The following is a 187669-nucleotide window of genomic DNA, read 5'->3' as shown; positions in this document are numbered from 1 at the left end:
CCCGAATTTCTTGACGACCATAGAACATTGGAACCACCTGATCCCATCCCGAACTCAGTAGTGAAACGATGTATCGCCGATGGTAGTGTGGGGTTTCCCCATGTGAGAGTAGGTCATCGTCAAGATTAAATTCCAGAAACCCTCATCGCTTACGCGTTGAGGGTTTTTGTTTGTCTGGATTTTGATATTTTATACCGCTTCCAATACGACAGGACGGTCAGGTGCATGGCTAAAAACACTCTATCAACCAAGCCCAAAGCAGATCTGCTGGTGCTCTACATTCAGCTGAAAGAGGTCAAGCCCAAGGTATGGCGTCGCGTGGTCGTGCCTGAAACGATTACTCTGGTCAAATTGCATGCCGTCATTCAGTGGGTAATGGGCTGGGAAGGTGGGCATCTGCATGAGTTCGAAATTGGCGGTGAGCGTTACGGCATTCAAAATGCTGATGGCATGGGGCCTCCTGTAAACTCCCAGAACAGGAAGACACTGATCAAAACGCTGGCCGGTAAAAAGACGTTTGGCTATCTTTACGACTTTGGAGACAATTGGGATCACCAGATCAAAGTCGAGAAGAAACTGCCCGAAGGATCCTGCCCTCAGGTGCCTTACTGCATTGATGGGGCTAATGCTTGCCCACCGGAAGACGTAGGTGGCAGCTGGGGCTATTCGGAGTTTCTCGCAGCAATCACAAAGCCCGATCATCCCGATCACGACAACATGCTCGGATGGTATGGCGATCGCTTCGACCCAGCCTTCTTTGACCATACTCGCGTTAATTATGGGTTGTACGGTATGAAGGTCTGAATTCCAGACAACAAAAAAGGCCGCATTCTCATGCGGCCTTCCGGTTACAACTGACAGTCTTTACGACGCTACTTCTGGAACCGCTGGCTTCACTTCATCGCGACGCTGAATGTATTTCCAGTCAGCCTCATCGATGTATATCCCGTTAGGCCCGCTGCCGCCTTCCAGGTCGATAGCCACATGTGCCGAGACCTGTGGCTTCACACTTGCCAGAATCGGGACGAAGCCTAGTTGCAGGCTCGTTTCCAGCAGTGCAGCCTGGTTCTTCTCATCGATGTCTGCTGCTTCGTCCAGGTAATAAGGCAAGCGCACCCGACCAGCCTGATCCCGATCCATCAAGTGCAGCAACAAGTACATGTTGGTCAGTGCCTTGATGGTCATCGTCGTACCATTTGAAGCTGCGCCGTCGATATCGGTGTGGATAACCGGCTGACCATTGACCTTGGTGATTTCGAATGCCAGTTCGAACAAGTCCTTCAAGCCCAACTGGTTATGGTTGGCAGCCACAAGTCGCGCCAGATACTCCTTGGCCTCTTCGTTCTTGTTGTCCTGCTCGGCGCTCTGGCTCAGGTCGAAGACCGACAGCGTTTCGCCTTCTTCATATTGCCCGGCGCTGTGGATAATCTGGTCGATGTGCTTGAGCGCTTCCTTGTTCGGCGCGAGCACGATACGGAAGCTTGCCAGGTTCGACACCTGGCGTTTGTTGATCTCGCGGTTGAACAGCGCCAGTTGATGCTCAAGGCTGTCGTAGTCGCTACGAATGTTTCGCAGGGTACGGGCGATATCCGTGACCGCAGCGCGACGAGCCTTGCCCAGCGTAAGCGCCTCATCGGTACGGTGTGCGTAGGCATTGATCAGCAGTTGCAGGCGACGCTCCATGTCGTCCTCGCTGTCGAACTTGGCCACACCCTTGAGGCGAACCTGGGCATACAGCGCTTCGATCTGCCCATCGCTGCGCAACAGACCTTGCCAGCTGTCCTGGTAATCGTTGAGCAGTGGCAACAGGTTATCCATGGAATCATCAATCGGGTCCATGAACGGCGTGCCGAACGGCAGATCCGCCGGCAATAACTGGCGGCGGCGTAGTGCGTCATCCAGCGTGCGTTGCTTGGATTCCATATCACCGATCTGACGGGCGATCAGTTGCAGCTTGGCCGAGAGCTGCTGGACGCGTTCGGTGAATGCATCGCTGGAGCGTTTCAGTTCATCCTGAGCGGCTTCCATCTGCGCCAGCTCTTCCAGCTTGCCGGACTCCTCCGCGCTCAAGGTCTGGCAGCGGCGGAAGTCTTCAAGTGCTTTTTGAGCATCCAGCACCTGTTGATACAGCGCCTCGGTGCGGGTCTTGCTCGCCGCGCGGTCGGCGGCCACAGCCTGCTGGGTTTTCAGTTGCTTGAGTTCTTTCTCCAGACGCTCTTTCTGATCGCGTAGCGCAGCACGATCGGCCAGCGCCTGCAGGGCAGGAGGCTCGATACTCGACAGGTTGATGGTCAGCCCGGGTACGGTGAATTGATCGCCTTTGAAGCCATCCAGAATGGTTTCCAGCGATTTTACCCACGCATCGTTATCGTCCAGCGCAATACCTTGCTCACCCAATGGCAGGCTGAACAGCGCGCTGTTGAACAGGCGCATCAGGCGTTCTACATCCGGCTGGGAGAACTCTTCACGCAAACGGGCGTAACTGTTGTTGTCCGCGTGGTCGAGCTGTTGCTTGACCGACTTGAGGCGTTTCTCCAGATCGCGCAGACGCTCGTCCAGATCTTCGGCGCTGAACTGCCGCGACTGGGCCAGTGCACCGGCCAGTTCATCGTGAGCATCCTTGGCTGCGAGCAGTTGCTGCTCCAGCACCTTGACGTCATCGACCAGCGCGAAACGATTCTTCAGCACCGACAGCTCGCCGACCCAGCGCTGGATGCTGCTGATCTCGCGCTCCAGACGCATCAGTTCCTGAGTGCTGCTGCGCTGATCGTTCTGCATCTCATCCTGCTGAGCACGGTAATGCTCGGCCTGAGCGACCAGTTCTTCCTTGCGCGCGCCAGAGTAGTCCGACCAGGTGCCAAGCAGTGAATCAAGGATTGGCGACAGACGATGCAGTTTGCCGCGCAACAGATCACGCTGTTTGACTCCGGCAGCCAGCGCCTCGACCAGCGGGCCAGCCAGTACCAGCGAGTTGTAATCCTGCTCCATGCGCCGCACGTCGCGGAAAGCCTCTTCGCAGGCGGCGATGTAGTCGACGCTGCCCGAACGAAGGCTGTGCTCGAAGGCATCGAGAAACAGCTGCTTGAGTTTGGCTGCCGTGATTTCACGCATGTGCAGCAGGTTGATGAACAGCGCACGGAACGTCTTCAGGCTCTGCTCGCTGGTGGAGCGCAGCGGGATCAGGGTCAGGTCCAGCGGGATCGAGGTATGACCGCCGACCAGCAGGCGGCGCAGCTCGTCCGGCTTGAGTTCGTAGGCTTTCAGGCCCTGGCTTTCCAGGTTGCTGAACAGCTCTTTCTGACGCAGGCAGGTGTCGTTCTTCTGGTAATGACCCAAGTCCAGCTCGCCGGCATAGGCGAAGAACTGATGGCCGAAACCGCCACCCGGGCCGCGGCCTACCACGCCAATCACATGCGGGCCGTGGGGCAGGGAGACTTCCACCAGAATGTAACTGGTGTCGGTGGCAAAGTAGAAGCGCCGGGACTGCTCAAGGCTGTACTTGCCGAAGCTCATGTCCGACATGCGCGCCAGAATCGGGAATTGCAGGGCGTTGATCGAGGCGCTCTTGCCCAGGTTGTTCGCGCCATACACCGACAGCGGGTTTTCCAGCGGGAACAGGCCGAGGCTGTAACCGGCAGTGTTCAACAGGGCAAAGCGGCGGATGCCATAACGTTCCTGGCTCATGTGTCCATCTCCTGTCGTTGCTCATCGGCGATTGCCCGGGCAAGTGCCTCTTCCTCGGTTTCTTCACCGAATTCAGCCAGGTCCAGAGGGTCATCGGTTTCCAGCAGCTTCTCGTCGCTGTCGTCATCGATGAGCACAGGCGTTGGCAGTGGCAGGGCGCTATGCAGGCTGGCCGCCAGATCGCGGTCCTGTTGCACCGACAGGCACACATCGAGAAAACGGTGCATCGGTGGCAGGAAGCGGTAGATACCGACCTCTTCACTGGCAAAACCCAGTTGCGTCATGCGGCGCATGATCTTCTCTTCCAGCTCTTCCTGGGTCTGCACTTCCGCCTGAAGAAACAGGTCCCGGTACTTTTCCAGCATCGAAGGCAGTTCGTCGCGGCCCAGACTGCCGCCATCCAGTACGGCCATCGGGTCACGGCCCTGATCGGCCAGATGCTCGACGAGGATGAAGGTGAACAGCGCCAGACGTTGAGCGGTCTTGTTGACCTGTGCGGCGGCCAATTCAGGCACGAAATAGTAGAAACCACGGGTGTCGCAGATCAGTTCGTAGCCCAGTGCCTTGAACAGCGCGCGGTACTGGTCCTGGCAGTTGGAGAGTTGGGCATACAGCTCCGGGTCACGGCGGCTGATGTGATAGCCCTTGAACAACTCGCGAAAGATCGGCGCGAGCTGGGACATTTCGGATAGATCAAGATGCATGAACGGGGCTCTCGGAATGCTCTGGCTGCTCGTCTTTTGCGGCGAGCAGGGCAAAGGAGCGCAGGCTGACGCGGTGCTCCCGGGTGAAATATTCGCGACGCTCGAGGCGTTCACGGGCGAAGCGCTTGTCCCGCGACAACCGCGAGAACCAGTACAACAGCTCGTCGGTTTCGCCGGTCGGTTCCTGCTCCAGCAGCCAGACCATCAGGTCAGGCATCGGCAGGGCGCTTTCGCAGCGCTCGAGCATTTCCTTGACCGTACGTGGCGCGCGGGGCGGTTCGCCCTTGCGTGTACCACTGGCCTTGGGGAATTTCGCAGGCTTGGGTTCAAAGCGCGCCAAGGCATAGACATAAGCCTCGACCTGACTCGCGCTGCCCAGAAAGGTACTTTGCGGGCGGGTAAACAATGGCATGGCAGCCTGTGGCACTGCGTCCAGACCCTTGCGCCGAATCGCCGACAAGGCCAGCGCCGCGCCGCGGGTCACCGCGTTATGGCGACGTGCCTCCTCGCGCAGCGGCAACAGCAGCTCGCGTGCATGACGCAAGGTCAGCTGGGCGCTGGTCTGCATCTCCAGAATGCGCGCATGGGTGCGCAGCAGCATGTCGTCGTCGACCAGATGACCGAGGCGTTGTTGCTCGGTCAGCAGGCGCAGCAGCACATTCTCGACCTTGCGCACACCCTGTTCGAAAGCGCCGTCGGCATTGACCAGTTGAATCATCGGCTCGACGTATTCGTCCCAGGTGGCCAGAACTTCTGCATACCGCTGGCGCAAGGGGATCTGTCGGTCGCTGGTCTTGGCCCGGTCGGCTACCGCGACCAGTGCCTGTTCGTCGTTGGCGAGCTTCTTGAGAACGTCGCGCACCCGCATGTCCAGCAGCCGCAGCTGCCTGGCCAGATCATTGGCATCGCGAATATCGAACGCGTCCTGAATGTAACCGGCCAGGCGCTCCAGATGGCGCAGATAAGCCTCGATTTCCAGGCACAGGCCCAGCCGGTGCTCGCGGCGCAGGTAGGACAGGAAGTCATGGATCTGTGCGTTGAGCTCAAAGCGGTTCGGACTTTTCGCGACGGGCACCAGAATGTCCAGACGAATCCACACGTCCAGCAGGTTGGTGATGTCTTGCGGGGTGCTGTCCTGCTGCTGAGCGGCCAATTGCAGGCGCAGCTCGCTCAGGCTCAACGTACCCTGGTCGAAGTGTTCGCATAAGGGCTCGAGTAGCGCCCAGTGCTCGGCAAGGGCGCGCAGGACGCGCTTGGGTTCGATCATCGTTAGGCCGACTGTTGGCAAGTGAAAAGCGGCAATTGTACTGCATCAGTCGCCTGATATTTCACCTGCGGGCGATATGCTGCAGCGCAAAAAGGCGAACAACGCTAGAATTGCGCGCTTAACTTATCCACAGGTGGCTGACCCTTGCTCAACGAGTCCCGTCGCCGCGCTTATTTGACTGCCATGCAGGTGGTCAACTGGCTGCCGCGCACAGAACTGCCATTCGCCGCGCCGTCACGTCCGCAACTGCTTGTGCCGTTGCCGCCGCCGGTCGAGGTGCAGAACATTGCGCCTGCTGCCGCGCCATCTGCGCACGCTGCGCCGGTCGAAGCTGCGAACGTTGTGCCGATCGCCCGGCAGCCCGAGCGCCCGAAGGTCGAGGTGCCGCGTCCGTCACTGGCCAGCACGCGCACAGTTGCCCCGGTCGAAGAGGTCGCGCCTGCGCCGCCCAAGGCCGCAGTTGTGCCGCCACCGCGTTTTGCTCTGCAATTGCTGCGTGCCGGACGTTGCCTGCTGCTGGTAGAGCTGACCACCGGTCAGCCGTTTCAGAGCCGCGATCCGTCCTACCTGCTGCTCAAGGACATGCTGCGCGCTGCCGGTCTGCCCGACAGCCCGCAGATTATCGGCGAACCGGTGCGCTGGCCGTTGCTGGTGCGTGGTCAGATGGATCAGGGGCCGGAGGCGGCGCGCGACTTCGTGCAAGGCTTTGTCGGCGCCCGGCTTGAGGATGAACCCTGTGCGTGCCTGTGGCTGATCGGTTTGCCGTCTATGAAGTTCGCCGGTGAAGCCGACGCCGAATCCTATAACCGCGAATTGCAGATCGAAGGCCTGGGTACTGCCTGGGCGTTGCCGGGTCTTGAATTAATGATGGACGAGCCTGAGCGCAAGGCCGATGTCTGGAAAGCCATGCGTCGGCTGATGACGCGCTGGAAATCGATCGATGAGTGATGCCGTAACCTTCCGCCCCATGACCGAAGCCGATATGGATGCGGTGCTGAAAATCGAATACGCAGCCTTCAGTCATCCCTGGACACGCGGCATCTTTCTCGATGGCCTCAAGTCCTACGAGATCTGGCTGATGTTCGAAGGCGCGCAGCAGGTCGGGCACGGTGTAATTCAGGTCATCATCGATGAAGCACATCTGCTCAATATCACCGTCAAACCTGAAAATCAGGGCCGTGGTCTTGGCTTGCTGCTGCTGGATCATCTGATGAAGCGTGCTTATCAGCTAAACGCGCGGGAATGCTTTCTGGAACTGCGTGACAGCAACCGTCCAGCCTATCGTCTGTATGAAAACTACGGTTTCAACGAGATAGGCCGGCGTCGCGATTACTACCCGGCAGTCGGCGGCCGCGAAGACGCTGTGGTCATGGCCTGCACGCTTTTCGAGTAGTACAGCGCTGTCAGCGCTGGGTATTGCCGTCCAGCGGGTCGACAATGGCCAGTTCTTCTTCGTCCAGGCCGTTGCCACCGCCAATGTCATCTTCATCGACGACCGTAACATCCAGGTCGGCCGGGACGTCTTCGCCTGGCTCGTTCGGTGAGCGGGCGCCGTCTTCATGGATCATGGGTTTCCGGAGACAGATCATCGTCAGTCGAATGATGGTCATCCGTGGAAGCCCCCGTCAGGCCTGCCTCACGCACGCGTTGATCCGGAATTTCATGTTTCAGCTCGCCTTCAGGGATAAGATCGCCGATACGGCCCGGTTCTTCCTCGTCGAAATCGAGTGTTTCCATGGAGCCCATGCGGTCTTCGTTATCGTCGATGGGTTGCGGTTCGGTGGCACCGAACGGACGGCGTGAATCATTCCTGGGAAATCCTCATTTCAGGTGGTCGTAAAAAGTGGACCGGCCATGACTTTGAAGATTCCTTTTTTGTTGACCGTGACTTGAAGGATCTGACACCAGTCCAAGGCTGGGCATCATTATCGAGGCGTCAAAGCATGAACGAGCTACAAGACCTGATTGATAACAATGCACGCTGGGCCGATGCGATAAAGCAGGCAGACCCCGAGTTTTTCGCCAAGCTGGCTCGCCAGCAAACGCCTGAGTTCCTATGGATCGGTTGTTCGGATGCACGTGTCCCGGCCAACGAAATCGTCGGCATGCTGCCCGGCGATCTGTTCGTCCATCGCAACGTGGCCAACGTTGTGTTGCACACCGACCTCAACTGCCTCTCGGTGATCCAGTACGCAGTGGACGTTTTGAAGGTCAAACACATTCTGGTTACGGGCCACTATGGTTGCGGCGGTGTACGCGCGTCCATGCAGGACCGCCAGTTTGGCCTGATCGACGGCTGGCTGCGCACGATTCGTGATCTGTATTACGAAAACCGTGAAGTGCTGGCCAAGCTGCCGACCGAGGAAGAACGTGTCGACCGTCTGTGCGAGCTGAACGTGATTCAGCAAGTGGCCAACGTCGGTCACACCAGCATTGTGCAGAACGCCTGGCACCGTGGGCAGAGCCTGTCTGTACATGGCTGCATCTACGGCATCAAGGACGGTCGCTGGAAAAGCCTCGACGTGACCATCAGCGGTTTCGAGCAGTTGCCGCCGCAGTACCGTCTGCGTCCGCAGGACTGACAGCCGCCCTCAGGTTGCACTATCGCCAGCCAGTCTGTTTTCGTGACCACTGGTTGGCGGCAGGCAGGTCATCACAGCACGAAGCGCTGCACCATCAGGTTCAGATCAGTCGCCAGCATCGACAGCGAATTGCTCGCCAAGGTGGCCTGCTGCGCGCCTGACGCTGTCTGGCTCGACAGGTCGCGGATACTGCTCAGGTTGCGGTCTACTTCAGTCGCGACCTGGGCTTGCTGTTCTGCTGCACTGGCAATCAGCAGGTTGCGGTCGTTGATGGTGGCCGTTGAATGGATGATCACGGTCAATGCTTCGCCAGTTGATGCAGCTTGCTCAAGCGTCAGGCTGGCTTGCGTTGCCGTGTGACGCAACGAACTGGCCGTTTGCTGAGTGTTTTGCTGCACGCCGTTGATCAGCCCTTCGATTTCTGCTGTCGAGGCGCTAGTGCGTTGCGCCAGTGAACGAACCTCATCAGCCACCACGGCAAATCCGCGCCCGGCTTCGCCCGCCCGGGCTGCCTCAATGGCGGCGTTCAGGGCCAGCAGGTTGGTCTGGTTGGCGATTGCGCGAATCACATCGAGGATGCTGCTGATGCTCTGCGTGCGCTCGGCCAGTCCTTCAGCCTGATGCGAGGAGTCCAGCACGTTTTCAGTCAGTTGTTTGATCGAAAGAATCGTCGCCGACAGTTTTTCCTGTCCTTGCGCTGCCGCTTGGGTCGACGCCTGTGATTCGGTCACGGTGCTGCTGGCGTTGCCTGCTACTTCGATGGCCGCTTGACTCATCTGGTTGACGGCGACTGCGGCCTGCTCGATTTCGTTGTTCTGCAATTGCAGATTGAGCTCACTGGCTTCGGCGATGGTGCCCATCTCCTGGACCGACTGCGACAACTGCGTCGCCGCTGCGTATATCTGATCAATCGTGCCGTGCAGGTTGGTGCGCATGCGCCCCAGCGTGATCAGCAACTGCGCGGTCTCGTCCTTGCCATCCGGTATCCGGTGCTCTGTCAGATCACCATCGGCAATGGTGCTGGCAATGTGCAAAGCCTGGCGGACCGGGTGAATGATGCTGACGCTCAGACGCCAGGCCAGCAGCAGGGTCAGAGCCAACACGACGGCGATGACGCTCAGCGCAATGACTCGTGCCTGCTCGTAGCGGGTGCCTGCTGACTCTACGGCGGCGGCAGCGCTCTGTTTGTTCAGCTCGCGCAGCAACTGCACCTGCATGTCCATAAGGTCGCCTTGCAGCGCGAGCATGGTATTGGCCAGCATTCTGGCCTCAGCCAGCTTGTTCTGCTCGATCAGCGTGATCTGATCCTGCAAGCCGGGCATGAACGCCTTATAGGCATCCTGCAACGCGACGATAGAGTCATGTTCAGTGCCCGATTGAACGCGCGCAAGGTATTCCGAGAAACCTTTCTCGACTTCGTTCTTGAGCTGTTCGACATTGATCTTGCTGTTGATGACCGCACCCGGATCGTCGGCATTGGCGATCAGCCTTGTGGTCTCGCTGCGCAGTTTGACCAGCCCGATGGCGATGGCATCGGCCATGGCGATACTGGGTAGCGCTCCACTCTCAACGGCTTCGCCCTGATTGCGGATCTCCTGCATCTGCAGCAGGCAGAAAGCCCCCAGCGCGACCATCAACAGGGAAGTGATACCAAAACAGATCACCAGGCGCAGGGTGATCCTGAAGCGGCGCAATAGTGCTGGCCTTGTGGTTTGCCGACGCAGGAAACGAGGCATAAATCTTTTCACGGCACACAACCCCTATAAACACACAGACCTCTCGGAGAGCCGTTTATAGGGCAGTTGTGTGATGTCTTTGTGACATCTGATGTTTATGTTTAAAACAGGCAAGCACTCATGGCTTGGGCGCGCCGATTTCCTCCATCAGTTCATCCAGAAAGCGCTTCAGCCGGTCATGCCTGATCTTCGCCATCTGTGTCCCGGTATCGGTTTGAAAGCTGTCGGCGAGGTGCAGCAGCTTGGTATGAAAGTGGTCGGCGGCGAAGTTCATGTCGTCATGCGGGCGCTGGCGGGCATGCGGGTCGTTCGGTTCGTAGAGCCGTCTGCCCATCCGCCCCGATACGTAAAAGGTTCGAGCCACGCCGATCATGCCCAGAGAATCCAGACGGTCGGCGTCCTGCAGAATTCGGGCTTCCAGCGTCAACGGGGTTATCGCCGCCGAAAAACTGTGTGCTTCGATAGCATGGGCAACCGAAGCGGTACTTTCTTCGTCCCAACCCATCTCGGTAAGCAATTCGCTAGCCCGTGCTGCCGCCAGTCGCGAAGCGCTGGAGCGAAACGGTGAATCTTTCTCGACCGAAACACAGTCGTGTAACAGTGTGGCGGCGATCAGTACACGGGCATCGCCGCCTTCCCGGTCACGGATGGCGCAGACGTTTTTCCAGACACGCAGCAGGTGCGAGACGTCGTGCGCGCCATCGATTTTCTCTGCATGAGTGTGCGGGATCAGCAGGCTGGCCAGATCCTGAAACGGGGCGAAGCTGGCGGCGGTCATGCGATGGTCCTCAGGCGTCTGTGCGGGTATCAGCATTACAGACAATTCCGCCTGATAAAACCCTGTCACTGGTCAAGAATATGGCTGATCTGGCCGGCAAGCAGGCCTGCGCCCTTGGCGTTGAGGTGATTGAAGTCCTTGTAGTACGAGTTCATGTCGCCAATCAGGCATTGCTTGTCCTTGCAAAAGGCTTCATCCAGGGTGATCAACCTGATCTGCTTCGCCTGGCTGGCGTGCAGGAACAACTCGCGAGTGAAGCGTTGCAACAGAGCATGTTTTTCCACCGGCACCGACAGTTCACTGACCCGCTGCAGCTTCTGCGCATCACTGTCCGAGGCGTCCCGGGCCAGGCGGTAGTAGAGACTCTCGGGGTTGATCAATTGCTGCGGCACCTGCGCGACGATGAATATCTTGGTGCCGATACCGCGGTAGGCCTTTATCGTGGTTTCAAGTGCCTGCCTGAACACTGCTCGTGAGTTTTCCCGGTTTTTTTCCGGGTGGCTACGGGAGGTCAGGAAATACTTGCTCATCTTGCGCTCACCGTAATCGCCGTCGGTGTACAGCGTCCAGCGTGCCACCAGCACGACCTTTTTGATCTGACGCTGCTTCACGTATTCAAACTCGCGATTGGCCAGCGCCTCGCATACCCCGGCGGGGTAGTTGCCGTTGGCGACATCCACGCCGAGCAAGGGCAGGCAACCGCCCAGACCGATATGCGCGACGGTTCTGCCCTGATCCCGCGCAGCGGCGTCAAACGTCGATAACAGCGCTTCGGAATGGCTGTCACCAAACAGGGCCATCTCCGGTACGACGTTGCTGTCGGCAAGACCGAACAGGCAAAAATCGACATTCCAGCCTTGGCTATCAAGGTTCCGGTCGCATTTTTCGCGTATCTGCGGGTCGACAAATGCCTGATGCATCGCCGGATCGACAGCGAAGCGCTGGCTAAAGCCATTATTGAGATAGCCGACCAGCCCCAGCGCGACAAATAGCGTGGAAGCAACGCCTGCCGAGGCGAAGATCTGACGACGGTTGAATGCGCCGGCCTTGCGAAAAGGCTGCTCGACGAAGCGCCAGCTCAGCCAGGCCAGCAGCAGCGACAGTACGGTCAACGCCAGCATCAGCGGCAGGTCCGGCTCAATCAGGCTGCGCTGACGAGCGAAGGCAAAGACGGGCTGATGCCAAAGGTAAGCGCTGTAACTGATCATGCCGATCAGAACCGGTACTCGTGAACTCAGTGCTCTGTCGACCCAGGTCTGACCATTGGCGAAGACAATGATCAACGCCGCGCCCAGCACAGGCACTAGCGCGTTGAGGCCAGGGAAAGGTGTACTGCTGTCAAAAAAAACTACGGCATAACCGATCAGCAGAATGCCCAGCAGCGTCGCCGCCTGATCGAGATGGCCGGCGCTATCGACGCTGCGCGGGCACCAGGCAAAGTAGAAGGCGATGAACGAGCCCGTCAGCAATTCCCAGGCGCGTGCAGGCAGCAGATAAAAAGCGTTGCTGGCGTTATGACGCGCCCCCAGCTCCGCCAGCGCAAGGCTCGCCAGGGCAGCGGCGATCAGCAGTACAACCAGCCACTTGCGGCCCATGCTCCAGGCCAGCATCAGTAGCGGCGGAAAAAACAGGTAGTACTGCTCCTCTACTGCGAGCGTCCAGGTGTGCAGCAAGGGTTTGAGTTCAGCGGTTGCGTCGAAATAGCCGCTTTCCAGCCAGAACAGTACGTTGGATGAGAAGGTCGGCACCGCCACCAAGCTCTTGGCGAAGTATTTCAGGTCAGAAGGGTCGAGCGTCAACCACGCGACAGGCAGGCAGACCAGCATCATCACGAACAACGCTGGCAGAATGCGCCGGGCGCGCCGTTCGTAGAAATCGATCAGCGAGAATCTGCCATTGAGCATCTGCGCAAGAATGATCGAGGTGATCAGATAGCCAGAGATCACAAAAAAGATGTCGACCCCTACGAATCCACCGCTGAATAACGGCAAACCCGCGTGATACAGGATGACCGGGATCACCGCGAGCGCGCGCAAGCCATCGATTTCGGGTCGATAGCCGAGCGCCGGGTTATGAGGAATGCCCATGAAGTGTGCTCGATACATGAAGTGGTGAAAGGCGGCAAATGCGCGCTGCAATAGCTACCGCCAGCGCGAGGAGCAGGCGTCGGGGATGAAGGACCAGAAGGGAATTGCAGGAGAGAGTGGTGTATTTTTTAGTTCAGGTATTCGCTTCTGTCCAATGTCGGAAGCCGGTTTATGACGACAGATAAGTCTCTTCCCACCTGAAACAGGAAAAGCCCTTTATAATGCATGGTTTTACCCTCCTCGATGCGAGAACCATTGTGAGCTTACCGTCCTGCCCGAAATGCAATTCCGAATACACCTACGAAGACGGCAGCCTGCTGATCTGCCCGGAATGCGCCCATGAATGGTCTGCAGATGCTGCTGGCGCCGATGCAGCCGACGACGTGAAAGTCATCAAGGACTCCACGGGAAATGTGCTGCAGGACGGCGATACCATTACCGTGATCAAGGACCTGAAGGTCAAAGGCTCTTCGTTGGTGGTCAAGGTCGGTACCAAGGTCAAGAATATCCGTCTGGTCGATGGCGATCACGATATCGACTGCAAGATCGACGGCATTGGCGCAATGAAGTTGAAGTCCGAGTTCGTTCGCAAGGTTTGATTCAGCCGGCTAATTGCTGACCTGAACGCCTCGCCGGTCTCGACTGGTGGGGCGTTTACCTTATCGGCAGGTCATGGCTTCGGCCTGTCGCAACAGATGCGCTTCTCTTGCCGAACAGGCGAATGCCGGGTTGATAGCACCGCGCAAGTGATCACCGGTGGTCACTTGTAAAGACTGATACCGGTGGACGGGTTGTGATCCACCGGAGTGGTCCGTAGAATTCGTTGTATCTGGCTGTATCCCCATATCCACAATAATCTACTTTTCACACTGCGCCCGGTCATGACTGTCGAGCGGAGCGTTTTTGCGTTGATTTTTCAGTGGGGCGAGCCGTGGTTTTCCTTACAGGTGCCATGTGTGTTGTTGATGCATGGTGGTCGGCCATCGGGTCGTAACATTTTTAGAGCGTTGTACATTCTTGATAATCACACCTCCTGAAGAACACACCGGTAGCTGGCTTGGCGTACTCGCGCTGGCGCTGGCCGCTTTCATCTTCAATACCACTGAATTCGTGCCAATCGGCCTGCTGAGTAATATCGGCCAGAGCTTTGACATGACGACAGCGCAGGTCGGCCTGATGCTGACGATCTATGCCTGGGTCGTGTCGCTGATGTCACTGCCGATGATGCTGGCCACGCGCAATATCGAGCGGCGCAAGCTGCTGATGTTTGTGTTTGGCCTGTTTGTGGTCAGTCATATTGTTTCCGCAATGGCCCCCAGTTTCGCGATTCTGTTGGTGAGTCGTGTCGGCATCGCGTTCGCGCACGCGGTGTTCTGGTCAGTCACGGCGTCTCTGGCTGTGCGCATCGCTCCGCCCGGCAAACAGGTTCAAGCGCTCGGCTTGCTGGCGACCGGTACATCGCTGGCGATGGTGCTGGGCATTCCGCTGGGGCGCGTGCTGGGCGAGGCGCTGGGCTGGCGCACTACGTTCCTGGGTATCGCCGGGGTCGCTGCGCTGGTGGTCTTTCTGGTCGCCCGCAGTCTGCCGTTGTTGCCCAGTCAGAACTCCGGCTCACTGCGCAGCCTGCCGATCCTGTTCAAGCGTCCGCGTCTGATGGCCATCTACATCCTGACCGCGATAGTGGTAACGGCCCATTTCACGGCTTACAGCTACATTGAGCCCTTCACGCAGACCGTGTCCCGGCTCAGTGGTGAAATGACCACTGTATTGCTGCTGGTCTTCGGTGGTGCAGGGATCATGGGCTCTATCGTGTTCAGTCTGTTCAGCGATCGTTTTCCAAACGGCCTGTTGATTACCGCCATCGGCACGCTTGCCCTGTGTCTGCTCATGCTGTTGCCGCTCTCAGGTGACGCGACAGCGCTCGGGACGCTGACCGTGATCTGGGGCATGGCAATCATGTGTTTCGGGTTGACCTTGCAGGCGCGCGTGCTCTCGCTGGCACCGGATGCGACCGACGTGGCGATGGCGCTGTTCTCGGGCATCTTCAATATCGGTATTGGTGGCGGTGCGCTGCTGGGCAGCGTGGTCAGCAGTCAGCTTGGGGTGGCGGATGTCGGCATTGTCGGTGGCCTGTTGGCCCTTGGCGGGTTGGGGCTTTGCTGCTTTACAACGTACCACTTCGGCAAAATCCCGCCTGCTGCCGAGGTGCAGGCCGAGAGTAAATAGAGCACGCATAAAAAAGCTCGCTGACCGTGCAAGGCGATCAGCGAGCTTTTTGTTCTGGCCTCGGCGTCAGGCTTTAAGCCGGCCCAGCCATTCCAGCGACGTTCTCCAGATACAAATTCCGAGAAAATACGCCGACATCGCCAGCCACAGGCCCATGACCACAGGGCCATTGTGCGGGTGGTTGATGATCAGCAGCGCGCTGGACAACAACCACACGGTGGTGACTGCGATGTTGATCGGCATGAAACGACGCACGCGGAACGGGTGCAGGAACTTCATGCGGGTCAGGGTCAGCAATGCCAGGGCGATGATGGTGATGAACGTCAGCCACGGCGCGGGCGACAGAATGTAGAGGCACAGGGCGACTACGTTCCATGCGGCGGGAAAGCCCTGAAAGTAGTTGTCCTTGCTTTTCATGTCGACGTTGCAGAAGCAGAACAGCGACGACACCAGAATCACCGATACGCTGAGCAGCAACGTGTAATCCGGCACCGGTATGTAGCGATAGATGAACAGTGCCGGAATGAACACGTAGGTCAGATAGTCGATGACCAGGTCCAGCACCGAGCCATCGAAGTGCGGCAGTACCGACGTGGTATTGACCTTGCGAGCCAGTGAGCCGTCTACGCCATCCACGATCAGGGCAGCGCCCAGCCACAGCAGGCAGGCTTTGGGTTCGTTGTTGAATAGTGCAATGGTAGCCAGGAACGCAAGGACGACGCCTGTGGCGGTGAAGCCATGCGCGCCCCAGGCGTTGAGTCTGGCTATGCGTTGATTGGTTATCACGGGGGCGCTCTCCAGGAAATAATGCTTGCCAGGGTGTGCCGCAAACCTGACCGGTAGCAACTATCGACCCGGCAATTGCCGATAAGTTTAGCGGTGACTATCCCTTGTTTCCCGGTTGCTTTCCAGAAAACCGCGATCTGTGTCAGACCGTTCGTCTCTATAGTCTTGCGGTTCGACGAAACAGGTAGGCGCGTCACCGTTGGCATTGAGTTGGTTGATCAGGGTGGGCTGGCCTTGTTCATTGAACATTACCTGACCGACACCTGCCGAGTTCCATAAGCGTTCACCGGCCTTGCTGTGCTCGGGCGTGCGCGGAACAACCTTCATCAGGCGGCGCTTGGTGAACCAGTTAAGAGGTGAGCGGGGAGAGTATAACCAGCGATTCAGTCGATCAAAAGTGTCCAGCAGACGACGGGGAAATTCATTCTTGATGCCACTGCTGGTGATTTGCCAGATGTGAGGCCCGCCACTGCGTTGACGGATCAGGATTTCGTAGACGAACGAGTAATGCACATCACCTGACAGAATCACGTAGTTGCCCGGAGTTCTGGAGTGGCGAAAGATGTTCAGAATAACGTTGGCTGCGCCACGATGCGCCATCCAGTTTTCCGCGTCGACCAGCAACGGATAGCCGCACCAACTGAAGACACGCTGTATCGCCTCAATTAACTTGACGCCGAACACGGGGGCAGCTGACACGATAATCGCCGATTTGTGATCGATCAGCTCCTGTTGCAGTTCACTGAGTGCTTCCCAGTCCAGCAGGCCGGACGGGTGATTGAAATTGGATTCGCTGCGCCAGCGCCGGGTGCGCGTATCCAGTACCACCAGCGCCGGGCTGGTTGGCAGAACGTAATGCCACTGTTGAAACTTCAGCAATTGATCGATCAGCGCGTCCTGGGCCGGGCTGTCCAGCCAGTTATCCTTGCGCACAGCCGCTGCACTCAGTTCATGTGCCTGCCGGACCAGGTCATTGAGTGCGTCGGGATTGTTGCCCCAGCCCTGACAGAGCAGATAGGCGAGCAGGGCATTGCCGATGATGCGTTTCGAGAAAGGATGGCCGTACGCGGTTTCCTCCCAGTTTGCCGACAGGTTCCAGTCATCGGTGATGTCATGGTCGTCAAAAATCATCATGCACGGCAGGTGAGCCATCGCACGCGCCACGCCTTCAAGCCCCGCAGTGAAATCCTCGACCAGTTGCTGCTCTCTGGCATAACGCTCGACTTCGTCGGCCTCCAGATGCGGCGTGCCGGGTTCGATCAGGGTCCAGGGCGTGGGCGACCAGACCAGCAGGTACATCGCCACCACTTCTGCCAGAGTGACCAGATGGTTATCCGCAGTGCTGCTGGTAAATACCGGCTTGCTGGTGCCACCAAAGAACCGCTCACGCAGCGTGTCATTGCTTTTCAGAGCGGGCAGCAGGTCGGCACGCTGGTAATAGCTGGCCGGGTGCGCATAAAGGCTGGTGCTGTCATCGACTACTGCACCGTCGAGTTGCTCATCGAACAACCCCAGCCGTTCGATCAGCACATGAATGGCGCGCAACATAGGCCCGGCGACATCGTCGGCGTAGATCTGATCGCCGCTCATCATCAACAGCGCAGGGCGTTGCAACGGGTCTTCGGTGCCGACCAACAGGCGATCCACGCAGAGCAGTCCATCGGCCGCGCTGTGGTGTGGCTTGCGGCACGAGCCATGCAAGAGCTGATCAATGCTGCTGCGCACCACGAAATTCGGATAACGGGCACCGTCGTACAGCAGGTGCGGCGCCCACTCGGCGATACCGCCCGGTTCGCCATCTACCAACAGGTCGTAATCAATCCAGGTGTCCAGGGGCAGCTTGGCCTCCAGTTGCAGGTCGATCAGATGAATGAATGCGTGGCGACCCACCGCGATGACCTGACATCGCTGGCCAGTCAGTGAATGATCGGTAAAACCGCGCGCGGCATTATCGGCGTCATGGCGCAGACGCAACGTGAGGTTGAGCGGGCGCGAGCCCACCAGCCATAACACCAGGCGGCCGGCTTCCTGACGGCGTAACAGCGGGCCGGCGAGGATGGACGGTAACGGAGCAGGTTGTTCGGCGGGCGAAGACGGCATCCTGATTCAAGACTCTGACTGATCGTAGGCGGGAAATACTAACGCAGTCAGTGTGGAAAGTTCTTGTTACACAGATGCACCGTGGTCCCCAGCCTGTTTCAAAGCATTGCACCAGAGAGTTGGAGCATCGAGCGCCAAATCGGATGAATGCCCCTTCAGTGGTATGCAATGTTGCCGATAGCCACTTTCATACAGAGCCTGAAGTTGCCGGTTCCCGTGCATCGCTGCTCAGCCTCAGCCAGCTGTTCAAACTAGAGATCTTTCCATGAACTGGTTCTATAACGCCAAGCTATCCACCAAACTGTTTGTTTCATTCGCACTCTGCGCGGTCATTACCCTCGCGGTGGGCATGGTTGCGAGCCGGGGGATTGGTGAACTCGCCACTAACCTGAAACTTGCGTTCTCCAATAACCTGGTATCGGTGTCGAAAACCAACGAGGCGACCACCAATGTGGTCGAGCAGAACCGTGATGTGTATCGCCTGCTTTCGGTAGCCGCTGCCAATGCACCGCAAAGCGCCAAGGATGAAATTCTCGCCAGCCTTAAAAATAATCGGGCGGAAGCAGAAAAGGCCTATGCCACCTATCGCGCAACGCCGCTTGAAGATGACGAGCGCGCTGCGGGCGATCAGATGGACAAGGACTGGCCCGTCTATCAGGCACTGGTCGATCGTGCTGTGACCGTGGCTTTTTCCGGAGATGTGGCAGCGGCCAGCGCGCTGGTCGAGGGTGACGTTCGCAAAGCCTACCTGACGGTGATGGACGAACTGAACATCATGGTCGGCTCCAACAACCGTCAGATAGGCGAAGGTGCAGTCGCCGCTGAAAAGACCGAGTCCTCAGCCAACCTCAATCTGTACCTGGGTATCGGCGTTGCCTTCGTCGCTGCGTTTGTTTTGGCGCTGTTTATCAGTCGTGTCATCAGCTCACCCATTTCCTCTGCGCTTGCCAGTGCACAGCGCATCGCGGGTGGTGATCTGACCCAGCCGATTGTCAGCACCCGTCGTGACGAAGCTGGCCTTATGCTCGCCGCGCTGAGTGACATGCAGACCAGCCTGAAAAGCACCATCGGGCAGATTTCCAGCGCCGCTGATCAGCTTGCTTCAGCTGCTGAAGAGCTTAATGCCGTTACCGAAGAGGGTAGCCGTGGCCTGACGCGGCAGAACGACGAAATCCAGTTGGCTGCCACGGCTGTTACCGAGATGACGGCTGCCGTCGAGGAAGTGGCGCGTAACGCGATGTCTACCTCTGATGCTTCAAAGCGAACCAGTACCGAAGCGGCTACCGGACGTGATCAGGCTCGTGAGGCGGTCAGTGCGATCAACAACGTCAGCGCCGAGATCAGCAGTTCTACTTCGATGGTCGAAGAGCTTGCCGGGCGTGTTCGCGAGATTGGTCAGGTGTTGGACGTGATCCGAGGTATTGCCGAACAGACCAACCTGCTGGCCCTCAACGCCGCTATCGAGGCAGCGCGTGCAGGCGAGCAAGGCCGCGGCTTTGCCGTGGTGGCCGATGAAGTGCGTGCCCTGGCTGCTCGTACCCAGGCGTCCACCGGTGAAATCGAAACCATGATCGGCAGCGTTCAGGCCAGTGCCGATCAGGCTGTGCGAGCCATGGGCAACAGCCGCACCCTTGCCAGCAATACTCAATCCCTGGCTCAGGCCACTGGCCAGTCGCTGGAGCGCATTGCGCAGAGCATTGCCGAGATCAATGATCGCAACATGCTGATTGCTACGGCGTCCGAAGAGCAGTCTCACGTTGCGCGCGAGGTGGATCGCAACCTGGTCAATATTCAGGACCTTTCCACCCAGACCGCTGCCGGCGCTCACCAGACCAGCGCTTCCAGTCAGGAGCTGTCTCGTCTGGCGATTTCCTTCAACAACCTGGTAGGCAGGTTCAAAGTCTGACGCAGGCGTCAGGACGTTGTAGACGGCAGGCGCTTCTGGAAAAAGAAGCGCTTGTTGCCGGGCGGATAATCGTCGATCTGGCCAAACTCGGTGTAACCGTGGCGACGATAGAACCCGGGCGCCTGGAAGTCGAAAGTGTCCAGCCAGATCCCTACACAGCCTTTCTCGACCGCAAGGTCCTCAGCCATCTGCATCAAACGCGAGCCCATACCTTGCCCCCGGGTTTGCTCCGGCACCACCAGCAGCTCAATGAACAACCATTGATAAAGAATGCGTGCGTGCAGGCCACCGAGAATTTCCCGGGTCTGATCATCGCGAATGAACATTGCCACCTTCTCGGCCTTGCCGTCACCCGCCTGCTCGGCGTTAAAGCGCTTGAGGGGTTCCAGAATCGCCAGGCGATCTTCTTCTGTAGGATTGCTATTGACGTCAATGTGAACGCTCATGCGCTGGCTCCTGGCCTTGGTTTGCGCGACGAGCTTAAGGCGGCAAGGATGTGGGGTAAAGCCAGGCCCTGCAAAGCGTTATTTCACGCAAAGCACACGCAGTTACGCCCGGCGCGTTTAGCGGCGTAGAGGGCATTGTCGGCAGCGCTGATCAGGTGGTCGGCAGTGGTCTGCGGCGCGGTTGCGCAAGCGACCCCCAGGCTGACAGTCACGAACGCGCTTTCGCCCAGCACCGGGTGCGGCAGCTTGAGCGCCGCGACAGCGGCCTGCAGGGCGTCGGCCATTTCTCTGGCCTGTCCAGCATTGCCATTCATCAGAACCAGAACCTCTTCACCGCCGAAGCGAAACGCCACGGCACCGTTTTCATGTGCGCTTTGCTGGATTTTCTGACAGAGCAACTTGAGGCAGGTATCACCTTGTGGGTGCCCATAGTTGTCGTTGTAGGATTTGAAGTGATCGATGTCCAGCAGGATGATGGCCACATTCGCCGGTTTTTTGCGCGCGCGTTCCCAGACCGAGGTCATCACTTCGTCCTGATAGCGTCGATTGAACAGGCGGGTCAAACCATCGGTGCGTGCGAACTCCATCAACTGCACTTGCAGCAGGCGTCCGCGAAGCGCGAACAGGTAGCTCATGCGGCTGGCGCGCTCCAGAAAATACGAAGCCATCAACAGCAGCGCTACCGTGGAGACGAACAGCACTGCATTGGCCTGCCAGATCACAAAGTTCGCGAAATTGGCAATGTAGGTTGTCACCAGCTGGATGATCAGCATGCATGACATCGCGGCGGCTGCATGGCGAAGAGGCAATTGCTGGATCATGGTGCAATAGACCATGATCAACAGCATGCCCAGTTGATAAAAGATTTGATACGGGCTCTGGCTGTGAATCATCACCAGCATGGGCATGAGCGAGCACAGTACCGTCGCGACTCCAGCGGTCGTTTCCATTGCCCAGCGGGTAGAAAAGCGTTGCGCCAGCACTAACAGCACAATAAACATCGGCGTGATCAGGCACAGACGCCCCAGCGCCACGTAGACAAACACATCCCGCAGAATCAACCAGTCACTGATCAGAAACAGGTTGTAGACCAGGCTGCCACCAATCCCCACTGCCGTCAGGAATTCACGCCGCTGTGGCCTGGTTTCCGCCTGGTAGCGTCGCTCAAGCACACGGCTGAAGCGCAACGCACCCACACCCGAAGTAATCGTCTGCTCAACCTCCGCGAGGAGTTGTGCATCTTCAGGGCTGGGGCGTTCAAGAGCGGAAACGAGCATGTGACACCGGAACATTAACATCGAGAGATACTAGGACATCATGAATGATGTCCTAGTGCTATCAGTGTGTGGTGTGTGGGTCCTGAAGTCGACCGGCGGTTCCTGTCGACTTTCCGGCAAGGCGTCAGGACGACTGCTGTTCTCCTTTTGGTCATCTGCGCTAGGGTAATCGCACGGTGAGAGCGGTAAACCGCACGGCTTACTTATTCTGTTCTGATATTTGTTCGGAGCAGCTCGCAAACAGAGACTCTTGAAATGACTGCTTGCACATCAGATTCCGCATCTATAGTGATCATATGCTTCGACTCAAACGCTGTGGGTTGCCTTCGAAGCGAGCGTGCCGAGCGTCCCGAATGTACCTCGGCATAATGAATGAAGTCGCGTCAGCCCGGACCGGAATCCCCTATTTATGAATGCACCTAGAGAATCTGTAATTATCACGGGTATCACTGGCCAGGATGGCGCTTACCTGACTCAGTTGCTGCTGGAAAAAGGTTATACGGTTTACGGCACCTACCGCCGCACCAGCTCGGTCAACTTCTGGCGTCTTGAAGAACTTGGCGTGGCCAGCCATCCGAATTTGCATCTGGTTGAGCATGACCTGACTGACTTGAGTGCCAGCATTCGCTTGCTGCAAAAAGCCGAGCCCACCCAGATTTACAATCTGGCGGCGCAGAGCTTTGTTGGTGTTTCCTTCGACCAGCCGATAACGACTGCTGAAATTACCGGCCTGGGCGCAGTCAACCTGCTTGAAGCGATACGCATAGTGAACCCGAAAATACGCTTTTATCAGGCGTCCACTTCTGAAATGTTCGGCAAGGTGCAAGAAGTCCCACAGGTCGAAAGCACCTCGTTCTATCCTCGCAGTCCTTATGGTGTGGCCAAGCTTTACGCGCACTGGATGACGATCAACTATCGGGAGTCGTATGGGATCTTCGGTGCCAGCGGCATTCTGTTCAATCACGAGTCCCCTCTGCGGGGAAAAGAGTTTGTCACCCGCAAAATTACCGATTCTGCCGCACGTATTTCACTGGGTATGTCACAACTTCTGGAGTTAGGAAATCTGGATGCCAGACGTGACTGGGGTTTTGCCAAGGAGTATGTCGAAGGCATGTGGCGCATGCTGCAAGCTGATGAGCCCGACTCATTCGTACTGGCGACCCATCGATCCGAAACCGTTCGAGACTTTGTGGCAATGGCCTTCAAGGCTGTCGATATTGACCTGGAGTGGAAAGGTAGCGCAGAAAACGAAAAGGGCATTGATGCGGCCACGGGCAAAGCCCTTGTTCAAGTCAACCCAAGATTCTATCGCCCCTCTGAAGTGGAGCTGCTTATCGGCAACCCTGAAAAAGCCAGGAAGGTGCTTGGGTGGGAAGCGAACACTAGTCTCGAGCAGCTATGCCGGTTGATGGTGGATGCCGATCTGAAGCGTAACCAGCAGGGAACATCGTTTTAAGCGTCCCTCTTTCATACTCTAGTAGGTGTAGAGTGGGTGTTTCAGGCGTTGTTGATCGCAACGCCCCTCACGCATAAAAACCGGTAGCTCAAGCCTTTGCAGCTACCTCATCACGCCAGTAATCCAGCAGTGTTGTGAGTGTAGACTGCAGCGTTGTGGTGGGCGTCCAGCCAGTGACTTTCTGGATAGCGGAGTTATCACCGAACGCGCAGGGGATGTCAGATAAGCGCATTCGTTCGGGATCGTTTATCACATCGATCCTCTCTGAGCTCAGTGCCATGAGCTGACTCAGTATTGCCTCGATACGGACGGGTTCGCCGCTACAGATGTTCAGGCATTGAGGATAGGCTTCCTGCCTGGTGTCCATGTCCAGCAGGGCGACGTAGGCATTGCACACATCACGCACATCGAGAAAGTCTCGCGCCGCTTGCAAGTTGCCGACTTTCAACTGTGGTGCTTGCTTGCCTGCTTCTATCAAGGCGATCTGACGAGCAAATGACGCGGTCGCGAAGTCAGCCGATTGCCTGGCGCCAATGTGATTGAACGGACGTACGACAATGCCGTTCTGGCCACGACGAAAGTATTCATGAAAGGCCGCTTCGGCAGCAAGTTTGCTGGCGGCATAGGGGTTCATGGGTTTGCAGACACTGTTTTCGTCGAGCGCAATACCCTGCTTGAATGCCTCGCCGTAAACTTCCGATGAGCTGACAAACAACACAAATGCCTGAGGGGCCTTGCGTTGCAATGCCTGTAGAAGGTTTACGCTGCCCATGACGTTGGTTTGCCAGGTGGCCAGAGGGTCCTGGAAACTGGTAGGCACATGCGTAATAGCCGCCAAATGCACAACGTGAGTGGGATTTGCCTGAGACACCACTTGCTCAAGGCCAGCGGCATCGCGAATGTCACAATGCAGCGATTCAGCCGCATAAGCGGAGCGGGGAGAGTCAGGGCTCACCAATGCAATAACATGGTGCCCGGCGTGCTGCAGCGCACGGCACAGCATCTGCCCGACGAAACCGTTTGCACCGGTGATCAGAATGCGTCGCATCATTGAGGGTCCTTAATGGCGTTGCTGCAAGCAAGTGAGTCTAGCAGGCAATAGCTGGTCAATCCGTTGTGACCTATGGCACCTGCATTTTGTTTCGCCTTGCACATTCGTCATCAGCCTGCCCATTCAAGGTTCTGCAATTGCAGGCTCCGGTCATGCGGGCAACCCACATCAGTTCAATCTGCCATCATCAGACGAAACGCCTTAATCCCGTCTACGCTTACGCCGATACATACGTACAACCCACTACTGGTGCCGTCATGTTCAACACTCGCTTGAAAAAGGAATTACAGGCACAACACGCCGAATTATCGATGTATCGGCAAATGCAGAAAGGGATGGACGCGCGCATGGTGTCGTTGAGTCTGGACGCCAGCAATCGCATTGCCCATGCCAATGACAACTTCCTCAGGGCTCTCGGTTACACCGCCGAGCAGTTGCAGGGCAAGGATCTGGACCAGATGGTGCCGACCTACGTCAAACAACTCGATTGCTACCGTAACCTCAAGCTGGCGGTGCAGAAAGGCGAGTCGGTGATCGACAACTACCGTTTTCTGCATGCCGACGGCAGCCTGGTGTGGGTTCGCGCCATGTGGCAGCCGGTTCTGGATGACCAGGGCAAGCTGATGACGTTGCAATGCTACGGTTCGGATATCACCCAGACCGTCGAGACCGCTGCCGAGAACTCTGCGTTCATTCAGGCATTGCTGCGCTCAACCGCTGTGATCGAGTTCGATCTCGGCGGCCATGTGCTCACGGCCAATGATCAGTTTCTGCGGGGTATGGGTTACAACCTGGCGCAGATCAAGGGCAAGCACCACCGCATGTTCTGTGATCCGGTTGAAACTTCACTGGCTCCGTACCGGGAGTTCTGGGCGATGCTCAACCGCGGCGAGTTCGTCGCTGGGCGCTTCAAACGTATCGACAGCAGCGGGCGTGAGGTCTGGCTGGAGGCCACTTACAATCCGGTCCACGATGCTCAGGGCAAGCTCTACAAGATCGTCAAGTTCGCCACGCTGGTGACCGATCAGGTGGCCCGCGAAGATGAAGTCAGTCAGGCGGCCAGCGTGGCGTTCGAAATCTCCCAGCAGACCGACGTCAGCGCCCAGCGTGGCGCGGATGTGGTGCAGAACACTGTGCAGACCATGCGCAAGATATCCGAAGAGATGCAGTCGGCGTCGTCGGGCATCGAAGCACTGGGCAAGCAGTCCCTGTTGATCAGCTCCATTGTGCAGACCATCGGCGGCATCGCCCAGCAGACCAATCTGCTGGCACTCAACGCAGCCATCGAGGCCGCGCGTGCCGGTGAGCAGGGCAGGGGCTTTGCGGTGGTCGCCGATGAAGTCCGCCAACTGGCCGGTCGCACCAGTGCAGCGACCGAAGAAATCGTTAACGTTGTGCAGCAGAACCAGGCGCTGGCCGACGAGGCCGTGCGCGGCATGGCCAACAGCCGCACTCAGGCGGAACAGGGGCTGGCACTGGCCAACGAGGCAGGCGCGGTGATCGTCGAGATTCAGGAGGGCGCCAAACAGGTGGTGGGTGCGGTGGGGCGGTTTGCCAATCAGTTGAAGTAGCGCCTGATGTCACTGGCGGTGTTTCAGGTGTTGCAGGGCACTGAAGACCGGCAGCACCTGATAGCTCTGGCATCATTTTGGGACGGCAGGCAGAATGCGCCGCAGTTGGTCGGTGGTCACATTCGCACTCATGTGTTGTGAACCACTGGTTCCACTCTGACAAGGATTGGTTGGATGCTGCTTGCTGTACTTACGGTTCTCAATGCCCTTTGCCTGCTCGGTGGCTTGTTGTTCAACGCAGAGTTGTTGAACAAGGCCGGCGCCGATATTCCCCTCAAAAACCTGCAGGCGCTGGAAATATACGGGCAGAGCCTTGCCGCAGTGAGCGTGTGCCTGGCCGCCTGGCGCGTGTGTATCTGGGCCCATGGAAAATTGGGATATCAGCAGCATCTCATGCGCTCCATCCTGCTCAGTACCGTGGTACTGGCCCCGCTGACCTGGTGGGTTCAGGGTGTGGTCCCGGACGCGATTGCTGAAGCGTTTCCAGCCGATCTCCGGGTTTACAGCCTTTACGCCTACGTGACAAAAAAAGGCCTGCTCTACGATTCGGTGCAGATACCCGGCATTCCCTATCAGGAATATCGCGACAAGGGCGAGGGCAAGGCATTCATCGCCAACCTTGGCGTACTCATGAGTGTTCAGGGCTCGTATGTCGAGCAGATTGGCCACAATTTTCAGGGCTTCGCCCAAACCGTTTTCAAGGGCTATACCCGACGCAATGCCGATAGGCTCTACAGCCGTTTGCAAGCGGAAGTCATCCCGGTCTTTGACGATATCGCCCGAGAGTATGCAAAGGTAGAAGCCTTGCGGCGCTCCGGCGTAGCTGGCAATAAACGCAAACCGCTTGCCCTCCCGAACGCAGCTCTGCAACAGGACCCGCCGAGCGCCGAAGACTACGCGTTGGCGATGCCTTCAGGCCTGCGTAGCCGTCAGGCGATGGCCAACACTGCGCAGGTGCGCGGCATGGCGCGTCAGGTCCTGGGCCCGCTCTATGTAGAGGGAATGGACCTGCTTGCCACGCCCAGTCAGTTCAACACGTACCTCAATGGCATCGCCAGCAACATGGCCAGCGATGTTGCGCGCACTGATGTGCATGGCGCACAGAGCCTGAGTGTCCTCAAAAACATGTGGTTCGTACCTTGGTCGTTGCTGAGCGGTCTTTTCATGGGAGCGCTCAATATCGTCGGGCTGCTGTTGTCCACCGTCGAGCAGCGCGCCTTCATGCAGAAGAGGCTTTTCGCCGTCAGAGCAGCATCGGTGGTTCTGATCGTGATGGTTCCACTGCTCGCCGGCAACGCGATCATTCAATCGCCAGGCTATCGCACTGCGTTCAAGGACATCGAGGCTGGACCGACACTTATGGCCGGTATCTTTCATTGGGCAATGTCTGCAGAAGCCATGTTGTACAACTTGACCAGACCTCTGCTCAACGCCGAGTGAAACGTTTCAAAAGGGAGTAAGCCCCGTGCGCAAGAAATTCGTCGCATCAATTCTGGCGGTAAGCATCGCCACCTCAGTCACCGGATGCGCGCAGATGGGCATCAGCAAGGAACAGGCGGGTACTGTGATCGGCGGCATTGCCGGTCTGGCGGTCGGTGCAACGATGGGCAAGGGCAACGGTCAGATCGCAGCCGCGCTGATCGTTGCAGGCATCGGCGGCTATATTGGTAACCGCATCGGTCAGTTGCTCGACGACAGAGATAAACAGGCACTGGCGCTGCGCACTCAGGAAATTCTGAGTCAGCCCGCAACCTCTGTGGCGCAGCCCACTGCCATCTGGCGTTCCGATCACTCCAATGCAAGCGCCCGGATCACGCCAGGCCCGGAGTTCAAGGCGGTCCGGACCATTGATGTCAAACGCACGCCCAGCATCCAGGGCGTGCCGTCGATGAAGCTGATCAATCAACCCTATGTCACCCGATCTACCCTCAATGTGCGTTCTGCACCGAACATGAGTGCTGACAAGGTGGGCAGCCTGCCGGGCAATACGCAATTCACTGCCGTGGGCTCTACCGGTGACTGGATTCTGGTAGGGCGCAAGGGCGTGACCGTGGGCTACGTGCACAAGGACTACGTGATGACGCAGTCCGATGCCGACACCAGAAAGAGGCTTGCTGCAGTCAGGTTCGATGATATGAACGTAGCGGCCAGTAAAGAGACTGAAGCATTCGATCTGGGCTCAATCTCTTCCTTGCCCTCCGGCAAAACAGCGGCCGAGACTACTTGTCGACCGCTTTCGGTAAGCCTGGAAGCCAACGGTGGCAACACTGAAAAGCAGGAGAACACATTCTGCAGGCAGGCCAATGATACGTGGGAGTTGATTTGAAGCAGGGCCTCTAGCGGGCAGTTAGCGCCGAATAGCTGTTCATCAGGTTGCGGTAGTTCGGGATGCGCTCGGAAAGCAGGTTGCCCAGCCCTTCGATATCGTTGCGCCAGTCACCCTGCAGCTCACAGGCCACCGAGAACCAGTTCATCAGTTGCGCACCTGCCTGCGTCATGCGCGACCACGCGGCTTGTTGAACCGTGGTGTTGAAGGTGCCGGAGGCATCGGTGACCACGAACACTTCAAAGCCTTCAGCCAGTGCCGACAGGGTCGGAAAGGTCACGCACACATCAGTCACGACCCCGGCGATGATCAACTGCTTGCGACCGGTTGCCTTGATCGCTTTTACAAAATCTTCGTTGTCCCAGGCGTTGATCTGGCCCGGACGGGCGATGTATGGCGCGTCGGGGAACATGGCCTTGAGTTCGGGCACCAGAGGGCCGTTGGGGCCTTGTTCGAAACTGGTGGTGAGGATGGTCGGCAGTTCGAAGAAGCGGGCCAGGTCAGCCAGGGCCATGACGTTATTCTTGAACTCGTTCGGCGAGAAGTCCTGTACCAGCGAGATCAGGCCTGTCTGATGATCGATCAGCAGCACGATGGCGTCATCTTTGTTCAGGCGGCTGTAAGGAGCGTTCTTCATTGTCAAGTCCTTTCGTCTGGGTAGGTGAGGTGTGGCGTTCAACGTGGGTTCAGATTAGTAGCTCACCGGAAAGGGAAAAAGCGCCTGACGCGCGTTTTACTGTCTCTTCACAGTGGACAATACTGTCCCAAGTGCTGCCCTCCCCAAGAATCGCCTACCCAGGAACGGCCCCGGCCTTTCCAGCCTCCACCGCAAAGCGCTTGAGCGTCGACACACTGGCAGCGGGGTCGAGCACATCCGATACCACCTGGAAGCGGGTCAGCATCTGCTGCTCGCTGAGGTCCACCGCCACATAGCCACGCTGGCGGCTGTCAAAGAATTTCACGTGGGGGTTGAGCCCCAGAATGCTGTTGAAGGCGTCGAACGGTGGTCCGCTGGAGGTTACCGAGGTGCCGACGAATTCGGTGGCGACGATGGCTGAATCCGGATTGCCTGCCTCGGCGTGCAGGTCGGTGGTCCAGAACGAATGGATACCGCCACCCCAGAACACCGGGTTGCGGGTCTGGTGGCGTTGCAGGGATGCCAGCATGCGCTCGCGTGTCGCCGCGTATCCGTCCCAGCCGTCGGTCCAGTGGCCCAGCGCCTGCGTTTTGAGATTGCGCTGTTCCAGTGGAGCGACCAGCAAGTCCTGGGCAATGACATTCCATTGTCCAGGTGACTCAGCGAAGCTGCGGTCCAGCCAGGCTTCCTGTTCCCAGCCGAGCATGGTGCGTTTCGGGTCACTCAGATCCGGGCAATCGCTGGGCGCTACGTAGCCTCGACGGCTGCCGTTGGCCTGGATGCACGCCTGTTCGGAACGATACTGCCGACCGTCGAGCACATGGAAGCGCGCCAGGCGGCCATAGTCCAGGTTTCGGTAAATACGCATGTCCGATCCTTTGGGCAGGCTGCTGGCGCGCAAGGGCATGTGCTCGTAAAACGCCTGATAAGCGGCGGCTCTGCGACGTAGAAAACTGCCCACCGGAACGTTCGGGTCCTGGGACCACTGCGCGGCGTAGTCATTCTGTACTTCGTGATCGTCCCAGGTGACGATGCTCGGCGCGCAGGCATGCAGCGCTTGCAGGTCCGGGTCGGTCTTGTACTGCGCGTATCGGTTGCGATAGCCCGCCAGGTCCATCGGGTCTGAGGTGGCATGGCGGCGCGGGAACTGTATGTTTGTGGGAGAGACGTTCATTTCATAGATGTAGTCGCCGAGAAAGAACACCATGTCAGGTCGCTCCGCAGCCAGATGCCTGTATGCGCTGAAATATCCCGCCTCCCAATGCGAACACGACACGAAGCCGAACCGTGCCGAGACCATGGCGGTTGCCTGCGGCGCAGTGCAGGCCTGACCCACGGCGCTTTGCGCGCCCAGACCTTCGAACTGATACCAATAGGGACGTCCAGGCTGCAAACCGCTCACTTCAACATGTACCGAATGGGCAAAGCGCGGTTGGGCGGTCGCTTGTCCTGTACGTACTACACGAGTCATCGCTGCATCGCTGGCGATTTTCCAGCGTACTTCGACGGGTTTTTTCAGGCCGCCATCGCCCGTGCCTGTCATCACCTGTGGCACCAGGCGTGTCCAGATCACGAAGCCGTCAGGCAGCGGGTCGCCGGATGCCACGCCCAGCGTGAACGGATAATCGACACCCGCGCTGCGGGCAAACGGGCTGAGGATCGATAGCAGCGTGGCACCGGCCATGCCGGTAATGATGCGTCGGCGATCCGGATTGAAGTCAGTCATTGCGCGGCCTCTGATCGTTCGTACTGCGAGCGCAACAGCCCGAACAGCAACATGTTCTTGAAAACACCGTTCTTCAAAAATGCCTCTTTCATACAGCCTTCATACGACAGTCCGCACTTCTCCAGCACCCTGGCGCAGGCCATGTTGTCGGCAAAGCACTGACCGGCGATGCGGTTGAGGTTCATGACGGTGAAGCCATGCACCAGCAAACCCTGCACTGCCTCGCTGGTGTAGCCTTGATTTCGGTAATCGGCACCGATCCAGTAACCCAGGTTGCCGCTACGATGCGAGGTCGACAGACGCAGTGAGACGACCCCGGTCAGCTCCCCGGTTTCCTGGTTATGAACCCCCAGGCTCAATGTTCGTCCAGCGGCAAATTGTTCCGGTGCATTGGCAATGAATGCCTGTGCATGCTCCAGGGTATAGGGCGAGGGGACTGTGGCCGTCATGCTCGCAATCACGGGGTCGTCAGCCAGTCGCGACAAGGCGCGGGCCTGTTCGGCTCGCAACGGGCAGAGCAATAGTCGTGAGGTGCGGATACTGGGTACATCGAGACGCATCCCGGGTTTTCCGTTGAGTTGAATACTCAAGAGTTGCCGCGTTTCCATGGCGGTTGTGTGACAGCCGCGAGAAACATTTTAGTGCCATCAAAAGTGCTTACAAAGGCCATGTAACAGTCATGTAAACCTAACTGATCGGTCATATTCAGTTGCTAGATTCTCGGCCTCTGACAAGAAGGGCGGATGGTATGAGAACGTGGGACGAACCTAAAAAACGCAAGGCGCACATCGAACTGATCCCGATGATCGACGTGATGATGTTCCTGCTGGTTTTTTTCGTACTGGTCAGCCTGAACGTGATTCCGGCTCTGGGGATGAAAACCCAGTTGCCGAGCGCCAGCAGTTCACAGCAGCTCAAGCCGCAGAACAAATCGATCCTGACCCTGGGCCTCAACGGCGAATTACAGCTTGATGGCAAGGCGACCACAGTCGAGGCTCTGGTGCCTGCCTTGAAGGCGCTGGAAAAGCCCGATACTAAAACCACCATTATCGTCAACAGTGACAAGGGCGTTGAGGTCGCACGTCTGGTCGAGATCATGGACACCTTGCGTCTGGGTGGCTTTACCTCGGTTTCCATTGCCACGCGTAAATCCTGACCATGTATGTCCTGTTTCGTGTACGTCAGTGGCTCGCAGGCCTGCCAGCGCTGGTGGCGCTCATCGTCATTGTGATGGGCGTGCAAACGCGGGCCCTGAAGGTAGAGCCGGTTTACGACGAGTCAGCCGTGGAGCTGGCGTTGATCGAACCCGAGCCTCCAGAGCCCGTGGTGCCGCCCGAGCCGCTTCCGGTTCAGCCTGAAGAGCCGCCGCCGCCGCCGCCCGTGGTGGAAAGCGAAGACGCCGAGCCGGCTCCGCCACCGCCCAAGCCTGTGCCTAAACCTGTCCCCAAGCCCGTGCCCAGGCCCAAGCCGGAACCCAAGCCGCGCCCGGAACCGGTGCCCAAGCCAGCCCCGGCGGTAGTAAAGCCAGCCGAGCCGGTCCAGGCCCCTAGTAAGCCTGTGGCCAGCGCTGCCGTCGCGCCGCCTCAGCCACCGGCGCAGCCGAAAGTAGACACGCAGGGCCTTGAAGGCGGCTACCTCAAAGGGCTGCGTAACGATCTGGATGGCTACAAACAGTACCCGACCGGGCGTCAGGCCTCACTGGAGCGTCCGAGCGGCGAAGTCGTGGTGTGGTTATTGGTGGATCGCCAGGGGCGAGTGCTGGACTCCGGCATTCAGACCCAGGCTTCCAGCATGCTGCTCAACCGCGCGGCAGCCAACAGTCTGCGACGCATCAAGCAAGTCAAACCGTTTCCCGAACAAGCCTTCGGCGGGCGTAGCGAACAGCGCTTCACCGCCACCTTCAACTACAGCTTGCAATAGCACTGACAAGGAACAGAGTGATGAAGTTTTCCAGAATTCACCTTGCGTTGGTCGCCGCTGGCATGAGCCACGGCATGGCCATGGCTGATTCGAGTGCCAGTGACGTCGGCACCATTGGCGTACAAGGGAAGGCGACGGTTGGCGGTGGCTACATGGTTCAGGAGGAGAGCATCAAGGCGCGCTCCACGGTAACCAAGGAGGCGCTCGACAAGCAGACCGCGACCGGGAATGCGATCGATAAGCTCAAGTACACACCGGGCCTGAATATCTCCAGTGAAGATGCCACCGGCCTGTCGGGCTTTCGCTTTACCATGCGCGGCCTCAACTCCGACCAGGTCGGGATGTCGGTAGATGGCATGCCCATCAACGACTCCGGTAACTATGCACTGTATTCCAACCTGCTGGGCGACCCGGAAAACATCGATCAGATCTTCGTCACCCAGGGCTCTGCCGAGAGTGACGGCCCGCACATCGGTTCCAGCGGTGGCAACATCGGTATTGTCACTATTCGGCCCACCAAGGAAACCGGCGCATTCGTCAAACAAAGTGCAGGCAGCAATGGCACTTACAAGACTTTTGCGCGGCTCAATACCGGAGAAATCAACGGGCTGAGCAACTGGCTGTCGATGTCTCACACCGAAGGTCAGAAATGGCGCGGCGATGGCGCGGTGCGTGCCGACAAGGTGGAGTGGAACAGCTTCTTCGACATGGGCTCGGGCAATACCGCCAACCTGATCCTCAAGTACCACGAGCAGGACAACAACAGCTACAGCCAGCTCACCAAGAGTCAGTTCCAGCAGAACGGGCGCAAGTTTGACCCTTATCCTTCGACGCCTGCGCTGGGCAGCAACGGCAAATTGTCCAGCTACTACGAGCTGGCGCAGAACCCGTTCCAGACGTTCACCGGCGTGCTCAATACCCAATTCAAACTGGCCGACAATCTGTCTCTTTCCGTCGTCCCGTATTATTTCTGGGGTAACGGCAGCGGCGTGAACAGTTCTTCCTATGCGCTCAATCGCGGCTCGAATCAGAACGGTGTGTTCGACCTGAGCAACCTGCCGACGGCGGCGGCTTATAACGCAGACGGGTCATCGACCACTGGCGTGTATTACCGGCCGTCGCGCACGCAGACCTGGCGTCCGGGCATCACCACCAAGTTGAACTGGGACGTCAACGACGAACACAGCGTACAAGTCGGCTACTGGTATGAACGCGCGCGCCAGTCGCAGACTCAGCCCTTCATCCGCCTGAAGAGCAATGGCAAGCCTGAAAGCATCCAGCCAGATTCGGACTACATGGTCGATGCCAACGGCAACGAGATCCAGGGCCGTGACCGCTATACCGTGACGCCTGCACAAAAAGTCTGGGCTCAGGACACCTGGTATTTCGCCCCGGACTGGACGCTGGTCGGCGGCCTGGCCTTCATGAACGTCGAACGTGAAGGCACCAACCACGGCAGCCTGACCGAGCGGCCGGAAAAACGCGACCAGACCTACAACAAGCTGTTGCCGAACGTCGGCCTCAAATACCAGCTGGATGAGCGCGACCAGTTGTTCTACAGCCTGTCACGCAACATGCGCGTGCCGCAGAACTACGTCCTCTATGACCCGGGCACCGGCTCCATCGACAGCAAGCCGGAGACCAGCTGGAACCACGAATTGGGCTGGCGCTACACCGAACAGGACATGACGCTGGCGGCCACACTGTTTTACCTGCAGTTCAAGGACCGTCAGGTGTCATCAAAAGACGTCAATGGCGACTTTGCCGACATCAATGCCGGTGCAGTCGACAACAGCGGTCTGGAACTGGAATGGAGTGGCCTGCTGCCGCACCATTTCAATTACTACACCTCGTACACCTACACCCGCGCCAAACAGAAAGATGACCTGACCGTCTTCAATAACGGTACCGCCATCGAACTGCCGACCAGTGGCAAGCAATTTACCAACGTGCCGAAGAACATGCTGGCCGCCAACATCGGCTACGACGACGGAAGTTATTACGGGACCTTTGGCGCCAAGCTCACCAGCAAGCTGTATGGCGACCTGACCAACGACGAAAGCATTCCGGGGCGCACCATCTTCAATCTGGGCGCAGGGATCTACCTTCCGGTGGACAAGAAAATCGTCAAGGACGCCACCTTGCGTCTGAACGTCGACAACCTGTTCGACAAGGAATACCTGGACGGCGTGTACACCACCAAAACCAACGCGGGCACTTACAGCGGTTTCCGCGATGGCGACCCGGCCTACATCGTCGGGGTCGAGCGTACCGTCACCGTTTCTCTTGAAGCCAATTTCTAATTTCATTGACCAGAGGTCCGTGCCATGGACATGAATCAGCTTCACGACATCACCTTCTATGTGATGTACGCCGCCATCGCGATAGCAATCTTTGTCGCGATTGAACGAGGCATCTACTTCGCTTACGTGCGTCGCCAGTCGCGGGCCCTGCAAACGGCACTCGGTGCTTCGGTACACAGTGAAAAGGACCTGCCGGAGACGCTGACGCGCCGGACCAGCCTGCCACTGGAAATGGTCCTGCCGGTGCTTGCGCAAAAAAATGCGCAGGGCTCGCGCAGGGATCTGGATGACGTCATCGAAACCCAGTACCTGAGCACGCGCGCGCCGCTGGCCCGCAGCCTCTGGCTGATCGAAACCATCACCACCGCGGCGCCATTGTTGGGCTTGTTGGGGACGATTCTGGGCATAATCGACACCTTCAAGGCCCTGGCCAGTGCCGGGGTGTCCGATCCCGGGCAGATTTCCGCCGGTATCGGTACAGCGCTGTTCGCGACCGGGTTGGGTATTGCCATTGCCTTGTTCTGCGTGGTCTTTCACAACTACTTTCAGGACAGCCTGGAACGCATCAACGACCAACTCAAGATTCTGCTGATCCGCGCTTCCAGCGGAGCACGTGTGCATGACGAGGCCGAGCATCCGGCTGTTTCGGCTCAACCGAAATACCGGACGGCTTGATCCAAATAGCGGCGCGTGCCTCTGGCATGCGCCATCTTGTCTGTGTCTGGCGATGAGGCTCGCAATGCCCTTTTACCCTTCATATCGTCGACTGTCCCTGAGCTACCGCGCCGTGATCGCAGCGTTACTGCTGGGCAGTTCGTGCGCGCAGGCAGACTTCGCCATCCCGGGTTTCGAACTGGTACACACCGTGCCGGTCGGGTCTGGCCTGCAGACGCCTGACCTGCGAGCACCCGGCGAGGTCTGGCGCGAGCTGTTTGACGGGGCTCGCGAGCGTATCGACATCGAACAGTTCTATGTCGCAGACCACGCAGGCTCGGTCATGGACAAGGTGCTTGAAAGCCTGACGGCAGCCGGGCAGCGCGGAGTGAAGATCCGTTTTCTGCTGGAGGAAAAAGGTCTGAAACTTTCCGACCCGCAGACCCTTGAGCGACTGCGCGCGATCCCCAACCTCACCTTGCGCGTACTGCCCTACGCAAAACTCACGGGCAGCGGCATCATTCACGCCAAATTCCTGGTCGTGGATGGCCGACAGGCGTTCATCGGCAGTCAGAACTTCGATTGGCGCTCACTGGAGCACATCCACGAAACCGGCCTGCGCATTGACGAGCCGACCGTCGTGAGCCAGACGCAGGCCATATTCGATCAGGACTGGCTTGCCCAGGCGGCCATTACCGAGGGCAAACCGGTGCCGTTGCCGCGCCCGATCAATAGCGCATTGCCTGACGGCAACTACCTGATCGCCAGCCCGCAGCGCTATAACCCGCCAGGTGTCGTCGACTCCCAGGCCGAACTGCCGCGTTTGCTGGCGCAAGCCAAAAGCGAGGTTCGTGTCCAGTTGCTGGACTACGCGCCCCTGTCCTACGGGCCCGACAAAACCCGGCCTTACTATGCGGTCATCGATAATGCCCTGCGCAGCGCAGCCGCCCGCGGTGTGTCGATAAAACTCATGGTGTCCGACTGGAACACCGGCATGCCCGAAGTCGCCTACCTCAAAAGTCTGGCCCTGGTGCCCAACGTGCAGGTGCGCATCGTCACACTGCCGATGGCCGAGCAGGGTTTTATCCCCTATGCACGCGTGATCCACAGCAAGACCATGGATATTGATGATCAGGTTGCCTGGGTAGGCACCAGCAACTGGCTGGGCGGCTACCTCGACAACTCGCGCAATCTGGAAGTGGTGATGCACGATAGCTCGATGGCCAGGCGCATCGGCCAACTGCACGAGCAGCTTTGGGATGGGCCGTACGCCAAACCCATCGACATCAATCGCGACTACCCGGAACCGCATCCGGGTCAGTTGAATGCAGCTCCCCACTAGGTCTCAACGCCCGCTTCAGCCACAATGACGCCTTTCACCCACCAGCCTGCTGCGGGCTGTAAACGGATTGGTGCTACTGATGATGCTCTCTTTCAAGCCATGGTTGCGGGGCCTGGCGCTGGTTTTGCCTCTGGCTGCGTTGCTGACCGCGTGTGACAAGTCCGACAAATCCGACAAGCCGGTGACGCCGCCTGCGCCGCCGCACACCACGTATAGCCAGGCTGGCTGGGACGCGCTGCCGGCGGTGTCGGACGCGGATTTGCAGGCCGGTTTTGCCTCGTGGCGCAGTGCGTGTGTCCGTTTGAAGGCCGATGCGGTGTGGGGGGCGACGTGTGCGGCGGCTGCGAGTCTTGCGGCTGCACCGGATGTTGCGCAGATCCGCACCTTTTTGCAGGAGCAGTTGCAGGTCTACAGCCTGCGCGCCGACGGGGGCAGTGCCGATGGTTTGATCACCGGTTATTACGAGCCTGTCTATCCGGGCAGTCTGACTCAGACCGCCACGGCCAATGTGCCGGTGTATGGCATTCCGGACGATCTGATCGTGGTCAATCTGGACAGCATTTATCCCGAGCTAAAAGGCAAGCGTCTGCGCGGTCGGCTTGAGGGGCGGGTGCTCAAGCCTTACGACGACGCTGCAACGATCAGCACGCAGGGCTTGAACGCGCCGGTGATTGCCTGGCTGACCGACCCGATGGATCTGCAATTCCTGCAGATTCAGGGCTCGGGGCGCGTGAGTCTGGAAGATGGCTCGCAGCTGCGTCTGGGCTATGCCGATCAGAACGGTCGTCCGTATCGCGCGATTGGTCGCTGGCTGGTAGAGCAGGGGCAGTTGAAGAAGGAAGACGTGACCATGGGCAGCATCGCAGCCTGGGCCAAGGCGCATCCGGAGCGGATCGGCGAACTGCTGGCGAGTAATCCCAGCTACGTGTTTTTCGCCCGTAACCCCGACAGTAATGAAGGCCCGCGCGGCTCGCTGAATGTGCCGCTGACCCCGGGCTATAGCGTGGCCATCGACCGCAAGGTGATTCCGCTGGGCAGTCTGCTCTGGCTCTCGACGACGCGGCCGGATGGCAGCAGCGTGGTGCGTCCGGTCGCTGCCCAGGACACGGGCGGTGCGATTGCCGGTGAAGTACGCGCCGACCTGTTCTGGGGGACCGGCGACGAGGCGGGCAAGCTGGCTGGCGACATGAAGCAGAAAGGCAATATCTGGCTGTTGTGGCCCAAGGGCATGCCGTTGCCTCAGTCCGCAGAAACAGCTCCTGCAGCCACCCCGGCTGCTGTCAGTCACTGAAATCCCTTCACCTCGATAGCTACCGTCCTGCTCAATGGATAGGTAGCTATCTTCTTCATGCACCCGTTTTCCTTCCAAATACGCTTGAGATAGCGAAATGCAATGGGGCGAGAGTGCTGCCAACAGCGCCGCCAGAGCCATCGGTTTGCAGGTGAAAAAAGCCGGCATAAAGGCCACTTCATAGCGTCAATTCCAGATTTAGACGTTACCCATTGCCGAGTGCCCCGGCGGACTCGACTGGTTGCCGTCGTCATTACAACCTGCGCCGTAAAGCGTGGCCGCCACGCAGATCACCGAGCTTGCCAATGAATCGACGGAGACAGCAAGCTGCCCAACGTCGCGCTGATCGGCACGTCGTTCTCGCGCAATTCGGGTTTTGTCGGTTTTCTACAGCGCGCACTCGGCGCCCCGATTGGCAACGTTGCCAAGGACTGCGGCGAGCTCTTGGCAACGTTGCCAACCTTTACTTTGACAACCCGGCCTTCCGCCAGACGCCGCCCAAACCGCTTATATGGGAAATTCCCGAGTGGGATCTGCAGACCATTTATGGGAGGGTCGACAAGTTAGATGTACCTGTAAAATAAAGCTCGGGCATACCCTGTTCGAGACAGGGTTACGATTATCAAGTCTCAGATGGAGGAACGCCCGGCTGAAGCCGGGCGTTCTTTAAATAGTGTAACTTTTATTCAAAAGAATATTTTTTTTCGGCGATGAAAGCGGGCTCCTTCCAGCTGGGTCCTTTAGACGTGCGACCATTTGCATCTAAAGCCAGAATGCCCTCACGGAAAAGTCGGGTGTAAGTTCCCCAAAGCTCACCGGACTGAAGCGCCTCAAATTTATAAGTGGTGTACAGTCTGTCTATCCGTGGTTGGGACGTAGTTAGAGCCAGGACTGCCAATACATCTGCCACGGTTTCGTTAATGATAATGTCTCTGATGTGGGTCATTTCATTGGCCTCTCAATGCGTCAGCATGATCTTGTTTGTCACCAGCCGATTGAGCCGCTTCGGTGTAAAGAAAATCACGATTTTCGTTAATTCTATAATCCTCAAGGGCTGCCGTATGAGCGTTATTCCATACGTTACCTTGCACGCCATCAGCCACCCCCAGTGCCCTGTAACGTTCTAATTCCCTGAGCTCGTGGGTGTAAAATCTTTTATCAGTATCCGTCACGGCTAACTCGCCGCGCAAAATTTTTTCCAGACGATCAATCATTATAGTATTTGCATCTGATGAGCCGAATCGGCCTGTGTGCAGCTTAACGAGATCAATGCCGTCCTGAGTGACTGAGGCGGTTGTCCAGTCAAGGTTTTGGGTGGGGCCGCCCGCTTTTTCAGGATCGTACATTCGACCGCTATGCTCTCCTTTGGTTGTTGCCCCTTCATAGGGGCTGTTGAACACCACATAGACCGGAGGCAGACCCGAATTTAACGGATAAACGTAAATGGCGTCCCGAATATCCATCTGGCTGGTGCCGGATAAAGGTTCGGCTTTCACCTCGATAGGCTCCAGTGTAATTCCAGCGTACGCCGGAGTTTCGACTGGTTGCGCCACCGTCGTCGTTGAGCTGTTTCCAGGTGCTGCGATTGGAAACGTCAAGGTGATGGGCGGGGTGTCCGAAGTGGTAAAGGTGTAGGCGTTGGCCACTGGGTCCAGTATCAGAGCCCTCACAGGCACCTTGGGAGAAAATCCGCCTTCGGCTTGTGTTGCCACGACTGAATACTTCGACTGATCGCCGTAAATTCTATAGGGCATATCGACCGTTCCACCCGTTGCCGCCACGTCATTCAAGGCGTCGGGCAGATCAGGCATCAGAACCCTGGCCGGAAGGTCCAGCATTCTTTCCGGTAACTCTCCATTGCCAAGCGAAGGGGAGTACAGCAACGTGCCGATGCCTACGGCTGTGGTAGAGCTGACAGCCGTGCCTGCGAGAGCCGTTAATATTTCGATAGCGGCTTGAATGGTAGCGTCCAGAAAGAGACCGGATCCTGCTGTAACGGAAATGACTCCTGCAACTGCACCCAACTGCGGTGTACCCGCTTCCGGGAGCCTGAGCGTCTTGCCCGCTTCTAGCGCTTGAGCTTCTGCCGTCACGCGCGCGTGCTCGTCAGCGTCACGCTGGGCCTGCGTCTCTGCCTCCATACGAGCTTGTTCAGCCGCTTCGGCAGCTACTCGGCGAGCTTCTGCTTCGGCAGCAAGAAGAGCCTGCTCATCCGCTACTCGCTTGGCTTCAGCCTCCACTGCAACTCGGGCTTGTTCAGCGGTTTCGGCAGCAAGTCGAGCGTGCTCTGCAGCTTCAACGGCAAGCCTCGTCGACTCGGTTTCTGCCGCGATACGTGCGTCCTCCCTGGCCTGCGCTGCAGCAATAGTATGGCTCAGTGATACAGACCTCTCTGTGAGCATCCTGATTTTCTCTTCAAGAATTTTTGCTCTGTAGGCTGCTGTAACTGAGGCTTCCCAGCTTTTATAAACGTCAAGGGGAGAGCCCAGGTCTCTTCTTGTTTGAAAGATATTTAAAAAATCCACAGCGTTTTTTTTAATATCTACCGCCAATGCATGCCTGCCAAAGAAAGCATGAGCGCCTTCGTTACTCTTGGCTAACTCAGCAGCGCGCTGTGAAATCAGGCTGTCCACCACGTTTTTTTCAATCGTAGACTTTTCTAACTCAGAGAAGGGGTAATCTCCTACGCCGGCAGAAATTTCCGCGTCAACGTCAGCCGGAAGGAGGGGCAAAAAGTCTATGTAAGACTGATGGATGTTTTGCTGTGTTGAAGAGGCCGTCACGATAATGGATATCGTGTACTGCTCGTTTCTTATACCCCTTTTACTGAAGAATGCATCCAGCTCATGGTTTGCAGGAATAGTGCCGTCCCATCGCAGCGGTCTGGCGATTACTCCGGCTCCTGACAGCGGGCCTAATGGCCTGGGCAACGGCTGGCCAGGTGTTACGATTGTGGGTGGAAGAGTAATGACGTTTTGCGGCATGTGCTTATCCTTAAGGTTTAAATCGCCGAATAATATCTCCTTGATATTAGGTAGTATTAATAGGCACGAAGTGCGGTACATAGGTATAGGTAGTTGTTTTTTTGTTCAGGCTTTCAGGCACGCAATTGAAACGCATGCTGGTGTAGGACTGGTCAGCGGCCGCACGTAGTGTTGCCGGTTTTGTAATCCATCGCAGTGTTAAGGCGTTACTTCTGGTGCTGAATGCATTGGTCGCGGCGTACGTTGCTTTGAACCCATGGGACAGCAAGAGCCCCCCATAATCGAGCTAACCGTTCAGCCAGTTCACCCCAAACGCGGATCAACCACAAAATCCAGCTCTTTGGCCGTCGCCACAACCGCCCTGAACTCCGGGTGCTGGACGTTGAGCAGGTAGTTGGACTCGCGCGGAATGATCACGCTGGGCACGGCCAGTGCCAGGCTTTGACGCGAGGCAAGCCAGTCGTCGCCGAACGAGGCGGTTGCCGGTGGTGCAGGCTCTTCGCGCCAGTCGCGGGGCAGGGTGTCCGGGCGTGCATTGAGGACGTGCTCCTCGGCAATCTGCAGTTCAAGCATCGTGTAGTGCTGAGCCACAGTCGCGTTGTTCAGGTGCACCAGCACTTCCAGCAGGGCCAGTGACTCGCTGCCCGCGCAGTACACGCAGGCGTTGCCCTTGCTGTTCCAGCGTCCGCCATAGAGCTTGGCGCCTTCGCCGTCGAAGGCCTGCGTCAGCCATTTGCGCTTGACCAGTCGATAGACCGCTATCACGCCACGACCCCGTGTTCCAGGCGGCCGATCAGGTCAAGCACTGCCTGAGCCTCTGCCGAGGTCGCGAGCATTTCCAGCGGCCTGCGATTGCCCAGCCCGTAGACCGGGTTGGCCAGCCACAGGCGAGTCGCTTCGGCGTCGTTTTCGAACAGGTCCAGCGCCGCCTTGTACACCGCTGCCAGGCGGAACAGCCGATCGCTTTCCTCGGCATTGAAGCGGCGCACCTTGAGACGTCGCTGTAAGGTCGCCGGCGCGATGCCCAGATGTTCGGCCAGGGTCGAGCGGTTCAGGTCGGTGTAATGCGCCAGACGTTCGAAGACTTCATATGGCAAACCGTCATGCAGCGCCGAGTACAGCCGCGCGCCTCGTGCGGGAATGCCCAGGTGTTGCCAGAAATCGTCCTGCCGGGGCAGTGCTGGATGATAGTCGCGTATGGGCAGAGACATGGCACACCTGTCTATCGAGTGATCGCTATTAAATCTATCACTTGATAATAGGCTGGTTTGGGTGGTCGCGGTAGTGATTTGCAGCAACAGAAAGCGACTTAAATTACAGAAACTGCAAACATCGCCGACTTAAGGCTATAGGTTTAGTTTGAATGTTGCTGATCGAGCGTTATAGGCTCAGTCTCAGTCGATTTCGATAGTGCTGTCGAACGTATACGTGCTGTCCGCCGTTGTCAGCCTGATTTTTTTGCAGTGAGAACCACACGATGTCCACGCTTGCACTATTGATATGCGATGACTCGAACATGGCGCGAAAGCAGCTGTTGCGCGCGCTACCTGAAGACTGGGATGTGTCGGTCACGCTGGCCACCCAGGGGCAGGAAGGCCTGGAGGCGATTCGTAAAGGTCAGGGCCAGGTGGTCCTGCTCGACCTGACCATGCCGGTGATGGACGGTTACCAGACGCTGACGGCGATTCGTGCCGAAAACCTCGACGCCAAGGTGATTGTGGTGTCGGGCGACGTGCAGGACGAAGCCGTGCGTCGGGTCATGGAGCTGGGCGCGCTGGCGTTTCTGAAAAAACCTGCCGACCCGGACGAACTGAAAAGCACACTGGAGCGCCTTGGTCTGCTGGGCAAGCCTGCGGTGTCGCCGGTTGCACTGCCGGCCCTCAACAACAAGGGCGGGGTGATCAGCTTTCAGGATGCGTTCCGCGAAACCGTCAACGTCGCCATGGGCCGTGCAGCGGCGTTGCTGGCCAAGGTACTGGGTGTCTTTGTGCAGTTGCCGGTGCCCAACGTCAACATGCTCGAAGTTGGCGAGCTGCACATGGCGCTGGCCGATGCGCACAGCGATCAGCGCCTGACTGCGGTGTGTCAGGGCTACATCGGTGGCGGTATTGCAGGCGAGGCGCTGCTGATTTTCCACGACTCGGAAATTTCCGGTATCTCGCAGCTGATGGGCGGCGATCACTCCGACAGTTCCGACATGGAGATGCTCCTCGACCTGTCCACGATCCTGATCGGTGCCTGCCTGAGCGGTATTGCCGAGCAGATCGACATCGCCTTCTCGCAAGGCCACCCACAATTGCTGGGCGCGCAGGGTGGCATCGACGAGCTTATCCGTATCAATCAGCAGCGCTGGAAAAAGACCCTGGCGGTTGAAATCAGTTACAGCGTGGAAGGCCATAACATTCACTTCGATCTGTTGATGCTGTTCACCGAAGATTCGGTCGAGCTGCTTACCAAAAAACTCGCCTACATGATGAGCTGACCCATGAGCAACGCTATCGAAATCAACGAGCTTCATTGGTTGCTGGCCGTCACGCAGAACATTGACGTAGGCATTGTGGTGCTGGACCTGAACTACCGGGTGACGGTCTGGAATACCTTCATGGAAAACCGCTCCGGTGTGGTGCCCTATGTGGCAATCGACAAGACCTTCTTCGAGTTGTTTCCGGAGGTTAACCGCCAATGGCTGAGCAAGAAAATCGATAACGTCGTGACCCTTGGCACACCGGCGTTCACCATCTGGGAACAGCGGCCGTATCTGGTGCGCTTCAAAAATTACCAGCCGATCACCGGGCACGAAGAGTTCATGTACCAGAACACCACGCTGTTTCCGCTGCGTTCAACCACCGGGGCGATCAGCCATGTGTGCCTGGTGATCTATGACGTCACCGACGTGGCAGCCAACCGCAATCAATTGCAGGCAGCCAATGACAAGCTGCAGCAACTGTCGGGTGCTGAACAAAAGTAAACGGCTGTCTGGCTCGTCGGGGCAGCAAAACCGCACTGCGGGCTTGATCCCGCTCGTGCTAGGATCGCGATTTTTCCGCTGACGCTCAGGGACATCATGCGACCTCAAGCCACCCTCACTGTTTTGCCTGTCGAGCGCCCGCTGGTCGGGCGCGTCAGCCCGCCGGGCTCCAAGTCGATCACCAACCGCGCATTGTTGCTGGCCGGGCTGGCCAAAGGCACCAGCCGCCTGACCGGCGCGCTGAAAAGTGACGACACCCGCGTGATGTCCGAAGCACTGCGTCTGATGGGCGTGCAGGTCGACGAGCCGGATGACAGCACCTTTGTGGTCACCAGCAGCGGGCACTGGCAGGCACCGCAGCAGGCGCTGTTTCTCGGCAACGCCGGGACCGCAACGCGCTTTCTGACCGCTGCACTGGCCAACTTCGAAGGCGACTTTGTGGTCGACGGCGACGAGTACATGCGCAAGCGCCCGATCGGTCCGCTGGTCGATGCCTTGCAGCGCATGGGCGTGGAGGTCAGCGCACCCAGTGGTTGCCCGCCGGTGGCCATCAAGGGCAAGGGCGGTCTTGAGGCCGGTCGTATCGAAATCGACGGCAATCTGTCCAGCCAGTATGTGTCGGCACTACTGATGGCCGGTGCCTGTGGCAAGGGGCCTGTGGAAGTGGCGCTGACAGGCAGCGAGATCGGCGCGCGTGGTTACCTCGACCTCACGCTGGCGGCCATGCAGGCCTTCGGCGCCGAGGTTCAGGCCATCGGCGACGCCGCCTGGAAAGTCTCGGCTACCGGCTATCGCGCGACGGATTTCCACATCGAACCGGATGCCTCGGCGGCCACCTACCTGTGGGCTGCGCAGGCCCTGACCGAGGGCGCTATCGACCTGGGCGTGGCCAGCGACGCGTTCACTCAGCCTGATGCACTGGCCAGTCAGATCATCGCCAGCTTCCCGAACATGCCGGCCGTGATCGACGGCTCGCAAATGCAGGACGCGATTCCGACGCTGGCGGTACTCGCCGCCTTCAACCGTCAGCCAGTGCGCTTTGTCGGCATCGCCAACCTGCGGGTCAAGGAATGTGACCGTATTTCAGCACTGTCCCACGGTCTGTGCGCCATCGCACCGGGCCTTGCGGTAGAAGAGGGCGACGATCTGCTGGTGCACGCCAACCCGGCGCTGGCAGGTACTACGGTAGATGCCTTAATCGATACCCACTCCGACCATCGCATCGCCATGTGTTTTGCGCTGGCAGGCTTGAAGATCGCCGGTATCCGTATTCTCGACCCCGATTGCGTCGCCAAGACCTACCCAGGCTACTGGGATGCGCTGACCTCATTGGGTGTAACCGTCCAGCGCTGACCGCAGGCGCAGCGGCCGTTTTTCAAATCCCGAAAAACGGCTGCATCATCCGCGCCAGCAGCCCGTGAAAGCGCAGCCTTGATTCCGTCGCCAGCACGCAGATGCATTCGCGGTCAGGGTAGGCGACGGGCTGGTGCTGGATGTGGCTGTCCAGATCGGCTACGTCATTGAGCCCGAACGCTCCCTGTATGTCATGGTACGCGCCCTTGAGCACCATGGTCATCTCGCCGCTGTCGTGGCTGTGTACCGGCATGCTGACACCGGGGGCGATTTTCAGCAGCATCAACTTGCCTTGTTCAATACCTTGCGCACGTACTCGTTGCACGCCAGGAACCAGTGTTTTCCACTTCAGTGTGCTAAGATGTCGACCGAAATGCGCGTGCATGCAGACAGGTAACAAATCCGGGTCATGATTGGCTGCCGGCATCGAATACATTGCCGGTTCAGCGCCCGCTTGCTGTTCATCAAGACGCGCGAGCATTGCCGACCTGCCCTTGAGCGGCACCACGCTGCTGATGTGCTGCTGCATCAACACACCGCCAATCTCTTCGGCCTGCCTGAGTCGCGCACGGCACTCTGCACAGCGCTCAAGGTGCGCCGCAGTCACCACCGCGAGCACCTGCGACAGCGCTCCCGCTGCATAGCTGACCAGAGTCGCGTCATCCGGATGATGTCGTGGGCTCATCATGATTCCTCTATCCGCGAACGCAATTTTTGAAACGCCAGGCGCAGGCACGATTTCACCGTGCCCAGTGGCATACCAAGGCGTTCGGAAATTTCCCGATGGCTGAGCGCTTCGAAATACGACATGCGCAACACCCGGGCCTGGTCGGTGGGCAGGTTCTGAATGGCAATGTTCAGTTGTTGCTCCTGGCGCTGGCTGTAATCGAGCGTTCGATCTACCGGGGCCTCCAGGCGCTCGAGTTGTTCCAGCGAATTCTGCACCTGCACCCAGCCGCGGTCCTTGCGCACGCTGTCGATGTACAGATTGCGGGCAATGCGAAACAGCCATGTTCCCAGGCTGGCCTTGGTCGGGTCGAAGGAGTCGGCCTTGTACCACAGCTTGAGCAGCACTTCCTGCACCAATTCTTCAGCCTGCCCCTCCGGCACATTCAGCCCGGTCAGATAACGCAATAAGCGCGGCGCGAAGTAATCGTAGATGCGCATGAAGCTTTCGCGGTCCCTCTGGCGGGCCACGGCGGTGACTTCATCAATCCAAAGTCGGGTTATTGTCGATTCGCTGTGAGAGGGGGACAAGTGACAGAAGGTCCTGAGACTGGCAGTAGTGCGCATGATCCACCTTCTGATCACCATTGTCTGGTTTTGGTTCGCAATGCAGAGGTGTTACGTAACGGGATGGGGAGTGGATCACAGCAATTGATAAAGGAGGGCCGGAGTTTGCCGGTAGAAACATTTCCGGTGTTCAGTTATGCCGTGGACAACAGAACCGGTAGAGCCGAATTACGCCTGCTCGACAGCCTGACAAAACAAAACTGAGAGAGGCTCGTAAAAAGGCACCACATGGAGGGGCTGTGTTGTGCGTGCCCCTCAATGTGGTGCGGTGCCCGCTAACCTCATCGAAAGGCTTGGGCGAGTGGCGTCGGGTTTTTGCAGGCTGGCATTGACGGAGTGTCCGGTCTTGCGGCCATTCGCTGCCACTATCATTTCTAACAGTAGAACACTGAGGGCGGTCTGTTTAATCTGAACGCTGGACGCTATCCAAGTCAGGGAGACAATCATGGATACTCACGTTGCGCGCGGTTCATATTCGCAGGTCACGCTGGCCACTCTGTTACTGATCATCTTTTGTATGGGGCTTTTTTTTGCGCCGGAGCGAGCTCAGGCTATAAACCTGGCGGCCTGTCCGATAGGGACTCACACCGCAAATTGGTCGCCAGGAGTGACCAATACCGCCAAGCCTACCGACGTGTTGACGACAAGCAATTGGGGGCCGTGTGTTTTACCTGCATTTCCTCAAGTGGTCAGCGCTTCGTCGATCCAAAGCTTTCAGGCACCGTTATCCTGTCAGTCTTTGCTGCTGCAAACGTCCAATGTTGTATGGATCATTACCTGGAACGATGGGGTGACCAGCACCTACACGTTCAATACGAGTTTCAATACTGTAGGCGGTCTGATTACAGCCGTGCTGGGTACAGGGACAATTACAGATGGCCGTTTCAAGAACGCCATTGCGGTGAGTACATTTGAACTGGGTAATATTCAGGCCACGTTGAACAACAGCTGCAGCACTACGGGCGGAGTTAACGGTGTCAGCGGTCTTTCAACACTGGTGATTACCCCGTAACGACAGGCGTGGAGCATGCCCGCATAAAGCCTGCTACAAGGGCTTGTAATGCAGACTGACCCTCAACTCCATCGACTCCCCCTGACGTAATAGGCTCAATCCCGGCCGCCCGGGCAAATGATGTGCGTTGACTGGGTGGCTGACCGGCTCGAAGCAGAAGAAACCCAACCCTGGCGGGCAGAACACCAGAAAGTATTCGCTGCCGGTGACTTGGCAGTGCAGCTCATAGCCCAGATCCGGCTGGCTGATGATGCTCAGGCCATCCCAGCCAGTGAAACCGTTGTCCAGACGTGTGTCTGGCAGCGCGTTGCCGTGTCGGAAGTCCCATTCGGCGGGCAGGTCCTGCAAGGCGCTGGGCAACCCGGCTTCGTCGCACAGCCATACCTGCGCAGCCGTGGCCTGCAAGCGTGTGTGAGGCGTGCGCGGCAGGTAAGGGTGCAAGCCCAGCCCGTGCCAGGCGGCACGACTGTCCAAGTGGGTAGTGGTCAGTTCGATGCTCAACTTGCCGTCTTGCAGGGTGTAGCGCAGTTGCGCGAGGTAGGCGAACGGCGTCTGGCTGTCGAGTTGCAGGCAGACCTGCTCTGCGGTCTGCTCGATAACCGTCCAGACTTGTTGCCAGGCGCTGCCATGAATCGGCAACGGGTCGTTGGCGCTGTTGGGGGCCAGTGCGAGCCAGCCATCCGGGGTCTCGAAACCGCCGTTGCCGATCCGGTTCGACCACGGCGCCAGCGGGTAGCAGGCCAGTCGGCGAGGTGTACCGGCAGCCAGTGCCTGTTCGTCGCTCGGGCGCAGCAGGGGGTGCCCACTGGCCAATACGGTCCAGTTGACGATACTGCCACCGATGTAGGGGGCCAGAGTGAGGCGGGTCAGGCCATCTTCAAGGGTCAGTACGTTCGCGGGCATGATGCAGGACCTTCGTGGGTGACGGACTGGATGGTTGAGAGGCAGGTAGTGTGGCGCGCCGCCAGGTCAGCAGGACGATACCGCTGACGACGATCAGCCCGCCGATGACCTGGCCCTTGCTGAGCAACTGATCAAGAATCAGCCAGCCGAATAACAGGCTTGCCACCGGCTCGATGTTCATCACCGGCGCATTGCGGGCGATGTCCAGCCGCGCCATGCAGATGAACAGCAGCGAAAAGCCCAACCCGTACAGCACCACTAGACTGGCCAGAGCAGTCCAGCCGATGCGGCTTGCCGGCAGATCCACTCCACCGGGCAGCAGGCCACTGGCACCGGCCAGCGCAGCCGCCGCGAACACCACGACCATGGTCAGCATACTGCGCACCGTGCCGCGCATGCTGGCCAGTTTGTTGTCGGTGATCCACAGCGCAAAGGCGAACACCACTGCTGCGGTAAACGCATAGGCGATACCTTCCAGCCACTGCGGTTCGCTGCTGCCTGGGTTTGAAAGCCGCTGCGGCACATCCAGCGCCAGCGTCAGGCCGAACAGAATCAGTGCCATCAGGCCAGCGGCACGTCGCGTGGGCCTGGCACCGCCGAGTGCCCAGGTCAACAGCGCCAGCAGAATCGGCGAGACGTTGACCACCAGCAATGCCAGCGCCACCGGAATACGGGCCACCGCCGAGTAGATGCAAAAACTCTGAGTCGCGATCAGCAAGCCCAGAAGCAATTGCCAGCGCCAGGTGCTGGCAGGAAGACTGAGCTTTTCACGTTGCCAGAGCACCAGGCTGACCAGCACCAGCAGGGTGACGCCGGAGCGGCAAAGAATAGCCAGCAGCAAGCCGGTGTCATGATCGAAAGCGATGCGTGCCGCAATGTGGTTGCCGGCAAACGAGCAGGCCAGCAATGCCAGGATCAGCACGGCAATGTGGCGGGGAAACAGGGCAGGGGCAGACATATGCAACCAGCCTCCTTGGCTGGACAACAGAGGTGCATACCGGAGCGGTTTCAAGCGCTCCGGTAGCGCGTTGCAGCTGGAGACGTTAGAGCACGACGCTCGGCAGCCACAGTGAGATGGCGGGAATGTAGGTGACCAGCATCAGCACCAAAAACAGCGCGACGTAGAACGGCAGCAAGGCTTTCACGGTGGCTTCGATGGTGACTTTGCCCACCGCGGCACCGACGAACAGCACCGCACCCACCGGTGGTGTTATGAGCCCGATCCCCAGATTCACCAGCATGATCATGCCAAAGTGCACCGGGTCCACGCCGACACCGACGATGACCGGCAAAAGGATCGGGGTCAGGATCAGAATCAGCGGGGCCATGTCCATCACGGTGCCCAGCAGCAGCAACATGACGTTGATGCACATCAGGATCACGTAGCGGTTATCTGACAGGGTCAGGAATGCCGTGGTGATCTTCATCGGGATTTCCATCAGCGTCAGGATGTAACCGAAGCTGGCGGCAAAACCGATCAGAATCATCACGATGGAAATGGTCCGTGCAGCCCGGTGCATCAGTTTGGGCAGATCGCGCCATTTGTAGTCGCGGTAGATGAACATGGTGACGAAGAATGACCAGAGCACAGCAATGGCAGCCGACTCGGTGGCGGTGAAAATCCCCGACAGAATGCCGCCGAGAATGATGACCATGGCCATCATGCCCCAGAGCGCATCACCGGCAATTTTCAGCGCTTTACGCAGCGGAATCACTTCACCCTTGGGGTAGTTGCGTCTGCGCGCGAAGATCATGCACAGGCCCATCATCACTGCGCTGAGCAACAGCCCCGGCATGATCCCGGCCATGAACAGCGAAGCAATCGATACCGTGCCGCCTGCCGCCAGGGAATAGAGCACCGAATTATGGCTGGGTGGCGTCAGCAGGGCCTGAACCGAACCGCTGACGGTCACTGCCGTCGAGAAGTCCCGAGGATAGCCGTTGCGTTCCATTTCCGGGATCAGCACCGAGCCTACCGACGCGGTATCGGCCACCGAAGAGCCCGAAATCGCGCCGAAGAAGGTCGAGGCCACAATGTTGACCAGCGACAGCCCGCCGCGCACGAAACCCACCAGCACAGCGGCAAAGGCGACCAGCCGTCGGGACATGCCGCCTTCGGCCATGATTGCCCCGGCCAGCACGAAGAATGGAATTGCCAGCAGCGAAAACTTGTTCACGCCGCCCGCAATCTGAATCATCAGTGCATCGGCCGGAATATCGATCCACCAGGCGCCGATCAGGGCCGAAAGCCCCAGAGCATAGGCGACAGGCATGCCGATGAGGATCAATGCGATGAAGCTGCCCAGCAGTATAAAAGCGTCCATTTATGCGGCACCTTCGCTTTCTTCAATGGCATCGAAGCGCATCACCGCGCGATGACTCTGGTCGCCCAGAAACAGTCTTTCCAACACGAAAATCAGGGTCACGATGCCGCCAATGGGGATTGGCAGGTAAGTGATGCCGACCCTCAGAAACGGCAGTTCACCGACGAACTGATTCCACGTGGTGGCGCACAGCTTGAAGCCCTTGAAGATCATGAACAGGGCCACGATCGCCATCAGGATTTGCACCGCCAGGGCGACAAGGCGACGTACCTGCTGCGGCGTGCGGTCCACGGCCATCGAAACCGCCATATGCGCACCGGCGCGATAGCTGGCTGCTGCACCGAAGAAGGTAAATACCACCATCAGCAGAATGGCCGTGGGTTCCGGCCAACTGGAGCCGCTGCCGAGTATGTAACGGGCAAAGATGCCCCAGGGGATGATCAGGGTCATGATCAGCACCGACAGACCGGCAATGCCGATGCAGACCCGATAGATCGTGTCGTTGATGCGCAATAGGGTATTTTTCATAAGGCTCACCACTGCGGCGGCGAACGAGCTGGTGCTCGTTCCCGCTGCGTAATCGGACAGGCTTATTGGGCCGCTTGGGGGTTGCTCGCAGCCAGTGCCGGATTGGTCTGGACCGCTTCGATGCGGCTGATCAAATCCTTGTAGGGCGCACCGAATTTGTCACGCACCGGCTGGGTGGCGTCGTAGAAGGCTTTCTTCTGCTCGGGCGTCAGCGTGATGAACTCCACGCCTGCTGCCTTGAGTTTGGTTTCCGCGTCGGCCGAAGACTTGTCCCACAGCGCGCGCTCTTCCATCTGAGCTTCACGCGCGAGCTTTTTCACCAGCGCCTGTTGCTCCGGGTTGAGCTTCTCCCAGGTGGCTTTCGCCATCACGATGGGCTCGGGCAGAATCAAGTGCTCGGTAATCGTGAAGAACTTCGCGTTCTGGTAGTGGTTGTGCTGGAAATAGGTCGGCGGGTTGTTTTCCGCACCATCGATCACGCCGGTTTGCAGGGCGCTGAAGATTTCGCCGGTGGCCATGGCGATGCCGTTACCGCCCATGTCGTTGATGGTTTCGATGAATACCGGATTGCCCTGAACACGGATCTTCATGCTTTTAAGGTCGGAAATCTGGCGTACCGGTTTCTTCGTGTACAGGTTGCGTGTGCCGCCATCCATCCAGGCCAGTGCGACCATGTTGAATTGCGAGTTGGTGATCTTGTCGAGAATTTCCTGGCCGATCTCGCCGTCGATAATCGTGCGCATGTGCGCTTGATCACGGAACACAAACGGCAGGTTGAAGACGTTGACGTCCGGAACTACCGGGCCGACGATACCCAGGCTGACGCGAGTCATCTGCACGGCACCACTCTGGACCTGTTCAACGACTTCCTTCTCGGAACCGAGCACGCCACCCGCGTACATCTTGAAACTGATCTCGCCCTTGGACTGTTCTTCGAGTTTCTTGCCCATGTTCTGCTCCGCCACCACCGGCGCGTAGCCTGCGGGGTGAACCTCGGCGAACTTGATTTTGACTTCTGCCTGGGCCATGCCTGACACGCAGAAGGCCAACGGAAGTGCAGCGATGAGAAGCTTGCGTTTGAAATCCATGGATATCTCCGATGTTGTTATTTTTGGTCGAGCTATGGGATTTTCGGTGGGCACTGTCAGCCCTGAAACACGGGTTCCTCCAGGCCTTTGACGCCAGGCCGCAGGGCGAACACACCACCGGCCAGTGGCTGATCGCCAATATCGCCACCCGGACGAATCGACGTCACGAACAGGGTGTCCAGGTTGGGGCCGCCAAAGGCGCACATGGCCGGTTTTTTGACCGGCACGACCAGCGAGCGGTCGAGTTTGCCGTTGGGCGTAAAGCGGTGGATCAGGCCTGCGTCATTGCCACAGATCCAGTAGCAGCCGTCGGCGTCGATCGCCGCGCCGTCAGGGCGACCCAGGTGATGATTCATGTCGACGAACAGACGGCGATTGTGTGGCGTACCGCTATCTGTGTCGTAATCGAAAGCCCAGATCTTCTGCACGCTGGGATGCGAGTCGGACAGGTACATGGTCTTGCCGTCCGGGCTGAACGCCAGGCCGTTGGGGACGATGAAATCCTTGAGCTGTGCGTCCAGTGTCTTCTGGCCGGCACTGTAGCGATACAACGCACCCACCCTCGCACCGGCGGCCATGTCCATGAACATGGTGCCCGCCCAGAACCGACCCTGTCGGTCGCAGCGGCCGTCATTGAAGCGCATGCCTGTCTGCGCGTGTTCGACGCCGGCCAGAAGCGTGCTGATCAGGCTGCCGTCTTCGCAGGGCTGCAAATGAAAGATTCCGTTCTCCATCCCCGCCACCCAGCCACCCCGGCTGTCGGCGGCGATACAGGCCAGCATTTGCGGCGCTTTCCAGCTGCGCGTGCTGTCCTGATTGAAGTCCCAGCGATGCAGCTCGCCCTTGGGAATATCCACCCAGTACAGCGCTTGATCACGCACGCTCCAGACCGGGCTTTCGCCGGTGGCGTTCTGTGCATCGACAATCAGTTCGGCATCCATGACGGTTCGTGTCTCCAGAGTGCTGCGAGAGGAAAGCGCTGCTTATTGGTCGCCGAACGGTCCTGAAGCGACAAAGGCACCGCCCTGGTAGAGCATTGCCGGGTCATCGGCTGCCGGCAGCGGCTGGGCGTCGACCTTCTCGCGGAACACTTCCGAGCTGTCCTTCGGGGTGTAATCCAGTTTGCTGGCCATGCGGTTGTCCCACCACACGGTTTTGTTGTCCGAAACACCGTAGACCACGGTATGGCCAACGTCTGGCGTGTACAGGGAGCGCTCGATCAACTGGGTCAGGTCGCCAAAGCTCAGCCAGGTGCTCATCATTCGACGGTTTTGCGGTTCGGCAAACGACGAGCCAATGCGGATGCTGACGGTTTCGATGCCGTAGCGATCGAAGTAGAAGCTGGCCATGTCTTCGCCGTAGGACTTGGACAGACCGTAGTAGCTGTCTGGGCGGCGAGGGGAGTATGCGTCGATGGTCTCGGTCTGCTTGTAGAAACCGATCACGTGGTTGGAACTGGCGAAGATCACGCGTTTTACGCCATGACGGCGGGCCGCCTCGTAGATGTGAAACACGCCGCATATGTTGGCACCGAGGATCTCCTCGAACGGGCGTTCGACTGACACACCGCCGAAGTGCACGATCGCGTCGACGCCTTCGACCAGTTGGTGTACGGCGTTCTTGTCGGCCAGATCGCAGGCCTGAACCTCTTCACTGTCGTCGACTGCCGGTGCCATCTCGGCAATGTCGGACAGTCGCAGCACGTTTGTGTAGGGGCGCAGTGTTTCGCGCAAGACCTTGCCCAAGCCACCTGCCGCGCCGGTCAGCAGGAGGCGATTGAAGGGAGTTTGAGTGGTATGAGCCGATGCCATGAGAAAAGTCCCGATTGTTATTTTTGTCATCTGTTGTCGTATGACTTGCCGAATTATCTGCACCGCATACGCTGATTGTCAACGCGGCCAAAGTATAAAAACGACCTGTGTGCCCGCCTGCGCAAAAACATTTGTAACAAGGCAAAACCTGCCTCTGCAGACGAGCTTTCAGGCGGGCTTTGCCACAGATTTCAGAGCAGCGAAATAGGGTAGCTGACGAACACGCGATTCTCGTCGAATTCGTTGGTGCTGAAGTCGCGACGCAGGCTGGAGTTGCGCCATTTGACGTTCAGGTTCTTGAGTGCACCGCTTTGTACGGTATACGCCAGTTCAGACTCCCGTCCCCATTCCTTGCCGTCGGTGATGTTGCCGGTATGCACATTGTCGCCGCTGATATAGCGGTTCATCAGGGTCAGGCCGGGTACGCCGAGCACCGCGAAGTTATAGTCATGGCGCAACTGCCAGGACTTCTCCTTGGCGTTGTCGTAGCTGGAGTTATAACTGTCGTTGGCCAACGTGCCGCCGCTGGTGCCGTTGACGCGCATCCATGCGGTATCGCCGGTGAGCTTTTGCAGGCCGACATAGAACGTGCTGCCGCCATAGCGGGCCGAGAGCAATGCGTAGGCGGTCTTGTTGTCGAGGTCGCCGGCCAGTTTGTTTCCGTCTTCCTTGCCGATGAAGTAACCCAGGTTAGCCCCCAGGGTCCAGTCGCCGAGCGGTTGGCTATGCAGCAGGTTGAAAAACTGCTGCTGATAGATGTCCTGCAGCTCCGAGTACCAGACACCTACCTGGGTACGCTTGTCGTTGAAGACATACTCGCCACCGCCGAAGTTGAAGCGATCGGACGTGAACGCGCCTCGTCCGTTCATCGACATGTCTTCCATGCTGGCATCGTTGCGCGGGCTATTGCCACGGAATTGCCCGCCATACAGCGTCAGGCCGTCGATCTCCTTGGACGTCACCTGGCCACCGCGGAATGTCTGCGGCAACGAACGACCGTCATCGGAGCGCAGAATCGGCAGCACCGGCATCCATTCGCCGACTTTCAGTTCGGTTTTGGAAACCCGCGCCTTGCCTGCAACGCCCAGACGGCCGAAATCATCGGCCGGGCGACCGTCGCTGTGGATCGGCAGCAACTGAGTGCCCCCGGTGCCTTTGCCTCCATCGAGCTTGAGCGAATACAAGCCCAGCACGTCAACCCCGAAACCAACCACGCCCTGGGTGAAGCCCGACTTGGCGTCGAGAATGAAGCTTTGTGTCCATTCCTCGGCTTTGTTCTGCGGCGCTGCGCTGTTGGGAAAGGCCGGGTTGGTGAAATTGCGGTTGAAGTACGCATTACGCAGCGTAAGTGTGGCTTTGGTATCGTCGACGAACCCTTCTGCCATGCCGAGCATCGGGAAAATCAGTGTCATGCCGCCAACACCCAGCAGGATGCGTGGGCGGGAAGTGTGAGATGTCATTATTGTTTTGCTCCCTCATTTATCGAAACCGTCCTCTTTTCTGGCCGCGCGCAAGCAGCAGCCGACACCTTTGAGGATTACGTGATGCCTGTTGCCAGGCATGGCCTCGACCGACAGACGGCCGAGTACCGTTCGCGATGTATCAGCGAATGTTGTGAATCTGAAAGGATGTCGGGTGCTGCGAAACGGCCGGAATAGATGAGGCTTTGATAATCGGTGGCGCAGACGTACAGACGAGAGTTTTCATGGTTGGCCCAGTCTTGTTTTTATTTTTGGCGTTATAGGTTGTCGTACAACCGTAGTGATATTTGCAGCGCGGTCTCGATTTGTCAACGCGCTGTTAGTCGAGGTTTACCGATTCACCTGATTTTAACCCCTCGTAAAGCAGTGAATGATTTGGACTGAACGCTGCGTGCAACCGGACAGTCCACCTCATAACCCCATTATTTTTTTGGAGCTGCTGCATGAATCGTTTTACCCAGAAAGTTGTTGTCGTGACCGGGGCCGGTTCCGGGATAGGCGAAGCTACCGCCAAGCGTTTTGCCCAGGAAGGTGCAAGCGTCGTACTGGTAGGCCGTAATCGCGACAAGCTGGAAAAAGTGGCCGCGCAACTGTCGGGCGAAGGTCATTTGGTCCGTGCTACCGATGTGGCGGACCCAAGCGATGTGGAAGCGCTGTTCAAGGAAGTCGCTACGCACTTTGGGCGTCTGGATGTGCTGGTCAATAACGCCGGTATCGTCAAGTCCGGCAAAGTTACCGAGTTGGGCGTAGACGACTGGAAAGAACTGATGTCAGTGGACCTGGATGGCGTGTTCTATTGCACCCGTACCGCCATGCCGGCGCTGATCGCCAGCAAAGGCAACATCATCAACGTCTCGTCGGTTTCCGGCCTGGGCGGCGACTGGGGCATGAGCTTCTACAACGCGGCCAAAGGCGCAATCACCAATTTCACCCGCGCGCTGGCGATGGACCACGGTGCCGACGGTGTGCGCGTCAACGCCGTCTGCCCGTCACTGACTCGCAGCGAGCTGACGGAAGACATGCTTGGCGACAAGGCACTGATGGCCAAATTCATGGAGCGCATCCCGCTGGGGCGTCCAGGCGAAGCTGAAGATGTCGGCGATGTCATCGCCTTCCTGGCGAGTGAAGACGCACGCTTCGTGACTGGCGTGAATTTGCCGGTGGATGGCGGATTGTCAGCGTCCAACGGACAGCCGCCGCAGGCTTGATGCCGTCGACGAGGGTCATATGCTCGCAGCCCGGAAATGTTCCGGGTTGCGTCGCTACGTTGAATTCAAACCTGTGTTTACACCTGCCTGAAACAAACAAGCCCGGCAGACGCCGGGCTTGAAAGTTGTTGCGGGATATCAGATCCGGAAGTGGCTGACCATCGTCTGCAACTGCCCGCCAAGGCGTGCCAGTTCGACGCTGGAGGCAGCGGTTTCTTCGCTGGCCGAGGCCGTTTGCTCGGACACATCGCGGACGTTAACGATGCTGCGGCTGATTTCCTCTGCTACGGCACTCTGCTCCTCGGCTGCGGCAGCGATCTGCTGGTTCATTGCCTGAATGTTGGACACTGTCTGGGTAATACTGCCCAGCGATGTACCGGCCTGACGGCTGAGCTGTACGCTGCTGACAGTCAGTTCGCGGCTGCTCAGCATGATGCTGGAGACCTGGCGCGTACCGCTTTGCAGGGCTGCAACCAGCGTTTCAATCTCGACTGTGGACTGCTGCGTGCGTTGTGCCAGGCCGCGGACTTCGTCGGCAACTACGGCAAAACCACGTCCGGCTTCCCCGGCGCGGGCCGCTTCGATGGCCGCGTTGAGGGCCAGCAGGTTGGTTTGTTCGGCCACAGCCTTGATGACGTCCATGACCTTGCCGATCTTGTCGCTTTCCTGCTCCAGCTGGTTCATGGCATCGGCCGAGCGACCCACTTCGTTGGCCAGACGCTCGATCTGCACAATCGCTTCGCCCACGACCTTGTCACCGTCGCGCGCTTCGCGGTCGGCGTTGGACGCTGCCTGCGAAGCCTGTTCGGCGTTTCGGGCCACTTCCGCAACTGTTGCCGACATCTCATGCATGGCGGTCGCCACCTGGTCGGTTTCGACTTTCTGGCTGTTTACGCCGGCGCTGGTCTGTTCGGTGACCGCCGACAGCTCTTCGGCGGCGCTGGCGATCTGCACAACGCTGTCGCGAATGCCCCCTATCAGCTCGCGCAAGGTGGTGCCCATACGCTGGATGCCTTGTTGAAGAACACCCAGTTCGTCGCGGCGGGTGACTGTCAGGGTCTGGGTCAGGTCGCCGGACGCAATGCGGTCGACCACTGCCAGGGTTTCCTGCAAGGGACGAGTAATCTGCCGGGTGATGACGACGGCGGCAATGATGCCCAGGATGATCGCCAACAGGGTGCAGGTGATTTGCGTGGTGCGAGCCTGTGCGCTTTCCTGATCGCGGCGATCCAGTTGCAACTGATACATGGCTTCGCTGATCTTGACGATGTCCTGCCCTTGGGTGGTCATCTCCTTGCGTGCCTGGACAATGTTGCCCGTGGCAACCTTGAAGTTTTGCAGAGTCGTTCGGTAGGCCGTCAGCGAGCTTTCCAACTGCCTGAGCTGATCGGCCTGGGTACCGCTGAAGCTCGCTTTCAGCGCATCGAGATCCTTGATGGCCGCATCCAGTTTCGAGACGGCTGCCTGTTCTGTTTCGGGGGTGGCATTGGTGGTGTAACCGCGCACCTCATAGCGTGCGAGTCTCAAGTCATCCTTTGCATCGGTGACGATCCGGTATTGCTCGAATCGGTTGGCGTCAGCCGGGTCCATGTCTTTGACTTCAGCCTGAAGCTGCTCGAACACCTCAAGGCTTTTGACGGCATGCGTGGTCAGTTCATCACGCGCTGTCGTGCTGGCCTTGTAGCCACTGCGCATGTTGTTCAGGGATTTCTGGTAGTCAGCGATCACCCCTGCCAGCTGCTCGAGCATTTTCACGTTTTCGGGGCTTTTGAACGAGGTCAGCAGTTTCTCCTGGTACGCCTTGAAGCTGTCCAGTGAGGACTGGACGGTTTCGGCGACCTTCTCGTCGCCGTCGGCCACCATGTACTGCAGGCGTGTTACCCGAAGTTTGGTCAATTGTGCATTGAGTGAAGTAATGTCACTCATCCAGTTGCTGCGATTGATCAGCCCGCTCATGCTGGTCCAGCCAGTCAGTGCAAGAATTGCAGTAAAAACAAGTACAAGACCGAACCCGAGGGCCAGTTTCATATTGACGCTGATATTTGCAAACCAGCTACTCATTGAATTCTCCAACAACAGCCATTTAAAGCAGTAGGGCCCCTGAGAGGCATGGCGTACAGGTCAGGGGCAGGGCAAGGTATACAGACACTATCGGCAGGGGGTGGCCAAGCTGAAATAAAAAAAAGAGAAAGTTTCACGTCGCTTGAAAGACGTGTTCAGGGCCTATCAATTGTTGTCGCGCGCCGTTATAAGGAACCGTTGAAATCATTGAAATAGAGCGCCGCTTTCCAGAGCAACGACAATATATTGTCTATGCTCGCGACTGTAGAAACCTTATCCGTTGTGGGTTCATTGCGTGTGCAGGGCATGACATTTCCATGCCACAAGTTGCGCGGGCATCCGAGCCTTCTTTCCGTCCCATTGAGATGCCTTTTTATGAACTTGAAGTTTCGTCATAAAATTCTGCTGGCTGCGGCCGGGGTTGTGGTATTGGCCTTTGCCTTGTTCACCCTGTACAACGACTACCTGCAACGTACCAGCATCAATCAGAACCTCGAATCCTCAGTGGGCCAGGCGGGTCAACTGACGGCCAGCAGTGTGCAGAACTGGCTGAGCGGACGCATTCTGGTGCTGGAAAATCTCACCCAGAACGTGGCCTTCCAAGGGATCAATTCCGATCTGAGCGGGCTGGTGTCGCAGTCCTCACTGGTGTCGACCTTTCAATTCACCTACGTCGGTGACAGCAAGGGCGCGTTCACCCAGCGGCCCAATGTCGATATGCCGGCGGGTTACGATCCGCGGCAGCGGCCCTGGTACAAATCCACAGTCGACGCCGGCAAAACCATTCTCAGCGCGCCTTACCTGGCTTCCGTGGGCGGCCTGGTGGTGACTATCGCCAGCCCGGTCAAGAGCGCAGGCCAGATAACCGGCGTGGTCGGTGGTGATCTGAGCCTGGACACGCTGGTCAAAATCATCAACTCGGTCGAGTTCGGCGGGCTCGGTTATGCCTTCCTGGTCAGCGGGGACGGGCAGGTCATCGTCAGCCCCGACAAGGACCAGGTGATGAAAAACCTCAAGGACATTTACCCTGGGCAGACTATCAGCCTGGATGCACGCTTGCGTGAGGTCACGCTCAACGGCCAGCACAGGCTGCTGTCGTTTACCCCGATCACCGGGCTGCCTTCGGCCGACTGGTACATCGGTCTGTCGATCGACAAAGACAAGGCCTATGCACCGTTGAGCCAGTTCCGCAGCTCGGCGATGGTCGCCGTACTGATTGCGGTGGCCGTAATTGCCTTGCTGTTGAGCCTGCTGATCCGTGCGCTGATGCGGCCGCTGACCGACATGGGTCGTGCGATGCAGGACATCGCCCAGGGCGAGGGTGATCTGACCCGTCGTCTAAGCATTCAGGGCAAGGACGAGTTCGCCGAGCTGGGTGGCTCGTTCAATCAGTTCGTGGAGCGCGTGCATGCGTCCATCGCGGAAGTCTCTTCCGCAACGCTGCAGGTGCATGACCTGTCGCGGCGGGTGGTCAATTCCTCCAACTCTTCAATCGTCGGCTTCGACGAACAGAGTGCCCGAACCAACAGCGTGGCTGCCGCGATCAACGAGCTGGGTGCCGCCACCCAGGAGATAGCCCGCAATGCATCGGACGCTTCGATTCAGGCCAGTGAGGCCCGAACCCAGGCTGAAGACGGTCAGGTGGTGGTTGAAAAAACGATCAACGCCATGAGCACGCTGTCGGCCAAGATCAGTGATTCGTGCACGCAGATCGAGCAACTCAATGCCAGTACCGACAATATCGGCCACATTCTGGATGTGATTAAAGGCATCTCACAGCAAACCAACCTGCTGGCGCTCAACGCTGCCATCGAAGCGGCCCGCGCGGGTGAAGCCGGACGTGGTTTTGCCGTGGTGGCCGACGAAGTGCGCAACCTTGCGCATCGCACGCAGACATCGGCCGATGAAATTCACAAGATGATCGGCGGCCTGCAGACAGGGTCTCAGCATGCCGTGCTCAACATGAACGAAAGCCAGGTGTCGAGTCAGGAAAGTGTTGAAGTTGCCAATCAGGCGGGCAGTCGTCTGCGCGATGTAACGCGTCGAATCGGCGATATCGATGGCATGAACCAGTCGGTTGCCGCGGCCACGGAAGAGCAGACCGCGGTTGTGGAAACACTCAACATCGATATCAATCAGATCAATACGCTTAACCAGCAAGGTGTGGCCAATCTTAATGAAACCCTCAAGGATTGTGCTGCGCTTTCGCAACAAGCAGGTCGTTTGAAACAACTGGTCGACAGCTTCAAGATCTGACCGTACATCCAGTGACAGAGGCCGGACCCTTTATGTGGGGTCCGGCTTTTGCGGCAGGTAATCTGCAAGCGATAGTGTGAGTTTTTAGCGGGTTCGCTGAACCGTCCCACATCGTCCGACTCTAAAAGCCTGCTCAGTGGCAGGCTTTTTTTCACAGATCTTTTTTAACCTCTTTATCGACGTGCTTGTCAGCCTTGTGACGTTCCTTGTCATCATGCTTTGCACCTTTGTCGACCTCGTCAGCATCGTGCTTTACGCCCTTGTCCACTTCTTTGGCGTCATGATCAACACCCTTGTCCAGCTCACGGTTATCGTGTCGGACGCCCTTTTCCAGCTCACTCTCCGCAAAGGCCGCGGGCGCCACAGCGCCAGCGAGGAAGAGAGCGGCAGTCATTGAGAGTACGAGTTTGCGCATGCTTTGCTCCTTGTAAAAAGGCTGGCCCTTCATGAGCCATCATTTTCTAGTATAGACCAGGCAGACGACGTTGAAGGCGCTGATTCAGCCTCCCAGCTTAAGCACCGACAGTGCGAATAAACTGCGGAATATAGCGTCATTGCATCTTCACGAAATGCTAGCGATTTTAATTGACGTAATCTTTTTTCACTTAAAGTTCAATTTATTTTGAAAAAGGCTCATCTGCCAATGGCGCAGCTTTGAGGGGAGCCCCATACTGCAGAGCCTGCACGTGCTCTCACATTATTCCTTGAGGCTAAAATGACCCTACCTCGCCCGATTGTCTCAACTGGCAATGCCGGATTTGACTCGATCCTTAAAGGTGGTCTGCCGAACAACAGGCTTTATTTACTTGAGGGCACACCTGGAGCAGGCAAGACGACGCTGGGTCTCCAGTTCTTGCTCGATGGGGTCAAGGCCGGCGAGTCTGTCTTGTACATCACGCTTTCAGAAACCAGCGAAGAGCTTGAAAGCGTCGCTCACTCACATGGCTGGTCATTAGACGGCATTGATTTGTTCGAGTTTTCCTCAACGGAGGAAGTGCTGGGCGATGAGTACGAGCAGTCTATCCTGCATCCGTGGGAGGCGGAGCTGGGCGATACCATCAAGCTTATTCAGCAGCGAGTCGATAAGCTTCAGCCCAGGCGGCTAGTCTTCGACAGCCTTTCCGAGATGCGGCTTCTGGCTCAGGATCCTCTGCGCTATCGTCGCCAGGTGTTGGCGCTCAAGCAATATTTTGCAGGTCGGGATATCACGGTCTTGCTTGTGGACGATCTCACGAGTTCTACAGGTGAACGAGATAACCATCTTCACAGCTTATGCCACGGTGTGATCACGCTTGAGAGGCTGACGCTGGATTTCGGTGCTGCCCGCAGACGACTTCAGGTGCAAAAACTACGAGGCGTTGATTTCGTCGCAGGCTTTCACGACTTCACTATTCGCAGAGGCGGGTTGGAGGTGTATCCGAGGTTGATTGCGGCCACTCACCATGTCCCATTCAAAGCGGAGCCTGTGCCTAGCGGTGTGAAGGAACTGGATGACTTGTTGGTCGGTGGCCCGCTCAGGGGAACAAGTACCTTGGTCACAGGGCCTGCTGGCTCTGGAAAGACCACCGTAACCCTTGCCTATCTGGCGGCAGCCTGCGCACGAGGTGAAAAATGCACCATCTACGAATTCGATGAGCGCATCGCTACTTTGATCTCCCGGGCGGACAGCATGGGCATGGAGTTAAGTCGCCACGTATCGAGCGGTCAGTTGATCATTCAACAAATCGATCCTGCCGAGATTTCTCCTGGGGAATTTGCGTGGCGGGTTCGCACAGAGGTCGAAGAGCGCGGCAGTACCATGATCGTTGTTGATAGCCTTAACGGCTACATGGCGGCGATGCCGCAGGAACAGCAACTGATCTTGCAGATGCACGAGTTGCTTTCATACCTGAGCCAACTGGGTGTCGTTACTTTCTTGATCAACCCTCAGCATGGTCTGGTAGGGTCGATGTCAACCAACCTGAATATTTCCTATGTCGCGGACTCTGTCATCCTCATTCGCTTCTTCGAGGCGCAAGGGCGTCTGCGCAAAGCCATCTCTGTTCTGAAACACCGCACCGGAGCCCATGAGGACGCGATTCGCGAACTCCGGATTGACTCCAAGGGTATTCGTGTCGGTGCACCATTAGTCGATTTTCGCGGCGTCTTGACGGGTACTCCAGAGTATTTCGGTGCCAACCTTCCGCTGATGGAAGAGCGAAAGCGTGGCGACTGAACAATTATCTGAACGCAAGACCCTGATGGTTGTGGCGCCGTTCAAGGGCGATGCAATCAGCCTCGGTAAACTGCTTGGCGATATTTACCCCGTTCAAGCTCACCACGACCTGACCTCGCTTTCAATTGCCCTGGGTGAAAGCACCGGCCTGGTGATACTCACGGAAGAAAGCCTTTCCGGGGATGTGCTGAGTTTCGGAAACGCTTTGGACCTGCAACCGGGATGGTCGGAGATTCCTGTCATCTTGCTCGCGTCGAATAAAGGGCTTTCTGGGCGAGACACCGAGATGGCCAGGCGCAGGCTGCCAAAATCGGCAGGACATGTAATCGTTCTGGAGCGGCCTCTCAGCTCGGCCTCGTTATTGAGCGCGATCGCCGCAGCCTGGCGAGCACGTGAGCGTCAGTTCGAGATGCGCCAAAGTCTCATTCAATTGGCTGAAGAACGAACCCGGTTGCAGATCCTGCTCGAAAATATCCCGGTTGGAGTGTGCTTCATGGACACTCAAGGGACCTCCCTGGTAAGCAATCCTTTGTATCGCCAATATGTGCCGGAGAATGTGATCCCTTCCAGGCAGCCAGATGGTGCTGCACGGTGGGTAGGGCTCGATGCGCAAGGTCAGCGCCTGGAGCCCGTCATGTTCCCTGGCGCCAGAGCACTGAGAGGGGATGCGGCAACCGGCGTGGACTTTTATCATCGCCAGGATGGTGGTGGGGAGTCATGGATGCGTGTCAGTGCTGTGCCTCTGTATGACGAAAAGCACCACATAATTGGTGCGGCCTCCGTCATCGTCGATATCAACGACGAAAAACAGGCTGAGCTGAATTTACGCAGGTTCAATGAAGAGCTAGAGGTTCAAGTCAAAGCCAGAACGCAAGAGCTGAACGCTGCGGTTGAGCAGCTCAAGGCCGAGAGTGAAGAGCGAGCCCGCGCAGAAGAGCAGTTACGACAGTCCTTGAAGATGGAAGCCGTAGGTCAATTGACCGGCGGAATCGCTCACGACTTCAATAATATGCTGACCGGGGTGATCGGCTCGCTCGATCTGATCAAGCTCCGAATGGCCAGGGGGCGATTTGAGGGCGTAGAGCGGTTCATGGACGCCGCACTCGTTTCAGCCCAAAGGGCCGCGTCACTCACTCATAGATTGCTGGCGTTCTCCCGACGCCAGTCCCTCGATGAAAGAGCGGTGTCGGTCAATAAACTCATCAACGCTCTTGCCGACCTGCTGCAGAAAACAGTCAACGAAAAAATCATTATCAAGTTCGATTTGAGTCGCGAAGATCCCTGGATTTTTGCAGACGCCAACCAATTGGAGAACGCCGTACTCAATTTGGTGATCAACGCGCGAGACGCCATGCCGCATGGCGGTGAGTTAACCATTGCTACGTGCGTGGAGCAGGACGATCAGGACGACCCTTTACGGCATGTGTGCGTGCAGGTGCGCGATACAGGGCATGGCATTCCCAAGGATATGCTGGATAAGGTAACCGAGCCTTTCTTCACAACCAAGCCTATTGGTCAAGGCACAGGCTTGGGACTATCGATGGTTTATGGGTTTGCCAATCAAAGTAATGGACGTCTTTCAATCGAAAGCACAGTCGGAATAGGAACGACCGTTTCAATCTGTTTGCCCAGACATAAGCAAGTTGAATCGGACCCACCGGTTACTTCCCCGGAATTCAGCACGGGTCAGGGCCAGATTATTCTTCTGGTCGAAGATGACGAGTCTGTGCGCTTGATCAACCAGGAGGTTCTGGAGGAGCTTGGATACCGGGTTCACGTCGCACGTGACGGCGAAGAGGCCTTGAGGGTTTTCAACGACCTGGAAAAGGTCGACTTTCTGCTCACGGATGTCGGACTGCCAGGAATGAACGGTCGTCAACTGGCCGAAATTCTTCAACAACTCAGGCCGCGCCTGCCCGTTTTATTTCTGACAGGGTATGCGGAGGGCGCGTTGACCAGGGCTGACTTTCTCGGCCCCTATATGCAGCTTCTGACGAAGCCCTTCACGCTGGAGTCGCTTGCTGTCAGGGTGGCGAGCATGCTGGAAGGCGATGTGAGTGTGGTTCTGGAGTAGGCGTCCCGGCGTACGTCTGTAGCCAGTCGATGAACAAGCCTCGTGTCGTTAGCCTGTTACCCACTTCCCGGTTCAATTTTTATTGAGGCGTTGAAGAGGGCGTACACGGTAGCGATGGTCGGGGTAGATCCGGATGGAAGCCAGAAACAAGAAAGCCCGCACGAGGCGGGCTTCTTGTTGAATGACAGATTTCAGTTGAAATCTGTCATTCGGTACTTGGTGGCTACACAGGGACTTGAACCCCGGACCCCAGCATTATGAATGCTATGCTCTAACCAACTGAGCTATGTAGCCAAGTGGCGCGCATTATTCTCGGAGAACGCATATGTGTCAAGCGTTGTTGTGAAAAATAATTGCGTGCGATCAACCGGTTAGCTGGCTGCCCTCGCGCAAGGCACGTTTTTCGGGCTTTTACCGGAGCAGGGTGTCCATCAGCTCCAGATCATCGAATTCTTCTACCCGCTCCAGCATCTCTGCCATGTCGCGCTGATCCCTGAGCCAGGCTTTAAGGCTTTTCGGGTCAGTCAGTGCGTCCAGTTCATCTTGCGCGTCGTCGAGGTGTTCGCGTATGGCCTTGAGCTGCTTCGCACATTTTGCATTGACCGTCTTGGGTCTGATGTCCTCATAGGGGTCCATCAGGAATTGTTCCCGGATCAGCATTTTGCGGTCGTGGATCTCGTCTTCCAGCTCTCTGAGTTGTTCGCTCAGGATACGGTTGAAGTGCTTCAGGCGTTTGTCGGTGATGTTATCGATATGCGTCTGGTCGATCTGCTCGATCTCCATTTGCATTTGCAGCAGCGCCAGCAGGTTGTCATTTTCGTACGCTTCGTTGACCCGCTGCATGAGCGCCGTTTTCCGCTCGCGCTCATCGGCATCCTGCTCGCGGTCCGGGTGCAAGGCGCTGGCCAGTTTGCGGTAGATTTCGCGCAATGACTGACTGCCTTCTGCCTCTTCCTGTTCACGACGTATTTCGCTGGCAGTGGGCTTCTTCGGCTTTTGGGTGCTTTGCGCCTGTTCGGCCTGCTCGCGCAGTTTCTCTTCAATGTGCTGGGTCACATCATCTATGGAGTTCAGGTCGACATCGTCTCCCAGCTCCACGCCCAGCTCTTCCTCCAGTGAGGATTTGAACAACTGGTTTTGCAGGCGCTCATCCTCGTCGTAATCGTTACCGGTGTATTTGAGGTAGAGCTGCTTCAGTTCTTCATCGTGTTCGCCGCCCATGAGCGACATCGTCATGACACAGATGATCTCCAGTAACGTGGCTCTGTCTTTCTTGCTCAGGCGGAACTGATCGAAGGCCACGTCGAGTAGGCGCAGTTTGTTAATCTCGTTCTCGGCCTGCTCGCTGATCATCGGGACCAGCTCTTCGATCCACAGCTTTTCGCAGGTTGTTGAAATAACGAGCCATTGCTGCAAAAGTTTTCGCCTGGCTTCGAGCTTTTCCATCAACGTGTTGAATTTCTTCTGACCGGCGCTCAGTTGAGGCCTGGACGGTTGCGCGACGATACGCGGTGAGGCGGGCGGTGTGGTCATGGCAAGACCTCCTTGACGAGGGGACCGCTAGGACGTGATCAATCAGTTTGTCGAAGTTTACGTTTCCAGTGCCCTGTTCGGGATAAATATTTTGCTGCCCTGAAAGAACCTTTCCAGCCTCGTGTACGGTCCGCTTCTTGCTTCACTGTCGGTGATACGTCAATTGCTGCGTAATTTGGCATGAAAACCCATCATCGGCCGTGCTTTTCGTACCAATGTGAGGCGACACGTATCGCCATTGAAACAAGAACATGGCATTTTGCTGTTAGCGTTTTTTTAAAAAAAGCATCGCCTCTGTTTGCTCAGATCCGGCAGGTGTTCACGGGGAGTCGCAGGACATGAACAGTCTTCTGTCACCAGGCATGCGCCTGATGGGACATTTTGGTTTTGCTCGCAAGTTTCAGGTCTTGTTCCTGCTGTTCATGTTGCCGCTGGCGGGCAGCGCATGGGTCATCACCAAGGAGTACAGCAACAAGCTCGATGTCATTTCCGGAGAGCAATCGGGCGTGCGTCAGCTGCTGGCGCTTGACGATCTGAATATTGAACTGGCTGCCCAGCGCGACCATGCCGCACGCTGGAAAGCTGCCGACATTCTGCGTGAACCGACCCCGGCCGCGAAAGCTGCGATGGCCAATGTCGATGCAGGCATCCCGCGTATCACCAAAGCCCTGGAAGGCGTTGATGCCGCATTGAAGCGCGAAAACGCACCTGCCGACACGATGAACCGTTTCAAGGCACTTCAGGCGGCCGTCACCGGTCTGGACACTGCGTCATTGCGTACGGTGGGCTGGTGGCCCGATGGTTACGAGCGCTTCACGACGGTGCTGAACCTGGTTCAGGCGCTGCGCGAGCAGATCGCAATGGACAGCGGGTTGATTCTCGACCCCTGGCTTGAAACCTACATGCTCATGCAGCTTTCCACTCAGCAAGTACCGGATCTGATCGAGCGTATCGGCCGCCTGTCGAGTGTGGGGCAGACGTCGGTGGCCTCGGGTCAGTTCAGCTTGCAGAGCCGCTTGCAGATGCGCGATCTGCGCGGTCGCATCGATGATTCCAAGGATCAGATGCAGAAGGCTGCCAGCCTGCTGTTATCCAAGCTCCCCGAGCAGTTGCAGCCTTGGGCCGACAAGTACGCTGCGGTCAAGCAAGTGCTGGAAACCGAACTGAAGGTCATCGATGACGGGGTTTTCGGCGGTAGCATCAAACTCAAGCCGGAAGAGTTTGAAAAGAGCATCGACACCTTGACCGGCAGTACGGCGGATCTGCGCAGGCAGTCGCTTGATGCGCTCAACGGCCGTCTCGATTACTACCATGAAACCTCCAATATGGAGTTCATCCCGATGGCGGTGATCTTCTGTGTTCTGGTGATCATTGCTATCTATCTGTTCGCCTGCCTGCAATCCTCGATTCGTAACAGCGCCAGCGGTATTACCACGCTGGCTGAATCCATGCGTGACGGCAATCTGTGTGTTGAAGTGGCTGTGCAGGGGCGTGACGAGCTTGCCGCTATCAGCAGGGCGCTCAATGTTGCGGTTGTACAGCTGCGTACCAGCCTGCTGGGCGTCAATCAGGAGACCGTACGCGTCGGCGATGCAGTGCTGACGCTGAATGCCCAGTCCAGCGGGACTCTGACCGAGGTCGAAGACCAGCAACAGCAGATCAGCCAGATCGCTGCGGCAGCAACCGAGCTGGCCGCTACTTCTCAAGGTGTGGCCAGAAGCTGTGAGCAGGCCTCGGAAAGCGCGAGGCATACCCGGCGTATCGCCGAGCAAAGCAGCCAGGACAGCCAGCGCACCACCGACAGCATTCAGCAGCTCAATCAGCGCCTGACCGAAACCGCCGCTGCCCTGGGCCGGGTCAGCGAGCAGGGGCAACAGATTCAATCGGTGGTGGACGCCATTCGCGGTATCGCCGAGCAGACCAACCTGTTGGCGCTCAACGCAGCGATCGAAGCGGCGCGGGCAGGTGAGCAAGGGCGCGGGTTCGCTGTGGTTGCCGATGAAGTGCGCAGCCTGTCGCAACGTACGCAGGCCTCGACCGCTCAGATCGCCGGGACGGTCGACAGCTTGCGCTCCACCGTGACTCAGGCAGTGAACCTGATGGAAGCCGCCTGTGGACAAGCCGTCAACGATGCGCAATCGGTAACCGGCCTGGGTGTTCGTCTGGGCGAAATCGCCACGGCAGTGCAGGGTGTTGCCGATACGCTGGCGCAAATATCGACGGCCGTGGAGGAACAGGCCTCGACCGCCGACGAGGTCAGCAGCAACATCCAGCAGGTCGATCAGGCAGCCGGGCGTTTGCTCGAAGGTGCGCGCGCGGTCAATCAGGCGGCGGATACCTTGAGTCAGGGCAGTCGGGCTTTGAATGACAATACGGCGCGGTTTCGGTTGGGGTGATTGCGCGGCTTACCACGTTAGACTGAAAAACCGGCGTGGCCATACCCAGCCGGTTTTTCCGTTTTTGTGGCCGTGATCTAAAAAGTTGGATCAGCGGATATGTATTCAACCATTTGATGACTGACGGGAGTCGACACAAGGCGTAAAATGCGCGGATTTTGCAGGCGAAAGGTTTCTTGAGAACGCAGCTCACCGAAAAATACAGGGCAGATGGTGTCAGCCCGCTAAGACGTCGAGGTTTATCCGAGGCGCCAGGCTGCCCTCGCGTCGCTATTTTGATGTGCACGTACAACGGGGCCGCGTACCTCCGTGAGCAGCTCGAATCGTTTTCCGCTCAGACCTTTCGCAATTGGGTTGTTTATGTTTCCGACGATGCATCGACTGATGACACCGTGGGCATACTTTCCGACTACCAGGCCCGTTGGGGGCGCGAGCGGTTAGTTATTTTCAGCGGGCCTTGCAAGGGCTTTGCAGAGAATTTTGTCTCGCTAGTTCAGCGTCCTGAAATAAAAGCCGATTATTTCGCGTTCAGTGATCAGGATGACGTCTGGTTCAGCGACAAGCTGGAGAGAAGCGTGGGGCACCTTGAGCTACTGAAGCCCGATACACCGGCGCTTTACTGCTCCAGAACCCGGCTGGTCGATGCAGACTTGAAGGTCATCGGGGTTTCTCCGCTCTTCAAAAAAACGCCGTCTTTTAAAAATGCCCTGGTTCAGAGTCTGGCTGGTGCCAATACGATGCTGATCAACCAAGCGGCCCGTGGTTTGTTGGCCAAATTGCCTGAACACGCTCCCCTGATCGCCCATGACTGGCTCACGTATCTTCTGGTTACAGGATGCGGCGGCCAAGTGTTCTACGACGCCGCCCCCTGCCTTTACTATCGCCAACACCGCGGAAACCTGATCGGGGCCAATGCGAGCACTCGAGAAAGGCTAATACGATTTCGAAAAATGCTTTCAGGGCGATTTGCCAAGTGGAACGATGCCAACGTGGCGATCCTCAAGGACATGGAGTGTGTGCTCACTGAGGAAAGCCGGCACGTGCTGGGGTATTTTGAAAACGGTCGTAAGCAGCGTTTTTTCAAGCGCGTGTACACGCTTCGAAAATCCGGGATTCACCGGCAGACTGTGCAGGGCAATCTGAGCCTGGTCTTGGCGGTGTGCCTGGACAGAGTTTGAGGTTGAGTAACAATCCCCCCCTCAACCGTTACAACCATTTAATGCTAGCGGAACGAGTTTCGGCGTTTACGTAAATCAGTGAGCCTCTGTTTTATCGGGTGCCTTGTAGATCTGATAAGCCGCGTTAGGTGAATTCGTGATCGCTTCAAAATGGGTGTGAATGTATTCGTCAATCCATCGATGCGAATTTGAGAATCTGAGTTCTTCTCGTCCATCCATCGCCATGTTGAAGACTAATGCGAAACCGGGATCAGCCTTCTTTATGCGTTGAATTTCAGCTCGTTGAAAAGCCTCGCTACGAGGCGAGAGTGCGTAAATTTCCCAGAGCGGCGCATCGCGCCCCAGCAAGGGATAAGCTCCCGGCCAGAAAGGTAACACCAGTACGCTTCTGCCCGCTGGAGCATAGCGATTGGTCAGATCCCTCAGAAGATGTACCGCTTCAGCCGTGCTGGGGTCCATGGACAGGCTCGATCCGGACACCTCTACCGAGGTCCATCCGTCTTGGGTGCGAGCAAGGAACCCGGGTTGCCAAGCGGCCAGAATGAATAAACTGACGACACTCGTAAGTACGGCCAGTGCCCACTTTAAAGTTTCTGAGTGAAGTGTCCCTAGAATAATAAAGATACCCAAGAGTAAAGGGTATATTCCCTGTGCGAGATGTCCCACGTCTGCTCGGGCGAAAGCATAGTGAGCATAAGGCAGCGTTGCGCAGGCAACGGCCACAAGTTCTGGAGGCACAGCGCGCCCCTTGATTCGCTCTTTGAAGACCCACGCCAGTGCACCACTTCCAAATACTATCAACCCCATGAAGCACAGTCCGATCAGGAACCACCTTGTTTCGATGACGACTCCGGCAGTACCAAAACCCACCGTCCATGGCCAAGGTATCGGAAGAGGTAAGTTCGTATTACCCTGCTCAAGCATGAAGACAATCGTATCGATGAACGCTGTAAAGTAGCCTGGTATAAAAAGGCACATGGCTAATACGGGAAGATAGCCAACTACTACACCCGCGGCCCAAGCCGCAATGTCCGTCAAACGGTTATCGGGCGTCGGTGATTTAATTGCCAGCCAACCCATGGCTATCAGACTTGCAACAGCGGCATACACACCGTGGTTACGGCCGAACACGGCAGCGATGCCGACGATGACGCCGAGAAAAAAGTAACGTTTCGTGTAAGGACTCAACAGCAGAAAAGTTAGGCTGGCGACTACGATCATCGAGAGGGACATGTCAATGATCTTATGCCGCGGATACATCCAGGCCATGAGTGTGATAGCCGCGATGCACAGATAAGCAAGTCTTCTTGCCGTGTTAGATCTTAGCGCGATGGAAATTGTCCAGAGCCCTGCATAGACACCTAGCAGTTGAAACACTGCAACGGCTGCACGCAGCGCTACGATGCCTGTGTCACCCATAAGCGCAAAGAATCCCGCGGACCAGTAGTAGCGACCTGGGTCATAGGCCATGAAATCTCGAACGGGTACTTCTCCTTTGATGATCTGTTGAGCGCCGTACCACAGGTAGCCTTCATCCCAAAGATTAAATCCATCATGGCCCTGCCACAGAAAATTCCCCACGACAAAAGTAGCCGATATCAATAGCAGCATAAAGCTGTTTAGGGTTCGCTCTTTTGTTGCATTGTCCATAGTTTTCGGCCTTGAAGGTATAGCTGTCGTAAGGAGGCGAAGTGCTTTCTGGTTATTTGATGACGAGCAAGACTTTAGATTGACATAGGCTAGACGAGTTTTCTCCAGGTATTTCTAAAACCACGCTGTAGCCGCCTGATTCAAATGAAGACAGGTCTGCTTTGAATGAGAATCCGGACTTCAGAAGTTTGTCGTTTTTGAATGCCTTTACCAAATCGGGACGATCAATAATGACCGGGTCTTTGAACGTGTCGGGAGCGCCTTTGTAGCCCGTCAGGCGGAGCCTGATTTCTTTGGGGGCTTCATTTTTTAATGGGTCGAAGGCCCACCCATTAAATTCAACCACTTCTCGATTGACGTAGATGCTCGCCCCTGTTTTTCCCGCGATCGAATCAATATTGCATTTGTCGAATGAATAGTGAGTGACTTTGGCATTTGGCGAGCTTGATGCATTATCCGGTTTCTTATCACACCCAGAGATGATGGCTGATAGAAGGGTAAGAAAACAGATGGCCGTAAGGGTTTTGTACATGGTTTTTCCTTAGAGATACAGGGTGTTGGAGTATTGGTTTATAAACGAGCCAACTTTTTGCACATCTCGAATCCTGAACGGCCAATCCAAAGCAGTTGATGCTTCTCCCTTGGGCATTGGCAGCGCTGTAGACGCATCAAGTTTTTATGGGGTTGCACGCTCTTCACGGTGAAATACAGAGTGTGTGGGATATACGTTTAGAGGACTTGCACTATCGTGACGCGGTTCCGGCCGAAAAGGCAAGTTTTGAAAGGATAAACGTAACGGGAAGTGTCAGTGCTATTGCTGCCAATGGTGCCAACCTTGCATCCAGTTTAAGTTGTTCGACCCAGCACCAAAGTATGGCCAGGCTCAAGCAATACTGAAAAGCGTATATAAGCGGCAATAGAATGACTGAACGCAGTCCTTGATGGCTCTTGAATACAAAAAAACGATTCATGATATAGGCTAGTAATATTCCAGACACATAAGAAATCGTATAGCTTATGTTGTAGGATAGGAACATTAACAGAACAAGATAGAGTCCGTAGGTCAGGGCGGTGTTGAAACCGCCTGACATCAGGAAACGGGCAAAATCCTGTTTTAAGAATTTTGAAACAGCCTGATTCATCATCGTGCCATTATTCAGCGTTTGCGATTAGGGTTTTAAATTCTTCGTAATTACGAATGTAGTCCCCCGCATCATAGTAATGCGAAGCAAATACTAACAGCACGGCATCCTGAGAGTAGCGATACTGAATACCCCACGTCATCGGCGGCAGGTGGATGCCCTGATTCGGCTTGTCGAGAATAAACTCTTCACGATTGACACCATCATCCGCTACCACATGAACAGAGCCCTTTACGGCAACCAGAAACTGGTGACAGAGACGGTGCGCATGCTCGCCTCGGGTCTCGGCAGTTGGCACATCGTACACAAGAAAGTAACGCTCGGACTTGAAGGGCACCGATCGCTCGAATTCGCCCGCCGACAGACTACCGCGAATATCTGCCACTTCATTCATGGTGTGCAGGGTAACGTTTTTCACCGACGTGGCGGTTACGCCTGGCGCGGCTTTTTCCGGACGTGTCTCGCTACTGGCATTGACCGGTTTGGCGTCCACGTAACCAATGATCTTGGCCGGATTGCCCACGACTATCGCATTAGGTGGTACAGAGCGTGTTACTACAGCGCCTGCGCCGACCATGGCGTTGATGCCGATGGTGATACCCGGAAGAATCGTGCAGTTAGCGCCCAGTGAGGCGCCTTTTCTGATGATGGTTCGGGCGAAACTCTGTGGATAGACTTTGCTGCGTGGGAACAGGTCATTGGTAAATGTGGCGTTAGGGCCGATGAAGACATCGTCTTCAATGGTAATGCCGTCCCATACCTGTACGCCGCATTTCAGCGTCACCCGATCGCCAATGATAACGTCGTTCTCAATGAAAACGTTGTCACAGACGTTGCATTCACTACCAAGGCTTGCGCCTGGCAGGATATGCGCGAACGCCCACACCCGCGAATCTTTCCCGATATTCTCGGACTCGCACAGCGCGTGGCTGTGAACAAAGAAATCCTTACCGCTGCTCATGTGTTTCTCCAAATCCCTCAATCCGCATCGGGATAGCCAAGGGTCTATTCTTTGTATTTTCGTATGTGCGCCATGCATAAGAGCCGACGATTCCCAATCCCAGCAGGTTTAAACAGCCGAGGAAGGTGATGGCCAGCATGATCATTGCGTAGCCGGGTACTTCAATCCTGCCTTCAAGCTTGGCAATCAGTGTGAATACACCGAACAGAGCCGCGAACGTAGAGCCGAATGCGCCGACGCGGGTCAATATACGTATAGGCATATCCGTGAAGGAGAATACGCTGTCCATCAGGTAATTGACTTTTTTACGCAATGTCCACGCAGAAGTACCGTGAACCCGTTCCTGTCGGGTATAGGTGACTACCTCGCGGCGATAGCCCATCCAGAATATCTGCGCAATGAGAGAGCTATGACGCTCTTCAAGGGTCAGCAGAGTATCCCGAAAAGCCTTGCTGCAGGCGAACATATCGACGCCGCCTGGCGGGATTTCAGGAATGACATAGCGACGATAAAAGCCCCAGAAAATCTTTGAAGCCGTCCGCGTTGCCCATGGGTCCTGACGACCTTCACGTACACCAACCACAACGTCGATATCGCCGCGCATCAGTACCGTGTTCATTTCCAGAACCAGTTCCGGCGGCTCCTGAAGATCTGCAGCCATTACCGCAAAACGGTCGCCAGTACCATGCTGCAGACCCGTACGGATCGCCATGAATGACCCAAAGTTTCTGGACAGCAGGATCAGCTTGGACTTGAACGATTGTGACGGCAGTTGTTCCCTGAGTATTTCGTAACAGCGATCAGGGCTGCCGTCCACAACGAACACGACCTCCAGGTCGTGTCCTAGCTGCTTATCAAGCGCCGTCACAGCAACGAGCAAGTCGGGCAGATTGCTCTCATTACGATAGACGGGAATGACCAACGTCAGCAAAATCATATCTCCTTGGAAAAGTGCGCAGTGACCGCAGCGATGACGCGATTGACTTCTTCATCGGTCAGGCCAGGGAAGCAGGGCAGGGAGATGACGGTATCGCATGTACGCTCGGTTACGTCCAGAGCCACGGACGGAACCACCGAGTAAGCTGGCTGCTTATGGTCGGCAATCGGATAGTGGATATCAGTGCTGATGGACTTCTCTTTGAGCGCAGCAGCCAGAACAGTCCGATTTTTCGCGCGAATCACATAAAGATGTGCAACGTAGTCTTCCGATACTGAGGCTGGAAGTTCGATATCGAGCCCGGCGAAGGCTTCATTGTAGCGCTTGGCTATGGAGCGGCGCTGTTCATTCCATGCATCTAGATGAGGCAGCTTGATGCGAAGTATTGCAGCCTGCATTTCGTCAAGGCGGCTGTTACGTCCGCCAGGGATAGCAACCCGATATTTCTGGTCCCAGCCGTACTGCCTTAGCTGGCGAATGCGTGCAGCCAGAGCGTCATCAGCAGTAACGACTGCGCCACCGTCACCCAGAGCACCCAGATTTTTGGTGGGGTAGAAGCTGAAGCAAGCAATTGCGCCGAAGCTACCAGCCTGCTTACCATTACGTCGCGCGCCATGGGATTGTGCGCAGTCTTCAAGAACAGGAATACCGGCGGCAGAGGCGATCTTAACGATCTCTTCGATGTTTGCCAGTTGGCCGTACAAGTGCGTGACAATAATAGCCGCTGGTTTCTCCTTGGCTATTACAGCTTCAAGAGAATTTTTGCAAAGGGTCAATGTAGCAGGGTCGACATCTGCGTAAACAGGCGTTGCGCCTACTGCGTGGATCGCAGTGCTACCATAGAACCCGGCGTTCGCTACGGCGACTACACGGTCACCAACAACGATGCCCAAGCCTTTGAGTGCAAGCTCCAGTGCGTCGGAACCGTTGGCCACGCTAATGCAGTGTTGGACACCGACATACGCTGCAAACTCTTCTTCGAAAAGCTTTACCTCGTTACCCAAAACGTACCAGTGACTGTCCAGGACGGCCTTTAACGGCGTGGCGAAATCGAGTCCGGCGTTGGCTTTGGTAGCTGAGAAAAGGGGAATATTTTCCATTGGAATTTCCATAATCAGTAAGACGAACGACTGATGAACTCGCACACATCAGGCATGGCGAAAACTTTGAAGGTTGAGCTGACAGTATAAAGTTTCAGATCACATTTGTCGGGGCTTGACAGAGCAGGGACAGTGCCTTCATAGCCGCTGCGAAGGGCTGACTTATTGCCCAATGCTGCAGCAACATCCGGTCGCTTGCCTTCGACTCTGAGTGCGCCCACAATTTTTCCAGCCTCTACAGCGATGATGTACTCAGGCGAGCCGTCTGTCTGTGGAGGAACGCTCCATCCCCTAAGTATCCAGCCGTCGGAAGTTTTGAGCACTTCGTCGAGGGTGCCCGTTGCGCGGGCGTGGTCCAAGGGGGCTTTCAGGAAAAACTCCCCGTTGCTCAGCGACAGCCGGTCTGCCAATTGCGCTGCACTGAGGCTGTCGGTACCCGGGTTTCTTGTCGCGTTGCTTTCTATGACGGCTTCGCTCACTGACTTGCCGATGGCTGATTTCTGGATGTTCCTGGAGCTCAGCGTGTTTTCCTTCCAGGCCACCACATTTGTCCAGGCCATCCATACCGTCACTGCGATGAGGCACTTCACGTGAAACTGGCTTAACCTGGCATTTCTAACCGACGAATTAGCGTTTCTAGCACGAGCCCGGCTCATGGTTGCGAAGGCAATGAGCAGCGCTAGAAAAGGTATGGTCACAAACAGGTATCGACCCTGCGGTTGTGGCAAAGAGTTTTGAGATGCCAGCATACTGAGCAGGATAATCGACGGGAACAGACCCAGTATCATGATCAGCGGTAGCAGAAAATTCAGAAGAAATACCGGCTTGTTATCGCGTGAATAAATACGCGCTGTCTGAATCGTCGCCATGGTGACAAGCAAGATGAACAACACTGCCGCGCCCATGTAATAGGTAGACGGCAAAAATATATTCATCCAGCCAGTGGTAGAAAAGTAGCTCGTCAATGTGAGGGCCAGCCATGGGCTGACATTTTCCATGTTTAGCAGATGCCCGGAGCACCCGATATAACAGGTCCCAAAGCCTGCGGCAGGATTATTTCTGTGCAGGGCCACAAAATCGATCTGCCCAGAGATTCCGGAGATCTCCCCAAATTTCAGATAGGTAACAAGCAGCATGGGCACGGAAACGATTGCGGCAGCTGTTAGCATTGGCACAACACGCTGTTTCAGGATTTTGTCTCTGAAAAAATGCTGCGTAGCAAGCATTACTACCACGAAAACCAATGCAGGCAGCAAATACAACTTGGCTAGAAACATCAGCCCCATCGCGCCGCCTAGCCAGACGGCGGTCAATTTATTCGGTGCCTTTAGAAAACCTAGTAGCGCACTGATAAGCAATGCAACGCTCATCAGCCCGTAGGCGTCACTGTTGAAATAAGAAAAAACAAAGGCGACCTGCGGGATCAGCGAGATGATCAGCGCTGCAAGGGCAGCTGCTTTTTTCGACATGCCTGCCCGGTGTGCTATGCGGAACAAGGCGCAGATAAATACTGCGCCCAGTATCCAGTTAAAGCATCTTGCAGCCAGATAACCCAGATCGCTCGGCACTATCCAGCTCAAACTGTATGAACTGATCAGCGCACCAATGACGTGCGGGAATGGCAGACCGTGATACCAGAACTCACCTGGTTGCCAAGTGTATCCCGAGATACCTCCTGTAAACGCTTGAGTCGGCGCACTGGCTGCTGGCAGGGAATGGAACGATTTCAGGTATTCCAGTAAAAAGAAGTGCGTTGACTCATCAGGTGCACCATTAAAGGCAATTCCCGCCGACCAAACCGCCAGAAGGATGAAATAGGTAATGGCCAGCACTCGTTGGTAACGAGTGCTGGACCAGCCTGTTTGATGATCTGAATGATTAGTTTCAAACACGGGCGACCCTTAAGGCTGCAGAAAATGTCATAGCGCTGTATTGAATGTTTTTGGCAACTGCGATCAATTTTTGAACCTTGGAGGCCAAGCCAGACCGAAATCTTCGTGATCAAGGGTTAGGTTCGGGCTATAGGCGTAATCCACCTGGATGTTCGGCCAGCGATTTTTGATGTAGCGAATCTCATGCCCAAATCGTTCCTGTTTCTGAGGCGTGTCCTCCAGACCGCGCGTCGCCGATTCATGGTGGTACAACTCAGAGAAAGGTGTCCAGACGTTGAGATACCCTGCTTCCTGAACCCGTAAGCAGAAGTCCACATCATTGAATGCTATCTTCAAATGCTGCTCATCTAGCCCGCCTACCTCATCAAAAATTGACTTTTTAATGATCAGGCATGCGGCCGTGACCGCCGAGAACTCCTGAATTAGCTCCGCTCTACAGAAATAGCCATGTGCACCTTTTGGAAGATACTTGTGTGCGTGGCCGGCAACACCCCCTATGCCCACCACAACACCACCATGTTGTAGTCTGTTGTCTGGGTACCAAAGCCTTGCGCCTACCGCACCGACCTTCGGCTGCAACGCAATTGACACCATCTCGCTGAGCCACTCAGGTGTAATCACCTCAATATCATTGTTGATGAGACCAATTAGCTCACCTTTGGCGATACGCACAGCACCGTTATTGAGCGCAGAGTAGTTAAACGGTCCATCGTCTCGAAGTACGCGAATGTTTTCTTCCTGATCGATTTGAGCAAAGTATTCCAGCGATTCGGGATCGTCAGAGCCGTTATCAATCAGAATGATTTCGTAATTTTTGTACGTTGTCAGGCTTTTGATGCTGTCGATACACTGCTTGACCAATGCGTAAGCATTCCTTGTGGGTATGACAAGTGTCACAAGAGGCAGCGTTGTCGGCAGGTTGTAGTGCACCCGGTACTGACCTGTAGGTAGCAACTCTGTCGAGCCAATCCGACCTTGACGTTCCAAATGCTCATCTAGAGCTTTAACGCCCGCCAATGCAGCATAAGGTTTTTCGTCGCCAGCCATCGCTGTACTGCCAGCGTGTATACGCCAGTGATAAAGCACGCGAGGAATGTGAATAATCTGGTCGCGTTTAAGTTTTTCTATGCAACGCAAGGCCAGGTCATAATCCTGAGCACCTTCGAAGCCTACCCGGAACTGCCCTACCTCGTTGACGAGATCACGGCGATAGGCTCCGAGGTGACAAATCATATTTTGCGAACGAAACAGGAACTCGTTCCAGTCTGACTTGAAGTAGGGCGAGCTACGGTTGCCTTCGGTGTCAATCTTGTCCTCGTCCGAGTAGATCAATCCTGCATCCGGGTTTTCGCGAATGGTGCGAGCAATCCAGTAAAGCGCATGAGCAGGGAGAAGGTCATCATTGTCCATTAACGCAACAAAAAGACCTTTAGCGACGCCCAGTGCCGAGTTGCTGGCCTGCGAGATGTGACCATTGCTGCCACGGAAAACAACTTTGATGCGCCTGTCTTGCGCTTTCAAAGATTTCAGGTACTCGATCACTGCGGGATTTGTCGATGCATCGTCAGCGAGGCATAGTTCCCAATTGGTATAGAGCTGCGAGCGCACGCTGTCCACTGCTTCACGAAGAAGATCCAGTGGTGGGTTATACACCGGCATGATGATGGAAATGAGCGGATACTCAATCCAGCGATTCATGTGCTCGTTGATACGGTTGATTTCGGCTTCGCCCAACGTGTCGTAATATTGGACCCATCGAGAATAATCGTGTCGATCGGGCACTTCACGCGTCTCGCTTCCGACGAACGCATGTTGAGCTTCACCTTGAACCCAGCGAGCCTGTGCGATGACACCTGCGAGTCCCCTGAGACGCCACACTTGGTAGGCCTTCTTTGCTGTACTGGAAAGTCCGCCTCCTCGCTGAACAATCAGTGGAATCGATGCAGCAAGACGTTTTGCACGGAAAAATGACCTGGTTATCTTCCTCAGCGGGGCAGTGGCTTTCCAACTGTACGAAGATTGCATCGCGATGATATGCAGGTTCAAGTTGTGAACATGCGTATCTTTGTCTACAAGTGCCAGACGGTGATTTTCCTGAGCTGCCAAAATCGCAATTTCAAGCTCTGTTAACTTGGCGTTATGCTTCTCTTGCGCCTCTCGGGTAGCGGCATCAATATCCGCTAACGCCTGACGGTGCTCTGCCTGAACCAGAAGGTTTGCCGCCTCAAGATTTTCCATAGCAATTCGGTGGTTTTCTTGAATCGCCAGATTCGCAGCCTCCCGTTCCTCCAGCGCGACTCGATGGCTTTCCTGAGCGGCAAGTTGTGCAGCTTCGAGCTCTTCAAGGGCCAATCGGTGATGCTCCTTGGCAGCCTGGTGCGCAGCTTCAAGCTCTTTGAGCGCTAATCGATGCTTGTCTTGCACTGCCAGATTCTCAGCCTCGCGCTCTTCCAGAGCCAAGCGATGATTTTCTTCTACCGCAAGGTTCGCTACCTCGGCGGCCTCTAAAGCTGAGCGGTCTTTAAAATTCAAATCCGATATAGACTCAAGCGCTAGCTTGAGCTCCTCTTCCTGTTGAAGGAGTCGCTCAGCGACCTGACCTTCCGTGAATAAAGTGAACGTAATCTGTATTTTGAACGACTTCCCGGATAATAGCGAATTGAGATCAACGGGAAGCACGAGGTGCGGGTCATCGTCCAATGACATAAACATTGTGCTGTCGTTCACGTCGTTAACGAATGTGGTCGTGCCCGCAGAGTCGAGAGGTGCATTGGCACTGTCACGCCAAGACCATGCTTCCGAATTGGCGTCATAGATAGTAATTGCGTCTACCGAAAAGGATTGACGAATATTGGTTGGATCGAAACGAAGTGCCGCGCATCCGTAGGTCGCTGGAACTGTGAACACTAAGGTCTGGCGCCCATCGTGCACAAATTGACTTATCGTCCGCTCTTCTTTGAAGCCGCCCGCCGCATCACCTATATAGAGCTTCGCCACTCTAGGCGTTTTGTCTCCCAAGGATCCCATTTTTTGAATGGTCGCTTCTGGTGACCAATTAAGAAAGCTCGCAGCTTCGCGACCGGTGACTTTTTCTTGGAACATCGCCTCTAGTAGCGCGTAGCGGTTCAGCGCTTGTTCGGTGATCTCAAGGCCCGCACTCGCAATCAACTCAACAATAAAATCACGCCTGTTGATCATGGTCGTGCTTGGGTGAAAGGGTACTTTATTCGCTATCAGCAGCAGCAGGCCCCGCATTAGCAAATGACCGAGTTCGACGCCTTCCTTCATTTCCCATTCGATATCTATGAGATGTGGGTTGCCTTCACTGTCAATAATGATGTTTTGTGCAACTGCGTCAATATAATGGCCAGGTAAACGAACGTTTACACTGTCCAGTTCGGTAGTACCGCCTTCAGTAGCCAAGAGCTGGCTTAGGCAATTTAGATAGGTGTTCAAAAAAGGGGTAAACGTTTCAACTGCCCAATCTTCGGTTGTTGAGGCTTCAAGAAATTGCAGGCTGAGCAAATTGCCTTTTGCGTAGCCATGAGCTGCAGGAAGGATGAATCTGAATGGGTCATCCCGGCGGTCTGCTGCTTCAATAGTGCTGAGACGTTGGTATTGAACTTCAATGCCTGCATGGGTTTCGGCGAAAACCGCTGCCTTGCAGTACTCTGCATTGCGCCCTGTGCTGTAGTGATACGCTAGGACATTACTGGGGACTGCGTCGTACGGCTGGCATGAAGCGACGACCATAAACGAATTCGCGAGGTCCATGCCCAGATGATTCTCGATCACCACCGGCCAAGCTTTTTCGAGGTTAAATGTGGTGGTCGAGGGTAACTGTGGATCTTTCCGAGTGTTCTGGCAGGCCAATGCAGCAGCGTCGAAATTATTGGCTTTGAAACCGTTCTCTGTGATCAGAGAATTGGGAATCTTGTAGTCCGGATAAGGTGATAGAAAGCTTGATGATGCAAAGCCAGCGAGGGCTATTAACTCATCCAGACCTTTGCGGCCAAATGTCTTAGGTTGGCGGGCTACATACCGGCCCTCAATACCGTACATAGCGACACCAAGGTGATCCTCTGGCGCGCCGGCAAAATATTTGAGGCCAAGTTGGTTCTCAATGGCAATAAACAGATGTCCGTCAGGTTTGAGCAGCTTTTTAACTCGTTTCAGCATCCCCAGTGCAGGATCTTCGTCATTGCTGAACATGCTGGCGTATTCGAGTACACCGATGAGCGTTACTACGTCAAATTGCTGATCAATCTTCAGGTCATCGAATCGTTCAGCAAGCACCGTGACGTTATCCAGATCACGTGTTCTGCTCGCTGCGATGGCAGCTCGGCGTGGGCTACCTTCCAGCGCGAGCACGTCAGCACCCGCTTCGCCGAGGTAGCGGCTGATCGCACCGCAACCCGCACCGATTTCGAGAACTGATTTACCTTTTAGAAGATGCTCGAACGGGCGAAAGATATTTCCGCGGGTGGAACTAAGGTGATAGAGCTTTGGCCAGTCGGTACAGTAGTGCGGAAGCTCGCTCGACAGCACGGAGACATCGCTTGCGTTACGAACGATCTTCGCCAGCTCATTTTCCGAGCTATCGCCGTCACTGTAGGCAATGCCCTGATAATCAGTCCGCACCCATACAGATGTGTCTGTATCACGGAGGTAGCCATATCTATCAAGCTCAAACATCAACACGTACCGGTTCAATTTCCATGGAGGCACCCAGGTCTATCAAACCCAGAAGCTTTGGAGTGGGTTCTACAACGAAATGTATCGAATCATAGCGCCGGTCGTGAGGCACGATGTCCTCGCTTTGCCGAGAGGCAATGCCGATGGAAATGAAGTAATCACCGGTCGCCAGCGCGTTTCTGAATTTCACACGCGCTTTTGCCTGTATTCCAGCGCTGCCTATCAGGCCTGTGCCCTCGCAATCCTGCATGTAAGAGTTGGTGCCGTATACGGTGACACCCTCTTTGGTCTTGATCGTAAAGCCGATAATCGGGTTGACCACTGTACGATTGAAGTGCAAGGCCAGATCAAGAACGATTTCCTCGCCCGATTCAACGCTGTTGGGAAACTCCCTTCCCGATGCATTCATATGGAAGTCGAGCAGTGTTGCAGCGCCATCCCCCCAACGGTACTCATGAGGGTTGTAACCAGGCCTGCTCGCGTACACGTCTTCATCAAAACGCAACGCTATCTTGTCGGTTTCGACTGGGGCGGTTTCCACTCGTTCGGCTTCGGCGAGGTCCAGACTCTTGTCGGTGATAGGGCTCTTCTCACGCCCGAACAGAAGGTCTGTGTAGCGATTGATGACCGGGCGCGATTCGCCAATCATCTCGATCCTGCTCTTTTCCAGCAAAATAGCGCGATTACAGTGAGTGACCACTTGCTCGCTGGAGTGCGTGACCAGCAGGATGCTGGTGCCATTTTCTTTCAACTGCCTGAGGCGCTCGAAGCACTTGGCCTGAAATCGTGCATCGCCAACGGAAAGTGCTTCGTCCACGACCAGGATTTCCGGGTCGACCTGAGCCTGGACCGCAAACGCCAGGCGTACGGCCATGCCGCTTGAGTAAGATTTGACCGGCTGATCAAGGAACTCGCCAATATCGGCAAAGCCGGCGATCGCGTCAAAGCGCTCGTCTACTTCGTCACGCGTCAGTCCAAGCACTGCGGCGTTCAGATAAACGTTTTCACGGCCGGTAAACTCGGGGTTGAAGCCTGAACCGAGTTCCAGCAAGGCCGCTACCCGGCCGCGCGTATGAATCTCGCCGACAGTCGGGTTCAATGTTCCGCAGATGATCTGCAGCAAGGTTGACTTGCCTGAACCATTGCGGCCCACGATCCCGACTGTTTCGCCTTTGCCGACGTCGAAGCTGACGTCGCGCAGGGCCCAGAACTCCTTGCCATAGGTAGTGGTCGGCTGCCCTGACCAACGCTGAATTCTAGGCACCAAGGCTTGTTTCAAGCGGTCGTGGGGCTTGTCATATGTGTAAAAACACTTCGAGACGTTTTGTACGCTGATAACCGGTTGATCAGATGACATCAGCGAATCCTTTGCGTGTTTTTTGGAAAAACCAGAACCCCATGACAGCAATTACTGCGCCAATCACGATGGCGATACCCAGGCTGTCCCAATGCGGGAGGTTGCCGAACAGCAGTACGCTACGGCTTTCTTCGATAATGTAGGTAAGCGGGTTCATCTGCAGCCAAGGGCGATAGACTTCAGGAAGCGCCGCCACCGGGTAAAGAACCGGCGACAGAAACAGCAGGACAGTTGTCAGAACCGTGATTACCTGCGCGACGTCGCGCAAGTACACGCCGAGGGATGCGAGAAACCAACTGATACCCAGCGTGCCTAGAATGAGCGGCACCAGAATCAGCGGAAACAATAGTGCCGTCCAGAAAAGCGTGTGCGAAATCAGCAGTTGTGCGATCACCAGCACTATCAGGCTGATGCAACTGTGGAAGAGCGCCGAGCCCAAGGTGATAACCGGCAGAATCTCCAGAGGAAACACTACCTTCTTGACGTAATTGCTGTTACTCATCACCAACGAAGGTGCTCGGTTCGCACACTCTGCAAACAACCCATGCACGATCATCCCGACGAACAGCAGAATAGCGAAGCCGCCTTTGCCGGTATCGACTCCAACCCAACGCGCGCTGAAGATTTCGGAGAATACGAAGGTGTATACCGCCAGCATCAACACCGGATTGAAGAATGACCACGCCAGGCCCATCACCGAGCCGCGGTAGCGACCAATGACTTCTCGCTTGGTCATTTGCGAGATCAATGAGCGGTTGGTCCACAGGCTGTTGACGAGCCGCAAAGGGCCCGCCGAAGGGGTTTTATGAGGGTTCATTAAGCGAACACCTCGGCGTCTTCGAATACGACGGCTTTCTGATCTTTAGCAGACAGGGAAGGTGCTTCGCCGAATGGCCAGTCGATGCCCACGGTGGCGTCGTTCCAGGCAAGGCTGCGTTCATGTTCCGGCGCCCAGTAATCGGTGGTCTTGTAAAGGAAGTCGGCGCTTTCGGACAGTACGACAAAGCCGTGGGCAAAGCCTTCCGGAATCCACAGTTGTTTTTTGTTTTCGGCGGTAAGATGCAGTCCCACCCATTTGCCAAAAGTTGGGGAGCTCTTGCGCAGGTCGACCGCAACGTCAAAGACTTCTCCGGCGGTGACTCGGACCAGCTTGCCCTGTGGCTGTTGAATTTGGTAATGCAAACCGCGAAGAACGCCCTTCACCGAACGCGAGTGGTTGTCCTGAACGAACGTTACAGACCGCCCAACGACCTCTTCGAAAGCTTTCTGGTTGAAGCTTTCAAAGAAAAAACCGCGATCGTCGCCGAAAACCTTTGGCTCGAATACGATGACGTCTGGAATGGCGAGGCGTGTTGCATTCATAGGTAACGTATCTCCGGGATGCTCATCAGGGTCTGCTCATAAGGCCCTGGCTGGGGCAGGCGTGTGTTAAAAATCGCCTGCGCCATGGAATTTGATTGCGCCATTAAAACGCGCTTTACGACATCGAGGCTCATGGGAGTCGAGTGCGCCATAGACTGCCCGCCTGGGCGGGAAATGTCTGCGCTGGATAAGGGGGTAGGCCTTTTATTACCGAGGGAGCGGGGCATGCATCGTCTATTTGTAGTTTTCCGACATAGGTTCCGACGATGAGCAACACGAGGTCTTCATGGCAGGACGGTTTTACGAATTGAAGCACGTCCGGTATCTGAGCTCATGGCCGGGTGGGTGACTCGAGCCTTGTCATCCTTGGTTGGGCGGTACAAGTGACCCCACCTTCCGAGGCTGGTTCCGTTCACCCCGGTTACACTGCCTTCTTTGCGCTTTTGATACCGAAAACAAAGGTCTGCACATTAACATAAGCCGCCGCTGGAGAACATTCGGTGCCCTGCGAAATTAAGCGGTTTCGATGCTGTGACCGATACCCGGCCACGCGGCGGTTAACGGCCTCTTTTGCGTTGGGCGCAAATGTTGAGAGCCAGTATTTTAGGAGGCTGCGATGCCTGATCATTGATTTAATCAGGCTACATCGCTCTGGCTGGGCCAGGCAGGGTATGAGTGGCTATTTGACAGTCAGCGTTTGCTTAGCATTGCTGTAAGGCACGCGATAATGAAGAAGATCTTGTCTCTCGGTCTCCTGCGGCATTGCGGTGCCTTGAACGCGAGCTTCAGGAACGACAGCCGCGTACTCACGTGTTTCCCCGCAGGATGCAGTTGGCTGTCTCCGATCAACTGGCCAATCAGCACTACCTGCCCGGCCCACCAACCGTCAGCAATCTTTTTCAGTCGACTGATGAGTGAGGCAAGCCCGGTGTTGGCGCCAACCTGATTGTTGGCGTGTTGACGGTAGTCCATGCCGGGAACCGGATCGATAAGCCAGCGGAAGCCGTGACTGCGAGCAAATGCGTAACAGTACCAGTCGTGCAGGCTGACGGCCTGAGCTGCATCCCAGTGGGAAAGGAGGGACGACTTGAAGGCATCTGCAAGCCGGCGATTCATCACATAGGTGCAGCCGGGGCCCGCGGCTTCGAACAGATAGTCCCACTGGACCTGAGGCTGAGCCTTGTCCAGCAGTACACGCTGACCATCCGGCCAGAATGCGGTGACATTGCTGGAATAGGCATCATGATGACCCGGCGCCAAAGTCACTACGGCGCGCTGAAGCTTTTCCTTATGCCAGATATCATCCTGATCGGAGAACGCTACGTAATCGAATGTCGAGAAGTCGACATCCCGGATCAAGCGAAAGAAGTTACGTGATGCTCCGCCAAATCGTCCGGCCGACGGCAGCAGGGAGATATTCGCATGCTGCTGAGCGTAGTCGGCACACCATGCTTCAGTGCCGTCCGTGGAGGTATCCACACTGATGAACACGCTGACGCAGACGTTTGTCTGCGTCAGGATTGAATCAAGTTGTGCCTCTATCCACGCCATACCGTTATAGGCTGCCAATAGCACGGCTACCTTAGGAAAAACAGATGACATACTGTTCGCAGCCTTGCGGTATGGGATAGAGGTTTGCAGTCTTAGAACGAGCCCAGATCAAGCAGTTTCTGCAGATACTGCCCGTAGCCAGTCTTTTTCAGTTTTTGAGCTTGTTCACCTAGCTGAGCAGCTGTAATCCAGCCGTTGGTGTAAGCGATCTCTTCAAGGCACGCCACTTTCCAGCCTTGGCGCTGCTCAATGGTGTGTACAAAATGGCTCGCTTCAAGCAGCGACTCATGAGTACCTGTGTCGAGCCATGCAAAGCCGCGACCGAGAATTTCTACGGTCAGGCTCTTCTGCTCAAGGTAAGCACGGTTCACATCGGTGATTTCCAGCTCGCCGCGCTCGGAAGGCTTGATGTTTTTAGCGATTTCGACAACCTGATTATCATAGAAGTACAGGCCGGTCACGGCATAGCTCGACTTCGGTGCTGCAGGCTTTTCTTCGATGCTCAAGGCGCGACCGGTTTCATCGAACTCGACAACGCCAAAGCGCTCAGGATCGGAAACATGGTAGCCGAAGACAGTAGCGCCGCTGGTCTGTTGGCTGGCCGAGCGCAGGTTGTCGGAGAAGTGCTGACCGTAAAAGATGTTGTCGCCCAGGATCAGGCAGCAAGGATCTTCACCGATGAATTCTTCGCCGATAATGAAGGCTTGTGCCAGGCCATCAGGCGTTGGTTGTTCTGCGTAGGTGAGCTGAATGCCATATTGGCTGCCGTCACCCAGAAGCTTGCGGAAGCTCGGCAAGTCTTCTGGCGTGGAGATGATCAGGACTTCACGCATACCTGCCAGCATCAGCACCGACAGAGGGTAGAAAATCATCGGCTTGTCGTAGATAGGCAGCATCTGCTTGGATACGCCAAGGGTAAGCGGGTGCAGACGAGTGCCCGAGCCGCCGGCCAGGATGATGCCTTTACGATTAATGGTGGTCATTTGTTCAGAGTTTCCATGAGCATTCGGGCTACACCATTTTGCCAGTCAGGCAGGTGCAGAGAAAAATTGTGGCGCAGCTTTTCTGTGTTCAAACGCGAATTCAGAGGACGTTGCGCAGGTGTCGGGTATTCGATCGTACCGATTGGATTGATCGTTTCCACTGCCAGGGGTTCCCCATTGGCGCGGGCGAAGTCAATCACGTACTGCGCGTAAGCATGCCATGACACTTCACCGGCCGGTGCCAGGTTGTAGATGCCACAAAGCTCAGGCTTCGCCAGCGTTTGAAGCAGGGCAGCTGTCGCTATGTCGGCCAGCAACTCCGCACCTGTAGGCGCTCCAATCTGATCGGCGATCACATTGAGCGTCGGGCGATCTTTCGCGAGGCGCAACATGGTTTTGGCAAAGTTGTTGCCACGTGCCGCGTAAACCCAACTGGTACGGAAGATCAGGTGCTTGCAGCCTGAGGCAGCGATAAGTTGCTCGCCTTCAAGTTTGGTCGCGCCGTAATAGTTGACCGGCGACACCGCATCGCTTTCTTTCCATGCGGTGTTGCCTGAACCGTCGAACACATAGTCGGTCGAGTAATGAACCAACAACGCGTCCAGCGTGTGGGCCTCTTCTGCCAAAACCTGGCTGGCCAGAGCATTGACCGTATGCGCTAGCTCGCGCTCGGTTTCGGCCTTGTCGACAGCGGTATAGGCTGCGGCGTTGACGATAACCTGAGGCTTGACGCAGCGAATGGTCTTGCGCAGGCCATCCAGATCAGAAAGATCGCCAGAAAGCTCGCCATAAGCCGTCGATACGCTATGGCGGTCAAGAGCGACAACTTCACCCACTACAGCGAGTGAACGTTGCAACTCCCAACCCACTTGGCCGTTTTTGCCCAGCAGAAGAATTTTCATCATTTATCGGCGCGCGCTGTGTAGTTCTTGTCGATCCATTGCTGGTAGCTTCCGCTCTTCACGTGAGCAACCCACTCCGGGTTATCGAGATACCATTGCACCGTCTTGCGGATGCCGGATTCGAAGCTTTCTTCCGGCACCCAGCCCAGCTCACGCTGAATCTTGCTGGCATCAATCGCGTAGCGCAGGTCATGGCCCGGGCGGTCCTGCACATAAGTGATCAGGCTGGCATGCGGGCGATGGGCTGAGTCCGGACGCAGTTGGTCGAGCAGGGCGCAGACAGTGTTGACCACTTCGAGGTTCTGCTTCTCGTTGTGACCACCGATGTTATAGGTTTCGCCGATCTCGCCTTCGGTGACGACTTTGTACAATGCGCGGGCGTGGTCTTCTACGTAGAGCCAGTCACGAACCTGATCACCTTTGCCGTAGATAGGCAGCGGTTTGCCTTCAAGCGCATTGAGAATGATCAGCGGGATCAGCTTCTCGGGGAAATGGCACGGGCCGTAATTGTTGGAGCAGTTGGTCACCAGAGTAGGCAGGCCGTAGGTACGGCTCCAGGCGCGTACCAGGTGGTCAGAGCTGGCCTTACTGGCCGAGTAGGGTGAGCTTGGCTGGTAAGGGGTGGTCTCGGTGAAGAGATCTTCCGGGCCTTCTAGGTCGCCATACACTTCATCGGTGGAAATATGATGAAAGCGGAAGTTGGCCTTGCGTGCTTCGTCCAGTTGGCTCCAGTAGCCACGCGCAGCTTCAAGCAGCGTGTAGGTGCCAATGATATTTGTCTGGATAAACTCTGACGGCCCGGTGATGGAACGATCGACATGGGACTCGGCTGCCAAGTGCATCACAGCGTCGGGCTGGTGCTCTTTGAAAACCCGGTCCAGGTCTTCACGGTTGCAGATGTCCACGTGCTCAAAGGCATAACGCTCGCTTTGATCGGCCGACTGAAGTGATTCAAGATTGCCTGCGTACGTCAGTTTGTCGACATTGACGACTGAGTCGGCTGTATTGGCAATGATGTGCCGAATCACTGCCGAACCGATGAAACCAGCACCGCCTGTTACTAAGATCTTCAAAAGAGTATCTACCTTGGGTTATGACAAGGCTCTGCCCGGTCCGTGGAAACGATCGCTGATCAGTCGCCGTCTTGAAACATCTGCCTGCGTTAAACATGAATGTTTAAATGACGTGGATGAGCGGCGGTAAAAAAACGACATTTTACATAGAAAAATAGACATCCCCATCAAATAATTTGAGGGCGTCTGCAATCGTGTAGCGAACCGATGGTGCCAATGCTTCAAACGCGAAAGCCCCAGATAATGGGGCTTTCGTGATAGAGGAATCTGCACTCACCGAGATCCCGCTGGACGCTGTCTATGGCTTACACGTTAAACCTGAAATGCATCACATCACCATCCTTGACGACATATTCCTTGCCTTCCAGACGCCATTTACCCGCTTCCTTGGCACCGGACTCGCCCTTGAACTGAATAAAGTCGTCATACGCCACCACTTCGGCGCGGATGAAGCCTTTTTCGAAGTCGGTGTGGATGACACCTGCGGCCTGTGGTGCGGTGGCACCGACGCGGACGGTCCAGGCGCGGACTTCTTCGACGCCGGCGGTGAAGTAGGTCTGCAGGTGAAGCATTTCGTAGCCAGCGCGAATGACGCGGTTCAGGCCGGGTTCTTCGAGGCCCAGAGCTTCGAGGAACATGTCTTTTTCTTCGCCGTCATCCAGCTCGGCGATTTCGGCTTCGATCTTGTTGCAGACCGGCACCAGCATTGCGCCTTCTTCTTCGGCGATGGCGCGGACCACGTCCAGCAGCGGGTTGTTCTCGAAACCGTCTTCGGCAACGTTGGCGATGTACATGACCGGCTTGGTGGTCAGCAGGTGGAAGCCACGAATGATGACTTTCTCGTCATTGCTCATGCTCTTCATCAGGCTGCGTGCTGGCTTGCCTTCACTGAAGTGGGCGATCAGTTGTTCAAGCAGGCCTTTCTGGACCACTGCGTCCTTGTCACCGCCCTTGGCATTGCGCGTGACCTTTTGCAGTTGCTTCTCGCAGCTGTCGAGGTCAGCGAATATCAGTTCCAGATCGATGATCTCGATGTCGCGCTTGGGGTCGACGCTGTTGGAGACGTGAATCACGTTCTCGTCTTCAAAGCAGCGCACCACATGAGCGATGGCGTCGGTCTCGCGGATGTTGGCGAGGAACTTGTTGCCCAGGCCTTCGCCTTTCGAGGCGCCTGCCACCAGGCCGGCGATGTCGACGAACTCCATGGTGGTCGGCAGGATGCGTTTCGGGTTGACGATGGCTGCAAGGGCCGCCAGGCGCGGGTCAGGCATCGGCACGATGCCGCTGTTCGGTTCAATGGTGCAGAAGGGGAAGTTCTCGGCCGCAATACCAGATTTGGTCAGGGCGTTGAACAGGGTGGACTTGCCGACGTTAGGCAGGCCGACGATGCCGCAATTGAATCCCATGGTGTTTCCCCTCGAGTGATGTCAGGCCTTCTGGCTGTGCAGGTTTTTCATCGCCCGGTTCCATTCACCGGCGAAGATATCCGGCAGCACGCCGAGGGCAAAGTCGATACTGGCGTCCAGTTTTTCCTGTTCGGCGCGTGGCGCTCGACCCAGGACAAAGCCGGATACCTTGCTGGCATCGCCCGGGTGGCCGATGCCAAGCCGCAAGCGATGAAATGTGTTCTGGTTGCCGAGCTGCGCGATGATGTCGCGCAGGCCGTTATGACCGCCATGGCCGCCGCCCACTTTGAGCTTGGCAACGCCCGGAGGCAGGTCCAGTTCGTCATGCGCCACCAGAATCGACTCAACCGGAATACGGTAGAAACCGGCGAGTGCCGCGACGGCCTGGCCGCTGCGGTTCATGTAGGTGGTGGGAATCAGCAGACGAACATCCTGACCCTGATGCGTAAAACGCCCGGTCAGGCCAAAGAATTTGCGCTCGGGAACGAGATTGACTCGCTGCGCCGCAGCAATACGCTCAACAAAAAAAGCCCCTGCGTTATGCCGGGTCTGTTCGTATTCAGCGCCTGGATTTCCCAGGCCAACGATCAGTTGTATGGCGGTCACGACAGGGGCTCTTCCTTTGGAGTTGAGGGTTAAACCGCTGGCGACAGCGGCAATGTGGGCGAAAACTGCTCATTTACCATGATGTAAACTCAGCGATCTCGCCCGCTTTGCCTGCTTATCGCTCGCGATGTTTCCTGAGCAACTCCGACGTTACCAAGTAATGAATTACTCGGCTGCGCCTTCTTCACCTTCTTCTGCTTCGTCTTTGACGATGCGCGGTGCGTGGACGTTGGCGATTGCCAGGTCAGTACCGTGTGCCAAGGCAACGAACTCGACGCCTTTAGGTGCTTTCAGCTCGGACAGGTGAACGTTGTCGCCCACTTCCAGCGCGCCCAGATCAACTTCGATGAACTCAGGTAGGTCTTTAGGCAGGCAGGTCACTTCCAGTTCAGTGGTAGTGTGCGAAATCTCGCCGCCTTTCTTGACTGGAGCTTCTTCGTTCAGGAAGTGGATCGGCACGATTGCGGTCAGTTTCTGGCCGGCAATAACGCGCACGAAGTCAGCGTGCATCACATGGCCTTTGGCCGGGTGACGTTGCAGCGCCTTGATGATGACGTTCTGCTTCTTGCCACCAATGTTCAGCTCGATGATGTGGCTGTAGGCCGCATCGTTTTCGAGCAGTTTGGAAACTTCCTTGGCCAGCATGCTGATGGACTCAGGGGCTTTGTCGCCACCGTAGACTACAGCTGGAACCAGGCTGGCGAGACGACGCAGGCGGCGGCTCGCACCTTTCCCCAGGTCGGAACGCTGTTCTGCATTCAGGGTAAATTCGTTCATGTTGTATCTCCAAATTAACCACATCCGCCGTTGCGTTTGCGACCAGCGCTCGGGCGGTATGGGCAAAAAAGCCCCGCCCTGACAGGATGTCAGGGCGGGGCGCTTTTCGTCTGCGTGATGTCAGTTAACGGAACATCGCGCTGATCGATTCTTCATTGCTGATGCGGCGAACCGCTTCGGCGACTACCGGCGCAATATCCAGTTGGCGGATACGGCTGCAGGCTTGTGCTGCTGCGGACAACGGGATGGTGTTGGTCACCACCAGTTCGTCCAGCACGGAATTTTCAATGTTTTCGATCGCCCGACCCGACAGCACAGGGTGTGTGCAGTAGGCGAAGACCTTGGCTGCGCCATGCTCTTTCAGGGCCTTGGCCGCGTGGCACAGTGTGCCGGCGGTGTCGACCATGTCATCGACCAGAATGCAGGTACGCCCTTCGACATCACCGATGATATGCATCACTTCAGAGTGATTGGCTTTCTCACGGCGTTTGTCGATGATACCGAGATCGACGCCCAGGGATTTTGCAACAGCACGTGCACGCACGACGCCGCCGATATCCGGGGAAACGATCATCAGGTTTTCAAAGCGCTGATCTTCGATGTCATCCACCAGAACGGGGGAGCCGTAGATGTTATCTACCGGAATATCGAAGAAACCCTGGATCTGGTCAGCATGAAGATCAACCGTGAGAACACGGTCGATTCCCACCACGGTGAGCATGTCAGCGACAACTTTCGCGCTGATGGCAACACGTGCGGAGCGCGGACGGCGATCCTGGCGGGCATAACCAAAGTAGGGAATCACAGCAGTGATTCGGGACGCTGAGGAGCGGCGGAAGGCATCAGCCATCACGACCAGTTCCATCAGGTTATCGTTCGTTGGTGCGCAGGTCGGCTGAATGATGAAGACGTCTTTACCGCGGACGTTTTCATTAATCTCAGTGCTGATTTCACCGTCGGAAAATTTTCCGACAGAGACATCACCCAGTGGGATATGCAGCTGACGTACTACACGCCGAGCGAGATCGGGGTTGGCATTCCCCGTAAAGACCATCATCTTGGACACGCGCAGTACCTAGAGGCTGAGGGTAACCTGGATGAGTATAGAAAATGGCAGGGGCGGCTGGATTCGAACCAACGCATGGCAGGATCAAAACCTGCTGCCTTACCGCTTGGCGACGCCCCTGTATTGAATCAATCGAGTGCCTGGCACTCAATTCCTGTTACAGAATTTGCAGCTTGCGATGCAACATCGAAATGTTACTTCCTTTCGCTACGAACCCCGTAAGGGTCTCTGTAAGAAGGGCCGAGACTTTATCAGCTTCAGCTTTGTTTGGGAAGGCCCCAAACACACAACTTCCAGTTCCGGTTAATTTTGCTTCGGTAAAATTACCTAACAAATTCAAAGCGTTACGTACTTCTGGGTAACGCCTCTCTACAACCGCCTTACAGTCATTTCGACTGTTTCCCTTGGGAACGGGGCGCACTTTAATGGGAGGCGTGTCGCGTGTCAACAACGGATCTGAAAAAATTTCTGCTGTACTTACAGCGACTTGCGGAACGAGCACCAAATACCAGGGTTCTTCGGGGTCAGCCGGGGTGAGAATTTCCCCGACACCCTCAGCAAATGCGGCGTGTCCACGGACAAAGACCGGTACATCGGCACCCAGAGTCAGGCCCAGTTGCGCCAGCCGATCTTCATCCCAGCCAAGCTGCCACAAATGATTCAGCGCCAGCAGTGTGGTGGCTGCATCCGAGCTGCCGCCGCCGATGCCGCCGCCCATGGGCAGGCGTTTTTCCAGCCAGATATCCATGCCCAGTGTGCAACCGGACTGTTTTTGCAGCGCGCGGGCGGCTTTGACGATCAGGTTGCTGTCATGCGGGACGCCGGGGACATCGGTCTGCAGGCGAATCTCGCCGTCCTCGCGAACGGTAAAGCCCAGTTCGTCACCGTAATCGAGAAACTGAAACAGGGTTTGCAACTCATGGTAGCCGTCCGGACGGCGTCCCAGAATGTGCAGCATCAGGTTCAGTTTTGCCGGAGCAGGCAAAACCAGCTGGGCCTTGGCCATATCCTGTAATGCAGTCATGGTCATTGCCCCAGTTTGCGAGGCTGCCAGTCCTTGATGACCAGCGTGACATCGAGGTCCTGCCCGTGCAGCTTGACGCGTTCGGGCAGCCAGTAGCCATTCTGTTCGACATAGCTGAGGTATTCCACCTGCCAGCCGTCCTGTTCAAGGCTGGCCAGACGGCTGTCACCGTCGAGTGTCACGCTACTTTTGCTGTCCGGTGCCGGCAAGCCACGCACCCACCATACGAGATGGGAAACCGGCAGTTTCCAGCCCAGTTGATCCTGAAGCAGTGTTTCCGGAGTCGTGGCTTCGTAGTGGCCCTGATTGGCGACTTCAAGCGCGACAGCGCCGGGCCTGCCGGTCAGTCGTGCTGCGCCGCGGCCGAGCGGACCGGACAGGCGGATATCGTAGTAATCCTGACGCTGCAGCCAGAAGAGGGTGCCGCTACCGGAGTCCTTCGGCGCACGAATGCCGACCTTGCCGTTGATCTGCCAGCCATCAAGGCTGCTCAGTTGCTGTTTGTGTTCGCGCCATTGCGCGGGGTCGCCCTTGCCCTGAACGGCTTCGCGGGAAGTGAGACCGGCGCAGCCGGTGAGCAGGGCGATGAGGCTGAATACGATTACGTGGCGCAAAAACATAACGTCAAAGGGTCTCTGAACCGGTCAAGCGTCGCAGTGTGCTGCGCAGGACGGTGCTGTCGGGTTGTTGTTCCAGGGCCTTGGCCCATATTTTCCGGGCTTCGCGCTGTTCGCCTTTGGCCCAGAGTACTTCGCCCAGATGTGCGGCTACTTCGTGGTCGGGGAAGCGTTCGAGCGCCTGACGCAGGTAGCGTTCGGCGGCGTCCAGATTGCCCATGCGGTAATTCACCCAGCCAAGGCTGTCGAGAACCGCCGGATCGTCGGGGGTGATCTGATGGGCTTTCTCGATCAGATCGCGGGCTTCGGCGTAACGCGTGGTGCGATCGGAAAGGGTGTAGCCCAGTGCATTCAGCGCCATGGCGTTTTCCGGCTCGCGCTTGATGATGCTGCGCAGGTCTTTTTCCATCTGCGCCAGATCATTGCGCTTTTCAGCCAGCATGGCGCGGGTATAGAGCAGGTTGGCGTCGTCCGGGTACTGCTTGAGCGCCGTGTTCAGCACCTGCCAGCCGCGATCCAGTTGATCGTTGCTGGTCAGGGTTTCGGCTTCGATCAGGTACAGCTGAATGGCGAAATCGGGCTCTTCGGCACGTGCTTCAGCCAGGCGTTTGGCTGCTTCTGCGCCGTTGCCATTGCTGACCAGAATGTCGGCCTGGCGCAATTGGGCCGCCAGGAAGTCCGGGCCCGGTCCGACCTGAACGTATTCGTTGAGCGCGCTTTGCGGGTCCTCGCGCTCTTCGTGGATGCGGCCCAGATTCAAATGCGCTGAATCGACGTGTGCACCACGGGCGATCAGTTCTTCCAGGTAGCCAGCCGCTTCGTCCCAGGCCTTGGCTTCGAGGCACACCAGAGCCAGCGAGAAGCGCAGTTCGTCATCGTCCGGATATTGCTGCAAAAGGGCGGAAAACTGCACTTTGGCGTCTTCCATACGGTTTTGCTCAACGAGCATGCGCGCATACGTCAGACGCAGGCGTTTGTCGTCCGGGTATTTCTTGATGCTTTTCTCAAGCAGGGGCACCGCTTCCTTGCCCCGGTTCATGCTTTGCAGCAGGCGGGCATGCAACAGGATGGGCGCGATTTCACCTTCTTTGGGCGGGTTGTCTTCCAGCAGCTTCAACGACTGTTCGGCGTCACCATTCTGCTGAAGCAACAGCGCCTTGCCGAAAATCAGCTGGCTGTTGTTCGGGTATTTGCCCAGCAACCGATCAAAACTTTTGAGCAGGCCGTTGCGGGTGTCCGGATCGGTTTCGGCCGCAGACAGGGCCAGAAAGTCGAAGTGCGTGTCGCCCTGACCCTGCAGGACTCTCTCCATGTACACCAGAGAATCGTCGTAACGTCCGGCGCGCGCCAGTTGAATGGCTGCGGCGCGTTGCGCTTCAAGGTCGGTCGGTGCGTTTCTTGCCCAGATCAGCGCGGTTTCCAGCGCAGACTGATCAGCGCCCATGTATTCGGCGATCTGATAGGCGCGTTCGGAGACCCCCGGGTCCTGAGTCTTGATCGCCTGGGTCACGTAGTTATCCAGGGCGATGTCGAAGCGGTTGCGCTGGCCGGCCAGCTCCGCGCTCAACAGGCTGACCAGGGTGTCCTGAGTGAACGAACCATAGACCTTCGGCTTGGCTTCAGGCGCGGGAGGGGCGTCTTTCTGAGCGGGCACGGGCTGTGACGAGACGGGGGCCATTGACTGGCAGCCGCCTAGAAAGGCAAGAGCAAGGAACAACGCGGAGGATCTATTCATATATAAGAAGGGCGGCTTACCTGCGGTGGGAGCATCATGACACAAGGCTGTTGGCAAAACCCACAGCCGTCGGAAAAACTGATGCAATGCTTGTGTTTGCAGTGTCGCCAGCCTGAAAACGCAGGCTGCGACGATCGATTGTAGTGGGACAATAATATGTGGTGGTTGTTCTGAGCTTATTGAAGTAGGACAATTACCGGCTTCACGTCACCACCTGCGACCCTGAATGGCCTTCCTTGCACTCGGTATCAATCATAAGACCGCCTCGGTCGACGTTCGCGAGCGCGTGGCATTTACCCCGGAACAGTTGGTGGAGGCGTTGCAGCAGCTTTGCCACCTGACCGAAAGTCGCGAGGCTGCGATTCTTTCAACCTGTAATCGCAGCGAGTTGTACATCGAGCACGAGCATCTCGGTGCGGACAGCATTCTTGCCTGGCTCGCCAATTACCATCACCTCAGCCTGGAAGAACTGCGCGCCAGCGCTTACGTCCATGAGGACGATGCTGCAGTGCGGCACATGATGCGTGTCGCCTCGGGGCTCGACTCCCTGGTGCTTGGCGAGCCGCAGATTCTCGGCCAGATGAAGTCTGCGTATGCGGTTGCACGCGAGGCCGGAACGGTCGGGCCGTTACTGGGTCGCCTGTTTCAGGCCACGTTCAGCGCCGCCAAACAGGTGCGTACAGACACTGCAATTGGTGAAAACCCGGTGTCCGTAGCCTTCGCTGCGGTCAGTCTGGCCAAACAGATTTTCAGCGACCTGCAACGCAGTCAGGCCTTGTTGATCGGTGCGGGCGAGACCATTACTCTGGTCGCCCGGCATCTGCATGATCTGGGCGTCAAGCGTATTGTGGTTGCCAACCGTACGCTGGAGCGCGCCAGCATGCTGGCTGCCGAGTTCGGTGCCCATGCGGTGTTGCTGTCGGATATCCCGGCCGAGCTGGTCAACAGCGATATCGTGATCAGCTCCACCGCCAGCCAGTTGCCGATCCTGGGCAAGGGGGCCGTGGAAAGTGCGCTGAAACTGCGCAAACACAAACCCATTTTCATGGTCGATATTGCCGTACCGCGGGATATCGAGCCTGAAGTCGGCGAACTGGACGACGTTTACCTGTACAGCGTTGATGATCTGCACGAAGTGGTGGCAGAAAATCTCAAGAGTCGCCAGGGGGCCGCACTGGCTGCCGAGCAACTGGTCAGCGTGGGTGCCGAAGACTTCATGTCGCGGCTGCGCGAACTGGCGGCGGTCGATGTGCTGCGCGCCTATCGTCAGCAAAGCGAACGGCTGCGTGACGAAGAACTGAGCAAGGCGCAACGTATGCTGGCCAACGGCAGCAATGCCGAGGACGTATTGATCCAGCTGGCACGCGGCCTGACCAACAAATTGCTGCACGCACCCAGCGTGCAGCTCAAGAAGCTGTCTGCCGAAGGTCGCGTCGATGCGCTGGCCATGGCCCAGGAACTTTTTGCCCTCGGTGAGGGCTCGACGGATAAAACCCCGCAATGAAAGCTTCACTGCTCAATAAGCTGGATGTCCTCAGCGACCGTTTCGAGGAACTGACCGCGCTGCTCGGCGATGCCGAAGTCATCAGCGATCAGACACGCTTTCGCGCCTATTCCCGTGAGTACGCCGAAGTGGAGCCGGTCGTTGCGCTCTACCAACAGCTGATCAGGGTGCAGGGTGATCTGGAGGGCGCGCAGGCGCTGCTCAAGGACAGCGACCCGGACATGCGCGAAATGGCCGTCGAGGAAGTTCGCGAAACAAAACAGCAACTGGTCGAGCTGGAAGCGCAATTGCAGCGCATGCTGTTGCCCAAGGACCCGAACGACGGCCGCAACGTGTTTCTGGAGATTCGCGCGGGCACCGGCGGTGATGAAGCGGCGATCTTCTCAGGTGATCTGTTTCGCATGTACTCGCGCTACGCCGAGCGGCGCGGCTGGCGAGTCGAGATTCTGTCCGAAAACGAAGGCGAGCATGGCGGCTACAAGGAAGTCATTGCACGCGTCGAAGGTGACAGTGTCTATGGCAAGCTGAAATTCGAGTCCGGCGCGCACCGTGTGCAGCGCGTGCCCGAGACCGAGTCGCAGGGTCGCATCCACACTTCTGCCTGTACCGTTGCGGTGTTGCCGGAGCCTGACGAGCAGCAGGCGATCGAGATCAACCCGGCCGACCTGCGTGTCGACACCTATCGCTCCTCAGGGGCCGGTGGTCAGCACGTCAACAAAACCGATTCGGCGATCCGCATTACCCACTTGCCATCGGGTATTGTCGTCGAGTGCCAGGAAGAGCGTTCGCAGCACAAGAACAGAGCCCGGGCGATGTCCTGGCTGTCTGCCAAACTGAATGATCAGCAGACCAGCGCGGCGGCCAACGCCATCGCCAGCGAGCGCAAGCTGCTCGTGGGTTCGGGTGATCGTTCCGAGCGAATTCGTACGTATAATTTCCCTCAAGGGCGAGTGACGGATCACCGCGTGAACCTGACGCTGTATTCGCTGGATGAAGTTCTGGCGGGTGGGGTCGATGCAGTGATAGAGCCGCTACTCGCTGAATATCAGGCTGATCAACTTGCGGCACTGGGTGAGTAAATGACCATCATCGCAAGTTTGTTAAGAAGCGCCGAGCTTCCCGATTCACCGACCGCGCGGCTCGACATAGAGCTGCTGCTGGCGGCAGCGCTGGGCAAACCGCGCAGCTTTCTGCACACCTGGCCTGAGCGCATCGTCAGCACCGAGGCTGCATTGGCCTTTGCAGGTTACCTGCAGCGTCGACGCACGGGCGAGCCAGTGGCTTACATTCTCGGTCAGCAAGGTTTCTGGAAGCTCGATCTGGAAGTAGCGCCGCATACCCTGATTCCGCGACCAGAGACCGAAATGCTGGTCGAGGCAGCGCTGGAACTGGTGCCTGCCTTTGCCCCGGCTCAGGTTCTGGATTTAGGCACTGGCACCGGAGCGATTGCGCTGGCGCTGGCCAACGACCGGCAGCAATGGAAAGTGACAGCGGTAGACCGTGTGCCCGAGGCAGTCGCGCTGGCCGAACGCAACCGGCAGCGTCTGCAACTGGATAACGCCCGGGTGCTCAACAGCCACTGGTTCAGTGCGCTGGAAGGGCAGCAGTTTGATCTGATCATCAGTAACCCGCCATACATCGCCGACGCTGATCCGCATCTGTCGGCCGGTGACGTGCGTTTCGAGCCGAGCAGTGCGTTGACTGCCGGTTCCGACGGGCTGGACGATTTGCGCGCGATCATCGAACAGGCGCCTGCACATCTCAATGCGGATGGCTGGCTGCTGCTGGAGCACGGCTACGATCAAGGCCCGGCGGTGCGCGAACTGTTGATTCGTCATGGTTTCGAGCGCATCCAGACCCGCCGTGATCTGGGCGAGCATGAGCGCATCACATTCGGATGCAAGCCGTGCTGAGTGACCAGGAGCTGCTGCGCTACAGTCGCCAGATTCTGTTGCAACATGTTGATATCGACGGCCAGCTGCGCCTCAAACAAAGTCGCGCGCTTATCGTCGGCGTCGGCGGGCTTGGTTCGCCGGTGGCTCTTTATCTGGCCGCCGCAGGGGTTGGTGAGCTGCATCTGGCGGATTTTGATCACGTCGACCTGACCAACCTGCAGCGCCAGATCATTCATGATACCCAGAGTATCGGACAGGCCAAGGTAGATTCGGCCGTCGCCCGGCTCAACGCGATCAATCCAGAGATCACTCTCGTCGCTCATCGCTCAGCGCTGGATAACGACTTACTGGCGGCGGCGGTACAGGCTGTCGATCTGGTGCTGGATTGCTCGGATAATTTCGCCACCCGCGAAGCGGTGAATGCCGCCTGTTTCGCTGCCGGCAAACCATTGGTCAGCGGTGCTGCAATTCGGCTTGAAGGGCAGTTGTCGGTGTTCGATCCGCGTCGTGCGGACAGTCCTTGTTACCACTGCCTGTACGGTCACGGCAGCGAAACGGAACTGACCTGCAGCGAGGCCGGCGTCATCGGCCCGCTGGTTGGCCTGGTGGGCAGCCTGCAAGCGCTGGAAGCCTTGAAGCTGCTGGCCGGTTTTGGCGAGCCAATGGTCGGGCGACTGTTATTGATTGATGCCTTGAGTACCCGTTTCCGTGAACTGAAAGTCAAGCGCGACCCGGCGTGCAGCGTTTGCAGTGCAGCAAGCGGGCAGGGCGAACATGCCTGACATGCAGACGAGCTACACCAGCGATGCGCCTGTCGGAATATTCGATTCCGGGGTCGGTGGCCTTTCAGTGCTCAATGAAATCCGCCAGTTGCTGCCCAGCGAGTCACTGCTGTATCTGGCGGACTGCGGGCATATTCCGTATGGCGAAAAGACCCCTGAATTCATCACCGAGCGCTGCCTGACAATTGCCGGGTTCTTCCGCGAGCAGGGTGCCAAGGCACTGGTCGTCGCCTGCAACACCGCGACGGCCGCGGGCGTGGCGCACATTCGTCAACGCTACCCGGACTGGCCGATTGTGGGCATGGAGCCTGCTGTCAAACCTGCTGCCGAGGCCACCCGCAGCGGCGTTGTCGGCGTGCTGGCGACTACCGGAACGCTACAAAGCGCTCGCTTTGCGGCGTTGCTGGACCGTTTTGCCAGCGATGTACGTGTCGTCACCCAGCCGTGCCCAGGGCTGGTCGAACTGATCGAAACCGGCGATCTGGTCAGTCCGCAAATCCGTCAATTGCTGCAGCATTATGTCGAGCCGCTGCTGGCAGCGCGCTGTGACACCATCATTCTCGGCTGTACTCACTACCCGTTTCTCAAGCCTCTGCTGCGGGAAATGCTTCCCGAGTCGGTCACCCTGATCGACACCGGGGCTGCGGTAGCGCGTCAGTTGCAGCGTCTTTTGTCGCGTTCCAGCCTTCTTGCCACTGGCGCCGCACGAGAGACTATGTATTGGTCTAGTGACATACCGGACAATTTCAGAAAAATCCTACCTTTTTTGTCGCAAAACCCTGGCAATGTGAGAAGCTTCCGTTTGTAAAAAAAACGTGAAAAAAGGCGCTTTTCGGGTGAACTAACGTCACCTCGCTGGCTTCTATAAAAGCGGCTGATGAATTCCAACACTTTCATACAATTTTATATATTTAGGACGTTTCTCATGAAGAGACTCTTTTGCCTGGCCGTGATTTCGGCCGCTTTGGCAGGGCAAGCTTCAATGGCGCAAGCCGACGGTGTTGAGTTTTCGGTGGGGCAGACCGGTGAATCCACCATGACCTACCGTCTGGGTGTGCAGTTCGACTGGGATAAAACCTGGCTGCAAAGTGACATCGGCCGTCTGACCGGCTATTGGGATGGCGCTTACACCTACTGGGATGGCAAGGACTACAAGGATAACCACAGCCTGTCGTTCTCCCCGGTTCTGGTCTACGAGTTCGGCAGCGGCAACGTCAAGCCTTACGTAGAAGCCGGTATCGGCGTCTCGGTGTTCTCGAACACTCAGGTTGAAGATCGCAAGTTCGGTTCTGCCTTCAACTTCGAAGACCGCATCGGTTTCGGCCTGCGCTTCGCGGGCGGGCATGAAGTCGGCATCCGCGCGACCCACTACTCCAACGCCGGCATCAAAGAGCCGAACGACGGTATAGAAAGCTACGCACTGCACTACAAGATGCCGTTCTGATAAAACAGCTGCCTCTCATGCCAGCGCCCCGCGTTGGCATGCATTTCGTGACGCTCCGCTCCGGACCATCCCCCCCCGCAGAAGAGCCCGGGTGACGGCGCTTTCAGGCTTCTGCCCGCAGGGCGTAGGAGCGAACTTGTTCGCGAAAGGGCCGGTATATTCACCGAAAATACTTCGTCTGAACTGACGCCTTCGCGAACAAGTTCGCTCCTACGGCCTTCGGCCAGAATCAAGAACAGATTTGTGTATAACGCTTAGCACAGCGCGTGGGGACGATAGTGATGAATCAAAGATAAGCCGTCGCAATCCCTTTGCGTTCGTTCAGGCAGTCTTCCGCACCCGCTTCGAATTCACGACAGATCAACGGGCGTTTCTCGTAGATCGTGCACATCATCGTGTTGCGATCCAGCGCAGCGCACCAGCCGTCATCCAGGCGCAACATGACCTCGCCACCCCACTCATCGGTATCGATGTAACGCTCAGGCACGCCCGTGTCGGTGATCAGCATCACTTCCAGTTGGCAGCAGCAGGCTGCGCAGGTCGAACAAGTGACTGCCGGTTCGCCGTGGACCTCGGCGAGCGGAATGAGTGTAGCGTTCAGAGCGGTTCTCCCGAGTGTCTGGCGGCGCGGGCTGCCAGCCATTGCAGCAGGGGAAATATACCCGCCCAGACCAGCCCCAGCACCAGCATGCCTGGCCACACTCCGAGGGGAAGGTGGACCTGGGCCAGTTGCGAGCCGGCATAGTACGACATCGGGCCGCCAATAGCGCCCAGCACGACTGCACGCCATAGCGGCTTCGCCGTCCAGGCCAGGCAATGATTGAGCGTGGTGCCCAGCACCGCCCACAACAGCGCCAGCCACAACGGCAAGAGGTAGCCGCCCGTGCCGAAATCAAAAACGCCGAGTACCATCAAGGTACTGTCCAGCACGATACCGATCAAAGTCACCGTCAGAATCAGCCGGCCTTCCGCTGCCCATGAGCTGATCCACAGAAAATGCACCGCCAGCACGCCCACGGCGATCAGCAGCCAGAAGCTGTTGCCGCCCAGTACGCAGGCGAACCAGCCGATCTGAAACAACAGCGCGTTGGCGATGGATTTAAGCATTGAAGCGCCCAAGCAGCGGTTCGCGCAGCGCTTCGGGCTTGGCGAGCAGCAGTTGCGCGGTGCCGATGGTCCGCTCCAGGAAGCCGCCTTCGCAGTAGCACAGGTAAAACTCCCACAGGCGCAGGAAATGCTCGTCGTAACCCAGCTCGGCGAGTTTGCCGTGGGCGTGTTTGAAGTTGTCGTGCCACAGGCGCAGCGTGCGCGCGTAGTGCAGGCCGAAATCTTCCATGTGCAGCAGGTTCATGTCGGTATCGCTGCCGACAATGTCCAGCATCTTCGCCACCGAGGGCAGGGCCCCACCGGGGAAGATGTAGCGCTGGATGAAGTCCACATTGCGTTTGGCCTGGGCATAACGCTGCTCGCGGATGGTGATCGCCTGCAGCAGCATCATCCCGTTACTTTTGAGCAGGTTCGCGCATTGCTTGAAGTAAGTCGGCAGAAAACGATGGCCGACCGCTTCGATCATCTCGATGGACACCAGCTTGTCGTATTCACCGGTCAGGTCCCGGTAGTCGGTCAGCAACAGCGTGACGCGATCCTGCAGGCCCAGCTCGATCAGGCGCTGCTCGGTGTAGGCGAACTGTTCTCTGGACAGCGTGGTGGTGGTCACCCGGCAGCCGTAGTGCTGCGCCGCATAAATAGCCATGCTGCCCCAGCCGGTGCCGATTTCCAGCAGGTGATCTTCAGGTTTCAGGGCCAGCTTCTGACAGATGCGTTCCAGTTTATTCAACTGCGCCTGTTCCAGCGTGTCGTCTTCACTGAGGAACTGTGCGGCGGAATACATCATCGTCGGGTCGAGAAATTGCTCAAAAAGCGTGTTGCCCAGGTCGTAATGAGCGGCGATGTTTTTCTGCGAGCCTTCGCGGGTATTGCGATTGAGCCAGTGCAAGGCGTGAATGAACGGGCGGGTCAGGCGAGCCACGCCGCCTTCCATTGCATCCAGCACATCCAGATTGCTGACAAACACCCTGACTACCGCCGTCAGGTCCGGGGTGGTCCAGTAGCCGTGAATAAACGCCTCACCAGCGCCGATGGAGCCGTTGCTGGCAACCATGCCCCAGGCGGCGGAATCCAGAATATGAATCTCTGCATGAATCAGCGCACCGGTCTTGCCAAACACATGGCGCTCTCCCGAATCGATAACCACCAACTGGCCATTGCGCAGGCCTGCGAGTTGTCGCAGCACACCTCGGCGCAGGATATTGGCCGTCAGACCATTGGTGCCCAGATTGGCAGAAAAACTACTGCTACTGCTTTTCATGGCGTGAGTCCTTGGTTTGCGCGGCGGCAGCACGGTACTCGCCGTCGGCGGCCTGATGAGAAAAAATGGGGATGCGCTTGACCAGCAGACGCATCGCCTGCCAGTAAATCGCCAAGCAGGTTTTGGCGGTCATCCACGGGTAAGTGATCAGGTAACGATGCAGCGTCTGGCGGCTGAGGTTCTGGCGAGTCAGGTTGAGCGTGGCGTCGAACATTTTCAGCTCGCCTTGCCAGTCAGCCATGTGCACACCAATCCGCTCGGCGGGCTGGCTGAAGCTCATGCGGTATTCAAGGTCGCGCGGCAAAAACGGTGAAACGTGAAAGGCCTTGGCCACTGCGAAATACTGATGCCCATCACCTGTCGCGGGCAGTACATAGCTGTAGCGTTCGCCCCACGGTGTGTTGGTGACTTCACAGAGAATGCCTGCCAGTGTGCCGTCTGCCTCATGGCAGTAGAAAAAGCTTACCGGATTGAACGACAAGCCCCAACTGCGTGCCTGGGTCAGCAGGCAGACGCGACCTGATGGTATGCGGCCCAGCGCTTTGCCAACCTGCTCGCGGACCGCCTCTATGAGGCTCATGCCTTGCCCGGTCAGTGCTGGCAGGTAGTCACGTTCGCGGAACGAGAATGGCGCGAAACGCTTCTTGCCGGCCAGTGGCGAAAGCCCCAGCACGCTGTCCTGTTCATCCAGATCCAGATAGAGCAAGCCTATCCGATAGGTGAACTCATGGGCACGCGGCGCAAACCGCCGGTGGCTGATCCAGCCACTGTAGAGCGCGCTGTTCAAAGCGTTTCACCAAACGCCTGGGCGACACGCAAGCCGCTGACCACGCCGTCTTCGTGAAAGCCGTTGGCCCAGTACGCACCGCAGTACCAAGTGTGGTCGACGCCATTGATTTCTTCCCAGCGCGCCTGCGCGGCGATTGCATCAAGGCTGTATTGCGGGTGCGCGTAACGGTAGCGGCCGAGGATTTTGGCCGGGTCGATGGCAGCGGTCTGGTTAAGGCTGACGCAGAAGGTTGTGTCGCTGTCGATCCCTTGCAGGATGTTCATGTCATAAGTGACGGCTGCCGATTGCTGTTCGCTGCCGCCAAGCCGGTAGTTCCAGCTGGCCCAGGCCAGTTTGCGCTTGGGCAGCAGTCGCGTGTCGGTGTGCAGCACCACGTCGTTTTCGGCATAGCGCAGTGCGCCGAGCACCGACTGCTCGGCACTTGACGGCTCAGCCAGCAGGGCCAGGGCCTGATCGCTGTGGCAGGCAAACACCACCTTGTCGAAGCGTTCGCTGCCCATGGAGCTGTGCAGCGTCACACCGTCGCTGTCGCGCTCGACCCGTGTGACCGGGCATGACAGACGAATCCGCTCGCGGAACGACGCCGTCAACGGTTCGACATAACTTCTGGAACCGCCCTCGATCACGCACCATTGCGGCCGATGGGTGACCGAGAGCAGGCCATGATTCTTGAAAAAGCGCACAAAGAACTGCAGGGGAAAGCCGAGCATGTCGGCCAGCGACATCGACCAGATGGCCGCGCCCATGGGCACGATGTAATGATCGATGAAGCGCTGCCCGTAACCGCCACTCTTCAGGTACTCGCCCAACGTGGTGTCGGCCGCGATACGCTGGTTTTCCAGGTCATCGACCGATTGACGATTGAAACGCAGGATATCGCGCAGCATGCCCCAGAACCTGGGCGACAGCAGGTTGCTGCGCTGTGCGAACAGACTGTTGAGGTTGTTGCCGTTGTATTCCACGCCGGTACGCGGGTCGTGCACCGAAAAGCTCATTTCGGCGGGCTTGAAGGCGACACCCAACTGGCTCAGCAAGCGAATGAAATTGGGGTAGGTCCAGTTGTTGAAGACAATGAAACCGGTGTCAATGGCGTAAGCCCGGCCTTCGACCTGTACGTCCACTGTATGAGTGTGCCCGCCGATCCAGTCGGAGGACTCAAACACAGTCACCTCATGCGCGCGGTTGAGCAGGTAGGCACTGGTCAGGCCAGCGATCCCGCTACCAATGACGGCGATTTTCATTGCGCATCCTTATTCGACGACTCGGTCCGCGCCATACGTTTGCCGAGGGCAAGTCTGGCGCGTGCCGGGAGCATTGCCAGCGCGCGCATGCTGAAAATGAACAGCGCCGGAAATGCGATATCCAGCGGGCGTCTGCTGCTTGCAAGCTTTTTGGCGATATGCCGGGCGGCCTTCTCGACCGGCCAGCGCATCGGCATCGGGAAATCATTTTTCTGCGTCAGGGGCGTGTCGACGAATCCTGGGCTGACCACGGTCACGTCGATGTTCTCGCTGGCCAGGTCCAGACGTAGCGCTTCGAACAGATAGCGCAGGCCGGCTTTCGAGGCGCCATAGGCTTCTGCGCGAGGTAGCGCCAGGTAGGTCACCGCACTGGCCACGCCTACCAGGTGCGGCTGATGACCCTTGCGTAACAGCGGCAGTGCTTGCTCGATGCAATAACTGCTGGCCAGCAGGTTGGTGCGCACCACGCGCTCAACCATCGCCGCTTCGAACTGCCGCACGTCGATGTATTCACAGGTACCCGCGTTGAAGATGGCGGTGTCCAGCGCTCCCCATTGCTGCGCGATCAGGTCGGCCATGGCCTTGACCTGCGCAGGCTCGGTGATGTCGCCTGTCACCAGCAGCACCTGGGTCGGGTAAACAGTCGCCAGGTTCTGCAGCGGTTCAAGCGTACGGGCGGTCAACGCCAGCCGATGTCCGGCGTTGAGCAGTTCTTTGGCCAGAGCCAGACCAATGCCGCTGCTTGCTCCGGTCAACCAGATGCGTCGTGCAACAGGAGTGCTCATCCCAACCTCTTCTTCAGCCAATGGATGACTCGACCCATGATGGGCAGATGTTCGTAGAGCAATGCACCGGCATCGAAGTAATCCCGGTGTCGATAAACCTTGTCGTGCCACTTCAGGTGCGAACAGCCTTCGACACGAATCGTCCGGCCACCCGCCAGACGCGGGTGCGAATAGCTCATGGTCCAGACCAGATAGCCCTCGCCGGTGCGCACTTCATCGAAGGCATGAAAGTCGAAGTGCAGATCCTGAACGTTGGCATACAGCTCGTCGAAATAACGTCGCATGGCTGCAAGGCCGTGGATGTCATGCATCGGGTCGCTGAACGACACGTCGTCGCTGTACAGCTCGGCGACCTGATCAAGGTTGTCCTTGTTCAGCGCGGCAAAACCTTCGGCGAAGCGATGCAGGAAATCAGCCATGTTCGATTCCCGCAGCGGGCTGGCGGGCTGGAAGCGCCTTGAATGCTGCCAGGGCGCGAGCGCGGCTTTTGCTCAGGTCGACGATGGGTTTCGGGTAGTTGGCAGCGCCAAACAGGCCGCCGATGGACGCGGGGTCATGAATTTGCTTTTTATTCAGATCCGCCAGTTCCGGCAGCCAGTGCTTGATGAACACGCCTTCGGGGTCGAAGCGTTCCGACTGCGACAGCGGATTGAAAATACGGAAGTAGGGTGCCGAATCGGTGCCTGTGGACGAACTCCACTGCCAACCGCCGTTGTTGGCAGCCAGGTCACCGTCGATCAGATGGCGCATGAAAAAGCGCTCGCCCTCGCGCCAGTCGATCAACAGGTTTTTGGTGAGGAACATCGCAACGACCATCCTTAGCCGATTGTGCATCCATCCGGTTTCCAGCAACTGGCGCATTGCTGCGTCAATAATCGGCAGTCCGGTACGCGCCTCTTGCCACGCCAGCAGTTCTTCGGGGGCATCGCGCCACTGCAACGCCTCGGTTTCCGGGCGGAAGGCACGATGACGTGATACACGAGGGTAGCCGACCAGCGTGTGTTTATAAAACTCTCGCCATAATAGCTCGTTGATCCAGGTCACAGTGCCGACGTCGCCGGTTTCGAATTCCCCCTGGTTGCTGCCCAGCGCCGCATGCAGGCACTGGCGCGGCGAAATCACCCCTGCCGCCAGATAGGCTGACAGCTGGCTGGTGCCGGGTTTGGCGGGAAAGTCGCGTTCGGTCTTGTAATAACTGATTTTCGCGTCGGCGAAGGTCGCCATGCGCCGTCTGGCTTCGGCCTCGCCTGCTGGCCAAAGGTCACGTAATGCTTTCGAGGGCGTGGCAAAGCCCTCGACCTGGTCAGGGATCGAATCGCTCTTGATCGACAGTGGTTGCTGCGCCTTGGGTGTGCGCACCGGCTGCGGCATGGCCTGGTGCATCCGGTTGTAGCAGACTTTCTTGAACTGGGTGAACACCTGGAAATAATTGCCGGTCTTGGTCAGTATGCTGCCCGGCTTGAACAACAGCTGATCAAGGTAACTGGTGACCTGCACACCGGCTTTTTCCATCGCCTTTTGCACCGCCTGATCACGGCGTGTTTCGTTGATGCCGTATTCCTGATTGAGGTGCAGGCCTTCGACCTTGAACTGCGTGCACAGTGTCGACAGCACTTCAGGTGCCTGATCCCACGTATCGGCTTCGCGAATCAACAGCGGTACGTTCAGCGTGCCCAGCGCCTTTTCCAGCTCGACCAGATTGCGCAGCCAGAAATCCACCTTGCAGTCAGCGTCGTCGTGGCTGCGCCACTGCGCCGGGCTGAGCAGGTAAACCGCCAGCGTCGGACCGCGCTCCATGGCAGCGGTCAGGGCAGTATTATCGTGAACGCGCAGGTCGCTACGCAGCCAGATCAGTTGCATGAGAAGTCCTTAGATAAGTCCGAGCTTGCCCAGCTCGATCTGCGCGCTGAGTGCGTCGTGGGCAAGGGTCAGTCCAGCTATCTCGCTAGCCTGTACGAGCAGCTCGGCGTTATGGATCTGCACCGTTGGTCCGCTCAGCACCACAGGGCAGGTGATATTGGCCAGTAAACGGGGCAGTTGGGCCACGTTCAGGGCTTTGCTGGAGTACAGCAATATGCCACGTGGCTTAAGGTATTCCGCGGCCAGCGCCAGCTCACCGACCGGCAAGGGCCAGTCGAACACCTCGACCGGGCAGTCGGCACTGCTCACCAGCCAGGCCGCGAGCCACAGGTGTGGTTCGAGCGGCAGATCGGACTGATTGACCAGCAGCAGCGGGCTGCCATTGAGCTGGCGGTTGTTGTGGTAGATCCGTGCGCCAAACTTGCTGCGCAGCCAGGAGTAGAAAAACGTGCGCTCCAGTTGTGCGCCGAACTTGCCTTGCCAGCGCTGCTCCAGTTCGGCCAGCAGCGGCAGCAGAAGCTGTTCACACAGCGTGCGCGGCGGGTACAGCGACATGGCCTGATTGAACACGTCATCGACCCGGCGTTCAGCCAGCTCGCCGATCGTCACCAGCAGGGTCTGACGCAAGGCGTCCCAGTCGTTGGTCGGCGGCAGGGCGTCCTGGCGGTTGTCATCGATCAGGCCTTTGACCTGGCTCACGGAAACGCCACGGTTGAGCCAGGTCAGAATCTTCATGACGCGCTGCACATGCTCGTCCGAATAAAGCCGGTGGCCTTTGGCGGTGCGATGTGGGACGATCAGTCCGTAACGGCGTTCCCAGGCACGCAAGGTAACGGCGTTGACGCCTGTCTGCCGTGCGACCTCGCGGATAGGCAGCCAGTCGCCCGGCACCTCTGTGTCTGTTTCATTCATGAGTCAAATCGCATTGCGCAGGCTGAGGTTTTCCGGGTGGGGCTGCATGTACACCTGCAGCGCTACATACGGATCCGGATGTTGGCGAAAATGATGCTTGAGCAGGGTCAGCGGCACGATCAGGGGGATGATGCCCTGGTGATACTGGCTGATCACTTCCTGGATTTCCTGCTTGTCCTCGGCACTGATGGTTTGTTTCAAGTAGCCGCACAGGTGTTGCAGGACGTTGGTATGAGTGCGGCGTGTTGCGCACTTCTTCAGCGCCGCCATCAGCTCGCTGAAATACAGCGGCGCGATTTCGTTCGGGTCGGTACGGCCCATGCTGCCAAGCATTTTGCCCAGTGCCTTGTATTGCACCGGGTCGTTGGCCATCAGCTGGTATTTGTAGCGCGAGTGAAATTCGGTCAGCGCGCGCCGGGTGACGCCGTCTTTCAACAATTGTTGCCAGGCGGCATAGGCAAACACGCGGGTCACGAAATTCTCTCGCAGCACGGCATCATTCAGACGCCCGTCTTCCTCGACCGGAAGGTTGGGGTGGCGCTCGCAAAAGGCCTGAGCGTAGATACCGCGTCCGCCGCCGTCTACCGGGGCGCCGTTTTCACGGTAGACCTTGACTCGCTCCAGGCCGCAGGACGGGGATTTCTGCATGAAAATGTAACCACAGATATCACCCAGCTCCTCGGCCATCTGTATGCCGTAATTGGCGAGCGCCTCGGTAACGTCCAGCTCACGATTGACTGTGCCCAGCGCCTTGGGGTTTTCTGCGTCGCCCACCAACCGGATCGGCTCGCGCGGGATGCCCATGCCGATAGCGACCTCGGGGCACGCCTGGACGAAATCGAAATACTTGCTCAGTGCCCGCGTGCACAGATGGGATTCCTTGTGGCCGCCATTGAAACGAACCTCGGCGCCCATCAGACAGGCACTGATGCCAAGCTTGGGTTTTTCGATTGCGGACATTGGCATCGGTCACCTCTACAGAAGACTTGTACAGATAGTTTGCGCTGTACAACTTGCCTTCATCATAGGGGGATAGGTGTACAAGTCAAATTCTTTGTAGAGGGTTTTGAAGCCTGCTCTGAACTGGCCAGTGCCAATGCAGCGTTTGCACGCATCCCGTAATGCGGAGCGCCACAAACTGCATGCCGACGCGGAGCATCGGCACGATAATCATCTGAATCCTTGCAAACCGGCTACTTCCAGCCCATCCGCCACGTATCCGCCTGCTGCAGCACCTGCCACGGCAGTCGCTCGCTGCGCTGGGTCAGCACGGCCTGCAGCTCGATTTCCAGCACAGTGCCTTCTTCGTCCTTGAACAGCTCGGTCACCAGAAAGTGTTTTTCCCGGTTGAGCGGGGTGGCTGCTGTCCATTTCGACAGCAGCAGTTTGCGAGGGTTGATCTGATTCATTGCAGGTGTTCCAGCAGTCGGCGCGCCGCTTCCTGGCCACTCAGCCAAGCGCCTTCGACGCGCCCCGACAGGCACCAGTCGCCACAGACATAAATGCCCAGGTCGGCATCCGACAGCGCGCCCCATTCATGAGAGCCGGCAGGTCGTGCATACAGCCAGCGGTGCGCCAGGCTGAACGCCGGCGCGGGCATGGCGCAGTCGATCAATTCCGCAAACGCGCCGTGCAAGTGTTCGATGACCTGTTCTCTGGAGGCGTCTAGGTTCTGTCGGCTCCACTGGCTGGTAGCGTGCAGGACCCAGCTATCAAGCGTGTCGTCGCGTCCGGGTTTGCTGCGGTTGCGGGCCAGCCAGTCAAGCGGGCTGTCCTGTACGAAGCAACCCTGCATGGGGGTTTGCAATGGGGTTTCGAAGGCCAGGGCAACTGCCCAGGTCGGGTCCATCTTGACGCCTGCCGCCACACTTGCCAGCTTCGGTGCGGCCGCCAGCAGAGCGGTGGCCTGCGGCGCCGGAGTTGCGATGATTACATGGCTGAAAGGGCCGTAATTCTCGCCTTCGGCATCCAGCAGGTTCCAGTGCTGCTCCCCGCGAAACACCTCGGTGATACGGCATGAGAACGACACTGGCAAATCGCCGCGCATGGCCCGGGTGATGGCGCTCATGCCTGGCTTGCCCACCCAGCGCACTTGCTCATCCGGCGAAGGGCTGAGCTTGCCGCCGTGAAAGTTGTAGAGCAAGGGCGTCCACTCGGCGACGTGCCCTTGGACCTGCCATTGCTTCACGGCGGTGGCGAAACGCCGGTCACGAGCGGTGAAATATTGTGCGCCCATGTCCAGCGAACCTGCGTCGCTGCGCTTGCTGGACATCCGACCGCCGCTGCCGCGGCTTTTGTCGAAAAGGAGCACCTGATGCCCGGCGGATGTAAGCGCCTGGGCTGCTGAAAGTCCGGCGATACCGGTACCGATGATTGCGATAGGGACAGTCATAGGGGCCTCATTACCTTGTCTGTACAGACTACGCCGTAGTTAAAACCTGTACAATCTTCTTCTTTGGTATAACTTGCAGTGGTTTTGGAATTTGCCTGTTGAGTCACATTGCTGCTTTGAGGGTCGAACGGGGCAGCCACAAAGGCAAGGGCCTCATGGCTGCGCTCCATTAAGCTGTGGCCTATGGTTCAACTGACAGTTTCGTTTTCCGGACAAGCGTCATGGAGATCGTCACTGGTAAAAATAAGACTACTCAATTGTCACGTACGCCACGCGAGGTTATCTGCCATGCACATATTGCTGACCGGTGGTACTGGTTTGATAGGACGAGCGCTCTGCCGTTTCTGGTCTGCTCAAGGCCATGAATTGACGGTATGGAGCCGAAAACCCGCCGACGTCGTCGAGCTGTGCGGCCCTTCGGTGCGTGGCATTGCCAGCCTTGATGAGCTGGGTACGCAGCCGGTGGATGCAATTATCAACCTGGCGGGCGCGCCCATTGCAGATCGTCCGTGGACCCGCAAGCGCCGTCTGTTGCTGTGGGAAAGTCGCGTCGGCCTGACCGAGCAACTGCTGAAATGGCTGGGCACTCGCGAGCAAAAACCTGCGCTGATGATTTCCGGCTCTGCAGTCGGCTGGTATGGCGACAGTGGCGAGCGCGAGATCGACGAAACCTCGCTGCCTGCCAAGGAAGACTTTGCCAGCCAGCTGTGCAACGCCTGGGAAGAAACCGCACAACGCGCCGAGGCGCTGGGCGTGCGCGTGGTGCTGATACGCACAGGCCTGGTGCTGTCCGATCGTGCCGGTTTTCTGCAGCGTCTGTTACCTCCTTTCAAATTCGGCATGGGCGGGCCGATCGGCAATGGCAGGCAGTGGATGCCGTGGGTTCACATCCAGGATCAAATCGCCGCGATTGATTTTCTGTTGAATCTGAATGAAGCAAAGGGTCCTTATAATGTCTGTGCGCCGTCACCGGTGCGCAATCGTCAGTTTGCCAAGGCCCTGGCCGGCATTCTGCACCGGCCGGCATTCATGCCCATGCCGGCGCTGGCCCTGAAAGTATTGCTGGGCGAGCTTTCGGTATTGCTGCTCGGTGGCCAGCGTGCACGGCCGGAGCGTTTGCAGGAAGCTGGTTTTACATTCAAGTACACCGAACTCGACACTGCCCTGCAGGATTTGCTGGGTCGCCACTGAACGCTTTGAAATAGGATGTTGCATGACCGATCACGCTTTGTTGCTGGTCAATCTGGGTTCGCCTGCCTCTACTCAAGTGGCAGACGTGCGCAGCTATCTGAACCAGTTCCTGATGGATCCTTATGTGATCGACCTGCCATGGCCAGTGCGCAGGCTGCTGGTCTCGCTGATTCTGATCAAGCGGCCAGAGCAGTCCGCGCATGCCTATGCGTCCATCTGGTGGGATGAAGGTTCGCCGCTGGTGGTGCTGAGCAAGCGCCTGCAGCAGGCGATGAAAAAAGAGTGGTCGCACGGGCCGGTTGAGCTGGCGATGCGCTATGGCGAGCCGTCTATCGAAACGATGCTGACGCGCCTGTCAGAGCAGGGCTTCAAGAAAGTCACCCTTGCACCGCTCTATCCGCAGTTCGCCGACAGTACCGTGACGACGGTGATCGAAGAGGCCAAGCGCGTGGTGCGCGCCAAATCGTTGAAGATGCAGTTCTCGGTTTTGCAGCCGTTCTACGATCAGCCCGAATACCTGAGTGCGCTGGTGGAAAGCGTGCGGCCGCATCTGGAGCAACCTTACGACCACTTGTTGCTGAGTTTCCATGGTTTGCCCGAGCGGCATTTGCACAAGCTCGACCCGACCGGCAAACACTGCCTCAAGGACGATTGCTGCATGACCGCGCCTGCCGAAGTGCTTGCCACCTGCTACCGCGCCCAGTGCATACAATCGGCCGCGGCGTTCGCCAAGCGCATGGGCATTCCTGACGGCAAATGGTCTGTATCGTTTCAGTCACGTCTGGGGCGTGCCAAGTGGATCGAACCCTACACCGAGGCGCGTCTCGACGAACTGGCTGCACAGGGCGTGAAAAGGCTACTGGTCATGTGCCCGGCATTCGTGGCTGACTGCATCGAGACCCTGGAAGAGATCGGCGACCGTGGTGCCGAGCAGTTCAAGGAAGCGGGGGGAGAGGAACTGGTGCTGGTGCCGTGCCTGAACGACGATCCCAACTGGGCGAAAGAGCTGAACAGACTATGCGAGCGTGCGCCGTTGATGTTGTAGTGCTGCGAACGCCAGGGTGGTGATGATCGTTCCTACGCTCCGCGTAGGAATGCATTTCGTGACGCTCCGCGTCGCAAATCTGCGCTGCACCGCACATTCAGGGTCGGACGCAGAGCGTCCAGAACTGCATGCCAACGCGGAGCGTTGGCACGATGGTCAAGCCCACTCCGGGCAGGATTACGGCAACTGATCATCCAGCTGCTTGTTTTTCCAGCTGTCATTGCCCGGCAGGATCAGGTTCAGGGCGATGGCGGTCACGGCGCACAGGGCAATGCCCTTCAGGCCAAAGTCGTTCGGGCCGTTGCCGGTGCCGATCAATACGCCGCCGATTCCGAATACCAGTGTGACCGAGACGATGACCAGGTTGCGTGCTTCGGCCAGGTCGATCTTGTGGCGGATCAGCGTGTTCATCCCCACCGCCGCAATCGAACCGAACAGCAGGCACAGAATCCCGCCCATCACCGGCACCGGAATACTCTGCAGCAACGCACCGAACTTGCCGATGAATGCCAGTGTTATGGCGAAGAACGACGCCCAGATCATGATCTGCGGGTTGTAGTTCTTGGTCAGCATCACTGCGCCGGTCACTTCGGCGTAAGTGGTGTTGGGCGGGCCGCCAAACAGGCCTGCGGCCGTCGTGGCGATGCCATCACCGAACAGCGTGCGATGCAGGCCCGGCTTTTTCAGGTAGTCGCGTCCGGTCACACTGCCGACTGCGATTACGCCGCCGATGTGCTCGATGGCCGGTGCCAGAGCAACCGGGACGATGAACAGAATCGCCTGCCAGTTGAATTCCGGTGCGGTGAAGTGCGGCAGTGCCAGCCAGGCCGCGTCAGCAATCTTTTTCGTGTCGACCACGCCAAAGTAGAACGACAGCGCAAAGCCCACCAGCACACCCGAGATGATTGGCACCAGACGGAAAATCCCTTTGCCGAACACCGCCACGATCAATGTGGTGAGCAACGCGGGCATCGAAATCAGCATGGCGGTCTGATAAGGAATCAGCACTACGCCGTCGCCGGTCTTGCCCATCGCCATGTTGGCCGCAATCGGGGCCATGGCCAGACCGATGGAAATAATAACCGGCCCGATCACCACCGGAGGCAGCAGCCGGTCGATGAAACCTGTGCCCTTGATCTTCACCGCCAGACCGAGAAAGGTGTAGACGAAGCCTGCAGCCATCACGCCACCCATGGTCGCGGCCAGACCGAACTGGCCCTTGGCGAGGATGATCGGGGTGATGAACGCAAAGCTCGAGGCCAGAAACACCGGCACCTGGCGCCCGGTGACAATCTGGAACAGCAATGTGCCAAGACCTGCCGTGAACAGCGCCACGTTTGGATCGAGCCCGGTGATCAGCGGCATCAATACCAGTGCGCCAAAGGCCACGAAGAGCATTTGCGCGCCGGAAAGAATCGTGCGCCACAGTGGATCGTTGAACTCCTGCTGCGTCATCGTGTTACGCGTCCTTCTGTTTGGTGCCGAAAATCTTGTCACCGGCATCGCCCAGGCCCGGAATGATGTAACCGTGTTCGTTCAGACGCTCGTCGATAGAGGCGGTGTAAATCATCACATCCGGGTGCGCCTTCTCTACAGCTGCGATACCTTCGGGAGCCGCGACCAGGACCATGGCGCGGATTTCCTTGCAGCCAGCCTTCTTCAGCAGGTCAATGGTGGCGACCATCGAGCTGCCGGTGGCCAGCATCGGGTCGATGATCATTGCCAGGCGCTCGTCGATTTCCGGCACCAGCTTTTCCAGATAGGTATGCGCTTGCAGGGTTTCTTCGTTGCGGGCCACGCCGACCGCGCTGACCTTGGCACCCGGAATCAGGCTGAGGACGCCGTCAAGCATGCCGATACCGGCGCGCAGGATCGGCACGACAGTGATTTTCTTGCCCGCGATTTTCTCGACTGAAACCGTACCTGCCCAGCCCTGAATGTCGTAGTTTTCCAGGGTCAGGTCGGCGGTGGCTTCGTAGGTCAGCAGTGCGCCGACTTCCTGAGCCAGCTCACGAAAATTCTTGGTGCTGATGTCGGCGCGGCGCATAAGGCCGAGCTTGTGGCGGATCAGTGGATGACGGATCTCACGAATAGGCATGGGAAAAGGCTCCAGCGGGGCAAAAATCGGTCTAGGTTAATCTATTCAGCTGTTACTGTCTTAAAGCACGTGCATTATCGTTACGAAGCTTCGACGTTCGCGGCTTTTGCAAGACACTCGCAACGTTAGTCCAGAATCACTTGCTCTGGCTTGAACGGATGCGTACCTTTGCCCGCTTTTCTCAAACTGCCTTATCTGGAGAGCGTCATGTCCGCTGATCTCGAGCATATCCGTCAAATCATGCGCGAAGCCGACTGCCTGTACACCGAGGCCGAAGTGGATGCTGCCATTGCCCGCGTTGGTGCGCAGATCAATGCCGAACTGGCCGAACGCAACCCGGTTGTGTTCTGCGTGATGAATGGCGGCCTGATTTTCTCTGGCAAGCTGCTGACTCATCTGAATTTCCCGCTGGAAGCGTCCTACCTGCACGCAACGCGCTATCGCAACGAAACCACTGGCGGCGATCTGTTCTGGAAAGCCAAACCCGAAGTCTCGTTCATCGACCGTGACGTGCTGATCATCGACGACATCCTCGATGAAGGTCACACCCTGGGCGCCATTATCGACTTCTGCAAACACGCCGGTGCCCGCGCTGTGCACACTGCCGTGCTGATCGATAAAGACCACGACCGCAAGGCCCGCCCGGACCTGAAAGCCGACTACGTAGGCCTGCCATGCATCGACCGTTACATCTTCGGTTTCGGCATGGACTACAAAGGCTACTGGCGTAATGCTGCCGGCATCTATGCCGTCAAAGGGATGTAAGGCATTCTGACGACTGCTTCTGCGAGCAGGGGCGGTCGTCGATTCGCAATTATCTGGAAACCCTCAATGAAGCTACTGATTCCCGGCGCTGTTGTGTTGGTGCTGTTGTCTGGTCTGACAGTTGCTGCACCTGCTGCGCCGGTATCGGCCAGCCCGATGCACGAGCAATATCTGCCGCCTGATGACCTGAGCCTGCGTGAGGGTGCGCCCGAGCAGCAACAGTTGATGCGTGTCACCGAATACACCATCGTTGCCGGTAACCAGCGGCAATCCAGCCAGCAGCCGATTCCGGTCACTTCCCCTCTGTCGTTGCGCCTCAATGGCAAGTCGCTGAACAAGGGCGCGTCCATTTCACAGGTGCTTGTGCACTTTGATGGTGGCGACAGTAAAAGCCTGAAAAAGCCGACCTACGACGAGCCAACCGGCACCCTGACGCTTTATTACCCACTGGCCCAGTACCGCGTGCTGGTCGACTTGCTGCGCAACGAGAAGGTTTATTGCCAGTTCCTCAGTTATGCCAACGGGCATATCTGGGCCGATTTGCATACCACCTCTGCACGTGCGCGTTGAGCGCTGTGCTTGCCGAGGGGTAAACTGCCCGCCCGTGAAAGTGTCTGCGACCTGCTGGAGCCTGTAATGCGTAAAGATAAGAAGCAGCTGATTGGCGATGAGATCGGCGATGAGCAGATCAAACTGTTCCTCGACTTCGAGCCGTATGATGCTACCTCGCCGTCGCTGCACAAACTGATCAAGGCCTACCGTGGGCTGCGCATCAACGATTTTGAACGCTTTCTGGTGTTTTTCAGGGAAGCGGGCCACGACTTCGATGGCAAGGACGAGCACGGCAACGATTTCATTACCCTGATCAAGGATCAGCGCAACGCCGATGAATACATCGAGCTGATCGATAAAGCCCGTACGTAATTGTCGTTTGATTATTGTGCCAATGCTCCGCATTGCCTGGACGCAGAGCGTCCGGAACTGCATTCCCACGCGGAGCGTGAGGAACGATAGGCGCACCAGAGAACACCTATCGTGCCAATGCTCCGCGTTGGCATGCATTTCGTGACGCTCTGCGTCACACGGCTACGCTGCACAGCACGCAAAGCGTACGGACGAAAGTTGCAGTTACTTGCGTGCCTGATACGCCTTGCCGTAATGCCGCTCCAGTCGTGACTGCAACAACTCCAGCCCGATCGACATGATCCAGTACAGCACCGCCGCGGTGGTCAGCATTTCGATGTATCGATAGCTGGAGCGGCCGTAAGACTGCGCGAGAAACATCACTTCCCAGACGCCCATCACTGAAATCAGTGACGAATCCTTGAGCATGGAGATGAATTGGTTGGTGGTCGGCGGAATGATCGTGCGCATGGCCTGGGGCAGGGTGACGCGCCAGAATATCTGCGCAGGGCGCAACGCCAGGGCCAGTGCGGCTTCTCGCTGTCCGGCTGCGACGCCGATGATTCCAGCGCGAAAAATCTCGCTCAGGTAAGCCCCGTAGTTGAGCGACAGCGCAATAACCCCCGCCGCGATTGCGCCGGGCACGATGCCCAGTTGCGGCAGCCCGAGATAAATCAGCAGAATCTGGATCAGCAGCGGCGTGCCGCGAAAGAACGAGGCGTAAAAGCTGGCGATGCCGAACGCCACGGCACTGCTGGACAGCCTCGCCAGCGCGGTGACAAAACCCAGCAGCACTGAAACCACAATCGAACACAGCGACACAAACAGCGTCAGCGCAGCGCCTTGCAGGAAACCGTTGGGAGCCAGATGCAGGCCGATCAGGTTGGGCAGTTTTTCGAGGATGATCGCAAGCTTCAGATCGAAACTCAGAAAAAAGCCGGCGAACAGCACGAACATTACCAGCCAGGTCAGGTAAAGCCGCGTACGGAAACCGAAAACTCGCTTGAGCAGGCCTTGATCAGCCTGCTCGGGTGGGCGCTGGGGCTGGAAAGAAGTCATTTGCTGATATCAGCACCGATCCACTTTTGCGACAGCTTGCTCAGCGTGCCGTCTTTCTTGAGTTCGGCGAACACTTCGCGAACCTTGGCGTCCCATTCCGGGTCGTCTTTCTCGATGGCCACGGAGTTGGGTTCTTCGTACAGCGTTTCGCCCGCCAGCTTGAAGCGCTTGTCCTGGTCCAGACGCGGTTTTGCGGTCACCAGATTGGTCAGTATGGCGTCCAGCCGCTTGCCAGCGCCCAGCCCCAGGTCTTGAAACGCCACATTGTCGTTGTCGTAGGGGGCAATCTGCACGTCGTCGAACGGGTACTGCAGTGGCTTGTCTTCCGCACCATCGATGACCAGATTCTTGTTCAGGTAGCTTTCGTAGCTTGAGGCGCTGGTCAGGCCGACTTTCTTGCCGCTCAGGTCCTTGGCCGAATGAATGCGATCATCCGAGGCGTTGACCACAATCACCGCAGGCGATGCGTAATACTCGACCGGGAAGTTGAAGACTTCAGCGCGTGCCTTGCTCGGGGTCATCGAGCACACACAGATGTCGTAACGTCCGCTCCAGTGGCCTGCGGCGATGACATCCCAGGAGGGGGTTTCGAGGCGCAACTTGACGCCCAGCTTTTGCGCCACGGCCTTGGCGACATCCACGTCGAAACCGTCGAGTTCGTTCTTGTCATTCAGGAAAGAGAAGGGCGGGTAACTTTCCATCAGGACGTTGACCAGCTCTTTGTTTTTCTGCACGCGATCCAGCGTGGCACCGGCCAGGGCTTGAGTGGAGGCAGCCAGAGTGACCAGGCCAATGCCCAGCAGAGCGCGATAGTTCACAGATATCCCCTGAAAAAAGTGTTTGTAGTTTGATTAAAGGGCCGTATTAAATACGTTATACAAGACTGACTCATAATGAGTTTTTTTCATATACATATAAGCAGATCACATATGACGCAAGGCACAACTGTAATTCTTGATGGCGGCATGGGCCGTGAACTGCAGCGTCGCGGTGCCCCGTTTCGCCAGCCTGAATGGTCGGCTCTGGCATTGAGCGAGGCACCTGAGGCCGTCAGTGCGGTACACGCCGCTTACATCGAAAGTGGCGCTCAGGTCATTACCAGTAACAGCTATGCCGTCGTGCCGTTTCATATTGGCGAAGAGCGCTTTGCCCGCGAAGGTCAGGCATTGGCAGCGCTGGCCGGGCGACTGGCGCGTGAGTCGGCCGACGCTTCTGGCGGTCGTGCAAAGGTGGCAGGTTCCATTCCGCCGCTGTTCGGCTCCTATCGTCCGGACTTGTACAAGCCGGAACTGGCCGCCGATGTTCTGAAACCACTGGTTGCCGGCTTGTCGCCGTATGTCGATCTGTGGCTGGCCGAGACGCAAAGCTGCATTCTTGAAGCGCAAACCATCCACGCCGGGTTGCCCAATGACGGCAAACCATTCTGGTTGTCGTTTACTCTTCAGGATGAAGACACCGATGAGGTGCCGCGTCTGCGTTCAGGCGAGCCCGTTGCCGATGCGGCAAAGGCTGCCGCCGGGATGGGCGTTGCGACGCTGCTGTTCAACTGCAGCCAGCCAGAGGTTATTGGCGGTGCAATCGATGCGGCGCGTGAGGTGTTCAAAGCCCTGAGCGTCGACATTGCGATTGGTGCCTACGCCAACGCTTTCCCGCCGCAACCCAAGGACGCCAAGGCCAACGACGGTCTGGATGAGTTGCGCGAAGACCTTGACCCGCAGGGTTATCAACAGTGGGCGGCAGACTGGGTAACGCGCGGTGCCACGCACATCGGCGGCTGCTGCGGGATTGGTCCGGAGCACATCGCTGTGTTGTCCAAAAGCCTCTGACTGACATTCGCAACAAAAAGCCCCGTGACTCGGCAGAGCCACGGGGCTTTTTGTTTATACAGCGTGTCAGATGCGCAGGGCTTTCAGGGAGCGGCAATCAGCTCAGGCGAAACTCTGCTCCTGACTGCTTTTCTCCACCAGCTCCAGCGCCTCGTCATTCTGGGCGCTGACGCGGTTATATAACTGCGCATCGGTTTCGAGGATCTTTTCCCGAGCCGGGAAAATCTCGTCGAGTTTGGCAGCCCACTCGGTGCGGGTTTTCTCCGGGAAGCAGCGTTCCAACAGTTCCAGCATGATCGACACGGTGACAGAAGCCCCCGGCGAAGCACCCAGCAGGGCGGCCAGCGAGCCGTCCTTAGCGGACACCAGCTCGGTACCGAATTGCAGCACGCCGCCTTTTTTTGCATCTTTCTTGATGATCTGCACCCGCTGACCAGCAATTTCGAGACGCCAGTCTTCGGCTTTCGCTTCCGGATAGAAGCGGCGTAGCGATTCCAGGCGTTGCTCCATCGATTGCATCACTTCGCTGACCAGGTACTTGGTCAAGTCCATGTTGTCGCGGGCCACTGCCAGCATCGGTTTGATGTTGGCGACGCGTACCGATAGCGGCAGGTCGAGAAACGAACCGTGCTTGAGAAACTTGGTGGTGAAGCCGGCATACGGTCCGAACAACAGGGACTTCTTGCCATCGACCACGCGGGTGTCCAGGTGTGGCACCGACATGGGCGGCGAACCCACGGCTGCCTGGCTGTAAACCTTGGCCTGATGGTGTTTGACCACTTCCGGGTTGTCGCAACGCAGCCATTGGCCGCTGACCGGGAAACCACCAAAACCCTTGCTCTCTTCGATGCCTGACAGTTGCAGCAGCGGCAATGCCGCGCCACCTGCACCGAGGAATACGAATTTGGCATCTATCTCGCGTGTACCGCCGCCATTCACGTCCTTGACGCTCACGGTCCAGCCTGCGCCGTTGCGGGTCAGGTTGGTGACCCGGCTGCGGTACTTGATCTGCGTGCCCGAAGCGCTGGACAGATGGCTGAGCAGTTGATTGGTCAGTGCGCCAAAGTTGACGTCAGTGCCGTTCATCATGCGTGTTGCGGCAATTCTTTCATCAGCCGGCCGCCCAGGCATCATCAGCGGCATCCACTCGGCCAGCTTTGCCTTGTCTTCGGTGTATTCCATCGACGAGAAGGCGTGATGCTTGCTCATGGCTTCAAAACGGGTCTTGAGGAACGAGATGCCGTTTTCGCCTTGCACAAAGCTCAGGTGCGGGACCGGATTGATGAATGAACGGGCTGAACCGAAGGTGCCTTTGCGCGCCAGGTAAGCCCAGAACTGTTTCGAGACTTCGAACTGGGTGTTGATGTGCACCGCTTTCTTGATGTCGATAGAGCCATCAGCCGCAGGCGGCGTGTAGTTCAGCTCGCACAGACCAGCGTGGCCCGTACCGGCGTTGTTCCACGGGTTGGAACTCTCCGCAGCACCGGAGTCCATCAGCTCAACGACTTCCAGCTTGAGGCCGGGGTCGAGCTCCTTGAGCAATACCGCCAGAGTGGCACTCATGATGCCCGCTCCGACCAGTACTACGTCGACTGCTTCGTTATGCGCCATTAACGCGTCTCCAAAATCTGCAGCACCAAATTGACGGCATACGATCCTGAGGCTGGTTGCCAGGTGTTCGGGGTCTGGATCAAAAGGGTGCCCTCGCTTTCCTGGCCAGGATCGCCTGACCGATTCTTCGCAATTTTCCGCATCTAAAGCGCAGGTCCCGGTCAGGCCCGGTCATGGTTCATCAATGTTTAATGAACGCATTTCCAGGCCCGCAAGGCCATTCGACCATCGTCAGGGAACCCATCGCCCGATGGGCTCCTGTCGATGGCGTCAGGCTCCGGTGATGGAGGCGCAGTCGCGGTCAGTCCTGTTCAAGAGAGCCGGTTCAGAGGCTGATGGTGCATTTACAAACGCGTACCTATTCATTTGCTCGCCACACTCTTGTGAAGTAGTGAAACCCGTTTTTCACGTCCTTTTGGGAACGTGAACCAAACCTCAAAATGGCTGCGATGACAGCGCTGGCAGGTCAGGGGCACCAAGAGTGAGGCGCTGGCGGGCGAGAAAGGTTCGATACGATTCGAGCATTCTTCACCTTTCATCGAGCACACTCGTGCGCACATGACCTGTGTGGGCGGCTCTCTGTGGGCAGTACGAAGGCGCTAATACGGTGATTAGCAATGCTGCGAGGCCCGATCAGGAGACGTCCTTATAATCGGGGGGAGATTATAGCGATGAAATGGCAGGAATTGATCGCTTTAAATGACTTTTATTCTCTATCGGGTCAGGCGGTGAGCAACTGGCCGCGCGTTGAACGTGCGCTGTGCTGTGTCACCCGGGCGCTGGCGGGCAGTGGCTGGTTCAGCCAGGCAAGTCGTTGCTCAGCCACTTCCACCCATTCGACGCCAGACGGGCGTTGCGCACAATGCTTGAACGCGCGGCAGATGCCTGCCTGATCAATGCGTGCGTAATGGCGAAGCTGGTGGCGTGTGGTGAACAGAGACCGGAACAGATTCATGGCGCAGCTCCTGTGACGTGGATGAGCGTCTGTGCGATGAGGGCGAGTCTGCCAACTGGATGTGACGCCCTGATTACATTGCGCTGCACGAATCATTGCCTAAGCTGCTGCCTGAACCCCGAGACGTGCCGAATGTCCGAGGCTTAACGGTCAGCGGCCTCTGGTTAGCGGCTGTTGCTGGCCGCTATACTGCGGCACATTCAGTGTCTGGCCCATGGAGAAATGAGCATGCTGCGTCGCATTTTGTTCGGTTTGCTTGCTGTAAGCAGTTTGACCCTGGTGGGCTGCGCCCACAGTCCGCAACAACTCAGTCCCACTCCCAAGCTCAACGCGCAGCTTGCGGCCGTAGGGCGTGGTCAGCCTGTGGTGGTGCGCGTAGTCGACGGCCGCCCTGGCCCGACGCTGGGCACGCGTGGCGGCATGTACCCGGAAACCAGCGCCATCAGCGTCAACGGTGCGGATATCGTTCCCAAGCTCCAGGCTCAGGCCGAGGCGGCAGTACGCCTGTTGGGCTTTACGCCGACTCAGGGTGGCAACGCTCCGCAGTTGACCGTGACCCTGGCAGACTTGAAGTACCAGTCGCCCAAAGAAGGCCTGTACGTGACTGAAGCCACCATCAGCTCGACGTTCCGCGCTGACGTACGCAATAACGGTCGCAGCTACAGTGGGCGTTACGCCGCATCGCTGGATCAGCGTTTTGGCATGGCCCCGAACCAGGAAACCAACACCAAGCTGGTGAGTGACGTGTTGAGCGATGCACTGACCCGCGTCTTCCAGGACGCAACCATCGGTTCTACCCTGGCGCAGTAAGGCTCGCATAAAAAAGAAAAGCCCGGCCCTTGTCGAAGGGGCCGGGCTTTTTTATTTTTCCGGATTTACGTTCTGGCAAGCGCAGTCTGGATGGAAGCGGGGTTGCCGTCAGGTACGAAACTCATGGCTATGCTCTTTGTGTCGCCTTTTTATGATTTGCATTTAGTATGCTGTCCCAACTGCAACGGAAGGTGTTTTCCATATGCTTGGCCAGATGACGAAACCGGAGAAAATACTGTGAGGCTCGACACACTGCGAATGCAGAACTATCGCTGCTTCGGTGAGTTCGAGATCGATTTCGATCCGCATCTGACCATACTTATTGCCTCCAACGGAGGTGGAAAAACCACCATTCTTGACGCCGCTCGAGTGGCGCTGTGGCCTTTCGTCAAGGGTTTTGATCTTGGTGGTCAGACAGGAAAATCTGCCACTATCCAGATTGAAGATGTGCGACTGGCCCAATTCGGCAGTGGCAATATGGAGTCGCAGGTGCCCAGCGTTATCGAAGCAAAGGGTGCCTGGTGGGGAAACGCCGTTGACAGTAGTTGGCAGCAGCAGCGCGTCAGCTTGAAAAAGTCCACTAACACCATTGGCGATGCTGGATCGAAAGCGCTGACTTTGTATGGTAAGTCGCTTCAGGACAATGTGCGAAGTGATGCACGCGTCACTCTGCCGATGGTGACTTACCTGGGTACGTCCAGGCTATGGTTCGAGGGACGCTTCAGTTCGGCAGCGGCTCAGACAACACTCGATAGAAGTGAGTTCTCCAGAACGTCCGCATACCTCAATTGCCTGTCTTATTCATCCAGCTTCAAGACCTTCACTGCATGGTACATTTGGATCTACCGTAGCTACCGTGAAGCTCAGTTGATCGCTCTGGAGCGCGGCGAAGAAATGTCCGATACCGGACAGCGCTTTGAGAAAATCATCTCAGCTGTCAAAGAAGCCATCGACAGGTTGATAAAGGCTCCTACGGGCTGGCATAGACTGGAGTACAGTGCTAGTCATCAACAGCAATTGGTCATGCACCATCCGGAACAGGGGATTTTACCTGTCGAAATGCTTAGCGATGGGCTGCGTAACACCATCGCCATGGTTGCGGATCTCGCTTTTCGTGCCTGCAAACTCAACCCGCACCTCGGCGAGCTGGCACCCTCGCAAACGCCAGGTATCGCATTGATTGATGAAGTGGATATGTTCCTGCACCCCTTCTGGCAACAGACGATAGTAGGTTCATTACGTGCTGCTTTTCCTGCCATGCAGTTTATTGTCACCACGCACAGTCCGCAGGTGTTGAGCACGGTCCGACGTGAAAACATTCGAGTGATAGGCAAAGATGCCCAAGGGCGTTTGATTGCGTCCCGGCCTCTTGCCATGACCTATGGTGAGCCGAGCAACAGCGTGCTGCGAAGCGTGATGCAGGTCGATCCGCAGCCTCCGGTGGATGAAAAGCCGGGCCTGCTACAACTCACTGAGTGGGTGGACAAAGGTCGCTATGACGAACCACAGGCGATCTTGCTGATGCAGCAGATAACTGAGGCTCTAACTGAACAACACCCTCAGTTGCAGCGCCTGCGGCGCAGCATAAAGCGGCAGAAGGCATTGAAGGGATGAGGTCAATACGCAAGCGGGGAAGCGGACCTTATCAGTTGGCCCGTTCGCATTGCAGCCCACCCACTACCAGCGACATATCCACAAGCCGGTGGAGTAGTTTTGGCTACAAGGCTCAGGTGCTGAGCTGTCTTTTGGAGGAACAGTACGGATTGTGTTGCTATAGCGAAATTCGACCTGACCGGGTTGGGCTGAGTTTCCACATAGAGCACGTCGAAAACAAGAGCCAGCACCCTCAGTGTACCTTTGACTACAACAACCTCGCTGCTTGCGCGCTGGACAGTCAGAGCGATCTGGAAATGCTGAAAATACAAGGCGCCGAGATATTTGGTGGGCACGCGTCAGGTAAGTCAAAAGGGGTCGACATGGCTCGCTTCGTCTCTTGTCACATGCCCGACTGTTCGCGCTTCTTCGTCTATTTGTCTGACGGCCGAGCGGTGCCTGCTGACGGGTTATCACTGGATGATTTTGACCGCGCTGGATACACCATCGACCTGCTAAACCTTAACAGCCCTTATCTCCAGGACTTGCGACAATCCTGGTGGGATGAGTTGGAAACGCTTTTTGAAGAGCATGTTGATCAAGAGATGAGTCTGCATTGTCTGGCGGGGATTGATCTCATCCCTATTGGTGAAAGTCTGAGTCAGTTTTTCAGTATTACCCGGAATTTTTTTGGAGACATTGCCGAAGCGGTCCTTGCTCAGGATGCTGTTCGCTAGCAATACGCCGATCCAGGTACAAGCGTCAGGCCGCCTGTTGATAGAAATCCAGAAAACTGAAACCGGTGGCCTGGTCCAGATCCGGCAAATCATGATGAGCATGCCCGCCCAGTGCGCAGTAGACCAGCCAGTGGCGGTCCTGAACGTTGAAGGCCAGGCCATCGATCAATTCCTGCTGCTCATCGCTCGGGGCAATGAGATAAAGGCGGTCCTGATTTTTTGCGTGCAGCATGACAAGCTCCAAAAAGAGGGAAGTCCGTTTCTCGAGGAGCCACACAATGAGGGTGTCACGTTACGCTTGGGTGACAGCGGCAGCGAATTGTCATGCAGGATGTTTCTGGAACACCGCCAGGATCAGAACAAGCCCTGTGGGAGCGAGCCGGGCGACGCTTCGCTTGCTTGCGAAGGCGGTGTTTCAGTTAACCTATCGTTCCTCACACCCTGCGTGGGAATGCCTTGGGTGACGCTCTGCGTCACGGCGCGCTGACGCGCTCAAGACCGGACGCAGAGCGTCCAGAACGGCGTACCCACGCGGAGCATGGGCACTATAGGCGTTCGCAGTTCTTAAAGCGCCAGCCCGGCCTTGACCCGGTACTGGTTGCGCACCGGTGTCGCGTACTGCTGAATCAGGTAAGGGCGATGCTCGGTCGGCACGCCTGCCAGGCGACCTTCCCATTCATCTTTGGCGCGTTCGAGTTCGTCGGCCGCAAACACCGCGGACGCTGGCGGTACGTCTAGGCTCGGGTCGGCGTCGCTCCATTGCGCGTACGCCAGGTAATGCACCGGGAACAGACGATAGCCGCCGAGAATCTGCCGGTCCATTTCGATAGCCAGTTGCTTGGTGTCCTCGAACTGCTCGGTGATCGGCGGTGCGAAGTTCACATGCACGCGACCTTTATAGCCAGTGATGCCCAATGCAATGCTCACGTCGTCTTCGCCCGGCGTCTTGGTGTATGAGCCGGTAGTTGCACGAATGTACAGCTCGCGGGCCTTGGCGCTGTCGCACGGGTCGTACTCATAGCTGATCGAAACCGGGATCAGGTTCAGAGAGCGAATCACGTCGCCAAACGGCTCGTCCTTGCGGCTCATGTGGAACATTTTGAGGATTGCCGACTCGGTGCGGTCGTCACCATCCTTCGCGCGGCCTTCGGCCTGGGCGATCCAGATGGACTGGCAATCCTTGGTAATCGAGTGGTTGATATACGCCGACAGCAATTGGTAAGCCGCCATTTTCTCGCGCCGCCCGATAATCGAGCGGTGCACGATGAAGCTCTTGTTCAGGCGCATCAGGTCGCTGACAAACGGCTTTTGCAGCAGGTTGTCGCCAATGGCAATGCGCGGAGTTGGCAGGCCTGCATGGTACACGGCATAGTTGACGAACGCCGGGTCCATGACGATATCGCGGTGGTTGGCCAGAAACAGATAGGCACAACCGGACTTGAGCTGCTCGACGCCGGTATAGGTGACTCCGTCCGTAGCGCGCTCGATGGTATGGTCGACGTAATATTCGACTTTGTCCTGCAGCGTGGCGACCGAGTCGATACCGGCAAACTCGCGACGCAGCTTGCGCGCGAGGGTCGGCTGCAGCAGCCAACCGAATGCGCCCGCCAGGCGGGGAAAACGGAATCGGGTCAGAATTGCGAGAAAGGCTTTGTCGCTCAGCAGGCGTGCCAAGACGGCGGGGACTTCTGCATCGTTGTACGGTCGGATGGCATCAAATTCGCCCATCATGCTCTCTTGTTGGAATCGGATAGGGTAAAAAGAAGACGTACTTGTCAAAACAGCCTTCTGAAGAATGGGGCAATTATACGCACAACTGATCCCGGAGACCGTGATGCAGGAATTACAGAGTTACGATTGCCCTTATTGCGGCGAGCCTGTCGAGGCCGTACTGGACCTGTCCGGTGGCGATCAACAGTACATTGAAGACTGTCCGGTCTGTTGCCGCCCGATCATTTTCGACCTGCAGACCGACGGCGAAGACTGGAACCTGGATGTTCGCAGCGAGAACGAGTGATGCAAAAGATCTACGAGCCCGAGAACCTCATGGAGGCCGAGTTGCTGCTGGCAATGCTCGCCAGCGAAGGCATCAAGGCGCATCTCGCCGGTCGCGACCTGCTCGGTGCGATGGGCGAGTTGCCGGGGCTGGGGCTTCTGGCGCTCAAGGTCGACGATGCACAGGTCGAACGGGCACGCGAGCTGATCACTGCGTACAATAGCGCTTCGCCCTTGTCTGGCGATGAGCCGGACGACTTCCCCGATGTACTGGTGTGCTGAGCACCTTCAATAGAGTCTGATTAGCCCCCATGTGTGGACGCTTCGCCCTGTTTCGCTGGACCCCTGCCTTTGCCGCCTTGCCCGGTTTTCCCGCCGATCAGCAGGCGCAATGGAACATTTCGCCAGCCGACTGGGTGTTAATCATGCGTGCCGCCGAAAACGAGGGCGGTATCGAGCTGGTGCGTGCGCGCTGGGGTTTGACCCCGGCCTGGCTCACCGACCTGTCGAAAACTCCCGCACATGCACGCGCCGAAACCGTGGCCGAGCAACCCATGTTTCGTGATGCCTTTACCCATCGCCGCTGCCTGCTGCCCGCCAACGGCTTTTACGAGTGGCGCGGCACTCTGCGCAAACGCCCGTTCTGGCTGACGCCGGGGGAGGGGGCTGCGCTGTTTTTTGCGGCAATATGGGAAGCGTATCCGGTGCAGGGGCATACGTACCTGAGCGTGGCGGTGGTCACACAGGCGGCCGCGACGCAGCGTCGCCCGTTGATTCTGGATGCCAGCAGCCAGAAAGCCTGGCTGGCCGCAGACACACCGCTGCCAACCCTGCAAGCCTTGCTGGCAGCCCCACAGACCGCATTGCGAGAGCGACCACTGGCCAATCTGGTCAACGATCCGAAACTCAATGCACCTGAGTGTCTGACGCCATTGAGTTAGGCGGGCAGGGATAAGACCGATGAATCAGACAAATCCGATATCCGCCTTGAAGCGCATCTGATACAAACTGGACATACCTGCGGGAACCATCCACCTCCGTCAAAGACCAAGATGCCAGTTGGCCGGTATCTGGCGCAGAGGTCTGCCCCGCAATGGCCGTTTCACAAACAAGGAGATTCACCATGCGTCAGTCATTTGCCTTCTGTGCCCTGAGCGCTGCGTTGCTGCTCGGCGGGTGTCAGGCAGTCAATACCACCAGTGGTGACTCGGTTGGTGTGGAGCGCAAGCAGTACATGTTCAGCATGCTCTCCACCGATGAAGTCAATAAAATGTACGCCCAGTCCTATCAGCAGACCGTCGGCGAAGCGACCAGCAAAGGCGTGCTGGATACCACCAGCGCGAACGCCAAACGCGTTCACGCAATCGCTGATCGGCTGATCGCCCAGGCCCCGAAACTGCGTCCTGATTCGGCTCAATGGCAGTGGGAAGTCAATCTGATCAAAAGTGACGAACTGAACGCCAACTGTGGCCCGGGCGGCAAGATCTTCGTTTACACCGGTCTGATCGACACCCTCAAGCTGAGCGACGATGAAATCGCTGCGGTCATGGGCCACGAGATCGCCCATGCCTTGCGCGAGCACGGGCGTGAGGCGATGTCCAAGGCTTACGGTGTGGCGATGGCCAAGCAGGGTGCAGGTGCATTTCTGGGGCTTGGGCAAGACAGCCTGGCGCTAGCCGACACCGTGGTCAATTACAGCCTGACGCTGCCCAACAGCCGCAGTAATGAAAACGAAGCCGACCTGATTGGCCTGGAGCTGGCCGCCCGTGCGGGTTACAACCCGAATGCGGCCATTACCCTGTGGCAGAAAATGACTCAGAACTCCGGGGGGGCGCAGCCAGAGTTCATGAGCACTCACCCGGCATCGCAGAGTCGCATTGCTTCGCTGCAGGCCGCGATTCCCAAAGTGATGCCGCTGTATCAGGCAGCCCCAAAATCCTGATCGGCCGAAACACCCCTAGCGTTGCGTGTTTCGCAACGCTACGGGAGTGCATCATACCCAGCCGCTGACTTGCATTGCCTTGTATACCGCCACCAGTGCCAGCACGAAAAACGCACAGGCAGCCAGACGGCGAATCAGGGTCAATGGCAATTTCTCGGCGGCAAAATTACCTGCCAGCACCACCGGCACGTTGGCCAGCAGCATGCCCACCGTGGTGCCGAGAATCACCAGCCACAGGTAGGAATACTGCGCCGCCAGCATGACTGTGGCGATCTGCGTCTTGTCACCGATTTCGGCGATGAAGAAGGTGATCAGCGTGGTCATGAACGGGCCGAATTTACGTGCCGTGCTGGCTTCGTCATCGTCCATCTTGTCCGGAACCAGCGTCCACAGCGCGGTGGCTGTGAAACTGGCGGCGAGAATCCAGTGCAGCACTGCGTCTGACAGGAAGCTGCTGAACCATGCACCTACAGCGCCTGCTGCCGCATGGTTGGCCAGGGTTGCGGCGACAATGCCCGCAATGATCGGCCAGGGTTTGCGAAAGCGTGCAGCGAGAATGAGTGCGAGCAATTGCGTCTTGTCACCGATTTCGGCGAGCGCAACCACAGCGGTAGGGATTAAGAATGATTCCAGCATCAGGTTTCCTAAGGGGCGGGTCAACACGGCTATGACACGTACGACCTCCCCGCCCCGGGTAAGGTGTTCGTGTCATAGGTCTTGTCAAACCACCGATCCGTCTGAGCGGATTCCGGGTCGCACGTACCATGGTCTGAGGACCAAGTATGTTGATACGTGCCGGACGAGCATGGCGCTCGTGGGAGACTACTCCCCTAGGACGGAGCGGATTCTGCCTCCGCAAAAACGTTTCGGCAAGTGCTTATTTCAGGAGCGTTTGGCGCTGTAGATTTTAAAACCGCTGCCCTGAGCCCTGACTTCGCACTGCCCGACGTGCTCTTCGATCAGTGGCTGATAACGCAGAAAGTTATTCGCGACAAGGCGCAGTTCGCCACCTGATTTAAGATGTTGGCGTGCTTTTCTCAGCAGGTTTTCTGTTGCCATGTAGTCGGTATGAACCCCCACATGGAACGGCGGGTTGCTGAGAATCGTGTTCAAACCCATTGGCGCTGCGTCAATTCCGTCCCCGGTCAACACCTGGGCCTGCAGGCCATTGGCGGCGAGGGTCAGACGTGAACTTGCCGTTGCGAACGCATCCACATCCAGCATGATGACGTCGTTATGCGGGTAGCGACGCTTGACCGCTGCACCGAGTACGCCGGCACCACAGCCGAAGTCGAGCAGGTTGCCGCTCGGCAGCTTGTCGATGTTTTCCAGTAAAAGCGCCGAACCGCGATCAAGTCGGCCATGACTGAAAACGCCGGGCAGGCTGACAACCGTGAGCGGGCCGTCCTGCAGGTCGATCTGGTAGGGCTTGGCGAGGCTTTCCAGCGTAACGGCTTGTGGTGCGTTCTCGACAGTGACCTGCCAGAGCTGGCAGTGGCGGGCACTGTCGAGCTTGCGCGCGCGGCCGAAGGGGCTCAGTTGCTTTGCAGCCGCTTCGATTCCCCCACGTTTCTCACCGACCAGAAACAACTCGCGCCCGGCCAGGCGGGAGGCCAGGGCATTGAGCAGGTAATCGGTCAGATCGCGGGCTTTGGGCAGGAACAGCACGGCGGCTTCGAAGGCGGCCTCTGGCGCTTCAACGCCGAAATCCACACGGCCTTCAAACCGCGCATCCAGCGCGGCCTGATCACCTGCATGCCAGCACCATCCACGCGCGTCCGGCAGTTTTCCGAGCAGGTCATCGGCGGGCAGCCCGACCAGCAACAGCGAGCCCTGAAACAGCTCGGCCTGACGGAGTAACACTTCACTGCGCGGGTCCATGGAATGGCTCCTGAAAAAGCGCGCAGTCTAACAGGATATGGGTCAGGAGGACGCGGAGCGTCCGGAGCGGCATGCGACGCGGAGCGTCGCACGATATTCGAGAGCACGCTCCAGTGGGAATGCGGCTCACGTCCAGAGCGTCGCACGATAGTTGAGATGATCGTTCCGCACGCTCCAGCGTGGGAATGCAGTTCTCGACGCTCTGCGTCGCAAAATGCCGGCACCTTTTGCGCAGACATCAGACAGCGTAATCTGCCGGGTCTGACGTCAATCCTCCAGGAGGTCCCACATGTATTGGGCAGAATTTCTTACCGTTGCGCTGATCCACCTGCTGGCCGTCGCCAGCCCCGGTCCGGACTTCGCGGTTGTGGTGCGCGAAAGCGTCACGCATGGGCGTAAGGCCGGTACCTGGTCAGCGCTTGGCGTCGGCTCGGCTATCTTTCTTCATGTGGGGTATTCGTTGCTGGGGATCGGGATTATCGTTTCCCAGTCCATCGTGCTGTTCAACGCGCTGAAATGGGCGGCCGCCGCGTACCTGCTGTACATCGGTATCAAGGCCCTGCGTGCCAGACCGGCTGCTGTGACGGGCGATGCCGCCATCAAGGCGATCCCGGGCGAGCGCACAGCAAAGAGTGCCTACATCAGCGGTTTCGTCACCAACGGTCTTAACCCCAAGGCCACGCTGTTTTTCCTCTCGCTATTCACCGTAGTGATCAATCCGCACACGCCGCTGCTGGTGCAGGGCGGTTATGGGGTCTACCTCGCAGTGGCGACGGCCGCGTGGTTCTGCCTGGTGGCGCGGCTGTTCAGTCAGGCGCGGGTACGCGCGGGTTTTGCGCGCATGGGCCACTGGTTCGATCGGGCCATGGGCGGAGTGCTGGTCGCGCTGGGTATCAAACTGGCGTTCACTGAAGTGCACTGAAACCTGCATTCAATAACGCTTTTACCGAGCGTATAACGAGTGCGAGCGCCTCTTGCAGACAGCGAGAGGCGCTTCGAAAAATCATCCCTTTTACTGATTTCACTGGCAGGCGAGGGCTCTAGAGTCCATATTTCCAGCTCAGCCTGTGGACTTTGAAAAGGGACTCATATGTTACAGACTCGCGTTCTTGCGCCCGCCGATGGCGCTTACCAGTACCCTCTGTTGATCAAGCGCCTGCTGTCGTCCGGCAGTCGTTATGAAAAGACGCGTGAAATTATTTACCGCGACTCCGTTCGCTATACCTACCCGACCCTCAACGAGCGCATCTGCCGCCTGGCCAACGTCTTGACGGCAGCAGGCGTGAAAGCTGGCGACACCGTGGCGGTCATGGACTGGGACAGCCATCGCTATCTGGAATGCATGTTCGCGATCCCGATGATTGGCGCTGTGATCCACACCGTCAACGTGCGGCTATCGCCCGAGCAGATCGCCTACACCATCAATCATGCCGATGACCGGATGGTGCTGATCAACAGCGAATTCACGGGCCTGTATCAAGCAATGTCCGGACATTTGACCACCGTTGAAAAGACCCTGTTGCTGACGGACCTGCCCGACAAAACTGCCGACTTGCCAAACCTCGTCGGCGAGTACGAGACCCTGCTGGCGGCAGCCAGCCCCGAGTATGCTTTCGAGGATTTCGACGAGAACTCGGTCGCGACCACGTTTTACACCACAGGTACCACGGGCAACCCCAAAGGCGTCTATTTCACCCATCGCCAGTTGGTGCTGCACACCATGGGCGTGGCGGCCATCCTGGGTTGCGTCGAAAGTCCGCGGCAGTTGGGCAACGATGACGTCTACATGCCCATCACACCGATGTTCCACGTGCATGCCTGGGGTATCCCCTATGTGGCGACCATGCTGGGCCTGAAACAGGTGTATCCCGGCCGCTACGAGCCCGAGTTACTGGTAGAGCTTTGGCGCAAGGAGAAAGTGACCTTCTCGCATTGCGTGCCGACCATCCTGCAAATGCTGCTCAACGCCAAGTCTGCTCAGAATGCGGACTTTGGCGGCTGGAAAATAATCATTGGCGGCAGCTCGCTGAACCGTAGTCTGTATCAGGCCGCCAAGGCCAGGGGCATCCAGCTCACCGCCGCGTATGGCATGTCTGAAACCGGACCGCTGATTTCCGTTGCGCACATCAACGACGAGCTGAAGGCCGGCAGCGAAGACGAGCAGATTACCTACCGCATCAAGGCCGGTGTGCCCGGAATGCTGGTAGAAGCAGCCATCGTCGATCAGCAAGGCAACTTCCTTCCGGCCGATGGCGAAACCCAGGGTGAGCTGGTCCTGCGTGCGCCCTGGCTGACCGAAAGCTATTTCCGCGAGCCCGAGAAAGGTGCTGAGTTGTGGGCGGGCGGCTGGCTGCACACTGGCGATGTGGCAACGCTGGACGGTATGGGCTTCATCGATATTCGCGACCGTATCAAGGATGTGATCAAGACCGGTGGCGAATGGGTTTCCTCGCTGGAGCTTGAAGACCTGTGCAGCCGGCATCCGGCTGTGCGCGAAGTGGCTGTGGTCGGTATCGCCGACCCGCAATGGGGTGAGCGGCCTTTTGCCTTGCTGGTGATTCGCGACGGCCATCAGCTTGATGCCAAGGGCTTGAAGGAGCATCTCAAACCGTTCGTCGAGCAAGGTCACATCAACAAGTGGGCAATTCCCAGCCAGATCGCGCTTGTTACTGAAATTCCCAAGACCAGCGTCGGCAAGCTCGACAAGAAGCGCATGCGTCTGGACATTGTGGAATGGCAAAAAAGCAACAGCACGTTCCTTTCCACGCTCTGACACCTTCTTACTTGCCCCGCCCGTCGGGCGCGGCAAGTGTCTGCGTCGCAGGTCCTGTTCTGCGACTTGCCAAATTTCCAATTTAATCCATCCTCCCCGCCACACGTTTTTTAGCGGCCTTCCGGAAACGGGCGGGCCAGAGGCGTTGGTCCTGCAAATCACACTTTAGAGGGATCTAGCGTCAGGGCGTGCTGGCTATAGTCAGCACAGGGAATGAGCAAGAGCGGAGCTGGCTGTGTAGTGATTCGAAGACAGAGTCGTTTTTGGATTTCCCCACTGCCATAACAATAAAACACAAGGAGTAGCGTCGATGACAAGCACACCCCCATTCTGGCGTCGGGCCAGGCTGCCTCTGGCCGTCAGCCTTGCTTCCTCGCTCGCCGGCCCCGCCTTTGGCGTGACCTTCAACGTCGGTGAGATCGAAGGCAGTTTCGACTCATCGCTGTCGGTAGGCGCCAGTTGGTCGACTGCAAACCCCAATAAAAACCTGATCGGCGCCAACAATGGCGGGCGTGGTCTGTCGCAGACCTCCGATGACGGCCACTTGAACTTCAAGCGTGGGGAAACGTTTTCGAAGATTTTCAAGGGCATCCATGACCTGGAACTCAAGTACGGCGATACCGGCGTGTTCCTGCGCGGCAAATACTGGTACGACTTTGAGCTCAAGGATGAAAACCGCGAGTTCAAGGACATCAGCGACTCGGGCCGTAAAGAGGGCGCCAAGTCGTCCGGGTTCCAGTTGCTGGATGCGTTTGTCTACCACAACTATTCGATCGCTGATCAGCCGGGTGCCGTGCGCTTCGGCAAGCAGGTTATCAGTTGGGGTGAAAGTACCTTCATTCAGGGCGGCATCAACAGCGTCAACCCGGTCGATGTCTCGGCCTTTCGGCGTCCAGGCTCTGAAATCAAGGAAGGCCTGATTCCGGTCAACATGTTCTACCTGTCGCAAAGCCTGACCGACAACCTGTCTGCCGAAGGCTTCTACCAGCTTGAATGGGACCAGACTGTCGTCGATAACTGCGGCACCTTCTTCTCGCAACCTGACGTGATCGCCGATGGCTGCAACAACAACCTCGCGGTATTGCGCAGCCGCAGCGGCCTGAACAGTTCGCTGACGGCTGCCGGTTTGCCAGCAGGCGCACGCGGTGCGGTGTTCAACTCGTTGTCACAGCAGGGCGTAGTGTTCGGTAATCCGGATGAGGGCGCTGTGGTGCGCCGTGGCCCTGACCGCGATGCGCGCGACAGTGGCCAGTTCGGCTTTGCCTTGCGTTACAACTTCGAGCCGCTGGACACCGAGTTCGGTGCCTACATGATGAATTACCACAGCCGTGCGCCGATCTTCAGCGGACGCGGCGGCTCGGCTGCTTCGTTCAGCCCGCAAGGCCTGGTGGGCTCGCTGGTTCGCAACGGTCTGCCTGCCAGCACTGCCGCAGCGCTGGCACCGACCTTGCTGCCGGTTGTCGTGGCAGGCAACTCCAGTTACTACGTCGAATACCCTGAAGACATCCGTCTGTACGGTCTGAGCTTCTCGACCACCTTGCCTACCGGCACCGCGTGGAGCGGCGAGATCAGCTACCGCCCGAATGCACCGATTCAGGTCAACACCACCGACATCCTGTATTCGGGTATTTCGCCGCTCAACCCCAACGTTTCGCTGCTGAGCGGGCAGCCCAATACTGATCAGCCCGGTTATCGCCGCAAGGAAATCACTCAACTGCAAACCACGTTCACTCAGTTCTTTGATCAGGTCATGGGCGCAGAGCGTCTGACCGTGGTCGGTGAAGTGGGCTGGACCCACGTGGGTGGCCTGGAAAGCACTTCCAGAATCCGCTACGGCCGCGACCCGGTGTACGGCCCTGGCCCGCTACCAGGCGGCCAATGCGCGACGCTCAACGCAGGCACGCTGACCGGTGCGGAGCAGAACAACCTGACCCGTTATTGCGAAGACGACGGCTTTACCACGGCCAACTCCTGGGGCTACCGCGCCCGCGCCATCTGGGATTACAACAGCGTGTTTGCCGGGGTCAACCTCAAGCCGAGCGTGGCCTGGTCGCACGACGTCAAAGGCTATTCGCCAGGCCCTGGCGGCAACTTCGAAGAGGGACGCAAGGCCGTCAGCCTGGGGCTCGATGCCGAGTACCAGAACACCTACACCGCGAACCTTTCCTACACCAACTTCTTTGATGGTAAGTACACCACGGTTGATGACCGGGATTTCGTGGCGCTCAGCTTTGGCATGAACTTCTAAGAATATGGTTTTCAGGATGACGATGAATATGAAAATAACAAAAAGTCTGTTGCAAGCCGGGGTTCTGGGCATGTCGTTGCTGGCGACCAGCGTGATGGCGGCGGTCTCCGCATCCGACGCGGCAAAGCTGGGTACCTCGCTGACGCCGATGGGCGCTGAAAAGGCCGGCAATGCGGCCAACACCATCCCTGCCTGGAGCCCGCTGCCGAAAAATGCCGGAGCGGTGGACAGCAAAGGGTTCCTCGCCAACCCGTATGCCAGCGAAAAGCCGTTGTTTACCATCACTGCGGCCAACGTAGAGCAGTACAAGGACAAACTCGCGCCGGGCCAGTACGCGATGTTCAAACGTTATCCGGAAAGCTACCGGATTCCTGTCTACCCGACCCATCGCGGTGCCACCGTGCCGGATGAGGTGTTTGCCGCCATCAAAAAGAACGCGACGACCACCAAACTGGTCGGTGGCGGCAGCGGTCTGGAGAACTTCGATACGGCCATCCCGTTCCCGATCCCGGCCAGTGGGGTCGAGGTTATCTGGAACCACATCACCCGTTACCGGGGCGGCAGCGTCAAGCGTCTGGTCACCCAGGCCACGCCGCAGCCCAACGGCTCGTACAGCCTGGTGTATTTCTCCGATCAGTTCGTGTTTCGCGACAAAATGAGGGATTTCGACCCGAAAAACCCGGGCAACATCCTGTTCTACTTTAAACAGGAAGTGACTGCTCCGGCACGTCTGGCAGGTGGTGTGCTGCTGGTGCATGAAACTCTGGATCAGGTCGCCGAACCGCGCTCGGCATGGCTGTACAACGCCGGTCAGCGCCGTGTACGGCGTGCGCCACAGGTTTCGTATGACGGGCCGGGCACCGCGTCGGATGGTCTGCGTACTTCCGACAACCTGGACATGTACAACGGCGCGCCGGATCGCTATGACTGGAAACTGATCGGCAAGCAGGAAATGTACATCGCCTCCAACAGCCACAAACTGGATGATCCGACGCTCAAGTACGCCGACATCATCAAGGCTGGCCATATCAACCAGGACCTGACCCGCTATGAGTTGCGTCGCGTCTGGCACGTGACCGCCACCCTCAAGGAAGGTCAGCGTCATATCTACGCCAAGCGTGACTTCTTCATTGATGAAGACACCTGGCAGGCGGCCGTTATCGATCACTATGACGGCCGTGGCCAGCTGTGGCGCGTTGCCGAAGCTCACTCGGAAAACTACTACGATAAACAAGTGCCTTGGTACGCGATTGAAACCCTGTACGACCTGCAATCCGGTCGATACGTGGCACTGGGAATGAAAAACGAAGAGAAGAAGGCGTATGAGTTCGGCTTCACCGCCGGCACCAGCGACTTCACCCCCAACGCGCTGCGTCAGGAAGGGGTTCGTTGATACCTGACCGATACATGTTGTAAATCAACGTTTTGGCCATGTGCTTGAAAAGCCCCTTTAATGGGGCTTTTTCACGTAGAGGAAATGCTCTTATAAGCTGTAGGAATTTTGTTACAGTCTTTTCCGTGATGACCTTTCAAAAGAGGCGATTTACCCGCTAGTCTCCGAACTCCGCTATGCCGCGACAACGATTTTCACACGAGCCGGCCATGACTGATCTGTCCCGAATGCAAGGGTTCGCAGACAGCGCGATTCCTGCGTTGGATGGGCGATTTTTTCGCCCGCCACTCCCTGAGGGTTACGTCCCTCGTTCCCGTCTGTGCCAACGCCTCGACGACGGGCTTGGCGGCCGACTGCTGCTGATCTGCGCCCCGGCCGGGTTCGGCAAGAGTTCGCTGGCTGTCGAGTTCTGTCAGGGGTTGCCGGACCAATGGCAGAACGTATGGCTGGGCCTGAGCGCACGGGACAGCGACCCTGGCCGTTTCCTCGAACGCTTGCTGGGCAGCCTGCAGCAGTTTTTCCCGCAACTGGGCACCGAGGCAATGGGCCTGCTGAAAATGCGCCAGCGTCATCAGCCTTTCGCGTTCGAGGAATGGCTCGACGGTCTGCTCGACGAACTGGCCATGCACCTGATGCTGAGCAAGCCGCTGCTGTTGGTACTGGATGATTATCATCTGGCCCAGGGTCCGGTGCTTGACCGCTGCCTGCAGTTTTTTCTCAATCATCTGCCGGTTGGGATGGTGGTCATGGTGACCAGCCGCCAGCGCCCGGACTGGCACCTGGCCCGCCTGCGTCTGACGCGCCAGTTGTTTGAAATCAACGAACAGGATCTGCGTCTGACGCATGCGGAATCGATGGCAGTGCTGGACCGGCATAGCAGCTCGCTCGACAGTGAGGTGCTGCAAAACCTGATTCAGCGCAGTGAAGGCTGGGTGGCCGGGTTGCGATTCTGGTTGCTGGCGGCCTCCGAAGCGGGTGACGAAAGCGCCTTGTCGCAGGCGCTGCGCGGCAGTGAGGTGCTGATTCGCGAGTACCTGCTTGAAGAGGTGATCGACTGCCTGCCAGCCGATGTTCAGGCGTTTCTTTATGACACTGCGTGTCTGGAGCGTTTCTGCGCCGAGCTGTGCGACGCCGCGCGGGACAGCCATGACAGTGTCGAGATGCTCCGTTATCTACAGGCGCATCAGGTCTTTCTGGTGCCGCTGGACGAGCAGGGCCACTGGTTTCGCTATCACCATCTGTTTTCCGATCTGTTGCGCGCCCGCCAGGCTGGCGGTGCGCAACCGACTCGCCTGCACCTCAACGCCTGCCGCTGGTTCAGCGCTCAGGGCCAGCTGGATGAAGCGGTGGAACAGGCATTGCGCGCCGGGCATCTGGATGTAGCCGCCAATCTGGTGCAGAACCTCTCTGAAGAGCAATTGCTTGCCGAGCAGAATGTCGGCATGTTGCTGCGCTGGAAGATGGACTTGCCGGATGATCTGTTGACCAGCACGCCACGTCTGATTGTGCTCTACGCCTGGGCGCTGGGGCTGGCCTGCCACCTGGACGCCGCCGAGGAACTGGCCAATCAATTGAGCCGGTTCCTGCCAGCGCCCTCGGCGACCGCGCAAAAATCCATGCTTGCCCAGTGGCTGGCGCTCAGCGGCATCATTGCGCGTGGCCGTGGAGACAGTGAAAAGACCGAACGCTATTGCGCTGAAGCCCTGCTCACCTTGCCGGAAAAACGCTACGGCCAGCGGCTTGTCTGCCTGTCGACGCTGGCCAACCTTGCGGTTGCCAATGGTGATCTGTGGCGCGCCCGCGTGTTGAATCGTGATGCGCTGGAGCTGGCACAGCGGGTTGCCAATCCATTGTTCGAAGCGCTGGCGCATTACGACCGCGCCAGGGTTTTGCAGGCTCGGGGCGAAATTCTGCGTGCGCTTGATGAAGTACGCCGGGGTCAGCAGCGCCTCAAAGGGTTGTCCACCGTGCGCCTGTACGCGGTTCGCGCGCGCCTGACGCTGTATGAAGGCTATTTGCTGACCCTACGCCTGCAAGTGGACCAAGGGCGGGTTTTATTACTGGCCGGGCTGGCCGAAGCGCGCGCCTGTCGCGACATCAGTGTGCTGATCGGCCACTGCGTGATTGCCACCATGGAGGGCTGCGCCGGCCGGTTTGCCGAAGCTTTCGCCGAACTTGCCGAGGTCGAACGTCTGATGCACATCTGGGATGTGCCACCGATCTACTACCTGGCGATGGTGACTCTGGTGAAATGCGAATTATGGCTGCTGCAAGGGCGTATGGACCTTGCCGAAGCGTGGCTGCTGCGCCTGACTCAGACCTACAACGGCGATCTCGGCGCTGCGGCCCCCGAATGCCATCCACAACTGCCGCAACACATCGAGTTGCAGCGTGCCGTACTGGAACGGTTGCTGGGTGACGGCGTTGCCTGCGAGCAGCGCTTGCAGGCGCTTGAGCTGCGCGCTGAGGAAGTGGGGGCGCAACTGCTCGGGCTCATAGCGATGACCCAGCAAATTGGTCTGCTGCTGAGCCAGGCGCGGCGCGACGAAGCGCGAGAGCTGTTGCTGCGCAGCCTGCAGTCAGCGGCCGGTGGGGCTCTGATTCCCTTTAAAACGCTGCTGGGCGAGCATTCCCAGTGGCTGCATGAACAACTGCTGCAACTGCCATCCTGCAAGGTTCGCGAGGCCTTGCTGGAAGCGCTCCCGGCTTCTTGCACGCCGACACCCGAGCCTGCGCATGGCAGCGACTGCCTGAGTGTGCGTGAGCTGGGCGTACTGCAACTGATTGCACAGGGCTGTTCCAACCAGGAGATCAGCGAGCAACTGTTCATTTCCCTGCACACCGTCAAGACTCACGCCAGCCACATCAACAGCAAGCTGGGCGTCGAGCGGCGTACCCAGGCGGTGGCTAGGGCGAAGGTACTGGGCTTGTTGGGTTAGCCGGCAGGGCGACTCATCGACTGATCAGGCCGGGCTGCCCGCCCACAGCGTATCGACTTCCTCCAGCCCCCAGTCGGTCGGCTTTTCGATTTGGACTATCGCGTCCGGGTCGGCAAAACTGCCCAGATCGATAATTTGCGCGGCGAACGTCTTACCGGTCCGCGCCGACATGAAAACCTTCACCCTCGGTTTCAGCAGCGACGCCTCACTCTGCTCGACCACAACGCCGAGGCGCCCGCTTTCCAGACGCACCAGTGTACCGGTCGGGTAAATGCCTACGGTCTTGACGAAGCTTTGAAACACCACATCATCAAAATGGCCTTTCCATGAAGCCATCTCGCGAATCGAATGGGCAACGCCCCAGCCCTTTTTGTAGGGGCGGTCGGAGGTGATGGCGTCATACACATCGCAGACTGCGCCCATGCGCGCAAAGATGCTGATCTGGTCGCCTTTCAGGCCATGGGGGTAGCCCGAGCCGTCGACTTTCTCATGATGATGCAGGCATACATCCATTACCTTAGCCGCCACGGGTTGATTTTCCTTGAGGATCTTCAGACCCAGTTCCGGGTGAGCCTTCATGATCTCGAATTCGTCATGGGTGAGGCGGCCCGGTTTATTGAGCACGTGCGGAGCAATCATCATTTTGCCGACATCGTGCATCAGCCCGGCCACACCCGCTTCGCGCACCTGGTCATCAGGCAGGCCCATGCGTCTGGCGAGCGCAACCATCAGCGCGCAGACCGCCACCGAATGCATGTAGGTGTACTCGTCGGACGTTTTCAGGCGTGACAGGCTGATCAGCGCGTGCGGGTGGCGCAGGATCGAACTGGAGATTTCTTCCACCAGCAACTGCACGTTGTCGACATCCATCGCCTGACCCATACGGGCTTCGGTAAACATGGCCATGACGGCGTTTCTGGCTCTACCGCAAATGGCCCGGGCGCGCAGGACTTCCTTGTCCAGACTGGCTGGCGCGGTGTCATTTATGGTTGATGCGAATGCTGCTGCTGTTTGAGGTGCCAGTACTCGGCTTTTGCCGGTTTCGATCCAGACTTCCCGGGTGCCCGATTGCTGGATGCGCTTGAGCACCTCGACGTCATCAAGCATGACTTCGACCAGGCCTATCCAGAACGGATCGTTGGTCCAGCGGCGACAGATTTTATGGATGTGCATGCCAAGGGCAAGGTCAGCGACAGGGATTTTTTTCAGCATGCTCAGTCACCCGTGTGCGTTGGCATGGCAGGCAACGGGCAAGCGAAGAAAGCAGACGGCCGACTACCGGCTGAGGCCAGCAGAGTGCAGGAGCTACCGATCGACATGATTTCACCTCATTGACTGCAAGGATCATCCTGATCTCAAGATGCCAGTATACGGCGCTGCCTGCGAAAAAATCTTGTCTATTTGTTGTGTGTCAGCAGCCCGTCAGGCAGCCAGCAGAGCCCTGTGCAAAACAGGCGCAGTGCAGATTTTCTGACGCGTTCAAGTGCTGAAAAACATCTTCAGGTAGCGGGTGACGCACCTGGCAAGTGATGATACTGACGGGCAAAGTACACCAAGGCGTCTGACTCACCCTGATGCCTTATATCCAGCACCTGACAAAAAAGAATGTCATGCGTGCCGACGCTGACGGATTGGGTCACTTTGCAGTCGAGGGCCAGTTTGGCGCTGTTCAGTATCGGCGCACCCGTCACTCCGCTTTCCCACTTGCCACCGGCAAAACGCTCCTGCTGTGAACGCTTGCCGCCGAACAGGTTGGACAAGTCCTGCTGACCGTTGCCCAGTGTGTTGACGCACAATAGGCCGTTCTCGATGAAGGTTTCATATACCGACGCGCTGCGATTGATACAAACCAGTAGCGTCGGAGGCTGATCGGTCACGCTGCAAACCGCTGTCGCAGTAAAACCGGCGCGGCCGCCGGGGCCATCGGTGGTGATGACGTTGACGGCTGCAGCGAGGCTGGACATCGCATCGCGAAACGCCAGCTGGCTGACCGGGGCAGCAGGGAGGGTGGCAAGGGCTTCAGAATCGGCATGCATGGGATGAGTCCTTTCAGGTCTGTTCATTGAGAAAGTCGAGCAGGGCGCGCTGGAAGGGCGCTGGGTCGGTGATGTTCGAGGCGTGGCCGCCATATTCCAGCAACACCAGCCTGGCGTTGGGCAGTGCCTCGGCCAGATGTTGCGATTGTTGCCAGGGCACCAGCATGTCGTCGCGGTTGGCAATCAGCAGGGTCGGTGTCTGGATGCGAGCCAGGCTGGCCTCGACGTCGAAGGTTTGCAGCGCATGAATACGCCGCAGCAGGTTGTCGGTGTCGGGAAAGTGCGCCAGTGCATGGGCCTCGTCATCGGCCAGCCGGGCACCGTTGGCAGCGATCCAGTCTGCCGGGTACAGAAACAGTGCCTGCGCTTGCACGTAAGCGTCCGGCCCGCTGTTCAATAACAGTTTTTTGCGCACTGAAAAGCAGCGCGCGCTGTGTGGGTTGGTGCTGCTCCACGCATTGATCAGCACCTGACTTTGCAACAATTCGGGGCGCAACAGCGCAAGCTCCAGGCCCACCAGCCCGCCCAGCGCATGGCCCATGAAATTGCAGCGCTGGATATCGAGCGAGTCGAGCAGGGCCAGCAGTTCTATGGCCATATGGCGGATCGAATAGTCTGCCGGCAAATCCGCAGGGCTGCGTCCGGTCCCGGCGTGATCGTAGACCAGTACGTCATGGTCGCGGGTCAGCGCTGCCAGGTCATCCGCCCAGTAACGGCTGGATCCGCCCAACCCGGAACTGAGCACTAACAGGGGCGCATCGGCATGCTGACATCGATGAATTTCATGAAACATGCACGTTCTCCGGGTGGGCTTCAGGTCGTTTTTTAAGTCAGTGCTTAGCCGATGTGGGCGATGCTGGCGATTTCGATCAGCGCCTCGGGCTTCACCAGACCGCACTGGATGCAGTAACGGGCCGGTTTCTCGCCCGCGAAGTATTCGGCGTACACCTCGTTGACCTTGGCGTAATCGGCCCAGTCGCGAATCATGATCATGTTGAAGGTGACATCGTCCATTGTCCCGCCAGCGGTTTCGACCACGCTTTTGATGGTTTCCAGCACATGACGTGTCTGGGCGGTCGCATCGCCGACGTGCACCACGTTGTTGTCCTTGTCGAACGGCAACGTGCCCGAAACGTAAAGCACGCCATCGGCCATCGAGCCCGGCACAAATGGAGCAATGGGCTTGGTGGTGCCAGCAGGAATAATCGCTTTCTTGGTCATGCGTATGTCCTCACGAAGGTTGCCCGACAGGGCTGAAGGTGGTGCAGAAGTCATCGACGCTGGAAACCCAGCCGAAGAAGGTTTCGATGTTGAACAGCGCGGCTTGCTGAGCGAATTCGGGGCCTGCCTGATGGGTTGCATCCGCTAGCACCACGCCGAAATACTCCAGGTGGAAACCGTCACGCAGGGTGGATTCAACGCAGACATTGGTGGCGATGCCGGTGAACACCAGGTTGCGAATGCCGCGGCTGCGTAACACGCTGTCGAAGCTGGAATTGAAGAAGCCGCTGTAACGGATTTTCGGCACCACGATGTCGCCTGGCTGTGGCTTGAGCGCATCGACCAGTTGATAGTCCCAGCCGCCCTTGGCCAGCAATTGCCCTTCGAGCTCCGGGCGCTTGCGCATGGTTTTCAGGGCATTGGACTTATGCCAGTTCGGCGAGCCGGGCCCTCCGGCCTCGACATAGGCCGGGTCCCAGCCGTTCTGGAAAAAGATCACCGGGATGCCTGCTGCACGCGCTGCGGAACAGGCCTTGTTGATATTGGCGATGACCGGCCCGGTGCTGCTGACATCGAACCCGGCAAGGTCCAGATAACCTCCCAGCGATGCGTAGGCGTTCTGCATGTCGACGACCACCAGCGCTGTTTCGCCGGGCTTCATCCGCAGCGGCTCGGGACGGGCGGGCAGCACGCGAGCGGGTTGCCCGTCCGGCAGGTCGACGCCTGCGACAGTTGCCGAAGCATTCATCAGACCACCTCCTTGAGCTGCGTGATGTGCTTGCGACTGGTCATCAGCGGCTGGATTTTCTCGCCGAAATCCTCGACGCCTTTTACGAAGTCATCGAAGGTCAGCATCACGCCCTGAGTCCCCGGCACACTGGCGACCTCATCGAGCATTCGCGCCACCGTGGCCCACGAGCCGACCAGCGTGCCCATGTTGATGTTGACTGCCGAGGTCGGGTCGGCCATCTGCCGCAGGTTCGAACCGGCACTTTTATCCGCCGAGCCTTTCTCGCTCAACCAGGCGATGGCCTCTTCGTCGGCACCCGCCTTGATGTGGTCCCAGCGAGCCCTTGCCGCTTCATCGGTATCGTCGGCGATGATCATGAACAGCACACAGGAGGTGACGTTGCGGCCGGTCTTTTCGTTGGCTTCGATCAGCTTCTGTGCGGTGGGTGCAAAGGCCGTAGGGGTGTTCACGCCTTTGCCGAAGCAGAAGTTGTAATCGGCGTACTGCGCTGAGAAAGCCATGCCTGCTTCACTTTGACCGGCGCAGATCAGCTTCATGTCCGCCTGTGGACGAGGGCTGACGCGGCAGTCCAGCATGCTGAAATGTTCGCCTTTGAAATCACTGCTGCCGGTGGCCCACAGGTCGCGCAGGACCTGAGCGTATTCGGCCAGGTATTCATAGCGGGTGTGGAAAAACTCATCTCCCGGCCACAGGCCCATCTGCTCGTATTCCGGCTTCTGCCAGCCGGTGACCAGGTTGATCCCGAAGCGGCCGTTGGAGATCGAATCGATGGTCGAGGCCATGCGTGCTGCGATGGCAGGTGGAATGGTAAGAGTGGCGACGGTGGCGAACAACTGGATCTTGCTGGTCACTGCCGCCAGCCCCGCCATCAGCGTGAAGGACTCCAGGTTGTGCTCCCAGAACTCTGTCTTGCCGCCGAAGCCGCGCAGTTTGATCATTGATAACGCAAAGTCGAAACCGTAGCCCTCGGCCGTTTGCACGATCTGTTTGTTCAGCTCGAAAGTCGGCATGTACTGCGGTGCGTTGCTGGAAATCAGCCAGCCGTTGTTGCCGATGGGGATGAAGATACCGATGTCCATATAAGGCCTCTCTGCGTTGATCGATGCGTGCCAGAGCACTTGATTCATCTCTCTATTCGACAGTGCATTAAGCGGGCCATAATTTTTTATTGTTTTTATTCAATTGCTTACAAATAAAACTCATTTTTTGCAGACCATTTGGTCTGAATCAGAGCACTTGGTTTGTGCAGGGCGCACGCAGATGGGGCAGAGCCGACCGGGTGGGTAACCCATATCGACAAAACAGCTGCGCCCGTTAAGATGCCCGCTCATTTCGGCATCACTGGATGGATGTGCGTGAACAAGAAACCTCCTGTGACGGAGCCCGCGAGCAAGCGCGGACGCAAGGTCAAGCCCGAAACCGTGGTCAAGACCACTCGCGAGCCCAGCGCTACTTCCCTGAAGCGGCGCATGCGCCTGATGGAAGGCAAGCGCACGCTGATTCTCGATGCGGCGCTGGAGATATTTTCCCGCTATGGCGTGCACGGCAGCAGCCTGGATCAGGTCGCGAGCCTGGCGGATGTTTCCAAGACCAACCTGCTGTATTACTTCAGCAGCAAAGACGATCTGTATCTGAACGTATTGCGTCAGTTGCTTGAGGTCTGGCTGAGCCCGCTGGTGCATTTCACTGCCGATAAGGAGCCGGTGCAGGCTATCGGTGCCTACATCAAGGCCAAGCTGGAGATGTCTCGCGATCACCCGGCCGAATCACGGCTGTTCTGTATGGAAGTGATGCAGGGCGCGCCGCTGATTCAGGGCGAGTTGCAGCACCCGTTGCGCGACACGGTGCAGGCCAAGGTGGCAGTCATTCAGCACTGGATCGACAGTGGCCAGTTGGCCCCGATCAACCCGCATCATCTGATTTTTACCCTGTGGGCGACCACTCAGCATTACGCCGACTTCCGCACTCAGGTCGAGGCCGTTACCGGCAAGACGCTGGACGACCCAGTGTTTTTCGAAGAAGTGCTGGCGAGCCTGCGCAGCATGATCCTGGACGGTATTCTGCCGCGTACTGCCTGAAAAATTGCGCGTGCCCCGACACGCGCACCCTGGACGCGCAGCGAATGCGAGTCATGCACAAACCAAGTGCTCTGATTCAGACCGTTTGATCTGTTCTGTTCGATGCAATCGAGTCAGACCGTTGTTCCATAGTGTTTTCCCGGTAGTGGCATGGATGCTGCTATGGCCTGAGAGTCGGCCACGTGCTGCCCTCATCGGTCATTACCCTCAGGAAAACGTCTATGTACAAGAAACTGTTGCCCGGGACATTGTGTGCGGCTGTAGCGTTCGGGGCCGCCGGCTTCGCTCAGGCCGAGGGCTTGACCCTGAAGGGACCCGCGAAAATCGCCATGGTCTACATCAGCCCGCGCAATGACGGCGGCTGGACTCAGGCATTCGATGAGGCGCGCGTGAAGCTTGAGAAGGATCTGGACACAAAAATCCAGTTCGTGGAAAGCGTGCCCGAGAACGCCGCTGCCATTACCCCCGTGGTCGACCGGCTCATCGCACGCGGTGCCAACATCATCGTCGGCACTGCATTCGGCTATTCCGACACCTTCCTTGCGCTGGCCAAAAAATACCCTGATGTCGCGTTCCTGAACGGTTCGGGCACCACCAACGCGGCCAACCTCGAATCGTTTTATGGCCGTACCTACGAGAGCCAGTACCTGTGCGGCATGGCGGCTGGCGCTGCGTCGAAAACCGGCAAGCTGGGCTTCGTCGCCGCCAACCCGTTCGGCCAGGTCAACTGGACCATCAACGCCTATGAACTGGGCGCCCGGCAGATCAATCCGAAAGCCACCGTCACCGTGGTCTATACCGGGGCCTGGAACGACCCGGTCAAGGAGCGCGCGGCAACCATGGCATTGAGCGACAACGGCGTCGATGTGGTCGGCCAGCACGTCGACAGCCCGACACCGCAGATTGTCGCTCAGGAGCGCGGCATTCATGGCACCGGTCACCATCGAGACCTGAGCGAGTTTGCCCCCAAGGCAACCGTCTGTTCTTCGTTGTGGGTCTGGGACCGCTTCCTGGGGCCAGAGCTCAAGAAGGTCATCGCGGGCAACTGGACCCCGCCCGCCAACGGTGCACTGCTGTCGATGCAGCAGGGCGGCACCGATATCACGCTGAGCAAAGACCCGATCATTTCGGAAGACAATCGCAAGAAGATCATGGCCGAGCGTGACGAACTGCTGGCAGGCAGGAAAATCGTCTACAGCGGGCCGCTGGCGGACCGTGACGGCAAGGAGCGTGTTACGGCCGGTCAGCAATTGTCTGACCCGGATCTGTGGAAAATGGACTGGTTTGTCGAAGGCGTGAAGACTCAGCAATGAGTCAGGTCAACGCGCTGCAACTCACAGGCATCAGTAAATCGTTCGATGGCTTCAAGGCGCTGATCGATGCCGACTTCACCGCCTGTTGGGGCGAAGTGCATGCGTTGCTGGGCGAGAACGGTGCAGGCAAGTCATCGCTGATGAACATTGCAGCCGGGCTGTACGCACCGGAAACCGGCACGCTGCTGCTGGACGACAACCCGGTTCAGCTTCAGGGGCCCAGGGACGCCAGCCGTTACCGGATTGGCATGGTTCACCAGCACTTCAAGCTGGTGAAGCCCTTTACGGTGGCGCAGAACATTCTGTTGGCGCTGCCTGAGCAACCGGGCGAAGGCAGCTATCGCAAGCGTCTGCGTGCGCTGGAGCAAGAGATTGTCAGCAAGGCGGACGAGTTGGGTTTTGCGATTGACCCGGCCCGGACCGTCGACAGCCTGTCGGTTGCCGAGCAGCAGCGCGTCGAGATTCTCAAGGTGCTGCTGGCCGGTGCGCGCATTCTGATCCTTGATGAGCCGACCGCGGTCCTGACTGATCAGGAGGCCGAACGTTTGCTGCTGACCGTTCAGGCCTTTGCGCGGCAGGGCGCTGCGGTGATTCTGGTGACGCACAAGATGGTCGACGTCAAACGCTATGCCGACCGGGTGACCGTGATGCGCGGCGGGCGCACCGTGCAGACTGTTGATCCGCAGAAGGTGAGTGTCGAGCAACTGGTGCAACTGACCGTGGGCGAATCGGTGCCGGTCGCAGAGCATCATTGCGCAACGCCAGGTGAGGTGCGTTTACAGGTACGCGATTTGCGCAGCGTCGGCGGCGCACTCAACGGTGTGAACATGACCCTGCGCGCCGGGCAGATCTACGGTATTGCAGGCGTTGGCGGCAATGGTCAGGCCGAACTGGCCAACGCATTGATGGGGCTGCCGCAGGCCACCGATGGGGAAATCCACATGACCTCTTTTGGCGACCTGCGCAGTGCGTCAGCTGATCAGCGTCGGCTACTGCGCATCGCTTCCATCCCGGCGGACCGCTACGGCGCGGCGCTGGCCGGATCGCTGTCGGTAGCCGAGAACTTCGGCATCGGCAACATCCATAGCGGGCAATACGGTTCTTTCTGGCGTCTGGGCTACAAGCGCCTGAAACAGGACGCGCAACGCGCGGTGGCGGACTTCGATGTGCAGGGCGTACGCTCTCTCGATCAGAAAGCTGCACTGCTGTCGGGCGGCAACGCACAGAAACTGGTGATCGCCCGTGAATTCAGCCGCGACCCGCAATTGGTGCTGGTGCATAGCCCGAGCCGTGGCCTGGACGTGCGTGCCACACAGGCGGTGCATGCCCGTCTGCGCGCAGCACGGGACGCAGGCGCTGCGGTGCTGGTGATCAGCGAAGACCTGGACGAAGTATTGAGCCTGGCTGACCGTATCGGCGTAATGAACAGCGGGCGTATCGTCGCCGAGTTCGATTACCCCGCTGACCGTCAGGCCATCGGCAAAGCGATGGTGAGCCATGAGTGACACAACTGCATTGCAACAGACTGCTCCGGCACGCCAACCGTTGCTGTCGCGCCGCTACACGCTGGAACTTCGTCAACAGACTGGCTGGCCCTTGCAGGCGCTGATCATAGCCCTGGCATTGCTGGTCGGCCTGGCGATCTGTACCACGATCCTGATTCTTGCCGGGGTGCCTGCTGACGAGTTACTCAACGAATTCGTCGTTCAAACGGTGTTCGATGCCCAAAACTTCAAGGCTGTGCTGTTTCAGGCATCGCCGATGATTATGGTCGGCCTGGCCGGGTGCATGGCGTTTCGCGCGCGCTTCTGGAACCTGGGGCTGGAGGGCCAGATGATCTGGGGAGCGATTGGCGCCACCGCGATTTCGCTGTTCCAGGTGGGGCCGGAAGCTCTGCGCCTGCCGCTGATGATGGCGGCGGCTGTGATCTGCGGGTTGCTGTGGAGCCTGGGACCGGTGCTGTTGAAGCTCAAGTGGCAGGTCAACGAGATCATCTCGACCCTGATGCTCAATTACATTGCCGCCAATTTCCTCCTGCATCTGGTTTACGGCAGTTGGAAAGACCCGCGAGACAACTTTCCCTACTCGCCCGCGTTTCAGAGCTTTGAACGTTTGCCTGATCTGTTTGCGGGGTATAACGCGGCGATCCCCCTGGCGCTGTTGGTCACCGGCCTGACCCTGTGGTTTGTCGGTGTCTCGCGGGCCGGGCTATACCTGCGCTTCGTCGATGCCAACCCGAAGGTTGCCGGGGCTGTGGGTGTGCCGGTGCGCAAGATGATCATCGGCACTGTGCTGCTTTCAGGTGCTCTGGCGGGGCTCGCAGGTTTCGTTGTGACGTCCGGGCAGGAAGGGCGCCTTACCCAGTCGTTCTATCAGGGATACGGGTTTTCCGGGATTCTCATCGCCTTTCTGGCCCGCAATAACCCGGTGGCCGCCACCGTCGTCGCGCTGCTGATCGCCATGTTGTTCGTGGCCGGGCGCAACCTGCAGGTGTTTTACCAGATTCCGTTTTCGATGGTGCAGTTGATCCAGGCAATCCTGGTGATCTGCGTCGCGTCGTCGGACTTTTTCATCCGCCATCGTCTGCGGCGCATTCAGGCAGGAGAACGTTGATGGAGCTTATTTCCCATTGGCTGGGCAGCGCACCGGATTTCGCCGTGCCGTTTGCGCTCGCTGCACTGGGCCTGATCCTCATCGAGCGCAGCGGCGTACTGGCGCTGGGTGTCGAGGGGCTGATGCTGGTCGGCGCATTGGCGGGCATCGGCATGCAGTTGAGCCTGGGCTCGCCTGGCCTTTCGCTGCTCGCGTCGATGGTGGCCGCAGGTCTGGTTTCGTTGCTGTTTGCGCTGATGGTATTGGTGCTGCGGATCAATCAGGTGATTGCCGGTCTGGCGCTGGTGTTCTTCTGTCAGGGCTTGACCGGTCTGCTGGGTACGCTGCTCGGCTGGACCAATCGTCCGGTCAGCGGCTTGCAAGCGGTGGCACTGTGGCCGTTGTCCGAGCTGCCGGTGGTGGGCCGGGTGTTTGTTCAGAACCCGTTGGTGTATTTGACCGTGGTGATTTTCATTGCGGTGGTCTGGCTGCTCGATCGCACTCGGACCGGGCTGCGTTTGCGGGCAGTTGGCGAGAACCCGCAGGCCGCTGATGCCGCAGGCATTTCCGTGTTGGGTTACCGCTTGGCGGCGATTGTTGCCGGTTCTGCATTGATGGGCCTGGCGGGCGGCTTTATCGCCGTACTCAGTACCAAGATGTGGATCGCGGACATGACAGGTGGACGCGGCTGGATTGCGGTTTCGCTGGTGATCTTCGCGCGCTGGTCGCCCTGGCGTGCGCTGGCCGGTGCTTTGCTGTTCGGTGGCATCGAAGCGCTGATTCCGCAATTGGCGGCCACGGGGGTGCGCCTGCCTCAGTATTTCGTCTTGATGACGCCCTACGCGGTCACGTTGCTGGTCATGGTCTGGGTGGCAAGCGGCAAGCGTCAATCCAGCAGTCAGCCGGGTGCGTTGGGCGAGCCTTATATTCGTGAGGAACGACGCTGAGCAAAACACGTCAAGCGCCGTAATACGGGCGGTTCAGCACGGGTTAAGGAATTTTTGACAGCCGGCATGCTCTAATCCGGTTACCAGCGTTTGTCAAAACCAGGAGCTCCTGAATGTTTACCTCGCGTCGTTTGATCATTGTTGCCACCGCCGTAGCCATGCTGTCGGGCTGTGCAACATCCAATCCCTATGACAATCAAGGCCAGGCGCAAAGCTCCGGTGGCATGAGCAAAACAGCCAAGTACGGCGGACTCGGCGCATTGGCCGGTGCAGTAGCAGGTGCCGCCATCGACCACAATAACCGTGGCAAGGGTGCGTTGATTGGTGCTGCCGTTGCGGGCGCTGCGTCGGCGGGGTATGGCTATTACGCAGACAAGCAGGAAGCAGCGTTGCGCGCGAGCATGGCCAATACTGGCGTCGAGGTGCAGCGTCAGGGTGACCAGATCAAACTGATCATGCCGGGTAACATCACCTTCGCGACGGACTCCTCCGCCATCGCCAGCAGCTTCTATTCGCCGCTCAACAACCTGGCGAATTCGCTCAAGCAGTTCGATCAGAACAACATTGAAATCGTCGGTTATACCGACAGCACCGGCAGCCGTCAGCACAACATGGACCTGTCGCAACAGCGCGCACAAAGCGTTGCGACGTACCTGACTTCGCAGGGCGTTGATCAATCGCACCTTTCAGTGCGTGGCGCGGGCCCTGACCAACCGATTGCCAGCAACGCCGACGTCAACGGCCGCGCCCAGAACCGCCGCGTAGAGGTCAACCTCAAGCCGATTCCAGGTCAGCAGTACTGATCAACACCGTTGCGGCACGATAATGGTTTCTCGTTCCTCAGCAGTACGCGACGCTTTGCGTCTCAAGAGGACGCAGAGCGTCCGGAACGGTATGCCGACGCGGAGCGTCGCACGATAGTTGAGATTATCGTTCCTCACGCTCCAGCGTGGGAATGCCCTTCTTGACGCTCTGCGTCATGCCGACGCGGAGCGTCGCACGATAGTGAGTTTATCGTGCCTCACGCTCGCCGCTGCGCTGGATACTGCTCATGCAGCCGGTCCAGCAGCCGGTCTTTTTCTTCCCATAGCGCATTGATCCACTGCTGGAATTCCAGGCGGTACTCGCCGTCCTGGTCGTAGTTCCTGCCGAGAAACTGCTGCGGAATCTTGATCTCTTCGAAGTGGGCAACCACGTCATTGACGTTGCCGCACAGCAGGTCCCAATAGCCAGGTTGCCCGCCCGGATAGTGGATGGTCACGTTGATGATCGACTCCAGCTGTTCGCCCATTGCGTCGAGCACGAAAGCGATGCCGCCAGCCTTGGGTTTGAGCAAATGGCGGAACGGCGAGTTCTGCTGCGCGTGTTTGCCAGCGGTGAAGCGCGTGCCCTCGGCGAAGTTGAAAATCCCCACCGGGTTATGGCGAAACTTCGCGCAGGTGCGGCGAGTGGTTTCCAGGTCCTTGCCTTTCTTTTCCGGGTGTTTCGCAAGGTACGCCTTGGAATAGCGCTTCATGAACGGAAAGCCCAGCGCCCACCACGCCAGACCGATGATCGGTACCCAGATCAACTCCTGCTTGAGGAAAAACTTCAGCGGGCGAATGCGTCGGTTGAGCACGTACTGCAAGACCATGATGTCGACCCAGCTCTGGTGATTGCTGGTGACCAGATACGAATGCTGGTAATCCAGCCCTTCCAGACCGCTCAGGTGCCAGCGGGTGTGGCACAGCAGTTTGATCCAGGCATTGTTGTTGCCGATCCAGGTTTCATGGATGTGGCTCATCAGCCAGTCGGTGAAACGCTGTGCCGCAGAGAAGGGCAGGCAGATCTTGAGAATCGTGACCGCGAACAGCACCGTGCAACAGACGATGGTGTTCAGCGCCAATAACAGCGAGGCAATGACGCCGCGTAACGGGGCAGGCAGGAAATCCATGAAGGTGATGGCTCCGGAGGTTGTCGGAAGCCGCAGATGGCTCTGCGGCATCATGGGTAGGCATCAGGACAGCGTGTCGGCCTGTATCGCCGTGAGTGCGATGGTATAGACGATGTCATCCACCTGTGCGCCACGTGGCAGGTCGTTCACCGGCTTGCGCAGGCCTTGCAGCATCGGGCCAAGGCTTACACAGTCGGCACTGCGTTGCACCGCCTTGTAGGTGGTATTACCAGTATTGAGGTCCGGGAACACGAACACGTTGGCACGTCCTGCCACCGGGCTGTCCGGGGCCAGCTGTCGGGCGACGTGTTCGTTGGCGGCCGCATCATACTGCAGCGGCCCGTCGATCAATAGGTCGCGCCGGGTTTCCCGTGCCAGTTGCGTTGCTTCGCGCACCTTCTCGACTTCTTCACCGCTGGCCGAGTTGCCGCTGGAATAGCTGATCATCGCTACCCGTGGCGAAATGCCGAACGCAGTGGCTGAATCGGCGCTTTGCAAGGCGATCTCGGAAAGCTCGCTGGCACTCGGATGCGGGTTCATGATGCAGTCGCCGTACATCAGCACCTGCTCGGGGAACAGCATGAAAAATACCGAAGACACCAGCGTGCAGCCCGGCGCGGTCTTGATCAGTTGCAGGGCAGGCCGGATGGTGTTGGCGGTGGAGTGAATAACGCCCGAAACCAGGCCGTCGACTTCGTCCAGCGCCAGCATCACGGTGCCGATCACCACCGGGTCTTCGAGCTGTTGCTCGGCCATGGGCGCGTTCAGGCTTTTGTTTTTGCGCAGTTCCACCATCGGCGCAACATAGCGCTCGCGAATCAGCTCCGGGTCAAGAATCTCCAGCCCCGGTGGCAGCTCGATACCGTGTGCCTGAGCCACGGCTTGCACTTCCTCGGGTCTGGCCAGTAACACACAACGCGCGATACCGCGCGCCTGGCAGATGGCCGCCGCCTGAATGGTCAGCGGTTCATTGCCTTCGGGCAGGACAATACGCTTGTTGGCTGCCTGCGCTCGCTGGATCAGTTGATAGCGAAACACGGCAGGCGACAGGCGCAGCTCGCGGGGTGCGCCGCAGCGCTGGTGCAGCCAGCCAGCGTCCAGATGGCCGGCCACGAAATCGGTGATGTTTTCCGCGCGCTCGCGGTCATCGATGGGAATTTCCTTGTTCAACTGATTGAGCCGGTTTGCCGTGTCATAGGAACCGCTGCTGACCGACAGCACCGGCAGACCGGCCTGGAATGCACCTCGGCACAGCTCCATGATGCGTGGGTCGGGCACCGTATCGCTGGTCAGCAGCAGGCCCGCCAGCGGTACGCCATTTATTGCCGCCAGGCTCACCGCAAGAATGATGTCGTCACGGTCGCCCGGCGTCACGACCAGCACGCCCGGCTTGAGCAGCGGAACGGTATTGAGCACCGTTCGGGCACAGATAATGATTCTTGACATGCGCCGCTGATCGTAATCGCCTGCGTTGAGCACCTGCGCGCCCAGCAATTCGGCCACATCACGAGTGCGCGGCGCATTGAGTTCAGCGCGATAGGGGATGCAGCCCAGCAGTCGGAAATCGCCACTGCGCAGCAGTGGAGAGTGCTCTTTCAGGCGTGAGGCGAAGACTTCCATGCTCTCTTCGGTGCGCACCTTGTTGAGTATGACGCCCAGCACCTTCGGGTCCTTGGGGCCACCAAACAGCTGGGCCTGCAATTCGACCCTGCCCGACAGCTCGGCAAGCACTTCGTTTTCCGGGGCAGAGACCAGAATGACGTCAGCATCCAGGCTCTTGGCCAGATGCAGATTGACCCGCGCGGCATAGCTCGCGCTACGGGTCGGGACCATGCCTTCGACCACCAGCACGTCCTTGCCGACCGCTGCCTGTTGATAAAGATTGATGATCTCTTCGAGCAGTTCATCCAGCTGACCATCGCCGAGCATGCGCTCGACATGCGCCAGTCCCAGAGGCTTGGGCGGCTTGAGGCCGTGGGTGCGGGCCATAAGTTCGGTCGAGCGTTCGGGGCCCAGGTCGCCTGGGTGCGGCTGGGCAATAGGTTTGAAAAAACCTACTTTCAAGCCTGCGCGCTCAAGCGTGCGCACCAGGCCCAGGCTGATAGAGGTCAACCCCACGCCGAAGTCAGTGGGGGCGATAAAAAAAGTCTGCATACTGGCTTCTCGATTGAGCAGTGCAAGGGTCGCAGCACATAGGGAACAACTGCTGACCAAAAAAGTCCGGAAACCGTCTAACGCGATTTCTCTGCGGCAAGACTATCGTTATCTGCGGCAATAGCACACCAGCCGCAGCGAAAGGCCTGACCTGTCATCTGTTGGCGTTTTATCGGGTCAAGAACCCAGGCTCGCGACTGCCATGGCGGCTGATGGCGCAGGTGCTGAGTGTGGCCGCAGGACAGCATGGCAATCCAGTGCCCTTCTTGATCCTGTTGCAAGTTGATAACAGTTGAACCTTTCATTCTGGGCCGTTTGTCAGAGTTGCGTTCGCTTTCGGGCGATTGCTTGGTTAAACTTGCTCGTTCTTCAATCTTAAGCAAAAGGTCTTGTCCCCATGCCGATCGCCGCCAATAAGGCTGTCTCCATTGACTATACCCTGACCAACGACGCTGGTGAGGTCATCGACAGTTCTGCCGGTGGTGCGCCGCTGGTTTACCTGCAAGGTGCAGGCAACATCATCCCGGGCCTGGAAAAGGCGCTGGAAGGCAAGGACGTCGGTGACGAGCTGAAGGTAGCCGTCGAGCCGGAAGATGCCTATGGTGAATACTCCGCCGAACTGGTCAGCACCCTGAGCGCCAGCATGTTCGAAGGTGTCGACAAACTCGAAGTCGGCATGCAGTTCCATGCATCCGGTCCGGACGGCGGCATGCAGATCGTGACCATCCGCGATCTGGACGGCGATGACGTCACTGTTGACGGCAACCACCCACTCGCGGGCCAGCGCCTGAACTTCGAGGTAAAGGTTGTGGCTATCCGCGATGCCAGTGAAGAAGAAATGGCTCACGGCCATGTTCACGGTGAAGGCGGTCATCAACACTGATTTGTGCTGCTAAGCTCAGGTCACTGAAAAGGCGCCCTGGCTGTTCTGCGATGACGACTTTCGTTACGCGTGCGGTCACGGTGCCTTTTTTCAGGTTGTGGCTTTGGGTTACTTGTTTCAAAAGGGGTTCTCATGAGTGCTTTTCACGACATCAAATTGAAAGCGCTGGGTGGTCAGGAACTGCCGATGGCGGGTTTCAAGAACAAAGTGGTTCTGGTGGTCAACGTCGCGTCCAAATGCGGGCTGACACCGCAATACGCAGCACTTGAAAACCTCTATCAGCAATACAAGGACAAGGGTCTGGAGATCCTCGGGCTACCGTGCAACCAGTTTGCCGGGCAGGAGCCGGGCAGCGAAAAAGAGATCGCCGAATTTTGCGAACTCAATTATGGCGTGACCTTTACGCTGGGTGAAAAGCTCGACGTCAACGGGCCTGACCGGCATTCGCTGTACCGTTTGCTGGCTGGCGAAGGTGCCGAGTTTCCCGGGGATATCACCTGGAATTTCGAAAAGTTTCTGGTCGGCAAGAACGGCGGGGTGAGCGCGCGGTTCTCTCCGCGTACGGCACCAGATGATCCTGCAGTGATTCAGGCCATTGAAAAGGCCTTGGAGCAAAGCTGATCACATCGTCAGGGTAGCACCGGGTTAGCGTGTGCTCGCCCGGCTATCTTTTGCCTTCGCGGCTTTTGCATTCAAATCAGCCAAATCAATAGTACTGGGCCCGCGCTGATGTCCGGCGATATTCTGCGCCTCTCATCCGGCGCTTGTCGCCGTAGTGCAATCGACCATTTTTCCGGAGTTCCACATGTCGGTAGAAGCCTTGTTTACGCCTTTCCGTCTGGGCAGCCTGGAATTGTCGTCGCGGGTGGTCATGGCACCCATGACCCGTTCGTTCTCACCGGGGCATGTGCCCAACTCAAAGGTCATCGAGTACTACCGGCGTCGCGCGGCGGCAGGTGTCGGGCTGATTGTCACCGAAGGGACGACGGTCAACCACAAGGCCTCCAACGGTTACCCGAACGTTCCGCAGTTTTTTGGTGATGCGCCGCTGGCGGGCTGGCGCAAGGTAGTTGAGGCGGTGCACGCAGAGGGTGGCAAGATCGTCCCGCAACTCTGGCACGTAGGTGCGGTTCGTCGTCTTGGTACCGAGCCGGACGGGAGCGTGCCTGCGTATGGGCCTATGGAGAAGGTCAAGGACGGTCAAGTGCTGGTGCATGGCATGAGCAAACAGGACATCGATGATGTTGTGGCCGCTTTTGCCCAGGCTGCTGTCGATGCCAAGGCGATTGGCATGGACGGTGTCGAAATCCATGGTGCCCACGGTTATCTGATTGATCAGTTCTTCTGGGAGGGCAGCAATCAGCGCAGTGACGAGTACGGTGGCAGCCTGGCCAACCGTTCGCGATTTGCCATCGAGCTGATCAAGGCGGTGCGCGTCGCGGTTGGTGCGGACTACCCGATCATCTTCCGTTTCTCACAATGGAAACAGCAGGATTACACCGCACGTCTGGCGCAAACGCCCGAGGCGCTGGGTGAATTCCTGCAACCGCTGGCTGACGCCGGGGTGGATATCTTCCATTGTTCTACGCGGCGTTTCTGGGAGCCCGAGTTTGAAGGCTCTGACCTGAACCTCGCAGGCTGGACGCGCAAGCTGACCGGCAAACCGACCATTACCGTCGGCAGTGTCGGGCTGGACGGTGAGTTCCTGCAGTTCATGGTCAACACCGACAAGGTCGCTCAACCGGCCAGCCTGGAAAATCTACTGAAGCGGCTGGGCAACGACGAGTTTGATCTGGTGGCGGTGGGACGTGCCTTGCTGGTCGATCCGGACTGGGCATTGAAAGTGCGTGAGGGACGCGAGCAGGACATCTTGCCATTCAGTCGAGAGGCACTGACGACACTGGCCTGATCTTCTTGGTAGCTGCCTGCCTGGTCTCTTTGGCATTTACAGGTTTTTCGCCCGGGCAGGCCTCACGCAATTGTCGTTCGAACTGATCGATGATTGCCGTCCAGCCCTGGCGACTGGCGTGTTGACGAGCATTGAGGCGCACCCGGCGCAACGTTTCGCTGTCTTCCAGCAACCAGCGCGCCGCGTCGATGAACGCCGTCTCGTCACCCGGCATGGCAAGGGCTCCATTGTGGCCATGGCGAATATGCTGCCCGGCAGCGGCCTCGTCGTAAGCGACCACACCCAGCCCTGAGGCCAGCGCTTCAAGGACCACGTTGCCGAACGTTTCGGTCATGCTCGGGAACAGAAACATATCTGCCGAGGCATAGTGCATGGCCAGCACTTCACCGCGCTGAGTGCCGCAAAAGATCGCATCCGGGATCTGCTGCTCAAGCTGCTGGCGCTGAGGCCCTTCGCCGACAACAATCAGTTTGATATTACGTTGCGGGTAACTGTCCTTGAGCGTTTCGAAGCTGACTTTGAGCAGACCCAGGTTTTTCTCGGGTGCCAGGCGGCCAACGTGTATCACGCCGATATCACCTGCTTGCAGGCCCCAGCTTTCGCGCAGAGTCTGCGAACGCCTGGACGGGGTGAACAACTGGCTGTCGACGCCGCGAGACAACAACTCGATCCTTTCAAAGCCGCGCCGCTCCAGTTCCACTTTCTGGCTGATGCTAGGCACCAGCGTCATGCGCGAGCGGTTGTGGAACCAGCGCAGATAGTGGGTCAGCAGCCGAGTGATAAAACCCATGCCGTATTGCTGCGTGTACTGTGGAAAGTTGGTGTGAAAGCCGCTGATCACCGCTATTCCCAGGCGCCGCGCTGCCCGTAGCGCCGACAAACCCAGCGGGCCTTCAGTGGCGATGTACAACACATCCGGTCGACGCCGCTGCCAGCGGCGCAACAGCTTGTGCATAGAAGACTGACCCCATTGCAACCCTGGATAGCCCGGTATCGGCCAGCCCCGGCACAGCAACAGGTCTTCTGCGGCACCTGCGTTGGTCTCGTCGTTCTGGCGCGGCCGGACCAACTCGACCCGGTGCCCGCGCAACCGCAACCCTTCACAAAGACGTCCCAGGGTATTGGCAACGCCGTTGATCTCGGGAGTGAAGGTTTCAGTAATCAGGGTGACATTAAGGATTTGGCTCATGGAAGCAGTTTCGGCTGGTTACATTTCGGTTATGTGGCGGTTGTGTGATGGATTGGTGATAGGACGCTGGGAGATAGGTTAGCGGGCGTGAAATTGCGCGTAATAGCCAATAGATAAATAGATAAATAGATTAATTGTGAAGTGTTTTTTATAAAAAAACATGATTAGGCATATTGGCGTCCTACAAAAGTTTACAAGTTTTCCCAAAGGTGTGTAGTGCGCTCCAATAGGTGTTGATGTTAACGGTCTGCCCGGTAATGTCTGGTTGTCGAACTTAATGGTTCGTGAGCGCTGAGTTGGAAAGACTGAGTTTTTCAGTTATTTCTGCTTATACCTATACCGGAAAAATAAAATAAAATGAAATTTAATGACAGAAAGTTGAAGTGGACTCGTTCGGCCTCAGGAATTGCTTTGGCGCTTTTAGCCTATTCAAGTCTTGCACTGGCTGGGAACTATCAATCATCGGTTGCTTTGCCGGTTATTCATTCAAAAGGCTACATACACACTGCCGCGCTGCCAGTAAGCAGGCATGTGCCCCCGGTAGCAACGATCAAAAATGTCAGTTGGAACTGGAACGTGGCGGGCTGGCCTCAAGGCCTTGAGGTCTATTTATGCCAAGGGGACAGCGTGTGCCTTAACGTATCCCGCCAGCGAACGGGCTCCACAACTTTCTTTGGCAATCAATTGGCAAATCGCACGTTTTATTACACGATGAAGATTGGAGATACAGGAAGAGTCCCGGTGGCGGGACAGCAAGGAAGAATCACTGTCGATTGGTAATTTCAAAGGCGCCCTCCCCTCGAGTGGGGAGGGCGCTCATACTACCAATTAGCCATGTCTCGAAATGCTTTAGGAAGAGAGTCATTAAAGTTTAATATTTTCTCAAGGATTTTAGCTGCGGGCGTGCCTTTCAAGTACTCCTCTTCATAAAGGGCTCTTCTCTCTTTATGCATCCAACCCTCTATTTTCTGAAAGTAAGCGCTTGACTCGGGTGTTACGACTTTTCCAGTAGCACAGTAACGAATTACAGGGTAATCAGATAAATCCACCGCTTCACCATTCAGTGAGTTATGAGCATATTGCGTGGCAAGGAAGCTTGCTTCACTTGGGTCGTTTTCAGCCTGTGCCATCAATTTGTGCCTGAGCTCTCCCCCGCGGAGAATTGTATGAGGGGCTTCTTTCTCAAGGATGGTTTTTTGGAGCACGTTAGCGAAGATTCCAGGTGTCGATGTGGTGGTGAGTGGTGTTTTTTTTTGTCGTACTCCCAACGGGGTAACGTTCAAAAACGGCGTAGAGTTGCTATAGGTCATTTCAACGGTCCTCTCTTACTTTTCATTGCTCTATGGCTCCTGTTGTCTAGACGCAACAAAGCAAGCGCAATGCCAATATTGATATTGGTTTTGGTCCTACGCGCTTGAACCGAGTGGGCAGGGTGTTAATTTTTTTGGCCTACAGAGACGGCCTACATGAAATTTTTTGAAACGCTGGCAATGTTTGTTCTTTAGCGGCAACCGCTTGCCGACTGTCAGGTAGACGAGTTTGATCATGGTTGTAAGGCTTGATGTTTTTGTTTGTAGGAAGCTTCTTTATAGCTATATTTTTTGCAGGGTTTTGATTCGTCTGATAGCATCCGCTCTCTTTTCAAAGGGATATGAAATGTCAGATTTAATGTATGCGCCACCGAAAGCCAGCCTGGAAAAAGATGAAGCGGGCAGTAGAGATCCGGAATTTTATGTCGTGTCTCTAAAGAAATTCTTCATTCTGTACCTTTTGACATCGGGTTTTTTCGCGATTTACTGGTTTTATCGAAGCTGGTCACTGAACAAGAAATTTTCAGGCAGTAATGTGTGGCCCGTCGCGCGTGTGATCTTTGCCGTTATTTACGCTTTTCCACTATTTCGGACTGTGGACAAAAGTCTGCGGCGACAGGGTCGTGGTCACATGGCGTACTGGGCGATTAGCGGCTTGGTGTTGCTGGCGTTGACTATCGCGGGGATGGTGCTTTCGCAAGGTGTCTCCGGGCATGTGCAATTCAAACCGGTCGGCGGCTGGCTGGTATGGGCGGTTCTGCTGGCAACTGCGCAAACATTTAATTTAATGCTGGTGCAGTCGAAGATGAATGCTGCGGCGCTTGATCCAGATGGAAGTACCAACTCAAGATTGACATGGGCCAATGGCCTATGGATTCTTGCCGGGTGTGCCATCTGGTTGATGAGTATACCGACCTACCTCTCTGCGTCTGCTGCAGGGTAGGGGCTATTGATGCTAATTAAAGTGCCGAACAGATCATCCATTATCTATTCGGCACTTTCTTCAGGCTTTGTCGTCACTCGGCCAGTCAAGCAGAACAATCAGCCCAGGTCATTGACCAGTTGGCCGATCACTTCACCCACCTTGGCCAGGTCCGGTGCAGCCAGGCGATGTTCATCGGCATACGAATATGCCACGGTGAACAGACCTGCGGTACGTGGGGCGTAAGATGGAGCGTCTTTCTCGAAAACACGGTTTGTTGCTTCGGCAGTCAGAGAGTTGGAGCTGATGACCACGCGTTCTTCGGGGTCATTTACGCCGTTTATGTAAACGTTGTCTGGATTGATCGACCATTCGGCCAGTTCACTGACCAGAAAAGCACGAATCTTTTCTTCGACTGTGGCGTTTTCAGCCGCAAATGCAGCAGGGTTTACTGGAGTATTCATGATTTAACTTCCTTGTTAAGTTCATGTGTCGCATGTTCGATGGAAGCGAGCTTCACATGAACGGGTTGGTTGAGACCCTATTGAGCCTCAGTCGACAGGGCCTTGTGCGGTAAATATATAGAGCGGGTGATTTTTTTTTCAGATATGCCGGCCCGTATTGCTCGGCCCGGCAACATTTTGGAATTCAGCCCCGTGCCTGCGTCACCGGCAACGCATCCGCCCCGCGCTCGCGCACCCAGAACAATGTCGCACCGGCCACTGCGGCGGGCATCATCAGCAGGTTTACCACCGGGATCAGCAAGGCGACGTAGACAATGCCGCCGAAGCTCAGGCTTTGCCAGCGCTTGCTTTTCAGCCAGCCGAGCATTTCGTTCCAGCCCAGTTTGTGGTTGTCGGCGGGGTAGTCAATGTACTGGATCGCCATCATCCAGACGCCGAACAATAGCCACAGCGGGGCGGCTATGATATTGGCCACGGGGATGATCGACAGGACGAACAGCCCAAGCATGCGCGGCAGCATATAGCCCAGCTTGCGGGCTTCGCGGGCCAGGGTGCGTGGCACCATGGCCACCAGTTCGGCCCAGCTGAAATCCGGCGAATCGTCCACGCCACGAACCACGGCTTCGACTTTTTCGGAAAGAAACCCGTTAAACGGCGCGGCGATGATGTTGGCGACCACGGTGAAGGTGAAAAACACCATCAGCAATACCAGCACCACGAACAGCGGCCAGAGGATATAGCTGAGAAAGCTCAGCCAGTGAGGGAGCGTAGGCATGAAGGTGTCGACCCACAGCTCGAACTGGTGCACAGCCAGGTAGATCAAGCCGCAGAACAACACCACATTGATGCTCAAGGGCAGCAGGACGAACAATCGCAAACCAGGACTGAGGACCAGTTTCAGGCCCTCTCTGAGGTATTGCGGGCCGGTAAGGGCGGGCGCGGGCATGGCAGTCTCCAGGTGCTGAAAGGCGTGACCTTACCGGCTTTGTGATGGCCATGAAAGAGGTGATGGATGTCGGCGCTCAGCACCATTCGCCGAGCCCGGCGTGCGCTTGTCAGAGCCGGATGTTCGCGCGAGTACACTGCTGTCGGTCAGTCACCCTATAGAAGTGACCTATGGGGTGGATTGTGAAACGATATTTCCTTAACCTTTGCTACCCCGATAGGCTTGGCACCAATTTCAGGACCTGTCTCAGGAGTCAGAACTTTCAGGATCCGCCGAGTGAATGGCACTTCCCCAAGTGTTTCGGCGGTCCTTTTTTATCCAGCCGTCCCGACCGCGGCGTAAACGGTCGGTCGATAGGAGTGTGTCATGTCAGACGTACGTCATTCCCGAGTGATCATTCTCGGTTCCGGCCCTGCCGGTTACAGCGCTGCGGTCTACGCCGCTCGCGCCAACCTCAAGCCTCTGCTGATTACTGGCATGCAGGCTGGCGGCCAATTGACCACGACTACAGAAGTTGATAACTGGCCAGGCGACCCGCACGGCCTGACCGGTCCTGCGCTGATGGAACGCATGCGCGAGCATGCCGAGCGTTTCGAGACTGAAATCGTCTTCGACCACATCAACTCCGTTGATCTGGCCGGCAAGCCGTTCAGCCTTCAGGGCGATAGCGCAACCTACACCTGCGACGCACTGATCATCGCCACCGGTGCCAGTGCCCGTTACCTGGGCCTGCCTTCGGAAGAAGCTTTCATGGGCAAGGGTGTTTCTGCCTGCGCCACATGCGATGGTTTCTTCTACCGCAACCGTGAAGTCGCGGTAGTCGGTGGCGGTAACACGGCGGTGGAAGAAGCGCTGTATCTGGCCAACATCGCCAGCAAGGTGACTCTGGTTCACCGTCGCGAAACCTTCCGAGCCGAGAAGATCCTGATCGACAAGCTGCATGCACGTGTCGCCGAAGGCAAGATCGAGCTCAAGCTCAATGCCACGCTGGACGAGGTATTGGGTGACAACATGGGCGTGACCGGTGCGCGTCTGAAGAACAATGACGGCACCAGTGACGAGCTGAAAGTCGACGGCGTATTCATCGCCATCGGCCACACGCCGAACACTTCGCTGTTCGAAGGGCAACTGGCCCTGAAAGATGGCTACATGGTTGTGCACGGTGGCCGTGAAGGCAATGCGACTGCGACCAGCGTTGAAGGTGTGTTCGCGGCCGGTGACGTGGCTGACCACGTTTACCGTCAGGCCATCACCTCGGCCGGTGCAGGCTGCATGGCGGCACTGGACGTCGAGCGTTATCTGGACGGTCTAGCAAACGCCACGTTCTGATTGGCGTCCCTTTAAGCACCTGCAACGGGTTCTCGTGCCAATGCGTTGGCACGAGAACCCGTCAGCTCAAGCCTTGCGCTTGAGTGGCTCGCCTTCGAATTTCACACCTGCCAGCCCATGCTTGATCAGCGCACGGATATTGCCGTGGTCGCTGCCTTCGGGCGTGGCTTGCACCGAGCGGTAGTGCTCGCCAAATGCCAACAGTGCCTCTTCATCGCTCAAACCTTCGAGTAACGCCAGGCCAAGAGTCTTGCAAGATCCTTCGTTTTGCCCGGCAGCATTGTCGACGGCGCCGTTTCTGAACGGCTGAGGCTGATAATCGTAACCTTCTGCGATGAAGGCCAGGGTATCAGCGAACACATGCTCGCCGCTGCGCAGGCTGGTGCGCAGGGAGTTCAGATCAGTCATGTTTGGATTCCTTGGCGAACGCCGCCTGTTGTTCGGCGTTTGCTTCTTTCTGGTATTGGGCTTTCCACTCGGTGTACGGCATGCCGTACACGACTTCGCGGGCATCGTCGAGGCTGATGTCGATGTGCTTTTCATCGGCAGCGGCCTTGTACCACTTGGACAGGCAGTTACGGCAGAAACCGGACAGGTTCATCAGGTCAATGTTCTGGACATCCTTGCGGCTGTCCAGATGCGCGACCAGGCGACGGAAGGCTGCAGCTTCGAGTTCGAGGCGTTCTTGCTCGGTCATGACGGGCTCTTTTCAATAGACGGTTCGCGTCATGATAAGAGTTTCAGCGTTGACCGGCGAGCGTGATCGATACCGATTCGGCAAAGCGCAGCGCATGCGGTTTGTCGACTTCCACTTCGGCGTAGGTCACGGCCTTGTGGCTCATCACCAGGTCCAGCACTTCCTGCGTCAGTCTTTCCAGCAGGGCGAAGCGGTTGCCCTCGACATGTTGAATGATGGCCTTGGTGATGGTGCGATAGTTGAGAGCATGCTCGATGTCGTTATCGCGAACGGCTTCCTGTGCAGCGTAGAGAATCGTCAGGTTGATCAGCACATCCTGCTTGTTGACGATTTCGTCTTCGTTTATACCGATATATGTGCGCAGGCGCAGGTCCTTGACCCGGATGCGCGCGGTGCCAGGTTCGAGTCTTGCCATTATTGTCTGCTCCGTCCGATCAATTGCAGAAACTCCATGCGTGTGGTGCTCGAGTCGCGGAAGGCCCCCAGCATCACTGAAGTGTTCATGGTCGAATTCTGTTTTTCGACACCACGCATCATCATGCACATGTGCTTTGCCTCGATGACCACGGCTACACCTGCCGCCCCCGTGATCTGCTGAATGGCGTCGGCAATCTGTTTGGTCAGATTTTCCTGAATCTGCAGGCGACGGGCAAACATGTCCACAATGCGCGCGATCTTCGACAGTCCCAGCACTTTGCCGGTAGGGATATAAGCCACGTGCGCCTTGCCTATGAACGGCAGCAGGTGGTGCTCGCAGAGTGAATACAGCTCGATGTCCTGGACAATGACCATTTCATCATTGTCGGAGGCGAACAGGGCGCCATTGACGATTTCGTCGACGCTCTGGGTGTAGCCGTGACACAGATACTGCATCGCTTTGGAAGCGCGTTTAGGGGTGTCCAGAAGGCCTTCGCGGTCTGGATCTTCTCCAAGACCGAGCAGAATTTCCCGGTAATGCTGTGGCAGGGATGAGCTCATCAGAATGTTCCTCGGGGCGACTTACTTGACGTGCCGTCCGCCGTTTACGGTCAGTGTTGTGCCGGTGACATAGGTGTTGTCCAGAAGGTAGCGCAGGCTCTGGTAGATCACTTCTGCACCAGGCTCTATGCCGATGGCCGATTTGGCCAGGGCGTTGGCGCGGTAGGCCGCATCGTCCTTGGGTTGAAACATCAACAGCGCCGGTGCTATGCCATTGACTTTGACAAGCGGGGCGAATCTGGCAGCGAAGGACAGCGTCAGGCTTTCCAGGCCGGCCTTGGTTGCGCAGTAGGCGATGTGCTTGCTGCTGCCCTTGCGGGTCACGTCATCGCTGATATGCACGATGTCAGCGACCTCACTGGCGGTCAGCAACGGCTCACAGTGCAGATTGATCAGGTAGGGCGCCAGCATGTGTACGCTGAACATGCGGATGAAGTTATCGGCTTCCTCGCCCTGGGTTTCTGCCAGCCACTCGGAAGCATTGTGTACAACGGCACGCAGGCTTGAAGTCTGGGTTTTCAGCAGATCGATGAACGCCATGATCCCGGTTTCACACGAGAAATCGCCGTAGAGGGCCACTGCTCCGGCCTGGCGCAGTTCCGTCACGCTTGTGTGTTCAGTGCGGTAACTGATGATAACCCGATGCCCATGCTCAAGCAGGCGCAAGGCGCAATGCAGGCCTACCCGCTGGCTGGCGCCGGTGATCAGAATCGGTGCAGAAGATAATGTCATCGACAGCTCACGTATCGGTTATCCACAGTGGACGGGGATTGTACGGTCGATTGTTTCTTCCGGTTTACACGCAAAGTTATACCAGAGATTTTTTTTGTACAACCCTGGGCGGGAGCAAGCCTGTGCAAGGCAGTGCTGCAAGGCACTGCCCAAGAGCATGATGAAGAGGTGAGGGTGTCAGAGGCGGCGAAGACCTGTACCCAAGTGTCAGGGGTGTACAGGTCTTTTCGATATTACCGAGGGGATGGCGACTGTGTCGGGCGCGCAGGTACTGCTGGTGTGCTTTGCAGCCAGGGGGCAAGCAGGCGCGTGGACAGGGGAATGAACAGGTAGACCATCAGCGGGGTAAGCACCGCTGTACTGATCATGATGCGCGGCAACAAGTCGAGGTGATTGAGCAACGGGCCGAGCAGAAAGTTGAAGATCAGTGACACGGGGAAAAATGCCAGCCAGATGGCAACCGCCTGTTTCCAGCGTGGCGGGCGCTGATCGATGGCACCGAACCAGCCATCAATACCACTGACGCGATGTTCCGAAGGTTGTGCGAAAAGACCGCTGCCGCGCACCAGCCAGGAGCGTCTTGAGGCGGAATGCTCCCAGGCGTGCATGGTGTGCTCATCGGTAAAGCGGAAAATGATCTGGAATTCATCATCGCCAGGCGGAGGAGCCAGAACACCGGAACCCAGATACCCCGGGAAATCCGTGGCCAACTGTTCGCCTTCGTGCAGCCAGGCCATCATTTCATGGTAGCGACCCTGTGCCACGCGGCGGGCGACCATCAAGGTGACGGGGGAGGTAGACATTGTGTATCTCCGGTAGAGGCGTGAGATTCCCGGGTAGGGAGGTCACATGCCGCGATCCGGGGTGGTGGGTCGCGACAGCTTCACTTGAAAAGCAAGCAAGGATTATTCCTGAAACGCTGACGGGCCGGTAGAGCTTTGCAGTGTTGGCTGATTACTTGTGCAGGGAAGGGTGCTTGCGGCGATGCTCTTGCAGGATGTACTGACGCAAGCGCTCGGCGTCGTCCTTGCCATGCTTGCTGAAGTGATAGGCGCCGAAGCTGTGTTCGGTCATTCGCTCCAGCTTGCCGCGCATTGGAATAGGAGCCTGACCTGGCGGGTTGAACCAGGCTGAAAAGTTTCTCGGCAGCTTACCTTCCTTGCGGTACTCAAGCAGCACGCCCTTGAACGACAGCTCGTGAACCCAGAGCGCCGTCAATGCACCCTTTTCGGTCTCAAGCGGGATCGGCTCTTCAAGCACTAGCCGCCAGGGGCGAATCTTCGGGCCTTCCTCGAAAATACTCGGTGCGCCCAGTTCCAGATGCAGAGCATGGAATTCGTCCTCGACCAGATGCAGAGGGAAATTCATCTGCTGGTTTTCGAACTGTGCATGGATCGTCACTTGCTCGTGAGCAGCCAGACGTGTCAGCAGATCCTGAATCTGAACCCCGCCATTGACCAGAAGGCTACGCGTGCTGTCGCGCACGTTCAGCTTCGGATTGCGCTGCATGCCCTGGATAAAATCCAGTTCAGCCTGTGTGAGGAGTGAATCAGGTTGCATTGGCGGAAGGCTCGGTCTGACCGGTTATTGAGAACAAAGACCATTGATTCCGCAAGTTGTTCTGACCGCTCATCACATTCTTCCATTTTAGTGCTTCAACCTGGCCGCACTTTTTCCGTGCCAGCCAAAGGTAAAAGGGTCCGTAGAAAATTCAGATGGCATTCTAGGGCATAATGTTTCACTTTTTTCAACTGCTGCAGGAATAGCCATGAAAGTTGTCATCGTGTGTGGAACGGTCTACGGATCGGCCGAAGAAGTTGCCAGACACGCCTCTGCACTGTTGCGTGCCGCTGGTCACGAAACACTCGCCAACCCTCGGCTCGCGTTGCCTGACGTGCTGGCTTTCGAACCGCAGGCCATCCTCGCGGTGACGTCTACCACCGGGATGGGAGAGCTGCCCGACAACCTCATGCCTCTCTATTCAGAGCTTCGTGATCTTTTGCCTGCCCAGCTGCGCGGCTTGCCGGGGGGGGTAATCGCATTGGGTGATGCCAGCTACGGCGACACCTTCTGTGCAGGCGGCGAGCAGATGCGCGAGTTGTTCGCTGAACTGGGTGTGAATGAAGTGCAGGACATGCTGCGTCTGGACGGAAGTGAAAGCGTGACCCCGGAAACCGACGCCGAGCCTTGGCTGGCAGCGTTCATCAAACACATGGGCTGAAATCATCCCGCTGCTTTATTGAGCATGATTCAGCACTGCGAGTGTTGATTGTGACTGGCAGGTGCCTGGACGACACTCATCGCAATGTTTCCTTTGATCCTGGAGCCTGCGATGAGTGAGTCAGTGCGTTTTGAAGATAAAGTCGTGATTGTGACTGGCGCAGGAAGCGGGCTGGGAAGGGCCCATGCGCTGCTGTTTGCAAAGCACGGCGCGCGGGTAGTGGTCAACGACCTGGGTGGCTCTGCCCATGGCGAAGGGGCCAGTGCTTCTGCTGCCGATCGCGTTGTGGCCGAGATTCGTGAAGCCGGTGGCACCGCTGTGGCCAGCCATGACTCGGTGACCGACGGCGGTCGCATAGTGCAACACGCGCTCGATGCCTTCGGTCGCATAGATGTGCTGGTCAACAATGCCGGTATTCTGCGCGACAAGACCTTCGTTAAAATGGAGGACGCCGACTGGGACCTCGTTTACCGCGTCCATGTCGAGGGTGCCTACAAGGTCACACATGCTGCCTGGCCATACCTGCGTGAGCAGAACTACGGGCGTGTGATCTTCACTTCGTCGACATCCGGCATCTATGGCAACTTCGGCCAATCCAATTACGCAACCGCCAAGCTCGGGCTTTACGGACTGACTCGCACCCTCGCGCTGGAAGGCCGCAAACACCGGATTTTCGTCAACGCCATAGCCCCGACCGGGGGCACGCGCATGACCGAGGGGCTTATTCCTGCCAACGTATTCGAGCTGCTCAAACCTGAACTGATCAGCCCGTTGGTGGTGTACCTGGGCAGCGAACAGTGTCAGGGCAGCGGCGACCTGTTTGAAGTGGGCGGCGGCTGGATCGGCAAGGTCCGTTGGGAGCGAAGTCAGGGAGCATGCTTCGATCCGCATGCAGGCTTCAGCCCCGAAGACGTTGCTGCACAATGGCAGACGATTGGTGATTTCGATCAGGCCGCCCACCCCGCCGACAATATCGAGGCGTTGAAAGAAATGATGGCCAATCTGCAAAAATACGCTAATTAAGCAGGTTCTGAGACATGAGGCGGCTTTGGAAAAGAAGACTCTGTTTGGTGCGCGATTTTATAACTGGTTAATTATTTATCGGAATTTTTACCGTGTCCTGTAAGAACTGTCTTTTGGCTTTGTAGGCTTGGTATGGATTTCTGTGTGGCTATTAATTAAGCAGTTTTTACTCCGATATGAAGTTTGAACACATTCATATAGGGAGTATCTCGTGGGAAGAACAATGTGGGGTGACCTGCCACCGGTAACTGTTGCTGCGCCGCCTGAAAGACTCAAGCTCAAAAAGGCCGCAGCTCAGGTTAGCCAGGTGTTGCAGGAGGTCGGTGAGAACGCCGTCGCGCTCAACTCGCTGGCGATGGAAAAGCGCAAGATGAAGCCACTGTTCAAGGGCTTCAACCCCGAGCAGATTACGCCCAAGGACCTCAACAGGGCAGGGATGATCTTGTACAAGTTCGGCATGATCGACAATCATACGGCCGAACTCATGAGCCGAGCGGGCGATGAGTTCGACAAGAAAGGCAAACTGGTCGACCCGAGCAAGGAAATCAATGCACTGGAGTTCTTTGCCAATCGGATTATTGAAATGAAAGAAAAGGCAATGAGCGGAGACCCGTACGCCAAAGTGTTATTGCCTGATTACATTCGCACGATTCATATCATGCAGAATCTTCAGACGTTTGCCGAGTCTGGCGACAGTTACGAGATGCGCAAGATCAAGGATATGGAGAACAAGGGGCTGGTCAAAAAAACGCCAAACGCCAAGGCGTGAGGGTGTTTCGACACTAAAACGTCCGGCAATAAAAAAGGCCGCTGCATAGATAGCCACGCAGCGGCCAAACAAAACGCAGGATCAAGGGAGCTTGCAAATCCACGTCGATTTAACGGGCGCAGGTTACCTGCCATTACTGTTCTGAAAAATCCCCGTACAGGATATGCAGCATTACCCCGCAGGTAATAATTCGCGGGGAATGTGCAAGTGGCTCAATGAACGCTGTGGTTCGCCGGCAACCGGCTCAGGCGCTCGGCAAGCTCGATTCGTTGCAGCGGGTCTTCGCTGAGCAACAGCGCGCGCTCCAGGTCGAAACGTTCGGCCTGCGGGCATTCAAGGCGTTGATACAGGCTGGCGCGGGCCAGGTGATCTCCGCTGGTTGCCTGACCCAGCTCGACGATGCGGTCGGCGTCCTTGAGCGCAGCGAGAAAGTCATCGTTGATCTGATGCAGATGCCGCAGGTTACGCGACAATCGCTGCAGCATGCTGGTCGGTGTTGCGCGTGTCATGTGTTCGGCGCGCAGTTGCATGGTCGGGCCGAATTGACGGATCAACAGCTCGCGGCAGTCTCTTGGGTAAAGCCTGCGTCCGCTGCAGGGGTCGAGCAAATGATCGGCGCCCGGCACGCGCAGCAGAAAGTGGCCAGGAAAGTTCACGCCCTCCAGCGCAATCTCCAGCCGCCGTGCTATCTCCAGCGCGATCAGTGCCAGCCCCAATGGCTGGCCACGACGCTGCTGCACGACCTTGTGCAGCAGCGCCGAGTCGGGTTTGGGCGGGTTCCAGTCATCTTGCTGAAAACCCAGCGCATTGAGTTGTCGTAAAAGCGGTTGCGCGAGTTCGGGGGCTGGCAGGACCGGCAGCGCAGCGTCGATTTGGCGCTGTAGCTGGTCCATGTCGCTGATCACAGCATGCCGGGCAAAGTGTGCGTCATGCTCGCTCGACACCCATAGCGCAGCTTCAAACACCGAGGGCGGTGTCTGTTGCAGGCAGGCCAGGCAATGCTGACGTGGAGTCATCGACCACTCCGTGCGGCTGAAAATCCAGTAGGAAGACTCTTTTTAGCCCCACGCGGGAATTTCGTCCAGCGCCACTTGTTTCTACTTGTTCAGGGCTTTTATCAAGTCGGGCGTCACATAGTGCGGGCCGTCGAACAGGTACAGTGGATAACCATCGAAAGCCGCTATTTGCGGTTTCAGTTCGGCAGCCGTCGCCGGTCGGAAACCGCCACCCACTTGCGGGCGGAACGCTTCGACGATGATTCTGACGCGGTTTTTGCCCAGCCGTTTACTTAACGCGTCTGCGTAGGTTCGGGCAACCGGAGCGGTGCGCGCATAGACACCCACACCGTCCTGAAAGAACACGCCTATATCGTCCGGCAGCCAGGTTTTCAGCCAGTCCGCAGTGGCGGCGGGGCCGATGTTGGCACCATCGTAGACGCTGATCCACAACGGCCTGGGCAGCTTCGCCAGCAGCGCGGGTAATTCCTTGGCGCGACTCCAGCTGGGGTCGACCTCGGCCGGGAAATACCAGCCGGTGACATTGAGCGGCGTTTTTACTTTGGCCAGTTGTGCCGAAAGCACCGCCAACTGTTCGATATTGTCCCTTGAGCGGTTTTCGCTGAAGTATCCGGCCAGCCCGAGAATCACCTCCTGCGCCCAAGGTTCCTTGCCGATCCGCGCCCAGTCCGGCAGCACCGGCACGTTGGTCATCTGGGTGCCTGGTATGAACGACTGCTCATCGACCGCCGTCCATTGCACGAGCAATTGTCGTGCGCCGAGTTTGTCCCAGTTGCCGCTTATCCCCACCGTTGCGTTATCCGGTTGCCAGACGATGCCGACAATTCCCGGCCCACTTGGCTGTATCAGTTGATACAGCTCGCTGGAGGCGAGGGTCAGCGCACCTACCAGGGCGGCTGCCAGCGAGGTCTTGATCAATGCTGTCTGTCGTAGCAGTGCGGCCAAAGCCTTCAAACATTACTCCCTGATGGATGACTCGCGATTGTCACCACGAGAATGTCATGCGTGCGAACACGCCTTCTGCGCGGTCGTCGCCAAAGACTTTCTCGCGGTACTGCACCGAGAAGTCGACATACGACTGTGGCGCCTTGTACGTGTCCTCGCGAAACCAGTAGCGCACGCCAGTGCCGACACCCAGCCCGCCAGCGTTGCCGGATGAAGTACTGCTGCGGCCACTGCTGTCGACTTCGCTGCGCATCTTCGAATCGTAGTCCACTGCGGCGACCACGTGTGGAAACACCACCAGCCTGGGGCTGATGCTGTCCAGACGAAAGCTGCGTCCGACCTGCCATTCACTGTTGAAATAGTTGCGTTTGTCCTGCAAATAACGGCCGCCCTCGGCATACAGCTGCGAGGTCCACCAGCTGGGCACGTCGACGCGCAAATCAGTACCTATGCTGGAACCATAGCCCAGACGTACCAGCCAGTCGCCGTCGGCGTTGGAGTTGCCCAAGGGAAAGGTACGCTCAAAGGCACCGATGACGTTGACTGAGCTGAACGGCTTGACCCTGATCCCCAGCGCTCCCTGCAATGCATCCGCACCGGTGTCGGAGTCGCCGTTCTTGCTCCACAACGTGTCGGTCACGCGCCCGTAAAGCTCGACGAAGCGCGCATTGCGGTAGCCCAGTGGTCGCCAGAACACTTCGGTGCTGTTCTGCACACTGTCAGTGTTGCTGCTCGGTGCGCCGTTCAGGCCGCTGCTGGTGCTGGCACCGCGGTACGTCGTGGTGTTGGTCAAACCCCATTCACGGGACAGATCGGAAACGGCGCGCCGGGTGTCGAACACCTGTTGCGCGGGCATCTGCAAATCACCGGCCTGCTGATAGTCGAGCACGCGTTTGAAGTAGGCGATGGCCTGCACGTCGTCCGGTGTACGCATGGCGCTGTAGGCCGCGTCCTGGACTTCACGCGGCTTGAGCCCGGAGCTGCGGTCGACCCGTTTGAACTCGTTCAGCGCGCCACGATCGTTGCCCGCCTGGCTGAGGAAGTAGGCAATCTGCACTTCATCGCCGGGTTGCAGTTCGCCCGCATCGCGAGCTTTCTGCAGACGTTGCAGCGCCTCACCCGGCTGGCCCATCGCTGCGTACAAGGAAGCTTGCTCGCGCAGTGGCAGATTACCCACGGCGAGTGCCTGAGCGAAGTCCTGACGCGCACCGTCCTGATCGCCCAGGCGTTGACGCATTTGTCCGCGCTGGACGAGCAGGGTGGCGTCGTTGCCATTCAGCGCCAGCGCTTCGGTAGCCGCAGAGCGCGCTTCGGCATATTGCCCTTGGGCAATCAGGGCGCTGACCAGCAGCTTTCGGTAAGCCATTTGTTTCGGAAAACTGCGAACAGCCTCCCGCGCCTCGCTGACTGCGGTGTCGTTATCTCCGCGTGCCAGTGCCTTATAACCGGTGGCCGCCTTGTCGACCGCTGCCTGTTCCTGAATCGCTTGCCGACGGCGAGTCAAAACCGGCTGTGGACCGACTGCCTGCTCTGCATCGTTGATTGCCAGCTGTGCTTCGTCCAGACGCTGCTGACGTTGCAGCGCCTCGATCAGCATCATGCGGTAATCGAGATTTTTTGGTGCCTGTGCAATGGCCTTGCGCGCATGGTTTGCCGAGCCGTCATAGTCGCGCTTGGCGTACGCGCGCAGCGCCTGGTTGCCCTCCAGGTACCCCGGTTTTGGGCGAGCCTTGGGGAAGCGCTGCGGGTGATCGCGTCGGTATTTATCGCGCTCGGCCAAGGCAATCAGATCGCGCAACTGGTCGGCATCCGCACGCTGGCGCAATGCCTCTCGCGCTTTGGCAATAGCGAGGTCGTAGTCTTTGCGGTTGTAGGCCATGTAGGCTTCGTTGGCGATGGCATAGGCAGGACCGGTCAACGGCAAAGGCAGTGTTTCTGCCTGGCTGAGTGGTGCAACAAGACTCAGGCCGCTCACCAGCAGCGACAGGATGAAGGGGCGCTTCATAGTGGCTGCTCCGTATGATCGTCAGATCGGTAATGGTTGTGTTGACGCGCCACTGCCTGCTCGATGGTTTCTCGGGGCAGCACGCCGATGTCGACCAGGTAATCGCCGATCCGGCCATGCACATGCGGGCGGTAGCTGAGCATGGCTTTCTGGAATACTTCGCGGTCCAACAGGCCTTGCTCGATCAGCAGGTCGCCCAGCAGCGGGGCAGTGGCTGGCAATGGTTGGCCCTCGACTACCTGAAGCTGACGCAACTGCGCGACGATGTCGCTTTCACGCGCAATCAACTGCACCGGCTCGGCACCCAGTTGCCCGGTAATCTGTTGCAGACCTTCATCCGTCAGCGGGCTGGCCACGGCAATTTCCTGACGGCCCAGCGCATTCATTTGCAACGGCACAACGCGCCAGCGCAGGCAGAACTCATCGGCCAGGACGCTGGTTGCCGAACGTTTGCCAGCGATGTCGAAGACCCGCGGCAGGTCGTTCTGAAAGGCGATGGCCTCAGCCAGGGTCTCGTCATCGAGCCAGCCATGACTCAACAGAATCCGGCCCAGTGGCACCTGGCGAGTCTGTTGCTCAGTCAGTGCGGTCTGCAGTTTTTCGTCGTTGATGGCCTGCCATGAAAGCAGCACGCTACCCAGACGACGTGGCGCGACGGCCACCAGATCGGTAGACGGAAAGTCATGCATGGTCTTGTCCCAGACCAGCTTGCGGTTGAGCACTTTGCCCACCAGAAACATGCGCCAGGCGCGTGCCGCAGCCATGAAGTTGACGAAGTTGCCCACCACCATGCGCGGTATGGACAGCAAGCCGTGCTGCCAGCCGTACAGAACGGTGGTGAAGTAGCAGCGGTGCAGAATTCGCCACAGCAATGCGATGCCGTTGGCCACCAGCAGGTACTGAATGAGGCCGCTGGTTTCAAACGGTGTCGGAAAACTGGTGTTCCACAGGCCGCTTGAACGCAGAACTATCAACGCCAGCAACTGAATCAGAATCGCATAAGCCAGGATGCTGACGAACGAAGTCACTACGCCCTTGCGGTCCCGAAACAGCAGGTAACGGTTGGCCAGCGACCCGGTCCAGCCCATTTGCTCCCAGCCCTGTAAGCCGATGCCCAGGGTCCAGCGTGCTTTCTGGCGAAAGGCGGTACGGAAGGTGTCCGGGAAAAACTCACGCACACACAGCGGCATTTCCAGCGTCGACTCATACGGCTTGCGAAACCACGATTTGCGCAACACCCGAAATTGCACCGGGAAGCGCACAAAGATCGCCTGCATGCCGTATTTCGCCAGCCGCGCGCCTACATCGTAGTCTTCCGTCAGGCTTTCGGTATTGAAGGGCTGGTTCTGGTTTTCACCGGCCAGCACCATCAGTGCACGTCGCGAGAAGCAGGTGCCGACGCCCGCCGAAGGCACGGTATCTGTCATGCTTTCGCGCACCACCAGATCCTTGCCGTGCCATTCGGCAAACTCGTCCATGTAGGTGCCGGCAACCCATTCGTACCAGTTACGCTCCAGCGACACGACCGGTAACTGGATCATGTCCTTGCGTGGCAGCAGGTAATTGAACAGGCGCAGTTCAAGCGGGTGCAGCACATCTTCGCTGTCGTGCAGGATCGTCCCGGCAAACTGTACGGCGTGGGTTTTCTCGTACAGAAAAATCGCCTGGATGACCCAGTTCAGGCAGTCGGCCTTGCAGGTCGGGCCGGCGTGCGGCACCTCCACGCGGTGCAACTGCTTGTAACGACGACGCATGCGCTCCACTTCATCGATGGTGCGCTGGTCGTTGATGTAGGTGCCGACGAACACCACGTAGTTCTGGTAATCGAGCGTCGACACCATGTTTTCGATCATCGGCGCGATGACGTCGTATTCCAGCCAGGCCGGAACCATGATTGCCAGCGGCTGCTCGTCGCGGGCAATTAACTGCTCGGCGGTCAGTGGCCGATAGCGGCGTTCGGCGGTGAACTTGCGGTACAGCCGCCTGGCCCAGTACCAGATATCGATGAACAGGTCATCGATACTCGATACCAGGATAATCAGCCCGACAACGATCGTCGCGACTTCCAGCACGCTGTAGTAATGGGCCAGCCAGTAAGGCCAATAGAGCGACGTCATTGCGGCGGCCCGTTACGAGCGATTGCGACGGGCGCTACGGCCAGCCAGCAACAGGATGAGAAAGAGTACGATGCCAGCCGGAATCAGCCACAGCAGCGACGGTTTGCGCCAGGCGTCGAGGCCAGTGCTTTGCTCGTCTTCGATCATCTGGCTGCCGGTCGGATCCTTGGCGTCGAAGGTGGCGATCGGGCCGTTGTCAGCAAGCAGCGTGGCGTTGCCGCGCTCCAGCAGTAGCGGGCGCTCGAAAACCGGGGCCTGACCGCCAAGCGTGCGATAGATCATGCCGTGCTGGCCGCCCGCGTCGATCACTTGCAACGAGGCCAGGTGGTTGAGGGATTTGAGGTCGAGCAGCGTCTGCTCTTTGTGATTGATCAACAGATGCCCGTCGTTGCTGGCCTTGACCGACTCGGTGCCATCCTTGACTGGCAGTTCGAACGCCAGAAATGCTTTGGCGGGTGTCACGGCTACGCTGGCGTCATCGCTGACGCTGAGTTGCGCACGCAGCGGCGAGACGCCGGACGCGCTGGCGACGCGGATCACTTGCGGCAGGCTGCTGGCCGGGCGCTCAAGATAGGCCTTGGGCACCATTATCTGAGTGTCCGTAGCGAAGCGTGCTGCCATGCCCGAGAAGTTTTCGTCGGGAGTTATCTTGTCCAGTACCACATGGCTGGTCGGCAATACCGAGATCGGGAACGCCTGCGGCGTCTCCAGGCACTGGTTGCTGACCGGCTGACGCTGGAACGAGACGCGCAAGGTGTTCTGCGCTGCCAGTGCATATTGCGGAATTCTTGCTTCGATGCGCTCTTTCTTGCCATCGGCAGTCAGTTGCATCGCACCGATCAGGTAGTCGTTGAGAAACAGCGTCGCAACCGGTGGCGTTCCGGATGCGCCGGGGGCCGCAGCAACATCAATCATCGCGGTTACCGGTACGCGCCCGTTATAGGCCACGCTGCCCAGCGGGAACGAGGCGCTCCAGTCGGTTTTAGCCAGCACATCCACCGTGCCGGGCTTGCCGCCCAGGCGCGTCAGCGCTACGCGACCGTCTTCGCTGAGTGGCATCGCGGTTTCTTCACCGATGGTCAACTGGCGATTGCGCGCCAGTTTGTTCCACGCTGAACTGAACAGGCCGATGGCCTTGTTCGCCGACTCCGGCTTGATCATCAGCAGCGCGCGATTGCCCAGCAGGGCCAGACTCACGTCTTCGCTGCTGTTGGCGAGCGGTTGCTTGATATGACGTTCGCGCCACTGGCCCAGTGCGGCGGCGGCGGTTGCGTCAAGTCCTTGTACCTGTGCCTGAAGGGCGTTCAGAGCGTCGTCGATTGCCTTGAGCAGTTGCGGATCACTGATCGCAAGATCGCCCTGCAATGCCGGGGTCTGGCCAAGCATCAGCAATGCGCCGATCTGCGCCGGGTCGAGCAAGGTGTATTGGCCTTTGCCGTCAAGGCTGGCGAATGCCGGAATCTGCTTGAGTTCTGCCGGTATATTCAGGCCGCTCAAGTCCACACTGTCCTGCACGGCAGGAAACGGCAGGATACGCGCTTGTTTACCGATGCGTTCCAGCGCTACGCCCAGACGCCAGGCGGCATCGTAGCTGGCGCTCGACAAGGTGCCGGGGGCGACCAACAGGCCAGGTTTGCCGGGCAGTGCATTCCACGCCGCACCTACATCCTGCAACTGGCTGGCATCATAGCCGTAAGTCAGGCGCGTGTGCGGGTCGATGCGCAGCACATTGCCGATGGCGCGTTCGTCTTCGCAGAGCACTTTCGAGATCACAGAGGACCAGGCAATGCCCAGGCGCACCGAGCCGCTTTCCCGGGCTGCCTTGTCGACGCCCAGTACGGCACTGGCATTACCCTGTTCTTCGTTGAGGCCCAGCGCACGCACCGGATAACCGTCCAGCGACAGTAGCAGCGTGTTGCGGCCTGCTTCGCCATTCAGATAGCTGGCGTCAAAATTCAGCGTCGCATCCGTCAGCGGCACATTGGCGGGCACCGGCAGGTAAAGCTCACGGCGCGCATCAGTGGCACTGAGAATGATCGGGCGATCAATGCCCAGTTCCCGCAGCTCGATCACTCGCTCCTGACGACTGTCGGCAGTGATTCGGTTGATCGCCTGGGTCAACGGGCTTTCGGCAGCCAGGGCAAATGCAGGCATCAGAGCCAGCAGGCTCATCCCGCAGGCAAGGACGTTCAACGCGCCCATGTTTACGGCAACGGAAGATTTCATCGTGCAGATCTCGGTAAAGGCTCAAGGCCATTGGGTCTTGATACAGGCTGCCGGTCTGCTACAACGTTTTTCGGGCACTCGGTGCGAACCGGGTGCCCGTATCGTCTGCGGACTGCTTCCTGCGGATATGTTTGGGGTTCTTTTGCGCTACCTGCGCGTGTTTTCGCTAACCTGCCATCGAGCGCATCTGGTTATGCTGGTGCTGAGGCTGAGGCTGGATCAGCGTGTCGAGCTGCACATCTACCGGGTCGGAGCGGTAACGCGGCAGCTCGGCGACAAACTCATCCACCGGACGACCCATCAGGGCATCGACAATGCGCGCACTGGCCTTGCCGTCACCGTAAGGGTTGGCGGCATGGGAGGCTCTCTGCCACAGGGCGTCGTCATCAAACAGGGCATTCACGCCGCGAATGATCGCGTCGGTCTCGGTGCCTACCAACCGTACAGTACCCGCTGCGACTGCCTCGGGACGCTCGGTGACATCACGCATGACCAGCACCGGTTTGCCCAGCGACGGCGCTTCTTCCTGCACGCCGCCGGAGTCGGTAAGGATGACGTGGGCGCGTTGCATCAGGCGCACGAACGACAGGTAATCCAGAGGCTTGATCAGATGCACGTTAGGCAAGTCGCCCAGGTGCTCGGTGACCGGCCCCAGTACGTTGGGGTTCAGATGCACCGGGTAGACGATTTGTATGTCGTCGCGTCGGGCCAGTTCGCCCAGCGCCTTGCAGATATTCAGGAAGCCGTCGCCAAAATTCTCGCGCCGATGCCCGGTCACCACCAACACCCTGCGTTCAGGTACCAGAAATGAAAACTGGCGATCCAGTGCGTGGCGCAGTTGGCGGTTGCTGTCGATCCGCTGAGCCGTCAGGTGCAGGGCGTCGATCACGGTATTACCGGTCACGAACGAGATACCTTGCAGGCGCTCGCCCAGCACGTTGCGGCGCGACTCGGCCGTCGGTGCAAACAGATGATCGGAAATCAGATCGATGCAACGACGGTTCATCTCTTCAGGCCACGGCTGACGGATGTCGCCAGTGCGCAGGCCCGCTTCGACGTGGCCGATGGGGATGCGGCGATGAAAGGCCGACATGGCCGCCACCATTGCTGATGTGGTGTCGCCATGAACCAGCACCTTGTCCGGTTTCATCTCGTCCAGAATTGGATCGATAGCTGCGTAAAGCGCCGCAGTCAGGGAGTTCAGCGTCTGATCGGGGCGCATCACATCAAGGCTGTAATCGGCCTTGAGCTCGAACATGTCCAGCACCTGTTGCAGCATGCTCTGATGCTGTCCGGTGATGCAGATTCTCGAATCGATACCCGGCTCTGCGGCCAGTGCTCTGACCAACGGAGCCATCTTGATGGCCTCTGGACGAGTGCCGAATATAGAAAGGACCTTCATCCTCGGTTGCTGACCAGCCATTATTTCCTCCCGCGCTCTGAGCGCGCCGCGCAATAGCAAAGCCAGGCTGAGAGCAGCGTGACCAGCTGGCGAGTTAATGAATTTCTCGGGCGGGGAAGATCGGAGTGCGTAGCTCGATATTCACTTCAATGTGATGTAGCAATGTGCCTTGTTACCCGGAATTGTCGGGATTATTAGCAGAACAAAATAATAAAGCAAAACGTTTTATTAAGTATTTTTCAAAGTAATAGTTTTCAGGAACTTTGGTTTTTCGGGGTGGTCAGTTCAAGGTTAAAACTTTTGAAAAAACCGTTTCGGCCAATGGATGCGGGGGTTTTGTGGGTGAATGATAGCGTCGATCAGACTGTTTTCAAAGGTCGCTAATGTGCTGAAAGTCGCCATGATGGCAAAAAGTTCCAACAAAAATAGCCGTGCTGTGGCGTGCATCACTACAGCAGAATACTGACGCCTGATTAATGACAGGAAGAGTGAAGGTGTTCACAAAATTGGCGCTGATATAATGACAGTGTGGAACTTTGCTTTTGTATCGAGTTTGAGGTTCTGGCAGGTAGACGGGATGTTAAGGAATAGCTTACATACCGCTGAAGTTAGGTGGCCAGCACTATTGAGTTGTAGCAGCAATGCAGGAAATTGCCCAGTTATTAAATGAGAATGATTAGCGAACCCCTCCAAATGAGGGGTCGCGGTGCAGAACGCAATCAGCCTTCTGACCCGGCAGGCTCCGACAGCTCGCTGAGCGCAGTCGCGTTGTTTTTGAAGGCGGCGGCAAAGACGGCGCGATTTTTCGCCATGTAGATACTCGCATCCTCTGCATGCTTTTCCGAGATCCCCGGCACGTTCTTGATCAGGACGTCGGTGAGAAGCTCGGCCAGCTCGAGCATTTGATCGTGCGCATCGGCGAGTTTACGGTCCACGAAAGTAGTCTCCAGATCGCGGGTACTGCGGTAAAGGGTTTCAACAGCCATTTTGGCCTCGTCGTGTTATCCAGTGTTGAAAGGGCTAGACCCGGACGTTCAGCGCTTCACGCTCTGACCAGCGGGTATGCAAAAGCATTGATCCTGCAAGACCAGCATGCCGGTCAGGTGTAGCGGGGCGCTGCATGCATATGCATATGAGGGTCTGCATGAAGGCCGCTCTCCGACGCATCGGCGTTGAAGGTGATTTCTTGATTACTGTGTTTTTATACAGTAAAAAGCCTGCGCCAATCAACCCCTCCTTGAATAGTGGCGTTTAAGCATCTTTTTTGCGCTGCAAATGTGCCTTGCGACAACCCGTCGCGCTCTCAACCATAGCCTATGGCCCTGTTCCTGCTTTAAAAAGCAGGTCACAAAGGTGTTACCAGTACCCGGCATCATCCGGTCGGCATAAACGAAGGTTCAGAGGTAGAGCGTCATGGGAAACAAATGGGCAGTAAAGATAAGACACCGCGTGCATGGCCAGGCCGAGTCACTGGGTAATCTCTGCGTCGAGAGCTTTCACTTTCTGGCGCTGTTCGCGATTGGCGCGATCACTGCCTGGGCGTCAGTGGTTGCGTTCCTGGGCATGGTCGAGAAAGGCAACGTCACGGTCGATGACATCCTGCTGCTGTTCATCTACCTGGAACTGGGGGCGATGACCGGGATTTATTTCAAGACCAACCACATGCCCGTTCGATTCCTGATCTACGTTGCGATCACTGCACTGACCCGCCTGCTGATTTCCGACGTGTCCCACCACAACCCGCCGGACATTGGCATCATCTACCTGTGTGGCGGCATTCTGTTGCTGGCGTTTGCAATTCTGGTGGTGCGCTACGCGTCGTACAAATACCCGTCGGCGAAGATTCCCGACTCGTCCAGTTCGGTCAAAGGCGCTGTGACCGAAGAGAAAGGCGAGGTCTGATCGAGACACTGGCGGCATCGGTGATCGATGCCGCCAGTACGTTGCTATTGAAGTCGCCTGTCAGTTAAGCCACACACCGGCACGCCAGTGCCAGCCGTCTCCGGCGCTTTCCCAGTGCGGATGCACATAGTGGTAGCCGGGCCGTTCGGCCTCCCAGTGACCATGAACCGGCACGAATCGCTGCCCGTTCCAGTGCCAGTAACCGCGTGCCCAGATGTAGCCGGGACGAGGTGCCGGTTCCACTTCTATTACCCGCTCAGGGGGTGGTTGCGGCGCGATGACTTCTTCGACGTATTCATGATGTACGTGTGGTCGCTCATGGACTACCCGCTCTTCGACACAGCCTGACGCTATCGCAAGTGATGCGATCAATACCCCATACCTCAAGAACATGTTGCCTCCTCGGAATCATCCGCAGGTGCAGTGGCGCTGAACGCAATGCCCAGTCGCTCGAATGTTTCTGCGCAAGGATGGTTGTAGCAGGATGTATCTGTACTTTTGCTGAAGAGGTGGGAGAGCGGATGGTGGCGTATGGCCGTGATGTTTGGCGTGTTCTAGACCGTGCAGGTGTCAGGGCATAGGACCTTTCTGACAGTCACAGCCCTACCCCTTGTATGACGTTGCTGAAGATGGCAGTCGTGCCCCTATGCTTGGGTATTCACTGCCAATGTCCTTCCCTTACGCTTTGAATCCTCAACTCTCTGAGGGCAGGAAGCCAGGACTCAGTCGCACGTAAGGGACAACCTGTGATCACCCATAACATCACCGTACCGGTCGCTACCAGCCAGCGGCTTGCAGTCAATCTGACGCTGCCATGGTTCATTCAGAAAACCGAGTTCACGCCAGTATCAGCCGTCTACGAACCTTTGATAAACGGTGAAGATACCTTTCGCGCTGTGCATCAGGCGATTGATAGCGCCAAGGCGTCCATCGACATCGTCTGTTGGGGCTTTCAGCCCTCAATGTATTTCATCCGCGACGGGTGCCATCCCTGCATCGGTGAACTGCTCATGCTCAAAGCGGCGCAGGGCGTAAAGGTCCGCGTGCTTGCATGGGAAATGCCGTTCAACAGCGCGGGGGTGGCCTGGTGAAGCCAATTTGCCGGGCAAGGGGCCAATACGCATCAAGGACCGGGTCTTGCAAAACTCGACTCGGGCTCAGTACGACTATGACCGTGACTGGTTCAACCATTACGCCGTGGCAGACGAGCAGGCCGCTCGACGTGTCGCAGACAATGTGCCGGTGCTGGTGAGCCGGGGTTTCAGTGTGCTGGAAAGAGCCGAAATCGACCATTGGGTGCAGTATCGAAGCATGGACCCGAACGTCAGTTGGCGTGCGCGTAAAGCCATGAGTGCAAGCGCGACACATCACCAGAAAAGCGTACTGGTCGACTACGAACTACCGGACGCCGTCGGTTTTGTCATGGGCCACAACATGCTGGACGAGTACTGGGACACCAACAGTCACTCGGCACTGAACCGCACTGAACCGCACCGAAGCGACCGCGCTCAATCCTGATCGCGGACCACGGGGTGCCCTGCCGCGCCAGGACATCTCCTGCAAGATATCCGGCCCTGTTCTTGAACACCTGCACTGCAACTTCGCCTGGGCATTGCGCAGGGAGACCGGTGAAGACCTGTTTCAGTCACGTCAGTCCATCGAAGCCGCATCCCGACTCACGTGTGACAGCGGCAGCCGGATAATGACTCAACTGCTGCGTACTCAGGCCCAGGAGCATGTGTACGACATCGAAAAGCTTTATCTGAATGCGGCCAACAATGTTTGCCAGTTTATCTACATCGAAAACCAGTATTTTCGCTGGGGACCGCTGGCCGAGAAAATCAAACAGATTGCAGAGCGACAAACCAGATGGGGGCGTGATCCGGCGCAGCACAACGCCATCCATTTATTCGTGATCACCAATGACACCAATGACGCGATCGGCATGGGCACGCTCAATACCCAGGAAATGCTCGCCCAATTGGGCCGCGCCGACGTCATCCCGGGCGTCACCCGACTGCTGCGCGTCAAACAGATCAAGGCAGACGCCCCACCGAAGCCTCAACCCGAAACCGCAAATGATCATGCAGGCCAGAGAAAGCTGGATGAGTGGCAGGCCGAGCAGGGCAGGAAAACCAGAGAGGCCGAAAACAGCACGGTGCAGGCGCGAGAAGTGCCCGGCCTGAAAGTCCATGTCTGCTCACTCGTTGCTCCCGACTCGCCCGAAGGTCAGCCATGGATGCCGGTGTACATCCATTCCAAACTGATGATCGTCGATGATGTATTCACCACACATGGGTCGGCCAACCTTAATACCCGAAGCATGATGGTTGGTAGCGAACTGAACATATGTCATGAGCATCCGGCGTTTAGCCGGCCGTTAAAGCAGCGGTTGTGGGATATGCATACGAATAGGACGGGGGCGCAGGATGAGCCATGACCTTGCCCCTGAAAAACGTATCCCTTGCCAGGTGCCTCAATAGCCGCAAGGATACGACATGACTAAGCTCAAGACAGACCGCGTTAAATACACCCTCGAGTTCAAGCTTGAGGCCGTGCGACTG

Annotated in this window: 169 protein-coding genes, 2 tRNA genes, 1 rRNA gene, 3 pseudogenes and 1 riboswitch; of the genes and pseudogenes, 70 read left to right on the top strand and 105 right to left on the bottom strand. The window is 57.5% G+C overall.

Annotation, left to right across the window (positions count from 1 at the left end):
- Window positions 1–9 precede the first annotated feature (9 nt).
- Window positions 10–125 (top strand): 5S ribosomal RNA (gene rrf / locus RGM3321_RS16500).
- A gap of 100 nt (window positions 126–225) precedes the next feature.
- Complete coding sequence (locus RGM3321_RS16495; protein WP_244393953.1) at window positions 226–804, top strand: plasmid pRiA4b ORF-3 family protein; 579 nt, start codon at window positions 226–228, stop codon at window positions 802–804.
- A gap of 60 nt (window positions 805–864) precedes the next feature.
- On the opposite strand, the gene mksF is transcribed toward RGM3321_RS16495, so the two are convergent.
- Genes mksF through mksB form a run of 3 tightly spaced genes read right to left on the bottom strand, consistent with a single transcriptional unit; the run spans window position 865 to window position 5655 of the window.
- Entirely contained in the window at window positions 865–3684 is a 2820-nt protein-coding gene (gene mksF / locus RGM3321_RS16490; RefSeq protein WP_244393952.1) for an Mks condensin complex protein MksF, read from the bottom strand.
- On the bottom strand, window positions 3681–4388 hold the full coding sequence (gene mksE / locus RGM3321_RS16485) for an Mks condensin complex protein MksE (protein WP_002552081.1): 708 nt from the start codon (window positions 4386–4388) through the stop codon (window positions 3681–3683). The genes mksF and mksE overlap by 4 nt, the downstream gene beginning before the upstream one ends.
- Window positions 4378–5655 carry an Mks condensin complex protein MksB gene (gene mksB / locus RGM3321_RS16480; protein ID WP_244393951.1) on the bottom strand — a complete coding sequence of 426 codons (1278 nt, stop codon included), beginning with the start codon at window positions 5653–5655 and terminating at the stop codon, window positions 4378–4380. The genes mksE and mksB overlap by 11 nt, the downstream gene beginning before the upstream one ends.
- A gap of 144 nt (window positions 5656–5799) precedes the next feature.
- Between mksB and RGM3321_RS16475 the strand changes: the two genes are divergently transcribed.
- Window positions 5800–6603, top strand: a complete 804-nt coding sequence (locus RGM3321_RS16475) for an energy transducer TonB (RefSeq protein WP_244393950.1) — start codon at window positions 5800–5802, stop codon at window positions 6601–6603.
- Window positions 6596–7048: a ribosomal protein S18-alanine N-acetyltransferase gene (gene rimI / locus RGM3321_RS16470; RefSeq protein WP_002552084.1), complete on the top strand. Its 453-nt coding sequence runs from the start codon at window positions 6596–6598 to the stop codon at window positions 7046–7048. The genes RGM3321_RS16475 and rimI overlap by 8 nt, the downstream gene beginning before the upstream one ends.
- A 10-nt stretch (window positions 7049–7058) precedes the next feature.
- Here the strand turns inward: rimI and RGM3321_RS16465 are convergent.
- Window positions 7059–7422, bottom strand: a pseudogene (locus RGM3321_RS16465) (serine kinase/phosphatase).
- A 176-nt stretch (window positions 7423–7598) separates the two neighbouring features.
- On the opposite strand from RGM3321_RS16465, the gene can reads away from it, so the two are divergent.
- Window positions 7599–8237, top strand: coding sequence for a carbonate dehydratase (can, locus tag RGM3321_RS16460; RefSeq protein ID WP_244393949.1), 639 nt, complete (start codon window positions 7599–7601; stop codon window positions 8235–8237).
- A 71-nt stretch (window positions 8238–8308) separates the two neighbouring features.
- Here the strand turns inward: can and RGM3321_RS16455 are convergent, their stop codons facing one another.
- The 3 genes from RGM3321_RS16455 to RGM3321_RS16445 all read right to left on the bottom strand — a co-directional run bounded on the left by RGM3321_RS16455 (window position 8309) and on the right by RGM3321_RS16445 (window position 12838).
- Window positions 8309–9973: a methyl-accepting chemotaxis protein gene (locus tag RGM3321_RS16455; protein WP_244393948.1), complete on the bottom strand. Its 1665-nt coding sequence runs from the start codon at window positions 9971–9973 to the stop codon at window positions 8309–8311.
- 118 nt (window positions 9974–10091) lie between these two features.
- A complete protein-coding gene (locus RGM3321_RS16450; protein WP_244393964.1) occupies window positions 10092–10751 on the bottom strand; it encodes an HD domain-containing protein in 660 nt (219 codons plus the stop codon).
- Between the two features lie 65 nt (window positions 10752–10816).
- Window positions 10817–12838, bottom strand: a complete 2022-nt coding sequence (locus RGM3321_RS16445) for an acyltransferase family protein (protein WP_244393947.1) — start codon at window positions 12836–12838, stop codon at window positions 10817–10819.
- A gap of 254 nt (window positions 12839–13092) precedes the next feature.
- On the opposite strand from RGM3321_RS16445, the gene RGM3321_RS16440 reads away from it, so the two are divergent.
- Window positions 13093–13437 carry a zinc ribbon domain-containing protein YjdM gene (locus RGM3321_RS16440; protein WP_032613429.1) on the top strand — a complete coding sequence of 115 codons (345 nt, stop codon included), beginning with the start codon at window positions 13093–13095 and terminating at the stop codon, window positions 13435–13437.
- A gap of 418 nt (window positions 13438–13855) precedes the next feature.
- Window positions 13856–15064, top strand: coding sequence for a sugar transporter (locus RGM3321_RS16435; protein ID WP_244393946.1), 1209 nt, complete (start codon window positions 13856–13858; stop codon window positions 15062–15064).
- 66 nt (window positions 15065–15130) lie between these two features.
- Here RGM3321_RS16435 and pcsA read toward each other — a convergent pair whose 3' ends face one another.
- On the bottom strand, window positions 15131–15850 hold the full coding sequence (gene pcsA / locus RGM3321_RS16430) for a phosphatidylcholine synthase (RefSeq protein WP_003433808.1): 720 nt from the start codon (window positions 15848–15850) through the stop codon (window positions 15131–15133).
- 87 nt (window positions 15851–15937) lie between these two features.
- The gene (locus RGM3321_RS16425) at window positions 15938–17950 is read right to left on the bottom strand and encodes an alkaline phosphatase D family protein (RefSeq protein WP_244393944.1); all 2013 of its coding nucleotides are present in this window, start codon (window positions 17948–17950) and stop codon (window positions 15938–15940) included.
- Between the two features lie 265 nt (window positions 17951–18215).
- On the opposite strand from RGM3321_RS16425, the gene RGM3321_RS16420 reads away from it, so the two are divergent.
- Window positions 18216–19856: a methyl-accepting chemotaxis protein gene (locus RGM3321_RS16420; protein WP_244393942.1), complete on the top strand. Its 1641-nt coding sequence runs from the start codon at window positions 18216–18218 to the stop codon at window positions 19854–19856.
- An 8-nt stretch (window positions 19857–19864) separates the two neighbouring features.
- On the opposite strand, the gene RGM3321_RS16415 is transcribed toward RGM3321_RS16420, so the two are convergent.
- Together RGM3321_RS16415 and RGM3321_RS16410 are read right to left on the bottom strand one after the other, a co-directional pair.
- Window positions 19865–20302 (bottom strand): GNAT family N-acetyltransferase, encoded by a 438-nt coding sequence (locus tag RGM3321_RS16415; protein ID WP_244393940.1) that lies wholly within the window; start codon window positions 20300–20302, stop codon window positions 19865–19867.
- 83 nt (window positions 20303–20385) lie between these two features.
- Window positions 20386–21579, bottom strand: coding sequence for a diguanylate cyclase (locus RGM3321_RS16410; protein ID WP_244393938.1), 1194 nt, complete (start codon window positions 21577–21579; stop codon window positions 20386–20388).
- Window positions 21580–21988: 409 nt separating this feature from the next.
- On the opposite strand from RGM3321_RS16410, the gene gmd reads away from it, so the two are divergent.
- Complete coding sequence (gene gmd, locus RGM3321_RS16405; protein WP_244393936.1) at window positions 21989–23035, top strand: GDP-mannose 4,6-dehydratase; 1047 nt, start codon at window positions 21989–21991, stop codon at window positions 23033–23035.
- 88 nt (window positions 23036–23123) lie between these two features.
- Here the strand turns inward: gmd and RGM3321_RS16400 are convergent, their stop codons facing one another.
- Window positions 23124–24083 (bottom strand): GDP-mannose 4,6-dehydratase, encoded by a 960-nt coding sequence (locus RGM3321_RS16400; protein ID WP_244393963.1) that lies wholly within the window; start codon window positions 24081–24083, stop codon window positions 23124–23126.
- A 260-nt stretch (window positions 24084–24343) separates the two neighbouring features.
- Here RGM3321_RS16400 and RGM3321_RS16395 point away from each other — a divergent pair, with 260 nt between their 5' ends.
- From RGM3321_RS16395 to RGM3321_RS16385, 3 genes are all read left to right on the top strand, one after another.
- Window positions 24344–25657, top strand: coding sequence for a PAS domain-containing methyl-accepting chemotaxis protein (locus RGM3321_RS16395; protein WP_279614036.1), 1314 nt, complete (start codon window positions 24344–24346; stop codon window positions 25655–25657).
- Window positions 25658–25831: 174 nt separating this feature from the next.
- A complete protein-coding gene (locus tag RGM3321_RS16390; RefSeq protein WP_244393933.1) occupies window positions 25832–27097 on the top strand; it encodes a hypothetical protein in 1266 nt (421 codons plus the stop codon).
- Between the two features lie 25 nt (window positions 27098–27122).
- On the top strand, window positions 27123–27983 hold the full coding sequence (locus tag RGM3321_RS16385; RefSeq protein WP_244393932.1) for an SH3 domain-containing protein: 861 nt from the start codon (window positions 27123–27125) through the stop codon (window positions 27981–27983).
- Window positions 27984–27993: 10 nt separating this feature from the next.
- On the opposite strand, the gene ycaC is transcribed toward RGM3321_RS16385, so the two are convergent.
- From ycaC to RGM3321_RS16370, 3 genes are all read right to left on the bottom strand, one after another.
- Complete coding sequence (gene ycaC, locus RGM3321_RS16380; RefSeq protein ID WP_244393931.1) at window positions 27994–28620, bottom strand: isochorismate family cysteine hydrolase YcaC; 627 nt, start codon at window positions 28618–28620, stop codon at window positions 27994–27996.
- A gap of 154 nt (window positions 28621–28774) precedes the next feature.
- The gene (locus tag RGM3321_RS16375) at window positions 28775–30346 is read right to left on the bottom strand and encodes an alkaline phosphatase D family protein (protein WP_244393930.1); all 1572 of its coding nucleotides are present in this window, start codon (window positions 30344–30346) and stop codon (window positions 28775–28777) included.
- Window positions 30343–30906 (bottom strand): GNAT family protein, encoded by a 564-nt coding sequence (locus tag RGM3321_RS16370; protein WP_244393928.1) that lies wholly within the window; start codon window positions 30904–30906, stop codon window positions 30343–30345. The genes RGM3321_RS16375 and RGM3321_RS16370 overlap by 4 nt, the downstream gene beginning before the upstream one ends.
- 188 nt (window positions 30907–31094) lie before the next feature.
- On the opposite strand from RGM3321_RS16370, the gene RGM3321_RS16365 reads away from it, so the two are divergent.
- The 7 genes and pseudogenes from RGM3321_RS16365 to RGM3321_RS16335 form a co-directional block, all read left to right on the top strand.
- Window positions 31095–31502, top strand: coding sequence for a biopolymer transporter ExbD (locus RGM3321_RS16365; protein ID WP_002552107.1), 408 nt, complete (start codon window positions 31095–31097; stop codon window positions 31500–31502).
- Window positions 31503–31504: 2 nt separating this feature from the next.
- Complete coding sequence (locus RGM3321_RS16360; protein WP_244393925.1) at window positions 31505–32266, top strand: energy transducer TonB; 762 nt, start codon at window positions 31505–31507, stop codon at window positions 32264–32266.
- A 20-nt stretch (window positions 32267–32286) separates the two neighbouring features.
- Window positions 32287–34569 carry a TonB-dependent receptor gene (locus tag RGM3321_RS16355; protein ID WP_244393924.1) on the top strand — a complete coding sequence of 761 codons (2283 nt, stop codon included), beginning with the start codon at window positions 32287–32289 and terminating at the stop codon, window positions 34567–34569.
- 24 nt (window positions 34570–34593) lie between these two features.
- A complete protein-coding gene (locus RGM3321_RS16350; RefSeq protein WP_003404753.1) occupies window positions 34594–35244 on the top strand; it encodes a MotA/TolQ/ExbB proton channel family protein in 651 nt (216 codons plus the stop codon).
- Between the two features lie 64 nt (window positions 35245–35308).
- The gene (locus tag RGM3321_RS16345; protein WP_057457745.1) at window positions 35309–36565 is read left to right on the top strand and encodes a phospholipase D-like domain-containing protein; all 1257 of its coding nucleotides are present in this window, start codon (window positions 35309–35311) and stop codon (window positions 36563–36565) included.
- Between the two features lie 79 nt (window positions 36566–36644).
- Window positions 36645–37856, top strand: a complete 1212-nt coding sequence (locus RGM3321_RS16340; RefSeq protein WP_244393922.1) for an MltA domain-containing protein — start codon at window positions 36645–36647, stop codon at window positions 37854–37856.
- Between the two features lie 91 nt (window positions 37857–37947).
- Window positions 37948–38440: pseudogene (locus tag RGM3321_RS16335) on the top strand (cell division protein FtsQ); the annotation flags it as partial.
- A 363-nt stretch (window positions 38441–38803) separates the two neighbouring features.
- Here the strand turns inward: RGM3321_RS16335 and RGM3321_RS16330 are convergent.
- The 3 genes from RGM3321_RS16330 to RGM3321_RS16320 all read right to left on the bottom strand — a co-directional run bounded on the left by RGM3321_RS16330 (window position 38804) and on the right by RGM3321_RS16320 (window position 42051).
- The gene (locus RGM3321_RS16330) at window positions 38804–40840 is read right to left on the bottom strand and encodes an S-type pyocin domain-containing protein (RefSeq protein WP_244393920.1); all 2037 of its coding nucleotides are present in this window, start codon (window positions 40838–40840) and stop codon (window positions 38804–38806) included.
- Window positions 40841–41143: 303 nt separating this feature from the next.
- The gene (locus RGM3321_RS16325; protein WP_244393918.1) at window positions 41144–41605 is read right to left on the bottom strand and encodes an RES family NAD+ phosphorylase; all 462 of its coding nucleotides are present in this window, start codon (window positions 41603–41605) and stop codon (window positions 41144–41146) included.
- Window positions 41602–42051 carry a DUF2384 domain-containing protein gene (locus RGM3321_RS16320; RefSeq protein ID WP_003404776.1) on the bottom strand — a complete coding sequence of 150 codons (450 nt, stop codon included), beginning with the start codon at window positions 42049–42051 and terminating at the stop codon, window positions 41602–41604. Before RGM3321_RS16320 ends, RGM3321_RS16325 begins: the two co-directional genes overlap by 4 nt.
- Before the next feature lie 266 nt (window positions 42052–42317).
- Between RGM3321_RS16320 and RGM3321_RS16315 the strand changes: the two genes are divergently transcribed.
- The 3 genes from RGM3321_RS16315 to aroA all read left to right on the top strand — a co-directional run bounded on the left by RGM3321_RS16315 (window position 42318) and on the right by aroA (window position 45161).
- Entirely contained in the window at window positions 42318–43322 is a 1005-nt protein-coding gene (locus tag RGM3321_RS16315; RefSeq protein WP_244393916.1) for a response regulator, read from the top strand.
- A 3-nt stretch (window positions 43323–43325) separates the two neighbouring features.
- Entirely contained in the window at window positions 43326–43808 is a 483-nt protein-coding gene (locus RGM3321_RS16310; RefSeq protein ID WP_002556144.1) for a PAS domain-containing protein, read from the top strand.
- A 96-nt stretch (window positions 43809–43904) separates the two neighbouring features.
- A complete protein-coding gene (gene aroA / locus RGM3321_RS16305; protein ID WP_244393915.1) occupies window positions 43905–45161 on the top strand; it encodes a 3-phosphoshikimate 1-carboxyvinyltransferase in 1257 nt (418 codons plus the stop codon).
- 22 nt (window positions 45162–45183) lie between these two features.
- Here aroA and RGM3321_RS16300 read toward each other — a convergent pair whose 3' ends face one another.
- Together RGM3321_RS16300 and RGM3321_RS16295 are read right to left on the bottom strand one after the other, a co-directional pair.
- Window positions 45184–45846 (bottom strand): ChrR family anti-sigma-E factor, encoded by a 663-nt coding sequence (locus RGM3321_RS16300; protein WP_244393962.1) that lies wholly within the window; start codon window positions 45844–45846, stop codon window positions 45184–45186.
- Window positions 45846–46358 carry a sigma-70 family RNA polymerase sigma factor gene (locus RGM3321_RS16295; protein ID WP_244393961.1) on the bottom strand — a complete coding sequence of 171 codons (513 nt, stop codon included), beginning with the start codon at window positions 46356–46358 and terminating at the stop codon, window positions 45846–45848. Before RGM3321_RS16295 ends, RGM3321_RS16300 begins: the two co-directional genes overlap by 1 nt.
- Window positions 46359–46899: 541 nt before the next feature.
- Here RGM3321_RS16295 and RGM3321_RS16290 point away from each other — a divergent pair.
- Entirely contained in the window at window positions 46900–47466 is a 567-nt protein-coding gene (locus tag RGM3321_RS16290) for a hypothetical protein (protein ID WP_244393912.1), read from the top strand.
- Between the two features lie 33 nt (window positions 47467–47499).
- Here the strand turns inward: RGM3321_RS16290 and RGM3321_RS16285 are convergent, their stop codons facing one another.
- From RGM3321_RS16285 to RGM3321_RS16250, 8 genes are all read right to left on the bottom strand, one after another.
- Entirely contained in the window at window positions 47500–48369 is an 870-nt protein-coding gene (locus tag RGM3321_RS16285; RefSeq protein ID WP_244393911.1) for an aldose 1-epimerase, read from the bottom strand.
- On the bottom strand, window positions 48344–49327 hold the full coding sequence (locus RGM3321_RS16280; RefSeq protein ID WP_244393909.1) for a DMT family transporter: 984 nt from the start codon (window positions 49325–49327) through the stop codon (window positions 48344–48346). The genes RGM3321_RS16285 and RGM3321_RS16280 overlap by 26 nt, the downstream gene beginning before the upstream one ends.
- Window positions 49328–49412: 85 nt before the next feature.
- Window positions 49413–50693 carry a TRAP transporter large permease gene (locus RGM3321_RS16275; RefSeq protein WP_244393906.1) on the bottom strand — a complete coding sequence of 427 codons (1281 nt, stop codon included), beginning with the start codon at window positions 50691–50693 and terminating at the stop codon, window positions 49413–49415.
- Window positions 50694–51221 carry a TRAP transporter small permease gene (locus RGM3321_RS16270; protein ID WP_244393904.1) on the bottom strand — a complete coding sequence of 176 codons (528 nt, stop codon included), beginning with the start codon at window positions 51219–51221 and terminating at the stop codon, window positions 50694–50696.
- A 62-nt stretch (window positions 51222–51283) separates the two neighbouring features.
- Window positions 51284–52309 (bottom strand): TRAP transporter substrate-binding protein, encoded by a 1026-nt coding sequence (locus tag RGM3321_RS16265; protein WP_244393902.1) that lies wholly within the window; start codon window positions 52307–52309, stop codon window positions 51284–51286.
- A gap of 56 nt (window positions 52310–52365) precedes the next feature.
- Entirely contained in the window at window positions 52366–53250 is an 885-nt protein-coding gene (locus RGM3321_RS16260) for an SMP-30/gluconolactonase/LRE family protein (RefSeq protein WP_244393900.1), read from the bottom strand.
- 42 nt (window positions 53251–53292) lie between these two features.
- Window positions 53293–54120 carry an NAD(P)-dependent oxidoreductase gene (locus RGM3321_RS16255; RefSeq protein ID WP_244393898.1) on the bottom strand — a complete coding sequence of 276 codons (828 nt, stop codon included), beginning with the start codon at window positions 54118–54120 and terminating at the stop codon, window positions 53293–53295.
- 191 nt (window positions 54121–54311) lie between these two features.
- On the bottom strand, window positions 54312–55580 hold the full coding sequence (locus RGM3321_RS16250) for an OprD family porin (RefSeq protein WP_244393895.1): 1269 nt from the start codon (window positions 55578–55580) through the stop codon (window positions 54312–54314).
- A 464-nt stretch (window positions 55581–56044) separates the two neighbouring features.
- Between RGM3321_RS16250 and RGM3321_RS16245 the strand changes: the two genes are divergently transcribed.
- On the top strand, window positions 56045–56809 hold the full coding sequence (locus RGM3321_RS16245) for an SDR family oxidoreductase (RefSeq protein WP_058408019.1): 765 nt from the start codon (window positions 56045–56047) through the stop codon (window positions 56807–56809).
- A gap of 138 nt (window positions 56810–56947) precedes the next feature.
- On the opposite strand, the gene RGM3321_RS16240 is transcribed toward RGM3321_RS16245, so the two are convergent.
- Complete coding sequence (locus RGM3321_RS16240; protein WP_244393894.1) at window positions 56948–58870, bottom strand: methyl-accepting chemotaxis protein; 1923 nt, start codon at window positions 58868–58870, stop codon at window positions 56948–56950.
- 375 nt (window positions 58871–59245) lie between these two features.
- Between RGM3321_RS16240 and RGM3321_RS16235 the strand changes: the two genes are divergently transcribed.
- A complete protein-coding gene (locus RGM3321_RS16235; RefSeq protein ID WP_244393893.1) occupies window positions 59246–61126 on the top strand; it encodes a methyl-accepting chemotaxis protein in 1881 nt (626 codons plus the stop codon).
- Window positions 61127–61277: 151 nt separating this feature from the next.
- Here the strand turns inward: RGM3321_RS16235 and RGM3321_RS16230 are convergent, their stop codons facing one another.
- Window positions 61278–61541 (bottom strand): hypothetical protein, encoded by a 264-nt coding sequence (locus RGM3321_RS16230; RefSeq protein ID WP_005747060.1) that lies wholly within the window; start codon window positions 61539–61541, stop codon window positions 61278–61280.
- Between the two features lie 300 nt (window positions 61542–61841).
- Here RGM3321_RS16230 and RGM3321_RS16225 point away from each other — a divergent pair, with 300 nt between their 5' ends.
- Together RGM3321_RS16225 and RGM3321_RS16220 are read left to right on the top strand one after the other, a co-directional pair.
- Complete coding sequence (locus RGM3321_RS16225; RefSeq protein ID WP_244393891.1) at window positions 61842–63341, top strand: ATPase domain-containing protein; 1500 nt, start codon at window positions 61842–61844, stop codon at window positions 63339–63341.
- A complete protein-coding gene (locus RGM3321_RS16220; protein WP_244393890.1) occupies window positions 63331–65415 on the top strand; it encodes an ATP-binding protein in 2085 nt (694 codons plus the stop codon). The genes RGM3321_RS16225 and RGM3321_RS16220 overlap by 11 nt, the downstream gene beginning before the upstream one ends.
- Window positions 65416–65632: 217 nt before the next feature.
- Here RGM3321_RS16220 and RGM3321_RS16215 read toward each other — a convergent pair.
- Window positions 65633–65709: transfer RNA gene (locus RGM3321_RS16215), tRNA-Met, on the bottom strand.
- A 117-nt stretch (window positions 65710–65826) separates the two neighbouring features.
- A complete protein-coding gene (locus RGM3321_RS16210) occupies window positions 65827–66948 on the bottom strand; it encodes a J domain-containing protein (RefSeq protein ID WP_244393888.1) in 1122 nt (373 codons plus the stop codon).
- A gap of 338 nt (window positions 66949–67286) precedes the next feature.
- Between RGM3321_RS16210 and RGM3321_RS16205 the strand changes: the two genes are divergently transcribed.
- Complete coding sequence (locus tag RGM3321_RS16205) at window positions 67287–69344, top strand: methyl-accepting chemotaxis protein (protein ID WP_244393887.1); 2058 nt, start codon at window positions 67287–67289, stop codon at window positions 69342–69344.
- 176 nt (window positions 69345–69520) lie between these two features.
- A complete protein-coding gene (locus RGM3321_RS16200; protein WP_279614034.1) occupies window positions 69521–70522 on the top strand; it encodes a glycosyltransferase family 2 protein in 1002 nt (333 codons plus the stop codon).
- 75 nt (window positions 70523–70597) lie between these two features.
- Here RGM3321_RS16200 and RGM3321_RS16195 read toward each other — a convergent pair whose 3' ends face one another.
- From RGM3321_RS16195 to RGM3321_RS16080, 23 genes are all read right to left on the bottom strand, one after another.
- Window positions 70598–72172, bottom strand: coding sequence for a hypothetical protein (locus RGM3321_RS16195; protein ID WP_244393886.1), 1575 nt, complete (start codon window positions 72170–72172; stop codon window positions 70598–70600).
- A 52-nt stretch (window positions 72173–72224) separates the two neighbouring features.
- Window positions 72225–72704 carry a hypothetical protein gene (locus RGM3321_RS16190; protein ID WP_122693527.1) on the bottom strand — a complete coding sequence of 160 codons (480 nt, stop codon included), beginning with the start codon at window positions 72702–72704 and terminating at the stop codon, window positions 72225–72227.
- 211 nt (window positions 72705–72915) lie between these two features.
- On the bottom strand, window positions 72916–73317 hold the full coding sequence (locus RGM3321_RS16185; protein WP_244393885.1) for a GtrA family protein: 402 nt from the start codon (window positions 73315–73317) through the stop codon (window positions 72916–72918).
- Window positions 73318–73324: 7 nt separating this feature from the next.
- Complete coding sequence (locus tag RGM3321_RS28400) at window positions 73325–74275, bottom strand: WxcM-like domain-containing protein (protein WP_044294149.1); 951 nt, start codon at window positions 74273–74275, stop codon at window positions 73325–73327.
- Window positions 74262–75212, bottom strand: a complete 951-nt coding sequence (locus tag RGM3321_RS16170; RefSeq protein WP_244393884.1) for a glycosyltransferase family 2 protein — start codon at window positions 75210–75212, stop codon at window positions 74262–74264. The genes RGM3321_RS28400 and RGM3321_RS16170 overlap by 14 nt, the downstream gene beginning before the upstream one ends.
- Window positions 75209–76312 carry a DegT/DnrJ/EryC1/StrS family aminotransferase gene (locus RGM3321_RS16165; RefSeq protein WP_244393883.1) on the bottom strand — a complete coding sequence of 368 codons (1104 nt, stop codon included), beginning with the start codon at window positions 76310–76312 and terminating at the stop codon, window positions 75209–75211. Before RGM3321_RS16165 ends, RGM3321_RS16170 begins: the two co-directional genes overlap by 4 nt.
- A gap of 14 nt (window positions 76313–76326) precedes the next feature.
- On the bottom strand, window positions 76327–78204 hold the full coding sequence (locus tag RGM3321_RS16160) for a glycosyltransferase family 39 protein (protein WP_244393882.1): 1878 nt from the start codon (window positions 78202–78204) through the stop codon (window positions 76327–76329).
- 63 nt (window positions 78205–78267) lie between these two features.
- The gene (locus RGM3321_RS16155) at window positions 78268–82899 is read right to left on the bottom strand and encodes a glycosyltransferase (RefSeq protein WP_244393880.1); all 4632 of its coding nucleotides are present in this window, start codon (window positions 82897–82899) and stop codon (window positions 78268–78270) included.
- Window positions 82892–84256 carry an ABC transporter ATP-binding protein gene (locus tag RGM3321_RS16150; RefSeq protein WP_244393879.1) on the bottom strand — a complete coding sequence of 455 codons (1365 nt, stop codon included), beginning with the start codon at window positions 84254–84256 and terminating at the stop codon, window positions 82892–82894. Before RGM3321_RS16150 ends, RGM3321_RS16155 begins: the two co-directional genes overlap by 8 nt.
- Window positions 84246–85073 carry an ABC transporter permease gene (locus RGM3321_RS16145; RefSeq protein ID WP_244393877.1) on the bottom strand — a complete coding sequence of 276 codons (828 nt, stop codon included), beginning with the start codon at window positions 85071–85073 and terminating at the stop codon, window positions 84246–84248. Before RGM3321_RS16145 ends, RGM3321_RS16150 begins: the two co-directional genes overlap by 11 nt.
- A complete protein-coding gene (gene rfbC / locus RGM3321_RS16140; RefSeq protein WP_244393876.1) occupies window positions 85073–85618 on the bottom strand; it encodes a dTDP-4-dehydrorhamnose 3,5-epimerase in 546 nt (181 codons plus the stop codon). Before rfbC ends, RGM3321_RS16145 begins: the two co-directional genes overlap by 1 nt.
- A 690-nt stretch (window positions 85619–86308) precedes the next feature.
- Window positions 86309–87220, bottom strand: a complete 912-nt coding sequence (locus tag RGM3321_RS16135; protein WP_244393875.1) for a glycosyltransferase family 2 protein — start codon at window positions 87218–87220, stop codon at window positions 86309–86311.
- Window positions 87221–87261: 41 nt separating this feature from the next.
- Window positions 87262–88152, bottom strand: a complete 891-nt coding sequence (gene rfbA / locus RGM3321_RS16130; protein ID WP_002552131.1) for a glucose-1-phosphate thymidylyltransferase RfbA — start codon at window positions 88150–88152, stop codon at window positions 87262–87264.
- Entirely contained in the window at window positions 88149–89054 is a 906-nt protein-coding gene (gene rfbD, locus RGM3321_RS16125; RefSeq protein ID WP_244393959.1) for a dTDP-4-dehydrorhamnose reductase, read from the bottom strand. Before rfbD ends, rfbA begins: the two co-directional genes overlap by 4 nt.
- Window positions 89054–90127 (bottom strand): dTDP-glucose 4,6-dehydratase, encoded by a 1074-nt coding sequence (gene rfbB, locus RGM3321_RS16120; protein ID WP_244393874.1) that lies wholly within the window; start codon window positions 90125–90127, stop codon window positions 89054–89056. Before rfbB ends, rfbD begins: the two co-directional genes overlap by 1 nt.
- A gap of 305 nt (window positions 90128–90432) precedes the next feature.
- Window positions 90433–91533: a redox-regulated ATPase YchF gene (gene ychF / locus RGM3321_RS16115; protein ID WP_058400565.1), complete on the bottom strand. Its 1101-nt coding sequence runs from the start codon at window positions 91531–91533 to the stop codon at window positions 90433–90435.
- 21 nt (window positions 91534–91554) lie between these two features.
- Window positions 91555–92139 (bottom strand): aminoacyl-tRNA hydrolase, encoded by a 585-nt coding sequence (pth, locus tag RGM3321_RS16110; protein ID WP_003317127.1) that lies wholly within the window; start codon window positions 92137–92139, stop codon window positions 91555–91557.
- A gap of 165 nt (window positions 92140–92304) precedes the next feature.
- Window positions 92305–92916: a 50S ribosomal protein L25/general stress protein Ctc gene (locus RGM3321_RS16105; RefSeq protein WP_058400566.1), complete on the bottom strand. Its 612-nt coding sequence runs from the start codon at window positions 92914–92916 to the stop codon at window positions 92305–92307.
- A 124-nt stretch (window positions 92917–93040) separates the two neighbouring features.
- Entirely contained in the window at window positions 93041–93982 is a 942-nt protein-coding gene (locus RGM3321_RS16100; RefSeq protein ID WP_002552145.1) for a ribose-phosphate pyrophosphokinase, read from the bottom strand.
- 45 nt (window positions 93983–94027) lie between these two features.
- Window positions 94028–94102, bottom strand: a tRNA-Gln gene (locus RGM3321_RS16095).
- Between the two features lie 37 nt (window positions 94103–94139).
- On the bottom strand, window positions 94140–94988 hold the full coding sequence (gene ispE, locus RGM3321_RS16090) for a 4-(cytidine 5'-diphospho)-2-C-methyl-D-erythritol kinase (RefSeq protein ID WP_244393958.1): 849 nt from the start codon (window positions 94986–94988) through the stop codon (window positions 94140–94142).
- Between the two features lie 20 nt (window positions 94989–95008).
- Window positions 95009–95626, bottom strand: coding sequence for a lipoprotein insertase outer membrane protein LolB (gene lolB / locus RGM3321_RS16085; RefSeq protein ID WP_058407996.1), 618 nt, complete (start codon window positions 95624–95626; stop codon window positions 95009–95011).
- 4 nt (window positions 95627–95630) lie between these two features.
- Window positions 95631–97358 carry a tetratricopeptide repeat protein gene (locus RGM3321_RS16080; protein ID WP_244393873.1) on the bottom strand — a complete coding sequence of 576 codons (1728 nt, stop codon included), beginning with the start codon at window positions 97356–97358 and terminating at the stop codon, window positions 95631–95633.
- Window positions 97359–97584: 226 nt separating this feature from the next.
- Here RGM3321_RS16080 and hemA point away from each other — a divergent pair, with 226 nt between their 5' ends.
- The 6 genes from hemA to RGM3321_RS16050 all read left to right on the top strand — a co-directional run bounded on the left by hemA (window position 97585) and on the right by RGM3321_RS16050 (window position 102983).
- Window positions 97585–98862 (top strand): glutamyl-tRNA reductase, encoded by a 1278-nt coding sequence (gene hemA, locus RGM3321_RS16075; protein ID WP_002552149.1) that lies wholly within the window; start codon window positions 97585–97587, stop codon window positions 98860–98862.
- On the top strand, window positions 98859–99941 hold the full coding sequence (gene prfA / locus RGM3321_RS16070) for a peptide chain release factor 1 (protein WP_002552150.1): 1083 nt from the start codon (window positions 98859–98861) through the stop codon (window positions 99939–99941). Before hemA ends, prfA begins: the two co-directional genes overlap by 4 nt.
- A complete protein-coding gene (prmC, locus tag RGM3321_RS16065; protein ID WP_244393872.1) occupies window positions 99942–100775 on the top strand; it encodes a peptide chain release factor N(5)-glutamine methyltransferase in 834 nt (277 codons plus the stop codon). It begins immediately after the preceding gene.
- Window positions 100769–101539 (top strand): molybdopterin-synthase adenylyltransferase MoeB, encoded by a 771-nt coding sequence (locus tag RGM3321_RS16060; protein WP_244393871.1) that lies wholly within the window; start codon window positions 100769–100771, stop codon window positions 101537–101539. The genes prmC and RGM3321_RS16060 overlap by 7 nt, the downstream gene beginning before the upstream one ends.
- Complete coding sequence (murI, locus tag RGM3321_RS16055; RefSeq protein WP_244393870.1) at window positions 101532–102347, top strand: glutamate racemase; 816 nt, start codon at window positions 101532–101534, stop codon at window positions 102345–102347. Before RGM3321_RS16060 ends, murI begins: the two co-directional genes overlap by 8 nt.
- A gap of 117 nt (window positions 102348–102464) precedes the next feature.
- Window positions 102465–102983: an acyloxyacyl hydrolase gene (locus tag RGM3321_RS16050; protein ID WP_244393869.1), complete on the top strand. Its 519-nt coding sequence runs from the start codon at window positions 102465–102467 to the stop codon at window positions 102981–102983.
- Between the two features lie 286 nt (window positions 102984–103269).
- Here RGM3321_RS16050 and RGM3321_RS16045 read toward each other — a convergent pair whose 3' ends face one another.
- From RGM3321_RS16045 to RGM3321_RS15990, 12 genes are all read right to left on the bottom strand, one after another.
- Window positions 103270–103626, bottom strand: coding sequence for a YkgJ family cysteine cluster protein (locus RGM3321_RS16045; RefSeq protein WP_236469107.1), 357 nt, complete (start codon window positions 103624–103626; stop codon window positions 103270–103272).
- Window positions 103581–104090: a DUF2878 domain-containing protein gene (locus tag RGM3321_RS16040; RefSeq protein WP_244393868.1), complete on the bottom strand. Its 510-nt coding sequence runs from the start codon at window positions 104088–104090 to the stop codon at window positions 103581–103583. The genes RGM3321_RS16045 and RGM3321_RS16040 overlap by 46 nt, the downstream gene beginning before the upstream one ends.
- Window positions 104083–105351 carry a cyclopropane-fatty-acyl-phospholipid synthase family protein gene (locus RGM3321_RS16035; protein WP_244393867.1) on the bottom strand — a complete coding sequence of 423 codons (1269 nt, stop codon included), beginning with the start codon at window positions 105349–105351 and terminating at the stop codon, window positions 104083–104085. Before RGM3321_RS16035 ends, RGM3321_RS16040 begins: the two co-directional genes overlap by 8 nt.
- Complete coding sequence (locus tag RGM3321_RS16030) at window positions 105338–106138, bottom strand: DUF1365 domain-containing protein (RefSeq protein ID WP_244393866.1); 801 nt, start codon at window positions 106136–106138, stop codon at window positions 105338–105340. Before RGM3321_RS16030 ends, RGM3321_RS16035 begins: the two co-directional genes overlap by 14 nt.
- Window positions 106135–107382: an FAD-dependent oxidoreductase gene (locus RGM3321_RS16025; RefSeq protein WP_244393865.1), complete on the bottom strand. Its 1248-nt coding sequence runs from the start codon at window positions 107380–107382 to the stop codon at window positions 106135–106137. The genes RGM3321_RS16030 and RGM3321_RS16025 overlap by 4 nt, the downstream gene beginning before the upstream one ends.
- Window positions 107379–108167, bottom strand: coding sequence for an SDR family NAD(P)-dependent oxidoreductase (locus tag RGM3321_RS16020; RefSeq protein WP_244393864.1), 789 nt, complete (start codon window positions 108165–108167; stop codon window positions 107379–107381). The genes RGM3321_RS16025 and RGM3321_RS16020 overlap by 4 nt, the downstream gene beginning before the upstream one ends.
- On the bottom strand, window positions 108164–108586 hold the full coding sequence (locus RGM3321_RS16015) for a nuclear transport factor 2 family protein (RefSeq protein ID WP_244393863.1): 423 nt from the start codon (window positions 108584–108586) through the stop codon (window positions 108164–108166). The genes RGM3321_RS16020 and RGM3321_RS16015 overlap by 4 nt, the downstream gene beginning before the upstream one ends.
- On the bottom strand, window positions 108579–110027 hold the full coding sequence (phrB, locus tag RGM3321_RS16010) for a deoxyribodipyrimidine photo-lyase (RefSeq protein WP_244393862.1): 1449 nt from the start codon (window positions 110025–110027) through the stop codon (window positions 108579–108581). Before phrB ends, RGM3321_RS16015 begins: the two co-directional genes overlap by 8 nt.
- Before the next feature lie 9 nt (window positions 110028–110036).
- Window positions 110037–110939, bottom strand: a complete 903-nt coding sequence (locus RGM3321_RS16005; protein WP_244393861.1) for a MerR family transcriptional regulator — start codon at window positions 110937–110939, stop codon at window positions 110037–110039.
- Between the two features lie 3 nt (window positions 110940–110942).
- Window positions 110943–111899, bottom strand: a complete 957-nt coding sequence (locus tag RGM3321_RS16000; protein ID WP_060404165.1) for a DUF523 and DUF1722 domain-containing protein — start codon at window positions 111897–111899, stop codon at window positions 110943–110945.
- Window positions 111900–112132: 233 nt separating this feature from the next.
- Window positions 112133–112348 (bottom strand): TIGR02450 family Trp-rich protein, encoded by a 216-nt coding sequence (locus RGM3321_RS15995; protein WP_002552164.1) that lies wholly within the window; start codon window positions 112346–112348, stop codon window positions 112133–112135.
- Window positions 112345–113331 (bottom strand): NAD(P)/FAD-dependent oxidoreductase, encoded by a 987-nt coding sequence (locus RGM3321_RS15990; RefSeq protein WP_244393860.1) that lies wholly within the window; start codon window positions 113329–113331, stop codon window positions 112345–112347. The genes RGM3321_RS15995 and RGM3321_RS15990 overlap by 4 nt, the downstream gene beginning before the upstream one ends.
- Before the next feature lie 288 nt (window positions 113332–113619).
- On the opposite strand from RGM3321_RS15990, the gene RGM3321_RS15985 reads away from it, so the two are divergent.
- Together RGM3321_RS15985 and hemH are read left to right on the top strand one after the other, a co-directional pair.
- Window positions 113620–114522: a TIGR01777 family oxidoreductase gene (locus RGM3321_RS15985; RefSeq protein WP_003433707.1), complete on the top strand. Its 903-nt coding sequence runs from the start codon at window positions 113620–113622 to the stop codon at window positions 114520–114522.
- Window positions 114523–114544: 22 nt separating this feature from the next.
- Window positions 114545–115567: a ferrochelatase gene (hemH, locus tag RGM3321_RS15980; protein ID WP_058407982.1), complete on the top strand. Its 1023-nt coding sequence runs from the start codon at window positions 114545–114547 to the stop codon at window positions 115565–115567.
- A gap of 177 nt (window positions 115568–115744) precedes the next feature.
- On the opposite strand, the gene RGM3321_RS15975 is transcribed toward hemH, so the two are convergent.
- Both RGM3321_RS15975 and upp read right to left on the bottom strand, forming a co-directional pair.
- Window positions 115745–117022: a uracil-xanthine permease family protein gene (locus tag RGM3321_RS15975; protein WP_244393859.1), complete on the bottom strand. Its 1278-nt coding sequence runs from the start codon at window positions 117020–117022 to the stop codon at window positions 115745–115747.
- 4 nt (window positions 117023–117026) lie between these two features.
- Window positions 117027–117665, bottom strand: a complete 639-nt coding sequence (gene upp / locus RGM3321_RS15970) for a uracil phosphoribosyltransferase (RefSeq protein ID WP_002552170.1) — start codon at window positions 117663–117665, stop codon at window positions 117027–117029.
- Between the two features lie 207 nt (window positions 117666–117872).
- Between upp and RGM3321_RS15965 the strand changes: the two genes are divergently transcribed.
- The 3 genes from RGM3321_RS15965 to RGM3321_RS15955 all read left to right on the top strand — a co-directional run bounded on the left by RGM3321_RS15965 (window position 117873) and on the right by RGM3321_RS15955 (window position 119354).
- A complete protein-coding gene (locus RGM3321_RS15965; RefSeq protein ID WP_002552171.1) occupies window positions 117873–118430 on the top strand; it encodes a hypoxanthine-guanine phosphoribosyltransferase in 558 nt (185 codons plus the stop codon).
- 66 nt (window positions 118431–118496) lie between these two features.
- Window positions 118497–119000: a hypothetical protein gene (locus RGM3321_RS15960; RefSeq protein ID WP_244393858.1), complete on the top strand. Its 504-nt coding sequence runs from the start codon at window positions 118497–118499 to the stop codon at window positions 118998–119000.
- A 66-nt stretch (window positions 119001–119066) separates the two neighbouring features.
- The gene (locus RGM3321_RS15955) at window positions 119067–119354 is read left to right on the top strand and encodes a PA4642 family protein (protein ID WP_244393857.1); all 288 of its coding nucleotides are present in this window, start codon (window positions 119067–119069) and stop codon (window positions 119352–119354) included.
- 204 nt (window positions 119355–119558) lie between these two features.
- Here the strand turns inward: RGM3321_RS15955 and RGM3321_RS15950 are convergent, their stop codons facing one another.
- Together RGM3321_RS15950 and RGM3321_RS15945 are read right to left on the bottom strand one after the other, a co-directional pair.
- The gene (locus RGM3321_RS15950) at window positions 119559–120392 is read right to left on the bottom strand and encodes an amino acid ABC transporter permease (RefSeq protein ID WP_244393856.1); all 834 of its coding nucleotides are present in this window, start codon (window positions 120390–120392) and stop codon (window positions 119559–119561) included.
- On the bottom strand, window positions 120389–121210 hold the full coding sequence (locus RGM3321_RS15945; RefSeq protein WP_002552174.1) for an ABC transporter substrate-binding protein: 822 nt from the start codon (window positions 121208–121210) through the stop codon (window positions 120389–120391). Before RGM3321_RS15945 ends, RGM3321_RS15950 begins: the two co-directional genes overlap by 4 nt.
- Before the next feature lie 111 nt (window positions 121211–121321).
- On the opposite strand from RGM3321_RS15945, the gene RGM3321_RS15940 reads away from it, so the two are divergent.
- Window positions 121322–122218, top strand: a complete 897-nt coding sequence (locus tag RGM3321_RS15940; RefSeq protein WP_244393855.1) for a homocysteine S-methyltransferase family protein — start codon at window positions 121322–121324, stop codon at window positions 122216–122218.
- A 102-nt stretch (window positions 122219–122320) separates the two neighbouring features.
- On the opposite strand, the gene mqo is transcribed toward RGM3321_RS15940, so the two are convergent.
- Both mqo and RGM3321_RS15930 read right to left on the bottom strand, forming a co-directional pair.
- Entirely contained in the window at window positions 122321–123829 is a 1509-nt protein-coding gene (gene mqo / locus RGM3321_RS15935) for a malate dehydrogenase (quinone) (protein ID WP_244393854.1), read from the bottom strand.
- A 721-nt stretch (window positions 123830–124550) separates the two neighbouring features.
- Complete coding sequence (locus RGM3321_RS15930) at window positions 124551–124784, bottom strand: hypothetical protein (protein WP_244393853.1); 234 nt, start codon at window positions 124782–124784, stop codon at window positions 124551–124553.
- Window positions 124785–125012: 228 nt separating this feature from the next.
- On the opposite strand from RGM3321_RS15930, the gene RGM3321_RS15925 reads away from it, so the two are divergent.
- The 3 genes from RGM3321_RS15925 to RGM3321_RS15915 all read left to right on the top strand — a co-directional run bounded on the left by RGM3321_RS15925 (window position 125013) and on the right by RGM3321_RS15915 (window position 127924).
- Window positions 125013–125594, top strand: coding sequence for a YajG family lipoprotein (locus RGM3321_RS15925; RefSeq protein ID WP_244393852.1), 582 nt, complete (start codon window positions 125013–125015; stop codon window positions 125592–125594).
- A gap of 258 nt (window positions 125595–125852) precedes the next feature.
- Window positions 125853–127208 carry an AAA family ATPase gene (locus tag RGM3321_RS15920; protein WP_244393851.1) on the top strand — a complete coding sequence of 452 codons (1356 nt, stop codon included), beginning with the start codon at window positions 125853–125855 and terminating at the stop codon, window positions 127206–127208.
- A 74-nt stretch (window positions 127209–127282) separates the two neighbouring features.
- Window positions 127283–127924, top strand: a complete 642-nt coding sequence (locus RGM3321_RS15915) for a retron system putative HNH endonuclease (RefSeq protein WP_347880977.1) — start codon at window positions 127283–127285, stop codon at window positions 127922–127924.
- A gap of 25 nt (window positions 127925–127949) precedes the next feature.
- Here RGM3321_RS15915 and RGM3321_RS15910 read toward each other — a convergent pair whose 3' ends face one another.
- A complete protein-coding gene (locus RGM3321_RS15910) occupies window positions 127950–128156 on the bottom strand; it encodes a hypothetical protein (protein WP_054985733.1) in 207 nt (68 codons plus the stop codon).
- Between the two features lie 332 nt (window positions 128157–128488).
- Window positions 128489–129652: a 1-acyl-sn-glycerol-3-phosphate acyltransferase gene (locus RGM3321_RS15905; RefSeq protein WP_244393956.1), complete on the bottom strand. Its 1164-nt coding sequence runs from the start codon at window positions 129650–129652 to the stop codon at window positions 128489–128491.
- Between the two features lie 106 nt (window positions 129653–129758).
- On the opposite strand from RGM3321_RS15905, the gene RGM3321_RS15900 reads away from it, so the two are divergent.
- The 4 genes from RGM3321_RS15900 (at window position 129759) to RGM3321_RS15885 (ending at window position 131861) form a co-directional block, all read left to right on the top strand.
- A complete protein-coding gene (locus RGM3321_RS15900) occupies window positions 129759–129941 on the top strand; it encodes a CPXCG motif-containing cysteine-rich protein (RefSeq protein WP_002552181.1) in 183 nt (60 codons plus the stop codon).
- Complete coding sequence (locus tag RGM3321_RS15895) at window positions 129941–130201, top strand: DUF2007 domain-containing protein (protein WP_057421880.1); 261 nt, start codon at window positions 129941–129943, stop codon at window positions 130199–130201. Before RGM3321_RS15900 ends, RGM3321_RS15895 begins: the two co-directional genes overlap by 1 nt.
- Window positions 130202–130230: 29 nt before the next feature.
- Window positions 130231–130860, top strand: coding sequence for an SOS response-associated peptidase (locus tag RGM3321_RS15890; protein ID WP_244393850.1), 630 nt, complete (start codon window positions 130231–130233; stop codon window positions 130858–130860).
- 182 nt (window positions 130861–131042) lie between these two features.
- The gene (locus RGM3321_RS15885) at window positions 131043–131861 is read left to right on the top strand and encodes a M48 family metallopeptidase (protein ID WP_244393849.1); all 819 of its coding nucleotides are present in this window, start codon (window positions 131043–131045) and stop codon (window positions 131859–131861) included.
- Between the two features lie 51 nt (window positions 131862–131912).
- Here the strand turns inward: RGM3321_RS15885 and RGM3321_RS15880 are convergent, their stop codons facing one another.
- The gene (locus tag RGM3321_RS15880; protein WP_002552184.1) at window positions 131913–132497 is read right to left on the bottom strand and encodes a TMEM165/GDT1 family protein; all 585 of its coding nucleotides are present in this window, start codon (window positions 132495–132497) and stop codon (window positions 131913–131915) included.
- Window positions 132498–132519: 22 nt separating this feature from the next.
- Window positions 132520–132704: riboswitch (yybP-ykoY riboswitch) on the bottom strand.
- Window positions 132705–132743: 39 nt separating this feature from the next.
- Window positions 132744–133742: a class I SAM-dependent methyltransferase gene (locus RGM3321_RS15875; RefSeq protein WP_058402422.1), complete on the bottom strand. Its 999-nt coding sequence runs from the start codon at window positions 133740–133742 to the stop codon at window positions 132744–132746.
- Between the two features lie 289 nt (window positions 133743–134031).
- On the opposite strand from RGM3321_RS15875, the gene RGM3321_RS15870 reads away from it, so the two are divergent.
- From RGM3321_RS15870 to RGM3321_RS15850, 5 genes are all read left to right on the top strand, one after another.
- A complete protein-coding gene (locus RGM3321_RS15870; protein ID WP_244393848.1) occupies window positions 134032–134664 on the top strand; it encodes a LysE family transporter in 633 nt (210 codons plus the stop codon).
- Between the two features lie 168 nt (window positions 134665–134832).
- Complete coding sequence (locus tag RGM3321_RS15865; protein WP_244393847.1) at window positions 134833–136515, top strand: fatty acid--CoA ligase; 1683 nt, start codon at window positions 134833–134835, stop codon at window positions 136513–136515.
- 310 nt (window positions 136516–136825) lie between these two features.
- Window positions 136826–138763 (top strand): DUF1302 domain-containing protein, encoded by a 1938-nt coding sequence (locus RGM3321_RS15860; RefSeq protein ID WP_244393846.1) that lies wholly within the window; start codon window positions 136826–136828, stop codon window positions 138761–138763.
- A gap of 28 nt (window positions 138764–138791) precedes the next feature.
- The gene (locus RGM3321_RS15855) at window positions 138792–140156 is read left to right on the top strand and encodes a DUF1329 domain-containing protein (protein WP_244393845.1); all 1365 of its coding nucleotides are present in this window, start codon (window positions 138792–138794) and stop codon (window positions 140154–140156) included.
- 209 nt (window positions 140157–140365) lie between these two features.
- On the top strand, window positions 140366–143095 hold the full coding sequence (locus tag RGM3321_RS15850; RefSeq protein ID WP_244393844.1) for a LuxR C-terminal-related transcriptional regulator: 2730 nt from the start codon (window positions 140366–140368) through the stop codon (window positions 143093–143095).
- Between the two features lie 24 nt (window positions 143096–143119).
- Here RGM3321_RS15850 and RGM3321_RS15845 read toward each other — a convergent pair whose 3' ends face one another.
- The 6 genes from RGM3321_RS15845 to rutA form a co-directional block, all read right to left on the bottom strand.
- Complete coding sequence (locus tag RGM3321_RS15845; RefSeq protein WP_244393843.1) at window positions 143120–144307, bottom strand: HD-GYP domain-containing protein; 1188 nt, start codon at window positions 144305–144307, stop codon at window positions 143120–143122.
- A gap of 287 nt (window positions 144308–144594) precedes the next feature.
- Window positions 144595–145131 (bottom strand): NADH-dependent FMN reductase RutF, encoded by a 537-nt coding sequence (gene rutF, locus RGM3321_RS15840; protein ID WP_244393842.1) that lies wholly within the window; start codon window positions 145129–145131, stop codon window positions 144595–144597.
- Between the two features lie 13 nt (window positions 145132–145144).
- Complete coding sequence (rutD, locus tag RGM3321_RS15835; RefSeq protein ID WP_244393841.1) at window positions 145145–145924, bottom strand: pyrimidine utilization protein D; 780 nt, start codon at window positions 145922–145924, stop codon at window positions 145145–145147.
- Between the two features lie 44 nt (window positions 145925–145968).
- The gene (gene rutC / locus RGM3321_RS15830; RefSeq protein WP_002552194.1) at window positions 145969–146352 is read right to left on the bottom strand and encodes a pyrimidine utilization protein C; all 384 of its coding nucleotides are present in this window, start codon (window positions 146350–146352) and stop codon (window positions 145969–145971) included.
- Between the two features lie 10 nt (window positions 146353–146362).
- Window positions 146363–147100, bottom strand: a complete 738-nt coding sequence (gene rutB, locus RGM3321_RS15825; RefSeq protein ID WP_244393840.1) for a pyrimidine utilization protein B — start codon at window positions 147098–147100, stop codon at window positions 146363–146365.
- Window positions 147100–148182, bottom strand: a complete 1083-nt coding sequence (rutA, locus tag RGM3321_RS15820) for a pyrimidine utilization protein A (RefSeq protein ID WP_244393955.1) — start codon at window positions 148180–148182, stop codon at window positions 147100–147102. Before rutA ends, rutB begins: the two co-directional genes overlap by 1 nt.
- 270 nt (window positions 148183–148452) lie before the next feature.
- On the opposite strand from rutA, the gene rutR reads away from it, so the two are divergent.
- The 6 genes from rutR to RGM3321_RS15790 all read left to right on the top strand — a co-directional run bounded on the left by rutR (window position 148453) and on the right by RGM3321_RS15790 (window position 154836).
- Window positions 148453–149181 (top strand): pyrimidine utilization regulatory protein R, encoded by a 729-nt coding sequence (gene rutR / locus RGM3321_RS15815; RefSeq protein ID WP_005752985.1) that lies wholly within the window; start codon window positions 148453–148455, stop codon window positions 149179–149181.
- Between the two features lie 221 nt (window positions 149182–149402).
- Window positions 149403–150494 carry a BMP family ABC transporter substrate-binding protein gene (locus tag RGM3321_RS15810; RefSeq protein WP_244393839.1) on the top strand — a complete coding sequence of 364 codons (1092 nt, stop codon included), beginning with the start codon at window positions 149403–149405 and terminating at the stop codon, window positions 150492–150494.
- Window positions 150491–151999 carry an ABC transporter ATP-binding protein gene (locus RGM3321_RS15805; RefSeq protein ID WP_244393838.1) on the top strand — a complete coding sequence of 503 codons (1509 nt, stop codon included), beginning with the start codon at window positions 150491–150493 and terminating at the stop codon, window positions 151997–151999. The genes RGM3321_RS15810 and RGM3321_RS15805 overlap by 4 nt, the downstream gene beginning before the upstream one ends.
- Complete coding sequence (locus RGM3321_RS15800) at window positions 151992–153107, top strand: ABC transporter permease (RefSeq protein ID WP_244393837.1); 1116 nt, start codon at window positions 151992–151994, stop codon at window positions 153105–153107. The genes RGM3321_RS15805 and RGM3321_RS15800 overlap by 8 nt, the downstream gene beginning before the upstream one ends.
- On the top strand, window positions 153107–154033 hold the full coding sequence (locus tag RGM3321_RS15795) for an ABC transporter permease (RefSeq protein ID WP_244393836.1): 927 nt from the start codon (window positions 153107–153109) through the stop codon (window positions 154031–154033). Before RGM3321_RS15800 ends, RGM3321_RS15795 begins: the two co-directional genes overlap by 1 nt.
- A 113-nt stretch (window positions 154034–154146) precedes the next feature.
- Entirely contained in the window at window positions 154147–154836 is a 690-nt protein-coding gene (locus RGM3321_RS15790; protein ID WP_244393835.1) for an OmpA family protein, read from the top strand.
- A gap of 218 nt (window positions 154837–155054) precedes the next feature.
- Here the strand turns inward: RGM3321_RS15790 and RGM3321_RS15785 are convergent, their stop codons facing one another.
- The 3 genes from RGM3321_RS15785 to RGM3321_RS15775 all read right to left on the bottom strand — a co-directional run bounded on the left by RGM3321_RS15785 (window position 155055) and on the right by RGM3321_RS15775 (window position 158503).
- Complete coding sequence (locus RGM3321_RS15785) at window positions 155055–155966, bottom strand: acyltransferase (RefSeq protein ID WP_244393834.1); 912 nt, start codon at window positions 155964–155966, stop codon at window positions 155055–155057.
- A 63-nt stretch (window positions 155967–156029) separates the two neighbouring features.
- Window positions 156030–158120, bottom strand: a complete 2091-nt coding sequence (gene pta, locus RGM3321_RS15780; protein WP_244393833.1) for a phosphate acetyltransferase — start codon at window positions 158118–158120, stop codon at window positions 156030–156032.
- Between the two features lie 77 nt (window positions 158121–158197).
- Entirely contained in the window at window positions 158198–158503 is a 306-nt protein-coding gene (locus tag RGM3321_RS15775; protein WP_244393832.1) for a DUF3565 domain-containing protein, read from the bottom strand.
- A 14-nt stretch (window positions 158504–158517) separates the two neighbouring features.
- Here RGM3321_RS15775 and RGM3321_RS15770 point away from each other — a divergent pair, with 14 nt between their 5' ends.
- The 3 genes from RGM3321_RS15770 to RGM3321_RS15760 all read left to right on the top strand — a co-directional run bounded on the left by RGM3321_RS15770 (window position 158518) and on the right by RGM3321_RS15760 (window position 160912).
- Window positions 158518–159003 (top strand): peptidylprolyl isomerase, encoded by a 486-nt coding sequence (locus RGM3321_RS15770; RefSeq protein WP_219171016.1) that lies wholly within the window; start codon window positions 158518–158520, stop codon window positions 159001–159003.
- A gap of 132 nt (window positions 159004–159135) precedes the next feature.
- The gene (locus tag RGM3321_RS15765) at window positions 159136–159624 is read left to right on the top strand and encodes a glutathione peroxidase (protein WP_244393831.1); all 489 of its coding nucleotides are present in this window, start codon (window positions 159136–159138) and stop codon (window positions 159622–159624) included.
- A gap of 184 nt (window positions 159625–159808) precedes the next feature.
- Window positions 159809–160912, top strand: coding sequence for an NADH:flavin oxidoreductase (locus tag RGM3321_RS15760; RefSeq protein WP_244393830.1), 1104 nt, complete (start codon window positions 159809–159811; stop codon window positions 160910–160912).
- On the opposite strand, the gene RGM3321_RS15755 is transcribed toward RGM3321_RS15760, so the two are convergent.
- Complete coding sequence (locus RGM3321_RS15755; protein ID WP_244393829.1) at window positions 160881–162101, bottom strand: glycosyltransferase family 1 protein; 1221 nt, start codon at window positions 162099–162101, stop codon at window positions 160881–160883. The genes RGM3321_RS15760 and RGM3321_RS15755 overlap by 32 nt on opposite strands.
- A 357-nt stretch (window positions 162102–162458) precedes the next feature.
- Here RGM3321_RS15755 and RGM3321_RS15750 point away from each other — a divergent pair, with 357 nt between their 5' ends.
- The gene (locus RGM3321_RS15750; RefSeq protein ID WP_244393828.1) at window positions 162459–162881 is read left to right on the top strand and encodes a flagellar protein FlhE; all 423 of its coding nucleotides are present in this window, start codon (window positions 162459–162461) and stop codon (window positions 162879–162881) included.
- Window positions 162882–162922: 41 nt separating this feature from the next.
- Here RGM3321_RS15750 and RGM3321_RS15745 read toward each other — a convergent pair whose 3' ends face one another.
- A complete protein-coding gene (locus tag RGM3321_RS15745; protein WP_244393827.1) occupies window positions 162923–163411 on the bottom strand; it encodes a hypothetical protein in 489 nt (162 codons plus the stop codon).
- Window positions 163412–163757: 346 nt separating this feature from the next.
- Between RGM3321_RS15745 and RGM3321_RS15740 the strand changes: the two genes are divergently transcribed.
- The gene (locus tag RGM3321_RS15740) at window positions 163758–164354 is read left to right on the top strand and encodes a hypothetical protein (protein WP_244393954.1); all 597 of its coding nucleotides are present in this window, start codon (window positions 163758–163760) and stop codon (window positions 164352–164354) included.
- 98 nt (window positions 164355–164452) lie between these two features.
- On the opposite strand, the gene RGM3321_RS15735 is transcribed toward RGM3321_RS15740, so the two are convergent.
- Window positions 164453–164797, bottom strand: a complete 345-nt coding sequence (locus RGM3321_RS15735) for a hypothetical protein (protein ID WP_244393826.1) — start codon at window positions 164795–164797, stop codon at window positions 164453–164455.
- Between the two features lie 184 nt (window positions 164798–164981).
- The gene (gene cysZ, locus RGM3321_RS15730; protein WP_244393825.1) at window positions 164982–165743 is read right to left on the bottom strand and encodes a sulfate transporter CysZ; all 762 of its coding nucleotides are present in this window, start codon (window positions 165741–165743) and stop codon (window positions 164982–164984) included.
- 366 nt (window positions 165744–166109) lie between these two features.
- Between cysZ and trxB the strand changes: the two genes are divergently transcribed.
- A complete protein-coding gene (gene trxB / locus RGM3321_RS15725) occupies window positions 166110–167072 on the top strand; it encodes a thioredoxin-disulfide reductase (protein WP_004659967.1) in 963 nt (320 codons plus the stop codon).
- Between the two features lie 66 nt (window positions 167073–167138).
- Here the strand turns inward: trxB and RGM3321_RS15720 are convergent, their stop codons facing one another.
- From RGM3321_RS15720 to RGM3321_RS15690, 7 genes are all read right to left on the bottom strand, one after another.
- Window positions 167139–167480, bottom strand: coding sequence for a HopJ type III effector protein (locus RGM3321_RS15720; protein ID WP_244393824.1), 342 nt, complete (start codon window positions 167478–167480; stop codon window positions 167139–167141).
- The gene (locus tag RGM3321_RS15715) at window positions 167473–167769 is read right to left on the bottom strand and encodes a DUF1244 domain-containing protein (protein ID WP_244393823.1); all 297 of its coding nucleotides are present in this window, start codon (window positions 167767–167769) and stop codon (window positions 167473–167475) included. The genes RGM3321_RS15720 and RGM3321_RS15715 overlap by 8 nt, the downstream gene beginning before the upstream one ends.
- 43 nt (window positions 167770–167812) lie before the next feature.
- A complete protein-coding gene (gene folX, locus RGM3321_RS15710; protein WP_002552214.1) occupies window positions 167813–168184 on the bottom strand; it encodes a dihydroneopterin triphosphate 2'-epimerase in 372 nt (123 codons plus the stop codon).
- Complete coding sequence (gene folE / locus RGM3321_RS15705; RefSeq protein WP_244393822.1) at window positions 168184–168747, bottom strand: GTP cyclohydrolase I FolE; 564 nt, start codon at window positions 168745–168747, stop codon at window positions 168184–168186. Before folE ends, folX begins: the two co-directional genes overlap by 1 nt.
- Before the next feature lie 21 nt (window positions 168748–168768).
- The gene (gene folM / locus RGM3321_RS15700; RefSeq protein ID WP_244393821.1) at window positions 168769–169479 is read right to left on the bottom strand and encodes a dihydromonapterin reductase; all 711 of its coding nucleotides are present in this window, start codon (window positions 169477–169479) and stop codon (window positions 168769–168771) included.
- 233 nt (window positions 169480–169712) lie between these two features.
- Window positions 169713–170282 (bottom strand): antibiotic biosynthesis monooxygenase, encoded by a 570-nt coding sequence (locus RGM3321_RS15695; protein ID WP_244393820.1) that lies wholly within the window; start codon window positions 170280–170282, stop codon window positions 169713–169715.
- A 151-nt stretch (window positions 170283–170433) separates the two neighbouring features.
- A complete protein-coding gene (locus tag RGM3321_RS15690; RefSeq protein ID WP_244393819.1) occupies window positions 170434–171039 on the bottom strand; it encodes a hypothetical protein in 606 nt (201 codons plus the stop codon).
- Window positions 171040–171247: 208 nt separating this feature from the next.
- Here RGM3321_RS15690 and RGM3321_RS15685 point away from each other — a divergent pair, with 208 nt between their 5' ends.
- The 3 genes from RGM3321_RS15685 to RGM3321_RS15675 all read left to right on the top strand — a co-directional run bounded on the left by RGM3321_RS15685 (window position 171248) and on the right by RGM3321_RS15675 (window position 173492).
- Window positions 171248–171700 carry a flavodoxin gene (locus tag RGM3321_RS15685; protein ID WP_244393818.1) on the top strand — a complete coding sequence of 151 codons (453 nt, stop codon included), beginning with the start codon at window positions 171248–171250 and terminating at the stop codon, window positions 171698–171700.
- A gap of 111 nt (window positions 171701–171811) precedes the next feature.
- On the top strand, window positions 171812–172723 hold the full coding sequence (locus RGM3321_RS15680) for an SDR family oxidoreductase (RefSeq protein ID WP_244393817.1): 912 nt from the start codon (window positions 171812–171814) through the stop codon (window positions 172721–172723).
- 223 nt (window positions 172724–172946) lie between these two features.
- Window positions 172947–173492: a hypothetical protein gene (locus RGM3321_RS15675; RefSeq protein WP_005733202.1), complete on the top strand. Its 546-nt coding sequence runs from the start codon at window positions 172947–172949 to the stop codon at window positions 173490–173492.
- Between the two features lie 212 nt (window positions 173493–173704).
- On the opposite strand, the gene RGM3321_RS15670 is transcribed toward RGM3321_RS15675, so the two are convergent.
- From RGM3321_RS15670 to RGM3321_RS15640, 7 genes are all read right to left on the bottom strand, one after another.
- On the bottom strand, window positions 173705–174508 hold the full coding sequence (locus RGM3321_RS15670; RefSeq protein WP_058400595.1) for a transglutaminase family protein: 804 nt from the start codon (window positions 174506–174508) through the stop codon (window positions 173705–173707).
- An 81-nt stretch (window positions 174509–174589) separates the two neighbouring features.
- Window positions 174590–175462 carry a hypothetical protein gene (locus RGM3321_RS15665; RefSeq protein WP_244393816.1) on the bottom strand — a complete coding sequence of 291 codons (873 nt, stop codon included), beginning with the start codon at window positions 175460–175462 and terminating at the stop codon, window positions 174590–174592.
- A gap of 31 nt (window positions 175463–175493) precedes the next feature.
- Window positions 175494–177458 (bottom strand): tetratricopeptide repeat protein, encoded by a 1965-nt coding sequence (locus RGM3321_RS15660; protein ID WP_244393815.1) that lies wholly within the window; start codon window positions 177456–177458, stop codon window positions 175494–175496.
- Complete coding sequence (locus RGM3321_RS15655) at window positions 177455–179575, bottom strand: glycosyl transferase family protein (RefSeq protein ID WP_244393814.1); 2121 nt, start codon at window positions 179573–179575, stop codon at window positions 177455–177457. Before RGM3321_RS15655 ends, RGM3321_RS15660 begins: the two co-directional genes overlap by 4 nt.
- A 12-nt stretch (window positions 179576–179587) precedes the next feature.
- Entirely contained in the window at window positions 179588–181801 is a 2214-nt protein-coding gene (locus RGM3321_RS15650; protein WP_244393813.1) for a cellulose biosynthesis cyclic di-GMP-binding regulatory protein BcsB, read from the bottom strand.
- A 166-nt stretch (window positions 181802–181967) separates the two neighbouring features.
- Window positions 181968–183224, bottom strand: coding sequence for a UDP-N-acetylglucosamine 2-epimerase (non-hydrolyzing) (gene wecB, locus RGM3321_RS15645; protein ID WP_244393812.1), 1257 nt, complete (start codon window positions 183222–183224; stop codon window positions 181968–181970).
- A gap of 698 nt (window positions 183225–183922) precedes the next feature.
- Complete coding sequence (locus tag RGM3321_RS15640) at window positions 183923–184189, bottom strand: YebG family protein (RefSeq protein WP_244393811.1); 267 nt, start codon at window positions 184187–184189, stop codon at window positions 183923–183925.
- Window positions 184190–184616: 427 nt separating this feature from the next.
- Between RGM3321_RS15640 and RGM3321_RS15635 the strand changes: the two genes are divergently transcribed.
- Window positions 184617–185105, top strand: a complete 489-nt coding sequence (locus RGM3321_RS15635) for a phosphate-starvation-inducible PsiE family protein (RefSeq protein WP_054077840.1) — start codon at window positions 184617–184619, stop codon at window positions 185103–185105.
- 60 nt (window positions 185106–185165) lie between these two features.
- On the opposite strand, the gene RGM3321_RS15630 is transcribed toward RGM3321_RS15635, so the two are convergent.
- Entirely contained in the window at window positions 185166–185498 is a 333-nt protein-coding gene (locus RGM3321_RS15630; protein ID WP_011167889.1) for a YXWGXW repeat-containing protein, read from the bottom strand.
- A gap of 353 nt (window positions 185499–185851) precedes the next feature.
- On the opposite strand from RGM3321_RS15630, the pseudogene RGM3321_RS28500 reads away from it, so the two are divergent.
- Window positions 185852–187545, top strand: a pseudogene (locus RGM3321_RS28500) (phospholipase D-like domain-containing protein).
- The last annotated feature ends 124 nt before the right edge of the window (window positions 187546–187669 follow it).

Source organism: Pseudomonas sp. RGM 3321 (assembly GCF_022836805.1).
GTDB lineage: Bacteria > Pseudomonadota > Gammaproteobacteria > Pseudomonadales > Pseudomonadaceae > Aquipseudomonas.
Note: the sequence above shows the minus strand (reverse complement) of the source record. Positions and strands in the feature narration are given on the sequence as shown.

What these genes read in the sequence shown, in the direction of transcription:
- RGM3321_RS16495 (WP_244393953.1), top strand. Translation starts at nt 226, where the DNA reads ATGGCTAAAAACACTCTATCAACCAAGCCCAAAGCAGATCTGCTGGTG.
- mksF (WP_244393952.1), bottom strand. Translation starts at nt 3,684, where the DNA reads ATGAGCCAGGAACGTTATGGCATCCGCCGCTTTGCCCTGTTGAACACT.
- mksE (WP_002552081.1), bottom strand. Translation starts at nt 4,388, where the DNA reads ATGCATCTTGATCTATCCGAAATGTCCCAGCTCGCGCCGATCTTTCGC.
- mksB (WP_244393951.1), bottom strand. Translation starts at nt 5,655, where the DNA reads ATGATCGAACCCAAGCGCGTCCTGCGCGCCCTTGCCGAGCACTGGGCG.
- rimI (WP_002552084.1), top strand. Translation starts at nt 6,596, where the DNA reads ATGAGTGATGCCGTAACCTTCCGCCCCATGACCGAAGCCGATATGGAT.
- can (WP_244393949.1), top strand. Translation starts at nt 7,599, where the DNA reads ATGAACGAGCTACAAGACCTGATTGATAACAATGCACGCTGGGCCGAT.
- RGM3321_RS16455 (WP_244393948.1), bottom strand. Translation starts at nt 9,973, where the DNA reads ATGCCTCGTTTCCTGCGTCGGCAAACCACAAGGCCAGCACTATTGCGC.
- RGM3321_RS16450 (WP_244393964.1), bottom strand. Translation starts at nt 10,751, where the DNA reads ATGACCGCCGCCAGCTTCGCCCCGTTTCAGGATCTGGCCAGCCTGCTG.
- RGM3321_RS16445 (WP_244393947.1), bottom strand. Translation starts at nt 12,838, where the DNA reads ATGGGCATTCCTCATAACCCGGCGCTCGGCTATCGACCCGAAATCGAT.
- RGM3321_RS16425 (WP_244393944.1), bottom strand. Translation starts at nt 17,950, where the DNA reads ATGCCGTCTTCGCCCGCCGAACAACCTGCTCCGTTACCGTCCATCCTC.
- RGM3321_RS16420 (WP_244393942.1), top strand. Translation starts at nt 18,216, where the DNA reads ATGAACTGGTTCTATAACGCCAAGCTATCCACCAAACTGTTTGTTTCA.
- RGM3321_RS16415 (WP_244393940.1), bottom strand. Translation starts at nt 20,302, where the DNA reads ATGAGCGTTCACATTGACGTCAATAGCAATCCTACAGAAGAAGATCGC.
- RGM3321_RS16410 (WP_244393938.1), bottom strand. Translation starts at nt 21,579, where the DNA reads ATGCTCGTTTCCGCTCTTGAACGCCCCAGCCCTGAAGATGCACAACTC.
- gmd (WP_244393936.1), top strand. Translation starts at nt 21,989, where the DNA reads ATGAATGCACCTAGAGAATCTGTAATTATCACGGGTATCACTGGCCAG.
- RGM3321_RS16400 (WP_244393963.1), bottom strand. Translation starts at nt 24,083, where the DNA reads ATGCGACGCATTCTGATCACCGGTGCAAACGGTTTCGTCGGGCAGATG.
- RGM3321_RS16395 (WP_279614036.1), top strand. Translation starts at nt 24,344, where the DNA reads ATGTTCAACACTCGCTTGAAAAAGGAATTACAGGCACAACACGCCGAA.
- RGM3321_RS16390 (WP_244393933.1), top strand. Translation starts at nt 25,832, where the DNA reads ATGCTGCTTGCTGTACTTACGGTTCTCAATGCCCTTTGCCTGCTCGGT.
- ycaC (WP_244393931.1), bottom strand. Translation starts at nt 28,620, where the DNA reads ATGAAGAACGCTCCTTACAGCCGCCTGAACAAAGATGACGCCATCGTG.
- RGM3321_RS16375 (WP_244393930.1), bottom strand. Translation starts at nt 30,346, where the DNA reads ATGACTGACTTCAATCCGGATCGCCGACGCATCATTACCGGCATGGCC.
- RGM3321_RS16370 (WP_244393928.1), bottom strand. Translation starts at nt 30,906, where the DNA reads ATGCGTCTCGATGTACCCAGTATCCGCACCTCACGACTATTGCTCTGC.
- RGM3321_RS16365 (WP_002552107.1), top strand. Translation starts at nt 31,095, where the DNA reads ATGAGAACGTGGGACGAACCTAAAAAACGCAAGGCGCACATCGAACTG.
- RGM3321_RS16360 (WP_244393925.1), top strand. Translation starts at nt 31,505, where the DNA reads ATGTATGTCCTGTTTCGTGTACGTCAGTGGCTCGCAGGCCTGCCAGCG.
- RGM3321_RS16355 (WP_244393924.1), top strand. Translation starts at nt 32,287, where the DNA reads ATGAAGTTTTCCAGAATTCACCTTGCGTTGGTCGCCGCTGGCATGAGC.
- RGM3321_RS16350 (WP_003404753.1), top strand. Translation starts at nt 34,594, where the DNA reads ATGGACATGAATCAGCTTCACGACATCACCTTCTATGTGATGTACGCC.
- RGM3321_RS16345 (WP_057457745.1), top strand. Translation starts at nt 35,309, where the DNA reads ATGCCCTTTTACCCTTCATATCGTCGACTGTCCCTGAGCTACCGCGCC.
- RGM3321_RS16340 (WP_244393922.1), top strand. Translation starts at nt 36,645, where the DNA reads ATGATGCTCTCTTTCAAGCCATGGTTGCGGGGCCTGGCGCTGGTTTTG.
- RGM3321_RS16330 (WP_244393920.1), bottom strand. Translation starts at nt 40,840, where the DNA reads ATGCCGCAAAACGTCATTACTCTTCCACCCACAATCGTAACACCTGGC.
- RGM3321_RS16320 (WP_003404776.1), bottom strand. Translation starts at nt 42,051, where the DNA reads ATGTCTCTGCCCATACGCGACTATCATCCAGCACTGCCCCGGCAGGAC.
- RGM3321_RS16315 (WP_244393916.1), top strand. Translation starts at nt 42,318, where the DNA reads ATGTCCACGCTTGCACTATTGATATGCGATGACTCGAACATGGCGCGA.
- RGM3321_RS16310 (WP_002556144.1), top strand. Translation starts at nt 43,326, where the DNA reads ATGAGCAACGCTATCGAAATCAACGAGCTTCATTGGTTGCTGGCCGTC.
- aroA (WP_244393915.1), top strand. Translation starts at nt 43,905, where the DNA reads ATGCGACCTCAAGCCACCCTCACTGTTTTGCCTGTCGAGCGCCCGCTG.
- RGM3321_RS16300 (WP_244393962.1), bottom strand. Translation starts at nt 45,846, where the DNA reads ATGAGCCCACGACATCATCCGGATGACGCGACTCTGGTCAGCTATGCA.
- RGM3321_RS16290 (WP_244393912.1), top strand. Translation starts at nt 46,900, where the DNA reads ATGGATACTCACGTTGCGCGCGGTTCATATTCGCAGGTCACGCTGGCC.
- RGM3321_RS16285 (WP_244393911.1), bottom strand. Translation starts at nt 48,369, where the DNA reads ATGCCCGCGAACGTACTGACCCTTGAAGATGGCCTGACCCGCCTCACT.
- RGM3321_RS16280 (WP_244393909.1), bottom strand. Translation starts at nt 49,327, where the DNA reads ATGTCTGCCCCTGCCCTGTTTCCCCGCCACATTGCCGTGCTGATCCTG.
- RGM3321_RS16275 (WP_244393906.1), bottom strand. Translation starts at nt 50,693, where the DNA reads ATGGACGCTTTTATACTGCTGGGCAGCTTCATCGCATTGATCCTCATC.
- RGM3321_RS16270 (WP_244393904.1), bottom strand. Translation starts at nt 51,221, where the DNA reads ATGAAAAATACCCTATTGCGCATCAACGACACGATCTATCGGGTCTGC.
- RGM3321_RS16265 (WP_244393902.1), bottom strand. Translation starts at nt 52,309, where the DNA reads ATGGATTTCAAACGCAAGCTTCTCATCGCTGCACTTCCGTTGGCCTTC.
- RGM3321_RS16260 (WP_244393900.1), bottom strand. Translation starts at nt 53,250, where the DNA reads ATGGATGCCGAACTGATTGTCGATGCACAGAACGCCACCGGCGAAAGC.
- RGM3321_RS16255 (WP_244393898.1), bottom strand. Translation starts at nt 54,120, where the DNA reads ATGGCATCGGCTCATACCACTCAAACTCCCTTCAATCGCCTCCTGCTG.
- RGM3321_RS16250 (WP_244393895.1), bottom strand. Translation starts at nt 55,580, where the DNA reads ATGACATCTCACACTTCCCGCCCACGCATCCTGCTGGGTGTTGGCGGC.
- RGM3321_RS16245 (WP_058408019.1), top strand. Translation starts at nt 56,045, where the DNA reads ATGAATCGTTTTACCCAGAAAGTTGTTGTCGTGACCGGGGCCGGTTCC.
- RGM3321_RS16240 (WP_244393894.1), bottom strand. Translation starts at nt 58,870, where the DNA reads ATGAGTAGCTGGTTTGCAAATATCAGCGTCAATATGAAACTGGCCCTC.
- RGM3321_RS16235 (WP_244393893.1), top strand. Translation starts at nt 59,246, where the DNA reads ATGAACTTGAAGTTTCGTCATAAAATTCTGCTGGCTGCGGCCGGGGTT.
- RGM3321_RS16230 (WP_005747060.1), bottom strand. Translation starts at nt 61,541, where the DNA reads ATGCGCAAACTCGTACTCTCAATGACTGCCGCTCTCTTCCTCGCTGGC.
- RGM3321_RS16225 (WP_244393891.1), top strand. Translation starts at nt 61,842, where the DNA reads ATGACCCTACCTCGCCCGATTGTCTCAACTGGCAATGCCGGATTTGAC.
- RGM3321_RS16210 (WP_244393888.1), bottom strand. Translation starts at nt 66,948, where the DNA reads ATGACCACACCGCCCGCCTCACCGCGTATCGTCGCGCAACCGTCCAGG.
- RGM3321_RS16205 (WP_244393887.1), top strand. Translation starts at nt 67,287, where the DNA reads ATGAACAGTCTTCTGTCACCAGGCATGCGCCTGATGGGACATTTTGGT.
- RGM3321_RS16195 (WP_244393886.1), bottom strand. Translation starts at nt 72,172, where the DNA reads ATGGACAATGCAACAAAAGAGCGAACCCTAAACAGCTTTATGCTGCTA.
- RGM3321_RS16190 (WP_122693527.1), bottom strand. Translation starts at nt 72,704, where the DNA reads ATGTACAAAACCCTTACGGCCATCTGTTTTCTTACCCTTCTATCAGCC.
- RGM3321_RS16185 (WP_244393885.1), bottom strand. Translation starts at nt 73,317, where the DNA reads ATGATGAATCAGGCTGTTTCAAAATTCTTAAAACAGGATTTTGCCCGT.
- RGM3321_RS28400 (WP_044294149.1), bottom strand. Translation starts at nt 74,275, where the DNA reads ATGAGCAGCGGTAAGGATTTCTTTGTTCACAGCCACGCGCTGTGCGAG.
- RGM3321_RS16170 (WP_244393884.1), bottom strand. Translation starts at nt 75,212, where the DNA reads ATGATTTTGCTGACGTTGGTCATTCCCGTCTATCGTAATGAGAGCAAT.
- RGM3321_RS16165 (WP_244393883.1), bottom strand. Translation starts at nt 76,312, where the DNA reads ATGGAAAATATTCCCCTTTTCTCAGCTACCAAAGCCAACGCCGGACTC.
- RGM3321_RS16155 (WP_244393880.1), bottom strand. Translation starts at nt 82,899, where the DNA reads ATGTTTGAGCTTGATAGATATGGCTACCTCCGTGATACAGACACATCT.
- RGM3321_RS16150 (WP_244393879.1), bottom strand. Translation starts at nt 84,256, where the DNA reads ATGTCATCTGATCAACCGGTTATCAGCGTACAAAACGTCTCGAAGTGT.
- RGM3321_RS16145 (WP_244393877.1), bottom strand. Translation starts at nt 85,073, where the DNA reads ATGAACCCTCATAAAACCCCTTCGGCGGGCCCTTTGCGGCTCGTCAAC.
- rfbC (WP_244393876.1), bottom strand. Translation starts at nt 85,618, where the DNA reads ATGAATGCAACACGCCTCGCCATTCCAGACGTCATCGTATTCGAGCCA.
- RGM3321_RS16135 (WP_244393875.1), bottom strand. Translation starts at nt 87,220, where the DNA reads ATGTCATCTGTTTTTCCTAAGGTAGCCGTGCTATTGGCAGCCTATAAC.
- rfbA (WP_002552131.1), bottom strand. Translation starts at nt 88,152, where the DNA reads ATGACCACCATTAATCGTAAAGGCATCATCCTGGCCGGCGGCTCGGGC.
- rfbD (WP_244393959.1), bottom strand. Translation starts at nt 89,054, where the DNA reads ATGAAAATTCTTCTGCTGGGCAAAAACGGCCAAGTGGGTTGGGAGTTG.
- ychF (WP_058400565.1), bottom strand. Translation starts at nt 91,533, where the DNA reads ATGGGATTCAATTGCGGCATCGTCGGCCTGCCTAACGTCGGCAAGTCC.
- RGM3321_RS16105 (WP_058400566.1), bottom strand. Translation starts at nt 92,916, where the DNA reads ATGAACGAATTTACCCTGAATGCAGAACAGCGTTCCGACCTGGGGAAA.
- ispE (WP_244393958.1), bottom strand. Translation starts at nt 94,988, where the DNA reads ATGGCCAAGGCCCAGCTGGTTTTGCCTGCTCCGGCAAAACTGAACCTG.
- lolB (WP_058407996.1), bottom strand. Translation starts at nt 95,626, where the DNA reads ATGTTTTTGCGCCACGTAATCGTATTCAGCCTCATCGCCCTGCTCACC.
- RGM3321_RS16080 (WP_244393873.1), bottom strand. Translation starts at nt 97,358, where the DNA reads ATGAATAGATCCTCCGCGTTGTTCCTTGCTCTTGCCTTTCTAGGCGGC.
- hemA (WP_002552149.1), top strand. Translation starts at nt 97,585, where the DNA reads ATGGCCTTCCTTGCACTCGGTATCAATCATAAGACCGCCTCGGTCGAC.
- prfA (WP_002552150.1), top strand. Translation starts at nt 98,859, where the DNA reads ATGAAAGCTTCACTGCTCAATAAGCTGGATGTCCTCAGCGACCGTTTC.
- prmC (WP_244393872.1), top strand. Translation starts at nt 99,942, where the DNA reads ATGACCATCATCGCAAGTTTGTTAAGAAGCGCCGAGCTTCCCGATTCA.
- murI (WP_244393870.1), top strand. Translation starts at nt 101,532, where the DNA reads ATGCCTGACATGCAGACGAGCTACACCAGCGATGCGCCTGTCGGAATA.
- RGM3321_RS16050 (WP_244393869.1), top strand. Translation starts at nt 102,465, where the DNA reads ATGAAGAGACTCTTTTGCCTGGCCGTGATTTCGGCCGCTTTGGCAGGG.
- RGM3321_RS16045 (WP_236469107.1), bottom strand. Translation starts at nt 103,626, where the DNA reads ATGGCTGGCAGCCCGCGCCGCCAGACACTCGGGAGAACCGCTCTGAAC.
- RGM3321_RS16040 (WP_244393868.1), bottom strand. Translation starts at nt 104,090, where the DNA reads ATGCTTAAATCCATCGCCAACGCGCTGTTGTTTCAGATCGGCTGGTTC.
- RGM3321_RS16035 (WP_244393867.1), bottom strand. Translation starts at nt 105,351, where the DNA reads ATGAAAAGCAGTAGCAGTAGTTTTTCTGCCAATCTGGGCACCAATGGT.
- RGM3321_RS16025 (WP_244393865.1), bottom strand. Translation starts at nt 107,382, where the DNA reads ATGAAAATCGCCGTCATTGGTAGCGGGATCGCTGGCCTGACCAGTGCC.
- RGM3321_RS16020 (WP_244393864.1), bottom strand. Translation starts at nt 108,167, where the DNA reads ATGAGCACTCCTGTTGCACGACGCATCTGGTTGACCGGAGCAAGCAGC.
- RGM3321_RS16015 (WP_244393863.1), bottom strand. Translation starts at nt 108,586, where the DNA reads ATGGCTGATTTCCTGCATCGCTTCGCCGAAGGTTTTGCCGCGCTGAAC.
- phrB (WP_244393862.1), bottom strand. Translation starts at nt 110,027, where the DNA reads ATGCAACTGATCTGGCTGCGTAGCGACCTGCGCGTTCACGATAATACT.
- RGM3321_RS16005 (WP_244393861.1), bottom strand. Translation starts at nt 110,939, where the DNA reads ATGAATGAAACAGACACAGAGGTGCCGGGCGACTGGCTGCCTATCCGC.
- RGM3321_RS16000 (WP_060404165.1), bottom strand. Translation starts at nt 111,899, where the DNA reads ATGTCCGCAATCGAAAAACCCAAGCTTGGCATCAGTGCCTGTCTGATG.
- RGM3321_RS15995 (WP_002552164.1), bottom strand. Translation starts at nt 112,348, where the DNA reads ATGAATCAGATCAACCCTCGCAAACTGCTGCTGTCGAAATGGACAGCA.
- RGM3321_RS15990 (WP_244393860.1), bottom strand. Translation starts at nt 113,331, where the DNA reads ATGACTGTCCCTATCGCAATCATCGGTACCGGTATCGCCGGACTTTCA.
- RGM3321_RS15985 (WP_003433707.1), top strand. Translation starts at nt 113,620, where the DNA reads ATGCACATATTGCTGACCGGTGGTACTGGTTTGATAGGACGAGCGCTC.
- hemH (WP_058407982.1), top strand. Translation starts at nt 114,545, where the DNA reads ATGACCGATCACGCTTTGTTGCTGGTCAATCTGGGTTCGCCTGCCTCT.
- RGM3321_RS15975 (WP_244393859.1), bottom strand. Translation starts at nt 117,022, where the DNA reads ATGACGCAGCAGGAGTTCAACGATCCACTGTGGCGCACGATTCTTTCC.
- upp (WP_002552170.1), bottom strand. Translation starts at nt 117,665, where the DNA reads ATGCCTATTCGTGAGATCCGTCATCCACTGATCCGCCACAAGCTCGGC.
- RGM3321_RS15965 (WP_002552171.1), top strand. Translation starts at nt 117,873, where the DNA reads ATGTCCGCTGATCTCGAGCATATCCGTCAAATCATGCGCGAAGCCGAC.
- RGM3321_RS15960 (WP_244393858.1), top strand. Translation starts at nt 118,497, where the DNA reads ATGAAGCTACTGATTCCCGGCGCTGTTGTGTTGGTGCTGTTGTCTGGT.
- RGM3321_RS15955 (WP_244393857.1), top strand. Translation starts at nt 119,067, where the DNA reads ATGCGTAAAGATAAGAAGCAGCTGATTGGCGATGAGATCGGCGATGAG.
- RGM3321_RS15950 (WP_244393856.1), bottom strand. Translation starts at nt 120,392, where the DNA reads ATGACTTCTTTCCAGCCCCAGCGCCCACCCGAGCAGGCTGATCAAGGC.
- RGM3321_RS15940 (WP_244393855.1), top strand. Translation starts at nt 121,322, where the DNA reads ATGACGCAAGGCACAACTGTAATTCTTGATGGCGGCATGGGCCGTGAA.
- mqo (WP_244393854.1), bottom strand. Translation starts at nt 123,829, where the DNA reads ATGGCGCATAACGAAGCAGTCGACGTAGTACTGGTCGGAGCGGGCATC.
- RGM3321_RS15930 (WP_244393853.1), bottom strand. Translation starts at nt 124,784, where the DNA reads ATGAATCTGTTCCGGTCTCTGTTCACCACACGCCACCAGCTTCGCCAT.
- RGM3321_RS15925 (WP_244393852.1), top strand. Translation starts at nt 125,013, where the DNA reads ATGCTGCGTCGCATTTTGTTCGGTTTGCTTGCTGTAAGCAGTTTGACC.
- RGM3321_RS15920 (WP_244393851.1), top strand. Translation starts at nt 125,853, where the DNA reads ATGCAGAACTATCGCTGCTTCGGTGAGTTCGAGATCGATTTCGATCCG.
- RGM3321_RS15910 (WP_054985733.1), bottom strand. Translation starts at nt 128,156, where the DNA reads ATGCTGCACGCAAAAAATCAGGACCGCCTTTATCTCATTGCCCCGAGC.
- RGM3321_RS15905 (WP_244393956.1), bottom strand. Translation starts at nt 129,652, where the DNA reads ATGGGCGAATTTGATGCCATCCGACCGTACAACGATGCAGAAGTCCCC.
- RGM3321_RS15900 (WP_002552181.1), top strand. Translation starts at nt 129,759, where the DNA reads ATGCAGGAATTACAGAGTTACGATTGCCCTTATTGCGGCGAGCCTGTC.
- RGM3321_RS15895 (WP_057421880.1), top strand. Translation starts at nt 129,941, where the DNA reads ATGCAAAAGATCTACGAGCCCGAGAACCTCATGGAGGCCGAGTTGCTG.
- RGM3321_RS15890 (WP_244393850.1), top strand. Translation starts at nt 130,231, where the DNA reads ATGTGTGGACGCTTCGCCCTGTTTCGCTGGACCCCTGCCTTTGCCGCC.
- RGM3321_RS15885 (WP_244393849.1), top strand. Translation starts at nt 131,043, where the DNA reads ATGCGTCAGTCATTTGCCTTCTGTGCCCTGAGCGCTGCGTTGCTGCTC.
- RGM3321_RS15880 (WP_002552184.1), bottom strand. Translation starts at nt 132,497, where the DNA reads ATGCTGGAATCATTCTTAATCCCTACCGCTGTGGTTGCGCTCGCCGAA.
- RGM3321_RS15875 (WP_058402422.1), bottom strand. Translation starts at nt 133,742, where the DNA reads ATGGACCCGCGCAGTGAAGTGTTACTCCGTCAGGCCGAGCTGTTTCAG.
- RGM3321_RS15870 (WP_244393848.1), top strand. Translation starts at nt 134,032, where the DNA reads ATGTATTGGGCAGAATTTCTTACCGTTGCGCTGATCCACCTGCTGGCC.
- RGM3321_RS15865 (WP_244393847.1), top strand. Translation starts at nt 134,833, where the DNA reads ATGTTACAGACTCGCGTTCTTGCGCCCGCCGATGGCGCTTACCAGTAC.
- RGM3321_RS15860 (WP_244393846.1), top strand. Translation starts at nt 136,826, where the DNA reads ATGACAAGCACACCCCCATTCTGGCGTCGGGCCAGGCTGCCTCTGGCC.
- RGM3321_RS15855 (WP_244393845.1), top strand. Translation starts at nt 138,792, where the DNA reads ATGAAAATAACAAAAAGTCTGTTGCAAGCCGGGGTTCTGGGCATGTCG.
- RGM3321_RS15850 (WP_244393844.1), top strand. Translation starts at nt 140,366, where the DNA reads ATGACTGATCTGTCCCGAATGCAAGGGTTCGCAGACAGCGCGATTCCT.
- RGM3321_RS15845 (WP_244393843.1), bottom strand. Translation starts at nt 144,307, where the DNA reads ATGCTGAAAAAAATCCCTGTCGCTGACCTTGCCCTTGGCATGCACATC.
- rutF (WP_244393842.1), bottom strand. Translation starts at nt 145,131, where the DNA reads ATGCATGCCGATTCTGAAGCCCTTGCCACCCTCCCTGCTGCCCCGGTC.
- rutD (WP_244393841.1), bottom strand. Translation starts at nt 145,924, where the DNA reads ATGTTTCATGAAATTCATCGATGTCAGCATGCCGATGCGCCCCTGTTA.
- rutC (WP_002552194.1), bottom strand. Translation starts at nt 146,352, where the DNA reads ATGACCAAGAAAGCGATTATTCCTGCTGGCACCACCAAGCCCATTGCT.
- rutB (WP_244393840.1), bottom strand. Translation starts at nt 147,100, where the DNA reads ATGAATGCTTCGGCAACTGTCGCAGGCGTCGACCTGCCGGACGGGCAA.
- rutA (WP_244393955.1), bottom strand. Translation starts at nt 148,182, where the DNA reads ATGGACATCGGTATCTTCATCCCCATCGGCAACAACGGCTGGCTGATT.
- rutR (WP_005752985.1), top strand. Translation starts at nt 148,453, where the DNA reads ATGTGCGTGAACAAGAAACCTCCTGTGACGGAGCCCGCGAGCAAGCGC.
- RGM3321_RS15810 (WP_244393839.1), top strand. Translation starts at nt 149,403, where the DNA reads ATGTACAAGAAACTGTTGCCCGGGACATTGTGTGCGGCTGTAGCGTTC.
- RGM3321_RS15805 (WP_244393838.1), top strand. Translation starts at nt 150,491, where the DNA reads ATGAGTCAGGTCAACGCGCTGCAACTCACAGGCATCAGTAAATCGTTC.
- RGM3321_RS15800 (WP_244393837.1), top strand. Translation starts at nt 151,992, where the DNA reads ATGAGTGACACAACTGCATTGCAACAGACTGCTCCGGCACGCCAACCG.
- RGM3321_RS15795 (WP_244393836.1), top strand. Translation starts at nt 153,107, where the DNA reads ATGGAGCTTATTTCCCATTGGCTGGGCAGCGCACCGGATTTCGCCGTG.
- RGM3321_RS15790 (WP_244393835.1), top strand. Translation starts at nt 154,147, where the DNA reads ATGTTTACCTCGCGTCGTTTGATCATTGTTGCCACCGCCGTAGCCATG.
- RGM3321_RS15785 (WP_244393834.1), bottom strand. Translation starts at nt 155,966, where the DNA reads ATGGATTTCCTGCCTGCCCCGTTACGCGGCGTCATTGCCTCGCTGTTA.
- pta (WP_244393833.1), bottom strand. Translation starts at nt 158,120, where the DNA reads ATGCAGACTTTTTTTATCGCCCCCACTGACTTCGGCGTGGGGTTGACC.
- RGM3321_RS15770 (WP_219171016.1), top strand. Translation starts at nt 158,518, where the DNA reads ATGCCGATCGCCGCCAATAAGGCTGTCTCCATTGACTATACCCTGACC.
- RGM3321_RS15765 (WP_244393831.1), top strand. Translation starts at nt 159,136, where the DNA reads ATGAGTGCTTTTCACGACATCAAATTGAAAGCGCTGGGTGGTCAGGAA.
- RGM3321_RS15760 (WP_244393830.1), top strand. Translation starts at nt 159,809, where the DNA reads ATGTCGGTAGAAGCCTTGTTTACGCCTTTCCGTCTGGGCAGCCTGGAA.
- RGM3321_RS15755 (WP_244393829.1), bottom strand. Translation starts at nt 162,101, where the DNA reads ATGAGCCAAATCCTTAATGTCACCCTGATTACTGAAACCTTCACTCCC.
- RGM3321_RS15750 (WP_244393828.1), top strand. Translation starts at nt 162,459, where the DNA reads ATGAAATTTAATGACAGAAAGTTGAAGTGGACTCGTTCGGCCTCAGGA.
- RGM3321_RS15745 (WP_244393827.1), bottom strand. Translation starts at nt 163,411, where the DNA reads ATGACCTATAGCAACTCTACGCCGTTTTTGAACGTTACCCCGTTGGGA.
- RGM3321_RS15740 (WP_244393954.1), top strand. Translation starts at nt 163,758, where the DNA reads ATGTCAGATTTAATGTATGCGCCACCGAAAGCCAGCCTGGAAAAAGAT.
- RGM3321_RS15735 (WP_244393826.1), bottom strand. Translation starts at nt 164,797, where the DNA reads ATGAATACTCCAGTAAACCCTGCTGCATTTGCGGCTGAAAACGCCACA.
- cysZ (WP_244393825.1), bottom strand. Translation starts at nt 165,743, where the DNA reads ATGCCCGCGCCCGCCCTTACCGGCCCGCAATACCTCAGAGAGGGCCTG.
- trxB (WP_004659967.1), top strand. Translation starts at nt 166,110, where the DNA reads ATGTCAGACGTACGTCATTCCCGAGTGATCATTCTCGGTTCCGGCCCT.
- RGM3321_RS15720 (WP_244393824.1), bottom strand. Translation starts at nt 167,480, where the DNA reads ATGACTGATCTGAACTCCCTGCGCACCAGCCTGCGCAGCGGCGAGCAT.
- RGM3321_RS15715 (WP_244393823.1), bottom strand. Translation starts at nt 167,769, where the DNA reads ATGACCGAGCAAGAACGCCTCGAACTCGAAGCTGCAGCCTTCCGTCGC.
- folX (WP_002552214.1), bottom strand. Translation starts at nt 168,184, where the DNA reads ATGGCAAGACTCGAACCTGGCACCGCGCGCATCCGGGTCAAGGACCTG.
- folE (WP_244393822.1), bottom strand. Translation starts at nt 168,747, where the DNA reads ATGAGCTCATCCCTGCCACAGCATTACCGGGAAATTCTGCTCGGTCTT.
- folM (WP_244393821.1), bottom strand. Translation starts at nt 169,479, where the DNA reads ATGACATTATCTTCTGCACCGATTCTGATCACCGGCGCCAGCCAGCGG.
- RGM3321_RS15695 (WP_244393820.1), bottom strand. Translation starts at nt 170,282, where the DNA reads ATGTCTACCTCCCCCGTCACCTTGATGGTCGCCCGCCGCGTGGCACAG.
- RGM3321_RS15690 (WP_244393819.1), bottom strand. Translation starts at nt 171,039, where the DNA reads ATGCAACCTGATTCACTCCTCACACAGGCTGAACTGGATTTTATCCAG.
- RGM3321_RS15685 (WP_244393818.1), top strand. Translation starts at nt 171,248, where the DNA reads ATGAAAGTTGTCATCGTGTGTGGAACGGTCTACGGATCGGCCGAAGAA.
- RGM3321_RS15680 (WP_244393817.1), top strand. Translation starts at nt 171,812, where the DNA reads ATGAGTGAGTCAGTGCGTTTTGAAGATAAAGTCGTGATTGTGACTGGC.
- RGM3321_RS15675 (WP_005733202.1), top strand. Translation starts at nt 172,947, where the DNA reads ATGTGGGGTGACCTGCCACCGGTAACTGTTGCTGCGCCGCCTGAAAGA.
- RGM3321_RS15670 (WP_058400595.1), bottom strand. Translation starts at nt 174,508, where the DNA reads ATGACTCCACGTCAGCATTGCCTGGCCTGCCTGCAACAGACACCGCCC.
- RGM3321_RS15660 (WP_244393815.1), bottom strand. Translation starts at nt 177,458, where the DNA reads ATGAAGCGCCCCTTCATCCTGTCGCTGCTGGTGAGCGGCCTGAGTCTT.
- RGM3321_RS15655 (WP_244393814.1), bottom strand. Translation starts at nt 179,575, where the DNA reads ATGACGTCGCTCTATTGGCCTTACTGGCTGGCCCATTACTACAGCGTG.
- RGM3321_RS15650 (WP_244393813.1), bottom strand. Translation starts at nt 181,801, where the DNA reads ATGAAATCTTCCGTTGCCGTAAACATGGGCGCGTTGAACGTCCTTGCC.
- wecB (WP_244393812.1), bottom strand. Translation starts at nt 183,224, where the DNA reads ATGGCTGGTCAGCAACCGAGGATGAAGGTCCTTTCTATATTCGGCACT.
- RGM3321_RS15640 (WP_244393811.1), bottom strand. Translation starts at nt 184,189, where the DNA reads ATGGCTGTTGAAACCCTTTACCGCAGTACCCGCGATCTGGAGACTACT.
- RGM3321_RS15635 (WP_054077840.1), top strand. Translation starts at nt 184,617, where the DNA reads ATGGGAAACAAATGGGCAGTAAAGATAAGACACCGCGTGCATGGCCAG.
- RGM3321_RS15630 (WP_011167889.1), bottom strand. Translation starts at nt 185,498, where the DNA reads ATGTTCTTGAGGTATGGGGTATTGATCGCATCACTTGCGATAGCGTCA.